The organism is Vibrio sp. R10-SG-ISO4 (genome assembly GCF_059834135.1).
The window spans coordinates 173015-355124 of the sequence record NZ_JCBDHJ010000002.1 but is presented as its reverse complement, the minus strand read 5'-3'; the positions used below and the strand labels follow the sequence as shown (position 1 = coordinate 355124).

The 182110-nt window shown below is 49.1% G+C and carries 169 protein-coding genes and 5 tRNA genes (1 of these 174 only partly in view); 73 read left to right on the top strand and 101 right to left on the bottom strand.

The features are described 5' to 3' along the window. The 4 genes from AC6R03_RS02585 to pomA form a co-directional block, all read right to left on the bottom strand. Positions 1 to 326, bottom strand: a 326-nt coding sequence (locus AC6R03_RS02585; RefSeq protein WP_500653632.1) for a LysR family transcriptional regulator, incomplete at its 3' end; no start/stop codon positions are given. 411 nt (positions 327 to 737) lie between these two features. Continuing rightward, positions 738 to 2186: a tRNA uracil 4-sulfurtransferase ThiI gene (thiI, locus tag AC6R03_RS02580; RefSeq protein WP_500630649.1), complete on the bottom strand. Its 1449-nt coding sequence runs from the start codon at positions 2184 to 2186 to the stop codon at positions 738 to 740. Between the two features lie 221 nt (positions 2187 to 2407). Continuing rightward, a complete protein-coding gene (locus AC6R03_RS02575; protein WP_500630650.1) occupies positions 2408 to 3355 on the bottom strand; it encodes a flagellar motor protein MotB in 948 nt (315 codons plus the stop codon). A gap of 9 nt (positions 3356 to 3364) precedes the next feature. Then, complete coding sequence (gene pomA, locus AC6R03_RS02570; RefSeq protein ID WP_334555215.1) at positions 3365 to 4129, bottom strand: flagellar motor protein PomA; 765 nt, start codon at positions 4127 to 4129, stop codon at positions 3365 to 3367. Between the two features lie 216 nt (positions 4130 to 4345). Here pomA and xseB point away from each other — a divergent pair, with 216 nt between their 5' ends. From xseB to dxs, 3 genes are read left to right on the top strand one after another with little or no spacing between them, the layout of a single operon-like run. Next, positions 4346 to 4588 (top strand): exodeoxyribonuclease VII small subunit, encoded by a 243-nt coding sequence (gene xseB, locus AC6R03_RS02565; RefSeq protein ID WP_500625971.1) that lies wholly within the window; start codon positions 4346 to 4348, stop codon positions 4586 to 4588. Positions 4589 to 4608: 20 nt separating this feature from the next. After that, positions 4609 to 5493: a (2E,6E)-farnesyl diphosphate synthase gene (gene ispA / locus AC6R03_RS02560; RefSeq protein WP_500630651.1), complete on the top strand. Its 885-nt coding sequence runs from the start codon at positions 4609 to 4611 to the stop codon at positions 5491 to 5493. Positions 5494 to 5513: 20 nt separating this feature from the next. After that, positions 5514 to 7397 carry a 1-deoxy-D-xylulose-5-phosphate synthase gene (gene dxs, locus AC6R03_RS02555; RefSeq protein WP_500630652.1) on the top strand — a complete coding sequence of 628 codons (1884 nt, stop codon included), beginning with the start codon at positions 5514 to 5516 and terminating at the stop codon, positions 7395 to 7397. 93 nt (positions 7398 to 7490) lie between these two features. Here the strand turns inward: dxs and truC are convergent, their stop codons facing one another. Then, positions 7491 to 8225 (bottom strand): tRNA pseudouridine(65) synthase TruC, encoded by a 735-nt coding sequence (gene truC, locus AC6R03_RS02550; protein ID WP_500630653.1) that lies wholly within the window; start codon positions 8223 to 8225, stop codon positions 7491 to 7493. Beyond that, entirely contained in the window at positions 8222 to 8536 is a 315-nt protein-coding gene (locus AC6R03_RS02545) for a YqcC family protein (protein ID WP_487902606.1), read from the bottom strand. The genes truC and AC6R03_RS02545 overlap by 4 nt, the downstream gene beginning before the upstream one ends. Positions 8537 to 8612: 76 nt before the next feature. On the opposite strand from AC6R03_RS02545, the gene AC6R03_RS02540 reads away from it, so the two are divergent. The 3 genes from AC6R03_RS02540 to AC6R03_RS02530 all read left to right on the top strand — a co-directional run bounded on the left by AC6R03_RS02540 (position 8613) and on the right by AC6R03_RS02530 (position 10981). Further along, positions 8613 to 9656 carry a DUF3549 family protein gene (locus tag AC6R03_RS02540; protein WP_500630654.1) on the top strand — a complete coding sequence of 348 codons (1044 nt, stop codon included), beginning with the start codon at positions 8613 to 8615 and terminating at the stop codon, positions 9654 to 9656. A 12-nt stretch (positions 9657 to 9668) separates the two neighbouring features. Further along, the gene (locus AC6R03_RS02535) at positions 9669 to 9968 is read left to right on the top strand and encodes a DUF3301 domain-containing protein (RefSeq protein WP_334555208.1); all 300 of its coding nucleotides are present in this window, start codon (positions 9669 to 9671) and stop codon (positions 9966 to 9968) included. A gap of 731 nt (positions 9969 to 10699) precedes the next feature. After that, on the top strand, positions 10700 to 10981 hold the full coding sequence (locus AC6R03_RS02530; RefSeq protein WP_500630655.1) for a hypothetical protein: 282 nt from the start codon (positions 10700 to 10702) through the stop codon (positions 10979 to 10981). Positions 10982 to 11063: 82 nt separating this feature from the next. Here the strand turns inward: AC6R03_RS02530 and sucD are convergent, their stop codons facing one another. The 8 genes from sucD to sdhC all read right to left on the bottom strand — a co-directional run bounded on the left by sucD (position 11064) and on the right by sdhC (position 20690). Continuing rightward, on the bottom strand, positions 11064 to 11936 hold the full coding sequence (gene sucD, locus AC6R03_RS02525) for a succinate--CoA ligase subunit alpha (RefSeq protein ID WP_500630656.1): 873 nt from the start codon (positions 11934 to 11936) through the stop codon (positions 11064 to 11066). Continuing rightward, the gene (sucC, locus tag AC6R03_RS02520; protein WP_334555205.1) at positions 11936 to 13102 is read right to left on the bottom strand and encodes an ADP-forming succinate--CoA ligase subunit beta; all 1167 of its coding nucleotides are present in this window, start codon (positions 13100 to 13102) and stop codon (positions 11936 to 11938) included. Before sucC ends, sucD begins: the two co-directional genes overlap by 1 nt. Before the next feature lie 206 nt (positions 13103 to 13308). After that, positions 13309 to 14517 carry a 2-oxoglutarate dehydrogenase complex dihydrolipoyllysine-residue succinyltransferase gene (gene odhB, locus AC6R03_RS02515; RefSeq protein WP_334555204.1) on the bottom strand — a complete coding sequence of 403 codons (1209 nt, stop codon included), beginning with the start codon at positions 14515 to 14517 and terminating at the stop codon, positions 13309 to 13311. A gap of 28 nt (positions 14518 to 14545) precedes the next feature. Then, the gene (sucA, locus tag AC6R03_RS02510; protein ID WP_500630657.1) at positions 14546 to 17371 is read right to left on the bottom strand and encodes a 2-oxoglutarate dehydrogenase E1 component; all 2826 of its coding nucleotides are present in this window, start codon (positions 17369 to 17371) and stop codon (positions 14546 to 14548) included. Positions 17372 to 17467: 96 nt separating this feature from the next. Further along, positions 17468 to 18178: a succinate dehydrogenase iron-sulfur subunit gene (locus tag AC6R03_RS02505; protein WP_334555202.1), complete on the bottom strand. Its 711-nt coding sequence runs from the start codon at positions 18176 to 18178 to the stop codon at positions 17468 to 17470. Between the two features lie 14 nt (positions 18179 to 18192). After that, the gene (gene sdhA / locus AC6R03_RS02500) at positions 18193 to 19959 is read right to left on the bottom strand and encodes a succinate dehydrogenase flavoprotein subunit (protein WP_500630658.1); all 1767 of its coding nucleotides are present in this window, start codon (positions 19957 to 19959) and stop codon (positions 18193 to 18195) included. After that, positions 19960 to 20304 (bottom strand): succinate dehydrogenase, hydrophobic membrane anchor protein, encoded by a 345-nt coding sequence (gene sdhD, locus AC6R03_RS02495; protein WP_334555200.1) that lies wholly within the window; start codon positions 20302 to 20304, stop codon positions 19960 to 19962. Then, entirely contained in the window at positions 20298 to 20690 is a 393-nt protein-coding gene (sdhC, locus tag AC6R03_RS02490; protein WP_334555199.1) for a succinate dehydrogenase cytochrome b556 subunit, read from the bottom strand. The genes sdhD and sdhC overlap by 7 nt, the downstream gene beginning before the upstream one ends. Before the next feature lie 394 nt (positions 20691 to 21084). Here sdhC and AC6R03_RS02485 point away from each other — a divergent pair, with 394 nt between their 5' ends. Next, the gene (locus AC6R03_RS02485) at positions 21085 to 22374 is read left to right on the top strand and encodes a citrate synthase (RefSeq protein WP_500630659.1); all 1290 of its coding nucleotides are present in this window, start codon (positions 21085 to 21087) and stop codon (positions 22372 to 22374) included. A 71-nt stretch (positions 22375 to 22445) separates the two neighbouring features. On the opposite strand, the gene AC6R03_RS02480 is transcribed toward AC6R03_RS02485, so the two are convergent. Further along, on the bottom strand, positions 22446 to 23204 hold the full coding sequence (locus AC6R03_RS02480; protein WP_487903179.1) for a Nif3-like dinuclear metal center hexameric protein: 759 nt from the start codon (positions 23202 to 23204) through the stop codon (positions 22446 to 22448). Between the two features lie 85 nt (positions 23205 to 23289). Between AC6R03_RS02480 and AC6R03_RS02475 the strand changes: the two genes are divergently transcribed. Then, positions 23290 to 24039 (top strand): DUF1853 family protein, encoded by a 750-nt coding sequence (locus tag AC6R03_RS02475; RefSeq protein WP_500630660.1) that lies wholly within the window; start codon positions 23290 to 23292, stop codon positions 24037 to 24039. Between the two features lie 168 nt (positions 24040 to 24207). Here AC6R03_RS02475 and pgm read toward each other — a convergent pair whose 3' ends face one another. Both pgm and seqA read right to left on the bottom strand, forming a co-directional pair. Beyond that, complete coding sequence (gene pgm / locus AC6R03_RS02470; RefSeq protein ID WP_500626423.1) at positions 24208 to 25854, bottom strand: phosphoglucomutase (alpha-D-glucose-1,6-bisphosphate-dependent); 1647 nt, start codon at positions 25852 to 25854, stop codon at positions 24208 to 24210. 110 nt (positions 25855 to 25964) lie between these two features. Then, positions 25965 to 26504: a replication initiation negative regulator SeqA gene (seqA, locus tag AC6R03_RS02465; protein ID WP_334555194.1), complete on the bottom strand. Its 540-nt coding sequence runs from the start codon at positions 26502 to 26504 to the stop codon at positions 25965 to 25967. A gap of 105 nt (positions 26505 to 26609) precedes the next feature. On the opposite strand from seqA, the gene AC6R03_RS02460 reads away from it, so the two are divergent. The 3 genes from AC6R03_RS02460 to fldA all read left to right on the top strand — a co-directional run bounded on the left by AC6R03_RS02460 (position 26610) and on the right by fldA (position 28284). Beyond that, the gene (locus AC6R03_RS02460; protein WP_500630661.1) at positions 26610 to 27374 is read left to right on the top strand and encodes an alpha/beta fold hydrolase; all 765 of its coding nucleotides are present in this window, start codon (positions 26610 to 26612) and stop codon (positions 27372 to 27374) included. A 92-nt stretch (positions 27375 to 27466) separates the two neighbouring features. Further along, positions 27467 to 27688 (top strand): DUF2788 domain-containing protein, encoded by a 222-nt coding sequence (locus tag AC6R03_RS02455; protein WP_053440537.1) that lies wholly within the window; start codon positions 27467 to 27469, stop codon positions 27686 to 27688. 62 nt (positions 27689 to 27750) lie between these two features. After that, positions 27751 to 28284, top strand: a complete 534-nt coding sequence (gene fldA, locus AC6R03_RS02450; protein WP_500626425.1) for a flavodoxin FldA — start codon at positions 27751 to 27753, stop codon at positions 28282 to 28284. Positions 28285 to 28342: 58 nt separating this feature from the next. Here fldA and AC6R03_RS02445 read toward each other — a convergent pair whose 3' ends face one another. Continuing rightward, positions 28343 to 28846 carry a DUF4442 domain-containing protein gene (locus AC6R03_RS02445; RefSeq protein WP_334555191.1) on the bottom strand — a complete coding sequence of 168 codons (504 nt, stop codon included), beginning with the start codon at positions 28844 to 28846 and terminating at the stop codon, positions 28343 to 28345. 203 nt (positions 28847 to 29049) lie between these two features. On the opposite strand from AC6R03_RS02445, the gene fcrX reads away from it, so the two are divergent. Continuing rightward, a complete protein-coding gene (fcrX, locus tag AC6R03_RS02440) occupies positions 29050 to 29499 on the top strand; it encodes a ferric iron uptake transcriptional regulator FcrX (RefSeq protein WP_334555190.1) in 450 nt (149 codons plus the stop codon). A gap of 120 nt (positions 29500 to 29619) precedes the next feature. Here the strand turns inward: fcrX and glnS are convergent, their stop codons facing one another. Then, positions 29620 to 31290, bottom strand: coding sequence for a glutamine--tRNA ligase (gene glnS, locus AC6R03_RS02435; RefSeq protein WP_500630662.1), 1671 nt, complete (start codon positions 31288 to 31290; stop codon positions 29620 to 29622). 269 nt (positions 31291 to 31559) lie between these two features. Next, positions 31560 to 33047 (bottom strand): N-acetylglucosamine-specific PTS transporter subunit IIBC, encoded by a 1488-nt coding sequence (gene nagE, locus AC6R03_RS02430; protein WP_487903173.1) that lies wholly within the window; start codon positions 33045 to 33047, stop codon positions 31560 to 31562. A 516-nt stretch (positions 33048 to 33563) separates the two neighbouring features. On the opposite strand from nagE, the gene nagA reads away from it, so the two are divergent. The 4 genes from nagA (at position 33564) to asnB (ending at position 39472) form a co-directional block, all read left to right on the top strand. After that, positions 33564 to 34700 (top strand): N-acetylglucosamine-6-phosphate deacetylase, encoded by a 1137-nt coding sequence (nagA, locus tag AC6R03_RS02425; RefSeq protein ID WP_500630663.1) that lies wholly within the window; start codon positions 33564 to 33566, stop codon positions 34698 to 34700. A 2-nt stretch (positions 34701 to 34702) separates the two neighbouring features. After that, complete coding sequence (gene nagC / locus AC6R03_RS02420) at positions 34703 to 35917, top strand: DNA-binding transcriptional regulator NagC (protein WP_334555186.1); 1215 nt, start codon at positions 34703 to 34705, stop codon at positions 35915 to 35917. Positions 35918 to 35993: 76 nt separating this feature from the next. Next, positions 35994 to 37583 carry a cation:proton antiporter domain-containing protein gene (locus AC6R03_RS02415; protein ID WP_500630664.1) on the top strand — a complete coding sequence of 530 codons (1590 nt, stop codon included), beginning with the start codon at positions 35994 to 35996 and terminating at the stop codon, positions 37581 to 37583. A gap of 224 nt (positions 37584 to 37807) precedes the next feature. After that, a complete protein-coding gene (gene asnB, locus AC6R03_RS02410; protein ID WP_500630665.1) occupies positions 37808 to 39472 on the top strand; it encodes an asparagine synthase B in 1665 nt (554 codons plus the stop codon). A gap of 104 nt (positions 39473 to 39576) precedes the next feature. Here asnB and rfaH read toward each other — a convergent pair whose 3' ends face one another. Beyond that, positions 39577 to 40068 carry a transcription/translation regulatory transformer protein RfaH gene (rfaH, locus tag AC6R03_RS02405; protein ID WP_500630698.1) on the bottom strand — a complete coding sequence of 164 codons (492 nt, stop codon included), beginning with the start codon at positions 40066 to 40068 and terminating at the stop codon, positions 39577 to 39579. Positions 40069 to 40284: 216 nt separating this feature from the next. Between rfaH and AC6R03_RS02400 the strand changes: the two genes are divergently transcribed. After that, positions 40285 to 41151: a TraB/GumN family protein gene (locus AC6R03_RS02400; protein ID WP_500630666.1), complete on the top strand. Its 867-nt coding sequence runs from the start codon at positions 40285 to 40287 to the stop codon at positions 41149 to 41151. A 73-nt stretch (positions 41152 to 41224) separates the two neighbouring features. Here the strand turns inward: AC6R03_RS02400 and AC6R03_RS02395 are convergent. Then, positions 41225 to 41301: transfer RNA gene (locus AC6R03_RS02395), tRNA-Pro, on the bottom strand. A 240-nt stretch (positions 41302 to 41541) separates the two neighbouring features. Between AC6R03_RS02395 and AC6R03_RS02390 the strand changes: the two genes are divergently transcribed. From AC6R03_RS02390 to rluF, 3 genes are all read left to right on the top strand, one after another. Further along, positions 41542 to 41682 (top strand): DUF3149 domain-containing protein, encoded by a 141-nt coding sequence (locus tag AC6R03_RS02390; protein ID WP_334555181.1) that lies wholly within the window; start codon positions 41542 to 41544, stop codon positions 41680 to 41682. Positions 41683 to 41827: 145 nt separating this feature from the next. After that, positions 41828 to 42409: a DNA endonuclease SmrA gene (smrA, locus tag AC6R03_RS02385; RefSeq protein ID WP_487903168.1), complete on the top strand. Its 582-nt coding sequence runs from the start codon at positions 41828 to 41830 to the stop codon at positions 42407 to 42409. A gap of 123 nt (positions 42410 to 42532) precedes the next feature. After that, a complete protein-coding gene (gene rluF, locus AC6R03_RS02380) occupies positions 42533 to 43540 on the top strand; it encodes a 23S rRNA pseudouridine(2604) synthase RluF (protein WP_500630667.1) in 1008 nt (335 codons plus the stop codon). Positions 43541 to 43662: 122 nt separating this feature from the next. Here rluF and upp read toward each other — a convergent pair whose 3' ends face one another. Continuing rightward, entirely contained in the window at positions 43663 to 44289 is a 627-nt protein-coding gene (gene upp, locus AC6R03_RS02375; protein ID WP_500626327.1) for a uracil phosphoribosyltransferase, read from the bottom strand. 177 nt (positions 44290 to 44466) lie between these two features. Between upp and purM the strand changes: the two genes are divergently transcribed. The 4 genes from purM (at position 44467) to AC6R03_RS02355 (ending at position 46741) form a co-directional block, all read left to right on the top strand. Beyond that, on the top strand, positions 44467 to 45507 hold the full coding sequence (purM, locus tag AC6R03_RS02370) for a phosphoribosylformylglycinamidine cyclo-ligase (RefSeq protein WP_334555177.1): 1041 nt from the start codon (positions 44467 to 44469) through the stop codon (positions 45505 to 45507). A 2-nt stretch (positions 45508 to 45509) separates the two neighbouring features. Next, positions 45510 to 46151: a phosphoribosylglycinamide formyltransferase gene (gene purN / locus AC6R03_RS02365; protein WP_334555176.1), complete on the top strand. Its 642-nt coding sequence runs from the start codon at positions 45510 to 45512 to the stop codon at positions 46149 to 46151. A 192-nt stretch (positions 46152 to 46343) separates the two neighbouring features. Then, entirely contained in the window at positions 46344 to 46550 is a 207-nt protein-coding gene (locus AC6R03_RS02360) for a YaeP family protein (protein ID WP_334555175.1), read from the top strand. After that, on the top strand, positions 46550 to 46741 hold the full coding sequence (locus tag AC6R03_RS02355) for a DUF4250 domain-containing protein (protein WP_487903183.1): 192 nt from the start codon (positions 46550 to 46552) through the stop codon (positions 46739 to 46741). The genes AC6R03_RS02360 and AC6R03_RS02355 overlap by 1 nt, the downstream gene beginning before the upstream one ends. A 96-nt stretch (positions 46742 to 46837) precedes the next feature. Here the strand turns inward: AC6R03_RS02355 and AC6R03_RS02350 are convergent, their stop codons facing one another. Beyond that, entirely contained in the window at positions 46838 to 47053 is a 216-nt protein-coding gene (locus AC6R03_RS02350) for a DUF3622 domain-containing protein (RefSeq protein WP_334555173.1), read from the bottom strand. Positions 47054 to 47226: 173 nt separating this feature from the next. Continuing rightward, complete coding sequence (purL, locus tag AC6R03_RS02345) at positions 47227 to 51120, bottom strand: phosphoribosylformylglycinamidine synthase (protein ID WP_500630668.1); 3894 nt, start codon at positions 51118 to 51120, stop codon at positions 47227 to 47229. A gap of 371 nt (positions 51121 to 51491) precedes the next feature. On the opposite strand from purL, the gene mltF reads away from it, so the two are divergent. Continuing rightward, positions 51492 to 53033: a membrane-bound lytic murein transglycosylase MltF gene (gene mltF, locus AC6R03_RS02340; protein ID WP_500630669.1), complete on the top strand. Its 1542-nt coding sequence runs from the start codon at positions 51492 to 51494 to the stop codon at positions 53031 to 53033. 374 nt (positions 53034 to 53407) lie between these two features. On the opposite strand, the gene tadA is transcribed toward mltF, so the two are convergent. The 6 genes from tadA to AC6R03_RS02310 form a co-directional block, all read right to left on the bottom strand. Then, positions 53408 to 53935, bottom strand: coding sequence for a tRNA adenosine(34) deaminase TadA (gene tadA, locus AC6R03_RS02335; RefSeq protein ID WP_500630671.1), 528 nt, complete (start codon positions 53933 to 53935; stop codon positions 53408 to 53410). Between the two features lie 194 nt (positions 53936 to 54129). Next, positions 54130 to 55689 carry an AbgT family transporter gene (locus tag AC6R03_RS02330; protein ID WP_500630672.1) on the bottom strand — a complete coding sequence of 520 codons (1560 nt, stop codon included), beginning with the start codon at positions 55687 to 55689 and terminating at the stop codon, positions 54130 to 54132. A 266-nt stretch (positions 55690 to 55955) separates the two neighbouring features. Beyond that, positions 55956 to 56381 carry a type IV pilus modification PilV family protein gene (locus AC6R03_RS02325; protein WP_500626596.1) on the bottom strand — a complete coding sequence of 142 codons (426 nt, stop codon included), beginning with the start codon at positions 56379 to 56381 and terminating at the stop codon, positions 55956 to 55958. After that, a complete protein-coding gene (locus AC6R03_RS02320) occupies positions 56371 to 57609 on the bottom strand; it encodes a hypothetical protein (protein WP_500630673.1) in 1239 nt (412 codons plus the stop codon). The genes AC6R03_RS02325 and AC6R03_RS02320 overlap by 11 nt, the downstream gene beginning before the upstream one ends. Next, positions 57606 to 58262: a PilW family protein gene (locus tag AC6R03_RS02315; protein WP_500630674.1), complete on the bottom strand. Its 657-nt coding sequence runs from the start codon at positions 58260 to 58262 to the stop codon at positions 57606 to 57608. Before AC6R03_RS02315 ends, AC6R03_RS02320 begins: the two co-directional genes overlap by 4 nt. Beyond that, positions 58243 to 58746, bottom strand: coding sequence for a GspH/FimT family pseudopilin (locus tag AC6R03_RS02310; RefSeq protein WP_500630699.1), 504 nt, complete (start codon positions 58744 to 58746; stop codon positions 58243 to 58245). Before AC6R03_RS02310 ends, AC6R03_RS02315 begins: the two co-directional genes overlap by 20 nt. 102 nt (positions 58747 to 58848) lie before the next feature. Here AC6R03_RS02310 and AC6R03_RS02305 point away from each other — a divergent pair, with 102 nt between their 5' ends. After that, positions 58849 to 59280, top strand: coding sequence for a type IV pilin protein (locus tag AC6R03_RS02305; RefSeq protein ID WP_500630675.1), 432 nt, complete (start codon positions 58849 to 58851; stop codon positions 59278 to 59280). Between the two features lie 132 nt (positions 59281 to 59412). Then, a complete protein-coding gene (locus AC6R03_RS02300; protein ID WP_500630676.1) occupies positions 59413 to 60267 on the top strand; it encodes a co-chaperone YbbN in 855 nt (284 codons plus the stop codon). Between the two features lie 89 nt (positions 60268 to 60356). Here AC6R03_RS02300 and AC6R03_RS02295 read toward each other — a convergent pair whose 3' ends face one another. The 4 genes from AC6R03_RS02295 to zipA form a co-directional block, all read right to left on the bottom strand. Continuing rightward, positions 60357 to 61115, bottom strand: a complete 759-nt coding sequence (locus AC6R03_RS02295) for a DUF2057 family protein (RefSeq protein WP_500630677.1) — start codon at positions 61113 to 61115, stop codon at positions 60357 to 60359. 83 nt (positions 61116 to 61198) lie between these two features. Then, the gene (locus tag AC6R03_RS02290) at positions 61199 to 62272 is read right to left on the bottom strand and encodes a porin (protein WP_500630678.1); all 1074 of its coding nucleotides are present in this window, start codon (positions 62270 to 62272) and stop codon (positions 61199 to 61201) included. Between the two features lie 508 nt (positions 62273 to 62780). Next, positions 62781 to 64793 (bottom strand): NAD-dependent DNA ligase LigA, encoded by a 2013-nt coding sequence (ligA, locus tag AC6R03_RS02285; RefSeq protein ID WP_500630679.1) that lies wholly within the window; start codon positions 64791 to 64793, stop codon positions 62781 to 62783. A gap of 148 nt (positions 64794 to 64941) precedes the next feature. Continuing rightward, positions 64942 to 65904: a cell division protein ZipA gene (zipA, locus tag AC6R03_RS02280; RefSeq protein ID WP_500630680.1), complete on the bottom strand. Its 963-nt coding sequence runs from the start codon at positions 65902 to 65904 to the stop codon at positions 64942 to 64944. A gap of 185 nt (positions 65905 to 66089) precedes the next feature. Here zipA and cysZ point away from each other — a divergent pair, with 185 nt between their 5' ends. From cysZ to crr, 5 genes are all read left to right on the top strand, one after another. Next, on the top strand, positions 66090 to 66833 hold the full coding sequence (cysZ, locus tag AC6R03_RS02275) for a sulfate transporter CysZ (RefSeq protein WP_500630681.1): 744 nt from the start codon (positions 66090 to 66092) through the stop codon (positions 66831 to 66833). Between the two features lie 142 nt (positions 66834 to 66975). After that, positions 66976 to 67944, top strand: a complete 969-nt coding sequence (gene cysK / locus AC6R03_RS02270) for a cysteine synthase A (RefSeq protein ID WP_500628830.1) — start codon at positions 66976 to 66978, stop codon at positions 67942 to 67944. Between the two features lie 297 nt (positions 67945 to 68241). Continuing rightward, positions 68242 to 68499, top strand: coding sequence for an HPr family phosphocarrier protein (locus tag AC6R03_RS02265; RefSeq protein WP_334555157.1), 258 nt, complete (start codon positions 68242 to 68244; stop codon positions 68497 to 68499). Positions 68500 to 68694: 195 nt separating this feature from the next. Further along, positions 68695 to 70419: a phosphoenolpyruvate-protein phosphotransferase PtsI gene (gene ptsI, locus AC6R03_RS02260; RefSeq protein WP_500630682.1), complete on the top strand. Its 1725-nt coding sequence runs from the start codon at positions 68695 to 68697 to the stop codon at positions 70417 to 70419. A 174-nt stretch (positions 70420 to 70593) separates the two neighbouring features. After that, complete coding sequence (gene crr, locus AC6R03_RS02255; protein ID WP_334555155.1) at positions 70594 to 71103, top strand: PTS glucose transporter subunit IIA; 510 nt, start codon at positions 70594 to 70596, stop codon at positions 71101 to 71103. A gap of 56 nt (positions 71104 to 71159) precedes the next feature. Here crr and AC6R03_RS02250 read toward each other — a convergent pair whose 3' ends face one another. Continuing rightward, complete coding sequence (locus AC6R03_RS02250; RefSeq protein ID WP_500630683.1) at positions 71160 to 72323, bottom strand: 2-octaprenyl-3-methyl-6-methoxy-1,4-benzoquinol hydroxylase; 1164 nt, start codon at positions 72321 to 72323, stop codon at positions 71160 to 71162. Between the two features lie 276 nt (positions 72324 to 72599). On the opposite strand from AC6R03_RS02250, the gene miaB reads away from it, so the two are divergent. The 5 genes from miaB to lnt all read left to right on the top strand — a co-directional run bounded on the left by miaB (position 72600) and on the right by lnt (position 78259). Next, positions 72600 to 74024: a tRNA (N6-isopentenyl adenosine(37)-C2)-methylthiotransferase MiaB gene (miaB, locus tag AC6R03_RS02245; protein ID WP_500630684.1), complete on the top strand. Its 1425-nt coding sequence runs from the start codon at positions 72600 to 72602 to the stop codon at positions 74022 to 74024. Between the two features lie 106 nt (positions 74025 to 74130). Then, positions 74131 to 75243 (top strand): PhoH family protein, encoded by a 1113-nt coding sequence (locus tag AC6R03_RS02240; protein WP_500630685.1) that lies wholly within the window; start codon positions 74131 to 74133, stop codon positions 75241 to 75243. Beyond that, positions 75240 to 75701 (top strand): rRNA maturation RNase YbeY, encoded by a 462-nt coding sequence (ybeY, locus tag AC6R03_RS02235; RefSeq protein ID WP_500630686.1) that lies wholly within the window; start codon positions 75240 to 75242, stop codon positions 75699 to 75701. The genes AC6R03_RS02240 and ybeY overlap by 4 nt, the downstream gene beginning before the upstream one ends. A 108-nt stretch (positions 75702 to 75809) precedes the next feature. Beyond that, complete coding sequence (gene corC / locus AC6R03_RS02230) at positions 75810 to 76709, top strand: CNNM family magnesium/cobalt transport protein CorC (RefSeq protein ID WP_334555150.1); 900 nt, start codon at positions 75810 to 75812, stop codon at positions 76707 to 76709. Positions 76710 to 76726: 17 nt separating this feature from the next. After that, a complete protein-coding gene (lnt, locus tag AC6R03_RS02225; RefSeq protein ID WP_500630687.1) occupies positions 76727 to 78259 on the top strand; it encodes an apolipoprotein N-acyltransferase in 1533 nt (510 codons plus the stop codon). Positions 78260 to 78272: 13 nt separating this feature from the next. Here the strand turns inward: lnt and AC6R03_RS02220 are convergent, their stop codons facing one another. Then, positions 78273 to 78743 carry a zinc ribbon-containing protein gene (locus tag AC6R03_RS02220; RefSeq protein WP_487903195.1) on the bottom strand — a complete coding sequence of 157 codons (471 nt, stop codon included), beginning with the start codon at positions 78741 to 78743 and terminating at the stop codon, positions 78273 to 78275. 129 nt (positions 78744 to 78872) lie between these two features. Between AC6R03_RS02220 and leuS the strand changes: the two genes are divergently transcribed. The 13 genes from leuS (at position 78873) to AC6R03_RS02155 (ending at position 91985) form a co-directional block, all read left to right on the top strand. Beyond that, the gene (gene leuS / locus AC6R03_RS02215; RefSeq protein WP_500630688.1) at positions 78873 to 81446 is read left to right on the top strand and encodes a leucine--tRNA ligase; all 2574 of its coding nucleotides are present in this window, start codon (positions 78873 to 78875) and stop codon (positions 81444 to 81446) included. A 157-nt stretch (positions 81447 to 81603) separates the two neighbouring features. Further along, on the top strand, positions 81604 to 82224 hold the full coding sequence (locus tag AC6R03_RS02210; protein WP_334555146.1) for an LPS-assembly lipoprotein LptE: 621 nt from the start codon (positions 81604 to 81606) through the stop codon (positions 82222 to 82224). A 20-nt stretch (positions 82225 to 82244) separates the two neighbouring features. Beyond that, the gene (holA, locus tag AC6R03_RS02205) at positions 82245 to 83258 is read left to right on the top strand and encodes a DNA polymerase III subunit delta (protein WP_500630689.1); all 1014 of its coding nucleotides are present in this window, start codon (positions 82245 to 82247) and stop codon (positions 83256 to 83258) included. A gap of 96 nt (positions 83259 to 83354) precedes the next feature. Then, entirely contained in the window at positions 83355 to 83672 is a 318-nt protein-coding gene (rsfS, locus tag AC6R03_RS02200) for a ribosome silencing factor (RefSeq protein ID WP_334555144.1), read from the top strand. Positions 83673 to 83675: 3 nt separating this feature from the next. Next, on the top strand, positions 83676 to 84146 hold the full coding sequence (gene rlmH / locus AC6R03_RS02195; RefSeq protein ID WP_500630690.1) for a 23S rRNA (pseudouridine(1915)-N(3))-methyltransferase RlmH: 471 nt from the start codon (positions 83676 to 83678) through the stop codon (positions 84144 to 84146). Positions 84147 to 84153: 7 nt separating this feature from the next. After that, positions 84154 to 86040, top strand: a complete 1887-nt coding sequence (gene mrdA, locus AC6R03_RS02190) for a penicillin-binding protein 2 (RefSeq protein ID WP_500630691.1) — start codon at positions 84154 to 84156, stop codon at positions 86038 to 86040. Continuing rightward, a complete protein-coding gene (gene rodA, locus AC6R03_RS02185) occupies positions 86040 to 87161 on the top strand; it encodes a rod shape-determining protein RodA (RefSeq protein WP_500630692.1) in 1122 nt (373 codons plus the stop codon). Before mrdA ends, rodA begins: the two co-directional genes overlap by 1 nt. 2 nt (positions 87162 to 87163) lie before the next feature. Then, positions 87164 to 87940 (top strand): septal ring lytic transglycosylase RlpA family protein, encoded by a 777-nt coding sequence (locus tag AC6R03_RS02180; protein ID WP_500630693.1) that lies wholly within the window; start codon positions 87164 to 87166, stop codon positions 87938 to 87940. A 90-nt stretch (positions 87941 to 88030) separates the two neighbouring features. Further along, positions 88031 to 89209, top strand: coding sequence for a serine hydrolase (locus AC6R03_RS02175; RefSeq protein ID WP_500630694.1), 1179 nt, complete (start codon positions 88031 to 88033; stop codon positions 89207 to 89209). Between the two features lie 191 nt (positions 89210 to 89400). Beyond that, a complete protein-coding gene (gene ybeD, locus AC6R03_RS02170; RefSeq protein WP_334555138.1) occupies positions 89401 to 89679 on the top strand; it encodes a DUF493 family protein YbeD in 279 nt (92 codons plus the stop codon). A gap of 178 nt (positions 89680 to 89857) precedes the next feature. After that, on the top strand, positions 89858 to 90508 hold the full coding sequence (gene lipB / locus AC6R03_RS02165) for a lipoyl(octanoyl) transferase LipB (protein ID WP_334555137.1): 651 nt from the start codon (positions 89858 to 89860) through the stop codon (positions 90506 to 90508). 25 nt (positions 90509 to 90533) lie between these two features. Continuing rightward, on the top strand, positions 90534 to 91499 hold the full coding sequence (gene lipA / locus AC6R03_RS02160) for a lipoyl synthase (RefSeq protein WP_334555136.1): 966 nt from the start codon (positions 90534 to 90536) through the stop codon (positions 91497 to 91499). Between the two features lie 174 nt (positions 91500 to 91673). After that, complete coding sequence (locus AC6R03_RS02155; protein ID WP_487903210.1) at positions 91674 to 91985, top strand: hypothetical protein; 312 nt, start codon at positions 91674 to 91676, stop codon at positions 91983 to 91985. A gap of 103 nt (positions 91986 to 92088) precedes the next feature. Here the strand turns inward: AC6R03_RS02155 and glyA are convergent, their stop codons facing one another. After that, a complete protein-coding gene (gene glyA / locus AC6R03_RS02150) occupies positions 92089 to 93339 on the bottom strand; it encodes a serine hydroxymethyltransferase (protein ID WP_487903188.1) in 1251 nt (416 codons plus the stop codon). A 438-nt stretch (positions 93340 to 93777) separates the two neighbouring features. Here glyA and AC6R03_RS02145 point away from each other — a divergent pair, with 438 nt between their 5' ends. Beyond that, on the top strand, positions 93778 to 94377 hold the full coding sequence (locus AC6R03_RS02145) for a DUF6198 family protein (RefSeq protein WP_487903187.1): 600 nt from the start codon (positions 93778 to 93780) through the stop codon (positions 94375 to 94377). Positions 94378 to 94422: 45 nt separating this feature from the next. Here AC6R03_RS02145 and vexH read toward each other — a convergent pair whose 3' ends face one another. Together vexH and AC6R03_RS02135 are read right to left on the bottom strand one after the other, a co-directional pair. Next, complete coding sequence (gene vexH / locus AC6R03_RS02140) at positions 94423 to 97533, bottom strand: vibriobactin export RND transporter permease subunit VexH (protein ID WP_500630695.1); 3111 nt, start codon at positions 97531 to 97533, stop codon at positions 94423 to 94425. After that, positions 97533 to 98603: an efflux RND transporter periplasmic adaptor subunit gene (locus tag AC6R03_RS02135; protein ID WP_500630696.1), complete on the bottom strand. Its 1071-nt coding sequence runs from the start codon at positions 98601 to 98603 to the stop codon at positions 97533 to 97535. The genes vexH and AC6R03_RS02135 overlap by 1 nt, the downstream gene beginning before the upstream one ends. Positions 98604 to 98870: 267 nt before the next feature. On the opposite strand from AC6R03_RS02135, the gene AC6R03_RS02130 reads away from it, so the two are divergent. From AC6R03_RS02130 to AC6R03_RS02115, 4 genes are all read left to right on the top strand, one after another. Further along, a tRNA-Tyr gene (locus AC6R03_RS02130) sits at positions 98871 to 98955 on the top strand. Between the two features lie 67 nt (positions 98956 to 99022). Then, positions 99023 to 99107, top strand: a tRNA-Tyr gene (locus AC6R03_RS02125). Positions 99108 to 99174: 67 nt separating this feature from the next. Next, positions 99175 to 99259: transfer RNA gene (locus AC6R03_RS02120), tRNA-Tyr, on the top strand. A gap of 66 nt (positions 99260 to 99325) precedes the next feature. After that, a tRNA-Tyr gene (locus AC6R03_RS02115) sits at positions 99326 to 99410 on the top strand. A 197-nt stretch (positions 99411 to 99607) separates the two neighbouring features. Here the strand turns inward: AC6R03_RS02115 and treC are convergent. The 5 genes from treC to gmhB form a co-directional block, all read right to left on the bottom strand. After that, positions 99608 to 101302 carry an alpha,alpha-phosphotrehalase gene (gene treC / locus AC6R03_RS02110; protein WP_500653631.1) on the bottom strand — a complete coding sequence of 565 codons (1695 nt, stop codon included), beginning with the start codon at positions 101300 to 101302 and terminating at the stop codon, positions 99608 to 99610. A gap of 72 nt (positions 101303 to 101374) precedes the next feature. Continuing rightward, a complete protein-coding gene (gene treB / locus AC6R03_RS02105; protein ID WP_500631712.1) occupies positions 101375 to 102799 on the bottom strand; it encodes a PTS trehalose transporter subunit IIBC in 1425 nt (474 codons plus the stop codon). Between the two features lie 209 nt (positions 102800 to 103008). Next, complete coding sequence (gene treR / locus AC6R03_RS02100; protein WP_500631713.1) at positions 103009 to 103956, bottom strand: trehalose operon repressor TreR; 948 nt, start codon at positions 103954 to 103956, stop codon at positions 103009 to 103011. 66 nt (positions 103957 to 104022) lie between these two features. Next, complete coding sequence (locus AC6R03_RS02095; protein ID WP_334554523.1) at positions 104023 to 104355, bottom strand: MliC family protein; 333 nt, start codon at positions 104353 to 104355, stop codon at positions 104023 to 104025. A gap of 73 nt (positions 104356 to 104428) precedes the next feature. Next, on the bottom strand, positions 104429 to 104980 hold the full coding sequence (gene gmhB, locus AC6R03_RS02090) for a D-glycero-beta-D-manno-heptose 1,7-bisphosphate 7-phosphatase (protein ID WP_500626569.1): 552 nt from the start codon (positions 104978 to 104980) through the stop codon (positions 104429 to 104431). A 300-nt stretch (positions 104981 to 105280) separates the two neighbouring features. On the opposite strand from gmhB, the gene metN reads away from it, so the two are divergent. From metN to AC6R03_RS02075, 3 genes are read left to right on the top strand one after another with little or no spacing between them, the layout of a single operon-like run. Then, positions 105281 to 106315 (top strand): methionine ABC transporter ATP-binding protein MetN, encoded by a 1035-nt coding sequence (gene metN / locus AC6R03_RS02085; RefSeq protein WP_334554519.1) that lies wholly within the window; start codon positions 105281 to 105283, stop codon positions 106313 to 106315. After that, on the top strand, positions 106305 to 106982 hold the full coding sequence (locus AC6R03_RS02080) for a methionine ABC transporter permease (RefSeq protein WP_334554517.1): 678 nt from the start codon (positions 106305 to 106307) through the stop codon (positions 106980 to 106982). The genes metN and AC6R03_RS02080 overlap by 11 nt, the downstream gene beginning before the upstream one ends. A 28-nt stretch (positions 106983 to 107010) precedes the next feature. Then, the gene (locus AC6R03_RS02075; protein WP_487901256.1) at positions 107011 to 107820 is read left to right on the top strand and encodes a MetQ/NlpA family lipoprotein; all 810 of its coding nucleotides are present in this window, start codon (positions 107011 to 107013) and stop codon (positions 107818 to 107820) included. Positions 107821 to 107939: 119 nt separating this feature from the next. On the opposite strand, the gene AC6R03_RS02070 is transcribed toward AC6R03_RS02075, so the two are convergent. The 3 genes from AC6R03_RS02070 to ykgO all read right to left on the bottom strand — a co-directional run bounded on the left by AC6R03_RS02070 (position 107940) and on the right by ykgO (position 110570). Then, entirely contained in the window at positions 107940 to 108467 is a 528-nt protein-coding gene (locus AC6R03_RS02070) for a cytochrome b (protein ID WP_500631714.1), read from the bottom strand. Between the two features lie 163 nt (positions 108468 to 108630). Continuing rightward, positions 108631 to 110217 carry an AbgT family transporter gene (locus tag AC6R03_RS02065; protein WP_500631715.1) on the bottom strand — a complete coding sequence of 529 codons (1587 nt, stop codon included), beginning with the start codon at positions 110215 to 110217 and terminating at the stop codon, positions 108631 to 108633. Between the two features lie 227 nt (positions 110218 to 110444). Further along, positions 110445 to 110570: a type B 50S ribosomal protein L36 gene (ykgO, locus tag AC6R03_RS02060; protein ID WP_005380299.1), complete on the bottom strand. Its 126-nt coding sequence runs from the start codon at positions 110568 to 110570 to the stop codon at positions 110445 to 110447. A gap of 119 nt (positions 110571 to 110689) precedes the next feature. Here ykgO and tsaA point away from each other — a divergent pair, with 119 nt between their 5' ends. Beyond that, positions 110690 to 111385 (top strand): tRNA (N6-threonylcarbamoyladenosine(37)-N6)-methyltransferase TrmO, encoded by a 696-nt coding sequence (gene tsaA, locus AC6R03_RS02055; RefSeq protein WP_500631716.1) that lies wholly within the window; start codon positions 110690 to 110692, stop codon positions 111383 to 111385. Positions 111386 to 111494: 109 nt separating this feature from the next. Next, complete coding sequence (locus tag AC6R03_RS02050; protein ID WP_500631717.1) at positions 111495 to 113210, top strand: proline--tRNA ligase; 1716 nt, start codon at positions 111495 to 111497, stop codon at positions 113208 to 113210. Between the two features lie 82 nt (positions 113211 to 113292). On the opposite strand, the gene AC6R03_RS02045 is transcribed toward AC6R03_RS02050, so the two are convergent. Further along, entirely contained in the window at positions 113293 to 114138 is an 846-nt protein-coding gene (locus tag AC6R03_RS02045; protein ID WP_500626565.1) for a class II glutamine amidotransferase, read from the bottom strand. A 35-nt stretch (positions 114139 to 114173) separates the two neighbouring features. Beyond that, a complete protein-coding gene (gene lpcA / locus AC6R03_RS02040) occupies positions 114174 to 114749 on the bottom strand; it encodes a D-sedoheptulose 7-phosphate isomerase (protein WP_334554503.1) in 576 nt (191 codons plus the stop codon). 321 nt (positions 114750 to 115070) lie between these two features. On the opposite strand from lpcA, the gene fadE reads away from it, so the two are divergent. Continuing rightward, positions 115071 to 117524, top strand: coding sequence for an acyl-CoA dehydrogenase FadE (gene fadE, locus AC6R03_RS02035; RefSeq protein ID WP_500631718.1), 2454 nt, complete (start codon positions 115071 to 115073; stop codon positions 117522 to 117524). A gap of 223 nt (positions 117525 to 117747) precedes the next feature. Here the strand turns inward: fadE and AC6R03_RS02030 are convergent, their stop codons facing one another. Next, positions 117748 to 118998, bottom strand: a complete 1251-nt coding sequence (locus tag AC6R03_RS02030; protein WP_500631719.1) for a TIGR03503 family protein — start codon at positions 118996 to 118998, stop codon at positions 117748 to 117750. 8 nt (positions 118999 to 119006) lie between these two features. Further along, a complete protein-coding gene (gene dnaQ, locus AC6R03_RS02025; protein WP_487901264.1) occupies positions 119007 to 119750 on the bottom strand; it encodes a DNA polymerase III subunit epsilon in 744 nt (247 codons plus the stop codon). Positions 119751 to 119805: 55 nt separating this feature from the next. Here dnaQ and rnhA point away from each other — a divergent pair, with 55 nt between their 5' ends. Further along, positions 119806 to 120270, top strand: a complete 465-nt coding sequence (gene rnhA, locus AC6R03_RS02020) for a ribonuclease HI (protein WP_487901265.1) — start codon at positions 119806 to 119808, stop codon at positions 120268 to 120270. Positions 120271 to 120296: 26 nt separating this feature from the next. Here the strand turns inward: rnhA and AC6R03_RS02015 are convergent, their stop codons facing one another. After that, positions 120297 to 121034, bottom strand: coding sequence for a class I SAM-dependent methyltransferase (locus AC6R03_RS02015; protein WP_500631720.1), 738 nt, complete (start codon positions 121032 to 121034; stop codon positions 120297 to 120299). Between the two features lie 55 nt (positions 121035 to 121089). On the opposite strand from AC6R03_RS02015, the gene gloB reads away from it, so the two are divergent. From gloB to AC6R03_RS02000, 3 genes are all read left to right on the top strand, one after another. Further along, positions 121090 to 121848 (top strand): hydroxyacylglutathione hydrolase, encoded by a 759-nt coding sequence (gloB, locus tag AC6R03_RS02010; protein ID WP_500631721.1) that lies wholly within the window; start codon positions 121090 to 121092, stop codon positions 121846 to 121848. A gap of 70 nt (positions 121849 to 121918) precedes the next feature. Beyond that, positions 121919 to 123493: a LysM peptidoglycan-binding domain-containing protein gene (locus tag AC6R03_RS02005; RefSeq protein WP_500631722.1), complete on the top strand. Its 1575-nt coding sequence runs from the start codon at positions 121919 to 121921 to the stop codon at positions 123491 to 123493. Then, a complete protein-coding gene (locus tag AC6R03_RS02000; protein ID WP_487901269.1) occupies positions 123490 to 124176 on the top strand; it encodes a YIP1 family protein in 687 nt (228 codons plus the stop codon). Before AC6R03_RS02005 ends, AC6R03_RS02000 begins: the two co-directional genes overlap by 4 nt. Here the strand turns inward: AC6R03_RS02000 and AC6R03_RS01995 are convergent. From AC6R03_RS01995 to rpsB, 21 genes are all read right to left on the bottom strand, one after another. Then, positions 124166 to 125020, bottom strand: coding sequence for an endonuclease/exonuclease/phosphatase family protein (locus tag AC6R03_RS01995; RefSeq protein ID WP_500631723.1), 855 nt, complete (start codon positions 125018 to 125020; stop codon positions 124166 to 124168). The two genes, AC6R03_RS02000 and AC6R03_RS01995, sit on opposite strands and share 11 nt — an antisense overlap. Positions 125021 to 125175: 155 nt before the next feature. After that, positions 125176 to 125514, bottom strand: coding sequence for a nitrogen regulatory protein P-II (gene glnB, locus AC6R03_RS01990; RefSeq protein WP_500631724.1), 339 nt, complete (start codon positions 125512 to 125514; stop codon positions 125176 to 125178). Between the two features lie 172 nt (positions 125515 to 125686). After that, complete coding sequence (locus AC6R03_RS01985; RefSeq protein WP_334554484.1) at positions 125687 to 126001, bottom strand: c-type cytochrome; 315 nt, start codon at positions 125999 to 126001, stop codon at positions 125687 to 125689. Positions 126002 to 126104: 103 nt separating this feature from the next. Next, the gene (gene tilS, locus AC6R03_RS01980) at positions 126105 to 127433 is read right to left on the bottom strand and encodes a tRNA lysidine(34) synthetase TilS (protein WP_500631725.1); all 1329 of its coding nucleotides are present in this window, start codon (positions 127431 to 127433) and stop codon (positions 126105 to 126107) included. A gap of 139 nt (positions 127434 to 127572) precedes the next feature. After that, the gene (accA, locus tag AC6R03_RS01975) at positions 127573 to 128532 is read right to left on the bottom strand and encodes an acetyl-CoA carboxylase carboxyl transferase subunit alpha (RefSeq protein WP_334554481.1); all 960 of its coding nucleotides are present in this window, start codon (positions 128530 to 128532) and stop codon (positions 127573 to 127575) included. A 34-nt stretch (positions 128533 to 128566) separates the two neighbouring features. Next, the gene (gene dnaE / locus AC6R03_RS01970; protein ID WP_500631726.1) at positions 128567 to 132046 is read right to left on the bottom strand and encodes a DNA polymerase III subunit alpha; all 3480 of its coding nucleotides are present in this window, start codon (positions 132044 to 132046) and stop codon (positions 128567 to 128569) included. An 85-nt stretch (positions 132047 to 132131) separates the two neighbouring features. Further along, positions 132132 to 132749: a ribonuclease HII gene (gene rnhB, locus AC6R03_RS01965; RefSeq protein ID WP_500631727.1), complete on the bottom strand. Its 618-nt coding sequence runs from the start codon at positions 132747 to 132749 to the stop codon at positions 132132 to 132134. Next, a complete protein-coding gene (gene lpxB / locus AC6R03_RS01960) occupies positions 132750 to 133892 on the bottom strand; it encodes a lipid-A-disaccharide synthase (RefSeq protein ID WP_487901399.1) in 1143 nt (380 codons plus the stop codon). A gap of 90 nt (positions 133893 to 133982) precedes the next feature. Continuing rightward, a complete protein-coding gene (lpxA, locus tag AC6R03_RS01955) occupies positions 133983 to 134771 on the bottom strand; it encodes an acyl-ACP--UDP-N-acetylglucosamine O-acyltransferase (protein WP_500631828.1) in 789 nt (262 codons plus the stop codon). 1 nt (position 134772) lies between these two features. Continuing rightward, complete coding sequence (gene fabZ / locus AC6R03_RS01950) at positions 134773 to 135225, bottom strand: 3-hydroxyacyl-ACP dehydratase FabZ (RefSeq protein WP_334554476.1); 453 nt, start codon at positions 135223 to 135225, stop codon at positions 134773 to 134775. 155 nt (positions 135226 to 135380) lie between these two features. Continuing rightward, positions 135381 to 136412 (bottom strand): UDP-3-O-(3-hydroxymyristoyl)glucosamine N-acyltransferase, encoded by a 1032-nt coding sequence (gene lpxD, locus AC6R03_RS01945; RefSeq protein ID WP_487901274.1) that lies wholly within the window; start codon positions 136410 to 136412, stop codon positions 135381 to 135383. 6 nt (positions 136413 to 136418) lie between these two features. Continuing rightward, positions 136419 to 136928, bottom strand: coding sequence for an OmpH/Skp family outer membrane protein (locus tag AC6R03_RS01940; protein ID WP_334554472.1), 510 nt, complete (start codon positions 136926 to 136928; stop codon positions 136419 to 136421). A gap of 14 nt (positions 136929 to 136942) precedes the next feature. Next, positions 136943 to 139366, bottom strand: a complete 2424-nt coding sequence (gene bamA, locus AC6R03_RS01935; RefSeq protein WP_500631728.1) for an outer membrane protein assembly factor BamA — start codon at positions 139364 to 139366, stop codon at positions 136943 to 136945. Between the two features lie 39 nt (positions 139367 to 139405). Continuing rightward, a complete protein-coding gene (gene rseP / locus AC6R03_RS01930; RefSeq protein WP_500631729.1) occupies positions 139406 to 140764 on the bottom strand; it encodes a sigma E protease regulator RseP in 1359 nt (452 codons plus the stop codon). Continuing rightward, positions 140761 to 141969 (bottom strand): 1-deoxy-D-xylulose-5-phosphate reductoisomerase, encoded by a 1209-nt coding sequence (gene ispC / locus AC6R03_RS01925; RefSeq protein ID WP_500631730.1) that lies wholly within the window; start codon positions 141967 to 141969, stop codon positions 140761 to 140763. Before ispC ends, rseP begins: the two co-directional genes overlap by 4 nt. A 48-nt stretch (positions 141970 to 142017) precedes the next feature. After that, complete coding sequence (locus tag AC6R03_RS01920) at positions 142018 to 142860, bottom strand: phosphatidate cytidylyltransferase (RefSeq protein ID WP_500631731.1); 843 nt, start codon at positions 142858 to 142860, stop codon at positions 142018 to 142020. 11 nt (positions 142861 to 142871) lie between these two features. After that, the gene (gene uppS, locus AC6R03_RS01915) at positions 142872 to 143627 is read right to left on the bottom strand and encodes a polyprenyl diphosphate synthase (RefSeq protein ID WP_334554463.1); all 756 of its coding nucleotides are present in this window, start codon (positions 143625 to 143627) and stop codon (positions 142872 to 142874) included. A gap of 96 nt (positions 143628 to 143723) precedes the next feature. Then, a complete protein-coding gene (frr, locus tag AC6R03_RS01910; protein ID WP_334554544.1) occupies positions 143724 to 144281 on the bottom strand; it encodes a ribosome recycling factor in 558 nt (185 codons plus the stop codon). Between the two features lie 108 nt (positions 144282 to 144389). Continuing rightward, complete coding sequence (gene pyrH, locus AC6R03_RS01905) at positions 144390 to 145121, bottom strand: UMP kinase (RefSeq protein WP_334554461.1); 732 nt, start codon at positions 145119 to 145121, stop codon at positions 144390 to 144392. 252 nt (positions 145122 to 145373) lie between these two features. Beyond that, on the bottom strand, positions 145374 to 146216 hold the full coding sequence (tsf, locus tag AC6R03_RS01900) for a translation elongation factor Ts (RefSeq protein WP_334554459.1): 843 nt from the start codon (positions 146214 to 146216) through the stop codon (positions 145374 to 145376). A 133-nt stretch (positions 146217 to 146349) separates the two neighbouring features. After that, on the bottom strand, positions 146350 to 147078 hold the full coding sequence (gene rpsB / locus AC6R03_RS01895; RefSeq protein WP_334554457.1) for a 30S ribosomal protein S2: 729 nt from the start codon (positions 147076 to 147078) through the stop codon (positions 146350 to 146352). A gap of 376 nt (positions 147079 to 147454) precedes the next feature. Between rpsB and map the strand changes: the two genes are divergently transcribed. The 3 genes from map (at position 147455) to AC6R03_RS01880 (ending at position 151574) form a co-directional block, all read left to right on the top strand. Beyond that, positions 147455 to 148333 (top strand): type I methionyl aminopeptidase, encoded by an 879-nt coding sequence (gene map / locus AC6R03_RS01890; RefSeq protein WP_500631732.1) that lies wholly within the window; start codon positions 147455 to 147457, stop codon positions 148331 to 148333. A 98-nt stretch (positions 148334 to 148431) separates the two neighbouring features. Continuing rightward, positions 148432 to 151053 (top strand): bifunctional uridylyltransferase/uridylyl-removing protein GlnD, encoded by a 2622-nt coding sequence (glnD, locus tag AC6R03_RS01885; RefSeq protein WP_500631733.1) that lies wholly within the window; start codon positions 148432 to 148434, stop codon positions 151051 to 151053. Positions 151054 to 151190: 137 nt separating this feature from the next. Beyond that, positions 151191 to 151574 (top strand): DUF3461 family protein, encoded by a 384-nt coding sequence (locus tag AC6R03_RS01880; RefSeq protein WP_334554450.1) that lies wholly within the window; start codon positions 151191 to 151193, stop codon positions 151572 to 151574. A 92-nt stretch (positions 151575 to 151666) separates the two neighbouring features. Here AC6R03_RS01880 and pgpA read toward each other — a convergent pair whose 3' ends face one another. The 15 genes from pgpA to vcdP form a co-directional block, all read right to left on the bottom strand. Next, on the bottom strand, positions 151667 to 152170 hold the full coding sequence (gene pgpA / locus AC6R03_RS01875; RefSeq protein ID WP_500631734.1) for a phosphatidylglycerophosphatase A: 504 nt from the start codon (positions 152168 to 152170) through the stop codon (positions 151667 to 151669). Beyond that, positions 152167 to 153144, bottom strand: coding sequence for a thiamine-phosphate kinase (gene thiL / locus AC6R03_RS01870; RefSeq protein ID WP_500631735.1), 978 nt, complete (start codon positions 153142 to 153144; stop codon positions 152167 to 152169). The genes pgpA and thiL overlap by 4 nt, the downstream gene beginning before the upstream one ends. 61 nt (positions 153145 to 153205) lie before the next feature. Further along, positions 153206 to 153673, bottom strand: a complete 468-nt coding sequence (gene nusB, locus AC6R03_RS01865) for a transcription antitermination factor NusB (RefSeq protein WP_334554444.1) — start codon at positions 153671 to 153673, stop codon at positions 153206 to 153208. Beyond that, complete coding sequence (gene ribH / locus AC6R03_RS01860; protein WP_053408902.1) at positions 153673 to 154143, bottom strand: 6,7-dimethyl-8-ribityllumazine synthase; 471 nt, start codon at positions 154141 to 154143, stop codon at positions 153673 to 153675. Before ribH ends, nusB begins: the two co-directional genes overlap by 1 nt. A 130-nt stretch (positions 154144 to 154273) precedes the next feature. Beyond that, entirely contained in the window at positions 154274 to 155380 is a 1107-nt protein-coding gene (ribBA, locus tag AC6R03_RS01855; protein ID WP_500631736.1) for a bifunctional 3,4-dihydroxy-2-butanone-4-phosphate synthase/GTP cyclohydrolase II, read from the bottom strand. Positions 155381 to 155428: 48 nt separating this feature from the next. Beyond that, a complete protein-coding gene (locus tag AC6R03_RS01850; RefSeq protein ID WP_500631737.1) occupies positions 155429 to 156082 on the bottom strand; it encodes a riboflavin synthase in 654 nt (217 codons plus the stop codon). Position 156083: 1 nt separating this feature from the next. Then, positions 156084 to 157184 carry a bifunctional diaminohydroxyphosphoribosylaminopyrimidine deaminase/5-amino-6-(5-phosphoribosylamino)uracil reductase RibD gene (gene ribD, locus AC6R03_RS01845; protein WP_500631738.1) on the bottom strand — a complete coding sequence of 367 codons (1101 nt, stop codon included), beginning with the start codon at positions 157182 to 157184 and terminating at the stop codon, positions 156084 to 156086. Positions 157185 to 157210: 26 nt separating this feature from the next. Continuing rightward, entirely contained in the window at positions 157211 to 157660 is a 450-nt protein-coding gene (gene nrdR, locus AC6R03_RS01840; protein ID WP_334554434.1) for a transcriptional regulator NrdR, read from the bottom strand. Between the two features lie 103 nt (positions 157661 to 157763). Then, positions 157764 to 159014: a glutamate-5-semialdehyde dehydrogenase gene (locus AC6R03_RS01835; protein ID WP_500631739.1), complete on the bottom strand. Its 1251-nt coding sequence runs from the start codon at positions 159012 to 159014 to the stop codon at positions 157764 to 157766. A 19-nt stretch (positions 159015 to 159033) separates the two neighbouring features. Further along, positions 159034 to 160167, bottom strand: a complete 1134-nt coding sequence (gene proB / locus AC6R03_RS01830; RefSeq protein WP_500631740.1) for a glutamate 5-kinase — start codon at positions 160165 to 160167, stop codon at positions 159034 to 159036. 137 nt (positions 160168 to 160304) lie between these two features. After that, a complete protein-coding gene (gene crl, locus AC6R03_RS01825) occupies positions 160305 to 160694 on the bottom strand; it encodes a sigma factor-binding protein Crl (protein WP_500626541.1) in 390 nt (129 codons plus the stop codon). Between the two features lie 105 nt (positions 160695 to 160799). After that, positions 160800 to 162047, bottom strand: coding sequence for an esterase FrsA (gene frsA, locus AC6R03_RS01820; protein WP_487901287.1), 1248 nt, complete (start codon positions 162045 to 162047; stop codon positions 160800 to 160802). 121 nt (positions 162048 to 162168) lie between these two features. Then, entirely contained in the window at positions 162169 to 162633 is a 465-nt protein-coding gene (gpt, locus tag AC6R03_RS01815; RefSeq protein WP_334554424.1) for a xanthine phosphoribosyltransferase, read from the bottom strand. A 214-nt stretch (positions 162634 to 162847) separates the two neighbouring features. After that, positions 162848 to 164140, bottom strand: a complete 1293-nt coding sequence (locus AC6R03_RS01810; RefSeq protein WP_500631741.1) for an NCS2 family permease — start codon at positions 164138 to 164140, stop codon at positions 162848 to 162850. A 455-nt stretch (positions 164141 to 164595) separates the two neighbouring features. After that, positions 164596 to 164682: a small protein VcdP gene (gene vcdP, locus AC6R03_RS01805; RefSeq protein WP_500626601.1), complete on the bottom strand. Its 87-nt coding sequence runs from the start codon at positions 164680 to 164682 to the stop codon at positions 164596 to 164598. A gap of 448 nt (positions 164683 to 165130) precedes the next feature. Between vcdP and AC6R03_RS01800 the strand changes: the two genes are divergently transcribed. Next, complete coding sequence (locus AC6R03_RS01800; protein ID WP_500631743.1) at positions 165131 to 166603, top strand: aminoacyl-histidine dipeptidase; 1473 nt, start codon at positions 165131 to 165133, stop codon at positions 166601 to 166603. 324 nt (positions 166604 to 166927) lie between these two features. Then, positions 166928 to 167833: a 30S ribosomal protein S6--L-glutamate ligase gene (gene rimK / locus AC6R03_RS01795; RefSeq protein ID WP_487901292.1), complete on the top strand. Its 906-nt coding sequence runs from the start codon at positions 166928 to 166930 to the stop codon at positions 167831 to 167833. Positions 167834 to 167875: 42 nt separating this feature from the next. Here the strand turns inward: rimK and AC6R03_RS01790 are convergent, their stop codons facing one another. The 3 genes from AC6R03_RS01790 to dinB all read right to left on the bottom strand — a co-directional run bounded on the left by AC6R03_RS01790 (position 167876) and on the right by dinB (position 171276). Then, entirely contained in the window at positions 167876 to 169237 is a 1362-nt protein-coding gene (locus tag AC6R03_RS01790) for a sodium-dependent transporter (RefSeq protein ID WP_500631744.1), read from the bottom strand. Positions 169238 to 169406: 169 nt separating this feature from the next. After that, positions 169407 to 170150 (bottom strand): DUF2884 family protein, encoded by a 744-nt coding sequence (locus tag AC6R03_RS01785; RefSeq protein ID WP_500631829.1) that lies wholly within the window; start codon positions 170148 to 170150, stop codon positions 169407 to 169409. Between the two features lie 73 nt (positions 170151 to 170223). Next, the gene (gene dinB, locus AC6R03_RS01780; RefSeq protein WP_500631745.1) at positions 170224 to 171276 is read right to left on the bottom strand and encodes a DNA polymerase IV; all 1053 of its coding nucleotides are present in this window, start codon (positions 171274 to 171276) and stop codon (positions 170224 to 170226) included. Between the two features lie 154 nt (positions 171277 to 171430). On the opposite strand from dinB, the gene AC6R03_RS01775 reads away from it, so the two are divergent. Next, positions 171431 to 172645, top strand: a complete 1215-nt coding sequence (locus AC6R03_RS01775; RefSeq protein ID WP_487901295.1) for a GGDEF domain-containing response regulator — start codon at positions 171431 to 171433, stop codon at positions 172643 to 172645. Positions 172646 to 172690: 45 nt separating this feature from the next. Here the strand turns inward: AC6R03_RS01775 and nqrM are convergent, their stop codons facing one another. The 9 genes from nqrM to bolA all read right to left on the bottom strand — a co-directional run bounded on the left by nqrM (position 172691) and on the right by bolA (position 180640). Continuing rightward, the gene (nqrM, locus tag AC6R03_RS01770) at positions 172691 to 172924 is read right to left on the bottom strand and encodes a (Na+)-NQR maturation NqrM (RefSeq protein ID WP_334554408.1); all 234 of its coding nucleotides are present in this window, start codon (positions 172922 to 172924) and stop codon (positions 172691 to 172693) included. Positions 172925 to 172945: 21 nt separating this feature from the next. Next, on the bottom strand, positions 172946 to 173950 hold the full coding sequence (locus AC6R03_RS01765) for an FAD:protein FMN transferase (RefSeq protein WP_500631746.1): 1005 nt from the start codon (positions 173948 to 173950) through the stop codon (positions 172946 to 172948). 110 nt (positions 173951 to 174060) lie between these two features. Beyond that, on the bottom strand, positions 174061 to 175284 hold the full coding sequence (gene nqrF, locus AC6R03_RS01760) for an NADH:ubiquinone reductase (Na(+)-transporting) subunit F (protein WP_334554404.1): 1224 nt from the start codon (positions 175282 to 175284) through the stop codon (positions 174061 to 174063). A 33-nt stretch (positions 175285 to 175317) separates the two neighbouring features. Beyond that, the gene (gene nqrE / locus AC6R03_RS01755; protein WP_014232790.1) at positions 175318 to 175914 is read right to left on the bottom strand and encodes an NADH:ubiquinone reductase (Na(+)-transporting) subunit E; all 597 of its coding nucleotides are present in this window, start codon (positions 175912 to 175914) and stop codon (positions 175318 to 175320) included. A 7-nt stretch (positions 175915 to 175921) separates the two neighbouring features. Beyond that, positions 175922 to 176554 (bottom strand): NADH:ubiquinone reductase (Na(+)-transporting) subunit D, encoded by a 633-nt coding sequence (locus tag AC6R03_RS01750; RefSeq protein WP_487901298.1) that lies wholly within the window; start codon positions 176552 to 176554, stop codon positions 175922 to 175924. Further along, entirely contained in the window at positions 176554 to 177324 is a 771-nt protein-coding gene (locus AC6R03_RS01745) for a Na(+)-translocating NADH-quinone reductase subunit C (protein WP_334554398.1), read from the bottom strand. Before AC6R03_RS01745 ends, AC6R03_RS01750 begins: the two co-directional genes overlap by 1 nt. Further along, positions 177314 to 178558 (bottom strand): NADH:ubiquinone reductase (Na(+)-transporting) subunit B, encoded by a 1245-nt coding sequence (locus AC6R03_RS01740; protein WP_500626534.1) that lies wholly within the window; start codon positions 178556 to 178558, stop codon positions 177314 to 177316. The genes AC6R03_RS01745 and AC6R03_RS01740 overlap by 11 nt, the downstream gene beginning before the upstream one ends. 5 nt (positions 178559 to 178563) lie before the next feature. Beyond that, positions 178564 to 179904: a Na(+)-translocating NADH-quinone reductase subunit A gene (locus AC6R03_RS01735; protein WP_500631747.1), complete on the bottom strand. Its 1341-nt coding sequence runs from the start codon at positions 179902 to 179904 to the stop codon at positions 178564 to 178566. 424 nt (positions 179905 to 180328) lie between these two features. Beyond that, positions 180329 to 180640 (bottom strand): transcriptional regulator BolA, encoded by a 312-nt coding sequence (gene bolA / locus AC6R03_RS01730; protein WP_500631748.1) that lies wholly within the window; start codon positions 180638 to 180640, stop codon positions 180329 to 180331. Between the two features lie 149 nt (positions 180641 to 180789). Between bolA and AC6R03_RS01725 the strand changes: the two genes are divergently transcribed. After that, positions 180790 to 181920 carry a methyltransferase gene (locus AC6R03_RS01725; RefSeq protein WP_500631749.1) on the top strand — a complete coding sequence of 377 codons (1131 nt, stop codon included), beginning with the start codon at positions 180790 to 180792 and terminating at the stop codon, positions 181918 to 181920. A 59-nt stretch (positions 181921 to 181979) separates the two neighbouring features. Next, a protein-coding gene (locus AC6R03_RS01720; RefSeq protein WP_334554388.1) for a YajG family lipoprotein crosses the window boundary here: on the top strand, positions 181980 to 182110 show its start. Its footprint extends 439 nt past the window's final position; the window shows 131 of its 570 coding nt (coding positions 1-131); it begins with the start codon at positions 181980 to 181982; its stop codon lies off the right edge, out of view.

Below are 182110 nucleotides of genomic sequence, written 5' to 3'. Positions count from 1 at the left end.
AGCCATTGGATCGCAAAGCTCGGCGGTAAGCTGATGGTTAGGGCACCTTTCTCACTTCTTTCCAGAACTTTATCTGTCGCTTCGGCCAGTGAAGAGAAGATATCTTTGATATCAAGGAAATAACTTTGACCTTCCTCGGTGAGCAGTAACGAGCGATTTCGGCGACGAAACAGTTTCAAGCCGAGAAACTCTTCCAGCGCTTTAATCTGGTGGCTCACTGCCGCTTGAGTCACAAACAACTCTTCGGCAGCACGGGTAAAGCTCAAATGACGTGCGGCGGCCTCGAACACTTTTAATGAGTTCAAAGGGGGCAATCTTCTGGACATTAGGGTCGCCTCTATATGGATTAGTTTTTTTAATCTGAAACATTATAAATTGTCCATTGCCTGACGACTAGAGAAATTCTATATTTCTCACCGCACCAAGAGCCTGAACGGCTTGATATTTCGGTATCAATTGGCTTCTTGTTGCGATGTTGTGTTTGCAAACTCGAATTTCGAGTTCGGTAGTATTCTACCCGCTTTGATAACTATCAAAGCGCATACTTCCTGTATTTATTTTGACCTGTCTGTCAAATTTTTTAGCACCGCCTTATGGCGGTGTTTTTTTATGCCCTGTATTCGTGTTCTTCAGACAATAACGGCTTAACGCTTCCTTATCTGCTCATTTACCCAGTCAAACAAAAACGCGCAGCGTGAGACAACTCAGGCTGCGCGTTTATAGGGTTTAAAAAACCACTATGGGCGATAGACTTTGACGTTACTAAAGCCTTGCTCTTGCAAGTAGAGCGCTTGTAAGCGACTCATCACCCCACGCTCACAGTAAAGCAGATACGTGTGCGACTGATCGAGATCGCCAAATTGCGTGGCTAGCTTGTAGAACGGGATGTGCTTAACCTCAACACCCTCTATTTCTAATGGCTTATCGTCTTCCTCTTCTGGACTACGAATATCCAAAACCACTGCGTGATCTTCCACCGCTTGAACTTGCTCAACTTCAGGCGCCGCTAGCTCTGTCTCTTTCGCAATATCTCGGATATCCATTTGACGCGCTTCGCGCACCACTTGCTCAAGAATATCAAAGTTGAAGTTGGCCTCTTCCGCTTCTAGCTTGCCTTTCACCGCTTTGACGGTTGGCTTTTTAGAGATCACCCCACAATATTCTGGCATGGTCTTAGCGAAATCTTCGGTGCCGATGTTACGCGCTAGGTTGATGATGTCTTCTTTGTCCCAGTTGATCAGCGGACGAAGAATCAAGGTATCGGTCACGCCGTCAATATGACGCAGGTTGGTTAAGGTTTGGCTTGATACTTGGCCGAGCGCCTCACCTGTGACCAAGGCCTGAATACCAAACTTCTCAGCAATCATACCGGCTGCGCGCATAAACATACGCTTTAGCACCACGCCCATTTGACCATCGTCGACCTTTTCCAAGATCTCTGCGACCACAGGTTCAAAATCGACCGAAATAAAGCGCACTTTGGCCGACGATCCGTATTTATTCCACAAGTAGTAAGAGACTTGTTTAACGCCGATTTCATGCGCCGGACCGCCCAAGTTAAAGAAGCAGTAATGCACTTTTGAGCCACGCTTGATGTGCAGGTAGCTAGAAACACCGGAATCAAAACCACCTGAAATCAGGCTCAGCACATCTTCTTGCGTCCCTAATGGGAAGCCGCCCAAGCCTTTGTGGCGTGCGATCACTTGGTTAAGTTTGTCGCCTGCGACTTCAACCTTGACTGTTACATCTGGGTTTTGCAGCTTAACGCTGGCACTTTCCACCGCTTGGTTAAGGCCACCACCGACATAGCGTTCCAGTTCGATAGAGGTGAAATCATGCTTACCACGACGCTTTGCGCGCACCACGAACGTCTTACCTTCAATGTTGGGGCGATTAAGTTCTAGCACTTGCTCGTAGATGTCGTGCAAGTCTTTAAACTCTGACTGCTTAACCTCTAAGACATGATGAATGCCCGGCGTGTGCGTCAACACTTCGATGGTTTCGTTGTAGTACTTATCAGACTCGGAGGTCACTTCGATGTGATCACGACGGTTAAATACCGCTACAGACTCCGTTCGGCTTTTGATAATGTTGCGAATATTACACTCTAGAATCTTGGTGAAGCGCTTGCGCACCGATTCACTTTTTACGAAGATTTCTGGATGGGGCTTAACGATAAATTTCATAGTTCACTTCACAAGTTCTGTTTCGCACATAAATAGAGGTTAGCCTTAACGCGTTGCGCTGGCTAAGGGCGCAAGATTATACACGAATGAGTGCGCATAAAAAAGACGAGCCATCGCTCGCCTTTTGACCATTCTCGATGACGCTAAGTTTCCGCCTCTCGAATCGCGCTTTTATCCTAACTGTTTTTGCCCTGACTACTTTTGCTTACTTTTGCTTTAGCTTAGTTGTCCAGTACAGGCACTTCATCGCTGAGCAGGGCTTCCCCTTGCAAGATGCTGATTTCAACTCGGCGATTGCGTGAGCGCTGCGCTTCGGTGTCATTAGGTCCGAGCGGCTGAGTATCCGCCATACCACGCACTTCTAAACGGCTATGGTCAAACCCTCTCACACGTTCCATTTCCTGTGCTACTGATACCGCACGCTGAGCGGACAGATCCCAGTTCGAGCGGTAGAGCTCCGAATCCAACCTTTGGTTGTCCGTATGGCCAGAGACGCGCACCACACCAGGAATGTCTTTAACAAGATCCGCTATCTGGCGCACTAAAGGACGAAACTTAGGCTGCAAGAAGGCAGAACCTTCAGGGAAGGCACCTTTTTCACGAATTCGGATATCGATTTGTTGGCCAAGATTTTCTACCTCAATCGCCCCTTGCTCAATTTCACGTTCTAGCGCTTTCTTGATACTTTCCATCAAGGTTTCAAGCTCTTGCGACTTCTCTGCCGATTGCTGTTGTTCGTTGTCTGATTCAGAGTTCTGGTTGTCTTCCGTTGACGTGTCGGGTGATTTACCGCCAGTCAGCTTGCCTTTGTCACGTTGGGTTCCCCCGGCGCGATCGGACTCGCCTTCATGAAACTCCAGCGTTTGCTGAGTGATGTCGATGGTTTGCTGCATGATGACGTCAATCGGCGTTGGTTCAGGTCGACCTGGTCTGAACTCTTGAGCAATGATACTGGTCCCCTTCGGGATGTCTTTCACTTCCAAGCGGTTCTGTACACCAAACGCAAACTTCATTGATCCCGCGATCTGTTTGAACTTCAGTACGTCCATTTCAGAGAATGACAACAGCAGTACGAAGAAACACATGAGCAGCGACATCAAGTCGGCAAACGTCCCCATCCACAAGGGCAAACCAGGTGGCGGACATTTGCAATCGTTCTCATCGTCCATCTTTATTCCTTACTCGTTATCGACGTCAAGGGCACGCTTACCTTCATTGAGGTAATTTTTCAGATAGCTGTCGATAACACGAGGGTTTTGACCGTCTTGAATAGCCAGTACGCCATCCATGATCAAGCGACGGTTTAACTTCTCTTGTTCTCGGCGTAGGGAGAGTTTGTCGGCAATTGGGAAGAACACCATGTTAGACAAGATCGCACCGTACAGCGTTGTCAACAACGCCACCGCCATAGCAGGACCGATCGCTTTAGGATCGTCCATGTTCGACAGCATCGCCACCAGACCGACCAAGGTACCAATCATGCCCATCGCCGGCGCTACGTCACCAAAGGCGCGAAATACGCTGGTACCAAATTCATGTCGTTCGTCCGTCAAGGAGATGTCTTTTTGTAACGCGGCGCGCACGACATCGGCGTCATGACCGTCAACCAATAAGTCGATGCCCTTTTGCATGAAACTGTTGGTGATTTCCATCTCTTCGAGTGCAAGGAAGCCACCTTTACGAGCAGCGTCAGCCATTTCGACCACTTTAGCGATGAGATCTTCTGGCTCGTCCACCTTGAACATGAAGGCTTTGCCAGCAATCTTCGCCGCGCCAAAGAATTGCCCCATGGTAAACTTCATCAGTACAACAAAGGTCGAACCGCCGACCACGATCAATATCGATGTAACATCGATAAACATCATGATGCTTCCGCCAAGTATCATGGCCATGATGACGAAGGCAAATCCGCCAAGCAATCCCAAAAGCGTTGCTAAATCCACAAAGCACTCCTCATGCTAACTCCAAGCTTCTACCAAATTATATCGGCAACATGTTCAGATCTTTAGTTTTTTATAAGTTGCGCGTCACAACATCCATCTTTGCTTGACCGGAGCCACCGCGCAAGCTCGATTTTTCTGACAAATTTACTCGGTTAAATTTGACCATCATTGGCGGCTAAGGTAACTTTCGTCCATCTTTACAAATGTAGAAAAGTTATGGCGAGCAAGAAACCCGAAAATATGACATTCGAGGCAACAATTGAAGAACTGGATACAATTGTTGCAAATTTAGAGAATGGCGATTTGTCGCTCGACGACGCATTAAAGAAATTCGAACGCGGAATCACTCTTGCTCGTGCTGGTCAAGCTAAATTGAGCGATGCAGAACAACGTGTCAGCCTGCTACTTCGTAATGACGATGACGCGCCGCTCGTTGATTTTGATGCCCAGCCTGAATAACGGTTTTAGAAGATTCTCCTATGATTGAGGCCTTAACCTCTCTTCAACAGCGCAACAACGCTCAGCTGCAAGCTTGGCTCGATAGCTACCCACACCAGCATCTTCCGCTACTGGAGGCCATGCGCTATGGCTTACTGCTCGGTGGAAAACGCGCGCGACCTTTTTTAGTGTACATCACCGGCCAGATGCTCGGATGTGAGTTGGAATCATTGGACACGCCCGCAGCGGCGGTGGAATGTATCCACGCTTATTCCTTGATTCATGACGACCTACCCGCGATGGATGACGATGAGCTTCGCCGTGGCCAACCGACTTGCCACATTAAGTTCGACGAAGCGACCGCGGTGCTCACGGGTGATGCATTGCAAACGCTCGCCTTTACCATTTTAGCGCAAGGCCCATTACACCCTGAGGCCGAAAGTCTACGTATAAAGATGGTACAGGAGTTGGCGAATGCCTCGGGCGCCAATGGTATGTGTTTAGGTCAAGCGTTGGATTTAGCAGCGGAAAATCGCGCCGTGTCTCTTGAGGAGCTCGAAACCATCCATCGGAACAAGACGGGGGCACTGATGAAGTCTGCAATTCGTCTTGGCGCCCTCGCCGCCGGTGAACGAGGAGTCGAGGTACTGCCACATCTTGATCGTTACGCCGATGCCATTGGGCTGGCGTTTCAAGTCCAAGATGACATTTTGGACATCATCAGTGATACGCAAACGCTCGGCAAACCGCAAGGCTCAGACCAAGCGCTCAACAAAAGTACCTATCCCGCTTTGCTAGGATTAGAGGGAGCCATAAACAAAGCTCACACTCTGTTTAATGAGGCGCTTCAAGCATTGGAAGCGATCCCCTACAATACAGAATTACTGGAAGAGTTCGCCCGATATGTCATCGAGCGCAAGAACTAACACTATAAGCGCGCATAACTATGACTCTTGATATTTCAAAGTATCCGACACTTGCACTGGCTGACACGCCGCAGGAGCTACGCTCGCTGCCGAAAGATGTGCTGCCAGCGTTGTGTGACGAGCTACGCACCTACTTACTCAACTCGGTGAGCCAATCGAGTGGTCACCTTGCCTCCGGCCTTGGTACGGTAGAACTCACGGTCGCTTTACACTATGTCTACAATACGCCATTTGACAAGTTGATTTGGGACGTGGGTCATCAAGCTTACCCGCACAAGATTCTGACGGGTCGCCGTGAGCAAATGCCAACTATTCGTCAAAAAGACGGACTGCACCCCTTTCCTTGGCGTGAAGAGAGTGAGTATGACACCCTCTCTGTCGGACACTCATCCACATCGATCAGTGCTGCGCTCGGCATGGCGATCAGCGCTGGGCGTGAAGGGAAAGATCGTAAAGTCGTTAGTGTAATTGGTGATGGTGCCATCACCGCAGGTATGGCGTTTGAAGCGATGAACCACGCCGGTGACGTTCACCCTGACATGCTGGTGATCCTCAACGACAATGAAATGTCCATTTCAGAAAACGTTGGTGCACTTAACAACCATCTTGCGCAAGTGTTGTCTGGCAGCTTGTACACCTCGATTCGTGAGGGGGGCAAAAAAGTCCTCTCTGGCGTGCCGCCGATTAAAGAGCTGGTTCGTCGTACCGAAGAGCATCTAAAAGGCATGGTGGTACCAGGGACTCTGTTTGAGGAGCTGGGCTTTAACTACATTGGTCCTGTTGACGGCCATGACGTTAATGAACTAGTGAAAACGCTAAAAAACATGCGCGAACTCAGTGGGCCACAGTTTTTGCATATCATGACCAAAAAAGGCAAAGGTTATGAGCCCGCAGAAAAAGATCCCATCGGTTATCACGGTGTACCTAAATTTGATCCAAGCCACAGCTCGCTGCCAAAAAGCAGCGGCGGTAAGCCGACATTCTCAAAAATCTTCGGTGACTTCCTGTGTGACATGGCGGCCATCGACCCGAAATTGATGGCCATCACGCCAGCCATGCGCGAAGGCTCTGGCATGGTGCGCTTCTCTAAAGAGTTCCCCAAACAGTATTTCGACGTTGCGATCGCAGAGCAGCATGCTGTGACCTTAGCAACGGGCATGGCGATTGCAGGCAATCACCCTATTGTCGCGATCTACTCGACCTTCTTGCAGCGCGGTTACGATCAACTGATTCATGACGTCGCGATCATGGACTTGCCCGTCATGTTTGCCATCGATCGCGCCGGTCTGGTGGGCGCTGACGGTCAGACCCACCAAGGGGCATTTGACTTAAGCTTTATGCGTTGCATTCCGAATATGGTCATCATGGCGCCGAGTGATGAGAATGAATGCCGACAAATGCTTTACACCGGCCATCAGCATCAAGGTCCTAGTGCCGTTCGTTATCCGAGAGGCAGCGGCATGGGCGTTGAGATTGAAACCGAGTTCACGGCACTGGAGATCGGTAAAGGGCGAGTGGTTCGTCAATCTCGCCACTCTCAAGAGGGCCCGAGTGTCGCTATCTTGAGTTTTGGTACCTTCCTTGCGAACGCACTCGAGGCGGCTGAGGGCCTAGATGCCACAGTTGCTGACATGCGCTTTGTTAAACCGCTTGATGAAGCTCTGATTCTTGAACTGGCAGCGCAACACGATGTGCTGGTTACCATTGAAGAAAACGCGATTGCGGGCGGCGCAGGTGCAGGCGTGATTGAGTTCATGATGAAGAATAAGCTACTCAAACCTGTGCTTAACCTGGGTTTACCGGATGAGTTTATTGCTCAAGGTACACAAGAAGAGTTGCATCAAGAGCTTGGCCTAGATGCAAAGGGCATAGAGCGCGCGATTCGCGATTATCTTGCTTGCTAAGCGCGTACTTTACCATTTAACGCACTTGCCCTAACAATTCAAGTCATAAAAAGAGCGCAGACCCAGTCTGCGCTCTTTGCGTTTGTGTTCTCATCAATCCGTTAAGCGTTCGAGCGGCCAAGACATCGACGCCATGATCCTCAGCCAACACTCATCGACTGGCGCAACGATGGTGATGGGCTCTTGGGTATAAGGATGAACAAAACTCAACCGCGAGGCATGCAGCATCAACCTGTGTGCATCAAAGACGTCACGAAACAATCGATTATGCTTACCATCACCATGTGTAGTATCACCGACGATAGGGTGCCTCAGGTGGGCCATATGGCGTCTAAGCTGGTGCTTGCGACCGGTAAGAGGCTTTAACTCCATTAACGCGTAGCGAGACGTAGGGAACAGTCCTGTGGAATAAGACACCTCCGCTGTTGCCAGTGGACGATAATCGGTAATGGCCTCTTGCGCTTCCTTTTCTTGGCTCGCGAACTTGTCGGCGATTTTATCCAACTCTAACTTAAGCGCGTAGTCGAGGCGAGCCGCCTCATGAATCCAACCGCGCACAACGGCATGGTACGTTTTCTCCATTTGATGTTCAGCGAACATCGACATCGCCTCTGCTGCCACTTCACTGGACAACGCAAACATCAGCACGCCCGATGTTGGTCTATCTAAGCGATGAAGAGGAAATACATGCTGACCAATTTGATCGCGAAGCGTCTGCATCACAAATTGCGTTTCGTGCTTATCCAACCAGCTGCGGTGTACCAACATACCCGCAGGCTTATTGACCGCGACAAAATACGCATCTTGGTAAAGAATCTCTAGCGTCATTGACACACCTCATCCACCTGTCTTATCAGTTCAAGCAACGGCTGATAGTCGCTGTTTGACTGCCAACACTGCTCAAAATAGGGCGCGATAGCAAAACCGCTCGGAAGAGGCTCACCGTTCTCGATCATTGCGGTCATTTTGTCGACAAAGATCCATTGAAGCCAAGCTTCAGGAGCAAGCTTATCCATCGCAAAGGGCTGTGCGCTCACAAGTTGTGACTCATCAGGTCGAGTATGTTGCCAAAGTTGTAATGCTTGCAGTTGCGCTTGAATAGACGCAAACAAGGTGAGCAATTGTTGTTGCTGTGTCATAAACCTAAACGTGAAACCTTGAAATTAATGATAAGAGTACCATTTATAGAGGAAAGAAAGTTAGGACAATTCATCGATGGATACCATTCACTCACTCACTGACCTGCTGAAAAACAGCCATTGCGACTACCGTGTCTACGATTTAGGCCGTCGCATCAGCGTCATTGATGCTCAGACATTTTCTGATGTGGAACAAGGACAGAAACCCTACCCTTACCCACTTCAACGTAAAGCACACCTCGCGATCGCCTATTGGAATGAACACAAGCAACCTTGGATTTGGTTTTTAAAATTCGAGTTGGATGAGCGCGGCTTGTTTCAACAATCGGACATTGGCCAATTTATTAAATACGTCATCGAGGCGATGGGCTCACGCTTAAATCAAGAGATGAGTGAGGAGCAGCAACAGAAGCTATCCAACAACCCCTATACGTTCAAACCCAGCGATGACAAAATGGCGGTTTTCCATAGTCAAATTCGTGCCGAGCTCGACCTTCCTTGTAGTCAGTACTATGAACACGCGCAACACTATTTCTCAGGTGGATTAGGTTTTGAACAGTGGCAGACTGTCGGGCTTCAAGGCATCAGTGATATGTGCGCACGTCTAGGACGTGACCAAAATGGCGTGCATATATGTAAGTCCCTCACATCGCTGCCTAGCCAGCCCCTGTATGCTCTGCTTGGGGTGCTCGAACATACGTCACCACTACCAAGCAAATTAGCCGAGCGACTCAGTGAAATGGCGCACAAGGAGATGGAGGCCAAAACGCCGGATCTGTTTTTGCTCTCCGCACTGACTCGCGCGTTATCGGGCAGTCACCATCAACTGAGTCACCGCTTGGTTAAAACCCTCTTAGCCTCTCCGCTGCTCAGTCATCAAGAAGTGCTCATCGCTATTGCTGGCCGCTGCTGGCACTGGCTGTCAGATCAAGACATCGCTGAGCAGTTCTTGCTGCGACTGGCGCAAACTGGTAATCAAACACTCTTTAATCAGCTGTTTGCCGATCTGGTGATGCTCCCTGAGCTGCGTATGGTCCTGCTGCCGTTGCTCCACACCAGCCCCTCCCCAGAGTTGGCTCAAGCGCTGCTGAACCTTCAGAAAGCGACCAAAGCCGAGTAGAAAAGAGGGCGTATGATTGACAACTTGCTGGCCATCCTGGCACTGAGCTTTGGCTGTTTTATTTTTTGGCAACATCGTCGTCAGGCCGAGATCGCCAAAGCAATCGCCATACGTAAGTGCGACCAATTAGGCTTACAGCTCTTAAGTGTGGCGCTAGATGGACACAAACTAAAAACGCCACAAGGTCAGTGGCGTTGGCATACGATTTACCTGTTTGAATTTTCGTCGCTTGGTGACGACTGTTATCAAGGAAAGATCACCATGCAAGGGTTTCACCTGCGTGATATCTGGTTAGAGCCACATCGCCTGTAGACGCACAAAGGATTAAACACGCAGGGCCGCTAGACTAACGTCCGTAGGCAAAAGCATCGATAGGAAAAAGCGTGGAATAAGAAAAGCCCCGATACTTACGTATCGGGGCTATAGTCTTACTCGCAGCAGTCCGGCTACAAAAGGTGCTCCATGCATCTTCCTTAATAGTGACTGTGATCCGTCAGTCTCTTCCTACTTCGCCATCCTAGCGGTGTCCTGTTTGTCCTTTGTGCTAACCTTCCCCGTTAGCGCTCATCACTTGTTCCTTGAGCGGTGTCCTTGGCATCTTCCTGATGCTGTCCTGCCTCATCCTAGAGGGGTCCATTTCGTTCCTTGATCGCTAATGTCCTATCAGCGAAACCGTGTCCGTACGGCTATCCTAGCATCCTGCGCGATTGTCCATCCTGGCCAATCTCTCTTCATCCTGAAGAGTGCAATACGTGCTGTTTCCTGTTCCGTGTCAGCATCCTTCCGACAGGGATTAATTTACGTGATTGACGATTTTGGACAAGTCTGATGGTCATTTCTTTTATGTTTACAACTCATAAACAACACAAATAATCGAATACTATCAAACAGTTATATTTCACTATTGATATAAGAGCTAGCAAAATGACGAATTTTTCTCACACTCTTTGTGCGAGATCTCGCACACGCAATTACCAAATTTTCTATTCGTTTTCTTCATCGTCGACGAGTATCATGTGATCGATTACACACAAGGAGTCACTATGCTTACTCAGGATGTTAGCCAAGAGCTCAAACAAGTATTAGAACAACTCAGCCAAGAAGGCAAAGAGCCGACGGTTGCCTTGGTCAAAGCCCGGCTTTCTACTCCCATTCCCATGCCAGCGCTGATCACAACGATTAAAAGCTGGAAATCGTCACAGCGCGTACCAAAAGTTGAAGTCGCGGCAAAGCCGCCGCTTGAAGAAGATCGCGTTGCTCAACTTGAGCAGCAAGTACGCGAGCTCACCGCCCGATTAGCAGCAATTGAAGCGAAGCTAGGCTAATAATCCAACGAGCCCGACAAATAAAAAGGCTTGGCATTTCACTGCCAAGCCTTTGTTTGTATACGTTAGCGCAATGCTAAGATTACCAGCCCGTCACTTCGCGGAGACCTTTACCGATCTCAGCCAGTGATTTCACCGTCTTAACACCTGCCGCTTCAAGTGCAGCAAATTTATCTTCCGCTGTTCCTTTACCACCTGAAATGATCGCACCCGCGTGGCCCATACGTTTGCCAGGAGGCGCAGTGACACCCGCGATGTAAGAAACAACTGGCTTAGTGACGTTTTCTTTGATGTACGCCGCCGCTTCTTCTTCCGCAGTACCGCCGATCTCACCGATCATGACAATCGCTTCCGTTTCAGGGTCTTCTTGGAACAATTTCAGGATATCAATGAAGTTTGAACCTGGAATTGGGTCGCCGCCGATACCCACACATGTTGACTGACCAAAGCCTTCGTCTGTCGTCTGCTTAACCGCTTCGTAAGTAAGCGTGCCAGAACGAGACACAATACCGACTTTACCCTTCTTATGAATGTGACCCGGCATGATACCGATCTTGCATTCGTCAGGAGTAATAACGCCTGGACAGTTTGGACCAATCATGCGAACGCCAGTTTCTTCCAACTTCACTTTCACTTCGATCATGTCCGTGGTTGGGATGCCTTCGGTAATGGTAACGATAAGCTCAATACCCGCGTCGATCGCTTCTAAGATCGCGTCTTTACAGAAAGGTGCTGGTACATAAATCACAGTGGCTGTTGCGCCTGTCGCCTCAACGGCTTCACGTACGGTATTGAATACCGGTAGGCCGAGGTGAGTTTGGCCACCTTTGCCCGGAGAAACGCCACCGACCATTTGCGTGCCGTAAGCAATCGCTTGTTCAGAGTGGAAAGTGCCTTGACCGCCGGTGAAACCCTGACAAATTACTTTGGTGTCTTTGTTAATTAGTACAGACATTATTTGCCCTCCGCAGCAGCAACAACTTTCTGAGCTGCGTCGGTAAGCGACTCAGCTGCAATGATATCAACATCAGAATTCGCAAGCACTTCACGACCGAGATCGGCGTTTGTACCTTCTAAACGAACCACAACCGGTACGTTTACACCTACTTCTTTAACCGCACCGATGATGCCTTCTGCGATCATGTCACAGCGCACGATACCACCAAAAATGTTGACGAGTACGGCTTTAACATTGTCATCAGATAAGATGATCTTAAAGGCTTCAGCAACACGCTCTTTCGTCGCGCCGCCACCCACATCTAGGAAGTTTGCAGGCTTGCCACCATGTAGGTTAACGATATCCATCGTACCCATCGCTAGGCCAGCACCATTGACCATACAGCCAACGTTACCATCAAGTGCAACGTAGTTTAGCTCCCACTGAGCAGCGTGTGCTTCACGCTCATCTTCTTGTGAAGGATCGTGCATTTCACGCAGTTTAGGCTGACGGTAAAGTGCGTTGGAGTCGATGTTAATCTTACCGTCCAAGCAAAGCAGGCTGCCTTCACCGGTAATCACCAACGGGTTGATCTCAAGCAGAGCAAGATCATATTGAGAGAACATAGTGCCAAGACCCATAAAGATCTTCACAAATTGTTTAATTTGGTCACCTTCAAGGCCAAGTTTGAAGGCAAGTTCACGGCCTTGATAAGCTTGAGGGCCAACCAATGGGTCAATCGCCGCTTTGTGGATCAGTTCTGGCGTTTCTTCTGCCACTTTCTCGATTTCCACACCGCCTTCGGTTGAGGCCATGAATACGATTTTACGACTTGCTCGGTCGACAACTGCGCCAAGGTAGAGTTCATTGGCGATGTTAGACGCTTCTTCAACCAAGATCTTAGTAACCGGCTGGCCATTCGCATCAGTTTGGTAAGTCACTAGGTTCTTACCTAGCCACTTTTGCGCAAACTCTTTTACGCCGTCTTTGGTTTCGTGCAGTTCTACACCGCCCGCTTTACCACGTCCACCCGCGTGAACCTGACATTTGACTACTTTCTTGGTTGTCGAAATTCGACCGGCTGCTTCGTACGCTTCTTGAGGCGTGCTGCACGCGTAACCTTTAGGTACAGGCAAACCGAATTCTGCAAACAGCTGTTTGGCTTGATATTCATGCAAATTCATTTTGATATTCCGTTTATGTTCCCTTAAGGGATTATTATTTCCATAACGTCGCAGCGAACTGCATTACGTCTGTAGGGTCTTCTCAAATCAACCGCATATCTCGTTACCGACACTGCGATTCAAATGAAGGCCAGACAGTTGAGCGAGTCTAGCCTTTGAAACTTTAGACGTCTAGCTATCTAAGACAGCTAGACGTTTCAGCGATATTAAACGTCCAATAACAGACGTGCTGGATCTTCCAGTAGCTCTTTGATGGTCACTAGGAAGCCAACGGATTCACGGCCGTCAATCAGACGGTGGTCGTATGAAAGCGCGAGATACATCATCGGCAAGATCTCGACTTTGCCATCCACCGCCATTGGACGATCTTGAATTTTATGCATACCCAAGATTGCTGACTGAGGTGGGTTGATGATTGGCGTTGACATCAATGACCCAAATACACCACCGTTAGTGATAGTGAAGTTACCGCCCATCAATTCGTCGACCGTCAACTTGCCATCACGACCTTTAATCGCAAGCTCTTTGATGCCTTTCTCGATATCTGCAAAGCCTAGGGTGTCACAGTCTTTCAATACTGGCGTCACTAAGCCACGTGGCGTCGATACCGCCATGCTGATGTCGAAGTAGTTGTGGTAAACGATATCGTCACCATCGATTGACGCATTCACTTCTGGGAAACGCTTCAACGCTTCCGTCACCGCTTTGACGTAGAAAGACATAAAGCCAAGGCGAGTGCCGTGGCGCTCTTCGAACTGATCTTTGTACTGTTTACGCAGGTCCATGATAGGTTTCATGTTCACTTCGTTAAACGTTGTCAGCATCGCGGTGTTGTTCTTCGCTTCCAGTAGACGGTTAGCCACTGTCTTACGAAGACGCGTCATAGGCACACGTTTTTGGCTACGTGCCGCTGCTGGCGCTTCAACGGCTGCAGGCGCTGCCGCTTGAGGTGCTGCTTTCGCGTTCGCAAGGTGCGCTTCAACATCTTCACGCGTGATGCGACCACCTACGCCCGTGCCTTTGACTTGGCTCGCTTCAAGGCCATGCTCACCGAGCAGGCGACGCACTGCTGGGCTAAGTGCATCGTTGCTTTCTTCGCTCAATGACGCCTTGTGACGCTTGTCTGGTGACGCTTCTGACGCTTCTGTTGTGTCAGTCGTTGGCTCACCGGCGACCGCACCTGGCTTAAGTTTGGCAAGAAGCTGCTTCGAGAGCACGGTTGCGCCTTCGACTTCAATAATGGCTTCAAGTACACCCGCTTCTGGCGCTGGGACTTCTAGAACCACTTTGTCCGTTTCAATATCCACCAACACCTCGTCACGCTCTACAACGTCACCAGGTTGTTTGTGCCACGTCGCGACCGTAGCGTCAGCAACAGATTCAGGTAAATCTGGAACCAGAATTTCAATTGTCATATCGGTTTCTTCCTTTAACTTCTAGTTCTTAATCCGAAGTTTTTGTATTCACGTTTAGCGCGTCTTCAACTAGCGCCTTTTGCTGTTTCAAGTGTACTGACATATAGCCGACCGCAGGAGATGCTGACGCAGGACGGCCCGCGTATTTAAGATCTGCGCCTTTCGGAATAGCAGCACGGAAGTTGTGTTGACTGCAGTACCAAGCCCCTTGGTTTTGTGGCTCTTCCTGACACCAGACAAAATCTTCCACGTTGGTGTATTGTTCGATAGCGGCTTTCACCTCTTCCAGCGGGAATGGGTAAAGCTGTTCGATGCGAACAATCGCGACGTCGTCTTGTTCATTGCTACGACGCTGCTCAAGTAGGTCAAAGTAGACCTTACCGGAACAGAACACGACACGTTTCACTTTGGCTGGCTCTAAGTTGTCGATTTCGCCAATTGCCGCTTGGAATGTGCCATCGGCCAATTCATCCATAGTAGACGTACACAAAGGATGACGCAGCAGCGACTTCGGAGACATCACAATCAGAGGACGACGCATCGGGCGAACCACTTGACGGCGAATCATGTGGTACACCTGAGCTGGCGTAGACGGCACAACCACTTGCATGTTTTGCTCTGCACATAGCTGTAGATAACGTTCTAGGCGCGCAGAAGAGTGCTCTGGTCCTTGACCTTCATAGCCGTGCGGCAACAACATCGTCAAACCACACAAACGGGCCCACTTCTGTTCACCTGACGAGATAAACTGGTCAATCACGACCTGCGCGCCGTTGGCAAAGTCACCAAACTGCGCTTCCCATAGCGTCAAGCCGCCCGGCTCAGCGGTCGCATAGCCATATTCAAAGGCAAGCACGGCTTCTTCAGACAGCACCGAGTCAAATACCTGGAACGGGCCTTGTTTGTCGTGGATGTTAGACAGTGGCACATACGTGCTGGCGTCCGCTTGGTTGTGCAGTACTGCATGACGGTGGAAGAAGGTGCCGCGACCTGAATCCTGACCGGAGATACGAATACGCTTACCATCGTCAACCAAGGTGGCATAGGCTAAGGTTTCAGCCATACCCCAGTCGACCGCTTTCTCACCGCTTAACATAGCTTGACGATCGTTGTAGAGCTTATTCACTCGGCTCTGGAGCTTGTGGCTCTCTGGGTACTGACAAATACGTTTGCCTAGTTCAAGCAGACGCGCTTTATCAAAGGTATTGCTCCACGGCATATCCCACTCGTGGCCAAGGTATGGAGACCAATCCACTGAGTGCAGAGCCATCGGGCGCCACTCTTTGACCACCACTTCACCACGATCAAGTGCATCACGGTATTCGTTGACCAGTTGCGTGGCCACGTCGATACCGAAATCACCGCGCTCCATCAACACATCGGCGTAGAGCTTACGTGGTGTGGGGTGCTTCTTAATTTTTTGATACATCAGCGGCTGAGTCGCGTTCGGCTCGTCCGCTTCGTTGTGACCGTGACGACGGTAACAAACCAGGTCAATCACCACATCGCGTTTGAATTCGTTACGGTAGTCAAGGGCGATACGCGTCACAAACGCCACCGCTTCTGGGTCGTCTGCGTTAACATGGAAGATCGGTGCTTGGACCATCTTAGCGATGTCCGTACAGTACATGGTTGAGCGCGTATCTCTTGGGTTAGACGTCGTAAAGCCGACTTGGTTGTTCACCACGATACGAACCGTACCACCCACTTGGAAGCCGCGTGCTTGAGACATGTTGAACGTCTCTGCCACAACACCTTGACCGGCAATCGCTGAGTCACCGTGAATGGTGATTGGCAAAACGGTACTGCCGTCTTTATCACCTAAACGGTCTTGACGTGCACGTACTGAGCCCATGACAACTGGGTTGACGATTTCAAGGTGAGACGGGTTAAAAGCAAGCGCGAGGTGGACATCACCACCTGGGGTAGCGAAGTCAGCAGAGAAACCTTGATGGTATTTCACATCACCCGTTCCCCATGTTTCGTCGTGTTTGCCCGCGAATTCATCAAACAAATCTTGTGGCTTTTTACCGAGCACGTTGACCAACATGTTCAAACGGCCACGGTGCGCCATACCAATCACGACTTCACGCATACCGCTTGATCCTGCGTGACGAATCAGCTCTTTGGTCATAGGGATTAGGGCATCCCCACCTTCGAGTGAGAAACGCTTCGCGCCAGGGAACTTCGCGCCAAGGTAACGCTCTAGGCCTTCCGCTGCGGTAAGCTCGTCAAGGAATGTTCGCTTCTCGTCTTGGCTGAACGTCGGCTGGCCGACGACCGACTCGAGACGTTGTTGAATCCAACGCTTTTGCTCGGTGTTGGTCATGTGCATGTATTCAGCACCCACTGAACCACAGTAGATTTTTTTCAGCGAGGAGTAGATGTCTTTCAACGGCATGGTCTCTTGACCAATAGCAAATGAACCTACGTTGAAGGATTCTTCTAGATCGTCTTCTGTGAGAGAGTGGAAAGCAGGATCAAGCTCAGCCACAGGTGGGCGCTGCCATAATCCTAGGGGGTCTAATTGAGCCGCTTCGTGTCCACGAAAGCGGTAAGCATTAATTAACTGAAGTACTTTTACTTGTTTAGCGTCGACATCTGGATCACTAACTTGGACATTGTAATGCTTTGTTTCTTGAGCGAGTCGTCGGAAGTAGTCACGGACACGCGAATGTGGCTGTTCAACCACTTCGTTGTCAGGCTTAGGCAAGCCATCGAACACGCGTTTCCACTCCTCACTTACCAGATCGGGATCACTTAGATACAGTTCGTAGAGGTCCTCTACATACGTTGCATTGGCGCCAGCCAAGTGTGAAGACTCGAGCCATGCCTTCATCACGCCGTTGTGCATATTTTCCCTTAACCAGTAGTTTTCACGTTTGCTTCGGTCTGCGCCGAGCTAATAAGAGCCGGTCACGACATTATGACCGGCAATTTTTATTGTCCATTAAACCGAGCGGTTCACGAGCATGGTCTTAATGTGACCAATCGCTTTCGTCGGATTTAACCCTTTCGGACAAACACTTACACAGTTCATGATGCCGTGGCAACGGAAAACGCTAAATGCGTCATCAAGATTTGATAAGCGTTCATCTGTCGCCGTATCGCGGCTGTCAATCAGCCAACGGTAAGCGGCAAGTAGGCCCGCAGGGCCTATAAATTTGTCAGGATTCCACCAGAAAGACGGACAGGATGTCGTACAACATGCGCACATAATACATTCGTACAATCCATCCAAATGGGCACGTTCATCAGGAGATTGTAGGTTCTCTCTTGATGGGGGAAGTGCGCCGTCGTCAATCAAGAATGGCTTAACTTTCGCATAGTTATCATAGAACTGCGTCATGTCAACGATTAGATCACGCACGACAGGCAATCCCGGCAGTGGACGGATGACAATCTTGTCACCTTGCAATGCCGACAGCGGTGTAATACAGGCTAATCCGTTTTTACCATTCATGTTCAGACCGTCAGATCCACAGACACCTTCACGGCATGAACGGCGAAATGCAATCGTAGGATCTTGCTCTTTCAGAAGAATCAGAGCATCCAACACCATCATGTCAGAGCCTTCGTCGACCTCTAGAGTGTAGTCCTTCATATAAGGTTTGCTGTCTACATCTGGGTTGTAGCGGTACAAAGAGAAGTTTAGTTTCATGATTCAATCCTCCCTTAGTATGTACGTACTTTCGGCGGGAATGCTTCACGATGAACAGGTGTCATGTTGACATCACGCTTGGTCATCGCTTCGGTTTCCGGGTTATAAATTGAGTGACATAGCCAGTTGTTATCATCACGCTCAGGGAAGTCAAAACGGGCATGCGCTCCACGACTTTCCGTACGGTAGTTCGCTGCAACGGCAGTGGAGAACGCCGTTTCCATGAGGTTGTCTAGCTCTAAACACTCGATACGCTGGGTGTTGAACTCAGAAGATTTGTCCGCAAGGTGTGCGTCTTTTAAACGCTCACGAATGACTTTAAGCTCTTCGAGACCCGTTGCCATCGCGTCGCCTTCACGGAAGACAGAGAAGCTGTTTTGCATACACGTTTGCAAATCTTTGCGGATCTGAACTGGGTCTTCACCACCTTTACTGTTCTCCCAACGCATAGTGCGCGCCAGAGAAGCTTCAATATCAGACTCTGTCGCTGGGCGTGCTTCTGCTTGAGCCGCCAAAGTCTCGCCAAGGTGTAGACCCGTCGCTCGACCAAAGACCACCAAATCAAGCAGCGAGTTACCCCCGAGACGGTTAGCACCGTGCACAGATACAGAGGCAATTTCACCACAAGCAAACAGACCTTGAACTTCAACATCGCTGCCATCTGCCAGCTGTTTGATCGCTTGACCGGACACTTGAGTTGGTACGCCACCCATCATGTAATGACAGGTCGGGATAACAGGGATAGGCTCTTTAACCGGATCGACGTGAGCAAAGGTTCTAGAAAGCTCACAAATGCCTGGTAGACGCGATTCAAGCACATCTTTACCCAAGTGATCCAACTTGAGTTTGATGTGTGGACCCCATGGACCGTCACAACCGCGACCTTCACGAATCTCAATCATCATTGAGCGCGCGACCACGTCACGACCTGCCAAGTCTTTCGCATTCGGCGCATAGCGCTCCATAAAGCGCTCACCATCTTTATTAAGAAGGTAACCACCTTCACCGCGACAACCTTCTGTAACCAGAACACCCGCGCCGGCAATACCAGTTGGGTGGAACTGCCACATTTCCATGTCTTGCATTGGCACACCAGCACGAAGCGCCATACCCACACCATCACCTGTGTTGATGTGTGCGTTAGTCGTTGAGGCATAAATACGCCCCGCACCACCTGTCGCAAGTACCGTAGCTTTAGATTTGAAGTAACAGATTTCACCCGTTTCCATGCAAATAGCGGTACAACCCATGATGGCGCCGTCTTGGTTTTTCACCAAATCAAGCGCGTACCACTCAGAGAAAATGGTGGTTTTGTGTTTGACGTTTTGCTGATACAGCGTGTGCAATAACGCGTGGCCCGTACGGTCAGCAGCAGCAGCAGTACGAGCGGCTTGTTCGCCACCAAACTCTTTCGACTGACCGCCGAAAGGACGTTGGTAAATGCTGCCATTGTCGAAACGAGAGAATGGCAGACCCATTTTCTCTAGTTCGATGACAGACTCTGGTCCGTTTTTACACATGTACTCAATTGCGTTTTGGTCGCCAATATAGTCCGACCCTTTAACGGTGTCGTACATGTGCCATTGCCAATCGTCTCTATGCGAGTTACCGAGCGCAACGGTAATACCGCCTTGCGCTGATACGGTATGAGAACGAGTTGGGAAGACTTTGGACAGCAAAGCACACGTCAGGCCTTGCTCTGAAATTTGCAGTGCAGCACGCATACCTGCACCACCAGCGCCGATTACTACGGCATCAAATTCACGAACTGGAATAGACACTTACGCACCCCACAATACAAATAGACCAGAGAAGAAATAACCCAATAGAATCGCGATCACACCCAACTGAAGCGCACCACGTAACTTGGCGCATTTGATGTAATCGGTCAGCACCTGCCACAAACCAATCCAACCGTGGATTAGGACAGACACGAGGGCGAGCATGGTGAATACTTTCGTAAACGTACCACCAAAGAACTGAGTCCAGGATATGTAAGAGATATCGGTGAAGGCACAAAAGCTCACCAGATAAATCGTATAGAGTGTCATGATGATGGCCGTAGCACGAATGAGTAAGAAATCGTGCACACCGTTACGACCAAAGGATGAGATGTGTTTTACCATACCATTACCCCCGCAAGTAGAGACAACACGGCTGTTGCTGCGAATGCAACCTTAGCGCTCATCGCGCCAGATTCCAGCTCTTCGAAATGACCCAAATCCATCAACAGGTGACGAATACCGCCTGCAATGTGATAGGCCAATGCCGTCAGAATGCCCCATAAGATGAACTTCACGAAGAAGCCATCGACGATGTCAGCGGCTTGCGCATAACCGACAGGGGATGATAAGGAAATGTTTAATAACCAAAGTAAAATCCCGACCGCGACAAACGTAATCACACCAGAGACCCGGTGTAAAATCGATGCGATTGCTGTGATCGGAAAGCGAATGGTCTGCAAATCTAAATTAACAGGTCTTGACTTTCTTTCTTTCACGGGCTTGCTCACTCAGCTCCATTGAGCATTTATTGTTATGGATGAAATTTGGTTGCAAACCCACAAAAGCTAACATTTATTTAACACCCAACAGGTTATATACCCCAACTGAATTGTAAAATAATTGTTAACAACAAGATTCGAAACGTCACCTCACATTTGTTTCAGACCTTGAATTTATTAGGTTTACACCAAAATTTACAGCGTCACTATACGGCTCGCAACATTCTAATACAATTGATGTAACAATTTTTGCTACACAGAACAGATTTTTAACCTTACAGCTTCAAAAAATCAAAACAAGTGCACACATCAGAGTAGAAGAATTGACTTTAATACGGAAGACACGTACAAAAATGTCACACAAACATCCTGGATGGATTAATAATAAACAAAGGAGATTGTTATGGCAGATAAGAAAGCGACCCTTCATGTCGAAGGTCAAGCGCCGATCGAGCTGCCAATTATGGAAGGTGCCCTAGGTACTCCTGTAATTGACGTTCGTAAACTTGGAGCAAATGGATTCTTTACTTTTGACCCTGGTTTTCTTGCCACTGCATCTTGTGAATCTCAAATCACCTACATCGACGGCGGCAAGGGTATTCTTTTGCACCGCGGTTACCCCATTGATCAGCTCGCTAACAACGCTGATTATCTAGAAGTATGTTACATACTTCTTTATGGTGAAGCCCCAACACGTGAACAATATGAGCAATTCAAAAAGACAGTAACCCGTCATACGATGGTTCATGAGCAAATCGCTAGCTTCTTCCACGGCTTTAGACGTGATGCTCACCCAATGGCCGTCATGTGTGGTGTGGTCGGCGCTCTTGCCGCCTTCTACCACGACTCACTGGACATCAACAACGACGAACATCGCGAAATCACAGCGTATCGTCTACTTTCGAAAATGCCAACATTGGCGGCCATGTGCTACAAATACTCGATTGGCCAGCCATTCATTTATCCACGGAATGATCTCAGCTACGCAGAGAACTTCCTACACATGATGTTCGCAAACCCTTGTGAAGAGTACGAAGTGAACCCTGTTGTCGCCCGTGCGATGGATAAGATCTTTACTCTGCACGCTGACCACGAACAAAATGCGTCAACCTCAACAGTGCGTCTTGCTGGTTCTTCTGGCGCGAACCCGTTTGCTTGTATCGCGGCAGGCATCGCCTCATTATGGGGCCCTGCGCATGGTGGTGCGAATGAAGCCTGTTTGAAGATGCTCGAAGAAATCGGCAGCGTTGACAACATCCCAGAGTACATTGAACGCGCGAAAGACAAAGACGACCCATTCCGTCTGATGGGCTTTGGTCACCGTGTTTACAAAAACTACGACCCGCGTGCAACCGTGATGCGTGAAACTTGTCACGACGTACTTAAAGAACTCAACATTCAAGACCCATTGCTCGATGTCGCGATGGAGCTAGAACGTATTGCGCTATCCGATGAGTACTTCGTTTCGAAGAAACTGTACCCGAACGTCGATTTCTACTCAGGCATCATTCTTAAAGCGATTGGGATTCCTGTCTCGATGTTTACTGTTATCTTTGCGCTTTCTCGTACTATTGGTTGGATCGCACACTGGAACGAAATGCACAGCGACCCACTCAACCGTATCGGCCGACCACGTCAGCTCTACACTGGTGAAGTGCAACGCGACTTTCAGCCTATTCATGAACGTGAATAGCCTGCCATAAGAAACACAAAGGGTTGAGATCGTCTCAACCCTTTTTTGTTTTTTTGAGTATTCGCGCCCAGTTATACTGGATTATCGATGTCGATAAATTCAACCTCTAAGCCGTGCTGCGCGGCTAACCACTCCCCTAGAGCTTTCACCCCATATCGCTCAGTCGCATGGTGACCCGCGCTAAAATAGTGAATACCCCGCTCTCGCGCTGTGTACGTCGTTCGCTCTGAAATCTCACCAGAAATAAACGCATCCAGACCTTGGTTGGCAGCCAGCTCAATGAAATCCTGACCACCTCCGGTACACCAGCCAATGGTTTCAATCACACTGTCGCCGCTTTCCGGCAGAATATGCAGTGGCGGGCGATTGAGTGCTGCATCAATCTTGTGTGCTAACTCAGCGCCTGTCATAGGACGCCTTAAACGACCAAACATGGCGACGGATTGAGGGTGCCCTTCCAGTCCACCTTCGACATCGATATCAAGTAACTTGGCAAGCTCAGCGTTGTTACCAAGCTCCGGATGAATATCAAGAGGTAAGTGGTAACCATACAAATTGATGTCATTTTTGATCAAGGTTCGAATGCGCTTTCCTTTCATCCCACGAATGGGCTCTGGCTCACCTTTCCAAAAATAACCATGATGGACGAGTAGCGCCTGCGCACCTCGCTCGACCGCTTGCTCAATCAGGGCTTGCGATGCGGTGACGCCCGTCACGACCTTAGTGATCTCAGCTGCGCCTTCCACTTGTAAGCCATTCGGCGCGTAATCTTTGATTTGCTCTGGCGATAACTTTTGATTGAGGATTGCTTCGAGTTGTAAGTGATTCATGACCACATTCCACATTATCGGTTGTTTGCTTAGCGGCCAGTGTATGTCAAGCTAGTCCGCAGTGACAACCAAGCCCTAAAGAAAGATGACACGATTCACCCGATTCTATCAATGGCTGACCGCAACGCCGCCCTTGTTTGAGCTCACCCCGCCGTTTTGCTCACTCGCGACCCTCGATCCTGCCCCTTTTGACTCGCAGCCCTATACTGGCAACGCACGTTTGGGGTTCGTCTATCAATATTTAGTTACTCAAGCCTTAAACAACAGCAAGCGCTATGACGTCGTGTTGGATGAATTGCAAATTCAAAGCCCAGAGGGAAGAACCTTGGGCGCGATTGATTTGATAGTTTATGACCACCAAGCCTCTCAGCATCAGCACTGGGAGCTGGCGATTAAGTTTTACTTACTCCACAACGGTCGATGGTATGGGCCCAATGCACACGATCAACTGGATAAAAAACTCGACAGAATGCTCAATCACCAACTATTGATGAGTCAAACGGCGGCGTTTGTTGAGCAATACCCACAATATCAACCACTGGAAAGTAAATTGTTACTCCAGGGCCGCCTCTACATCAATCCATTTCAGCCTGAGACCATTCCTAGCCACTGCCTAGGTTATGAGCTCAACCCGAATCAAATCAGTGGCTACTGGTGCTATGCAAGCCAATGGGAACAGATCAATAAGCCATTGTTCGCTTTGGATAAGCATCAATGGGCGGTGGGCAACGGCGAGGAGGGAGAGGTAGTGACGCTCGACTCAGAACGATTTGTCCATGCACAAACGCAAGACGGAGAGTTTTGGTTTATTGTTCCTGATACTTGGCCAAACTGACGTCAAACGCAGAGTGACTAAGACGCTCACAACCCGACAGCAAGTCGCTAAGTGAAAGACAACATTGGATATCATGTGGCATGATAATAAAGCAGCACAAACAAAAAAGGCTACCATAAAGTAGCCTAGTTTGGAGTCTCTCTGTGACTTAAACCGAGAGCGTCGCTATCATAGCCCTGCGTCAGCAAACACTTGATTCACGATCTGCTGCGCTTCCGCTTCAATCTGCTTAAGATGTTCAGCCCCTTTGAAACTCTCACAGTAAATCTTGTAGATGTCTTCCGTACCGGATGGACGAGCCGCGAACCAACCGTTATCGGTCGTGACTTTTAGACCGCCAATGGCCGCACCATTACCTGGCGCATGCGTCAAGCGAGCAGTGATAGGATCGCCCGCCAAGGTTTGCGCACTGACCATTTCCGCAGATAGCTTTTTCAACACGTCTTTCTGTGGCCCATTTGCGACCGCTTGAATTCGGTTGTATTGAGACTCGCCATGCTTTGCCGCCAACTCTTCGTAGTACTGCTGTGGATTCTTGCCGGTGACGGCAGTGATCTCAGCGGCAAGCAAACACAAGATGATGCCATCTTTATCTGTTGACCAAGGTGTCCCATCTTTACGTAAGAATGACGCGCCAGCACTCTCTTCGCCGCCAAAGCCAAACTTACCTTCATACAGGCCATCCACAAACCATTTGAAACCGACAGGTACTTCACACAGCTCACGTCCTAAATCCGCCACAACACGGTCAATCAAGGCGCTTGAGACCAAGGTCTTGCCCACGGCGACATCTTGTTCCCATCCTTCACGATGGCGGTAGAGGTAATCAATGCAGACAGCTAGGAAGTGGTTAGGATTCATAAGCCCTTTTGGCGTCACGATGCCGTGGCGATCGTAGTCAGGGTCGTTGCCAAACGCGAGATCATATTGATCTTTCAGCGCGAGCAGCCCCGCCATAGCGTACGGTGATGAGCAGTCCATACGAACCACACCGTCTTTGTCTAACGACATAAACTGGAACGAGGGATCAATCGCTTCGCTAACTAAAGTGAGGTTAAGGTTGTAAGTGGATGCGATTTGACGCCAGTAATCAATACCACTGCCACCGAGTGGATCAACGCCGAGGGTCAAATTCGCTTTTTGAATCGCTTCCATGTCAATCACATTGACTAGGTCGTCCACATACGGTTTCACCAAGTCGACTTCAGAAAACAGTTCAGAGGTTTTCGCTTCTGCCAACGGCATGCGCTTCACGCCTTGTAAACCCTCTGCGATCAACACGTTCGCGCGATCCTGAATGGCTTTGGTTAGGGCATCTTCTGCTGGGCCGCCATGCGTCGGGTTGTACTTAATTCCGCCATCTTGCGGTGGGTTGTGAGAAGGCGTGATCACAATACCGTCCGCTTTTTGCTCATGCTGGAGGTTGTAACTCAATATCGCATGAGAGACGCCAGGCGTCGGCGTGTAGCCGTTGTCTTGCTGCGCAATCACCTTGATGCCATTGGCAACAAGCACTTCAACCACCGTTGAGAACGCTGGCTCTGACAACGCGTGTGTGTCCTTACCGACAAACAATGGCCCGGTGGTGCCTTTCTCGGCACGCACTTCTGCGATGGCTTGGGCAATCGCCAAAATATGATGCTCGTTAAACGTAGATTTGTCTGCACTACCACGATGGCCTGACGTACCGAACTCCACTTTATGATCTGGGTTGCTCGCTTCAGGTTGAAGTAAAAAGTAGTTTGCCACTAAGGCAGGGATATTATGCAGATCTTGCTGCTGAGCCTTTTGTCCCGCTCTCGGGTGCATAGCCATGTCGACATCCTTTCTTAAATTGGGAAGAAAACAAAAAACCTCATAATACTTGAAGTTATTCGTGCATTATGAGGTTTAAATCCGATTTCTTTGACGGTGATTACAAGTTTCTAAATCGAGTTAATCACTTTCTCAATCAGATCGGCGGGGAAATTCATGCGAGCCATCAATTGCTCAACCATTTGGCGTTTACGGCTCGTGTTGTTGTTGGTGATCACCCAAAATGGCGTGCCAGGAATCGCCTTAGGCTTGGTCGTATTGCCACTTTCTAACAAGGTCGCTTCATTGTCAGCGAAATAGACACGTTTACGACCTTTCACTTGTGTTGCTTCTGAAAAACCAGTTGGGTCGATTCGATGAAGAGTAGAGAGTACTAGCATAAAGCGGTCAATCGCTTTCTTCAGCCCTGCAAACTCATCGGAAATCAGCAGTGAGCGCATCGCTTTGACGCTATCCACACGCTCTTCAAACACAGCGTCTTTACTGACAACCACGCCTTTCTTTGCTGTGGGCGTTGTTGCGAGCGACTCCGTTTGCTGGCGGTCAGCGTTTAGTAAACGACGGAGAATATCAGAAGCACTCTCCCCAATATGCTGGGTCTGACTTGCGATGTAACGGTATAGATCCTCATCAACCTCAATTGTTTTCATTCGCTTTTCACAATCTCTATGTTTAAACTCTTGGGGATTATAGCGAGATCTTCGCGCAGACTCTACGTTAAACCCACACGAATAAACAAAAAACGAAGTTTTAAAATGTCACCATTGCTCAACTACAAACTTGAAGGACAAGGACCCACCGTTGTTCTGCTTCATGGCTTATTTGGTAACTTGGACAATCTCGGTTTACTGGCGCGCGATCTGCGTGAAGACCACCAAGTGCTAAGTGTTGATCTTAGAAATCATGGCCAGTCTTTTCACAGCGACGAACACAATTACGATGTGTTGGCCAGTGATGTCCTGCGTTTGCTCGATCATTTGAGCATTGAAACCGCGATCGTCGTAGGGCACTCGATGGGCGGTAAAGTCGCCATGGCGCTGGCCGGATTGGCCCCAACTCGAGTACATAAGCTGATCGTGCTCGACATGGCGCCAGTGCGATATACACAAGCAAGACATGATAATGTCTTTAAAGGACTAGAAGCCGTACTCGCAGATCGGCCACAATCTCGTCAGCAAGCCCTATCCCTTCTAGCGCAGCACATTGACATCGGTGGCGTCAGGCAGTTTCTGAGCAAGTCGCTGTATAAAGAAGGCGATCATCTCGCGTGGCGCTTCAACGTAACGAGCCTAAAAAACAATTACTGGGATATTTTAGGCTGGCAATCCTTATCCCCAGTAGATGTCCCGACCCTCTTTCTCAAAGGAGGCGAATCGGATTACCTTACCGCCGAGCATCAACCAGCGGTTCAGGCGCAATTTCGCCACGCTAAAGCACACGTTATTGCCAATACAGGTCATTGGTTGCACGCAGAAAAGCCCGCTGAAGTATTGCGCGCGATTCGCAAGTTTATTGGCTAGCCATCGAATACGCGTTCAATCTCTCCTGACCGTTAACTTTACGAGTTAACAATGGTATAGTGCAGCGCAAGTAATTTGGCATAAGGGATTCCATGCTTTACGACTATATGAACATGCTTGAGTCGATAGGTCTCGACTTGCTTTTTGCGTCTATCTTTTTTCTCATCGGTATGGCGATAAAAGATGTACTCAAAGCGGGAAATGTCCCACCATTTGGTCGTCGAATTGTATGGTTAGTCCTATTCCTGGGCTGCGCTGGCTTTATTGCCAAAGGCATCATTCAGCTTAGCTGGGAAGGTGGTGGTCTGGGGTAACAGGCCAAACGCGGTTCGCCATTTGGCCCGCCACAACACGTAAAAGTAAAGGTAACGAATCTATGGCAAGTGTAGGTATCTTCTTTGGTAGCGACACAGGTAACACTGAAGCTGTTGCGAAGATGATTCAAAAGCAACTGGGTAAACAACTGGTTCACGTTCAAGATATTGCCAAAAGCAGTAAAGAAGACATTGATAGCTTCGATCTTCTGCTTTTGGGTATTCCTACTTGGTACTACGGTGAAGCACAATGTGACTGGGATGACTTTTTCCCAGAGCTAGAGCAAATCGATTTCTCGACCAAGTTAGTTGCGTTATTTGGTTGTGGCGATCAAGAAGATTACGCAGAGTACTTCTGCGACGCCATGGGCACAGTACGTGATATCGTTGAAGCAAAAGGCGGTACGATTCTCGGTTACACCTCAACCGATGGTTACGAGTTTGAAGCATCAAAAGCCCTAGTTGAGGGTGACGATAGCCAATTTGTCGGTTTGTGTATCGACGAAGATCGCCAACCAGAATTGACTGAAGACCGCGTTAACAACTGGTGTAAGCAAATCCATGAAGAGATGTGCTTAGCTGAGTTGGAAGACTAAGCTGACCTTTTAAAAAAACCTCCATCTTTGGAGGTTTTTTTGTACTTAATCCAGTCTGTTATGCCGATTGAGGCGCCTGTTCCTCATCCCTAAACTTCGGTTTTTTACGTACATACAACTTACGTTGTACTTCCGATACCACCATACCGTTGCTGTCTTTTACATGCGTAATGAACTCTGGAAAGCACTTGTCGCCCCCTGCGGTTTGAGTCAGGATATCATCAAGCATCTGCTGAGAAATCAAGAAATCGGCGTGCAAGTCACTTTGTCCCGGCTTGATGAAGTTGATGCTCGCTTCTTTGTCCCACACGTAATATTGCTTGCCCAAAATCCCCATCAGCATTAACGAATAGACGGGATCGGTCAGGGAAAAAATGCTGCCCCCATATTGGGTACGATTGGCATTCTTGTTCCACCAGCGTAACTTGAGCTTCATCTTCACCTCACGAAAGTCTTCACTGATCGACACAATACGAATCCCAGCCCCCCAAAACGGTGGCCAAATATTAAGGGCAAACTTCACAACACTGGGTTTATAGATCTTTTCAAGTAGCGTAGACATCCGTGAAATCCTAAACTGTTTACATTGCCAAAACGTTAACAAATTGTAACTCATTAGACCAGTACTATAAGTGACCGCTCGCTAGTTTATGATAAAACATGAGTAACCCTTTGAGATTCGGGTTTATTGTTATTAACGAGTACCCTATAATGATTGGAATATTGGATTCTGTTTAATGCCGCAGAACATCAACAGGAAAGTATATGTCAGATAACAACCAAGCGCTGAAGGATGCCGGTCTTAAAGTCACTCTTCCGCGACTCAAAATTTTAGAAGTATTACAGCAACCAGACTGCGCGCACATCAGTGCTGAAGATTTGTACAAGAAACTCATCGATCTGGGTGAAGAAATCGGTCTGGCTACTGTTTACCGCGTTTTAAACCAATTTGATGATGCTGGCATTGTGACCCGTCACCACTTTGAAGGTGGAAAATCAGTCTTCGAACTGAGCACTCAACACCATCACGACCACTTAGTGTGTCTAGACTGTGGTGAAGTGATTGAATTTTCAGACGAAATCATCGAAGAGCGTCAACGAGAGATCGCCTCTCTGTACAATGTCCAGCTGACCAACCACAGCTTGTACCTATACGGTAAGTGTGGCGATGGCAGTTGTAAAGACAACCCTGACGCGCACAAACCTAAAAAATAACAGTAGATCAGTGCAAAAGCTAACTAGGCACTGTCTCTTTTCTGCTGATTAAAAAAATGCCAGTCATCAAGACTGGCATTTTTTATCGCTCACTGGCGACTCTAATAGGATTCGTTGCGCTTACTGAGCTTCAATCTTAGCCCAAGTATCACGCAAGCCAACGGTACGGTTAAAGACCAACGCCTCTGGCTTAGAGTCTTTCGCGTCCGCGCAGAAATAGCCCATACGCTCGAACTGGTAACCTTTCTCCGCTTCAGCGTTGGCTAGGCTTGGCTCAACAAACCCATTCATCACCATCAGTGAATCAGGATTGATCGTCTCAGCAAAGTTGTCCGCTGCGGCTGGATTTGGCACAGTAAACAAGCGATCGTAAAGGCGAATTTCAGCCGGTAAGCCCTTATCTGCTGATACCCAGTGAATCACACCTTTCACTTTACGGCCATCCTCAGGATTTTTGCCGAGTGTTTGGTCGTCGTAGCTGCAGTAGATAGTGGTGATATTACCTTGCTCGTCTTTCTCGATACGCTCAGCCTTAATGACGTAAGCACCGCGAAGACGCACTTCTTTACCAAGAACTAAACGCTTGTACTTTTTGTTGGCTTCTTCACGGAAGTCTTCACGCTCAATCCAAACCTCACGAGTAAACGGCACTTGGCGCTCACCCATCTCAGGCTTGTTAGGGTGGTTGGCGACCGTTAATGTCTCTACGCGCTCTGCGTCAAAGTTTTCGATAACCACTTTAACAGGGTCCAGTACCGCCATCGCACGTGGTGCGTTTTCGTTCAGGTCATCACGAATACAAGACTCAAGCGAGCTCATTTCGATCATGTTGTCTTGTTTGGTCACACCAATGCGCTTACAAAACTCACGAATAGAGCCCGGCGTGAACCCTCGGCGACGCAAACCAGAGATGGTTGGCATACGAGGATCATCCCAGCCGCTCACCAACTTCTCAGTCACTAGTTGACTTAGCTTACGCTTAGACATGACTGTGTATTCAAGATTCAGACGACTGAACTCATACTGGTGTGGCTGACAGTCAATCGTGATGTTCTCTAGCACCCAGTCGTACAAACGTCGGTTATCTTGGAACTCCAACGTACACAAAGAGTGAGTGATCCCTTCAAGGGCATCAGAGATACAGTGTGTGAAGTCGTACATTGGGTAAATGCACCACTTGTCACCGGTCTGGTGGTGAGTTGCAAATCGAACGCGGTAAAGCACAGGATCACGCATCACCATAAACGACGAGGCCATATCGATTTTGGCGCGTAGACAAACCGTTCCCTCTTCAAAACCACCCGCACGCATTTTTTCAAATAGCGCGAGGTTCTCTTCAACACTGCGGTCACGATATGGGCTAGGTTTGCCCGGTTGAGTCAACGTACCACGGTACTCACGAATCTGCTCAGGACTTAGCTCTTCAACATACGCTAAGCCTTTGTTAATTAATTCAACCGCGTACTCGTAAAGCTTGTCAAAGTAGTTGGATGAGTAACAAATCTCACCATCCCACTCAAAGCCTAACCAGCTCACATCATTCTTAATCGACTCAACGTATTCGACGTCTTCTTTTTCTGGGTTCGTGTCATCAAAACGCAGATTACACTTGCCCTGATAGTCTTGAGCAATACCAAAGTTTAAGCAAATTGACTTAGCGTGACCGATATGAAGGTAGCCGTTTGGCTCCGGCGGAAAACGAGTATGCACGCTAGTGTGTTTACCATCCGCTAAATCTTTATCAATGATTTGGCGAATGAAATTCGATGGACGAGCTTCAGCTTCACTCATCTATAGCACCTCAATTGTTTTAGTATTGTTCAGAAAAATTTCTCTAAAGGGAAAAGTCCTTTAGGGCATATAGCGGGTAATGATCCACAATTCTAAGCGGATACACAACAAGAACAGGTCTTTTCTTGAGAAATAATGAGTGTTGATAAACGATGCCCGATAAAGCGCGCAGTTTTCAACCAACATAGCCCGGTCCAAACGAGATTTTGGGCCGCAAAAGAAAGAGCCTCCCAATGGGGAGGCTCCGTTTTAATTGTCTTTAGACTCGATTAAGAAGGCAGTTGCACTGGCGTCAGATCTTCATCGGCTGGAATGTTTTTCATTTCGCCGGCAATGATTTCCGCAAGTGGGCCAAGGATAACTTGAAGGTTGTTCGCGCCAAGTTTAACCACACCCATTGCTCCTAGGTTTTTCAACACTTTCTCATCAACAATGCTGGTATCTTTGATAGTCAGACGTAGACGAGTGATACAAGCGTCGATGTTAGTTAGGTTCTCATGGCCACCTAGTGCTTTTAGGTACTGTTTAGCCAACTCAGATGAGTTCTCAGAACCTGAAACTTCAGTAGCTTCGTCGTCTTCACGACCTGGTGTTTTTAGACCAAACTTCAGAATAACGGTACGGAACACTGCGTAGTAGAGACCGAAGAACACAAGACCTTGTACAATCAGCATGTACCACTTAACCGCCAGTGGGTTACGCGTTGATAGTACCATATCCACGAGACCAGCCGAGAAGCCGAAGCCTGCAATCCACTCCATTGATGCAGCGATATAAACAGAGATACCTGTTAGCAACGCGTGCAATACGTACAGTAGCGGAGCTAGGAACATGAATGAGAACTCTAGAGGCTCAGTCACACCTGTGAAGAAAGAAGCAAAGCCTGCTGCGATCATGATAGACGCGACTTTTTCTTTGTTCTTCGCTTTAGACGTGTGGTAAATCGCTAGCGCTGCACCAGGTAGACCAAACATCATGATTGGGAAGAAGCCCGCTTGGTACATACCCGTTACACCTGGGATTGCCGTACCTTCAGCGATGGATTTCGCACCACCTAGGAAGTTAGGAATATCGTTGATGCCCGCCACGTCGAACCAGAATACTGAGTTCAATGCGTGGTGTAGACCGACAGGGATAAGTAGACGGTTAAAGAATGCGTAGATACCAGCACCGACTTCGCCCAAACCTTGGATACCTTCACCAAAGCTCACTAGACCGCCGTATACTGATGGCCATACATACATCAATACGAACGATAGGAAGATACCTGCGAACGATGTCATGATAGGTACAAGACGCTTACCGGAGAAGAACGCGAGCGCTTTGTGCAGCTCAACATGTGAGAAGCGGTTGTAGATTTCTGCCGAAATGATACCCACTAGGATACCCACGAACTGGTTTTGAATACGACCGAATGCCGCAGGGACTTCGCTTGCATCAATACCTTGGATTTGAGCAACGGCACCTGGAGAAAGCAGTTTCGTCACTACGTACATCATGACGAGACCAGCCAGAGCAGCGGCACCGTCTTTGTCTTTAGATAAACCGTAAGCCACGCCCACAGCAAATAGCCATGACATGTTATCGATAATAGCGGCACCAGCCTGAATCAAGAAACCAGCAAGTGCGCTGTTTGCGCCCCAACCGTTTGGATCGATCCAGTATCCAACACCCATTAGTATTGCTGCAGCAGGTAGCGTGGCGACAGGCACCATTAACGCTTTACCTACTTTTTGGAAATAACCAAGAATATTCACCTTAAGTTCCCCCTATAGGATTTTTAATTGGTCGAGTAACTTTTTTTAGTTGCTCAATTTAGTCCTTGTCAGTTTATGATATTAATTTTGCTCCGCAAATTAAAAGCTCATCATTTGTGATCATAATCACCAGATACAGGGGTATTTCGAGGTTTTTGCTAGCCAGATCATAAAACTTATTTTACAATGCGAATAAATGAGATTTATCGGCTAGTATCAGTGCATAAGTCAGAGGCGGAAACATAGTAAAAACTCATGGATAACATGATGTTATTACGACATTTAAAGAGAAAGACAAACAGAAACTCGCCCTGACACTGTCTTAGGACAGAATTCAAAACTGAACCAAGTCAGCGTAAAATGACGCTTCGGCTGGTAAAGATATTTCGCGATCTAATTGAAGTTTTCAAATAAAGTTGTCGGATCAATTCATTGCTCTTCAGTTTGATCTATAAAAGAATGAGAAATGTGACCCTAACTCGTTGACGGGTCTATACCTATAAGGATTTGCTGACCATGTATGCGCTAACCAACTGCAAACTCTACACCGGCAGTGACGTTCTAACGAACCACGCTGTGATTGTGAACCAAGGGCTCATTGAGGCAGTTTGCCCCGAAGACACTCTGCCACAGACGATCAAAACCATCGACCTAAAAGGCGCAAACGTCAGTCCAGGTTTTATCGATCTGCAACTGAACGGGTGTGGCGGCGTAATGCTGAATGACGAAATCACAGCGCAGACTATGCAAATCATGCATCAAGCCAATTTAAAATCGGGCTGTACCAGTTACCTGCCGACTCTGATTACCTCTTCCGATGAAGACATGCGCTCCGCCGTCGCGGCGGCTCGCGAGTATCACGCTCAATATCAAAACCAATCTCTCGGTCTTCACCTTGAAGGGCCTTATCTCAACGTAGCGAAAAAAGGCATTCATAGTGTCGACTATATTCGCCCTTCCGATGACAGCATGATTGACTTTATGTGTGACAACGCCGATGTCATCGCTAAAGTCACACTCGCGCCAGAGCACAATGACGCCGCTCATATTGAACGCTTAAGTGCAGCCGGCATCGTGGTCTCGATTGGTCACACGAATGCCACCTATGCACAAGCTCGTCAAAGCTTCGATTCAGGGGTGACGTTTGCCACTCACCTCTTCAATGCCATGACCCCAATGGTTGGCCGAGAGCCAGGGGTGGTCGGTGCGATTTATGACACGCCAGATGTTTACGCGGGCATCATTGCAGACGGCTTCCACGTCGATTACGCCAACATCCGAATTGCGCACAAAATTAAGGGTGAAAAATTAGTATTAGTGACCGATGCCACAGCTCCTGCAGGCGCTGACATGGATTACTTTATTTTTGTAGGTAAGAAAGTATATTACCGGGATGGCAAGTGTGTCGATGAACATGGCACACTAGGCGGTTCAGCCTTAACCATGATTGAAGCAGTTCAAAACACGGTTGAGCACGTCGGTATCGCTCTGGACGAAGCCCTTCGCATGGCAACCCTTTACCCTGCGAAAGCAATCGGTGTAGACAATAAACTGGGTCGAATTAAAAAAGGCTTAGTGGCAAACCTCACCGTATTCGACCGCGACTTCAACGTCCAGGCGACGGTAGTAAACGGACAATACGAGCAGAATTGAGAATGAATGGCGGACAAATAGGTAACGTAGATCTAGTAAAGCAGCTCAACAGCGCAGCAGTGTATCGGCTGATTGACCAACAAGGGCCAATCTCTCGCATCCAGGTGGCCGATGTCAGTCAGCTCGCGCCCGCCAGTGTTACCAAAATCACCCGCCAACTCTTAGAACGTGGTTTGATTAAAGAAGTCGCTCAGCAAGCCTCAACCGGAGGACGCCGTGCGATTTCTCTTACCACAGAAGTGGAGCCCTTCCACTCTGTGGCTGTCCGTATCGGCCGAGACTATTTGCAATTTAGCCTCTATGATCTCGGCGCTAAAGAGCTCGCTAGCGATTATCAAGAGTTTTATTACACCACCCAAGACGAACTGGCAGAAGGTTTGGAGTCTCAACTTAAAGCCTTTATCCAAAGTCAGCAAAGCCACATCAATCAGTTGATCGCCATCGGTATATCCTTACCCGGTCTCGTCAATCCTGAAACCGGTGTGGTCGAGTACATGCCGAATATTTCAATCAACAACTTTACCCTAGCAGAGATGATTCGCGATCGTTTCCACGTCGAATGCTTTGTCGGTAACGATGTCAGAGGGATGGCGCTGGCTGAGCACTACTTTGGCGCCAGCCAAGATTGCCAAGACTCAATTTTAGTCAGCGTACACAGAGGAACGGGCGCGGGCATCATCGTCAATGGACAAGTGTTCCTTGGCTTCAACCGCAACGTTGGCGAAATTGGCCACATTCAAATCGATCCTCTCGGGGAGCAGTGCCAATGCGGGAACTTTGGCTGCCTCGAAACGGTGGCGGCAAACCCTGCCATTGTCGAGCGCGTCAACAAACTTATCAAACAAGGGTATGAGTCAACGTTAACCACACTCGACAGCATCACTATTGCGGATGTCTGTGAACACGCCAACTTAGGCGATGAGCTGGCAAAACAGAGCTTGGTTCGAGTCGGCAACCAGTTAGGTAAAGCGATCGCCATTACGATTAACTTGTTTAACCCGCAAAAAATCGTGATTGCCGGTCAAATCACCCAGTGTGAAGAGATCCTCTTCCCAGCCATTCGCCGCAATGTTGAAAATCAATCCCTCACGACCTTCCATAAAGATTTGCCTATCGTGGCGTCACAGATTGATAAGCAACCGACATTAGGCGCCTTTTCAATGATCAAGCGTGCTATGCTGAACGGTGTTTTGTTACAAAAATTGTTAGAAGATTAACGTCTTATCACTTGAAGTTAGATAGAATACCGGGCTACTAGACGTAGCCCGTTTTTATAGGATTATTTACACCGCTATGGAACTCGTACTGATATCCGCCGCGTTTCTCGCCGGCTTTCTCGCGCTCAAGTGTAACCTGCCTCCCTTGGTAGGCTTTCTGCTGGCTGGTTTTGGCCTGCACGCCTTGGGGTTTGAATCGAATGACACCTTGGTGCTGCTGGCCGATCTGGGTGTCACGCTGCTACTGTTTACCATCGGACTTAAGCTCGACATCAAAACCTTACTCTCCAAAGAAATTTGGGCCGGCGCAACACTGCACAATCTTTTGTCTACCGCGATTTTTTCTGTTGCGCTTTTTTGCTTTAAATTTCTTGGGATCAGTTCACTGGCGAGCATGGAAGTGGAGCAAATTGTCCTGCTGAGCTTTGCACTCTCCTTCTCAAGTACCGTATTTGCAGTGAAATCATTGCAAGAGAAAGGGGAAATGAACGCGACCTATGGCACCTTGGCCATCGGTATTTTGATCATGCAAGATATCTTTGCCGTGGTGTTTCTCACCGCTTCAACCGGCAAGCTGCCTGAATGGTATGCCGTAGCACTGTTTGCCTTACCGCTGCTTCGCCCCCTATTCTATAAGGTTCTAGATTGGGTTGGCCACGGCGAAATGCTGGTTCTGTTCGGCATCTTCTTTGCGCTAGTGGTGGGCGCGGGGCTGTTCGAACTGGTGGGCATGAAGCCTGATTTAGGGGCGCTGATCTTAGGAATGCTACTGGCAGGTCATGCCAAAGCGTCTGAGTTAGCAAAGTCCCTATTTAACCTCAAAGAGCTGTTTTTGGTCTGCTTTTTCCTCAACATTGGTCTGTCTGAGCAGCCAACACTAGCCGGATTTGCTCTAGCTATCCTCTTCTTGCTGTTGCTGCCGTTAAAAGGCGCGCTCTATTTCATTATCATCAACGCCTTTAAATTCCGCGTCCGCACTTCTCTACTCGCCTCGCTCTGTTTGTTTAACTTCAGTGAGTTCGGCCTTATCGTCGGCGGCCTTGCATTTAAAATGGGTTGGATGAGCGGCGATATCCTGGTGGCGCTTGCCCTTGCGGTCTCCATCTCTTTTGTGATTGCGGCACCTATCAACCGCTACGGCCATGCCCTCTATCAACGCTCAAGCCGCTGGCTCAAGGAGCACGCCGCAGAATCGCTGCATAGTCGAGACCAGCGCATTAATCCTGGCCATGCTCAAGTTCTGATTTTAGGCATGGGTCGAATTGGCACCGGTGCCTATGATGAGATTCGAGCTCGTTACGGCAAGATCAGTCTGGGTATCGAGGTGCGTGAAGATGCCGCTCGCCAGCACAAAGCGCAAGGGCGTAACGTGATCGCCGGAGACGCAACCGACCCCGATTTTTGGGAGCGTATTTTAGACACCGCCAACGTCAAACTCGTGCTACTGGCAATGCCGCATCACCAAGGAAATCAGATCGCGCTGCAACAGTTACAACAACGCCACTTTAAAGGGCAGATCGCGGCAATTGCCGAGTATTCAGATCAATTGGATGCTCTCGTTGAGCAAGGCGTCGATGCCGCCTTTAACATATACAACGAAGCAGGTAGCGGTTTTGCGCGCCATGTGTGTGAGCAGCTAAAACCGCAATTTAGCTCTATCCGCTAGCACGCTTGCTCATCAAGGTGACAGGCTACCTCTCGAGGTATCCTTTTTCATTTTGAACAAAAAACAGCCAAAACCTAGATCTCATTTACAATAACCACCATTTAATTAGATATTTTTTAACAGCAAAGCCTCTTTGATATTTTTTTTATCAATCTTGGTTGCATTTTTTAATCAGAATGGCAAATTGAAGTTAACAGATTAAACGAAATTCAAAGGGAAGTAGTATGTGTTCGATTTTTGGTATTTTAGATATAAAAAGTGATGCGTCCGCTTTGCGCCCTGTGGCGTTGGAAATGTCTAAAAAGCTGCGTCACCGTGGTCCAGACTGGTCCGGTATCTACTCATCAGATAACGCGATCCTTGCGCATGAGCGCTTGGCAATTGTCGGTCTGAACAGTGGGGCACAACCGCTCTACAGCCCAGATAAAAAACACATCCTTGCCGTCAATGGTGAAATCTACAACCACAAAGAAATTCGTGCTCGTTACGAAGGTAAATACGATTTTCAAACCGACTCTGACTGTGAAGTTATCCTCGCTCTTTACCAAGACATGGGGGCGGACCTACTGGAAGAGCTAAACGGTATTTTTGCCTTCGTTCTTTATGATGAAGAGAAAGATCAATACTTAGTTGGCCGAGATCACATCGGTATTATCCCGCTTTACCAAGGCTACGATGAGCACGGCAACTATTACGTTGCATCGGAAATGAAAGCTTTGGTGCCCGTTTGTCGCACCGTAAGTGAATTTCCACCGGGCAGTTACTACGGCAGCAGCGATACAGAGCCTCAACGCTACTACATCCGCGATTGGAATGAATTTGCCGCCGTTGAAAACAACACCACCAGCAAAGAAGAGCTCACTGAAGCGCTAGAAGCCGCGGTTAAACGTCAGCTCATGACCGACGTGCCTTATGGCGTACTTTTGTCCGGGGGTCTCGATTCGTCCATCACCTCCGCCGTGGCGAAACGTTTTGCCGCCATGCGTATTGAAGATGATGAGCAGTCTGAAGCTTGGTGGCCACAACTGCACTCGTTTGCGGTCGGCTTGGAAGGCGCACCTGACCTCAAGGCAGCTCGTGAAGTGGCAGAGCAAATTGGGACCGTTCACCATGAGATGACCTACACCATCCAAGAAGGGCTTGATGCGATTCGTGATGTGATTTACCACATTGAGACCTACGATGTGACGACTATACGTGCGTCAACCCCGATGTTCTTAATGGGACGTAAGATCAAAGCTATGGGAATTAAAATGGTGCTCTCGGGCGAAGGTGCCGATGAGATTTTCGGCGGATACCTCTACTTCCATAAAGCACCCAACGCAAAAGAGTTCCATGAAGAGACCGTGCGCAAGTTACTCGCTCTGAACATGTTTGACTGTGCTCGCGCAAACAAGTCCCTTGCGGCTTGGGGTGTGGAAGGTCGCGTGCCATTCTTGGACAAAGAGTTTATCGATGTCGCGATGCGTCTCAACCCGAAAGATAAAATGTGTGGTAACGGTAAGATGGAAAAACACATCTTGCGTGAGTGCTTCGAACACTACTTGCCAGAATCAATTGCATGGCGTCAGAAAGAGCAGTTCTCGGATGGCGTGGGTTACAGCTGGATCGATACGCTAAAAGCGGTAGCGGAAGAGAAAGTCACAGATCAGCAGATGGAAACCGCTGCGTTCCGTTTCCCGTACAACACGCCAACCACCAAAGAAGGCTACGTCTATCGCGAAATCTTTGAAGAGTTGTTCCCACTTCCTTCAGCAGCCGAGTGTGTACCTGGTGGTCCATCGGTGGCGTGTTCATCGGCAAAAGCGATTGAATGGGATGAGTCGTTCAAAAACTTCGCAGACCCATCAGGTCGCGCAGTGAAAAGTGTGCACAACGAAGCTTACTAAATCACGCTAGAGCACTAATGACATCCTAGTGACAAAAAGGCTCCCCAGTTTCACTGGGGAGCCTTTTTTACCAATCGAACTCACTAAACTGGACATCTTGCTGACTAAACATCGAAATCTTGGTTGCCCACACTCACTTCGACGTGTTGATTGAGAAGCTTGACCAATAAAATCGATCGCAACTCCCCATCTGATTCTTTAAAGATGGCCTCAACCCCAGCAAACGGGCCCGTTAACACCGACACAGGCTGCCCAGCTTTAGGGATCCCTTGGTTGTCTTGGGGCTGCATCGATTCCATCGACTTTAACCCTTCAATCAAATCTGGTGAAACCACTTGAGGCATTGCGCCCCTACGGACAAAGTCCACCACACCGCGCGTCGAGCGTATGGTGGTAAACGCCAGTCCCTGTTGAGGATCAAAGCAGATAAAGACATAACACGGGAAAAGGGGTTCTGGCTTGGTTTGTCGCTTACCTCGACGAATCGCAGTTCGTGTGATCACGGGGTAATAACACTCAACCTTCTGATTTTCTAAATGCTGTTGAGCGCGTTCTTGTTCGCCACGTTTGCAATAAAGTAAGTACCACTGCTTCATCTTAGTTCGCCAATCTATCGTTTTGCGCCATCCTACCATTCTCGTGACCATGGGGGAATTCGTGAGCGTTTGTCATCACCTTAGTACTGGATTTTGTCTGTATGCTTTCGCCTCAGGGAACATGGTGTTGCGCCCTCTGCTCTCGATGAACAAAATTATGCTATAACCTAGTCACAGTCCCAGCCAGTTGTTGGCCTTCCCACTAGGAAACTTCGAATGCATAAATGGCTACTCTCTTGTGTTACTTTGTTCTGCTGCACTCTGCAAGCGGAGCCGCTCTACTGGCACGCCAGTAAAGGGGCGTTAGATTTTCATATCATTGGTTCGGTTCACGTCGGTGACGACAGTATGTACCCACTCCCGTCCCCTATCAGCGCAGCTCTCGAACATAGTGACGGATTGATCGTCGAAACCGATATCCACAACGGTCAAGCCGTCAGCTACCCGCAACAGACGATCAGCAGCGCAGAGGTCTTATCCGCCAAGCAAAAACATGAGCTCTCTGGCATTGCCAATTTGCTGAGTCTCAATGAAGCGCAACTGCTTGCTTCGCCTCCTTGGGCTAGCGCGCTGACCATTCAGATGCGCCAAATTGAGTACCTCGGATTTCAAGCCAGTAAAGGCGTCGATGCCTACCTGCTGACCCAAGCGAACAATCTTAATGTTCCGGTGCTCTCTTTAGAAAGCATGCAATTTCAAATCGATATGCTGGCAAGCGATCCTGACGTAGGCCAAGAGATGCTGACTAGCATGATCGAGGACTTTGATCACTCTGAACACATGGCAAAATGTTTAATCAAAAGTTGGATCGCGGGTGACAAAGCGCAGCTCGAAGAGTTTGCTCAGTTAACCAAGATGTCACCCGACTTTGAGCAAGCATTTTTAATTGACCGAAACCTCGACTGGGCGACCAAACTCAGCAGCCCAAACTGGCTACCCAACTCCGAGGGCAGCTACGTGATTGTGGTGGGCGCATTGCACCTGGTCGGAAAGCACAACTTGATTGAACTGCTGCAAGCTCAAGGATTCGAGATTGAGCAACTCGCCCAAACCACCCCCGCTGGCTGTGAATTTAAATATTAATGGAGTAAGAGACGATAAACCACTCGTCTAGACGTAAAAAAGCCCCGCCATTGCTAGCGGGGCTTTTAGAAAGTGGTCGGTGAAGAGGGATTCGAACCCCCGACCCTCTGGTCCCAAACCAGATGCGCTACCAAGCTGCGCTATTCACCGAGAACGGAGCCGTATATTACGGATTCTGTTTGCCAACGCAAGCCATTTCCCGCACTTTTTTCCAAATTCACACCGTTTGACTAAAACGCGAGCAACGGGCCACAAAATGTGAGCAAACACACAGCAAACAGAACAAAAACGCAACCTTCGGATAACACTTGATCTAGATCAGTGTTGAATTAATGACCAGCCATTACCTTAAATTCCGTCAACACACACTTTGTATTTGGCGGAGGAACTATGGACTTTTGGCTTGATCTTCTCTTTGGTAATGCAGTAGGTCTATCTTCAATGATTGTCATCTTGGGTGCCTTTAGTCTCATGCTCTTTTACGGCGCTTTCTTCGTCTACAAGGTGATGAATGACAAATCTCCTCACTAGAATCGCTTAGCTCTATTCTCTGAATAGACATTCGCTATGCACCGAAGTAGACACACTGTTTACTTCGGTTTTTTATTTCTTGCTGATCACAACAGGCTTACGTCAGTATAATAGCTATATTGATTGAATACTCTGAGATACCGTCATGTCTAACGACGACGATTTTGCACTGTTTCAGCAAATGATGGGAGACGTTAAACCCATCAAGCAAGACACCACTCAACACGTCAAAATGCATCAAGTCACCCAAGCGCAGCTGGCTAAACGCGAAGCGGCTATGTGGCTCAGCGATGATGCTCCCGAGTACCTCTCCATTGACCATGCGCCGATGCTCAAACCCGAAGACATCATTGAGTACAAGCGCGATGGTGTACAAGATGGGGTCTTTCGTAAATTGCGCCTGGGTAAGTACCCACTTCAAGCAAGGTTAGATTTACACCGTAAGACGCTCAAACAAGCGCGTGACGAAGTGCTCACCTTTCTCAAACAGTGCATGCGCATGGATATTCGCACGGTGCTGATCATTCATGGTCGAGGCGAGAAATCCAATCCCCCCGCCATGATGAAAAGTTATCTTGCAAAGTGGCTATCACAAATCAATGACGTCCAATGTGTACACAGTGCACAGCGTTTTCACGGCGGCACGGGTGCGGTCTACGTCATGCTGAGAAAAAGTGCCGACAAGAAACAAGAGACTCGTGAGCGTCATCAAAAACGGCTCGGGTAAAACCGTTTCCGATCGTTATGGTTGGTCTAAGATAGACAGAGTGATACACTCCCCCGACCCCGATTTCGGATCCATCCACCACCACATCACGGGTTGCCGTTGTGAAACGTAAAGAGAATGCTCATGTCCCAAGATAGCGCGAAACGCCTTAACAAATTCATCAGTGAAACCGGCTTTTGTTCACGTCGAGAAGCAGACCGACTGATAGAGCAAGGTCGAGTCACCATTAATGGCCAAGTGCCGGAAATGGGCACCAAGGTGCTTCCCGGAGACGATGTTCAAGTCGATGGAAAACCTATCAGTGGTGCCACCGATAAACCGATTTATATCGCTTTAAATAAACCGACTGGTATCACCTGTACAACCGAGCGAGATGTACCGGGTAACATTGTTGACTTTATTGGCCACAAAAAGCGCATCTTCCCAATTGGTCGCTTAGATAAGCCGTCGGATGGGCTGATCTTTCTGACCAATGATGGCGATATCGTCAACAAAATTCTTCGTGCGGGTAACCATCACGAAAAAGAGTACGTCGTGCGTGTTGACAAGCCCATCACCGATGACTTTATTCATAAGATGAGTAGCGGCGTCCCGATTTTAGATACCGTCACGCTACCGTGCCGTGTCACCAAGGAAACCAAGTTTTCATTTCGAATCGTGCTGACACAAGGGTTGAACCGTCAAATACGCCGTATGTGTGAAGCGCTGGGATACGAAGTATTCAAGTTGCGCCGAGTTCGCATCATGAACATTACCTTGGATGGCATTCCTAACGGTCAATGGCGCTACTTGTCTGATCAAGAGGTTGAGACGATTCTCGCAATGTGTGAGGGCTCAAGCGGGACTGAAGAAGCCTCAAAGGTTGACAGCAAAGGGCGCAGAATTCGCCGCGCAACCGATCCAAAGCTCTTTGATAGTCGAGAAGAGAATCAAGAATCCAAAGCGCGACGCAATCAAAAGCCGCGAACGTTTAAAGGTCGCAATGCCGATGATCTTCGTCACGCGCCTAATTCGAAAAAGGGCCGAGCCCATCACCACAATCCGAACCAAAAGCCCGCCACCAAACACTCAGGCCCCACGACCAAACCGGCAAAACCACGCACCGGCGGCACGCTAAGTTTGAAGAAGTAACGCAGGCGAAGTATCCGTTCAGCGCTTTGCTGCAATGAAAAAGGAGCATCATTCAATGCTCCTTTTTAGTCTTTACAAGTCAATCAACACACTAGCGTATAAAGTGACTTAGATATCAACGATTACTTAGTGCCGAAAATCTTGTCACCGGCATCACCAAGACCAGGGACAATGTAACCTTTATCGTTCAGTCTGCTGTCAATAGCAGCGGTGTACAGTTCCACATCTGGGTGCGCTTTTTCTAGAGCTTCGATGCCTTCTGGCGCAGCAACCAACACCAACACTTTGAATGACTGACAACCTTGCTCTTTAAGAAGGTCAATCGTCGCAATCATAGAGCCGCCGGTAGCAAGCATAGGGTCAACAACCAACGCGATACGCTCATCAATGTTTGACGCCAGTTTGTTGAAGTAAGGCACAGGCTCCAACGTCTCTTCGTCACGGTAAATACCCACCACACTGATGCGAGCACTAGGAATGTGCTCTAGCACGCCGTCCATCATACCTAGGCCAGCACGAAGAATCGGCACAACGGTGACTTTCTTACCCTTGATTTGATCTACTTCTACCGGACCATTCCAACCGTCAATGGTTACTTTTTCTGTTTCAAAGTCTGCGGTCGCTTCATAGGTCAGCAAGCTGCCGACTTCTGTTGCAAGCTCGCGAAAACGCTTAGTGCTGATATCACCTTCTCGTAGAAGACCAATTTTGTGTTTCACAAGAGGGTGTTTAACTTCAACAACTTTCATTTCCATCTCCGGATCTATGGCAAATTTCAAATAAACTTGTCGATTATAAACGATTTCGTTCACAATTTCTTGTCGTAGCGCAAAAGAAAAAACTTGCGCAAACGTTTGCTATCTAGCTTTGACCACTGGTAGAATAGCGCCGTTTTCACATCCAACTTTCTAACCGAGGACTTCCCCGTGAGTGCTGATAACACTTCTCTTAGCTATAAAGATGCTGGCGTTGACATTGATGCAGGCAACGCACTTGTTGACCGTATTAAAGGTGCGGTAAAACGTACACGTCGCCCTGAAGTAATGGGTGGTATTGGTGGTTTTGGCGCGCTGTGCGAATTGCCAACCAAGTACAAGCATCCAGTTCTCGTCTCAGGGACAGACGGTGTGGGCACTAAGCTGCGCCTTGCTTTGGATATGAAAAAGCATGACACCATCGGTATTGACCTTGTGGCAATGTGTGTCAACGACCTGATTGTTCAAGGTGCAGAGCCGCTGTTCTTCTTGGATTACTACGCAACAGGTAAGTTGGATGTCGATACGGCAGCGGATGTTGTGTCAGGCATTGCAGACGGCTGTGTGCAAGCAGGTTGTGCACTGATCGGTGGTGAAACCGCAGAAATGCCAGGGATGTATGAAGGCGAAGACTATGACGTAGCAGGCTTTTGTGTTGGCGTCGTCGAGAAAGAAGACGTGATTGACGGCACGAAAGTCGCAGCTGGCGACGCGCTGATCGCGGTCGGTTCAAGCGGTCCACACTCAAACGGTTACTCACTCATTCGTAAGATTCTTGAAGTCTCTGGTGCTGACAAAAACGAACAGTTAGCTGACAAAACGATTGGTGAGCACCTACTCGAACCCACCAAAATTTACATCAAATCGGCACTCAAGATGATTGAGCAGCATGACATTCATGCCATCTCGCACATCACTGGTGGCGGTTTCTGGGAAAACATCCCTCGCGTACTGCCTGAAGGCACCAAAGCGGTGATCGATGGTAACAGCTGGGAATGGCCAATTATCTTCAAATGGCTACAAGAGAAAGGCAACGTCACAACCCACGAAATGTACCGCACATTTAACTGTGGTGTTGGTCTGATTGTCGCTCTACCTAAAGCACAAGCCGACGCAGCGGTTGAACTGTTGAAAGCCGAAGGCGAGAACGCTTGGGTGATTGGCGAGATTGCAACAGCGCAAGCAGGCGAAGAACAAGTAGAGATCAACTAAAGATGAAAAGCGTTGTTGTTTTAGTTTCAGGGAATGGTTCTAACTTGCAAGCGATTATTGATGCTTGTGAAACCAACATCGATAATGGCCGAGTAACCGCTGTTTTTTCAAACAAAGCAACCGCTTACGCTTTGGAACGTGCGAAAAAAGCCGGTGCTGGCGCGCACTTTCTTGATCCAAACTCATTCGATACTCGCGACGCCTTTGATCGCGAGTTGATGAAGCAGATGGATGAATACAAGCCTGACGTTGTGGTCTTGGCGGGTTATATGCGCATTTTAAGTGGCGAGTTCGTTCGTCACTTTATGGGGCGAATGATCAACATCCACCCATCGCTGTTACCCAAATACCCAGGGCTCAACACTTACCAACGTGCCATTCACGCCGGTGACGAAGAGCATGGTACCAGTGTCCATTTTGTCACTGAGCAACTTGACGGCGGGCCTGTCATTTTACAGGCTAAAGTACCGATCTTTGATGAAGACACCGTCGAAACCCTCACCGAGCGCGTGCAAACGCAAGAGCACAAAATCTACCCTCTGGTCGTAAAGTGGATGGTGGAAGAGCGCCTCGTGATGAAAGATGGCAAAGAAGCCTACCTCGATGGCAAGCTGCTCGGCATGCATGGTTACGCCGAAGAGTAATCAAACCGTTTCAATCCAATTGGCGAGCGTTAATGCTCGCTTTTTTTTACGCGGCGTTTCTCCTATCTCACCCTGTTGGTGAAAAAAACGACTAAGGCTTCACGAGTTTGCGCTAGCGCAACCGAGCGCTTTGAGTTTCCTCTCGTCCCTGTGTATATTTGAGAGCAGTTATCATTTGTTAAGGATACTAACATGCAAGTTTATCAATGCTGTGACATGATTCGTGAGCTTTACGCCCAGATAGGTAGTGGCGATCAAGCCTATGTCCCACAAGCCATCACCTGCGCGCTCAAAGCGCTTAATGACATTGCAGCGGATGACGCGCTGCCTAAGTCGGTACGAGAAAAAGCGGCCTTCGCAGCGGCCAATCTGCTGATTTCTGATTTTGAGGATGCATGATGAATTTGAGCAATTTTGCCAGCATGGATAGCGTGATGCTGATGAGCATCGTCAACATGAAATTGCGCGATGATTTTGCAGGGGATCTGGACAAGCTTGCGGCGTATTTCGATATTGACCGTGCTGCCCTTGAAGCAAAGCTTGCGAGCGCAGGGTTTGAATACTTACCTGAGGCGGGGCAGTTTCGTTAACGCGACCGCCTCTCTGCGAGCGCTAGGTTGTCTTGGCTAGCGCTCAAAACAAACGTGCCTACACTAAGGTAGGCACGATAAGGTCGACAACAGTGACTACTTGGCTTTTTTACGCGCGTTATGACCGGCTTGCGCTTTGGCGAATACCGCCAATTGCTCTTCACCCCAAGCTTGTGCAGCTTGTTCAGACTCAAACCCTGTTTCACTTTTTGAAACGTGAGTTTTACGTGATGTCACTTGGCGAGTGATTGTCGCACTCCACTGTGACTCTTGTTGAGTAACATGCAACGCATATTTTTTATTGGCATTCATAAATTGTTTCCTCAGACCAAGCGACCCTAATGATTGGGCCCTTCGCAAAAAAGTGCGCTATTAGAGCTTAAAAAAGCATCGCTGGCTAGTAGTTTTTTCGCTAAAAACACATTTCGCCAAAAATAAAAAAGCGCAGCGAATTCACGCTACGCTTTTGACTCGATTAATCAGGCTTAGCCGATGTTCTTACGAGCGTTTTGGAACATACGCATCCAAGCGCCGTTTTCACCCCAACCTTCTGGTGCCCATGAGTTGGCAACCGTGCGGAATACACGCTCAGGGTGTGGCATCATAATGGTCACACGACCGTCTTGTGTGGTAAGACCGGTAATCGCATTTGGTGAACCGTTCGGGTTGTTCGGGTATTGCTGTGTTGGGTTACCGTGGTTATCAACGTAACGCACTGCAACCGTGCCAGACGCTTCAATCGCCGCTAGGTGGTCTGCATCACGTACTTCCACGCGACCTTCGCCGTGAGAAACCGCGATAGGCATACTAGAGCCAGCCATACCATCGAAGAACACAGAATCCGATTTCTGTACTTCCACTAGGCTAAAGCGTGCTTCAAAACGCTCAGATTCGTTGCGAACAAAACGTGGCCACAAATCAGCGCCAGGGATCAGCTCTTTCAGGTTCGATAGCATCTGACAGCCGTTACACACACCAAGAGAGAAGGTATCGTCACGGTTGAAGAAGCTTTGGAACTGCTCACGTGCTTGTGGGTTGAATAGGATAGACTTCGCCCAACCTTCACCAGCACCTAGCACGTCACCGTAAGAGAAGCCGCCACACGCCACAAGACCTTGGTATTCATCCAACGCTGCCTGACCCGTTAGGATGTCGCTCATGTGGATGTCGGTCGCTTCAAAGCCAGCACGGTCAAATGCCGCTGCCATTTCAACGTGAGAGTTGACGCCCTGCTCACGCAAGATAGCCATTTTCGGCTTCGCACCTTTTGCGATGTAAGGCGCAGCAACATCTTCGTTGACATCAAAGCTTAGATTAACGTTCAGACCTGGATCAGAGTTGTCTTTCTTCGCTTCAAACTCTTGGTCAGCACAGGCAGGGTTATCACGTAGACTTTGCATCTTATGTGTGGTCTCAGCCCAGATAGTACGAAGTTCTGTACGAGAGCGCTCAAGGATAACCGTCTCACCCGCGGTGATAACAAAGCTGTCTGTTGCTTCTACTGAACCAATAACGTGAGAACATGCCTCTAGGCCGTTGGCTGCCAATACCGCTTTCACTGCGTCTAAGTCATCGTTCTTCACCTGAACAACCGCACCGAGCTCTTCGTTAAATAGCGCGGCAAGCGCATCGTCGCCTAGGTTTGCGATGTCCGCTTTCACGCCACAGTGACCCGCAAAGGTCATCTCTGCCAAGGTCACGAACAGACCGCCATCCCCTTTATCGTGGTAAGCCACCAGCTTGTCATCACGAACTAGCGTTTGCATGGCGTCAAAGAAGCCTTTTAGCTGATGTGCGTTATCCACGTCCGCAGGCTTATCACCCAGTTGTTTGTAAACCTGTGCGAGTGCTGTCGCGCCTAGACGGTTCTTACCGTTACCAAGGTCAACAAGAACCAGTGACGTCTCGCCTTTGTCAGTATGTAGCTGAGGCGTTACTGTCTTACGAACATCTTCAACACGACCAAATGCGGTGATCACCAATGAAAGTGGTGAGGTCACCTCTTTGCTTTCACCATTATCTTCCCATTTAGTCTTCATCGACATGGAATCTTTACCCACCGGGATAGTAAGACCTAGCGCTGGACATAGCTCTTCACCGACGGCTTTCACTGCTTCGTAAAGACCGGCATCTTCACCTGGGTGACCTGCTGGAGACATCCAGTTCGCTGACAGTTTAATGCGCTTGATATCACCGATATCTGTCGCTGCAATGTTTGTTAGAGACTCACCTACTGCTAGACGTGCTGATGCACCAAAGTCGAGAAGAGCCACTGGTGTGCGCTCACCCATAGACATCGCTTCACCGTGGTAAGAGTCGTAGCTTGCTGCGGTTACCGCGCAGTTTGCCACTGGAACCTGCCAAGGACCAACCATCTGGTCACGCGCAACAAGACCAGTTACCGAGCGGTCACCGATAGTGATCAGGAAGGTTTTCTCTGCCACTGTTGGTAGGCGTAGAACGCGATCAACCGCTTCGTTAATTTCGATGCCATCGCGTTCAATCGCTGGGCTATCGACTTTAAGTGTTTTCGCATCACGGTGCATCTTCGGCGTTTTACCCAACAAGATGTCCATTGGCATATCGATTGGCGTGTTGTCGAAGTGAGAATCTTCTAGTGTTAGATGACGCTCTTCAGTAGCCACACCGACCACCGCGTAAGGCGCACGTTCACGCTTACAGATGGCATCGAATACTTCCATATTCTCTGGCGCCACTGCCATTACGTAACGCTCTTGAGATTCGTTACACCAGATCTCAAGTGGGCTCATGCTCAGCTCGTCGTTTGGTACGTCGCGTAGCTGGAATAAACCACCACGTTCGCCATCATCACACAGCTCTGGTAGTGCATTTGAGATACCGCCTGCACCCACATCGTGGATAAACGCGATTGGGTTGCTCTCACCAAGCTGCCAACAACGGTCGATCACTTCCTGACAACGACGCTCCATCTCTGGGTTTTCACGCTGTACAGAAGCAAAGTCAAGATCTTCCGCAGACTGACCTGACGCCATTGAAGAGGCCGCACCACCGCCAAGACCAATGTTCATCGCAGGACCACCCAGTACGATGAGTTTTGCACCCACAGGGATCTCTTTCTTCTGAACGTGCTCGTCACGGATATTACCCATACCACCAGCAATCATGATTGGCTTGTGGTAACCACGGATCTCTTCACCCGCATGAGAGGTCACTTTCTCTTCGTAAGTACGGAAGTAACCCAGTAGGTTTGGACGACCAAATTCGTTGTTGAACGCCGCGCCACCAAGAGGGCCTTCTAGCATGATATCAAGGGCGTTAACGATACGACCTGGCTTACCAAAATCGGTTTCCCATGGCTGTTCAAAACCTGGAATACGTAGGTTAGAGGTAGTAAAACCAACCAGACCGGCTTTAGGCTTGCCGCCAATACCCGTTGCACCTTCGTCACGAATCTCACCACCAGAACCGGTAGACGCACCTGGCCAAGGCGAGATAGCGGTTGGGTGGTTGTGCGTCTCAACCTTCATTAGGATGTGCGCGTCTTCGTGGTGGTAGGTGTATTGACGAGTATCAGGTTCTGGGAAGAAACGACCTACTTTTGAACCCGTCATGACTGCTGCGTTATCTTTGTAAGCAGACAAAACATGATCAGGTGTCGTTTCAAATGTGTTCTTGATCATCTTAAACAGCGACTTCTCTTGATCAACACCGTCGATCGTCCAGTCTGCGTTAAAGATTTTATGACGACAGTGCTCTGAGTTTGCTTGAGCAAACATCATCAGTTCGATGTCGTTCGGGTTGCGACCCAGTTTAGTGAAGTTTTCTACTAGGTAGTCAATTTCATCTTCCGCCAGTGCCAAGCCCAAGGAAACGTTTGCCTCTTCAAGCGCAAGACGACCGCCCGCAAGAATATCAACGTGAGCAACAGGCTTAGGTTCAGCAACGCTAAACAGTGCAGAGGCAGCATCAAGCTGAGTAAATACGGATTCCATCATGCGGTCATGGATGAGTGCTTTCACCGCATCCACTTGTGCGTCGTTTAACGCCACCGATGATTCAATGTAGTATGCCGTACCACGCTCTAGACGCTTAACGCTTGAAAGGCCACAGTTATGGGCAATGTCGGTGGATTTAGAAGACCAAGGAGAGATGGTGCCCGGACGAGGAGTCACAAGCAACAAAAGACCTTCAGGTGCGTGCTCTTCGATCGTTGGGCCGTAGGTCAACAACTTTTCTAGCTTTGCTAGTTCAGCGTCAGACAGATCTGCGGTAAGGTCAGCAAAGTGCATAAACTCAGCGTAAATACCTGTCACAGGCAGGTCTTGTTCACGACAAAGTTCTACTAGTTTGTTAACACGAAACTCAGAAAGAGCTGGGGAGCCACGCAAAATTCTCATGTGCTTAGGTCTCTTATGCAATTAATTAAGATGATATTGGAATAAATTCAATACGTTATAAAAAACAGTTCAAACCTATGCCAATCGCACCTCTGCGTTTGCGAGCGCATTATATAGCAATTGGTTTTGTGATGTAACACCAAACGCAACCGTTTGCGTCATTTTTTTCATCGGCGTACCGCCAGCACAATCGCCGCAAAGCCTTTGTTTCCTGTTCCGTCCACAAGCTCACCCCGTACGGAAGAGCATGAGCCATCCTGGCCTGTGAACATGATGATTTTTTGAACTCTGCGGCTTCGCCGTCGATAGTTTCTTGCCTTGTGATGACACTTTGATATAAATGCCCTACTGGAAGTATGAGACTCTCTTTAATGAACAAGTATGACTTTAGCCCGCTGAAAGCCTTGTGCGCGCTGCTTTTTTCTGCGCTTTTTTTGACGGGATGCCAAATTGAATCTAAGCCGAAAAGCGAATTAGACCAAATTCGCGAACGTGGAGTGCTTCGCGTTGGCACCCTCAATAACCAGCTCTCCTATTATATTGGTCCTGATGGCCCGGCAGGCCTTGATTACGAAATCGCCCGTGAATTTGCCAACGAGCTTGGTGTGCAATTGGAAATGAAACCGGCCTATCGCATTTCGAGCCTCTACCCAGCGTTAGAAAAGGGTGAGATCGATATTATCGCGGCGGGCCTCAGTCAATCACCTGAGCGCATGAGCCGTTTTCGCCCTGCCCCCGCCTATTATTACGTCAGTCAACAACTGGTGTATCGCAAAGGGCAGTGGCGACCACGAAATCTAGAGCAGTTGATTGAGCGACAGGCCGAGTTCATTGAAGAGAACGATGGCAAGCCCGTTTTAAGTATTGTCAGTGACTCTCACTTCAATACGACGTTAGGAGAGATTCAAATCGACTACCCGAAGTTTACCTATAAGGTCGACGCCAATGTCGATGTCAATGACCTGCTCAAGCAGGTCTCTGATGGTGAACTGCTATTTACCGTCGCAGACTCGGTCGAGATCTCGCTATCACAGCGGATTTATCCCGATGTGGCACTGGCGTTTGAGCTGACCGAAGATCAGCCCATCTCCTGGTTCTTACGACGCAGCCAAGACGAAAGCCTCTACGCATTGCTGATCGAGTTCTTTGGTCATCTACAACAATCCGGGCATCTCGCCTCACTGGAAGAGAAATACATCGGCCATATCGACAGCTTTGATTACGTCGATACCCGCGCCTTTATCCGCGCGTTGGATTCCACGCTACCGACGTGGTCGCCACTGTTTAAGAAATACTCCGATGAGTTTGATTGGCGATTGGTCGCAGCACTAGCTTATCAAGAATCACACTGGAACCCTCGCGCCAAATCACCAACCGGGGTTCGTGGCATGATGATGCTGACGCTGCCGACAGCCAAAAGTGTGGGCGTGACCAACCGACTCGATCCAGAGCAATCGGTAAGAGGTGGCGTTGAGTATTTGCGGCGCATGGTGGCGCGCATTCCAGACACCATCGAAAGCCACGAGAAAATTTGGTTTGCGTTGGCGTCGTACAATGTCGGCTATGGTCATGTAATGGACGCCCGCCGCCTGACGAAAAAACAAGGCGGCAACCCCGATGCTTGGTCAGATGTCAAAGACAGACTGCCCCTGCTTCGCCTTAAGAAATACTACAGTACCACTCGCTATGGTTACGCGCGGGGTGATGAAGCACGCAACTATGTGGAGAATATTCGTCGCTACTATCAGAGCATTATTGGTCACGTTGAACAGAAGGAGTCCAGCATTGAGGACTTGACCGTTGACGATCTGGTGGTGATCGAACTGCCAGATGAAGAAGAGCCGGAAGGCGAGGCCGTCATCGAACAAGAAATCGAAAGCACCTCTTCCGCTGACAGCCATCTCGATCAATAATAAGCCGAGCACAGAGCTTAGCGTCGCGAACTCTCGCGCGCTAAGCCCATTTCTATCCTGTGCCTAATCACTCACGTAACATTCTTAAAACGGTAACATTGGACGGTTATAAGAATCGACACCTAGGACAAAGTTTCCTTAGGTGACACATGAGTGTCTGTCGTTAACATTAGCTAGGAGGTTGTTTTATGCGTCGACGTAAACTGCAGTCAAAACGCCTTAACAAGACTGTATCAGCGAATCGCCGAAAGCGAATGATCAGCAACAACAAGAAGAAAGTCATCGCACGTCACCGTGCATTTATGCAACTCATTTGTGCATAAACCCTACAGAGCAAACATCTTACTTAAGATGTTTGCTTAAAAACTCCCCACCTACTCCATCGACTCTGACGCATCGTCATGTTTTAACGCTCGCTTGGCCGCTTTTTTCTCTTTTCTACGTCGGCGAAAAAAGGCCTGAAGCTGCTCTCGGCACTCCGACTCCAACAATCCATGCTCGACGTCTGCGTAATGGTACGCTGCTTGATGTTCAAACAAGTTTAATACCGTACCTGCAGCCCCCGCTTTTAAGTCCGGTGCGCCAAACACAATCCGTTTAACGCGGCTGTGAAGCAGGGCTCCTGCACACATAGGGCAAGGCTCTAGCGTGACATATAACGTGGTGTCTAATAAGCGGTAGTTGCCAAGCTGTTGCCCTGCTTGGCGCAACACTTGAATCTCCGCATGTGCGGTTGCATCGTGTTGACCAATCGACTGATTCCATCCTGTCGCGATAACCTTCCCCTCCTTGACCAGCACCGCGCCAACGGGGACTTCACCTTGCTGTTCAGCCAGTTTGGCTTGTTCCATCGCAAGACGCATAAAGTGTTCATCTTGGGGGGTAAATGTGTCGGTAGACAAAGGAGAATCCTCGATGGTGATGAAGAGGCTTGATCCTAGTGGTTTGTGGGTGAAATGGGAAGTGGGTTGTGGGTTGTGGGTTGTGGGTTGTGGGTTGTGGGTTGTGGGTTGTGGAAAAGAATACGCCAGCGGGATCGCTGGCGTAAATATTTAATTTAGGAGACTTGGCTTATCGTGAGACCAAGTCGCCGCGCTTACATCACGTAAGTGTAAGGCGCTTGAATACCAAGAGGAATGCCAACAGCCCAGTACGCTAGCAAGAAGATAGACCAGCCAATCAGCATCGCAATCGAGAATGGCATCATCAACGATGCTAGAGTACCGATACCCGTCGACTTCACGTAGCGTTGACAGTACACCACCACCAATGGGAAGAAGACCATCAAGGGTGAAATGATGTTAGACACTGAGTCACCAACACGGTACGCCGCTTGAGACAGCTCAGGAGAGATGCCTACAGCCATCAACATTGGCACAAGAATTGGACCAATCAATGCCCATTTCGCCGACGCAGAGCCAATCAACAAGTTCACAGCGGCTGTCAGTAGAATCATACCAATAATGGTCGCTTCACCCGGTAGGTTCATCGCTTTCAGGCCTTCTGCACCGTACAACGCCAACATAGTACCGATGTTCGATTGTGCGAAAGCAGAAAGGAATTGAGCACAGAAGAACGACATCACAATGTACGCGCCCATGGTCGCCATGGTGTCGGACATCGCTTTAATAACGTCGTTACTGGTCTTAAACGTACCGGCAACCTTACCGTAAACGTAACCAGGGATGATAAACAGAATAAAGATCAGTGGCACGATAGACTTCATCAGCGGCGCTGAGAACGCAGTAATTTCACCCTCTGGTGAGCGCAGTGCAGAAGACTCCGGAATAATCGCTGCAATCAGCAGTGCAATACCCGCCATCATCGACCAACCGGCATAACGAAACGCTTTCGATTCCAGCTCTGTAAATGAACCGAGATCAGGGGCTTTCTCCGCATCGTCATCAATCGGTGTTTTTGCTAGGCGAGGCTCGATGATTTTCTCTGTCACGTACCAACCAATCGCAACAATGATCACTGATGAAAGCCCAGTGAAGAAGATGTTGGCCAGTGGGTTGACGACGTATTGAGGATCAAGCACCTGTGCGGCAGTTTGAGTGAAACCCGCTAACAGAGGGTCAATACCAGAAGGGATAAAGTTAGCAGAGAAACCACCTGACACACCCGCAAAAGCAGCAGCGATACCCGCAAGTGGGTGACGGCCAGCGGCATGGAAAATAATACCACCGAGAGGAATAACCAAAACATAACCCGCGTCTGCCGCCGTATGCGACACGATGGCAACCAGAATCAGCATTGGCGTCAGAAGTTTTGCTGGCGTGAAGTTCAGCATCTTCTTAAGACCTGTGGTGATGAAACCAGAAGAGTCAGCCACACCCACACCCAACATCGCCACAAGCACGATACCTAAAGGTGCGAATCCGGTGAAAGTCGTCACCATATTCGCGAGGAAACTGGCTAATGCCTCCCCCGTCAACAGGTTGTTGATCGCCAATGCCTCACCTGTACGAGGATTGATCAGATCAAATGACACATTAGACAACAGCGTTGATGCTGCCCAAGTGATCACCAATGCCCAAAAGAATAAGATCGCCGGATCAGGAATTTTGTTGCCTGCGCGCTCGATAAAGTTTAAAAAGCGATCCATCCCACTCGGCTTAGCAGGTGGCGCTGAATTGATTGCTTGGTTACTCATGGTAACTCCATAGTTTGATGTTGTTGCCCTAGACCTTGTTATATTTTTTGACGGTCTATTATCAGCCAAGCATTCTATAAAACCCGCTTACAAAAAGCACAAGATTCTAAGGTTTTTTCCATAATTGGAGACATGTTTTGCAAAAACGTCAAAGACGTGCAACACAAACACCACAAAAAACCCACCAAATACCTCACAACTCGTTCACCAATTAGAAATTTATTTGGATTACCTATCAATTAACACCACCTATCCATGAGGGCCATTTAGTCATTAGTAAACTCACTGTAGCTTGACATCATAGTGGTCACGGATAGGGTTTGAGCGGCATCCAACCTATCTCGCCATTCGGTTGTCACTGTGATGGTTTTCAATGCGTTGGATAAGGTTGCAGTCGGCTCACTGGTTTGCCAACGCACGGTAAATGGAGCGTATGTGGTCGCGTCACTGCCACTGGTTATGCTCGTAAAATCGGCGGGAGGTATGCTAGACAACGCCGCTGATGCGCCGCGACTGCGAAACCACTCCAACTGACTTTCTGCGATATTGAGTGCTTGAATACTCTTGACGGCAAAATCAGAGCGCTGCTCAACGTATGCTTGGAGCTTGATCAGTGACAACGAGGCGACACCAATCAAAATAAACGCAATCATTACTTCCACCAAACTAAAACCACGCTGGCTATTTTGCATACCAACCTCCATTGTTCCACATTAGGGTTTTCGGCCGTTGGTAGAGACTATTGGCTGACGAGTAGTCGAGGTCGTACGAGCCATTGAGCACCACTTCACCATTGGGTGAATCGAAATGCATCCCCCCTTTTGGGTGAAACGCGCCATTGTCGAAGTAGACGGTGTGGGTGGAGAGCAGGCTTTCTATGGCGCTAAAAAAGCTCACTTCAGACCAGTAGCTCGCCAAATTCTCATCGGTAAAGGCGGGACTGGTACGATCCACCATATGAAAAAACGAGCCGGAGTAACTGGCTGAACCCGTTGACGCAAATATGCCATTGGCGACGACCAGTGAACGCGGCCCTGTGACAGTGAGCGGCGCACTGAGGACGCAGTGGCCTTCTACCCACACTTTGTCATAACTGGCAAAAGCATCCGCCAGTTGTTGATGGCAAGTCTGACCGTCCGAGACTTCGGGATTCGTGATTACGTAGTAATCCGCTTTAATATTTGAGATGTTTGACGTCGTTTTGGTGACACCAAAATAGTTATAAAACGGGTCAAGATCGTCGTCTTTGAGATAATCCTGCGCAAAGAGGTCTGGGTCATCGGTGGTATTGCCTCCTTCAGTGATCGAGGTTTTGTGGCTACTGGCACAGTGACCGGAGAACCCAGGATAAGGGCCATTTGGCATAGGGTCTTCGGTGCTCAATGAAGCACCTGTGGGTGACTCAAACGTCACACGATGTTTATAGCGAATCGCAACGCACTCATATTCGCCTTCTCCATTCGGCTTTTTAGGCGCATCGGCTGCGATCGCCGCACTGCCACGGATACGCAGATCTGCGGTAGTTTGAATCGCGCCAAGCCCCGTCATGCTGCCCCAATAAAACGACTTTTTAAGTTCGTGAGTTGGCCCTTGTGACTCAATCACATAATCGGACGCGGTTAAAGCCCGCAGGTACAAGTCATCGAGCGCTAACGTCTCTTTGCAAATTGAATCGAGCAACCCATGCCCCGGCGCCGTCAAATCGGGCACGAGGTTTGGGCTTCCTTTTAAATAGGCATAGACGCACTCGATTCCACCTTCTGCTCGCCAATGAGCTTGTCTAGCTTTGACTTCATTGTGTGAGCGCTTGATCTGGTAAAATACATGTCGATAAGAAGCCAACACCATCACCAGTGCGATCACCAACAAAATCGATGTGACGAATAGAGTCACCACCCCACGCTGTTTGTACCTACTCATTGCCAATTCCTCTGCAAAGTCACCGAAGAAGTGTCGAACGTCACGCTCGTGTCACCCAACAACTGCGCGCGCAATATGACATTGACCTGTTGGCTGCGTGTCGAGCCTCCTCGAATCGTCTCTGTGTTGACGGTTAACGCGGTGAGGGAAATCTGTTTTGGATCAAAAACGTTGTAACAGTTTCCATGCAGTCCAGAGTCAGTTGCGTCACTGACAGAAAGTGGCGCTGGCGTGTGTTTCTCACAGATTTTGAGCGAGTGGCCGAGCGTCCCGGATGAACTTGGCTCACGCTTGTAGACCACGTTGCGAAACGCACTCGCGCCAGACGAGGCAACGCGGTACACATACCCCACCAACTCCGGTGAAGACTGGGTATGAATGACACCCGAAGCGCCTGACAACTGGTGATAGGTATCCGTGAGACCGTCATAGCCTGCGCGCTGCATGTCCTCTTTCATTTGTGCCATCGCAGTCGATAGGTTTTGGGCTAACAGCAACGCTTTGCCTCGCTCGGTTGCCACCGCTTGGCTGCGAATAAACACGCTGCCCACTAGCATGATGGCAATCAATCCAAGGGCCGATGCGATCAGCAACTCGACCAATGACGCACCGCGCTGAAAATTGCCCCTCGGTTTAGCATTGCGCATAGCCATAATGACCGCCTCCTACTGCGCATATCATCACTCGGCTTGCACCATAAGCACTTTTCAGTTTCAAGTTCTGATTGGTGGTATTGACAATATAAAACTCCAAATTGCCATCTTTCACTTTGCCACGCACACCATCGAATTTTATTTGATCAGAGGTATAGTTAGAAAGGATCACCACATCTCGAAAGCTTGCGCCATCAAGGTAAAGAATGGGCGCTCCTCCCGAGGTGTCGGAGTCTGTGAGTATCAGTCGCCACTGACCGGGCAAGCTTGGAGTGACAGAGGATTCAATGTGAGCCCACAGATCTTGGTTGCGCCACACCGCTTCCGACTTCGCTTGAACAAGAAAGTGCTCTAGCTCACCCGCGACGCGCTTCATTTGATTGCTTGCACTCATGGTTTGAAAACTCGGCGCGGCCACCGTAAGCACAATTCCGAGCACCACTATCGTGCAGAGCAGCTCAAGCAAGGTAAAGCCGCGAGTCATTTCCCATTTCATTATGTAAACCATCGCATATGCCATTTTTATCTTGCGCACATGCTATCAGCCCATAAAAATAGTTTATAAATCAAAGAGGAAGCATTAGAAATGATTCGAAAAAATCGCTGCAACAACCGAAAAAATCACTTACATGGCATGACATTGCTCGAACTACTCATCGCAGTTGCGATCGTGACGATATTGGCCATGATTGCCTATCCCGCGATGCAGAGCTATGGCTTAAAAGCGCATCGCACTACAGCATTAGCCGATTTGAGCCGCATCCAACTCGCGCTTGAGAAAGGTTACGATGGCAGCTACCTCACCTTGGCATCATCGATTATGTCAGGGTCGAGCTGTACGGTGTGCGAGTCCGACACAGCACGTTACTCACTCAGCATTGTCGCGAGCGCCGCCTCCTATACGATTACGGCAACGCCCAGTGGCGCACAAGCGAGCGATGCATGTGGCGGTGCAACTTACACCGCGCTGACACTCAATCAGTTGGGTCTGCGCTCACCCGCTAGCTGCTGGAAATAAGGGCAATGTTTGCAACTCAAAGGCATAAAGAGCACAGAATCGCGTTGCGTGCTTGAACTCTTTGGCTTTCGCCCATATGTTGCCTATAGACATCGCCACTACGAACATCATCTACCAGCAAGGAATGATCACATGCAATCACCCTATATCGTTGAATTAAATGAGCAGAACTTTCGACAAGTATTGGAAGGCTCAATGCAAACGCCGGTGTTAATTCACTTTTGGGCATCGATGAGCCATGAGAGTGCGCAAATCATTCCGCAACTTCAGTCGCTAACCCAGGAGTACAACGGCGCCTTTACCTTAGCGCTCCTCAATTGCGAACAAGAGCAAATGATCGCCTCGCAATTTGGCGTGCAAGCGCTCCCGACCATTGCCCTGTTTATGAATGGTCAAGCCGTCGACGGCTTAGGTGGCCCGCAGGGTATTGAAGCGATTCAAGCCATGCTGAGCAAGCATTTGCCAAGCCAAGAAGAGTTGGCGCTCAGTGAAGCGCTGACTCTGATTGAACAAAAGCAGTACACTCAAGCACTGCCGATTCTTCAAAGTCTTGGTGAAGAGTGGCAACAAAAAGGTGAGGTGAAACTCGCCATCGCAGACTGCTTACTCGAGACCCAAGCGTTTGATGAGGCAAAAGCCATGCTGAGCCATATTCCGCTTGAGTATCAGGATAACTACTACAAAGGCTTAGTCGCAAAATTAGAGTTGCATGAGCAATCCGCCAACAGCCCAGAGATTCAATCTCTCGAAGCCGACTTAGCGAATGACCCAGGCAACGCCAAATTGGCATCCGAATTGGCACTTTGCTACCACCAAGTTAAGCGCGATGAAGAAGCCCTTGCGCTACTTTGGACATTTCTTAAGAAAGACCTCAACACCGAAGGCGGTGATCTGAAAAAGATCTTTATGGATATCCTGTCGGCATTAGGCCAAGGAAACGCGATCGCCAGTCAGTACCGCCGCCAATTGTATTCGGTGTTGTATTGATTTTTGATTTTTGATTTTTGATTTTTGATTTTTATAAAAAGCATCGAAAAATCGCACCTATAAGGTGCGATTTTATTTTGAGTTGCGATTTAGAGGCCAACTAAATGAGACAGTATCTGTTTTCTTTCTTCACTGTTAGATTTGTTATACCAATACCCTAACATCTGAACAGGTTGACTCGCCGACTCAGGCATCACTATTGTATTGTCTTTTCTGCCTCTCAAGGCAATATCAGTAAACTGTTCGATTTCTTCTTGATTTGCTTGTTCTAGCCAATATTTGAACATATTAGGCTCGGTGTTTTCATTAGCGTGAGCATCAACTTTGATATTGGCAGCACTGCTGACTTCTGTAACGGCTAAGGTTGACGTCAATAAATCCGGGTAATACTCAGCATTAAACTTTGCTAGTTCTTTTTCATAGTCTCTTTTGATTCCACCAAGATTCGGTAACTCGGCGACCTCATGCGCTAATTGGTTGCCCTTCTTATCAGAGATAATAAAACTAGGACTTTTATCAAAGCGTTGCGCTTGTTCAACTCTCACAACTTTTGAGCCAGGTTCGATAAATAGGACAGCATTTTCTGAACTAAACGTTAGCACAAACGTTTTAGAGTTGAATTTCTCCTTTTCTCCCAGTTTCTCAACCAATTTCGACATTCTAAGAACGACTTGGTTCTTACCATCAGGAAGCGAGAACGACGACTTTGAAAAAAAAGAATAAGGAATTTCTTCGCCTGCAACCATGACAGGGTTGATATCCGAGTGAAAATCCACAGTGACCTCAGCCCTAGGAGCAAATGAAGCAACCATAGACCCAACAACCAACAACGCTTTCATTACTTTCATTTTTATCTCCTTAGTAAAAAGAGCATTCTAGACAGAATGCTCTTCAAACGATGGTTAAAGACTGTACTCAAAACAACTTGAGATTAGAAGTAGTATTCCATACCTAACAGGATTCGGTGCGCCCAGTCACCACCATCGAATTCATAGTTGCGTGAGTCGATGTACCAGTATGAACTAGGTAGCAAGTAACCAAATCTCGCAGTAATTGCTTGGTCAGCAGTATCTGTGGTGCCATCTGCATCATCTGTTGCCGCGTAGCCAGCTTTTAAAACGTACTTACTATCAATAACATATTGAGCTGTCGCTGAGTATGCATTCTGACCTACACTTCCCACTTCCATAGCTTTATATGCACCAGTTAGTGTCAAGTCACCCAAAAATAGCGAGCCACCAACAATTGCGTAATTGCGACTTTCAACGGTCTCTCTTTGATTTTCTCCACCGTTATCACGCCATGCCACCCACTCAGGGTTCAGGATAACGTTGTCATTACCGTCAACAGTAAACTTTTCCGGCTCACCAACACCTTGTTCGTAAGAACCTTGATGGTAGTAACCTGCGTGAACACTAAACTTCTCTGTTGAGTAAGAGGTACCGATGCTTGAAACCATTTGGTCGGTATCTTTGGTCATTCCACTTAACGTAGCTTGGAAGTTAAACCCACCAAAATTTGCGGAATCAAAGCGAAGAACGCTGTCCGCGCGATCTTGATAACCACCATCAATGTCATTGTTCCAGTCGAAGACGTTACCTAAACCAGGGTTTGAGTGTGGCCAGTCAACGTAGTTGTATGCTGCCACGAGCTGACGACCATACTTGAATTGACCAACACCTTCAAAATCAAGACCAAGATAAGTATCACGAGCACCTAAGCCTCCAGTGTTCGTACCGTTATTAGCATTCCCACCTTCGATCTGCCAGATAAAGTTTGGCGCAATGTCATCAAACTCAACAACACCACGGAAACCAATACGAGATTCGATTTCTGTACCAATGCTCGTCGTATCACCAGCATCGATTAAAGTAATGTTACCCGCAGCTTGACCGTAAAACTGAACGGCATCACCCGCAAGTTGAATCGCTGCATTTGCAGATCCTGACATCGCTACAGCAGCAACTGCAGCACCTACGAGTGAACGTTTAAACATTTTGTCCATGGAAAAACTCCTAAAAATGGATATAGCTGTCTTTTGTTTTCTCACCTTAAGTTGGCCGCCGAAGGGAGAAATCATTTCCTATGTTGAAAACCCTCTGCAAACCTTTCGCATCCGATTTTCTATTCCTGCATACACACTGTGTATCCATGAACTCAGGCTAACTTCGCGACTAAAAATATCCAAATGGAACTTAATTTTTTTCTAAAAAAATATGAGCAATAGCAAAGTTCCATTAATAGACAAGATCCACCTCTCATTTTTTGTTTTTTCAGTCGAAAAAAATAAAATTAAACAAAATCAACAAGTTAAATGAAAAACAACATCAATAGGCGTGAGATCACTCGCAAATTATCTTCATTGTAAGATTCGAACATAAGACTATGAACAAGATCACTGACTAATTATTGCGATTATTGAAGTCGGCGGAAGGTAGATAATACGAGACAAACAAAAAGCCCTTAGCGAAATCACTAAGGGCTTCAATAAAGAGGTGCTTGGCTGTGCGAGGTTATTTCATCAAATCAAGTAAGTCTTGTTCTGTTTTGATCTCGATACCTAAATCTTGTGCTTTGGCGAGCTTAGATCCTGCGTTTTCACCAGCAAACAGAATATCGGTATTTTTAGACACACTGCCGGTCACTTTCGCGCCTAACGTTTGCAGTGCCGCTTTTGCATCACTGCGTGTCAACTGAGAAAGTGACCCAGTTAGCACAACTGTTTTACCGGCCAGAGGCGCGGGCGCATCCTCGTCACGTTCAGCGATATCCGGCCAATGTATCCCTTGCGCTAACAAATCCTCGACCACTTGCTGATTTTTCTCCTCAGAGAAGAACGCCAAGATGTGACTCGCGACAATATGGCCAATATCTGGGACTTCTATCAGCTGTTCCAAGGTGGCTTCGCTGATCGCGGGTAGCGTTTTAAAATGCATCGCTAGGTTCGCAGCCGTCGCTTCCCCCACTTCTCTAATCCCCAGTGAATAGAGGAATCTTGGTAATGTGGTGGATTTCGATTTTTGCAGTGCGTCGACCACGTTTTGCGCTGATTTAGGCCCCATGCGATCCAGCACTGTCAGTACACCAGCAGAGAGCTTGAACAGATCAGCAGGCGTTGTCACCATCTCTTTGTCAACCAACTGCTCAATCACCTTGACGCCAAGTCCATCGACGTCCAAAGCCTTACGTGAGACAAAATGCTTCAAGGCTTCTTTGCGCTGCGCCTGGCATACCAATCCGCCACTGCAGCGCGTTACCGCTTCGCCTTCCACGCGCTCAACATGAGAGTGACACACAGGGCAAGCACTCGGAAACTCGATCACTTTTGCATCAAGAGGGCGGCTAGCTTCGACCACAGAGACGATTTGTGGAATCACATCCCCAGCGCGGCGAACCACCACCTGATCACCAATCATGACACCAAGACGCGCGATCTCGTCAGCATTGTGCAGAGTAGCGTTGCTCACCGTCACGCCACCAACAAACACAGGTTCAAGCTTTGCGACGGGTGTTATCGCGCCCGTCCGCCCGACTTGGAACTCAACGTCATTGAGCACAGTGATCTCTTCTTGTGCCGGGAACTTGTAGGCGATCGCCCAGCGCGGCGCACGTGCGACAAAACCGAGTTGCTGCTGAAGCGCCACATCATCGACCTTGATCACCACACCGTCGATTTCATACGGCAAGGTTTGGCGGCGAGTGAGAATGTCCTGATAGTAAGCTTTCACCTCTTCCACGCTCTCTACCAAACGCACCTCAGGGCACATGGGTAGGCCCCACTCCTTAAGTTGAATAAAGCGCTGGTAGTGACTTGAAGACAGGGTCGCACCTTGCACCACACCGACACTGTAGGCATAGAAACTAAGAGGGCGAGTCGCGGTGATTTTAGAGTCCAACTGGCGTAAACTGCCTGCCGCCGCGTTACGCGGGTTGACAAACACTTTCTCCCCTTTGGCTTTCGCCTGCTCATTGAACTGTTCAAAACCAGCGGTGGGCATGAACACCTCACCACGAACTTCAATACGCGCAGGCCAACCTTCACCACGCAGTTTAAGTGGAATCGCCTTGATGGTTCGAACGTTGTCGGTGATGTTTTCCCCCGTCGCACCGTCACCCCTCGTCGCCGCTTGGGTTAGCACGCCATTTTCATACAGCAAACTGACTGCTAAACCATCCAGTTTTGGTTCACAGCAAAACGCAGCCACGCTCTGGCCCGCCAGTCTATCTGTCATGCGTTTATAGAAACTATCTAACTCGCTGTCATCAAACGCATTGTCGAGCGACAACATTGGGATCTCGTGAGTCACAGGCTCAAACTGAGATAAGGCCATGCCCCCTACCCGAGCGCTCGGCGAATCGGGTGTTCGCAAATGAGGGTGCTGTTGCTCTAGCTCTATAAGCTCACGCATCATACGATCGTATTCTGCATCGGGGATTTCAGGGCTATCTTCTACGTAGTACTTAATGCCATGATGATGAAGCGCACTACGAAGGGCCTCAATTTTCTGTTCGATTTCTTGGGACATCAGTCTCTCTGCTCTATATCTTGGCCACTTGCAGGGCCTTTGCCTTTGATCTTAATCCAATATGAATCAGTGACTCTAAAGCAAATAAGGTAAAACGAAAAAGGCTCCGCATCAGGAGCCTTTATGGTAGCACGCTTTGTTTTGCTGACTAGGGTTGCTGTGCGAGCTTAAACGCCTTGATTTGAGCGCGATACGCATCAAGTCGGTTCGGCGTCATGAGATTACGCGCATCATCCAGCACGTTGGCACCTAAATCATCGGCAATTTGCTGCGCGGTTTTCAGCATCAACTTGAAGTTTTGTTCACCATCACCGTAGCAAGGTAATGTCATAAAGAATGAGATCCCTTTAGTGGTGAATGTTGCAGGATCATCATGCTTGAGTGTGCCAGGGTGCATCATGTTGGCAACGCTAAACAGCACTTTGCCGGTACCAGAGAGATCTGCATGACGATGGAAAATGTCCATTTCACCGTAAATCAGCCCATTTTGCTGCATGCTATCAAACAGCTTGGTGCCCACAAATGGCGTCTCTCCAGCGCAATGCACATTGATGACAATCACCTGCATCTCATCTTCGTCATCACTATCATCAATCTCGGTCGGAGCGGATTCTGTGGTGGAGACAGAGCTCACATCACGGGGCTCTTGAGGCTTTGCAGACATAGAGGGAATGTCTAGCTCTTCCGCTGGCGCTTGACGGGGAGTATCTTGCAGCGGAGTGGTTTGAGACTCCTCTACCAAATCGTCTTTCCACTCACTAAAGGTTGGCTCATCTCGAGTGGAATCGCTTGAAAACGTTGAGTCACTGATGGATGCGTCGAGAAGCGGGTCACTTAGCAGAGGATCATCCATTGTCTCACCGGAGTCTGAAGCAAATTTATTGCTGGTGTTGCGACTGGTCTTAGTCACACGCACAATCTCAAAATCATCTTCGGGAGCAAAAGAGCGCTCGGGTACGGATTCGTCTTGCTCTGGCGTCGACAGTTTTCCAATTGGCTTGTTGCCAAATTTTGTTTTGCCTTCTTTTTTGCTTGTCCATAATCCGTGGAACAGCAGCGCGGCAATGGCCAAAGCGCCCACAATGATCAGTACAAATCGCAATTCCTGCATCTTTCACTCTCAATCATTCAGCTGCTAAATCAGCCAAACTGGTTTCAAATAATCTGATTTGAGTTACTCTACCAAAACTCTCATAGGTTTTAGAACAACTTAATGTTAGAAGTTCCCATAATGATGTGATTTTGAACACGCTTTTCCTTGTTAACACACCATAAAACCCTGTTAGGCACATTTTCATGAACAACACTCAACAGTCAAAAACCGGATTTGGTTATTTTTTCCACGGTTTGCAACTCACTCTGCAACCCGGCATTCGTCAGTTTGTCCTTTTACCTCTCCTCGCCAACATTATTTTGGTCGGAAGCGCGCTCTTTTATCTCTTCTCTCATCTGGATAGTTGGATTGCAGAGTGGATTGGTCAGCTACCCGATTTCCTCTCTTGGTTGAGTTATCTTCTGTGGCCGTTACTAGTGCTCACGATTTTGGCGACCTTCTCCTACTTCTTTAGCACCTTAGCGAACTTTATCGCAGCGCCGTTCAATGGCCTGCTCGCGGAAAAGGTGGAAGAGCACCTAACGGGGCAAAAGATCAGTGACGATGGCATGCTCAGCGTTATCAAGGATGTGCCGCGTGTATTGGCACGAGAATGGCGCAAACTGCTCTACGTTCTGCCCAAAGCCATTGGATTGTTTATTTTGCTGCTCATTCCAGCCTTAGGCCAGACGCTCGGCCCCATTCTGTGGTTTGTGTTTACCGCTTGGATGCTGGCGATTCAGTACTGCGATTATCCGTTCGATAATCACAAGGTGCCGTTTAATGACATGCGACACAATTTGAAACAAAAACAAAGCAAAGCCTATACCTTTGGTGCGCTGGTCTCCGTGTTCACCACCATTCCTATTTTGAACCTGATCGTTATGCCTGTCGCGGTGTGCGGTGCGACATCGATGTGGGTGACCGAGTTCAAAGCAAGAAACTGAGTTTATCAAGTTCATATCATATAACTTTTTAATCCTTTTCTAGTTTTTTACCCTGACCTAATCTCTATCGGGTCAAACTTAAATAGAACATGATTGGTGGCGTGACAAACACGCTGCCAATATTTCGATGAAGGACTACATCATGAGCAAAATCTACGAAGATAATTCACTGACTATTGGTAATACCCCTCTTGTTCGCCTTAACAAAGTGAGCAACGGCAAAGTCTTGGCTAAAATCGAAGCGCGTAACCCAAGCTTCAGTGTTAAGTGTCGTATCGGCGCGAACATGATTTGGGAAGCTGAGAAAGCAGGCAAGCTAAAGCCGGGCGTTGAACTTGTTGAACCAACCAGTGGTAATACCGGTGTTGCTCTTGCCTTCGTCGCGGCGGCGCGTGGTTACAAATTAACCCTAACGATGCCTGAGTCGATGAGCCTAGAGCGTCGTAAACTGCTGAAAGCCCTAGGTGCGAACCTAGAGCTAACTGAAGCAGCGAAAGGCATGAAAGGTGCAATCAACAAAGCTGAAGAGATTGTGGCGAGCAACCCTGACAAGTACCTGCTTCTTCAGCAGTTCAACAACCCAGCTAACCCACAGATTCACGAAAAAACCACTGGTCCAGAAATCTGGGACGCGACAGACGGTGAAATCGATGTCTTCGTTGCAGGCGTAGGTACCGGCGGTACCATCACAGGTACAAGCCGCTACATCAAAGGCGAAAAAGGTAAAAACATTGTTTCCGTAGCGGTAGAGCCAGCGGAATCGCCTGTGATTGCACAAGCGCTCGCGGGTGAAGAAATCAAACCAGCACCACACAAAATCCAAGGTATTGGCGCTGGCTTTATTCCAGGCAACCTCGATTTAGCGTTGATTGACCGCGTGGAAGCCGTGACTTCTGAAGAAGCAATTGAGATGGCTCGTCGTCTTATGGAAGAGGAAGGTATCCTTGCGGGTATCTCGTCAGGCGCGGCAGTGGTTGCAGCAAACCGCCTTGCTCAACTTCCTGAATTTGAAGGCAAAACCATCGTTACTGTATTGCCAAGCTCGGGTGAGCGTTACCTAAGCTCAGCGCTATTTGCAGGCATCTTCACCGAGAAAGAGAACCAACAGTAATATGTGGTGAAATCAATTTTTCGTCTAAAAAAGCCCCGTTCAGGGGCTTTTTTGTTGATCCTGGCTCCACCTTTGGTAATATCGGGATGTTTTATTTCTAGCATCAAAATAAAACATTAAAACGATTTTATAGTTGCGGCGAAAAACAGCAAAGACTGACCACGCGGCACCTAGTATACAATTAGTATCAGTTCTGACACGAAAACAACGTCTGTCGCCTAGCGCAACCGTTTAATCCGAGTTAAGCTGTTTCTAATTAATAAACTATCTAAAAATAAATCAATTGGGGTATACAACATGTACGAGAAGCAAGTAGAAATCACAGCAGAAAACGGTCTTCACACTCGTCCAGCTGCACAGTTCGTGAAAGAAGCAAAAGCATTTGACGCGGACATCACTGTGACTTCTAACGGTAAAAGTGCAAGCGCTAAGAGCCTATTTAAGCTACAAACTCTAGGCCTAGTGAAAGGTACTGTAGTCACTATCTCTGCTGAAGGCCCACAGGCTCAGAAAGCAGTTGACCACCTAGTTGCTCTAATGGACCAACTACACTAATCGGTCTGCTATTGATTAAAGCCATTTTGCCAACGCAAAATGGCTTTATACCAATTTGATCCGGTCGATGAACAGGCCACCTCGTTTGCGCCGAACTATCCCATCATATTGGAAATAGCACCAAGATTAAGCTACACATAAACGTTAGCGCACCCATTTCTCCCGTTTAAAAGTTGACCAATTTAAGGTAAGGCTATGATTTCAGGCATCCTAGCATCTCCAGGTATTGCTATCGGTAAAGCACTACTCCTTCAAGAAGATGAAATTGTCCTAAACACTCACACTATTTCTGACGATCAAGTCGACGCTGAAGTAAAACGTTTCTTTGAAGCACGTGACAAATCAGCGGCTCAGCTTGAAACCATCAAGCAGAAAGCACTAGAAACCTTCGGTGAAGAAAAAGAAGCGATCTTTGAAGGTCACATCATGCTTCTTGAAGACGAAGAGCTAGAAGAAGAAATCCTAGCGCTGATCAAAAATGACAAGATGCATGCAGACAATGCCATTCACACTGTGATTGAAGAGCAAGCTGCAGCACTTGAATCTTTAGACGACGAATACCTCAAAGAGCGTGCGACAGATATCCGTGATATCGGTACACGTTTTGTGAAAAACGCGCTGGGCATCAATATTGTCTCTCTTAGCGATATTGACCAAGAAGTCATCCTAGTTGCGTACGATCTGACTCCATCAGAAACAGCACAGATCAACCTTAACTACGTACTGGGTTTTGCTTGTGATATCGGTGGTCGTACTTCTCACACTTCAATCATGGCACGTTCACTTGAATTGCCAGCGATCGTGGGCACCAACGACATTACCAAGAAAGTGAAGAACGGCGACATGCTGATTCTTGACGCAATGAACAACAAGATTGTCGTCAACCCATCTGACGCTGAGCTAGAAGAAGCGAAAGCCGTTAAAGCCGCATTCCTTGCTGAAAAAGAAGAGCTAGCAAAACTCAAAGATCTTCACGCTGAAACTCTAGATGGTCACCGCGTCGAAGTGTGCGGCAACATCGGTACAGTGAAAGACTGTGATGGCGTACTGCGCAATGGCGGTGAAGGCGTTGGTCTGTACCGAACTGAGTTCTTGTTCATGGACCGCGATGCGCTACCAACAGAAGAAGAGCAGTACCAAGCATACAAAGAAGTGGCAGAAGCGATGAACGGCGAAGCCGTTATCATCCGTACTATGGATATTGGTGGCGACAAAGACCTACCGTACATGGATCTCCCACAAGAGATGAACCCATTCTTGGGTTGGCGCGCTGTACGTATCAGCCTAGACCGTCGTGAAATCCTACGCGACCAGCTGCGTGGCATCCTACGTGCATCTGCACACGGTAAGCTGCGCATCATGTTCCCAATGATCATCTCTGTAGAAGAGATTCGTGAACTGAAAGCGGCGATTGAAGAATACAAAGCAGAGCTTCGTGCAGAAGGTCTGGCATTTGATGAAGAGATCGAAATCGGTGTCATGGTGGAAACACCAGCAGCGGCAGCGATTGCACCACACCTTGCAAAAGAAGTGGCCTTCTTCTCAATCGGTACCAACGATCTTACCCAGTACACACTCGCGGTAGACCGTGGTAACGAAATGATTTCTCACCTATACAACCCACTGTCACCAGCGGTTCTTACGGTCATCAAGCAAGTCATTGATGCATCGCACGCGGAAGGCAAATGGACAGGTATGTGTGGTGAGCTAGCGGGCGATGAGCGCGCAACGCTACTATTATTAGGTATGGGGCTGGATGAGTTCTCAATGAGCGGCATCTCTATTCCTAAAGTGAAGAAAGTGATTCGTAACTCAAACTACGCGGAAGTGAAAGCAATGGCGGAAGAGGCACTGTCTCTACCAACAGCGGCTGAAATTGAAGCGGTAGTTGATAAGTTCATCGCTGAAAAATCACTATAACCGGCTAATACCAATCTCCGATCTGGGGGGAGCCTTGTTGCCTAATCAGGCGTTTGTAATGAACGAATCTGTTTAGGTAAGAAGGAGATAGACGACTAAAAATAGTCGTCTATCTCGTGAGATTGGTATACTATAATTCGACAGAATTAAATTAAACGTTAGGAGCATGACACAATGGGTCTGTTTGACAAACTTAAGAAGCTAGTATCAGATGACAGCGCTGACGCTGGTGCAATCGAGATCATCGCGCCACTTTCTGGTGAAATCGTAAATATCGAAGACGTGCCTGATGTGGTTTTCGCTGAGAAAATCGTTGGCGACGGTATTGCAATCAAACCAGCAGGCGACAAAATGGTTGCTCCTGTAAACGGTACTATCGGTAAGATCTTCGAAACAAACCACGCGTTTTCTATCGAATCTGACGATGGTGTTGAGCTTTTTGTTCACTTCGGTATCGATACCGTTGAACTGAAAGGCGAAGGCTTCAAGCGTATCGCTGAAGAAGGTCAAACAGTGAAAGCTGGTGACACTATCATTGAGTTCGATCTAGCACTTCTAGAAGAAAAAGCAAAATCAACGCTAACACCTGTTGTTATTTCTAACATGGATGAAATCAAAGAGTTGAACAAACTGTCTGGTTCTGTCACTGTTGGTGAAACACCTGTTCTACGTGTGACTAAGTAATTAGCGTCACGAGAATGACAAAACGCAGCTTTACGCTGCGTTTTTTGTTTTCTGCGCTAGAGTGATGCGTCCATACCCAACGCATAACGCAATACTTGATGTTTGATGGGACCAGAGTGTTCTGCCACTTTCAGCGCCGCATTTCTTATCCACTTAAGCGGTACCTTGTCATTGCTAAACCCTTTATAAAACAGATCCATCCCGGTTTGCATCAGCAAATTATCAGGTCGACGACGACGTTCATATTGCGCTAAGTGCGACAAAAGAATCTCTTCATGATCGCGCGTCACGTTCAGCAAAGCCTCCACATCTTTAAAGCCGAGATTCACCCCCTGCCCTGCCAGTGGATTGATGGTGTGCGCGGCATCCCCAACCAGGACGCAGTGGGGCGTATAGTAGCGCTGTGCATGGCGGCGAGTTAACGGGAATGAGCCAGACTGGATCACCTCAATACCGCCAAGCTCAGCGGGAAAATGAGTCTTTATTTCGCTGGCAAGTTGAAGCGGCGTCATCGCCTTTAACTGACGAATACGCTTTGGTGTGTCGTACCAGACCAGAGAGGCTTGATGACCACATAGAGGTAAAAATGAGCGCGGTCCCGACGGCGTAAATTGCTGCCAAGTGATGTCTTGTTGAGGGAGATCGGTTTTGACATTAATCAGCATGCAATGCTGCCTGTAGTCCCAAGCGGTGATGCCAATACCTGCACTCTGTCTGACGCGAGAATGAGCACCATCGGCCCCGACAATCAGCCCGGCTTCGACAACCTCTCCGTCTGATAGCGTCACTTGATTCACTGAGCCATATTCGATGTGCTCGACCGTCACTGGGCAACGCAACGCCAGATTCGGCCATGCCGAGAACTGCGACCAGAGCCCCAGTTGAATGATGCGGTTCTCAACGATGTAGCCCAATTGTTCACAAGCGACATCGTCACTGTGAAAGCGGGTTCGACATTCGGGATGTTCCCACGTTTCTAGACGTTTGTAAGGACAGGCGCGCATCGACTGAATGGCTTGCCATGCCCCTAGCGATTCAAGCAGGGCAACCGAATGATTCGATATCGCGGAGACGCGGACATCCATCGCTTGTTGCGGTGCGTACGGTGTCGGTGCCTTCCCTTCAATCACCACGACATTTCGACCTTGCTCCGCGAACCCGAGCGCGACAGCTGCGCCTACCATTCCTCCGCCAATCACGGCCACATCATACTTGTTCATAGTTTGTACTTCATCGTATTGATTCAAAGGCTATTTTCGATTGTACGGTTTGAGTGCCAATTTGTAACTAAAAACCTTGATGGGGATACGGGCAAACCCTTGTAACCACAAGGCTAGAATTGCTTCTGGTCACTCGCCATTGAAAGCAGTACAATACGCCGCTTAACGCCGCACAGGCGGTGAAAAATCGGCCAATTGAGTCACTCAATACCTTGGCCAACTGGAACCAATGGGCGATTTGCTCCCTTAATTTAAACTAACGATCGAGCGAACAACATGAGTAAGAAACTGCTAATAAAAACCTGGGGCTGTCAGATGAACGAGTACGATTCATCAAAAATGGCCGATCTCCTGAATGCCGCAAACGGCTATGAACTCACAGAAGAACCAGACGAAGCAGACGTGTTGCTACTGAACACCTGTTCTATCCGTGAGAAGGCACAAGAAAAGGTCTTCCACCAGCTCGGCCGTTGGAAAACGTTGAAAGATAAAAAGCCAGATGTGGTGATTGGCGTTGGTGGCTGTGTTGCCACTCAAGAAGGCGACCACATCCGTGAGCGTGCTCCTTACGTTGACGTCATTTTTGGCCCGCAAACTCTGCATCGCTTGCCAGAGATGATCAAACAGTCGCAATCCGATGATGCGCCAGTGATGGACATCTCCTTCCCAGAAATAGAGAAATTTGACCGTCTGCCTGAGCCTCGCGCTGAAGGGGCAACGGCGTTCGTCTCTATCATGGAAGGTTGCTCGAAATACTGTACCTACTGCGTTGTGCCATACACCCGTGGTGAAGAAGTCAGCCGTCCTATGGATGACGTGCTGTTTGAAATCGCCCAGTTAGCGGAGCAAGGCGTACGTGAAGTCAACTTGCTTGGCCAAAACGTGAACGCCTATCGTGGCCCTACTCATGATGGTGAGATTTGCAGCTTCGCTGAATTGCTCCGTCTGGTCGCGTCGATCGATGGCATTGATCGCATCCGCTTTACAACCAGCCACCCGCTCGAGTTCACCGATGACATTATCGCGGTTTATGAAGACACGCCAGAGCTTGTTAGCTTCTTGCACCTACCTGTGCAAAGCGGCAGCGATCGTATCTTGACGATGATGAAGCGCCCGCACACTGCTATCGAGTACAAATCGATCATTCGCAAGCTACGTAAAGCGCGTCCTGACATTCAAATCAGTTCAGATTTCATTGTCGGCTTCCCAGGTGAAACAGACAAAGACTTCCAAGACACCATGAAGTTAATTAAAGATGTCGACTTCGACATGAGCTTTAGCTTTATCTTCTCACCACGTCCTGGTACACCAGCGGCGGACTACCCGTGTGATGTCTCCGAGCAAGAGAAGAAAGAGCGCCTCTACGAATTGCAGCAAGTGATCAACAGTCAAGCGATGCGCTATTCGCGTTTGATGCTTGGCACTGAGCAACGTGTGCTAGTTGAAGGGCCATCGAAAAAGAATCTAATGGAGCTTCGCGCTCGTACAGAGAACAACCGAGTGGTGAACTTCGAAGGCAACGCCGAACTGATCGGTCAGTTTGTTGATGTTAAGATCACTGACGTGTTTGCCAACTCGCTACGTGGTGAAATCATCCGCACAGAGAAAGAGATGGATCTGCGCAGCGTCATGTCACCGACACAGATGATGGCAAAAACCAAACGCGAAGATGAGCTAGGTGTAGCAACCTTTACGCCTTAGTCTTGAAAATGCCTAACTAAGTAGCCATCTTAGTAATAGGAACTGTCGCCATTGGAAGCCCGGTCTCAATCGGGCTTTCTTAAATGGCCAATTATGTGAGGCAACTTTGAGCAATAAAATCGTTACGCTAGAAATCGATCTAGAACCTTCAGATAACCGCCGACTCGCCAGTCTATGCGGTCCATTCGATGACAACATCAAACACCTTGAGCGACGTTTAGGGGTAGAGATCAGCTACCGAGGCAACTTTTTTACCATCGTAGGTAAGCCTCATACTGCCGCGGCAGCGCTTGAAATCGTCAAAACACTCTACGTCAACACGGCGCCAGTACGTGGCACCATTCCTGATATTGAGCCTGACGAAATCCATCTTGCGATCAAAGAAACGGGCGTCCTTGAGCAAAATCTTGAGTCGAATATTGAGCATGGCAAAGAAGTCTTCATCAAAACGAAGAAGGGCGTAATCAAACCACGTACGCCAAACCAAGCCCAGTATCTCGTCAACATGGTGACGCACGACATCAGCTTTGGTATTGGCCCTGCCGGTACGGGTAAAACCTACCTTGCGGTCGCCGCTGCAGTCGACGCATTAGAGCGCCAAGAAATTCGCCGTATTCTACTCACGCGTCCTGCGGTCGAAGCCGGTGAAAAGCTCGGTTTCCTGCCGGGTGATTTGAGCCAAAAAGTCGACCCTTATCTGCGCCCACTTTACGATGCGTTGTTTGAGATGCTCGGTTTTGAGAAGGTCGAGAAACTGATTGAACGTAATGTCATTGAAGTGGCGCCGCTTGCGTACATGCGCGGCCGAACCTTGAATGATGCGTTTATCATTCTCGACGAGAGCCAGAACACCACCGTCGAACAGATGAAAATGTTTTTGACTCGTATCGGCTTTAACTCACGTGCTGTGATCACCGGTGATGTCACGCAAATCGACTTACCACGCGGCGCGAAGTCTGGCCTGCGTCATGCGATTGAAGTGCTCAGTGACGTTGAGGAGATCAGCTTTAACTTCTTCCAGTCTGATGACGTTGTTCGCCACCCTGTCGTCGCTCGTATCGTCAACGCCTATGAAAAATGGGAAGCGCAAGATCAAAAAGAGCGCAAAGAGTATGAAAAGCGTCGCCGTGAAGAGCGCGAAGCGAAACTGCTCGACACTCAGGTCGCGTCTGCGCCACAGGCGCACATTACCCCTTCGACTGAGAGTAAAGAGTCATGAGTATCGAACTCGATCTGCAACTCGCGGTCGAACAAGAAAAGGGGCTACCGACATTCGAGCGGTTTAGCCAATGGCTAAACGCCGCGGTCACCCTTTTTCAACCGGATGCGGAAGTGACGATTCGCATCGTAGATAGTGAAGAGAGCCAACAGCTCAATCACGAATATCGCGGCAAAAACAAGCCAACCAATGTGTTGTCTTTTCCTTTCGAAGCACCACCGGGTATCGAGATGGATTTGCTGGGCGACCTGATTATCTGTCGCCAAGTGGTTGAACAAGAAGCCAATGAACAAGGTAAACCCTTGATGGCACATTGGGCGCATATGGTTGTACATGGTAGCTTGCATCTGCTAGGTTATGATCATATTGAGGATGACGAAGCCGAAGAAATGGAGTCACTGGAAATTGAAATTCTAGACAAAATGGGCATCGCCAATCCTTATGAAACGGAAGATTGAGTGTCGGCTTTCGGCACTCAGCATCGTCACTCGACGCTCAATAACCTCCATGAGCGCGAGTGCCATGTGAGCTACCACACTTTGGTAGCGTGACTAAAATGAGAAACAATGAACGACGACAATTCTCCCTCTGCCTTAGAAGGTAAGAAAGAAAAATCTGAAGGTCCGAGTAGAAAGTCCTTCTTCGGACGCCTGGGCCAAATCTTCCAGGGCGACCCAAAAGATCGCCAAGAGTTAGTGGAAGTATTCCGCGACTCGGAAGTAAACGACGTAATTGACCATGACACCCGCGACATGCTCGAAGGCGTCATGGAGATTTCCGAGATGCGAGTGCGTGATATCATGCTGCCTCGCTCTCAGATGGTCACTATTGACCGCAATGACGATTTGGATGCGCTAGTGATGCTGATTACCGATGCGCAGCACTCTCGCTACCCTGTCATTAGTGAAGACAAAGACCACGTTGAAGGCATCCTACTAGCGAAGGACTTATTAAAATACTTAGGCTCTGACAGCTCGCCATTTAACATTGAGGAAGTGATCCGCCCTGCGGTGGTTGTTCCTGAAAGTAAACGCGTTGACCGACTCCTTAAAGAGTTTCGTGAAGAGCGTTACCACATGGCGATTGTCGTCGACGAATTCGGTGGTGTGTCTGGATTGGTGACGATCGAAGACATCTTGGAAGAGATCGTCGGTGAAATCGAAGATGAATTCGACGATGAGGAAGAGATCGATATCCGCAAGTTAAGCAAACACACCTTTGCGGTGAAGGCGCTGACAACGATCGAAACCTTTAACACCACATTCGGCACTTCTTTCAGCGATGAGGAAGTCGATACTGTAGGAGGCTTAGTCATGACGGCGTTCGGTCACTTGCCTTCACGAGGGGAAGTGCTGGAAATCGACAACTACAGCTTTAAAGTCACCGCCGCGGACAACCGCCGCGTACTGCAACTTCAAGTGACGATCCCAGAAGAAGACGCTCAACCTGAGCCTACTCAAGAGTAGTATTAGAGATCACATCCATGATGAATCCCCTCATTCATCGCCTAAAACGGCCGTTCGCGGCCGTTTTTGTTGGCGCCGCAACCACGTTTGCTTTTGCACCTTATCAACTGTGGCCCTTAGCGATTATCAGCCCTGCACTGCTGCTGCTTCTCATCCACCAGCAGTCGAGTAAACGCAGTTTTGCGATTGGTTATGCTTGGGGACTTGGTCAATTTGCCACCGGCATCAGCTGGGTGCATGTCAGTATTGATACCTTCGGCGGCATGCCCAAAATCGCCAGTCTGTTTTTAATGGCGCTGTTGGTCGGCTATCTCGCACTCTATTCGGCACTCGCCTGTTACCTGATAAATAAGTGGTTTCCTGCACTCTCAAGGCGCCGCTATTTCCTTGCCTTTCCGGCTCTTTGGCTGATCATGGATTGGTTACGAGGCTGGGTAATGACTGGCTTTCCATGGTTGTGGCTCGGCTACAGTCAAATCGATAGCCCGCTTGCCCAGTTCGCCCCGCTAGGTGGCGTTGAGCTGATTACCCTTTTGTGTGTGTTAAGCGCGAGTGCCCTAGCCTTTGCGTGGCTTCGCCGCCAATGGTCAATCCTGTGGGTTCCCCTTGTCATTCTCGCAACAGGCTTCGGTCTGCGCAGTGCACAGTGGGTAACACCAAACCCTGACAGCAGTACTCGTTTTGCGTTGATTCAGGGCAACATTGACCAAGCAATCAAATGGGTTCCGAGTCAGCGTTGGCCGACCATGATGAAGTACACCGATTTGACCCGTGAAAACTGGAATGCCGATATCATCATCTGGCCAGAAGCGGCGATTCCTGCGTTTGAATTTGAAATCGCCTCTTTCCTTTCCAACTTAGACTCAGCGGCGAAGATGAACGACAGCGCCGTGATCACCGGCGTCGTCAATATGGGTGAGCAGCGTCAGTTCTTCAATAGCATCTTGACCTTAGGTAAGTCTGGGCGTGATGAGTACCGTTATGATCTCAGCGAGCGCTACCACAAGCATCATCTTCTACCCTTTGGTGAGTTCGTGCCTTTTGAGGAGATATTACGCCCGCTGGCTCCTTTCTTTAATCTGCCGATGTCTTCTTTCAGTAGCGGCGCGTTTATCCAACCCAACGTGTACGCCAACGGTCGCCATTTCGCGCCCGCGCTCTGTTATGAGATCATCTTTAACGACCAAGTAAGGCAAAACGTTAACGATGAGACCGACTTCATTTTGACTCTCTCCAATGACGCGTGGTTTGGTCACTCGATTGGCCCGCTGCAACACATGGAAATCGCACGAATGCGTGCGTTAGAACTGGGTAAGCCTGTGATTCGTTCGACCAATAATGGCGTCACGGCGGTAACAGACTATCAAGGAAAGATCACCGCGCAAATCCCGCAGTTTGAAACCGCAGTGCTCACTGCACAAGTGGTTTCCACCACAGGGCAAACGCCGTATCATCAATGGGGTACGTGGCCATTGTATTGCTGGGCGGCATTGAGCCTGTTGGGGGCGTTTCTGTCTTCAAAACGGTGCGAACGCCCCATCACTCAGTAAAACAACCACGCGGTTAAGGTTGTAGCGCTTGCCGCGTAAAGCCTTTGCAACCGCATTTAGTACAAGCAATGATAGTAGTGGGGTGGTTGTATTCGGTTTTGTGGCCACAATCGTCACAGACCAACACCCCAAGCCCTATCACCTCACCGGCCTGATAAAGTCCTTGGTGCTCCAAGTCTGTAAATAGCTCCACCCACTCCACTTTGGTTCGATCGGTTATCTCAAGCAAGCCTTGCCAAATCGAGTCTGCAATCATCAGATAGAAAGGGCTGCTTTTCGAGCGGTCATAGTTGTCGGCAAACTCCTTCAAGTCTGATTTGACATAGGCGGAAACCAGCGCCAATTCGTCTTTAGTTAAATCGTTCGCCGCCTCGACCACCTTACCTGATGTCTCTAACACATGGTTGACTTCTTCCGGGCTATGTTTGAGGGCTTCGAGAACATCCTCAAACATCTCCTCATAACCGGCTTTCTGTTTTGCCATGGTGACCTCCTTAGGAATAATCCAGAATTTCCGCTATTGTTGTGCACCTCTCCTTTAGGTATTCTATGACGATCTATTTATGTCTGTTCGAACTGAACTCACAATTTCCAAGATAACCGGATATCATCGATGCAAGAGCAATACAACCCGCAAGATATTGAACAGAAAGTTCAAAAGCACTGGGATGACAACAAGACCTTTGTTGTAAGTGAAGACCCAAATAAAGAAAAATTCTACTGTCTGTCTATGTTCCCTTACCCAAGTGGTCGTCTACACATGGGTCACGTGCGTAACTACACCATCGGTGATGTGGTCTCTCGTTTCCAACGTCTGCAAGGCAAAAACGTCATGCAGCCTATCGGTTGGGATGCATTTGGTCTTCCGGCTGAAAACGCGGCGGTGAAAAACAACACGGCACCAGCGCCTTGGACTTACGAAAACATCGAATACATGAAGAACCAGCTTAAGCTTCTTGGCTTCGGTTATGACTGGAACCGTGAGTTCGCGACATGTACGCCAGAGTACTACCGTTGGGAACAAGAGTTCTTCACTAAGCTTTATCAAAAAGGCCTCGTTTACAAGAAGACCTCTTCTGTTAACTGGTGTCCAAACGACCAAACCGTTCTTGCCAACGAGCAGGTTGAAGATGGCTGCTGCTGGCGTTGTGACACGCCTGTAGAGCAAAAAGAAATTCCACAGTGGTTCATCAAGATCACTGAATACGCTCAAGAGCTACTAGACGATCTCGACAATCTAGACGGCTGGCCTGAAATGGTGAAAACCATGCAGCGCAACTGGATCGGTCGCTCTGAAGGTGTTGAACTCAAATTTAAAGTCAAGGGTCAACAAGACCTAGAAGTCTACACAACACGCCCTGACACACTCATGGGTGTGACGTACGTGGGCATCGCGGCAGGCCACCCTCTTGCTGCTCTGGCGGCTCAAACCAACCCAGAGCTTGCTGCGTTTATCGATGAGTGTAAGAACAACAAAGTCGCGGAAGCGGAACTGGCGACCATGGAGAAGAAAGGTATGGCGACGGGCCTTACTGCTATTCATCCATTGAACGGTCGTGAAGTGCCAATCTTTGTGGCGAACTTCGTCCTGATGGATTACGGTACAGGTGCAGTTATGGCGGTACCGGCGCACGACCAACGTGACTACGAGTTTGCGACCAAATACGGTCTCGATATCGTACCGGTTATCAAACCCGTTGATCGCAGTGAGCTCGACATCTCTGAAGCGGCCTACACAGAAAAAGGCGTACTGTTCGATTCTGGTGAATTCGACGGTCTAGAATTCCAAGCGGCATTCGACGCAATCGCAGCGAAACTAGAAGCTGAAGGCAAAGGGACTAAAACTGTTAACTTCCGTCTGCGTGACTGGGGTGTATCTCGTCAGCGTTACTGGGGCGCACCAATCCCAATGGTCACCACGGAAGATGGTGAAGTTCACCCAGTACCAGCTGACCAACTGCCAGTCATTCTTCCAGAAGACGTGGTCATGGACGGCGTAACAAGCCCAATCAAAGCCGACAAAGAGTGGGCGAAGACCACATTCAATGGCGAACCTGCGCTGCGTGAGACAGACACCTTCGATACCTTTATGGAATCATCTTGGTACTACGCGCGTTACTGTTCACCACAAGCGGACGACATCCTTGATCCTGAAAAAGCCAACTACTGGCTACCAGTTGATCAATACGTTGGTGGTATCGAGCACGCGTGTATGCACCTTCTCTACTCTCGCTTCTTCCACAAACTCCTGCGTGATGCTGGTTACGTCACCTCTGACGAGCCGTTCAAGCAACTGCTATGTCAAGGCATGGTACTGGCAGACGCCTTCTACTTTGAGAACGAAAAAGGTGGTAAAGAGTGGGTAGCGCCTACCGATGTGGCTGTCGAACGTGACGGTAAAGGTCGCATTATTTCGGCCAAAGACAACGCGGGTCGTGATGTGACGCACTCAGGCATGATTAAGATGTCTAAATCGAAAAATAACGGCATTGACCCACAAGAGATGGTCGACAAGTACGGCGCTGACACTGTACGTCTATTTATGATGTTTGCCTCGCCAGCCGATATGACATTGGAATGGCAAGAGTCTGGTGTAGAAGGCGCGAACCGCTTCCTGAAACGCGTGTGGAAACTGGTCAATGAGCACACATCAAAAGGCGCAGCTGAAGCAGTGGATGCGTCTTCCTTGTCGGGTGACCAAAAAGCATTGCGTCGTGATGTCCACAAAACCATTGCTAAAGTGACCGATGATGTTGCACGTCGTCAAACTTTCAATACCGCTATTGCGGCGATCATGGAGCTGATGAACAAGCTATCAAAAGCGCCACAAGATTCAGCGCAAGATCGTGCGATTTTAGATGAAGCACTGAAAGCCGTGGTCGTGATGCTTTACCCTATCACTCCGCACATCTGTTTTGAAATGGGCAATGCGCTCAACATCACAGACATCGACAACGCGGCTTGGCCACAACATGACGAGAAAGCACTGGTTGAAGACGAGAAACTGATCGTCGTTCAGGTCAACGGTAAACTACGTGCCAAACTCACTGTGGCGGCCAATGCCAGCAAAGAAGAAGTGGAAGCACTCGGTTTAGGTGATGAGAACGTCACCAAGTTCACAGAAGGCTTGACGATTCGTAAAGTGATTTACGTCCCGGGCAAACTTCTCAACATCGTGGCGAACTAATCCCATTAGTTCGAGTCTTAAGCAGGGCCTAGTGCCCTGCTTAACTTCGATGAGCGTTTTATTTTTGACAGAGCGCTCACCGAAGTTATCCAACCACTGTGGTCTATAACACTTTCGTTCATACTATTAGTATTCTCAACCAAAGAGCCGTTCACTCATGCGTCTATTTTCAATCTCATCCGTTAAGCTAACCAGCGCACTGTTGGTTGCCTCGCTTCTTGCTGGTTGTGGTTTCCACTTACGTGGTGATTACTCGGTCCCAGAGGAGCTCGATAAGATGTCATTGACCAGTTACGACAAATACAGCACCTTTACCCGCATGATGAAAGCGCAGCTACGCATGAGTGAAATCGAGATCGTGCCACCGGCGGAAAACATCGCCAATTTGCACCTGATCAGTGAAGGCGTTGGCGAGCGCACCCTCTCGCTTTACCAAAACACGCGCGCGGCGGAAAAAGAGCTCACCTTCCGTGCCTCCTATCGCGTTACCGTGCCCGATCTTGGCACCAAAACCTTCTCTACGAGCGTCACCCGTAGCTACCTAGATAACCCACTATCAGCGCTAGCGAAATCGGTTGAGCGCGACATGATCGAAGATGAGATGCGCAAGCTCGCAGCCACCCAAATCATTCGCCAAATGGCGCGCCTTAAAGCCGATATCGAAGCCAACGAAATCGAGCTAGAGAACGAAGAACAAGTGCAACTCAAAGCGCAAGAAGAGCAATATCGCGTCAAGACTTTTTACAGCGATGATGCGCCCGCTCCGGTCACTGAGTAATCCCGAGTTCGTTATCGCGCATGAGAATTTTTGCAGATAGGTTAGCTCAGCACCTAAACCACCAACTTGAACCGCTGTTTTTGATATTCGGCAGCGAGCCGCTACTGATTCAAGAGTCTCGCCAAGCCATACACGCCAAAGCTCGTGAAGCGGGTTTTGAAGAGCGTCACCGCTATACGGTCGACAGCCGTTTTGACTGGGCGCCCGTCTATGATGCGTGCCAAGCGATGAGCCTATTCAGCGCCCGGCAAGTGATCGAGCTGGAACTTCCAGAGTCTGGTGTCAATGCCGCTATGGCCAAAGAACTGCTGGCCATTGCTGAGCTTCTTCACAGCGATCTGTTGTTGATCATCATCGGCACCAAACTGACCAAAGCCCAAGAGAACGCCAAGTGGTTTAAGACGCTCAACCAACAGGGGTGCTGGGTCAGCTGCGTCACGCCTGATTTGGCCAGATTGCCCCAATTTGTCCAAACTCGCTGCCGCGCCCTAGGCTTACAGCCGGATGCCGAAGCGACCAAGATGCTTGCTCAGTGGCACGAGGGAAACCTCTTCGCTCTGACGCAAAGCCTAGAGAAACTTGCTCTGCTCTACCCCGATGGCAAGCTGACCTTAGTACGACTTGAAGAGTCGTTGAGCCGTCACAATCACTTCACTGCATTTCATTGGATTGATGCCCTGCTGGCAGGCAAAGCCAATCGCGCCGATCGTATTTTGCGCCAGCTTGAAGCGGAAGACGTCGAGGCTGTGATTCTTGTCCGCACGGTTCAAAAAGAGCTTGAGCAACTACTGGCGATGAAATCTCTGATGCAAACCCTGCCATTGGCGCAAGTGCTGGAACGCTACAAAGTTTGGTCCTCCAAACGTCCGCTCTATTCTAGCGCTTTGCAAAGGTTGGATACTGCGCGCCTTATGCGCCTCCTGCAACTGCTGGCCCAGATTGAACTGACTGCCAAAACGCAATATGAGCAGAGCCCTTGGCCACAAATACATCAACTGAGTCTGGAAATTTGCTTGCCACAAGTGCACATTTGAAATGCGTGGTATACTTCGGCCCCAACAGAATAGGCCGTGCAGAGCCCTGTCATCGCCGCTAGCCATACGCTCATCCAAACAAGAGAGGAACAACACTTGCAACTAGAACAGCTTAACGAGTTTCTTGTCGACAAAGCCGACGACATGAAAGCGCAAAACATCACTGTGCTCGACGTACAAGGAAAATCAAGCATTACCGATTTTATGATTGTCTGCACAGGCACGTCGAAGCGTCATGTCTCGTCCATCGCTGATCACGTTGCAAAAGAGTCCAAACTGGCCGGCCTAGTGCCACTCGGTATTGATGGTCAAGACCTGGGTGAATGGGTGGTGCTGGATATGGGTTCAACCATTGTTCACGTCATGCAAGAAGAGCAGCGCGAGCTTTACCAACTGGAAAAACTCTGGAGCTGATCGATGAAACTTCAACTCATTGCAGTCGGCACCAAAATGCCCAAATGGGTAGAAGAGGGATTTCAAGAGTACCGCCGCCGTTTCCCTCACGATATGCCTTTAGAGTTGGTGGAAATTCCAGCAGGAAAACGAGGTAAAAACGCCGACATTGCAAGGATTTTGCAAAAAGAGGGCGAAGCCATGCTCGCCGCCGTGCCAAAAGGCAGCCGAATTGTTACTCTCGATATTCCTGGTAAAAAATGGGACACCCCCCAACTTGCAGAACAACTGGAGAGTTGGAAGCTCGATGGTCGTGACGTATCGATTTTGATGGGTGGCCCAGAAGGCTTAGCCCCTGCGTGCAAAGCCGCCGCGGATCAAAGCTGGTCACTGTCCGCGTTAACTTTACCTCACCCTCTGGTACGCATTGTGATGGCAGAAAGCCTGTACCGAGCGTGGAGCATTACCGCCAACCACCCATATCATCGAGAATAACCAATAGATGTTGCGAAAGCGTAGCCAAATTAGGGATTATCAGGAAGAAGCGCGGCTATTCAAAGGCCGTGCTATTGTCGCTTTCTTAGGCATTGTCGTCATGATGGGGCTACTGGTTGGTAACCTCTACAACATCCAGATCAATCAATACCAAGATTACAAAACTCGATCTAACGACAACCGCATCAAAGTGGTGCCGATCGCCCCCAATCGTGGTTTGATCTATGACAGAAACGGCAAGCTGCTGGCAGAAAACCGCCCAGTATTTAGCCTCGAGATCACCCCAGAGCAAATCGACGATATGGAAGATACCCTGAGTCGATTACAAAGCATCGTCACCATCACAGACGATCAGATTGAACGCTTTGAGCGCGAGCGTCGTCAAACTCGCCGCTTCAAATCGGTGCCGATTCTTACTCAGCTCACTCAAGAACAAGTGGCTAAGTTTTCCGTGCATCAGCACAAGTTTCCTGGTGTCGCCGTGAACGCGGCGCTCAAGCGTCACTACCCTTATGGAGAAGTGCTCACTCACGTGATTGGCTACGTCTCTCGAATCAACGATCGCGATATGCAGCGTTTGATACGTGAAGAGAAAGACGCCAATTACCAAGCCACCCGTGACATCGGTAAACTCGGCATCGAACGCTACTATGAGGACGTACTGCATGGTATTGCGGGCTACCAAGAGGTGGAAGTCAACAGTCGTGGGCGCGTAATTCGTACTTTGAAATACGTGCCACCTGAGCCCGGCAAAGACATCGTGCTCAACCTTGATATCGACTTGCAGCTCTACATCCATGAGTTACTCGCCGACCGACGCGGCAGTGCCGTGGTGCTTGATCCACACGATAATGGCGTGCTCGCCATGGTCTCGAGCCCAAGTTACGATCCTAATGCCTTTGTGCATGGTATTTCAGGTAAAGACTACAACGCGCTATTGACCGATAAGGATCGTCCGTTGGTCAACCGCGCGACGCTAGGCATCTACCCGCCAGCGTCAACCATCAAACCATTTTTGGCTGTCGCGGCGCTGCAAGAGGGTGTCGTCACCCCCTACACCACCCGCAACGATCCAGGCTACTGGAAAATCCCTAATTCTAAGACACGACCCTTTCGTGACTGGTTGCGTTGGGGCCATGGCCGCGTGAATATTGTGCAGTCACTTGAAGAGTCCGTCGATACCTTCTTCTACCAAATCGCTTACGACATGGGCATTGATCGAATCTCTCAATGGATGATGATGTTCGGCTTTGGCGACTACACCGGTATCGATATTCACGAAGAGAGCAAAGCGAACATGCCAACCCGAGAGTGGAAAATGGCACGGCATCGCGTGCCTTGGTATCAAGGAGATACGATTCCTGTTGGTATCGGTCAGGGCTACTGGACTGCAACGCCCATGCAAATTGCCAAGGCAACGTCTGTGCTAGTTAACCGCGGAAAAGTCATCGCCCCGCACCTATTGCGCGCCACCATTGACAACGGTGAAGAGTTTGCCAAACGTCAACTGGCCGACATCGACACCTACCCACCCATCACTGGCGTGAAGGACAAATTTTGGGAGATGTCGATTGAAGGAATGCGTTTAGCGAACCACGGTAAGAAAGGCACCGCGCGACGTGCCTTTACCAACACAGAATACGTCAGTGGGGGTAAATCCGGTACCGCGCAGGTGTTTGGGCTTGCAGAAGATCAAGAGTACAACGCAGAAGAGCTGGCCGAGCACCTACGAGATCACGCCTTGTTCACTGGCTTTGCGCCACTGGAGGATCCTGAAGTGATTGTCACCATAGTGCTAGAGAATGCCGGCGGCGGCTCATCACAAGGGGGACCAGTGGTCCGTAGCGTGTTTGATCATGTTCTCGTTGAGAAAAAACAGGAGGCGGCACAGTAATGGATTTCAATCCAGCCACCGGTCAAAACCGGGCGCTCTTTGAGCGCTTTCACCTCGATCTGCCTTTGCTACTTGGTCTACTCGTCTTAATGGGTTTTGGCTTAGTGGTAATGTACAGTGCCAGCGGTCAAAACCTGGCGATGATGGACCGCCAAGCGATGCGCATGGCGCTGTCACTGGGTGTGATGTTGCTGCTCGCTCAAGTGCCGCCCAGAACCTATGAAGCCTTAGCGCCTGTCATGTTTATCGGCGGCGTTATCTTGTTGTTTGGCGTACTGTTTTTTGGTGAGGCCTCTAAAGGCGCGCAGCGCTGGCTCAACTTGGGCTTTGTGCGTTTTCAGCCCTCAGAGTTACTGAAATTGGCGGTGCCGCTGATGGTGGCCCGCTATATCGGTAAACGCGCCCTGCCACCGAGTTTTCAAACCTTGGTTGCATCACTGGTGATGGTGTTCGTCCCAACTATTTTGATCGCTAAACAGCCCGACCTTGGCACCTCGATTCTCATCGCAGCATCGGGAATTTTCGTCATTTTCCTTGCCGGGATCAGTTGGCGCATTATTTTCGCCGCGCTGTGCGCCGTTGGTGGTTTTTTACCGATCTTGTGGTTTTTCCTCATGCGCGAGTATCAGAAAGTTCGCGTGCGCACCCTATTCAATCCAGAATCCGATCCACTTGGCGCGGGCTATCACATCATCCAAAGTAAAATAGCCATCGGCTCAGGCGGAATTAACGGTAAAGGGTGGTTACAAGGTACTCAATCTCAGCTAGAGTTCTTACCCGAGCGCCACACTGACTTTATTTTTGCGGTGATCGCCGAAGAGTGGGGATTGATCGGCATCTTAGTACTGCTCAGTCTCTATCTGTTTATTATTGGTCGAGGTCTGTTTTTAGCGAGTAAAGCCCAAACCGCCTTTGGTCGTATGATGGCAGGCAGTATCGTTTTAAGCTTCTTCGTCTATGTATTTGTCAATATTGGTATGGTGAGTGGCATTTTGCCCGTGGTTGGCGTGCCGTTACCGTTAATCAGCTATGGTGGCACCTCGATGGTGACGCTCATGGCGGGTTTTGGCATATTGATGTCGATCCATACCCATAGAAAAGCATTTTCAAAGGCAACCTAATCATGGCCATTACGCACCCTATTTTCGTCATGTTGGCATCGCTCCTGGTGCTTGCAGGCTGTTCATCCTCCAAACGCTACAGCATCGAGGATGACGTCGCGCCATCGAAACCAATTTCTGTCGACCATATTGAGGATGCACACCCGCAATATGAGCCCTACAGCTTAGGCGGCAATAAAAGTTATACCCTGCGCGGCCAAAGTTATTCGATCATCAAAGAGCCCGAAGGCTTTAAGCAAAAGGGACAAGCCTCTTGGTACGGCAAAAAGTTTCATGGTCATCTCACCTCCAATGGTGAGGTGTACGATATGTACTCAATGACGGCGGCCCATAAAACCTTGCCTCTGCCGAGCTACGTCAAAGTGACCAATTTAGACAATGGCAAAACCACCATCGTCCGCGTCAATGACCGTGGGCCGTTCCATCAGGGACGAATTATCGACCTCAGTTACGCGGCGGCGGTCAAACTAGACGTGGTGAAAACGGGTGTGGCCAATGTGGAGATCGAAGTGATCACCTCAGAAAAGCCGGACTCAGAGCTGAAGAAAAAAAGTCAGCCCAGTTATGTTGTCCAGGTCGCCTCTTCACAACATGAAGATCGCGTGCGAACTTTAGCGCAAGATCTGAGTCAAAAACTGTCGGTGAAAAGCCACGTCAGCTCGGGCGATAAAATTCACCGTGTCTTTTTAGGTCCTTTTAAAGACTACTTGCTCACAGAGCAAACATTAGAACAAGTGAAAGAGCTGGGTTACTCCAGCGCCTTTATTCGCAACCAGTAGTCCTCAACCCAGTGTGTGGTCGTCCTTGCACTGGTTTGAGTGATTGTTTCTGTTAACATATGGACAGTGAAAAATAATTCTGACTTTGATATGAAAAAAACAACGCTAACTCAATCTGTTTTTGTCTCTTCCGTTGCACTTTGTGCAACCCTCGCGAATTCAGCGATTGCCTCGCCGATTGTTGTTCCTGACGCGCCGCAAATTGCCGCTAAGGGCTACGTGTTGATGGATTACCATTCAGGCAAAATCCTTGCTGAGAAAGAGATGAATACCAAGCTTTCACCGGCAAGCCTGACCAAGATGATGACCAGCTATGTGATTGGTCAAGAACTTGAACGTGGCAACATCAACCTCAATGATGACGTCACCATCAGCGAAAACGCCTGGGCGAAGAACTTCCCTGAGTCATCAAAGATGTTCATCGAAGTCGGCACCACAGTTAAAGTGGAAGATCTGAACCGTGGCATCATTATTCAATCGGGCAACGACGCCTGTGTCGCAATGGCCGAGCACATTGCAGGTTCTGAGGATGCATTTGTAGACTTAATGAACGCTTGGGCAAACTCACTGGGCATGGACAACACGCATTTCGCCAACGTTCACGGCCTCGATAACCCAAATCTCTACTCCACACCGTATGACATGGCGCTATTGGGCCAAGCCCTAATCCGTGATGTTCCGGAAGAGTACCGCATCTACTCAGAGAAGAGCTACACCTACAACGGCATTACTCAGTACAACCGAAACGGCTTGCTGTGGGATAAAAGTATGAGCGTGGACGGCATTAAAACCGGCCATACCAGCAACGCAGGCTACAGCCTCGTGAGCTCTGCGACCGAAGGAAAAATGCGACTTGTCGCTGTCGTGATGGGCACACAAAGTGCCAATGCGCGCAAATCGGAGAGCAAAAAGCTATTGAGCTACGGTTTCCGCTTCTTTGAAACCGTCGCGCCGCACCAGGCTGGGGAAACCTTTGTCGAAGAGAAGATTTGGATGGGCGACAAAGACACCGTGAAGCTCGGTCTCGATCAAGACACCTTTGTGACTCTACCTCGTGGTCAAGCGAAAGAGCTGAAAGCCAGCTTTGTCCTTGAAAAAGAGCTTGAAGCCCCCATTAACAAGGGTGACGTCGTTGGTAAGCTATACTATCAACTTGAAGGCGAAGATGTGGCTGAATACCCACTGCTGGCACTGGAAAGTGTCGAGCAAGGCAGTTTGTTCAGCCGCCTGTGGGACTACATAGTGATGCTGTTTAAAAGCTTCCTATAAAGGCTAACCCTGCTGTCATGCTTAAAGCCGCCAAGGGCGGCTTTTCTATTTTTATCACTGCAGTCTAATGTGCGCGCGGTCGGTACGCCAACCGCCTAACGTGGCCGTTAATTAGGCTCGGTTGAGGTTTGATGATTTTCGCAGTACTATGCACCGCTGCAAAAATCGACAGTCCAGTTTGGAGTAACAATATGCTGACTATTAATTCGGATGCAAAGCTAAAGGATTTACTCGAGTTCCCTTGCTCATTTACCTACAAAGTCATGGGCCACGCTAAACCTGAGCTACCAGAGAAAGTACTGGAAGTCATCCAGCGTCATGCTCCTGGTGACTACAGCCCAAGTGTGAAACCGAGCGCCAAAGGCAACTACCACTCGGTTTCCGTCAACATCACCGCCACCTCAATTGAACAGGTCGAAACCCTGTACAAAGAACTGGGTGAGATCGACATTGTTCGTATGGTTCTGTAATTATTTTTGATTTATTAAAATTTTTTTGAAAGCAGCGTAAGCTGCTTTCTTTTTAGATATCAAATAGATAATTATTCTAACCAAACTGATAGGTTAAAAATGTGTGGCTAGGTTGTAGTGCCTTTAGCAGAAGCAGTTTATAATCTTTCAACTTTATTAATGGATAACGGGCACAGCTATGCACAACCAGTTGGTGGTCAGACGACTAGGAAGACAAGATTACGAGCCGATTTGGCGCGCAATGCATGACTTCACTGACAGCCGAAATGACGACACCCAAGATGAAGTGTGGCTGGTTGAACACAATCCTGTGTTTACTCAAGGACAAGCGGGAAAAGCAGAGCACTTGCTCAGTACCGGTGATATTCCTGTGGTGCAAAGCGATCGTGGCGGACAAGTGACCTACCATGGCCCTGGTCAGTTAGTGGCGTATTTTCTGATTAACCTACGGCGCAAAAAACTCGGCGTGCGTGATTTGGTCACACATATCGAAAACCTCGTTATCCAAACGCTCAAAGCGTACAACATTGAATCCAACGCGCGCCCTGATGCACCTGGCGTGTATGTCGACGGACGTAAAATCTGTTCGTTGGGACTGCGAATCCGCAAAGGCTGCTCGTTTCATGGCCTAGCGCTCAATGTCGATATGGATTTGTCGCCTTTCCTGCGCATTAACCCCTGTGGCTATGCCGGAATGGAAATGGTGCAGGTTCGTCAGCTAAACACAGCGGCCTCTCTCCCTGACGTTGAAGAGTCGCTGATAAAAGAGCTCGTTACTTTACTTGGTTATGATCAAGTTGAATTTAGCACCACACGAGTAACGCCATAAAAAGTAAAGAGAAGTAAAGAGAAGCATGAGTAAACCGATTCAAATGGAAAAAGGCGTTAAGTATCGCGACGCTGACAAAATGGCCCTGATCCCTGTCAAGAACATGCCGACTGAGCAGAAGGAAGTCCTGCGTAAGCCTGAGTGGATGAAGATCAAGCTGCCTTCAGACAGTCAACGAATTCAAGACATCAAGTCAGCGATGCGCAAAAACAACCTGCACTCCGTTTGTGAAGAAGCCTCGTGTCCAAACCTGGCCGAGTGTTTTAACCACGGCACCGCCACCTTTATGATTCTTGGCGCGATTTGTACTCGCCGCTGTCCATTCTGCGATGTGGCCCATGGCCGCCCTCTTGCGCCAGAAGCCGAAGAACCGAAAAAATTGGCGAAAACCATCGCCGACATGAAACTCAAATACGTGGTGATCACCTCGGTGGATCGCGATGATCTGCGTGATGGTGGTGCTCAACACTTTGCCGATTGTAACCGCGAGATTCGCGCACTCAATCCGCACATTCGCATTGAAACCTTAGTGCCGGATTTCCGTGGCCGCATGGATGTCGCGCTGGATCTACTCAAAGACAATCCACCCGATGTTTTCAACCATAACCTTGAAACCGCGCCACGTTTGTACCGTAAAGCGCGCCCGGGTGCGAATTACAAGTGGTCACTTGAGCTGCTACGCAAGTTTAAAGAGCAGCATCCAGATGTCCCGACTAAGTCAGGTTTGATGATGGGACTGGGTGAAACCAAAGAAGAGATCGTCGAAGTACTTAAAGATTTACGTGCGCACGGCGTGACCATGCTCACGCTAGGTCAGTACCTTGCACCAAGCCGCCACCACTTACCAGTGGAACGTTACGTCCCACCATCAGAGTTTGATGAGTTGAAAGAGATCGCTCTAGAGCTTGGCTTTACTCACGCAGCGTGTGGTCCTTTTGTTCGCTCTTCCTACCATGCCGACCTTCAAGCGCAAGGCATTGAAGTCAGCTAACAAAGCGTAAAAACCATCGAATTTATCTAGGCTGGCCGATAGGTCAGCCTTTTTATTAGTCCAACTTATTGCCTCAAATAATCACCCCAAAGCTTGAATGCCTTAGAGAGATTCTCTAAGCTAATGAAAAGATTATGAATCAAAGGGAATACGATGAAACTGACTGCACTTAGCATGGCCGCGATTGCCGTTGTCACAATCACCTCTGGCTGCGCCTCCAATACCAAACAAGACAACTTTCGTGAAGCCTCCTTTGAGCTGTGCAATACCGAAGTCGATCTCTATTCAGTCAGCGATGACGGCCGTGTACGTATTATTTGTTCCGACGGGTCTAAATTTGCGTTAGACAGCGAGAACACGCTGGAAACCATGCGCGACATCAACATTGATTACTGCGACGGTGAAGGGCTAGGCAAGTTCAGCGAAAGCAGCAAGTATTACTCCTTCAAGTGTAAATCTGGCACCCTGCTCAGCATCTCTAAATAACCCTTAAACGCAAAAACGCCCTTTATGTATTCACATAAAGGGCGTTTTCTTTGTTTCGCTGAGCCGTCGCTCTGCAAAACAGGCTCGATATCGAACGGTGAGATTACGCGTAAACAGGTAGACGCTTACAGATCTCTAGCACCTTCGCTTTCGTCGCTTCAATCACTTCTTCGTTACCGATGTTATCCAGCACGTCACACATCCAGTTCGCGAGCGCTTTCGCATCTTCTTCACTGAAACCGCGGCGAGTGATCGCTGGTGTACCCACACGAATACCCGAGGTCACAAACGGGCTGCGAGGGTCATTCGGAACTGAGTTTTTGTTGACGGTGATGTTGGCTGCGCCTAGTGCCGCATCCGCATCTTTACCTGTGATGTCTTTGTCAATCAAGTCGACCAAGAACAGGTGGTTCTCTGTACCGTTAGACACGATTTTGTAACCGCGCTCTTGGAACTGAGCCACCATCGCTTTGGCATTTTTCACCACGCGACCTTGGTACGCTTTAAATTCAGGCTCCATCGCTTCTTTAAACGCCACCGCTTTACCCGCGATAACGTGCATTAGAGGACCACCTTGACCACCAGGGAAGACCGCTGAATTCAGCTTCTTGTACATCTCCTCGCCAGCGTTAGAAAGGATAAGGCCACCGCGTGGACCCGCTAGGGTTTTGTGTGTCGTGGTCGTCACAACGTGCGCGTGAGGCACTGGCGTTGGGTATTCGCCCGCGGCAATCAGACCCGCTACGTGCGCCATGTCGACAAATAGGTACGCGTCCACTTTGTCTGCGATGTCACGCATGCGTTTCCAATCAACGATTTGAGAGTACGCAGAGAAACCGCCAATGATCATCTTAGGCTTGTGCTCAAGTGCTAGCGCTTCCATTTCGTCGTAGTTGATTTGGCCCGCTTCATCAATGCCGTAAGGAATGACGTTGTAGTGCTTACCAGAGAAGTTAACAGGAGAACCGTGCGTTAGGTGACCACCGTGTGCCAAGCTCATGCCCAAGACCGTATCGCCTGGGTTAAGTAGCGCCATGTAAACAGCACTGTTGGCTTGTGAACCTGAGTGAGGCTGTACGTTCGCGTACTCACAACCAAATAGCTGACAAGCACGATCAATCGCTAGCGCTTCTGCTTTATCGACGTACTCACAACCACCGTAGTAACGCTTGCCTGGGTAGCCTTCTGCATATTTGTTGGTGAGCTGAGAGCCCTGAGCTTCCATTACACGCGGGCTGGTGTAGTTTTCTGAAGCAATCAGTTCAATGTGCTCTTCCTGGCGAAGAGTTTCTTCTTGGATAGCTGCGAACAGTTCCGCATCGTAATCTGCGATGTTCATATCACGCTTTAGCATCTGTATCTCCTGACTCAGATTAAGACTTAAATTGGCAAAAAAACCGACTTACGACCCTGAGAATAACGTTTTTACGCTGACGCAAACGTTTGCATCGGGTTAATGACGCGCATTCTACATAATTTGATCTGGGTCATAAAGAGAAAAATACACTTTTTCTCATGCAGTTTTTTCATAATGTTTTACGAAGATTCTCATACGCGACATAACGTCAATCAATCACTTTGTCTGAATCCTGCTCTGCTTGCACAATACACAGAGATCTCAGCCACCGATGCTCAACCCAGTTAACGTCGATCAATGAGTGTCAATTTTCTCCTTTACACCCCGTAAAACAGTGATTACATAGGTTTACCTTAAATTTCCTTCTCAAGCTACCGAAAACCTAATTTTTTCACTAGTATGCGCGCCATTATTTCCGATGAAAGTTTCAAATTGATGGAAAAACACTCACGTAAAGAAGATTGGATCGCGATTCTCACCGGGACATTTCTTGTCGCTCAAGGGGTATTCTTTCTCCAATCCGCTCAGCTACTCACTGGCGGTACAACAGGTCTCGCTCTGTTGGTCAGCCAATTCAGCACTTGGTCATTCGGTACACTCTACTTTGCCATGAACCTGCCATTTTACGCGCTCGCTTGGCAGCGGTTTGGCGCTCGGTTTGCGGTCAATAGTGCCATTTCAGGTGCTCTGGTCTCCATTTTCGCTGACCACCTCTATTTAGTGATAAAACTGGAGACCATTAATGAGATTTACTGTGCGCTGGCGGGTGGCTTGCTGATGGGGCTCGGGATGCTGATCCTATTTCGTCACCGCTCAAGCCTTGGCGGTTTCAACGTGCTCTGTTTATGGATTCAAGATCGTTTCGCCATCTCAGTGGGTAAAACTCAGTTGGCGATTGATGTGCTGATTTTAGTCGCTTCGTTCTTCTTTGTGACGCCTTACATTATTGGCTTGTCGATTCTGGGCGCTTTTTTACTCAACCTCGTGCTCGCCATGAACCACAAACCGACGCGCTACACCGTTCAATACCGTTAAAAAATACCGCTAAAAAAACAGCCCGCGAACGTGCGGGCTGAATCATTAATGCGCTTTACGCACCGTGACGTCTTGGCTGAGCTCTTTGTTGAGCTCCGCTTCAACATGGCCCGGTGATCGCGTGTTGGCCGAGATCAATCGGTACATGGCCGGAATGACAAACAAGGTCACTAAGGTGGCAAACGCCATACCAAAGAAGATCACCGTACCGACCGCAACGCGACTTTCATAGCCAGCGCCTGTCGAGAGTATCAATGGGATAGCGCCCGCTAGCGTGGTGAACGCCGTCATCATAATCGGGCGAAGTCGACGCGCCGACGCATCAACAATCGCTTGCTCAAATTCAAACCCGCGGTCTCGAAGCTGGTTCGCGAACTCGACGATCAAAATGCCGTTTTTGGTCACCATACCTATCAACATGATCATGCCAATCTGGCTGTAGATGTTCATCCCCTCGCCCATAATCACCAGACCAAGGAAGCCACCAAACACGCCCATCGGTACGGTAAACATCACAACCAACGGGTTGATGAAGCTTTCAAACTGCGCCGCCAACACCAGATACGCCACCAGCAAAGCCAAACCGAACACCATCAATATGCTCGACTGATTCTCTTTGTAGTCTTTTGACTCACCCGAGTAGCTGACCGAAATATCCCCAGGCAGCAGATCTACCGCTTGCTGATCAAGAAAGTCCAGCGCCTCACCTAAGGTGTAGCCGTCCGAGAGGTTGGCAGTGATGGTGATTGCTTTTTGCTTGTTGTAGTGAGACAGGCGTGTGGATGACGCCACCTCTTCAATCTTAGTCAAGGCATCGAGCGTCACTAGCTCACCGCCCGAGGTACGCATGTAGATTTGGCTCAAATCCGCGGCATTGTTGAAGCTGTTTTCATCACCGCGTAAATAGACGTCGTACTCTTCGCCGCGTTCCACAAAGGTGGTTTCGCTTTTGCCGCCCAGCATAATCTCAAGAGTGTCTGAGATATCCTGAACGCTGATCCCAAGCTCTGCTGCGCGTTGACGGTCAACCGAGACGACCAACTCTGGTGTACGCTCAGAGTAGTTAATGTCTGCCCCTTCCATATACGGGGACGCTTCAGCGATCGCTTCCAGTTTTTCCGCCCACGTTTTTAGCTCAGAGTAATCCGAGCCACCTAGAACAAATTGCACCGGCTCGCTCGAGCCGCCTCTAAAACCTGGCATAAACGGGAATACGCGCACATCGGCGATTCCTGATAGGGCTTTACGCACCTCACCCAGCGCCTCTTGTGCGGTGATGTCACGGTCATTCCAATCTTCCAGAATCATGATAACAAAACCGGTTTGGTCACCGGCATTGCCGCCAAACGCAGGCGATTGAATACTGAACGACTTCAAGAAGCCTTGTCCAAGAAGAGGCAGCAAACGCTTTTCGATGATGTCCATGTTCGCCGCCATGCGGTTGTAACTGGTCGCATCCGCGCCACGCGCAAAAGCAAAAATGACCCCGCGGTCTTCTGAGGGGGTGAGCTGTGCGGGCACTTGTTGCATCAAGCCCCAACTGCCGCCAATACAAGCCATGATCACCAGAGGTGCGGCCCATTTCCACTTCAATGCGCCACGCAGCAGAGCACGGTACGCCGATTCGAGGCGGGCAAACATGCGATCAACAAACAGATTGAAACGATTCGGTTTGACGTTGGCTTTCAAGAGATGGCTGCCAAGCACCGGAGTCAGCGTTAATGCCACCAGTGACGAGAAGATCACTGACATCGCCAGCAACACGGAGAACTCGGTAAACAGAAGCCCTACCATGCCATCCATAAAGGAGATCGGCAAAAACACCATCACCAATACCAAGGTGGTGGCAATGACCGCAAAGCCGACCTCACGCGTGCCTTTATACGCCGCAAGCAGTGGCTTCTCACCTTGCTCGATATGGTGGAAGATGTTTTCCACCACTACTATGGCATCATCCACCACCAGGCCAATTGACAAAATCAGCGCCATCAGCGTGATCAAGTTGATGGAAAAACCAAAATAGTACGCAGCGATAAACGAAGAAATCAGTGAAACGGGCACAGTGACGGCCGGGATCAAGGTCGCTCTCGCTTGGCCAATAAAGATGTACAACACTAAAATCACCAAACCACCCGTGATAAATAGCGTGTTGTAAACCTCGGAGATAGAACGTTCAATAAAGACCGTTGAATCGTAGTCAATCGCCAAACGGGTGCCTGCTGGTAGAAACTGCTGAATATTGTCGACCTCTTTGTGGACCAAAGTCGCCACATCTAAGGGGTTCGCATCCGACTGCGGCACAATGCCCATGCTGACGTTAACCACACCGTCGCTTTTAAAAGTCGAGTTTTCATTCTCGGCACCAATAAAGACATCGGCGACATCTTTTAGATAGATGGGCGTATTGTCGCTGGCGCGTTTGACCACCAGGTATTCAAAATCTTCGGCCTGATTGTAGCTGCGCGCGGTACGCACTGACATGACGATCTGATCGTTACGTACCTCGCCGCCGGGGCTTTCAATGTTTTCACTGCGCAGCGCCGAGGTAATGTCCGACGTCGTTACGCCGCGTCCGGCCATAAGCTCTGGCTTGAGCTTAACGTACATCACTTTGTACAAGCCGCCGGAAATATCGACCGAGCTCACCCCTGTGATCAAGCTGAAACGGTCGAGCAATACCCGCTCAACGTAGTCCGTCAACTGGGTGCGATCCATCTCAGACGAGCTTAGGTTTATGTAAAGTGACGCCTCACCGGAACCATTGTTCTTAAAAACCACAGGATCGTCGGCTTCGTCCGGCAAAGAGCGCTGGGCGCGCGCCACCGCATCACGCACATCACTCACCCCGGTGTTGAGGTCATACCCCAACTCAAACGTAATAGTAATGCGCGACATCCCGTTGCGCGTGGTCGAGGAGATCTCATCAATACCGCTAATACCCGAGAGCTGATCTTCCAACACTGAGGTAATCTGGCTTTCAATGATGGTGGCGGACGCGCCACTGTAGCGAGTGCTGATCGACACCACAGGGTTTTCGATGTCAGGCATTTCACGCACCGCCAGTTTGCTAAACGACACAATGCCAAACACACACAGCAGCAAGCTCAGTACGATGGCGGCAACCGGTCTTTTAACCGATACATCGGATAACAGCATCAGTTCGCCCCTTCTTGTGCTGCACGCTCAACCTGGCTTTTGAGCGGCTTACCATCCGGCCCAAGCTCACTCACGGTCACGCCATCACGCATGTTAACAATGCCCTGCACCACGATCTTCTCACCGATGTCGAGTCCTTGTTCAATCACCACTTGGTTGCCAATGCGCGCGCCGAGTAAAACTTCGGTTCGGGTGGCCTTACCCTGCTCATCGATGACGTAGACAAAACGCTTCGTACCGGAATATTCAAGCGCTTGTACTGGAATAATGGGCGCTTCAATCGGCGGAAAGTCCATCTCTGCGGAAACCAGCATGCCGGGTTTGAGCAGGTTGTCTGGGTTATCAAAGTGAATACGTACACGCAGGTTCAAGGTTTCCGCATTGATGCGCGAATCGATACCGATCACCTCGCCTTCAAACACGCGACCTTGCCATGCCGCGTTGGTCGCTTTGACCTTCATACCACGTGAAATCTGCGATAAATAGCGCTCTGGCACTTGAAGGTCTAACTGCATCACGGTGAGGTCGTCGAGCGTCAGCAGCTCTGAGCCAACGCTGACCAATTTGCCGCGACTGAAATCAATAAAGCCAACCGTACCGGAAAAAGGAGCACTAATATGGAGGTCATTCAGATTGGCATTGGCAGCGTCGAGGCGCGCTTTGGCAATATCGACGCTCGCTTTTTGCGCGTCGATTTCGGTTTGCGTAATGGCGTTACGTGACACCAAACGCTCAAATTCTTTGAGTTTACGCTGCTCATCTTTGAGGTAAGCCTGCGCTTCCACCACCGCTGCGCGTGCTTTATCGTCATCAAGCTTAACAAGCAGTTGCCCTTGCTGAACTTCTTGATTCGCCAGCACCGCAATGGTGTCCACTTTGCCAGCCACTTCTGAGGCGATAGTGACCGATTGATCCGCTTTCAGTTTGCCGACCAGAGAAAGAGATTGCGATACTTGATGAATATCCACAGGCTCAGTGATCACACTGATACTCGGACCACGCGCGAACGCGACGGATGTGTTGGCCAACATCGATAATGACAACAGACTTACAAAAATTTTCTTTTTCATGATGATAGTTCAGTCCAATTAAACCCAACTTATTCTAGCGCTTTATACGTAGATACAACGTCAAGTAATGTAAAGAGTGAGAAATAAACAGTAAGAGAAGCGCGACTTTTGTGTCCTTTATGGTGAATAAATTCCGTCTTTGCCCAAAAAGGCACCATTCAGTTCAAAATGCTAAGAAAAGGCTTTACAGCTTGGGCGAGTTTGCTATGATTCGCTCCGCACTTGATTGATGGGTTGGGAAATCATCCGTTAAGTATAAAAATTCCTGGAGGGGTTCCCGAGTGGCCAAAGGGAGCAGACTGTAAATCTGCCGGCACTGCCTTCGATGGTTCGAATCCGTCCCCCTCCACCATATTTGCTCTAACGAGCACGCTTGATTGATGAGTTGGGAAATCATCGGTTAAGGATAAAAAACCCCTGGAGGGGTTCCCGAGTGGCCAAAGGGAGCAGACTGTAAATCTGCCGGCACTGCCTTCGATGGTTCGAATCCGTCCCCCTCCACCATATTCGCTCTAACGAGCACACTTGATTGATGAGTTGGGAAATCATCGGTTAAGGATAAAAACACCCTGGAGGGGTTCCCGAGTGGCCAAAGGGAGCAGACTGTAAATCTGCCGGCACTGCCTTCGATGGTTCGAATCCGTCCCCCTCCACCATATTCGCTCTAACGAGCACGCTTGATTGATGAGTTGGGAAATCATCAGTTAAGGATAAAAATACCTGGAGGGGTTCCCGAGTGGCCAAAGGGAGCAGACTGTAAATCTGCCGGCACTGCCTTCGATGGTTCGAATCCGTCCCCCTCCACCATATTGACGAAAGCCAGCTCATTGAGCTGGCTTTTTTGCATCTATACTTCTGCGCTCCTATACTTCTTCGTTCCTATACTGTCGCGTTCCTTTCCAAACACCGCTTCTTTTTTTCACTTCGCATTTAGCCGATAGAAAAATGCCCTGACAAGCAGGGCAAAAAGCGGGGGTAACGCTCGGTTTGGGTTATCTCTCGCTCTACACTTCGCTGAGAATAATCCGCGTTTCGTATGGCCTTAATACCTGATGACGAGTGACGGGCTGTGAGCAATCGGCTGAATGATCGGCATAATTGCCAAGAAGATAACGCGCCTTGTCGAGCTCGAATGCATCGGGTAACTCGCACTGCGTTTCTTCACCATAGTAGTTGTTCAGACAAATCAGCGTTTGATTGCCATTACGGCGTTGATAACCAAACACGGAAGTGTGGGTAGGATAGAGGTCAAGGTAATCCCCGTCGGTGATCACCGCGATCGCTTTACGCAGTTGAATCAAGCGTTGATAGAAGTAGAACACAGAGTTTTTGTCGGCGACAGCTTGCTCGGCGTTAATTTCTTGGTAGTTGCTGGCGATATCGAGCCAAGGTTGGCCCTTGGAAAATCCTGCATTACGCTCACCATTCCATTGCATTGGCGTGCGAGAGTTGTCACGCGATTTTTGCGCCAAGATGGCTAACATGGCTTGCTCGCTCAGTCCTTGTTGGTTGACCATGATGTCGTACATGTTGATGCTCTCCACATCTCGGTACTGAGAGATCGAGTCATAGTTGGGATTGGTCATGCCAATCTCTTCCCCTTGGTATATGTAAGGGGTGCCCTGCATCATATGGATGGAGGCCGCCAACATCTTTGCCGACTCGACTCGATAGCGGCGATCGTCGCCTAAGCGGCTCACGATACGCGGCTGATCATGATTACACCAAAAGAGCGCGCCCCACCCTTGGCCATTCAGCCCGGTTTGCCAGTGGTTGAATATTTGCTTTAGAGCGAGAAAATCAAACGGTGCATGACTCCACTTCTCACCATTGGGGTAGTCCACTTTGAGATGATGGAAATTAAACACCATCGACAACTCACGGCCATCGAGTGACGAGTACTGCTGACAATGTTCCAGTGTGGTGGACGACATCTCCCCCACTGTCACACTGCCATATTGCTTAAAGACGGCGTCGCTGATCTCTTGTAGATAAATGTGCACTTTTGGGCCATCGGTGTAAAAACGGCGGCCATCGCCACACTCATCATTGGGGAAGTCTTGCTGCTTGGAAATCAAATTAATCACATCCAAACGGAAACCATCGACCCCTTTTTTGGCCCAAAAACTGATGATCTCTTTCACTTCAGCGCGCACTTGCGGATTTTCCCAGTTGAGATCCGCCTGCTCTTTAGCAAAGAGGTGCAGGTAATACTGCCCTGTTGGCTCATCTAACTCCCATGCGCTGCCGCCAAATTTGGATTGCCAGTTATTAGGCGCTTGTCCGTCAACCGGATCTTTCCAGATATAGTAGTCTCGGTACGGGCTGTGTTTATCGCCAAAGGCAGATTGAAACCACGCATGCTCTGTTGACGTGTGGTTCACAACAATATCCATGATGATTCGAATCCCACGCTGATGGGCCTTGGCGAGCAACGCATCAAAGTCCGCCATGGTGCCAAATTCGGGATTGATCGCGTAGTAGTCAGAAATATCGTAACCATTATCGACCATAGGTGATTGGTAAACCGGTGTTAACCAGATGGCGTCAACCCCAAGGTGTTTGAGGTAATCCAGCTTAGCGATGATCCCTTGGAGATCACCGGTGCCTTTCGCCCCGCTATCACAAAAACTTTTTGGATAGATTTGATAAATGGTGGCAGTTTTCCACCAATTGGCCTCTTGAGTTGTTCGTGTCATATCACGCCTAAAATTTCAGTAACAAAGAAGGGGCGCTGAGAATAAGGAGCGGCCAAGGCCGCTCCGTCAGCGTTATGCGTTCGCAGGCTCAAGTTCGCCTTTAGACTGCGCACGTTTATAGAAGAAGAGTGTCAGCATGGCAGGCAGAGCAATGGCCACCAACATCGCCATCGCGTAAACGCTCCAATACTGGGGCTGGATAGAGAGAATACCCGGCAAGCCGCCGACCCCAATACCGTTCGCCATGACGCCAGCACTGCCACAAATCGCCGCCGCGACCGCACTGCCAATCATCGCGCTTAGCATAGGGAACTTGTACTTTAAGTTGATGCCGTACATAGCAGGCTCAGTCACCCCTAGGTAGGCAGAAATGGCAGCAGGTACAGAGATGTCACGCTCTCCGTGTTTTTTGCTGATCAGGATGATGCCCACTACCGCTGATGCTTGAGCGATATTCGATAGTGCAATCAGCGGCCAAATCGGTGTGCCACCTAATTCTTGCATCAGTTGCAGGTCAACCGCATTGGTGGTGTGGTGGATACCGGTGATCACCAAAGGCGCGTACAAGAAGCCGAATATCATCGAGCCAATCACCGCAAAGTCGCCGGTCATGGCAGCCTTAGCAGCAAACGCGACACCGTTACCCAACACGCGGCCAAATGGACCAATCAGGGAGTGCGCCAACACGACAGAGAGAATAATGGAGACAAACGGCACCACAACAAGGTAGAGGTAAGAGGGTACAATGCGCTTTAAGTTGGTCTCAATCAACGCCAAGGCGACACCAGCCAACATCGCGGGGATCACCTGCGCTTGATACCCGACCTTTTCAATCACAAACAGGCCAAAATCCCACGCTTCGGGCACTTGCTTACCGATCAAATACGCGTTCATGAGCTGAGGTGAGACTAAGGTTACCCCTAGCGTGATGCCCAGAATCGGCGTACCACCCAGTTTTTTCACCGTTGACCAACACACACCCACCGGTAGGAAGAAGAAAATCGCTTCGCCAATCAACCACAGGAAGCTATGCACCGTGGCCCAAAACTGGCTAATTTGCGTCAATGTTTGGCCATCAAACATCCGGATGTCGCCAATCACATTGCGGAAACCTAAAATCAGACCGCCGGTGATGATCGCAGGCAGCAGCGGAACAAAGATTTCCGCAAGATGGGAAATGCCACGCTCAAGCAGGTTCATGTTCTGTCTTGCCGCGAGTTTGGCTTCCTCTTTCGACGCAGCAGATTGACCGGATAGCTCAATCAACACTTTGTAGACTTCATCGACTTCCGTGCCAATCACCACCTGAAACTGCCCGGCATTGGTGAAGCAACCTTTTACCATTGGCAACGCTTCAAGGGCTTTTTCATCGGCTTTACCGGTGTCGTTTAACACAAAGCGTAGCCGCGTCAAACAGTGACTTACACTGGCGATGTTGTCACGTCCACCAACTCGCTCAATCAGACGTTCGACGTCATGCTTGGCTATCTTACTCATTTCCATTTCCACCCTAATTGGATTCTATTGATATTAGTCTGCGATTGCAGACATTCAAACTGACTCTGTTTGATTGTTATTATATTAATGGGAACATTCCCATTAATTCGACATTATAATCCCAAAAAGCGCATGACATTAAAATGGGAACAGTCCCATAAATTGAAAATGATCACACTAAATAAGAAATTGCCAACGGATTCAGATAGTTAAATTTGGATGGGTTGTTGAGTAATGTGAACCTGATCAGAACTACCATTGATCTTATTGATCAATACGTTAGCCGCTTTTTCACCCGCTTGAGCGTAACCAGGGTCGATACTAAAGACATTCGGAAATAGGAAAGAGAGCAGCTCGCTGCCGCCTACGCCTGTCACGTTGACAGAGTCACGACCGAGCTCTTGCAAACGCTTGATGACGCCAAGTGCTAAGGTGTCACTGGCACACACAATCGCGTCGGTGCGCTCTGACAACACCTTATCCACCAACGCGTAAGCACTGTCATGACTGAGCTGACCGGTTTGATAGCAAGGAGCGATCTGGTTGTGCTTACACCAGCTCAAGTAGGCGTCCAAACGCAGTTTACCTGTGGTTTTATCACTGGGATCGACGCCGATAAACGCGATATTTCGGCACGCACGTTGATGGAGGTGATTGAGCGCGTGCGTGATGACGCCTTGGTTGTCGTAGTTGATCGAAGAGACAACGTCCGTCTCCATCGCGATCACCACACAGCGCGCCTGCCACTGCGCTAGACGCGCGACGTCCAAATCACTAAAACCAAAGACGATAACGCCATCCACATTGCGTCTTTTCAACACCTCTAAGTGTTCATTGGTCATCTGGCGATCAAACTGGCTCTCCATGATCACCACGTCGTAGCCTTGTTGATACAAAACGGCAAGCATACTGCTCACTGCCCTGTTTTCTGAAGGGGAGTCAAGACGAGAGATGATCACCCCAACGACTTTTTGTCGCCCACCACGCATCGATTGCGCCGATTTGGACGGCACATAACCCGACTCCTGAATCACTCGCTCCACTTTGGCGCGGGTTTCCGGTTTGACTTTCGGGTCATTGGTCAGCACGCGTGAGACGGTCGACTTTCCGACGCCAGACAGCTTGGCAATATCAACAATGGTGAGTTTTTTGCTCATGTTCCTACGTCATTAAAAGCCATGCCAAGGCGAAGGCCTTGGCTATTGAGGTGCGGTAACTTGGATTTAATCAGTGACACATTGGGTAAAGCGCTGATCTTGATAGTTCAAACGCGCTTCGTTGCCTTTGATGGCCAAATTGACAGCCGGCGTCACTTCTTGACCATCGTCCATTAGCGCGTAGCGGCTGCCCGAACCTGAGGGTAGCTGGGTTAGACGCAGCGATTTGCCCTCTACTTTAACCAGTGCTGCCTCTTCACCAGAAAGGTAAGCGGCTGAAAACTGCTTGCCCTCATCACACTGATAGGTGTGGAACTTTACTGGCGCGCTCGCCTGCTCGCTTTGCGCGCAGCCCAACATCAATCCCGCGACTGCCCACAAGGCTAAATGCTTGTTCATACTCGACTCCTTGAGTGTTTGTGCCTATGACTGCTTGTTGTCCGTCAATGGTTTTATTGGTTAACGGTATTTGCTAGTTAACGGTATTTGTTAGATAGTGCGGCACATCGGCAAGACTATCAAGCACCACGCTTGCTAGCGCTTCACCTTGTTCGGTCACCGGTTTGCCTGAGCGGACCAAAATCTTCTGCCCTACCCCAGCAGCCTCTGCCGCCATCAAATCTTGCGCCTTATCTCCGACCATGACCGATTTGGCCATATCGATATCGAGAAAGCGCTGCGCTGACTGGAACATACCCGGCTTTGGCTTACGACATTCGCAATCCCGATCGTCGCCATAATCAGGGTGATGCGGACAGTAATAGAAGCCATCAAACTCGACACCGTGATCGACAAAGTTCCAATCCATCCATTGCGTCAGAGACAAGAAGCGATCTTCGCTAAACTTGCCACGGGCTATACCCGACTGATTGGTCACCAGCACCAATAGGTAGCCCATCTGCTTGAGTTGCTTCGTTGCCTCAAATACGCCATCGATAAACTCGAAATCATGCTCATCATGCACGTAACCGTGGTCAACGTTGATGACGCCATCTCTATCTAGAAAGACTGCTGGTTTTGCCAAAATATGTGTCTCTGTCTGCTGTGTTTGGCTCGAATTATACCTTAAAACGAGCGAATTGCAGCAAGGCGAGCGCTATCGCTTTAGCGCCGGTGAATAAGGCCATTTGCCCGCGTTATTTCTTTCTTATCTATCTCATGACGAAACAATCTCCGCGCAAGAGAGTGAAAAAAGGCGTTTGGACGTCTAGCCGTAAAAATATCTATTGACACTAAACCTGCAAACCCATAGCATCGTCTACCAAATGAGAGGTAGTTCAAAATAATCGACTTCTCACCAAGTTATTTGCAAGCGGGTTAACTGATGATTGAAATTAATCAAGTCAACAAGGTGTTTTATCAGGGCAGCAAGGAAATCCATGCGCTGAAAGACATTAACCTTACGGTTCCTCAAGGAACGATTTTCGGTGTTATTGGCTCTTCTGGAGCAGGGAAAAGTACACTGATTCGCTGCGTGAACATGTTGGAAGCGCCCACCTCAGGTTCAATCAAGGTTGATGGTGTTGATTTGACGACACTGTCTAAATCACAGCTGAGCCAAGCACGCCGCAATATCGGTATGATTTTCCAGCACTTTAATCTGCTTTCATCCCGCACTGTGTTTGATAATGTCGCACTGCCACTTGAACTGGCGGGCAAAGACAAAAACGCCATCACCACTAAGGTAACCGAACTGCTCAAACTGGTCGGCCTTGCTGATAAGCATGAGAGCTACCCGTCAAACCTCAGTGGTGGTCAGAAACAACGCGTTGCGATCGCTCGTGCGCTCGCATCAGATCCTAAAGTGCTGCTGTGTGATGAAGCGACCAGCGCGCTCGATCCCGCGACCACTCAATCGATTCTTGAGCTGTTAAAAGAGATCAACCGCAAGCTGAACATTACTATGCTTTTGATCACTCACGAGATGGACGTGGTCAAAAGCATTTGTCACCAAGTGGCGATCATCGGTGGTGGTGAATTGGTGGAGAAAGGCACGGTTGGTGATATTTTTGCTCACCCGAAAACCGAGCTTGCGCACCAATTTATTCGCTCTACGCTCGACTTGTCGATCCCAGAAGATTACGAGGCTCGCTTGCAAAGCAGCCGCGTTGAAGGCAGCTACCCTCTGGTACGCCTTGAATTCACTGGCGCAACCGTCGATGCACCGCTGATGAGCCAAATTGCGCGTAAATTCAATATCGATGTCAGCATTCTGAGTTCAGACTTAGATTACGCCGGTGGCGTAAAATTCGGCATGATGGTCGCCGAGCTATTTGGTAATGAGCAAGACGACAACGCAGCAATCGAATTTCTGCGTGAACACAATGTAAAGGTAGAGGTGCTTGGCTATGTCCTTTAACACGATTTCACAGTGGCTCGAGCTTAACAGTAAGCTATTGATTGGCGCGACGTGGGAAACCCTCTACATGGTCGCCGTCGCGGGTATCGTGGGCTTTGCTGTCGGTATCCCTCTCGGCGTTATCTTACACACGACCAAAAAAGGTGGCCTACTAGAAAACACCAAACTCAATGGTGTGTTGGGCGCAATCGTCAATATTGGTCGCTCCGTGCCGTTTTTGGTGTTGATGGTTGCCATCATCCCTGTGACGAAACTGTTGGTGGGCACTTTTATCGGTACCACCGCCGCCATCGTGCCGCTCACGATTGGTGCGATTCCATTCGTTGCTCGCCTGATTGAAGGCGCACTACTGGAAGTGCCAAGCGGTTTGGTCGAGGCTGCGCAATCTATGGGTGCGACGCCAATGCAAATCATCAGTAAAGTATTGCTTCCTGAAGCGATGCCGACCATCGTCAACTCCGTCACCATCACTTTGGTGACATTGGTGAGCTACTCAGCAATGGCGGGTACAGTGGGCGGCGGCGGTCTAGGTGATGTCGCGATACGTTACGGATTCCACCGCTACGATGTAGTCATCATGGCTGTGACTGTGGTGATGCTCATCGTACTGGTTCAAATTATTCAATCTATCGGCGATGCGATTGTACGCCGAGTGGATCACAGATAAACATTAAGAATTTCACAAGGAGAAGGTCATGAAATTTAATCTTAAAGGTCTTTTGGCGATTGCCGCTGCGGCATCTGCATTGGTTCTGTCTGGTTGTGGCGAAAAAGAAGCGGACAACAGCAAAATCAAAGTCGGCGTGATGGCGGGTGCAGAAGCACAAGTTGCTGAAGTAGCAGCAAAAGTGGCGAAAGAGCAGTTCGGTCTGGATGTAGAATTGGTGACATTCACGGATTACGTTACTCCTAACGCAGCCTTGGATGACGGTTCAATCGACATCAACGCGTTCCAGCACAAACCATACCTAGATCAGCAAATTGCTGACCGTAGTTACAAGCTGGCTATCGCAGGTAACACTTTCGTTTACCCAATCGCGGGTTACTCTAAGCAAGTGACCTCTGTGGAAGAGATCGAAGAGGGTGCACGTATCGCCGTTCCTAACGATCCAACGAACCTAGGTCGCTCATTGATTCTACTAGAGCAGCAAGGTCTGATCACACTGCGTGAAGGCGTTGGTCTACTGGCAACGGTACGCGACATCGTTGAAAATCCAAAAAACATCTCAATTCTTGAGCTAGACGCTGCCCAGCTGCCACGCTCTCTTGATGATGTTGCGCTGTCTGTCATCAACACCACTTACGCAAGCTCTATCAACCTGACGCCAGAGAAAGACGGTGTGTTTGTTGAAGATAAAGAGTCACCATACGTGAACCTTATCGTTGCGCGTGAAAACAACGTCTCAGCAGAGAATGTACAAAACTTCGTAAAAGCTTACCAAACTGACGAAGTGTACAACGCTGCCTCAGACATCTTCCAAGGTGGTGTCGTTAAAGGTTGGTAATCTGACCTAAACGCTCAATAACACAGTAAATACCAAAAAGGGTCGACGTTCATGTCGACCCTTTTTCTATATTGGTATTCTCTGATCGAAATGCCTTCCCATCAGCCTGTCATTGTGAATTATTTACGCCCCAACATACGACTCAAAGTGCCATCTTTATCGACCCATTGATGCTTAAGCGCCGCGGCAATGTGGAGCACCAAGGCCGCAATAATGATCTTAGGGGCAAACCCATGTACGCCCCCCCCGAGCGATTGCAGCCACTCTATTTTTTCCCCTGCAGCAAGGATCTCGACGCCAAACACCTCCAGTGCTCGCCCGCCGCCGACGCTCATGGCGATGCCTGAGATAGGCATCAGTAGTGTCGCCAGCATCAAAATGCCATGAATCGACTTGGCTAGAATCTCTTGAACTCGGGTCAACACCGCCGAGCTTTCAATCGGCCCTTCTTTGAGTCGCCACGCCACGCGCAACACAGCGATCAGCAAAATAATCACGCCAAGGGATTTGTGAATCCCCATTAACTCGCCTTTGGCTGGGCTTCGCTCCATTTGCTCAAGATACAAGCCAAGGCCTAACACGCCAATAAAACCAAGGCCCGTTAACCAGTGAAAAAAGAGGGTGGGTTTAGAATGTGGATTGCTCATGATGACGGTCTCTTATTAAAAGTATGCTGTCTATTATCTGGTCACCCTAGCCATCAATCCAGAGACTTCTAAGTAAAAAAACGTAAAGAGCAAAAAACGTAAAGAGCAGGCGAAAAAAAGCCGAAGCAAATGCTTCGGCTATGGGAAAGTGTGAATCTATCGACTACGGCGTGTAGTAGGTCGCCGCGCCCGGACCAACAGGTAGACCAAGGATGAACACCCATACGTAGAAGAGTATACTCCAACCAACGATAAAGCAGATTGAGTACGGCAGCATCGTCGCGATGAGAGTACCGATACCGAGATTCTTCATGTAGCGAGTTGCCACAGCGAGGATCAGACCAAAGTAACTCATCATAGGTGTGATGATGTTGGTCGTTGAGTCACCAATACGGTAAGCCGCTTGAATCGTTTCTGGTGCGTAGCCAACCAGCATCAACATAGGCACGAAAATCGGTGCGGTGACCGCCCACTGCGCTGACGCTGAACCGATCATCAAGTTGATGAAGCCGCACATCAAGATAAAGGCGAAGAACAGCATTGGGCCAGTAAGACCAATATTTTGCAAGAAACCGGCACCGGCTACGGCAAACACTTGACCAAAGTTCGTCCATTTGAAAAATGCAACAAACTGCGCAGCAAAGAAGACTAAGACAATGTACATGCCCATTGATGACATGGATTTAGACATCGCATCAATCACGTCACGGTCATTGTTCATCGTGCCCACTACGCGGCCGTAAACAAAGCCAGGAATCGCGAAGAAGACAAAGATAAACGCCACGATGCTCTTAAGGAACGGAGAACCCGCGACAGTACCTGTGCTTGAGCGCAATACGCCATCTTCTGGAACGATCGTCCAAGCCAGTAGCGCCGAGACCACTAGGATCGCAATACCTGCCAACTTCAAGCCTTTCTTTTCGATAGCCGTCAGGCTACCCATTTTGTCTTGAGACAGATCTTCCGCCGCTTCTTCGTCATTGTATTTACCCAGTTTTGGCTCAACGATTTTCTCAGTCACGAAGGCACCGGTAATGGCGATAAAGAAGGTGGAGACGAACATGAAGTACCAGTTCACCTCAGGACCGACGGTGTAAGTTGGGTCGATCATCTGAGCGGCGGTCTCGGTAATACCAGACAGCAGTGGATCCACCGTACCAATAAGCAAGTTCGCCGAGTAGCCACCGGATACACCGGCAAACGCCGCCGCCAAGCCCGCCAAGGGATGACGACCTAAAGAGTGGAATAGCATCGCTGCCAGTGGGATCAGAACCACATAGCCTAGCTCAGATGCGGTGTTAGAAATGATACCAGCAAAAACCACGGTCACAGTAACCATGCGCTTAGACGCGCCCATCACCATACCGCGCATCGCGGCAGAAAGTAGACCCGAGTGTTCAGCGATCGCAACACCTAACATGGCGACCAATACCGTCCCGAGCGGCGCAAAGCCAACGAAGTTCTTCACTAGGTTGGTCACGATCAGTTGAAGGCCTTCAGCGTTCAGTAAGCTGACCACATGAATCATTCCATCTGCGGCACGACCGCTTGCCCCTTCCGGACGAGGATCAATGACTGACACTTCGAAGTACCCGGCAACGCCAGATAGCACGAGAATCGCGAGACAGAAAATAGCAAATAGTGTGATTGGGTGGGGTAATAGGTTCCCCAAATACTCTACCGAGTCAAGAAAGCGGGTAAAAATAGGCTTTTTCGGCGAGCTTTGTTTCATTGAAGCAGATGAACTCATCTGTTCCCTCCTTGTCGTTTTTCCTACGCTTTTGTGACAGGGCTGTCACAAAAGCTTGGGCAGAGTACTCGACAAGAAGGTCAATTAGAAATCCTAAATGTTACAAAACGTATCAAACAGTAGAACAATCAACCAAAAAAATTAGCTTACAATGAAAAATATCACTAATTAAACGATAAATAACAACACAAAAAACCACAAATAAAATAAACACCATCAATCATTTGTTACTTTTGCACCGCCTTAAAGCGAGGATTGGTTTTGCAGATCACGTATAAGCGCCCTCTTCGCTTAACGATTTGGCAATCAGGATGACGGCTTTTTGCACTCTTTAATGATTTCACGACTTTCATCTCTTAATTCTCCATTAATTGTTATGTTATAACATGTCAATTAATAATCATTATCAATAAGAAAAGCAAGCAAAATTTGTGATACTTTGCCGTATCAATCCGTACTGAAGACCTTAGCCATGTATTCCATAGAACCGATTGGCATTATCGAAAGCCCTTACAAAGAGAAATTCGCCGTTCCTCGTCAACCTCGCTTGGTCCCTGCTGCGCGATCACGCGTCAAACTGCAAGGGGCGGCCAATAGCCCTGAAGCCGTGCGTGGATTAGAGCAGTTTTCTCACGTGTGGTTGCTGTTTTTGTTTGATCAGAATCTGCAAGCGGGATGGAAGCCCACTGTGCGTCCGCCTCGCTTGGGCGGCAATGAGCGCATTGGTGTGTTTGCCTCGCGCTCGACATTCAGACCTAACGGTATCGGCATGTCGGCGGTCGAAGTCAAAGGGGTGAGCAGGCAAGGCGATCAGATCTATCTGGATCTGGGCAACGTTGACTTGGTCGACGGCACCCCGATTATCGACATCAAGCCCTATATCCCCTACTCAGATTCAGTGGCTGAGGCCAAAGGAGGCTACGCGGAAGCAGAGCCTGAAACCTCTCAAGTCCACTTCTCCTCGACTGCGCTAGCCTCGCTCAACAAGCACCACGATGCGGAGTATGTCAAAACCGTTATCGAACAAGTACTGGCGCAAGACCCTCGTCCGGCCTACAAAAAGAATAAGCCCGACGACAAGGAATATGCGGTAAATTTGTTCGATCTGAACGTCAAGTTCACCGTTCACGATAACTTAATAACAGTTACTGCGATTGAAAGCTTTTGACAACACTCTTTGGCTGATATTATAAGCGGCTAACCATTTTCCCTTTGTGGGATCTTCATACTTCAGCCCGTTGGCTTGAGTATCTAACTTTACTAAACGGATAAATTGAATGCGTACCAGTAACTATCTTCTTTCTACTCTTAAGGAGACTCCAAACGACGCAGAGGTCGTGAGCCACCAGCTCATGCTCCGCGCAGGTATGATCCGTAAGCTGGCTTCAGGTCTATACACCTGGCTGCCTACTGGTCTGCGTGTGCTGCGTAAAGTCGAAAACATCGTTCGTCAAGAAATCGACAATGCAGGCGCCGTCGAAACCTTGATGCCCGTTGTTCAGCCGTTTGAACTATGGGAAGAGACAGGCCGCAGCGAGAAGATGGGTCCTGAACTCCTTCGCTTTACTGACCGCCATACGCGTCCGTTTGTTCTAAGCCCAACCGCGGAAGAAGTGATCACTAGCCTAGTGCGCAACGAAGTGAGCTCTTACAAACAACTACCGCTCAACCTGTACCAAATCCAAACCAAATTCCGCGATGAGCGTCGCCCACGTTTTGGCGTAATGCGTGCACGAGAATTCTGCATGATGGACGCATACAGCTTTGACATCGACAAAGAAGGTCTAGAGAAATCTTACCAAGCAATGCACGATGCGTACTGTAAAGCCTTCGATCGCATGGGTCTTGAGTACCGCCCAGTACTGGCTGACTCTGGCGCTATTGGTGGTAGTGGTTCTCAAGAGTTCCACGTACTTGCGGAAAGTGGTGAAGACCTCATCGCCTTCTCGACTGAGTCTGATTACGCAGCGAACATCGAAAAAGCCGAAGCGGCCGCACCTGCTGGTGAGCGCGCTGAGCCAACTCAAGAGATGACGCTGGTGGATACGCCAAACGCGAAAACCATCGCAGAGCTTGTAGAGCAACACGGTCTACCTATCGAGAAGACAGTGAAAACGCTTTTCGTAAAAGCCTCTGATGAAGTAGACGCAGACATCATCGCGCTAATCATCCGTGGCGACCACGAACTAAACGAAGTGAAAGCAGAAAACCTTCCTCAAGTTGCAGCTCCTCTAGAGATGGCAAGCGAAGAAGAGATTCGCGCCCTGATCGGCGCAGGTCCTGGCTCACTCGGCCCTGTGGGTCTTGAGTTGCCATTCATCGTTGACCGCACTGTTGCTGTAATGAGCGACTTCGGTGCGGGTGCGAACGTTGATGGCAAGCACTACTTCGGTATCAACTGGGGTCGTGACGTTGAGCTTGGCCAAGTTGAAGATCTGCGTAATGTTGTCGAAGGCGATCCAAGCCCATGTGGAAAAGGTACCCTAATGCTTAAGCGTGGTATCGAAGTGGGTCACATCTTCCAGCTTGGCAATGTTTACTCACAAGCGATGAACTGTGGCGTGCTGGGCCCTGACGGTAAGAACGTCATCCTGGAGATGGGTTGTTACGGTATCGGTGTGTCACGCGTTGTGGCTTCAGCGATTGAACAAAACCACGACAAATACGGCATCATCTGGCCAGACGCTCTAGCGCCTTTCCAAGTAGCGATCGTACCAATGAACATGCACAAGTCTGAAGAAGTGAAAGAAGCAGCTGAGAAGCTGTACGCTGAACTGACGGCTATGGGTATCGAAGTCCTATTCGATGACCGTAAAGAGCGCCCAGGCGTTATGTTCTCTGATATGGAACTGATCGGTATTCCTCACACTATCGTGATTGGTGACCGTTCAATGAAAGAAGGCAACTTCGAGTACAAGAACCGCCGCTCGGGAGAGAAGACGCCAGTCGCTATCGCTGACGTGATTGAGCACCTCAAGGCACAACTTAGCTAATACCGCTTAAGCGATACAAACAAAAAAGGTTGACGTGAAAGCGTCAACCTTTTCTATTTTGGATGTTTGCTCAATGGCGACGCTACTCCAAAGGCTCTGTCGGCGCTTGACTGGCGACCTTCTTCTCGGCATAAGCCACATCTACCAGCGCATCCGCATTGCCATCAATCAGCTCTCCAAAGTGAAAAATACCAAACTCACCCGGCTTCATCCGATGCCAGGTTTCATTGTCCGTCAGCGGTTGAGTAGCAATCACTGAGACAATATCGTTGGGCGTCGTCTCTTCTTGAAAGTTGATGGTCACATCTTCATCAATCAATGTCGCTTGCCCAAAAGGCGCGCGGCGCGTGATCCAATACAGATGATTGGTGCAATACGTCATCACATACTCTCCGTCAGAGAGCAACATATTGAAGACCCCTTTCTCTTTGAGCATGTCACAACACATGGCCACAAAGCGAAATACCCCCACCATGTCGTGCGGTGGTTGTGGGTAACGATCTTCCATCTGCTTGAGCAGCCAACAAAACGCCATCTCACTGTCGGTTTGCCCCACTGGCCGATGCCGACCTGTGTCCATCTGTTGGTAGTCCGTCAACTGGCCATTGTGGGCAAAAGTCCAGTAACGCCCCCAGAGCTCGCGGGTAAACGGATGGGTATTTTCCAGATTCACACCACCACGGTTGGCTTGGCGAATATGGCTGATGACCGCACGGCTCTTAATCGGATAGTTTTGCACTAACTCGGCAATTTTCGACTGACAGCTAGGGTTAGGGTCTTTGAAATTACGAAAACCTTTCCCCTCATAGAAGGTGATCCCCCAGCCATCACTGTGCGGGCCAGTTTTGCCCCCACGCTGCATTAAGCCAGTGAAACTGAAACAAATATCGGTCGGAACGTTGGCACTCATACCGAGCAATTCACACATGCTTCAAACCACTCCCTGTCAACGTGATGGCGTAATTACGCCATCTCCTTTTCAATCAATTGGATCACAATGTGGATGATTTTGATGTGGATCTCTTGAATGCGATCCGCGTAGCCGAAATGAGGAACACGAATCTCGATATCCGCTACCCCCGCCATTTTGCCGCCGTCTTTACCCGTCAGAGCGATGGTTTTCATGCCTTTCGCTTTTGCCGCTTCTATCGCCTTAAGAATGTTCCCTGAGTTGCCCGAGGTAGAGAGGCCAAACAGAACATCCCCAGCCGAACCGACCGCTTCAACATAACGAGAGAAAACAAAGTCATAACCAAAATCGTTGCTAACACAAGAGAGGTGGCTTGGATCTGAAATGGCAATCCCAGGGTAACCCGGACGATTTTCACGATAGCGTCCAGTGAGCTCTTCGGCGAAATGCATCGCATCGCAGTGTGAGCCGCCGTTACCGCACGAGAGCACTTTGCCCCCTTGCTTGAATGAATCGGCAATGAGTTTCGCTGCGGCTTCAATTTGAGCAATGTTGTGCTCATCACTTAAAAAGGCATTCAAGACGTTCGCCGCTTCAGTTAATTCACTTTTGATCAGATCGTGGTACATAGGGAATTCTCTAATTGTTATCTTCGATGGGGTGATTTAGCCACAAAGCTAAATACCATTGTTTACGAGTTTACTCGAACCATCCAGAGTGTCGATAGCTGCGCGTCAACTAATGCCAATTCCTCCCCCTACTTCGCCCACAAATTCAGCACGGACCGACAATTTTAGAATTTTCACTCTACTTAGATCACTTTTTAAGCACGATTGGGTTTTACATTTCATTAATGAGTTGTTTACACTCTAACTGGTTAGACCTCTTATAAGATAAACGACGTATAACCCTTAACCCTACATTTTGGGGCGTCGAAGAAGGAAATACACATGGACATCTTGCTCTCAATATTAGGCTTTACGGTGGTACTGGCGACCTGCTTATACCACCGCAGCTCCTTAATCCTTTCACTGTTTGCGTTAACACTGACGATGGTCGTGCTCTCCATCTGGGGCAGCGCAGGATCGTTGAGTTGGATACTGTACATCGCCGCCACTGCGGTTTTGGCCGTTCCATCGATTCGTCAGTCTCTGATCAGTAAAAAAGCCCTTTCTCTCTTTAAGAAAGTGCTGCCCGCCATGTCTCAAACCGAAAAAGAGGCGTTGGATGCCGGTACGGTTTGGTGGGAAGCAGAGCTTTTTAAAGGCAAACCAGACTGGAACAAGCTGCACGACATTAAAGCGCCGACGTTAAGTGCCGAGGAGCAAGCTTTCCTCGATGGCCCCGTCAATGAAGTGTGTGCGATGGTGAACGACTATCAGGTCACCCACGAGTTGGCCGATCTACCACCGCAAGTTTGGCAGTACCTAAAAGACAACAAGTTCTTCGCAATGATCATCAAGAAGCAGTACGGTGGGCTTGAGTTCTCTGCCTACGCTCAGTCGCTGGTATTGCAAAAGCTCACTGGCGTCTCTGGCGTGCTCTCTTCTACCGTTGGCGTGCCTAACTCATTGGGCCCGGGCGAACTGCTGCAACACTACGGCACCGACGAACAGAAAAACTACTATTTGCCACGCTTAGCCGAAGGTAAAGAGATCCCTTGTTTTGCACTGACCAGCCCAGAAGCAGGCTCAGACGCGGGATCCATTCCAGACTTCGGTATTGTCTGTAAAGGCGAATGGGAGGGCAAAGAAGTCCTCGGCATGCGCCTAACTTGGAACAAGCGCTACATCACGCTCGCCCCAGTCGCCACCGTTCTCGGCCTCGCCTTTAAATTGCGCGATCCAGACGGCTTACTCGGCGAGACGGAAGAACTCGGCATCACCTGCGCGCTGATTCCCACACACCTAAAAGGGGTGGAAATAGGCAATCGCCACTTCCCGCTCAACGTGCCTTTCCAAAACGGCCCGACACGAGCCAATGATCTGTTTGTACCTTTAGATTTCATCATTGGTGGCCCATCAATGGCCGGTCAAGGTTGGCGCATGCTGGTCGAATGTTTGTCTGTGGGTCGCGGGATCACCTTACCGTCGAACTCAACCGGTGGCATTAAGACGGCGGCTTTGGCAACTGGTGCGTACGCGCGTATTCGCCGTCAATTTAAACAACCGATTGGCCAGATGGAAGGCGTCGAAGAGCCATTAGCACGTCTAGGTGGTAACGCGTATGTGATGGACGCGGCGAGCAACCTGACTGTCGCGGGGATTGATTTGGGTGAAAAGCCCTCGGTCATCTCAGCGATCGTGAAGTATCACTGCACCCACCGCGGTCAGCAAAGCATCATCGATGCGATGGACATTGTCGGTGGTAAGGGCATTTGTCTTGGACCGAAGAACTTCCTCGCGCGCGGCTACCAAGGCTCCCCGATTGCCATCACGGTAGAAGGGGCCAACATCCTCACCCGCTCCATGATCATCTTTGGCCAAGGGGCGATTCGTTGCCATCCGTTTGTGCTGGAAGAGATGAATGCGGCTTACTCTGACGCCTCCGATGCGCTTGATAAGTTTGATAGCGCGCTTGCCGGTCACGTCAGCTTTACCCTGAGCAACCTTGTGCGCAGTGTCTGGCTGGGTGTTACCGATGGCCGTTTCTCCAGTGCACCGGTTCAAGACAGCACGAAACGTTACTACCAGCAGCTTAACCGCTACAGTGCTAACATTGCCTTCTTGGCCGATATTTCGATGGCGGTACTGGGTGGTTCGTTGAAGCGTAAAGAGCGCTTGTCGGCTCGCTTGGGCGACATTTTGAGTCAATTGTACTTAAGTTCAGCCACGTTGAAACGCTTTGACAACGATGGCCGCATTAGTGATGACTTGCCATTGGTTCACTGGGGATTGCAAGACAGCTTGAAACAAACCGAGCTAGCGATTGATGAGTTTCTCGCCAACTTCCCAAATCCTTGGTTGGGTAAAATCCTGCGCGCTCTGATCCTGCCTTTTGGCCGCGTTCGCCGAGCGCCGAATGACAAACTCGACAGCAAAGTCGCGCAAATTCTGCAAACGCCAAGCGCCACTCGTGCTCGCTTAGGTCGTCATCAATACTTCGAAGCGAGTGAGTTCAATCCTGCGGGTAAAATTGAGCAAGCCTTGACGGTAATTTTAGAGGCAGAGCCGGTGTTTAAGAAAGTATGTAAAGCGCTCAATGAGCGTAAGCCTTTCTTGCGCCTCGATCTCATCGCCGATATTGGCCTAGAGAAAGGCATCATCGACACAAAAGAGGCTGAACTGCTACGCAGTGCCGAAGAGCACCGCCTCTATGTAATCAACGTCGATGATTTCGAGCCCAAAGAACTGGCGACCAAACCAGTTCGAAAGAATAAGCCCAAAATCGTCGAAGTCGCCTAATGCGCGCATACTAAGCGTATAAAAACGACAAAGGGCAGCCTCGCTGCCCTTTGCTTTATCTCGCTATCCTTACTGGTAACTATCCTTACTGGTAAATAGAAACCTTCGCTAAGCCGACGAGTTATCGTCACTAAGGTTGATGTTGGATTGATAGAGAGCATCACTCTTAAACACTCTCCATCGATGCTTGCCTGCATAGCGCTGCCGCAACAGCTCTTACGGATTACTTCTTCGGCATCTCAAGTTGCATTTCCGGCATCGCTTCTTTCTTGGCTTTGAGCTTACGCATCACAAACCAGACCACTAGCCCCAACAAAATCGCAATTAGGTTGCCGACACCGATGATGATCATACTCTTGGTTCGCTGAGCTTTTCTAAACTCAGCCAACTGCATCTCTTCCATGATTTTCTGTTGCTTAAGGCGTTCCTCTTCTTGCAGACGACGGGTCTCAGCAATATCGATGTCTTCGACCACACTGTAGGTGTGTTGATTCTTGGCAAAGATCAGAGGACGTTGCGAGCCCAACTCGGTGGCGAAGGTCTTTGAGGACCATTGGTAATTGCCCAGCGTACCGTCATACGGCACTTCAAGCTCAAAGGTGCTGCTTTCTGGCTCCGAAGCCCCTTGCACGCTAACCACATTGCCCTTCGGATCAGTATGGTCGACAAACCCAGCAAGACTGCCTGGCATGATCATCCCCATCTCACCGGAGAACACCACGCGATGAGGCTCACCAGCGGCTCGTGATTGAATGAAGGTCGTTTCCAATGGGGTGGGATAAACCAATACCTCTTGCTCTTGAGCACGCAGGAACACACCATTGCCGGAGGTAATGCGCACGCGATACTTACCCGGCGCGCTGGTAATAGGTAGCGACACCGTAAACACGCCATCGCCCGCCACTTCGTCGAGCCCTTGACCATCATCAGCAAACACACCGATCTCTTCTGGCACCGGACGCGCTTCTTTGACTAACTGATCTTCATTCTCAACATACTTGGTGAAGGTCACTTTTAGTTGAACGCGGTCCAGAAAATCACGCAAAACTAATGGCTTTTTGTCCGCCGTTAAGCGAGCAGTGAACTTCAGCTCTTCCCCTTGATAGAGCCGGTTGGGCAGCACGTCAGTAGCCAGTTCAAGATGAGAAATCAGAGTAATTTTGTTCTTAGGCGTGACTTTGCCGATCGCCTGCCAAGGACCGGGCATTGGGTTATCAATCGAAATGATGTCCATCGCCGACTCTTGATACCAACGCACATTATCTGGGCTGCGCCAGGCGTAATATTTCTTACCATCAGGGCGGACTAACACCACAGGTTGGGAGTTTTGCGCGCGGTAGATAACAAAGGTGATTTGCTTGATGGTGGGGTCGACTCGAAAACGGTTATCGAGCAGAGACATTGAGGACTCTTGCGCTGCAAATCCTAGACAACTGAATACCATGCCCACTAGGGCAATCCAACTCCTCAACATCCCTTCTCCTACTGACGCCAGAGGCTGCTTGCGCTCTTCTCGACGATATCTAATCTTTTATTGTGTGCTTCTAGTTCATCGGCCGTTGCTTTAATTACCTTTAGCGCTTTTCGACCACTGGCGACGCGTTTTATTGACTCACCTCCCACATCGCCGTCACTGGCGCTACCGGGATTAAATTGCAAAGAGGTCTGCCCACCGGTCATCAACAGGTAAACGTCGGCGAGAATCTCCGCATCGAGCAAAGCGCCGTGCAAGGTACGGTGTGAGTTATCTATGCCGTATCGCTCACACAAGATGTCCAAGTTGTTGCGCTTACCAGGGAAGATCTTCTTCGCCATCGCCAGCGTATCGGTGACTTTGCAGTAGTCTTCTGTTTTACCAATACTCGGGTCTAATAAGGCAAACTCATTGTCCATAAAGCCGGTATCGAAGGGCGCGTTGTGCGCCACCAACTCGGCCCCTTTGATGAACTCAAGGAACTCTTGGTGGATAGCGTGATACTCGGGCTTATCAACCAAAAACTCATCCGTAATACCGTGTACTTCTATCGCGTCTGGCTGAATCTCGCGATCGGGCTTAATGTAGACGTGAAAGTGTCGCCCGGTCAGCTTACGATTAATGATCTCAACGGCACCGATTTCAATAATGCGGTGACCAATATGCGGCGCGCCGCCTTCTCGGTTCATACCTGTGGTTTCGGTATCGAGTACAACGATGCGGCCGTATTGCGAATTGCTGCTGGTATTCATAACAATATCTATGTCAGACTATGTCTCTAAGTGATTAAACCAATAGTACCAAAACATGACGAAACAGGTGGAAATTTTCACAGACGGTTCTTGCCTTGGCAACCCTGGACCCGGTGGTTATGGCGTTGTCCTGCGTTACAAACAGACGGAAAAAACCTTAGCCAAAGGCTATACCCTCACCACCAATAATCGCATGGAAATGATGGCTACCATCGTCGCTCTCAAGGCGCTCAAAGAGCCTTGTCATGTCATCCTCACCACCGATAGCCAGTACGTTCGCCAAGGCATCACGCAATGGATTCACAACTGGAAGAAGCGTGGCTGGAAAACCGCCGACAAAAAACCGGTCAAAAATGCCGATTTATGGCAAGCGTTAGATGCCGAAACCGCACGTCACAACGTCGAGTGGCACTGGGTGAAAGGCCATGCCGGGCACAGAGAAAACGAGATGTGCGATGAGCTAGCCAGAGCCGCCGCAGAAAACCCAACCGAAGAAGATACAGGCTATCAGCCGAGCTAACGGTTCTTTGTTCTTCAATACCGCAGCTATTGCTTAGGGTTGAGGGAAATTTTGTAATTGACGCCCAGTGGCGTCAATTTTCGTTTAAGCTTCCAGTGAGGTTTGATCGGCTTGAGCGGGTAAGTCCGCTTTCTTGCTACGATAAAATAGAGGCTGCCCATCGGCCGCGCCCACTCCCCCAGGCTATTTTCCATCCAAGTCCAAAACGTTCGATAGCTTTGCATCGGAAACAGAGCGTAGCGATCGCACTCAATCACTTCATAATTGAGTACGCCCAGCCAATCTTTAATGCGATTGGGGGTAAACATCCGGCCACTCCAAGGCAAGTTGTGTTTGCGCCACGGCATCAGGCTTGCCAAGCCGGTCAAACTCAGTGGGTTAAAACCGGTCAAAATCAGATAGCCATCATCCATCATCACTCGGTCAACCTCACGTAATAAGCGGTGGGGATCGTTACAATAATCGAGTTGGTGTGCCATAACGATGGCATCAAAGCTCTTTTCTAGAAACGGCAGTTGATAACCGTCAGCGATGACGTTATGCAAGGGATTTTTTATGTCGAGCTGGACTTGATGTTGAATGTTGCAACTAAAACTGGTTAACTCACAACTCAAGCCACCTAGCTTGAGCAGGTGATAACCAAACAGCTTCGGACACCATTCATCGACGCGAGTTTGGATAGACTCACTCACCCACTGGCCGTTTTTTAATTGCGTCCACGAATGGGGTTGTTCTAGCTTCTTCTTACTGCGGGCTGGCTTCATACTTAACCTGCTTCACTCAAGAGTCGATGACGACAGTGTCACTGGAGAGACTTCCATGTTAGAGATCAAAAGCATACCTGCATTTAACGACAATTACATCTGGCTTATCGAAAATCGAGATAAGCGTTGTGCGGTTGTTGACCCCGGTGATGCGGCTCCAGTCCTGGCGTATCTCAAACAGCACGAATTGAGCTTGGAAGCGATTTTAATTACCCACCATCACAATGATCACATTGGCGGCGTCGCCGAGCTAGTGCGCCAATTCCCAACCATCAATGTGGTGGGGCCTGCAAGCGAGCCGATTCCAACCTTATCCCACTCTGTCTCTACTGGCGATCAAATTGAGCTGTTTGGTGAAGTGTTCCGTGTCATCGGCCTTGAAGGACATACATTAGGTCATATCGGCTACGTCGGTGATGGCAAACTGTTCTGCGGCGATGTGCTGTTTTCTGCCGGCTGTGGGCGCGTGTTTGAAGGCACGATGGAACAGATGCATACCTCATTGTGCAAACTGGCGGCTCTGCCTGATGAGACCGAGGTCTATTGCGCTCATGAATATACCGCGAGCAATGTCGCGTTTGCATTGGCGGTCGAGCCCGATAACGTCCAACTTCAGCAATATCGTGATGAAGTGAATCGGCTGCGTGCGCAAAATCAACCCACCCTCCCTACCACGCTTGGGAGAGAAAAACGCATCAACCCTTTCCTGCGTACCGGTGAACCCAGTGTCATGCGCTCGGTAGCCAATCGGACCCAAGAGACAGACGCACTCGCGATATTTAGCGCATTACGTGAGTGGAAGAACGAATTTTAGCACTTTGGTGCTTGTCACTGCCTAAGTGACGAAAGTATTATCAGCAGCCAAAGATTAAAAGGGCTGGATAATGCGATTGAAACATAGCTGGGCTTTGGCTCTCCTGCTGACAGGGTGTCAACTGACTCAGTCTGACCATACCGGTGAAGGCGAAAGCCCTGACACCAATACTCCTAACACGGCTTTGCAGCACACATCAGTAGCTGCGAAGCCCGCGACCAAGACAAAAGCCACCAAACCCGCGCCCGTTGTGACCCCAGAGTCTCAAGAAGATGTGTGGCAGCGAATTGCGATGCAACTCGAGATGCCAATCCCGGAGCACAAAAGCGTGGATTACTACCGCACTTGGTATCTCAAACACCCTAACCATCTCAAAACCGTCTCCGAGCGCGCGCAGCCATTTCTCTACCTAATTACGGAGAAAATCGAGCAGCGTGGCCTTCCGCTAGAATTGGCCCTGCTTCCTGTCGTAGAGAGCTCATTTGATGCCTTTGCCTACTCGCACGGTAGCGCCGCTGGCTTGTGGCAGTTTGTACCTGCGACCGGTAAATCATTTGGCTTGAAACAGAACTACTGGTATGACGGACGTCGAGATGTCGATGCCGCGACCGATGCCGCGCTTGACTACCTCACTCAGTTAAACCGCCGCTTCGATGGCGATTGGCAACATGCCATCGCAGCCTACAATAGCGGTGGCGGTCGTGTCTCTAGTGCAATTCGTAAAAACAAAAAACTGGGTAAGCCGACCGATTTTTTCTCGCTTGACCTCCCTAAAGAGACCAGTGGTTATGTCCCTAAACTGCTCGCCCTAGCGGATGTGGTGGCCAACCAAGAAAAATACGGTATCGATATTCCTGCCATCGCCAACCAGCCTGTGGTTGAACTGGTTGATCCTAAAGAGCAGTTAGATCTGGCGATTGCAGCCAACTACGCTGGCCTAACGGTAAAAGAGCTGCAAAGCTTAAACCCAGCTTACAATCAGTGGGCCACCGCACCCGATGGCCCCCATCAGTTATTGCTGCCCGTCAATTCGGTCGCACCGTTTCGCCAAGCCGTTGAAGCCAACCGTGGTCAAGGTCTAAAAGTGGTGCGTTACAAGGTGAAATCGGGCGATAGCCTGAGTGTGATTGCCAACAAACACAACACAACCACTAAGGTGATTCGCACCGCCAATAACCTCAAAGGCAACACGATTCGCGCGGGTCAGTACCTGATGATTCCGACCTCGACCCGTGACGACAAAGCGTACACCTTGAGCGCATCCAACCGATTGGCACAAACCCAGTCTCAAGCGCGTGGCACCTATAAACTGACGCATACTGTGAAGTCAGGGGAGAGCCTCTGGAGCATTGCCTCTACCAACAACGTATCGCACCAATCCTTGGCAAAGTGGAATGGCATGAGCCCAAGAGACACGTTGCGCGTTGGCCAATCACTGGTGATTTGGAAAGAGAACAAAGAAGGCGCGATCATTCGCACTGTCTTTTATGATGTCCGCTCCGGAGATACCCTCAGTGGTATCGCGAGCAAGTTCAAAGTGAAAAGCCGCGACATCGTCAAATGGAATGACCTGAGCAATCAGAAATACCTCAAGCCCGGTCAAAAACTCAAGTTGTATGTCGATGTCACTAAGGTGAGCGTATGAACCCGTCAAGTAACCCTTTGATCATGCTGGTGGATATTTTCCGTTCGCCCAGCGCTTGCTTTCTCGCCTTGTACCAGCGCGGCATGTGGGGATGGCAACCCTACTTGTTTCTAATTCTGTCGCCATTTTTGTTCTGGGGCGCCTACTTTGACATGGTCAATGTCGCCTGGCTACAAGAGACACTGGAAGCGCAATTGGCTATCACCAATCCTGAGCAGCTCGCTCTACTGGATGCTAATACCTTAATGGCCAGTGAGATCATCAGTGATGTCGCCGGACGCACACTGACGATTGTGATGTTGGCGTTTTGGTTTAATTTGGCCACTAAGCCGAGTCAGCATCAACATGGTTTTTGGCGTTGGTTTGCGGCGAGCGCGGTGATCACCTTCCCAGCGATCATTGGCGATTTGGCGAGCTACATCAGTGTGCTGTTAAAACACGGTCAAGTGATGGTCTACGCTGCCGATCTCAATAGTTTGAATGGCTTACTCAAATTGCCGCTGACTCACTCATGGTCGCAATTTGCCAGCTCGTTTCCTTTGCTGCTGCCTTGGTACATCGCACTGGGATATGCAGCGGTCGGCACTTGGACGGAGTTTGAGCGTGGCCAAGCGTTAGCCATCGCCGCTCTCCCTTGGGTCGCTTACTACCTGATTTGGGCTCTCTATATTGTTATTTTTTAAGCTCAAAACTGGCTAACATTGGATTATGATCGGAGGCGTCACTGTGTGGTGCCTCTGCTGTCTTCAGCGTCAATCCACGATAGAAGATATGATCCAGCTGCAGGCCCGTCAGAAACTGAGTGCGGTTATCAGGCGTAAAAGTGACCGCGTTGAGCGCTAAGCCCGACAACGCTTGACGCATCACCGTCATGCGCTCTTCACTCCAACTGTTAAAATCCCCCGCCACCAGCATTGGCCCCTGATGCTTTCTGAGCTCCGTCACCAAGGTGTCAATTTGGCGCAGGTACTCTTGGGTGCCATAAGTGAAATTAACCGCATGAATGTTGACCACGGCAAGCTCACGGCCATCACTCAACGGATAACGAGCATAGAGCGCCGATTTGGGTAAACGCAGCCAAGGTTCCAATTCAGTGTAAGCGCAAGCCAGACGCGGGGCACCGAGTGTCAAATTGAGCACTCCGGCACTGGTATCAAACACTTTAAACGCATCCACTTGGGTGCCAAACCAACGCGCTTGTTCAATGTATTGCTTGAACGCCTCCCCCATGCTCGCCTCTTGCAGCAGCACCAACTGCTTGTTGTCACTGAGCTCGCGCAGCGCTGATTGCCAAGAGGGACGATTTTGCTTGTAGATATTCCACACCAAGATATTCAGTTGCCCCTCTTTATCCAGCGCAGGCGCCTGTGGATTCTGGTAGCAATGCAGGGAGACCTGACTCTCTTGATTGGACAGCGAGTAGACCTGACGGTCGGCAGGCAAGATAAAAATGGTATGAAAGAGCGTGAGCCCCATTAGCGTAAGCGCACTTATGGTGACTAGCGTTATGGTAAGGCGTTGTTTCATTTCGCGACCCTATTTGGAAAAGGGAGAGTTGGAAAGCGGGTAGTGAGAAAAGGCATAGCTAGAAAAAAACATAGAGTAAAACGTGTGGTAAGGAAAGCGGTCTTAGATAAAACAAAAGAGCCATTAGGCTCTTTTGTTCTCATTCGGATTCGGCGTTAAATCGCTTCTTCGTCTTCTTCACCCGTACGGATGCGTACCACGCGCTCCACATCTGTAATAAAGATTTTACCGTCGCCAATTTTACCGGTTTGTGCGGTTTGGATGATGGTGTCGACACACTGCTCAGCCACCTCTTCGTTGACCACAATCTCAAGCTTCACTTTCGGCAGAAAGTCCACCATGTACTCCGCGCCTCGGTAGAGCTCGGTATGACCTTTCTGACGACCAAAGCCTTTCACTTCAGAGACCGTCATACCTGTGATACCGACTTCTGCCAACGCTTCACGTACGTCATCCAATTTAAATGGCTTGATGATGGCTTCGATTTTTTTCATGTTCATCCCTTAAACTTGCGCAACATATTTTCCCGATTATCACACGAACATCATGCAATAAAAAGCCCGAGCCAACACTCACCAAAAGTTTATCACTCAACCAAGGTCATGACTCGGGTCCTTTAACCAATCCCACCGTCGCAAAGCAATGACGAGACTGTGAAGAATGGCATTATTTTAAGCTTGCGTAATACGCGGCTAAGTTTTCGATATCCGCATCACTGAGCATCGACGCTTGCGCCTGCATTACTGCTGCCAAGCCGCCATTGCGCTCTTTGTTTTTGTACGCCTTGATAGAGGAGATCAAGTACTGCTCATTTTGGCCCTTTAAGTTTGGATAGCCAGGGATCACGGCAATACCATCAGCGCCATGACACGCCGCGCACACGGCGGCCTTCGCTTGCCCTGCCGCCGCATCGCCCGCCGCTAATGCGTGTCCACTCACTAATCCTAGGCTCATCATCACTGTGATTGCGATTGTCTTCATTGCTCTTCCTTATCCATTGTCTTTTTTGTTTGATGACGATGGGTATCGCCACTCCCCAATAAGGCTAGGGGTATTATTTTTACGATTGTGGCACAACTCTGGTTTACTTGTTCCAGGTAAGTTCACAATCTTGACCAATAAAGGCTTTATCAACAAAGAGATGCGCCACTGCTGCAACTTGGTCACCACACATTAAAATCGGCGTTCGGCGTCTCAACCAGCTGGGTACGCCGTACTCCTGAAACAGTTTTTTCATCGGCCGGCGATGACCTCGTTCAGAAGGGTGAGCGGTAAAACCTTGCGGGTCAAAAGTAATACGCAGGGGCTGTGCACTAAGCGCTGCTAAAGACAAATGCCCTTGAGAAGAAGTGCGCAGCGCGAGGTGCCCCAAGTTGGCGGGAAGTTCGATACTCTGACCGATAGTAATCTCATGCTGCCAATGTTCGAGACTGGCGTGATCGCCAACCAAGTAGAGTCGCTGCTGATAACGACGAACCTCTCGCTGACCATCCACAACAAACCTAGGGTTCGCATCACAGCGCGCCAGTGCCACTTGTTGCCATATCAATGCGAGTTGATTGACGCTTGGCATGGCGAGTTGGTGCTCGGCAAACCACATACGCATCAATCTTGCACGCATCACCTCACTGCACGTGCTTAAGGCTTCAATCGATAAGCTCGCATCAGCAAGCAGAACTGCGGCGAACTTATCCTCAAGCAGTTCATCAAGTAGTAACTCTTGCTCGGCGCACAGCTGCGCACTGCGCGCAATCGCAGTGGGTAAGTGGGGCCAGCGCTCGGTCAGCACGGGGGAGACATGATGGCGAATAAAGTTGCGATCAAAGCGGGCATCTTGGTTGCTTTCATCCTCTATCCAATCGAGCTGATGTTCTTGCGCGAAAGCGACGATCGCTTCTCGGCTCACATCGAGTAAAGGGCGCAGCAAAGTCCCTTCGCGCAAATTTTTTTGCTTACCCATCGCAGAGAGCCCTTTCGGCCCGCTGCCACGTTTTAACGCGAGTAGAAACGTCTCGACTTGGTCATCGCTATGATGCCCGGTTAACAGCACATCGCCTTGGCTGAGATAGTGTTCGAGGGCTTGATAACGCGCCTGGCGCGCCTTCGCTTCAAGGCTTTCACTGCCGCAATCGAGCGTCACTTTCTCTACATGGCACTCCATCTGCGCCGCTGCTGCCCATTGCTCACACCGCTTAGCCCAATGGTCCGCATTTGGACTTAAGCCATGATGAACGTGAACCGCGCAGACATCGAGTTCTGGGCGCTGCGTGGCGCGATATTGATGAAGTAGATGCAGCAAAACACGCGAATCAACGCCACCACTGAGCGCCAACACCACACGTGGCTGGCTCTGTTTGGATGCGTCGAGATAACTCGACAAGGCTTGGCTAAAGTGTGAATAGAGATCAGTCATAAGGCATCAAGGTTAGACTCATTGGCCAAAGTGTATCACTGCCACTTGGAGGGAGCTATGATGCTCAAGCGCAAAAGGCGAGCGCCACTACGCAAAAAGGCCGAAACAGAGTCCGGCCTTGAAAGATAGAGACGATAAATCAGCAGTAACCGTAGCTCATCAAACGCTGGTAACGACGCTCAAGAAGCGTATCGTTGTCGAGCGAGGCTAGATCATCAAGCTGCTTGAGTAGCGTCGCTTTCATATTTTGCGCCATCTGAACATGGTCACGATGTGCTCCGCCTAGTGGCTCTTCAATGATTTCATCAATCAGCTCAAGCTCTTTAAGACGAGGAGCAATCAGACCCATCGCCTCTGCCGCTTGCGGCGCTTTGTCTGAATCACGCCATAAGATAGACGCACAACCTTCCGGTGAAATCACCGAGTAGGTCGAGTATTGCAGCATGTTGACGTAATCACCAACACCGATCGCCAATGCACCGCCAGAGCCGCCTTCACCGACGACGTTACAAATCACAGGCACTTTCAAGCCCGACATGACTTTCAAGTTGGTCGCAATCGCTTCTGACTGACCGCGCTCTTCCGCGCCAACACCTGGGTAGGCACCAGCAGTATCAATGAAGGTAATGATCGGCATGTTAAAACGCTCAGCCATTTCCATCAGACGCTTAGCCTTACGGTAACCTTCTGGCTTAGGCATACCGAAGTTGCGTTTCACTTTGTCACGAGTCTCACGTCCTTTTTGATGACCAATGATCATCACAGGTCGGCCATCAAGGCGTGCCATACCACCGACAATCGCTTTGTCATCCGCGTACGCTCGGTCACCGGCTAGCTCTTCAAACTCGGTAAACATATGCTGGATATAGTCCAGCGTGTAAGGACGTTGTGGGTGGCGGGCCAGTTGAGCGGTTTCCCACGCACCAAGATCACTGAAGGTCTTCTTTTTCAGTTCTAAACTCTTTTTCTCTAGCTGTTCGATCTCTTTCGCGAGATCGACGCCAGAATCACCACCATGACGAGACACATCACGTAGCGCTTCGATTTTTGCTTCTAGCTCTGCGATTGGTTTTTCAAACTCTAAAAAATTCAGGCTCATCTATCGATCCTTGTGGGTTTGGCGTTCACCAAACTTAGTTAAATTCGAGTTCCACTTGGCTAGCACCAAGCAGTTGTTTTAAATTGTCTAACAGTTCGTCGCTTGGCGTTACTCGCCACTGGGTCCCTAGCGTTAAACGCGCTCGTGCATCGCTACGCTGGTAGTATACATGGACAGGGACTGTCCCTGCCCGATAAGGCTCTAGTATTTGACTAAAGCGCTCAAAAAACTGCCCATCAATTTGATTGTGATCGATGGAGAGCGACAAACCACGCGCGTATTTTTCTCGCGCTGATCCAAGATCCATGACTTCACGGGCCGACATTTTAAGTCCCCCATTGAAATCATCAAAGCTGACCTGTCCAGAAACCACGAGAATTCGATCTTTTTCAAGCAATTCGGCGTAGCGATCCAGCGCATCGGAGAACAACATCACTTCCATGCGGCCACTGCGATCGTCCAAGGTCATAATGCCAATACGTGAACCTCGCTTGGTGGTCATCACCCGTGCTGCGACCACCAACCCCGCCACCGTGACACTTTGATCGCGCCGAGTCGGCGTCGCATCGGCTAAGCGGCAACTGGTGTATTTATCTAACTCTTTAAGGTACGCGTTGATCGGATGCCCCGTCAAATAGAGACCTAAGGTATCACGCTCCCCTTCTAGCCACACTTTCTCTGGCCAAGGTGGCACCTTGGTGTATTTGTGCTCAACTTCCTCAGGCGCTTCGGTCAATACGCCAAACAGATCCGTTTGACCAAAGGCTTCGGCTTGGTGATGCTGACTGGCCGCTTTGACTGCATCATTGAGTGACGCCATCATCGCCGCTCGATGTGGCCCCAATCTATCAAGCGCACCGGCGTAAATCAGTTTTTCAATCACTCGTTTATTGACCTTTTTCAGATCGATTCGTGCACAGAAATCAAACAGGTCTTTAAAGTGGCCGCCCTCTTGCCTCGCTTGCATGATGGCATCAATCGGCCCCTCACCGACACCTTTGATCGCACCAATACCGTATACAATGGCGCCATCGTCATCGACATTGAAACGATACAAACCAGAGTTGATGTCCGGTGGTAGCACCTTGAGCTTCATGCGCAAGCATTCGTCCACCAGACCAACCACTTTCTCGGTGTTATCCATATCGGCGGTCATCACCGCGGCCATGAACTCCGCAGGATAGTGTGTTTTTAACCACAGCGTTTGGTACGACACCAAGGCATAGGCAGCGGAGTGCGATTTGTTAAAACCATAACCGGCGAATTTTTCCACCAAGTCAAAAATCTTCATCGCCAACTCGCCGTCGACGCCGTTTTTAATCGCCCCCTCTTCGAAGATGGCGCGCTGTTTGGCCATCTCCTCAGGTTTTTTCTTACCCATAGCTCGGCGCAACATATCCGCGCCACCGAGCGTATAGCCCGCGAGGATCTGGGCAATCTGCATCACCTGCTCTTGGTAGAGAATGATGCCGTAGGTCGGGTCGAGGGTCTCTTTGAGCGATTCGTGTTGCCAGGTTTCATCTGGGTAGGAAATCGCTTCGCGGCCGTGCTTACGGTCGATGAAGTTATCCACCATCCCCGATTGCAGCGGGCCCGGTCGAAATAGGGCCACCAGTGCGATGATGTCTTCAAAACAGTCTGGCTGAAGTCGCTTGATCAGCTCTTTCATTCCGCGCGATTCGAGCTGGAATACCGCTGTGGTCTCGGAGTTTTGCAGTAAGCGGAATGATGGCGCGTCATCGAGTGGGATCGATTCGATTCTCACCGGCGCTTTGCCCTCGCGCTCAAGGCGAGGGTTAATCAGCCCCAAAGCCCAATCGATAATGGTCAGGGTACGCAGACCCAAGAAGTCGAACTTCACCAGACCGGCGGTTTCCACATCGTTCTTATCAAACTGAGTGACAGGGAAGTGTCCTTCCGCATCGGCATAAATCGGAGCAAAGTCGGTGATGGTCGTGGGTGAGATAACCACGCCCCCCGCATGCTTACCGGCGTTTCGTGTACACCCTTCAAGGATGCGACACATGTCGATCAGCTCTTTGACATCTTCGTCGGCTTCATACAGCTCAGGTAATGCAGGTTCGGCCTTGAACGCTTTTTCGAGCGTCATACCCGGATCGGGTGGCACCAATTTAGAGATGCGGTCAACAAATCCAAACGGATGGCCCAGCACTCGGCCGACATCTCGGATAACCGCTTTGGCCGCCATGGTACCGAAGGTAATGATCTGCGATACCGCATCACGACCATACATTTCCGCCACGTGATCGATCACCTGATCACGCTTGTCCATACAAAAGTCGACGTCAAAATCGGGCATCGAAACACGTTCTGGGTTCAAGAATCGCTCGAACAGCAAATCGTACTCAAGCGGATCCAGATCGGTGATCTTTAGCGCGTACGCCACTAAGGAGCCGGCACCCGAACCTCGGCCAGGGCCTACAGGAATATCATTGTCTTTGGACCACTGGATAAACTCCATTACGATCAAGAAGTACCCCGGGAAGCCCATGTTGTTGATCACTTCCAGCTCGACTTGCAAGCGCTCATCGTATTCTGGTCGTCTTTCGGCACGCACTTGCGGGTCAGGGAACAGAAACTCCAGTCGCTCTTCGAGACCTTCTTGTGACTTTTTCACTAGGAACTCGGTTTCCAACATGCCATCGGTTGGGAAGGCCGGCAGGAAGTACTCATCCAGTCTCACCGTCACGTTACAACGCTTAGCAATTTCTACACTGTTCTCGAGGGCCTCAGGGATGTCGGCGAAAAGCTCGCACATCTCTTCTTCGGTGCGCAAATATTGCTGAGAGCTGTAATTTTTTGGGCGGCGCGGGTCTTCTAAGGTGTAGCCATCATGAATCGCGACGCGAATTTCATGAGCATCAAACAGCGAGGGCTCGAGAAACACCACCTCATTGGTCGCCACCACCGGCAGTTGCTGCTGCTCGGCAAATTCGAGCGCGAAGTGTAGGTAACTCTCTTCGTCGTTACGCCCGGTTCGAGTGAGTTCGAGGTAGAAACGGTCGGCAAAATGTTGCTGATAAAACGCGGCACACTGCTCGGCAATCCCTTGGTTGCCTTTGAGTAGCGCACGACCGATTTCACCGCTTCGACCACCGGACAACACAATCAAGCCTTCAGAAAGCTCAGCCAACCACGCCTTGTCAATCACAGGCTGGTGTTGAACATGGCCTCTCAAGTAGGCTTTAGAAATCAATAAGGTGAGATTGTTGTAACCGGTGTTGTCTGCCGCAAGCACGGTTAGCTTCGTCAGCTCATCGCCAAACTCCGGCGATTGCATGACAAAATCCGCTCCTATGATGGGTTTTACACCACAGTTGTGCGCAGTGCTGTAAAACTTCACCAAGCCACACAGGTTGGTAAAATCGGTGAGCGCAACGGCAGGCATACCTAGTTCAGCCACTTTCTTCACCAAGGGCGGCACTTTCGACAGCCCGTCAATCATGGAGAAATCACTGTGAACTCGAAGGTGGATAAACTTAGGGTCGTTCATAGGTTGTGAATCACTTAGGTACAAATAGGTAACATCAGTTGGGGGCTATTCTACGTTATCGCCCCCACTCGCTCAATTCGCAAGGCTACTCGATGCCGAGCGCGCGTTTCACCGGCTTAAAGCTTTTGCGATGCTCATCAATCACGCCGTGCGCTTCAATCGCCGCAAAATGGGCTTTGGTCGGGTAACCTTTGTGTTGCGCAAAACCAAATTGCGGATGTCGCTTATCAAGCGCTTCCATCTCTTGATCGCGCACCACTTTTGCGATGATTGACGCTGCACTGATTTGCGCGACACGCAAATCACCTTTGACGACCGCCATTGCATCCATAGGCAGATCAGGGACTCGGTTGCCATCAATCAGAGCAAGATCGGGCGTTAGCGATAAACCCGCAATCGCGCGCTGCATCGCAACCATTGTCGCTTGAAGGATATTCCACTCATCAATTTCAGCAGGGGAGCATCGACCGATAGACCAAGCCAACGCTTTCTCTTTGATCTCCGGTAGCAAGGCTAAACGCTTTTTCTCAGAGAGTTTTTTTGAATCATTGAGCCCTTCGATCGGATTGTTCGGGTCGAGGATCACCGCTGCGGTCACGACATCGCCGACTAAAGGGCCACGCCCCACTTCATCGACACCGGCAATCCATTGATAGCCTGTTGGATACTCAAACGGGGCTAAGGGGGTAGCTTGTTTTGCCATTTATGCTTTACCTATTAATGATAATACGGCGTTGGCCGCTTGTTCATCGGCGCCTTTACGAATCCAATGATGCATCTCGGTGAATTTCTCGACCATCGTCTCCCCTTCACCAGCCAAGAGCCTTTCTATCTCCGCACTGAGATTTTCTGGTGTGCACGCTTCGAGTAAGTACTCTTTAACGATCTCTTTGTCCGCCAAAATATTAGGTAAAGAGACAAACGGCGTTTTGACTAAGCGACGCGCGATAAACGCAGTAATGGCGTTCACTTTATACCCCACCACCATAGGACGCTTAATGAGCATGCACTCTAACGCCACGGTGCCAGAGGCCAGCAGGACCACATCAGACGCCGTAATGACGTTACGCGCGGTATCATCCACCAAGGTGAACTCAAGTTCTGGTGCATAAGTTTGCCAAGCATGCTCAAATTGCTCACGACGCTTAGGGTTAACCAAGGCCACCACAAAGCCTAAATCGGGATGGGTTTGATGCAGGCGTTGGCAGGTTTCAAGGAAAGGTTGGGAGAGCATGTTAAGCTCACTGCCGCGACTGCCTGGCAGCACCGCTAACCAGCGTTTATTCGGGTCCAAACCGAGCAACTCACGCGCGGGCGCTTTGTCGGAGACCATAGGAATTGCATCGGCAAGGGTGTGGCCAATAAACTCACACGGCACTTGGTGGCGATCATAGAAGGCTTTTTCAAACGGCAAGAATGCAAGCACCAGATTCGTCGCTGCTTCAATCTTGACGATACGTTTTTGTCGCCACGCCCAAACCGACGGGCTGACATAATGGACGGTTTTAATGCCCGCTTGCTTTAAACTGAGCTCAAGCCGTAAGTTGAAATCAGGCGCATCGATACCGACAAACACATCGGGCGGATTGTGAGTAAAGTAATCGACCAAAGATGCTTTGACTTTGAGCAGTCTCGGCAGTCGACCCAGCACTTCGACCAGCCCCATCACGGCCAGTTCTTCCATATCGAACAGAGATTCGCAGCCCTGAGCGATCATCTTAGGGCCACCAATACCGACAAATTCCGCATTGGGGTAGCGCGCTTTTATCGCTTTGATAAAGCCCTCGCCTAAGGTATCACCAGAGAGTTCCCCCGCGACGATACCAATTCTCAGTGGCTTTTCCATTGTCATGATGTATCGGTCCAATTAAATGCAAAATAAAAAAGGCCGTCTGATTTCCTAGACAGCCTTTTAGACATCGAGCGCAGGCCGCGATTAACGAATAATGCCGCGTTCTGTATTTTCCAGCATGTGCGAGAAGCGTCCGACAGAGGCAAACTCTTTCGCCATTTCCGCCAAGATAGGTTTCACTTCTTCCATGGTTTTGCCTGAGCGGTAGATTTCTTTGTACGCTTTTTGTAGGGCGCGAATCTCAGCTCTTTCAAACCCATTGCGCTTAAGGCCAACCAAGTTCAAACCAAATGGGGTGGCGTGGTTACCTTGCGCTAAGACATAGGCAGGCACGTCTTGGACGACAGCAGAACAGCCACCGATATACGCGTAAGCACCCACCGTACAGAAAGGGTGAATCGCTGACAGTGCCATCACACCCGCGTAATCTTCCAAGGTTACGTGACCACCTAAAATGGCGTTGTTTCCGATGTGTGTATGGTCACCAACAATCACGTCGTGTGCGATGTGTGCGTTAACACACAATAGGTTGTCGTTACCAATGACCGTCGTCGCTTTGTCTTGCACCGTACCACGGTGGATCTGCACCGCTTCACGTATGACGTTGCGATCGCCAATCACCACTGTTGTCTCTTCGCCGCCGTATTTCTTATCTTGGTTCTCTTCACCAATGACCGCGTGCGGGAAGATGCGGTTCTCTTTACCTATCGTCGTATGACCTTTGATCACGACATGGGACATGATTTCTGTGCCCTCACCAATCTCCACTTGGCCGGAGATGTAAGTGAAAGGCCCAACGGTCACATTCGCAGCGATGGATACGTCACCTTCGATGACCGCAGAAGGGTGAATTTGAGCCGTCTCATGAATCATATTAGAACTCTCGACGAGCACATTTAAGCTCTGCTGAACAAACCACTTCGCCATCAACCGTTGCTACACCATTGAATGCAGCAATGCCGCGGCGCTCTTTCAAAAATTCTACTTTGATAACCAGTTGATCACCTGGAGTGACCGGTTTACGGAACTTGGCTCCGTCGACACTGGCAAAGTAGTACAACTCGTTCTCAGAAGGCGCACCAAACGATTTAAACGCCAGAAGACCTGTCGCTTGTGCCATCGCTTCCAAAATCAGTACACCAGGGAACACTGGGAGTTGCGGAAAATGACCCGTAAACTGAGGTTCATTGACTGAAACATTTTTGATCGCCGTGAGGTACTGCGCTTCTTGAAAATCCGTCACACGGTCAATGAGCAAGAATGGGTAGCGATGAGGCAACAATTCCTGAATTTCAGTAATGTTCATCGTTTTATTTTCAGTAGTCAAAGTCATATTCCTATGTTGAATGCTAAATTCTTTTAAGTTGTGGCGCATTATAGACGAAAAAGGCTCGCAAATCGCGAGCCTTCGCTGACAAAAACGCATGAGCCGTCAGATAGACTGAGCAGCGCTCAACGCGCGAGTGCCTGTGGCACACCCTGTTAGTCAGGCTGTTGGTTTTCCAACTGCTTTTCGACCGCTTTCAAACGCTTGTTCATCTCATCAATGCGATGAACACGAGCGGCGGTTTTACGCCATTCACGATTGGTCTGAAGAGGAATACCTGACGAGTACATGCCTTTCTCTTCAATACCTCGCATCACCATGCCCATACCGGTAATGGTAACGCCATCGGCAATCTCAATATGACCATTGATCACGCTGCCGCCACCAATGATACAGTACTTGCCAATGGTGGTACTGCCAGCAACAATCGTACCACCCGCCATCGCGGTACCATATCCGATGTGTACGTTGTGCGCGATTTGCAATTGGTTATCAAGAATGACGTTATCTTCAATCACCGTATCGTCAAGCGCGCCACGGTCAATCGTGGTACATGAACCGATTTCAACTCGGTTACCAATACGAACGCTACCAAGCTGAGGAATTTTAACCCACTCACCTTTCTCATTGGCATAGCCAAAGCCGTCTGAGCCAATCACAGTGTTGGCTTGCACTAGACAGTCTTCACCAAGAGAGACTTGATGATAAATGCTCACATTCGGCCATAGCTTGGTGCCTGCACCAATTGAGGCGTTTTTGCCAATAAAGCAGCCCGCGCCAATCGAGACATTATCACCCAGTGTTGCGCCTGACTCGACCACCGCATTCGCGCCAATCGAGACATTGCTGCCCAGTGTCGCATCCGCGGCGATAACGGCACTTGGCGCGATTTCAGCCGCCGGCATAGGCGTAGTGTCTAGCGCTTGCGCCACTTTGGCGAATGCCACGTAAGGGTCGTTGACAACAAGCACGTTGCCGTGGCATTGCTCTCGCTGGGCCTCTTTGACCATCACCACAGTGGCTTGGCACTGTTCTAAGTGCTTGGCGTACTTTGGGTTAGAAAGAAAAGTGACGTGGCCCGTTTGGGCCTTGTCCATCGGGGCAACCATAGTGACGGTCGCCGTTGCGTCGCCATACAATTGACCCGAGGTAATCGTTGCCAGTTCGGCAAGAGTCAGAGTTTTCATAAACGATTATTTAAGTGCTTTGATCACATCTTCAGAAATATCGAATTCAGGCTTACCGTATTGCAATGCAGTAATATCGATCACGAGATCGTAGCCTTCTTTTTCAGCGATTTTGTTCACCGCGTCTTGAATTACTTTAAACAGTTTCTGCTTCTCTTGTGCTTCACGACGAGCAGACGCTTGCTCAAGAGATTGACCTTTAATGCGGAATTCATTTTCGAGCTGCGCAATTTCGATACGCGCTTTTTCGACATCTTCTTGGCTCATCAGCTCAGCGTCACGCTTAAGTTTTTCCACTTTGGTACGCGCTTTCGCTTCAATCGCTTTTAGCTCGTCCGCTTTGTCTTTAAAGTCTTCCTGCATTTTCTGCAGAGCAACTTCACGTTGGGGCAGAGCCTGAAACACCATGGCGGTATTGATGTAACCAATTTTTTGCGCCGCTTCTGCTGCATGAGCAAAAAGAGAAGACGTCATAATAACAAGGCCAAGGCCCGCCGCTTTGATAGTTTTGTTCACTGTAAAATTCCCCTTTAGAAGGTTCTGCCGATTGTGAAAGTGAAGAATTCTTCGTCATCACCTTCGTATTTCTTAATAGGTTTCGCGACCGAGAAGACCAATGGTCCCATCGGAGACATCCATTGCAACGCCGCACCGTATGATGCACGATAGTTGGTTGGATCTGAGTAATCCTCATAGTATTGAGTGCCCGCATAACTCGCATCGTAGTTAAACTCGGTATCCCACACACTTGCCGCGTCGACGAACACACTGGTTCGGATTTGGCTGCGCACTTCATCAGACGCAAATGGCGTCGGTACAATCAGCTCCATACTGGCCAGCGCGATAGCATTACCACCAACCGAGTCGTCCGTTGCCACCACACAGCCGTCGTTTCCACTGCTTGGAGGACAGACGCTCGAGTTGCTGGAGTTGTAAACCGCCCTTGGACCTGCTGAGTTAGAACCAAAGCCACGTAATGTGGTGAAGCCACCCGCGTAGTAGTTCTCATAGAATGGGAACAGGTTATCGTTGCCATCCGTTTGACCGTAACCGTTACCGTAACCCAAGCGACCACGCATCAACAAGGTAAACTCGTGCTTTTTAGTCAATGGCACATACTGTCTCACGTCGTACTGCAGCTTAAAGTACTGTGCGTCTGAGCTAGGCACGGTGGCCTTGGCGAACGCACGTTGGTAGTTACCTGCTGTTGGGAAGTAGCCCTTGTTGAGGTTGTTGCGCGTCCAAGAGACATTCACGTCAAAATCTTGAGTGATGATGTTATCGCTTTCACCTTGACCAATACTGGCAGCAAACTGCTGCGCCTGATCGTAGGTGGGCACGTTACCGATGTTGTTATGGGTGTAGCCTAACCCGAATTCGAAACGGTTGAGTTCATCAAACGGGAAACCCCAAGTCACACTAGTACCATAACTTTCGTTGGTGTAGTCGATGATCCCCGCTTCTGAGGCTTCAAATTCGTTGTAGAAAATCTTACCGCCCATACTGACACCATCGAGGTTCCAGTACGGATCACGATACTCAAGGCTGACGTTCTTCTGGTAGTCGTTCATCATTGCACTGATACCGACGCGATCTCCAGAGCCCGCAAAGTTATCTTGTTGCAAACCGACCTGGAAACTGACCCCCGACTCAGTGCCGTAGCCAACACCAAAGTTAATGCTGCCTGAGTTGGCTTCTTTGACGTTGTAGACAAGATCTACCTGATCATCACTGCCCGGAACTCGTACCGTCTGGACATCAACGGTTTCGAAGAAGCCCAAACGGCTCAAACGGTTTTTACCCGTTTCTATCGCGCGCGAGTTAAGCCAACTGCCTTCCATCTGACGCATTTCACGGCGCAGCACTTCGTCTTTGGTCGCATTGTTACCGACAAAGCGAATATCACGAACGTAGATACGATTGCCCGCCTCGACATTGACAATCAGAGAGACCTGCTGATTTTCATCATCAAATTCAGGAATGGTGGTCACTTGTGGATAGGCATAACCGGCTTCACCCAGTACGCGCTTGATGTTCTCTTCAAGAGAGGTCACGGCAGAGCCATTATAGATTTCGCCGTTTTCGAACGTGACCAAATTTTGCAGCTCTTGCTCTTTACCGATCAGTTCACCACGGAATTGGACATCTTTGACGGTGTACGGCAAGCCTTCTGATAACCCCAGCGTGATGTACACCCCTTTTTTATCGGGTGAAATCGCGACTTGCGTCGAATCCACTTGGAATTTTAAGTAACCACGATCCAGGTAGTACGATCTTAAGGCTTCAATGTCGCCCGCTAAGACTTGCTTTTGATATTTATCATCGGCGAGGAAGTTCCACCATGCGACATCCACATTGAGATTGAAACGGCTCAACAGCTCTTCATCTTCGAAGACTTCATTGCCGATAAAATTGATTTGTTGGATTTTCGCAGAGACACCTTCAGAGAAGACGAATTTGACATCACTCCGGTTACGCGGCAGCGGCGTCACGACCGCTTTGACTGACGCATTGTATTTACCCACGCTGTAGTAGAAATCTTCCAACCCTTTCTCAATATTGGACAGGGTAGTACGATCCAGCGCTTCACCGACGCGCATTCCGGAGGCGTCAAGGTTTTGCTGCAACTGCTCTTCTTTGATCGCCTTGTTCCCTGAGAAAGAGATGCTGGCAATCGTTGGGCGCTCTTTGACTTGCACCAACAACACATCGCCATCGCGAAGCACTTTGATGTTCTCAAAGTTACCTGAATCGTAGAGTGCACGAATGATCTCAGAAACGTCTTGCCCATCGACAGTGTCACCGACACGGACAGGCATTTTCAAAAGCGCCGCACCGAGAGCCACACGCTGTAACCCTTCGATCTGTATGTCTTCAACCACGAAGCTCTCGGCACCGTTTGCGCTCACACTCGTCGCGAGAAGCGTCGCAAACAGAATATTTTTCATCGCCATATTTGTTTTAGTTATTCCTTTCTACACCCTTCGCCCCGTTTAAAGACGAGCAAAATCATTGAAAATCGCCACTGCCATGAGAGAGAATATAATCGCACCGCCGATACGGTAACCCATTTCCTGGACTTTTTCAGGCACAGGGCGTCTGATTATGGCTTCAATAGCAAAAAACAATAAATGTCCACCGTCGAGCATCGGCAGTGGAACGAGGTTTATAATGCCTAAATTCACGCTGATAAGCGCAAGGAAGCCGAGAAAATAGACCAAGCCATAATCGGCGGTCGTTCCTGCTCCTTTCGCGATCGAAATAGGTCCACTTAGGTTGTTCAATCCAACATCACCGACAATCAGTTTTTTCAGCATACTGATGGTCAAGGTGATCACTTGCCCGGATTTTTCAATCGCTTTACCGACTGACTCAAATACACCAAATTGCAGGTCGAAGCGATAGCTTTGCGGCCATTCTGCGACTTCTGGAGCAATTCCCGCAAACCCAATCACTCGCTGGTCTGAAAGCGCTCGGCTGTCTGGTGTTAAAGACACGTCCACAGACTGGCCATCACGCTCCACCTTGAGTGCAAGCGCGCGATTAGGGCTTGCTTGAATGGTCTCGACGACCTGCTGCCAACTCTCGACAGCCCGTCCATCGATACTCACTAACGTATCACCGACAAGCAGGCCAGCACGTTCACCGGCACTTCCCTCGCCGACATTGGTCAAACGAGCGGAAATCTCTGGCGTAAAGGGAATAAATCCAAGCGCTGACATAGCAGACTGCGTCTCAGGGTCAAAGTTCCATTCATCTAAATAGAGCACTTTGGTTTCTTCGACCCCCACACCGTCCGCCGGTGCGACGGTCAGGGTCAATTGACTGTCGCCAATATGGCGGATAAGCCCCATATTGACCGACTCCCAATCTGCGGTTTTGACGCCGGAAACCGCTTTAAGTTCCATGCCAGGTTCAAGACCGGCTTGCGCCGCAATCGAGTATGGCGTGACTTGTCCCACGACCGGTCTCACCGCAGGGACACCAATGATGAACACCAACCAATACGCGAAAATGGCAAACAGGAAGTTAAATGCTGGGCCTGCCGCGACAATAGCGCTTCGCTTCCACAACGGTTTACGGTCAAAGGCGAACGCTTGCTGATCCTCAGGCACATCATCCACTCGGCCATCAAGCATTTTCACGTAACCACCGAGAGGGATCAAAGAAATAGAGTACTCGGTGCCATCTTTACCGACTTTACTCCATATGGATTTACCAAAACCGATAGAGAATTTTTCGACTTTTACGCCACAGCGGCGCGCCACCCAAAAATGGCCAAACTCATGCACGGCGACCAAAATGCCTAATGCAATGATAAATGAGATAAAGTTCCACAAAATACCGGTCATAGCGTCCGTCCGTTCATGGTTTCTATGGCGAATGCACGTGCCATACTATCGAGCTCTAGAATGCTCTCCAAACTATCACATTGCCCCTGACCACGGCTAGCACAGATCCGATTAGTGACCTGCTCATTGATGCGAGCGATGTCAGTGAACGCCAGTTTACGATCAAGAAAAGCCTGCACTGCAACTTCGTTGGCCGCATTGAGCGCAGTGGTCGCATGCTGGCCTTCAAAACAGGCATCAATGGCCAATTTCAAGCAGGGGTAACGTTGGTAATCCGGCTGTAAAAAGGTCAGTTCGCCCACTTGAGTAAAATCTAACGGTGCCACACCAGCAGCAATACGCTCAGGGTACGAGAGTGTCAGCGCAATCGGCGTTGCCATATCCGGCTCGCCCATCTGAGCCAAGACGGAGCCGTCACGATATTGCACCATTGAGTGGATCACAGATTGAGGGTGGATCAGAACTTTGAGTTGCTCGCGGCGAGCATTGAACAGCCATTTTGCTTCAATAAACTCAAGCCCTTTATTCATCATGGTGGCCGAATCCACCGAGATTTTTGGCCCCATGGACCAGTTGGGATGAGCAATCGCTTGTTCTGGGGTCACCTGCTCTAGACTCGCAATGTCGCTGTAGCGAAACGGCCCGCCAGAACCGGTCAAAAGAATATGGCTAATACCCTGCTTTTCAAGATCGCAGCGCCCTAGCTCCGTTTGCGCCTCGACGGGCAAACATTGGAAGATGGCATTGTGCTCGCTATCGACAGGCATTAACTCCGCGCCATACTTGGCAACCGCGTCGATAAAAAGTTGCCCAGACATCACCAACGCTTCTTTATTGGCAAGCAGCACTCGCTTACCGGCTTTCACCGCCGCCATGGTCGGTAACAAACCGGCCGCGCCGACAATGGCCGCCATCACGGTATCGACATCATCCAGCGCCGCCATTTGGCACATTGCATCCACACCAGATAAGACATCAATGGTGAGCGACTCTCCGGTTAACGCTAACTTGAGCGCGCGCGCAGCATCATCGCTCGCCATGACCGCATACTGGGGTTTCCACTTAAGGCACAACTGGCGCATTTTCTCGACGTTGTGTCCCGCGACCAAAGCAACGACCGAATAATGTTCACGATTCTGTTCGAGCACCTTAAACGTACTGTCACCAATCGAACCTGTCGCGCCGAGTATTGTCAACTTACGCATAGTAGTTACAACCAAGAAGGTAAAGGCAAGCGCTGGCTTGCCTTAGAATTAGAAAATGAAGTAGAGCAGCGCAAACACGGGAAAGGCAGCCGTCAAACTGTCAATGCGATCCAATACACCGCCATGACCAGGAATGATGTTACTGCTGTCTTTAATGCCAGAGACGCGCTTAAACATGCTCTCTACCAGATCGCCCAATACTGAGATAATCACCGTCGCTAAGGTAATCCCGACCATCACAAATGCGTTGGTAAACGGAATCTCAAACCAATGTGAAAAGCCCCAAGCAACTAAACTGGCGGTCACCATTCCGCCCACTAATCCTTCAATGGTTTTATTGGGGCTCACTTTAGGTGCCATTTTATGTTTACCGATGCTTTTACCGACAAAGTAGGCACCGCTGTCCGCCGCCCAAACAATCAAACAGACAAATAGAACCAAACGCGCGCCGTGGAAAGGATCGCTATAGAGGTCCTGCGCACGCAGCATCACCACGCTCCAGAAAAAGGGCAATAGCGTTAAGATTCCGAAAAGGTGTCTGAGCAGCGTCGACCCCTGCCACAGTGTGGCGGATTTGGGATAGGTAATCGCCAGCACGCTGGCAAAAAGCCACCAACCACAACCTAAGCCTAGTAAAGTAAGGTGGGATAAGGAAATCTCATTTAAGCTGTACGCATCAAATGGGACAAAGAACGCACTGGCCGCAAACAGTATCGCTGCAGGGACAAGTGCTAAGTAGCGGGATTTGGCCTCGACAAATTGAGTCCACTCCCAAAAACCTATCATAGTGACCACGGCCAGCGCCGCCATAAACGTAGGTAAAGACAGTTGAAAGATGCCTAAAATGACTAACGGAGCAAGGATAAGTGCCGTTATTATTCTTTGCTTCAAACTTAAATCCTTTATTCGCTTTTCATCAATGCCTTGATTTGTTCACCTGTACACCCGAACCGTCGTTCGCGATTAACAAACCAAGTCACTGCTTCGACAAGACTATTCTCGTCAAATTCTGGCCAGTAGATCGGCGTAAAGTAGAGCTCAGCATACGCCATCTGCCATAGCATGAAGTTGCTAATTCTACACTCTCCACTGGTTCGAATCATCAAATCGACCTCAGGAATGTCGTTCATCGACAAATGATCGGTCATTAATGATTCAGTAATCTCTTCTGGTGCAAGTTCACCGCGAGCCACTTTGCTGGCAATCGCTTTGGTCGCTTCCACAATGTCCCATTTGCCGCCGTAATTCGCCGCAATATTGATCACCATTCCGCTATTGTTCGCCGTTAAGGCTTCTGCAGCGGCAATTTTCTCTTGCAAGCGTTCATTAAAACGAGACTTGTCACCAATGATTCGCAGCTTGAGGTTGTTCTTATGCAGTTTCTTTACTTCTGATGACAGCACAGAAATAAACAACTCCATCAACACGCCGACTTCTTCTTCTGGTCTGCGCCAATTCTCGCTACTGAAAGCAAACAAGGTGATGGCCTTGATGCCGAGTTTAGCGGAAGTCGAAATCGCCTTACGTACCGCTGCCACTCCATTTTTATGGCCAAAGACACGCGGTTTACCTTGTGCTTTCGCCCAACGGCCATTGCCGTCCATGATGATTGCGATGTGTTTAGGGAGTACGTCAGGTGAGAGTTGAATGTTTTGCATAAGAGGGATTGGGTTTCCAGCAGGGTCGAAGAGATGCAATAAAAAAACGCTGTGCTGTTCGCCCAGCGTTTTTACTCATGGGCAGTTTAATGACTATTAAACTTCCATCAACTCTTTTTCTTTTGCTGCTAGCACTTCGTCAACTTTCTTAACCGCTGCGTCAGTCAGTTTCTGAATTTCATCTTGTGCTTTGCGATCTTCGTCTTCAGAGATCTCTTTGTCTTTCAATAGCGCTTTAAGGTCGCCATTGGCATCACGACGAATGTTACGAATCGCCACGCGAGCACCTTCTGCTTCACCGCGAACGATCTTAACGAGGTCTTTACGACGCTCTTCTGTCAGTGGTGGCAGAGGAACACGGATGATAGTGCCCGCAGACATTGGGTTTAGCCCCAAATCAGACATCATGATCGCTTTTTCTACTTTCTGAGTCAGCTCTTTGTCGAATACCGTGATCGCCAGTGTACGCGCATCTTCCGCAACAACGTTCGCGACTTGGTTTAACGGTGTTGGTGCGCCGTAGTACTCAACTGAAATACCAGAAAGAAGGCTTGGGTGAGCACGACCAGTACGTACTTTAGATAGGTTGTTTTTTAGCGCTTCAACGCTTTTTTCCATGCGCTCTTGAGCGTCTTTTTTGATTTCGTTAATCACAATATCACCTTGATGTGTCATTCTTATCGAAGTCTCCCCACTAATGGGATGACGACCTTCGAAAGGCAATACCGTAGCCAACACAATGCTCGCTACGGTTGAATTCAATTAGTTTGCAGAGCTAATCAGTGTGCCTTCAGCTTCACCCATAACCACGCGGCGCAGTGCACCAGGTTTGTTCATGTTGAACACACGAATTGGCATTTTGTGGTCACGAGCCAGAGTAAATGCGGCTAAATCCATTACTTTCAGTTCTTTATCAAGAACTTCAGCGTAAGATAGCTTATCATACAGCTCCGCGTCTGGGTTGGCTACTGGGTCTGCAGTAAATACCCCGTCCACTTTTGTCGCTTTGAGAACCACGTCAGCTTCAATCTCAATACCGCGCAGACACGCCGCTGAATCTGTTGTGAAGAATGGGTTACCTGTACCGGCAGAGAAGATCACAACGCGACCTTGGCGCAGCTGGCTGATAGCATCGGCCCAGTTGTAATCATCACACACACCTTTTAGAGGGATAGCGGACATCACACGCGCGTTCACATACGCACGATGCAGCGCATCACGCATCGCAAGACCGTTCATCACTGTTGCTAGCATGCCCATGTGGTCACCGACAACTCGGTTCATACCTGCCTCAGCAAGACCAGCACCACGGAACAAGTTACCACCGCCGATAACAACACCCACTTGAACGCCCAGTTCAACGAGCTCTTTTACCTCTTGAGCCATACGATCAAGGATCGTAGGGTCGATACCAAAACCTTCTTCGCCTTGTAGAGCTTCACCGCTCAGTTTTAACAGAATACGTTGATATGCTGGTTTAGGGTTTGTCGTCATGGAGTCTACCTTCCAATAAAGAGAGTGGTTGATTAACAGTCATGGATAGGGGAGAAAATCAAGTTCATAGACCCTAGTTCCTAGAGAAGAAATCCACTCTAGACTCTAGGAACTAGGCACTAGGCACTAAGCACCTAGGAACTCGCACCGAGTCACTATCACCCCTATTCATCACGGCTAATCGTTTGCACGCTAGTCATAAAAAGACCGCAGCCTTGGCTACGGTCTAAATAGTAAGCGCTACACTCAGGATTAACCTTTTTGAGCTGCTGCTACTTCTTCAGCAAAGCTCATTTCTGCGCCTTTCTCGATACCTTCGCCAACTTCTAGGCGAACGAACGTAGCAACAGAAGCGCCTTTCTCTTTCAGCATTTCGCCTACAGATTTCTTAGGCTCCATGATGAACGCTTGACCTGTTAGAGAGATTTCGCCAGTGAATTTCTTCATGCGGCCGATAACCATCTTCTCAGCGATCTCTTGTGGCTTGCCTTCGTTCATAGCGATTTCAACTTGAACTTCTTTCTCTTTAGCCACTACGTCAGCTGGTACGTCTTCTGGGTTAACGTACTCTGGCTTAGACGCAGCAACGTGCATTGCAACGTGCTTAAGAGTTTCAGCATCGCCTTCACCCGCTACCACAACACCGATTTTCTCACCGTGACGGTAAGAAGCGATTGCAGCACCTTCAACGTACTGAACGCGACGGATGTTGATGTTTTCACCGATCTTAGCAACTAGAGCAACACGCTCTTCTTCGAATTTAGCAACAAGCTCTTCAGCAGATGCTTTAGACGCTAGCGCGTCTGCTGCTACTTTCTCTGCGAATGCAGTGAAGTTGCCATCTTTAGCAACGAAGTCAGTTTGGCAGTTAACTTCAAGAAGAACAGCAACACCGCCTTCTTCTTTGATGATGATTGCGCCTTCAGCTGCTACGTTACCTGCTTTCTTAGCAGCTTTCGCAGCGCCTGATTTACGCATGTTCTCGATTGCTAGTTCGATGTCAGCGTTTGCTTCAACAAGCGCTTTCTTACATTCCATCATACCTGCGCCAGTACGTTCGCGCAGTTCTTTAACTAGAGCAGCAGTAACAGCCATTCTCTATTCCTCAGTTGATTCTGGATTGGGTAAAAAACAGGGGCCTACACACGTTCGGCCCCTATTGATAACTATAACTCAGTTTATGCGACAACAAGATTGCACATAAACCAAGTGTGACACGGAGCCGCTATTATTCAGCTTCTACGAAACCGTCTTTTTCAGCAGCTGCAGCTACGTCTTTGTTACGACCTTCTGTAACCGCTTGAGCAGCAGCGTTTAGGTATAGCTGTACTGCACGGATTGCGTCATCGTTACCTGGGATAACGAAGTCAACGCCGTCTGGGTTAGAGTTAGTATCAACAACAGCGTAAACTGGGATACCTAGGTTGTTTGCTTCTTTAACTGCGATGTGCTCGTGATCAGCGTCGATAACGAATAGAGCGTCAGGTAGGCCGCCCATATCTTTGATACCACCAAGAGATTTCTCTAGCTTCTCCATTTCGCGAGTACGCATTAGAGCTTCTTTCTTAGTTAGCTTGTCAAAAGTACCGTCTTGAGACTGAGCTTCTAGGTCTTTTAGACGCTTGATAGACTGACGAACAGTTTTGTAGTTAGTTAGCATACCGCCCAACCAGCGGTTGTTAACGAAGTACTGGTTGCTAGCAATAGCCGCTTCTTTAACAGCTTCAGATGCAGCGCGCTTAGTACCTACGAAAAGAACTTTACCTTTTTTCTCGCCAACTTTCGCTAGCTCAGCAAGCGCTTCGTTGAACATTGGTACCGTTTTTTCTAGGTTGATGATGTGAACGCGGTTACGAGCACCAAAGATGAATGGCTTCATTTTTGGGTTCCAGTAACGAGTTTGGTGACCGAAGTGAACACCAGCTTTCAGCATATCGCGCATTGATACAGTTGCCATTTTAAAATCCTCTATGGGGTTAGGCCTCCACATTCCCCATAACTCCGACTAGGCTTCTGCCCAGCACCCCGGAATATGTGTCGGAATGTGTGTGATTTAAAGATAAATGTGTTTGGATGTTGCCCGCTTCGCCACCTCAACGCATCAAGGTGAAGAGAACAGACCGCAATTCCGGCGCGCTTTATATCATATTTTTGCGTTGTTTGGCTAGAAAAAAAAACCACTTTCACCGCGTCCAACCCCCGCGAAATCACCGACCGTTACAGCAACCCTAGTCATTTTAAGGATTTATCGAGATTACACTTTCGCCCCTCTTCCTGTTAGAATGCGGCCATTCGCACCAGAGCGTGCTGACAGTGTTAGATAGAGAAAGCCGATGTCAATTAAGATCAAAACCGCACAAGAAATTGAACGCATGCGCATAGCTGGCGCATTGGCCGCTGAAATCCTAGAGATGATCGAGCCACACGTCCAAGTCGGCGTGACGACCGATGAGCTCAACCAGATTTGTCACGACTACGCCACCAGCAAAGGTGCGTACTCTGCGCCACTCGATTATCATGGGTTCCCGAAATCTATCTGTACTTCGATCAACCACATTGTTTGCCACGGCATTCCTGCCAACCAAGATGAAATTGGTAGCAACGGTCAGATGAAACCGGCGGTGTTAAAAGATGGCGACATCATCAACATCGACATCACAGTGATTGTTCCTGATGATGAAAACGCCGATCTTTCCGTGCGCCCAGCAGGCTACCATGGCGATACTTCGAAGATGTTCTTAGTGGGTGAGGTCTCCCCTGCCGACAAGCGCTTGTGTATGGTGACACAAGAAGCCCTGTACGTCGGGATGCGTAAAGTCAAACCGGGTGCTACGGTTGGCGATATTGGCAGTGCCATCGAGAAATACATCAAAGAGAACAACAAGAAAAACCCACGTAATAAGTTCTCTATTGTCAAAGACTTCTGTGGTCATGGTATCGGCAACGAATTCCATGAAGAGCCACAAATTGTTCACTATAAGAACAATGACCGCCGTGTGTTGAAAGAAGGCATGTGCTTTACCATCGAGCCTATGATTAACGCCGGTAAATTTGGTGTCAGCGTCGATGCCGAAGATGACTGGACGGTCTACACTGGCGATGGCAAAAAATCCGCTCAGTATGAGCACACCATAGTCGTAACGAACAACGGCTGTGAAGTGCTGACACTAAGAAGCGATGACACCATCCCACGCCTGATGAACAACGATTAACGATTGAATGGAATATCCCCGCTTACGGGGATATTTTTTTATCTGACTAACTTTGCTAGATTCCTAATTAGGATTTTTTTGCTGCATGGATTCGCTGTATGCCCTTTCAAACCCCTTTAGCGCTCGACGAGTCGCAACTCTCCGTCGCCGAGCTTAAACAGCAACTGGAACAGTTTGCTGAACATCAAAAGAATGAATTTCTCAACCATCACCCAGTGACTGACCTTGTCCTAGGTCGCTCTGACTACATTGATTTACTATTAAATCGACTGTGGCAACATTTCGACTTCGCCAACTTACCCAACATCAGCTTAGTTGCGGTAGGCGGTTATGGCCGCGGTGAGCTACACCCGCTCTCGGATATTGATATCCTGATTGTCTCTCGCCATACCTTACCGGAAGCGCTGGCCGCCAAAGTCAGCGAGTTTATTACCCTGCTATGGGATTTGCGCCTGGAGATCGGTCACGCCGTGCGTACGGTTGAGCAATGCGCGCAAATCGGCCGTGAAGACCTAACCGTTGCGACCAATTTGCAAGAAGCACGCCTGTTGTGTGGCTGTGAAGAGACCTTCCACAAGCTAAAGATGGAAATCCATTCAGAGAGCTTCTGGCCAAGCGAAATCTTCTATCAAGCGAAAGTACAAGAGCAACGTGAACGCCATGCGCGCTATCACGACACCACTTACAATCTGGAGCCCGATATTAAGTCAACTCCAGGCGGACTGCGGGATATTCACACCTTAAGTTGGGTCGCAAGGCGCCATTTCGGGGCCACTTCTTTGTTAGAGATGAGTAAATATGGTTTTCTCACTGACGCGGAATATCGTGAGTTGGTCGAATGCCAAGATTTCCTTTGGCGCGTGCGTTTTGCCCTGCATCTACAGTTAAAGCGCTACGACAACCGCCTCACCTTTGCCCACCAAGCCCAAGTTGCCGAGCTGCTCGGTTTTCAAGGTGAGGGTAATCGAGGTGTAGAGAAAATGATGAAAGAGTTCTACCGCACGCTGCGCCGTGTGGCTGAACTCAACAAAATGCTGCTTAAGTTGTTCGACCAAGCGATTCTGGACAATGGGATTGAGGCCGATCCTATCATTCTCAGTGAGGATTTTCAGCGCAGAGGACACCTAATAGAAGCGCGTAAACCTGCATTGTTCCAAGCGCGTCCTGAAACCATTCTGGATATGTTTTTACATATCGCCAACGACTCCACCATTGATGGCGTCGCCCCCTCCACCATGCGCCAACTTCGCACCGCTCGGCGCCGTTTGAATAAGTTTCTTCACACTATCCCAGCGGCGCGTGAAAAGTTCATGGATCTGTGCCGACACCCGAACGCCCTTACTCGCGCCTTTACACTTATGCACAAACTCGGAGTGTTAGCCGCCTATTTACCGCAATGGAGTCAAATTGTCGGTCAGATGCAGTTCGACCTATTCCACGTCTACACCGTCGATGAGCACAGTATGCGCTTGCTGAAACACATTCACACCTTTAGCTTTGCGCAAAATCACGACAAGCATCCGATCTGCTGTGAAATCTACCCACGAATTCAAAAGAAAGAGCTCTTGATCCTTGCGGCGATTTTCCATGATATCGGTAAAGGGCGTGGCGGCGATCACTCGGTGATTGGCGAAGGAGAAGCCTATGATTTCTGTATTGAGCATGGTTTGTCGAAACCTGAGGCCAAACTGGTTTCTTGGTTGGTTCGTCATCACCTCTTGATGTCTGTCACTGCCCAGCGTCGAGATATTTACGATCCTGAGGTGATCACAGAATTCGCCAAGCAAGTGCGGGATGAAGAATATCTGGAGTACCTCGTCTGCCTAACCGTCGCTGATATCTGCGCCACCAACCCTGAACTTTGGAACAGTTGGAAACGCACACTGCTCGCTGAGCTTTTTTACTCGACGCAACGTGCCTTACGCCGCGGTTTAGAGAACCCTGTCGATGTACGTGAGCGCATCCGTCACAACCAGCAGTTAGCTTCTGCGCTGCTGCGCAAAGAGGGGTTCAGTGCCAGAGAGATCGAAGTACTGTGGCAACGCTTTAAAGCCGACTACTTCTTAAGACACACCCACAAACAAATTGCGTGGCACTGCGCGCATCTGCTGCGCCATGACGATCCGGCTAAACCATTGATCTTAATCTCTAAGAAAGCAACCCGAGGCGGAACGGAAGTGTTTGTCTACAGCAAAGACCAACATGCTCTGTTTGCGACTGTGGTGGCCGAGTTAGATAGGCGCAATCTCAACGTTCACGATGCGCAGGTTATGACCAGTAAAGATGGCTATGTGTTAGATACCTTTATGGTGTTGGATCAACACGGTGAGGTCATTGATGAGACGCGCCACAAGGCACTGATTAAGCACTTGGTCCACGTACTCGAAGATGGCCGCCCAACCAAGATCAAAACCCGTCGAGTGCCGCGTAACCTGCAGCACTTCAAGGTGAAAACACAAGTCGACTTTCTGCCGACTAAGAGTAAAAAGCGCACCTTGATGGAGTTTGTGGCCCTCGATACCCCAGGACTGCTTGCCACGGTAGGAGCGACGTTTGCCGAATTGAATCTCAACCTGCACGCCGCCAAAATCACCACCATTGGTGAGCGGGCTGAGGACTTGTTCATTATCACCAGTGATCACACCGGCAAGCTCAGCGAAGAAGAAGAACAACGACTGCGTGAGACCTTGATCAAGAACGTGGCTGAGTTGGCGCCGTAAGCGATCTCGTCCACAAGTTGCAAAGCTGATTAAAAAACAACTATCTACCACGATCATAGGCTGCTACATTAACCTATGAACACTTTGTTTCCCTTCCCGGATGGGAAGGGGTTACTACAACACAAAAGAGGTAGCTTATGTTTCCAAACCTCACTGGTTTAGGTATTCACGAGCCTAAGCAAATTGAGCGCTATTCACTTCGTCAAGAAGCGCACAAGGATGTGTTAAAGATCTATTTTCGTAAGCAAAAAGGCGAATTGTTTGCGAAAAGCGTAAAATTCAAATATCCCCGCCAAGTCAAAAACGTACTCGTCGACAGTGGCAGTCACCAATACAAAGAAGTGACTGAGATTAATCGCAATTTAACGCTGGTTATCGATGAATTAAACCAAATCACGCGACCAGAAAAAGCGGCTGAAACGGACGTGAAACAGAAAATCTTGTCCGATCTTCGTCACTTAGAAAAAGTGGTCGCCAGCAAGATTGCCGAGATTGAAGCCGACTTAGAGAAGCTGAAATAAGCGTACTCTCAACCTAGAAAGACAAAGGACAGCGCAGTCGCTGTCCTTTTTTATTGCGTTCCATATTTTGCTGTCTCTATGACTAAGCCCTGCTATAGCCAGCCTGCATATCGACCAATGAGATAGAGTGATACCGAAGCCATGAGGCCAGCGACGATATCATCAATCATGATACCCAACCCGCCGTGAATACGCTTATCGAGCCAGCCAATCGGCCAAGGCTTGACCATATCGAAAAATCGAAACAAGACAAATCCGGTCAACAGCCACTTCCAATCCGTCGTCGACAGGCTAAATAGAGGCACCACTAGCATGGTTATCCAGAAGCCAGCAAACTCATCCCAGACGATCGAGCCGTGATCATGCACGCCCATGTCATCAGACGTCACTTGGCAAATTTTGACGCCAATCCAGCAAGAGAACAGCACCGCCACAATATAGAGTGGTAACGGTAGTTGGACTAAAAGAAGATAAAAAGGCACCGCAGCTAAGGTGCCCATGGTGCCGGGGACGATAGGAGAAAGTCCGCTGCCAAAGCCTGTCGCAAGCAGATGCCACGGGTTTTTCAGCGAAATAAGTGCTAAGGGATTTGTCATACTGATTCACTAAAATGATCATAGCCTTGTCGTGGCCATGTCATTGATTGTCCTTTTGAGTGAAGTTCCCAGTGACCCTGTGGGCGAATTTGGCCGATGCAGGTCACCTTACAATTACAGTGTGCTAGCGCACTCTCAATGGAGCCACGATTGGCCTCGCTGACGGTAAAACAGAGTTCGTACTCTTCGCCGCTCGACAACGCCATTTGCTGAGCACGTTCAGTGCTGGCCAAAAATGTCACCAGTTCATTAGAAACAGGAAGCGTGCTCACGTCAAGGCTTGCTCCAACCTCTGAGCATTCAAGAATATGCCCAAGATCAGCAATTAACCCATCAGAGATATCGACCGCGGCACTGGCGAGCCCCAACAAGGCTTGTCCGACCAAGACACGCGGCGTTGAATAGTAATGTCGATGTACTAACTCGCTTGCCAAAGGCTTTTGGGCCAAGCTTGGATCAAGGATCACATCCAACCCCGCTTGGCTATCACCAAGCTCTCCGGTGACGTAGATCCAATCCCCTACTTGAGCCCCATCTCGGCGTAGCGCTTTATTTGGGTCTACGTATCCCTGTACTGTTAAGGTCATACTGAGCGGCCCTTTGGTGGTGTCTCCGCCAATCAGTTGAATATCGAAATAGTCCGCCAATTGGTAGAATGCGTCACAAAATCCGCTCAACCAAGACTCATCAGCCTCAGGTAGGGTGAGCGCCAACGACACCCAAGCAGGTGTTGCTCCCATCGCCGCTAAATCACTGATGTTGGACGCCAACGCTTTGTGCGCAACAGCGTGAGGATCGGCATCGAGGAGGAAATGGGTCCCCGCGACTAAGGTATCAGTGCTGATCGCAATCGCCAGATCACTGCCTGGTGGTTGGACTAGCGCACAGTCATCGCCTGCCGCCAACAGCACGTCTTTGCGCTGCCCTTGTCGACCAACAAAATATCGATTAATTAGGTTAAATTCACTCGCCATACAGAATTTCTCACATAAAAAAGGTCAGCGCTTGCTGACCTTTTATCTCAAAACTACTGAGTTACTTTTTACGTACGTGTGGTGCGGCTTTATCCAGCACACCATTGACGAATTTGTGGCTGTCTTCTGCAGCAAACACTTTTGCCAACTCAATCGCTTCGTTGATGACCACTTTGTAAGGAACATCTTCGCGGCGAGTCATTTCATACATCGCAAGACGAAGCAACGCAAGCTCCATCATGTCCAAATCTTGCATTGGACGCGCGGTGTATGGGCGAATTTTGCTGTCTAGCTCTGTGTGACTTAGCACAACACCTGATAACAGGTCACGGAAGTAGGCAACGTCTGTATCTGGAGCAGAAAGCGCTGGCTCTTGAGCGTGGTGCTCTTCTTCATCGTACTTACCGCCCGATAAGAACTGCTCTTCAATTGTGGCAACATTTTCTTTGGTAATTTGCCAAGAGTAGATTGCTTGTAAAGCAAATCGACGTGCATTACGACGTGCGGCTGGTTTCACACTGGCCCCCATTAGGAATCAATTTCGGATAGAACGTTAATCATCTCAAGTGCGCTTAGTGCAGCCTCTGCACCTTTATTACCAGCCTTGGTTCCTGCGCGCTCAATTGCTTGGTCAATTGTATCAACGGTCAATACGCCAAACGCCACTGGTAAACTGTATTCCAATGAGACTTGAGCAAGACCTTTGTTACATTCACTACAAACATAGTCAAAGTGTGGTGTACCACCACGAATCACCGTACCAAGCGATACGATCGCGTCAAATTTACCGGTTTTTGCAACACGCTGAGCAACCAATGGCAGTTCAACTGCACCAGGGCAACGCACAACGGTGATGTTCTCTTCGCTAACTTGTCCATGACGCTTTAAAGTATCGATTGCACCAGACAATAGACTTTCGTTAATAAAACTGTTGAAACGAGAAATAACGATAGCAATTTTTGCATTTGGCGCTGGGAAGCCACCCTCGATCACTTTCATAAGCTTTCCTTTAACTATATTCATCAAGTGAGAATCGCCGGATTCTAGCATAAATTTGTGAGCAATATCTAATGGAAATTCGCACCGACTGGGGAGGTGGCAGACGATGCCACCTTCCACTCAATCCTGCTTATTCGCAGACGTACTCAACGACATTCAAACCAAAACCACCCAATGCATGGTATTTTTTGTTGGTCGATGACAGCAGACGCATATCATGCACGCCGAGATCTGCAAGAATTTGCGACCCAACGCCCACGCGACGTGATGTGCCTTGACGCTTGGCCAGCGTCGGCGCTTCCCCTTTGTCTTGCGCTTCAAACATCTTCACGCGGTGGATGAGTAAATCGGTCGACTCTTCGTTGCCCAAAATGACCAATACGCCGCCCTCTTCACCGATGCGCTTCATCGCAGCATCCAGGCTCCAGCTGCGGTCTGCGTTCCGGTTACTGTGCAGCAAGTCGGTAAAGGTATCTTGTAAGTGGACACGCACCAATGGGGTATGCGTCATCTCACCTTTGCACAACGCGTAATGGACTTGGTTATCAATAACATCACGGTATGTGACCAATTTGAACTCACCAAACTCCGTCGGCAATTGGCACTCTGCTACGCGCTCAATGGTGGTTTCCGTGTTGTTGCGATACTCAATCAAATCGGCAATGGTGCCCAGTTTGATGTCGTGCTTTTGCGCAAACACTTCCAAATCAGGGCGACGCGCCATCGTGCCGTCATCATTAAGGATTTCAACAATTACGCCTGCGGGCTCAAGACCTGCAAGGCGAGCCAAATCACAGCCTGCTTCGGTATGACCTGCGCGCGTTAACACGCCACCTTCTTGCGCGGCCAGCGGGAAAATGTGCCCGGGCTGAACGAGATCCGCCGCTTTGGCGTCTTTTGCCACTGCGGCTTGCACTGTACGGGCGCGGTCGGCGGCAGAGATACCCGTTGTCACTCCTTCAGCAGCCTCAATCGACACCGTGAAGTTGGTGGTATACTGCGCGTTATTGTCTTGCACCATAGGTGGCAATCCGAGCTTTTCACAGTGTGACTTGGTCATGGTCAAACAGATCAAACCGCGACCGTGGGTTGCCATAAAATTGATCGCTTCCGGCGTGACGTGCTCCGCCGCCATGATCAAATCCCCCTCATTTTCACGATCTTCATCATCCATGAGGATGACCATTTTACCCAAGCGAATGTCGTCGATGATTTCTTGAGGCGTACTAATTGGCATGATTCTGTTCCTTATTATTGGCGCGGCTTTTGCGGACGTTCGACGTCACTACGCAAATCCGTTTTGTTGTAAGAATTCGAGTGTTAGGGTGGATTCTGGCTGTGCAGAGGTGGAGGCCGTTAATAGACGCTCCATGTAACGGGCCAAGACGTCGACTTCGAGATTGACTTTACGCCCGACGTGGAAGTCGGCGATGGTGGTCTCTTCTCCCGTATGCGGCACGATAGTGAGCTTGAAAGCGTTTTTACGTAGCGCATTCACCGTTAAGCTAATCCCATCAACCGTGATGGATCCTTTCTCTGCCACATATTTCGCGATGGATTCCGGCATCGAAACCCAGAACTCAATCGCGCGACCGACACTGTTGCGCTCAACGATCTCACCAACACCATCCACATGGCCGGAGACAATATGACCGCCAAATCGAGTGGTCGGCAGCATGGCTTTTTCAAGGTTAACTTTGTCGCCCGCTTGATAATGGGCAAAGCCGGTTTTTTGCAGTGTCTCGAGGGATAAATCGGCGCTGTAACTGGTCGCGGTGTAATCCACCACCGTCAAGCAGACACCATTGGTCGCAATACTGTCGCCCAGTTTGACATCGCTCATGTCCAATTTACCGACCTCGACGGTCACACTGATGTCTTCCCCTTTGGGGGTGATGGCAGTTAGGGTCCCTACTGCCTCTACAATACCTGTAAACATATTAGGATTCTTTGTTAGCTAGTTTGGCGACAACACGAATGTCTTTGCCGACCATACGAATATCTTGAATATCGAGCTCGATGCATTCACTCATGGCACCAAGTCCTAAAGCACCGAGCAGGCCTCGTCCATCACTGCCCATCAGTTTGGGCGCGAGGTAGAGAATCAGCTCATCCACCAATCCCGCTTTGAGCACACTTTGCGCAAGCGTTGGGCCCGCTTCAATCCATAACTGATTGATGTTGTGATCTTGGGCTAAGCTGGCGAACGTAGCAAAGAGCTCCACACGTCCATCATCCCCGAGCGGTGCGTTGAGAGCGCCATTTGGCCCCACCACCAGCACCTCGCCCGATGTATTAAAGAGTTTAAGCTCTGGATGAAGCTGCCCTTGCCGGTCCAAAATGACACGCACTGGCTGACGGAGATCGGTGGGTGAGTATTGAAGTTTCAGCGACGCAGGCAAGTCATCAAAACGGACATTAAGTGAAGCATCATCGGCGATCACCGTTTGGCTAGTGGAGAGAATCGCACTGCTTTGCGCTCGGTAGCGCTGCACATCCTGACGGGCTTCTGGACTGGTGATCCATTGGCTCTCACCATTGCTAAGCGCCGTTTGTCCATCAAGGCTCGCCGCCAGTTTCAGTTGTACATAAGGCATTTTGCTGTGCATGTGCTTTAGGAAGAATGGGTTTAACGCCACAGCATCTTGTTCCAGCAGCCCGACTTGGACCTCAATACCCGCGGCGCGCAGCATTTCGATACCACGACCTGCCACTTGCGGATTAGGATCTTGCATCGCGCAGACAACCTTCGCGACTTGGGCATTGATCAAACCTTCCGCACAGGGCGGCGTGCGACCATAGTGAGAGCACGGCTCCAAGGTGACATAAGCGGTCGCCCCTTGCGCCTTGTCGCCTGCCATACGCAGCGCATGTACCTCAGCATGAGGCTCACCGGCTCGAAAGTGGAAACCTTCACCGACAATGTCGCCATCTCGGGTAATGACACAGCCAACATTAGGATTCGGCGCTGTGGTGTATTTCCCACGCTGTGCGAGTTCAATGGCGCGCGCCATCATTTGATAATCTTGTGCACTAAACATGCTCGCCTTTCACCACGCTTAACCGTTTAATCTTCGAGCTTGGCGATCTCTTCACCAAACTCACGAATATCTTCAAAGCTGCGGTACACAGACGCGAAACGAATGTAAGCCACTTTGTCGAGCTCTTTCAACTGCTCCATGACCAGATTGCCGATCATCTCGCTCGGCACTTCTCGTTCCCCTGTCGCACGCAACTTAGACTTGATCATGCTGATGGCCAACTCGACGGCATCGGCACTCACCGGACGCTTCTCAAGCGCTCGTTGCAAACCACCAATCATTTTATCTTCATTGAATGGCTCACGATTTCCGTTGGACTTGATGACTTTCGGCATCACCAATTCCGCGGTTTCAAAGGTAGTGAATCGTTCACTGCACGCTAAACACTGCCTGCGGCGGCGCACCTGGTGGCCGTCAGCTACAAGACGAGAGTCGATCACTTTAGTATCGTTCTCAGAACAAAAAGGACAATGCATATCACCTCCATATTAGTGGCAAACAGTGTAACGGAAATCCAAGAAGTTAGAAAAGCAAAAGGGGCAAACTTGCCCCTTTTTCAAATGGTGTCTGGTGAAAGTGTTAACTGCGCGGCAAGTAGTTCGCTTTACCGACCCATTTGTAGCTGGTGAGCTCTTCTAGACCCATAGGACCGCGTGCGTGCAATTTCTGGGTCGACACGGCAACTTCAGCCCCAAGGCCAAACTGCGCACCATCAGTAAATCGCGTCGCTGCGTTGACATACACCGCCGCCGAACCCACTGAGTTAATGAAACGCTCTGAATTTTCCAAGCTGTTGGTCATGATCGCATCGGAGTGGCTCGCGTTGTGAACACGCATATGGTCAATCGCCTCATTGACATCCGCCACCACTTTCACGCCTAAGGTGTAACTCAACCATTCGGTGTCAAAGTCGCCCTCTTTCGCGTCGCGAAGATCGCGTGCGCCCGCCATCAAGGCTTTCGCTTTAGGTTCTGCGACAAACGCGACACTCTCGTTCATGCGCTCAACAATCATAGGCAGAAAACGTTCCGCGACCGCTTGATGCACCAATAAGGTGTCTAGCGAGTTACATGCTGATGGACGCTGTACTTTGGAGTTTTCCACCACATCGAGCGATTTTGCTAGATCGGCACTTTCATCAACAAAAATGTGGCTAATGCCAAATCCGCCGATGATGACAGGAATCGTGCTGTTCTCTTTACACATTTTGTGTAAACCTGCGCCGCCTCTTGGGATGATCATATCGACGTACTCATCCAGCTTGAGTAGCTGAGAGACCCATTCGCGATCTGGATTTTCAATGTACTGAACCGACGCCGCTGGCAACCCGGCTTTAGCCAGTGCAGATTGGATGACCTTCACCAACTCCATATTGGAGTAAAACGTCTCTTTACCCCCACGTAAAACACTCGCATTGCCGGTTTTTAAACACAGCGCGGCAATATCGATAGTGACATTAGGGCGCGCTTCATAAATCACACCGACTACACCGAGCGGCACTCGACGGCGAGATAGAGACATGCCGTTCTCTAGCACCTTGCTGTCTATCTCACTGCCAACAGGATCATTGAGGGTGATCACATTGCGCACATCATTGGCAATACCGCTCAAGCGCTCAGGATTGAGCAGCAGACGATCAAGCAGGGCATCGGTCAACCCCGATTCGCGGCCCAGTTCGATATCCTTAGCATTGGCAGCAAGAATAAGGTCTGCATTAGCTTCCAATTCATCAGCGATGATCGCTAGGGCTTGGTTCTTCTGTTTCGTTGATGCGGTGGCAAGTTGAAAAGCAGCGTCTTTTGCTGCCTTGCCCATTGAAATAAGTTTCACTCTCGGCTCCTTCGTCTGATTATTCTTGGATAACGACCATATCGTCGCGGTGCAGCACTTCACTACCGTAGTCGTAACCGAGGACAGCGATAATATCTTTACTGTGCTTGCCGATAATTTTGGCCATGTCCTGGCTAGAGTAGCTCGCGATACCTCGCGCGACTAGCTGCCCGTCGGGTGCCGTCACTTGAACCACCTCACCACGAGCAAACTCGCCAGTCACCGCTGTGACGCCTTTGGCCAACAAGCTGCTGCCGTTTTTGATCACCGCACGTACCGCCCCATCATCAATCGTGATGGTGCCTGATGCCGCAGGGCCTGCAAGAATCCAACGTTTACGGTTTTCCAGCGCTTCATCACATGGCAAAAAGCGCGTGCCTTGCGGCGCTTCACTTAACGAATCAAAGATCACATCTGGCGCGCTACCTGCCGCGATGATGACTTCAATCCCGGCGCGGCGTGCGATATCAGCCGCTTGTAGCTTGGTCGCCATGCCGCCCGTCCCTAAGGTTGTGCCACTGCCGCCGGCGATTTTACGTAGCGTATCGTCGATGGTTTTCACTTCTTTGATCAACTCTGCTGAGGGATCTTTGCGTGGATCGGCGGTAAACAGACCTTTTTGGTCCGTCAACAGCAGCAGTTTGTCTGCGCCGCAAAGAATGCCGACCAAGGCCGATAAATTATCGTTGTCGCCCACTTTGATTTCACTGGTGGCGACGGCATCGTTCTCATTCACAATAGGAATGATGTCGTTATCAACTAACGCATTGATGGTGTCGCGCGCGTTGAGAAAACGCTCTCTGTCTTCAAGATCGGCGCGTGTGAGCAGCATTTGACCAATCTTAATGCCATAAATGCCAAACAAGGCTTCCCAGGTTTGAATCAACTGACTTTGACCAACCGCCGCCAGCAACTGCTTGCTGGCCATCGCATTGGGGAGTGCGGGGTAACCTAAGTGCTCTCGACCTGCGGCAATCGCGCCCGATGAGACCATGACCACTGAGTGGCCTTGCTTTTTAAGTTCTGCACATTGACGCGCAAGCTCAACCATATGAGCCCGATCAAGCGCCAAAGTCCCACCAGTGAGTACACTGGTCCCAAGTTTCACTACCACGGTTTTTGGTGATGCGGCAGCGGTGCGTTGCTGATTCATGACACTTCTACTTTGAATGAGAAATAAGGATGGTTAAAAAACTGACCTGTTGTTTTAGCAATCAAATCCGCTTTTCACAAGTAGAAAAGGCGCGATAACGCGCCTTTTTACTAGGATTCAATGTCAATCAATGAAATTTAGACAAATTCGACCGATTGCTGATGCATTTTTACTTCGAGTTCAAACTCCGTTGACAAGGTTTCAATCAATTTTTGATGAAACGCTTCTTGAGTTTTGGTGACATCTTCCACGGCCTTTTTCGGCAAGGGTTCGTCTCGCCATTCACCACTGACATCATAAAGACCAGTACGGTAACGCGCTTCGTAATAGCCGTCGACTAAGCTAAGCTCAAGCCACCAGCCCCAAAACTCGCGCTTTTCAGGGGATTTCTTGTCGTTGACACACACAGACAGACAATCAAATAGATACGCCCCTTCTGAGCTCTGTACTTCTCGCAGATAGGGACCAATGGCACGCAGTGTGGTTAACAAGCGAAAATGCGTTGGGGTCTTTTTCTCTCCAGTCATAGTGAATCTCCATATTCATTATTATCTGTTGGCTGGAACACGGTGTGACGGACACTTTAGATGCGGTACGTCATTACTTTAGTGTCGTCTAAAAAACCCACAATGTCATCTAATTAGCTCATCTTCTAGCCACTTGATCGCTAAATCGAGGGATTGCTCATATCCTTGTGTAATTGTCTTAGCACTGATTTGCTTCGCTTTGCCGTATTGGCTGTACAAGGCGACCAATCGGTTGTCACTAAAGGGAGAAACAGGATCTCGCTCTAGGTTCATCGCCAAAATAGGCACCTTCGTTTTACGCCCACCTAAGATACCTTGCACCTTCAACGACCATGCCATCAGTTGAATCGCTAAGCTGTTGATATCGACAATATTCTTCCCAATGCGCGATGCCAACACGTCCAGATACATCTTGGGCATCTGCTTGATTTTATCCGGAGACGATAAGATGTCATGAATCGGCGCCCCTAGCGTTACGCACGCCTTGATCTTCTCTTGCTCCATAAATGACAAACGCACCATGGCATTGCCACCAAAACGAAACCCGATCAAACCCACTCGGTGATGATCAACCCAAGGAATATCAACCAGTTGATTTAGCACGGCCTGATGTAGGCAAGAGCTATCATGCGTCAGATTCCAATGGGTATTGTGACCCATAGACGGCAAATCGATAGTGAGCATCGCGATGCCTTTTTTGGCTAGATGATCGCGAAATAGACGCCACATATCCGTTTGTAGACTATCGAGACCTGCGCTCACCATCACCACAGGTTGTGGCTCATCAGTACGAGTTAAGTGAAGGTGGGCGACGATTTTTTTATTTTGATGCGGGATCTCTAGCCGTTTGACAGTGTACTTAGTCTGTTTCGCTGCTTCCTCATAAGCATTGCCCGCCAACACTTGCGCCTGAGCGGCGAGCGTATCGTTTTTGAGGTGCGGATAACCAGCGATACTGTAACAAAGGGAGGCGTTAAAGAGCTCATCAGCCGCTTCTTCACCTTTGAGTTGTTGCGCGCGCTTTTGATGCAGCATACCCAACTTTGTCCACTCGAAGTTCCAGTTCCCGCTGTGATAGCCCATCACAGTATCTAGCCACTCATCATGGGTACGCGAGTGCTTTGAGGAGGCCATCGCCGCTAATACGCCTTCGATTTCGATAGGTTGTAGCCCTTGCCATGTCCATTGCAGGCGGCGTAAGTTGCGATACCATTTGTAGCCGTCTTCGACGCGTTTTTCATCCAGCAGCGCCTGACTTGATGGCATGTAGGCAATCAACTCCGACGTCTCTTTGGCTTTTTTATCTTTGGCAAACAGCGTCTCAGACAGGTTTTTGCTTACTTCTTCCGACATCACATTACTCGTGTATTCGTTCGATTCTTTCATAGTAATAAAAAAAATGACCCAAGAAAGGGTCATTTATCAAGATTCTTTATTGAAATCGCCAATGCATTCACCCAAGAGTGAAAAACCATTACTTTTGCTTGCGATTGATCGGTTCGATGTATTGAATCGACATATCCCATGGTTGCTCAATCCAAGTCTCTTGAGCGATATCAACCACGTAGTCATCTAAAAGTTCAGCGCCCGATGGTTTCGCGCACACGGCGATCAATTTCGCTTTCGGGTATAAGTCACGTAGTTTGCGTGCTGTGTCACCACTGTCGACCAGATCTTCAACGATAAGGTAACCTTCACCGTCACCTTCAGGTGCTTTCAATACGCTCATATCACGTTGGTGATCGTGATCGTAGCTTGAAATACAGATGGTATCCACGTAACGAATGCCGAGTTCACGCGCTAAAATAGCGCCCGGTACTAAACCGCCACGGCTTACAGCCCAAATCCCTTTCCATTGCTCGGCAGGCATCTGCTTTTCTGCAAGTTCACGACAGTACGCGTGCATCTGATCCCAAGTGATGATGAATTTTTTACTCATTGTAATAACCTAATAGTTTTGTCCAATCGGCATCCCCTGAAAAACAAGCTAAGTTGAAACAACCTACAGCTTGATGCACCAGGCCAAATAGGGGAAAAGCTACGCAAACGATTATTTTACCGGAAGCGGCGGCCAATACCAATGGCGAATTATATTCTCTATAAAACAACGCCACAGCGAGAGCGCTGTGGCGTTGTTGATTCAATGCTTGTGATTAACCAGCGAAAACGTACTTCAGCAAGAAGACTGCCGATAGTACCCAAACGCTCACAGACACGTCGCGTCCTTTACCACTCAGTAACTTAATTGCAGCGTAAGAGATAAAGCCCAGTGCAATACCTTCTGCGATTGAGTAAGTCAGTGGCATCAGCAGACAAGTCACCACAACCGGTGCCGCTTCTGTTAGATCACGCCAATCGATGCTGACCAAGCCAGACATCATTAGAATCGCTACGTAGAACAGTGCGCCAGCGGTCGCGTATGGAGGAATCATGCCAGCCAAAGGCGAGAAGAACAGTGCCAACAAGAACAGCACGCCAACAACCACCGCCGTTAAACCAGTACGACCGCCTGCCGCAACCCCTGCCGTAGACTCTACGTAAGACGTGGTGCTTGAGGTACCGAGTACCGCGCCCATTGACGTTGCGGTTGAGTCCGCCAATAGTGCTTTGTTCAAACGTGGTAGTTTACCGTCTTCTTTGATGAAGTTCGCCTTAGTTGCAACACCCACCAGCGTACCCGCCGTATCAAAGAGATCAACAAACAAGAAAGCAAAGACCACTGAGATCATGCCCACTTCAAACACGTCTGCAATGTTCATTTCCATAAAGGTCGGCGCAATGCTTGGTGGTGTCGACATCACTCCGCCCCACTGCACATCACCTACCAATAGACCAAGCGCGGTGATAATAAGGATCGCGATCATCACAGCGCCACGAACACCGCGGTACACCAAACCGATGGTCAAGAAAAAGCCCAAGGCAGCCAAGGCTGGTGCTAGGTTTGTGATGTGGCCCAAGCCGACCAAGGTCGCTGGATTATCAACGACGATGCCTGAATTTTGAAGGCCGATAAACGCAAGGAATAGACCAATACCCGCAGAGATACCCGTGCGCAGCGACAATGGGATGGAGTTGATGATCCACTCACGGATTTTGAATACCGAAAGCGCCATGAAGATCAAACCAGAGATAAACACCGCACCGAGCGCGACTTGCCATGAGTGGCCCATACCCAAAACAACGCCATAAGTGAAAAACGCGTTGAGGCCCATACCTGGCGCCAATGCAATCGGGTAGTTAGCGACAAAGCCCATGATAAAACAGCCAATCGCAGCGGCTAAACAGGTCGCAACAAAGACAGCGCCCTTGTCCATCCCTGCATCGGCCAGCATAGCTGGGTTGACAAAAATGATGTAAGCCATTGTCAGGAATGTGGTCACACCGGCAATGATCTCAGTTTTGACATTCGTGCCATTTTCACTGAGTTTGAACAGTTTTTCGAACATGATCGAATCCTAAAAGGGTAAAAAGTAAACGGTTGCGTAATCGATTGGCGGAATTATAAAGTCATCAAATAGTAAATTCCAGATAGAATTATGACTCTAATCAATATTTCGGGTTGTAAATGGGCAACCTATCGCTATAAAAGAGCCACAAACAAAACAAAAACAAATAAAATTCATAAAGATAGAAAGAAAAGACATCATCATTCAGACGGTGAACTTTTGTACCATGTTGTAAACTTTCAAATCCAGAACGGCAGTTTGTAACCTGAGTAACACGTGCTTATGTGCATAATATGCAGAGAATGGCATTAATAAGGAGAAATCGGTGAGTTGGCGGATAAAAAAACGCCACTCAAAATGAGTGGCGGTTGAATCATGTCAGCGAAAACGGCGCTGCAAATATATTCCAATATTAGGGGGTGAACATAACGTTCGAGATAAACAAGCTTTCAGTGTTAGTAACCAAAGCTAGTGGGGTAAGTAAAGCTTCCTGTATAAACAGATTTGTTTAGCCAGAACGCTGCACTTGGTAAACCTTTCATAACATCACCTTCTAAATCAATTAAACACATTACAATGATTGATTTCTCAGTTCCTTGGAGGCGATAACTCGGACTCATCCTTTGAGCGTTTTTACTTCGCTGCCGAAGTGGTTACAAATATACCTTATAGAAATTAAATTACAACACCCCGAGTGATAAAAGTCACAAAAAAGTGCAATTACTGATTCAAATCAAAACACAGCTGTAATTTAATTACATAAAAATCACTAGAATCTAAGTTAATCTGTCAGATTGATAATCATATCATTGAATATCGCGTCGATAGAGGGGTAGGCACTTTTCGCTGCAGTTTGCATCAACTCACTTGGGTATCGATCTTGAGAGTGCTATTCTGACCAACATCAAATCGGCAAGTTTGGATGTTTGTGCTACTCATCATTTGGTGCATAAGACAATATTTGCCATCTCTCATTATAAGGAGTTATCCGTGTCTGAGTTCCATTCTGAAATTAGCAGCTTGTCACCAGCGCCTTTGTGGCAGTTTTTCGACAAGATTTGCTCCATTCCTCACCCATCGAAACACGAAGAAGCCCTAGCGCAAATGATCATTGATTGGGCGACCGATCAAGGCCTAGAAGTCAAACGCGATCCAACCGGCAACGTCTTCATCAAAAAACCGGCGACCAAAGGGATGGAGAATAAAAAAGGTGTGGTTCTGCAGGCTCACATTGATATGGTGCCGCAGAAAAACGAAGACACGGATCATGATTTTACCCAAGACCCGATCCAACCTTATATTGATGGTGAGTGGGTCACCGCCAAAGGTACAACCTTGGGTGCGGACAACGGCATTGGTATGGCGTCTTGTCTCGCGGTATTGGCGTCCAATGACATTAAACACGGGCCACTAGAAGTGCTGCTGACGATTGATGAAGAAGCAGGCATGACTGGCGCATTTGGTCTTGAAGCGGGTTGGTTAGAAGGCGACATTCTGCTTAATACCGATTCTGAGCAAGAGGGTGAAGTGTACATGGGTTGTGCCGGTGGTATCGACGGTGAAATGACGTTCGAGATCCAACGCGAAGCTCTGCCCGCGGGCTATGTGACCCGACAGCTTATTCTTAAAGGCTTAAAAGGCGGACACTCAGGCTGTGATATCCACACTGGACGCGGGAATGCCAACAAACTCCTCGCTCGATTCCTAGCAGGTCACGCAAGCGAACTGGATTTGCGCCTGATTGAATTCCGTGGTGGTAGCCTGCGCAATGCAATTCCACGCGAAGCGTTTGTTACGGTCGCCGTCCCTGCTGAAAACGAAGCTAAGCTTGCCGAGCTTTATCAGTTCTACACACAACTGCTTACCAACGAGCTCGGCAAAGTGGAAACAAGCCTAGTCACGTTTAATGAAGCGAGTGACAGCCAGGAAGATGTGTTGTCTATTGCCGATCAACAACGTTTTATCGCCGCTTTGAACGCCTGTCCGAATGGCGTGATTCGTATGAGTGACGACATTGAAGGAGTGGTCGAGACCTCATTAAACGTTGGTGTCATTACCACAGAAAAATCAGCTATTCGCGTTCTCTGCTTAGTTCGTTCTTTGATTGATTCAGGTCGCCAACAAGTTGAAGGCATGCTCACCTCCGTGGCTGAGCTTGCTGGTGCTAAGATCGCTTTCTCTGGCGCCTACCCTGGCTGGAAACCGGATGCGGATTCAGAGATCATGGCCATCTTCCGCGACATGTATGAAGGCATTTACGGTCACAAGCCGAACATCATGGTGATTCACGCCGGTCTAGAGTGTGGTCTATTTAAAGAACCTTACCCCAATATGGATATGGTCTCTTTTGGTCCTACCATTAAGTTCCCTCACTCACCAGATGAGAAGGTTAAGATTGATACCGTGGCGCTCTTTTGGGAGCAAATGGTCGCCCTTCTGGAAGCGATTCCTGAGAAGGCATAGTCTTTCATCTAAACATAGTATTACTGTATTAGCCGAGCTCTTACTCGGCTTTTTTGTGGCTCAAAATCACCGCACGGCTTGGGCCACTATCGAGCGATAATATTTGTAGTGACGACAATTAATTTTTGTTAGCCAAGCCATTTACCCCACTGCTAAGGTTCGCGTCCTTACAGCGCTGAGGCGTCAATATTGCCACTTTTTCGCGCTGACTCTTTATCTTAAAAGTCACAGGTGCTCGCTCTGGCATCTGAGTTTCTATTGTTTTGTTTGCACTCATTCGGAGACCATCGCCGGATGAGTATTGCCCTATTAGGAAATCACAGCATGAAAATCGGTGTTCTGTCTCGTAACGCTAAACTTTACTCGACCAAGCGTTTAATCGAGGCAGCAAAAGAACGCGGCCACGAAGTGAAGGTTATTGACGCTCTACGTTGTTACATGAATATCAACTCAGACAAACCTGAAATTCATTTCAAAGGCGAAGAGCTGTCAGGGTTTGATGCCATCATTCCTCGTATTGGCGCCTCGGTGACGTTCTATGGCACCGCTGTGTTGCGTCAATTTGAGATGATGGGTGTTTATCCGGTCAACGAGTCCGTGGCGATCACCCGCTCTAGAGATAAGCTTCGTTCCATGCAGTTACTTTCTCGCAAAGGCATCGGTATGCCGATCACCGGTTTTGCCAGCAAACCGGATGATGTGAAAGATTTGTTGGAGATGGTCGGCGGTGCGCCTGTTGTGATCAAGCTTCTAGAAGGAACACAAGGTATTGGCGTAGTGCTTGCCGAAACACGAAAAGCAGCCGAAAGTGTGATTGAAGCATTTATGGGCTTGAAGGCCAACATCATGGTCCAAGAGTACATTAAAGAAGCCGGCGGCGCCGATATTCGCTGTTTTGTGATTGGCGACAAGGTGATCGCCGCGATGAAGCGTCAAGGGGCGGAAGGCGAATTTCGCTCTAATCTGCATCGAGGCGGCAGCGCATCACTCGTCAAAATCACGCCGCAAGAGCGCCGCACTGCGGTTGCTGCGGCCAAAATCATGGGTCTTAACGTCGCTGGCGTGGATTTGTTGCGCTCAGAACGTGGGCCACTGGTGATGGAAGTGAACTCATCTCCTGGTCTTGAAGGTATTGAAGCCGCAACAGGTAAAGACATTGCAGGGATGATCATCGACTTTATTGAAAAAAATGCGGCGATAAAAGGGACAAAAACACGAGGTCGTGGCTAGTTGAAGGGTTGAAGAGTGCCTGTCAGGCACTCTTCAAGCTTTTTAAAACGACGCCCAGATCACCGTCGCGACAAGCAGCGGGCAGACAAATTTGACATACACTGGCCATACTTTGCCAAACCACCCCAGGCTAAACTCTGGATACCCTTGCTCTAGCTCGCGAACTTTCCCTTTACGACTCCAAACCCAGCCACCAAACAGACAGAACATTAACGCCGCCATCGGCTGCAGATACTGCGTGGCGATCATCGCGACTAAGCCAAATAAGGCAGAGAAGTGATACACCACAACTACACTGACTAACGCTATCGCGCCGCCTAACCACCAACTGGTCGCCGTTCTTCCCGTACCGAAACGTTCGCCGACTAAGGCAACGGGGCACTCAAGCATCGAGATTGAGGAGGTCAGCGCGGCAATAGTCAGCAACAAGAAAAACACCACAGCAAAGAGTTGCCCAAGAAGCCCTAAGCTTTCAAACATCAACGGCAGTACCCTAAACACCAAGGTATCCGAGCTGAGTAATGAGCCATCTTCAGCGTAGATCTGAACACCTTTTTGCATCGCCACAAACATGGCAGGCAATACCACCAATCCCGCAATAAAAGCGACAGCGGTGTCAACCAAGGTGACGTTCATGGCCATCTTTGGCAGGTTCTCTTTTTTACTCAGGTAAGAGCCATAGATCAGCATGGAACATCCCCCTATGGTTAGCGAGAAGAAACCTTGCCCCATCGCTGCTAAAATCAGCTTACGATCCATGATCTTAGCGAAATCTGGCACCAAATAGTGTTTGAGACCTTCCATTGCGCCCGCTTGGGTCATGATGTAGATAAACAGCAAAGCGAAGAGCAAAAACAACGCAGGCATGAGCCGAGTCGACCATTTCTCGATGCCCTGTTTAACACCACCTTGAACAATCAAAATGGTCAGAACATAGAAGATCACAGTGCCCAATAGGTTACGCTCGATGCTAAAGCCTTTGAACCATGCACTCAGGGCGTCGAGCCCTGCCAGATCACACACCGCCGCGAACAAGAAGCAAATCAACCACCCGCCAACGATGCTGTAAAAAGCGAGCACAGCACACGGTACACTCAGACCAACCCAACCGACCATGGAGCCGATGTTTTTTGCCATAGGGTGAGAATGAAGTGAGCGCATACTATCAATGGGGTTTGCTTGACCATGACGACCAATTGCCATTTCAACCACTAGCATCGGAAAGGCGACGACAAAGATCATGATCAGATAGACCAATAGAAATGCCCCGCCACCGTTGCTTGCCGCTTGGGTTGGAAAACCCCAAATATTCCCTAACCCCACAGCCGCACCAGCCGCTGCGAGAATGAATCCTAAACGTGAACCAAAGTGCTCACGAGCTTGTACGTTGTCTGTTTGTGCCATACCACTTTGCACCATTAAACTAGTTGACTGGTACAATATAGATAAACACTGGCCATTTCAATTGCTGGACTACATTTCTCTAGCTTAGTGACATAGAAAACAAAGAAGATGCTAGTAAAGGTAATTTTACAAGCATCTTCATTATTATTAGAAAAGATAAAAAGTAGGGTTAGATGGTAAAGACCGGATAGTTTTTTAACTCTGGGATCTGTTGATGCAGCTGCTGCTCTTGCTCGACCATCTCTTCTAATGAATCACACAATGCATCGCCTTTTTTCTGCAACTGAGTTCCATGCTCATCCAACCGAGCCGCAATACGCTCTTTCAGTTCCGCCATGGTTTCCGCCATTTCGGTGAGGTTAATCCCGCCTTCGGCGGTCATCTTCGCCTGAAGCGCAGCAAAACTGCTGGTAATAAACTCTTGGTTAAATAGTGCTTTGGCTTTTTCAAAATCTTCTGCCCAAGTTTGCGCCATTTCACGAAAGCTTTGCGCCGGCAAAATAAGATCACCGTCGTTGTAATATCTCGATTCCATATCCTTATAGAAAGCGCGCAGTGATGCTTTGACCCCCTCAAAGGCGTCGGGTGTATCAAAGCTATCGGCAATATCATCAATAATATCGTCCGCTAACGCTAAGCCATCTTGGGCTAACTGCTTTGCTTTAGGTACGTAGCTATTGAGGTTTTGTTTATATTCTTCAATGGCTTTTTTCTGCTCGGCACTAAGCGGTACGCGCTCGCCGTGAATGGTCAATTCGTTATTCCCATCCACCACCGCACTGTCACCGCTGGTTTGATGGATTTCTAGCTGACGCTCATTGAGGTGAACCTCATTTTGCAGCCCAATATGGCATTGAGCCGCGAGCGTAGGTGCCGAAGCACTGAGTGCCAATGCCAATACGATTTTTCTCATCATGATTTACCTATGTCCTTTTTGCTGACGCTAGCAGGGTTTTGTCAGTGTTGTGCTGCCCCTGTGTCAACATTTAGAAGAAACTCAGCTGCTTGGTTTGCTCTTCAGGCTTCAACATCACGCTTAATCCAAGCAAGCGAATCTCACGGCCTTGCTGTCTGGTTAATATATCACTAAGCAATTGCTTAAAATACGCCAACTCCAATTGATTGTGCCCGTGCTCAATAGTGGTGAGTTGGAAATCGGCGAACTTCATTTTAATGCCCTGTTTGATGATTCCTTTATCCGGTGACGCTCTTTCTAAGCGCCGTTCCAGCTCTGGGAAGAGCCGCTCTTCAATCACTTGCCAGCATTGATCATAGCTGTGAATATTGTGACTGAACGTGCGCTCCACACCCACAGACTTTCGCTCTCGCTCTGTCACGACTTCACGTGTATCAATCCCCTGGCTCTTGTTCCACAAGGACGCCCCGAGGCGCCCAAAACGGCGCAACAGTTCACGATAATCGCTGTTCTTTATGTCCTCGCAAACATAAAAGCCCGCTTGATGCAGCTTCTCTAAACTTACCTTGCCGACTCCGGGGATTTTCTCTAGCGGCAAACTGTCCACGACGCGTTGTACATCCTGCGGTGGGATCACACACTGGCCATTCGGCTTATTGATGTCTGAGGCTACCTTGGCGAGAAACTTCACAGGCGCAATCCCGGCTGAGGCGGTCAAATTGAGCTCCTGATGGATATCCTGTCGAATCGCTTGCGCAATTAGGGTAGCGCTGCCATGGCAATGCGGGGAGTGCGTCACATCAAGGTAAGCTTCATCCAAAGAGAGAGGTTCGATGAGCGGCGTATAGCGCGCGAAAATCTCTCGGATCTGCGCTGAGACCTCTTTGTAAACTTGCATCCGACCGGGTACAACCAATAGATGCGGGCAAAGCTTCAGTGCCTGTGCGGTTGGCATTGCACTGCGAACGCCGAACTGGCGCGCTTCGTAGTTGCACGTGCTGATCACTCCACGTTGCTTTTCGCTGCCTCCGACGGCCAGAGGACGCCCACGATAAGCAGGGTGATCACGCATCTCGACCGCAGCGAAGAAGCAGTCCATATCGATGTGAATGATCTTCCTCATCGCCTTTTGAACCTAAAAACTGTATATCCAAACAGTATAATTTATCTTCCCATAACCACAAAGCCGAATTTTGGTTTGAGAATTGTTAAAAGATTCGCAAGTTAATGAGATACAGTTATTATTAACAGGTTAAATATAGATTAGGAGCACCACGTTGAATAATAAAGTGTTGGTCGTAGAGGATAGCCGCGCCTATCGCAACTATCTTACTCAACAACTTTCCTCACTCGGCTGTCACGTGATTGGTGTCGAATCGTATGCCCAAGCCAAAGAGACTTTAGAGAAACATCCGTCGTTTCGCTTCGCGGTGTTAGATTACTGTTTGCCTGATGCGCAAGATGGCGAAGTGATTGATCTGGTTCTTTCTCATGAACAGAAAGTCATCGTCCTTACCGCCACTTTTAATGAGCAAGCACGGGAACGATTTATTGCCAAAGGGGTGATGGATTACATCCTCAAAGACAGCATGGCCTCAGTGTCTTATTTGCTGCCACTCGCCAAACGCTTGCTCAACAACGAAAATCATCATGGCTTGGTGGTTGATGATTCCCCCACCGTTCGTCGCCATGTTGCGCAGCTATTGGAACATCAATACATCAAAACGACTCAAGCAGAAAATGGCCAGCAAGCGCTCGAACTGATTGCGCAGAACCCAGACATTACCTTTATCATCACCGATCATGACATGCCGGAAAAAGACGGCGTGATGATGACAAGGGAACTGCGCCAGACTTACACCAAGAATCAGCTCGCGGTACTGGGTTTATCCGGTACGGGAAGCAAAACCTTAACCGCGCAATTTCTTAAAGCTGGGGCGAATGACTTTCTGACTAAGCCCTTCAATCAAGAAGAGTTTTATTGCCGTGTTCACCAGTTGCTTGATATGAAAGAGGCTACGGATGAGCTGTATAAACTCGCCAACCAAGATGCACTAACAGGCTTATGGAATCGCCGTTTTTTGTTTGATCAAGTGTGTGATGGCTGCGAAAAACGCAACATTGCAATGCTCGATATTGATCACTTTAAGCAAGTAAATGACAACTACGGCCACGATGGCGGTGATGCGGCATTGGTTATGGTCGCCAACATCCTAAAGATCTATTTTCCGGAAGATATTGTCGCCCGATTTGGCGGAGAAGAGTTCTGTATTCAATCTTGCCAACCGTATGACGACTTTGTAAAGCGGCTGGATAGTATGCGCCGCCGAGTCGAAAAGACGCCGATTCATTACGCTGACGACACCATCAATGTCACTATCAGCATCGGCGTGTCTTGTATTGAGGCGAGCCTTGATGGCCAAATAAAAGTGGCTGACGATCGGCTCTACACCGCAAAAGCGAATGGTCGCAATCAAGTCGTCAGCCAATGACCATTGGCTCATAACCATTAGGGAATAACCGTTAGCGAATAACGGTTAGGCAATACGGTCCTTTTCCCAAGCGGCCAGCTTTTCTGCTCGCGCCGCTTCTCTTGCTTCGCGTTTTTTACGCGCATCGCAAGGCTCAGGGCAATTACACACTTTCTCAATGCCCACAGCGCCTAAACCGCCGCAACTGCCCTTCACCACTTTCTTTTGCACTATGTAGCCAATAGACATGGCTGCAATCACTGCAATGAAAACACCGAAGGTGATAATAAATGTACTCATAGTGACATGCTCTCTTGCCGTTTATTGATGTAAGTATGGCTTATAGGTGGACGAAGCGAACTCTTTAAACCCATCGTCTGTTTTTACAATCATGAGTGCCGGGATCTGGTGCACTTCTGCCACCTTCATTCCCTCTTCTTCACCTAAGACCATAAGACCCGTCGCCAGCCCATCTGCGGTCATTGACGAAGGATGTAAAACCGTCACCGACACCACTTTATGATCTATAGGTTTACCCGTTTCAGGATTGATGATGTGGGAATAGCGAACCCCATCACGCTCAAAATAGTTGCGGTAATCACCTGATGTGGCAATCGCCATATCGCCGGGTTCAATAATATCTTGAATCGCACGCTCATCGACCGAAGGTTTTTCAATCGCGATACGCCAGCCGACACCCTCACGATTTACGCCTTTGAGGCGAATCTCACCGCCCACTTCAACCATGTAATTGTCGACACCGATGGATTGGATGTAATCCGCCAGCACGTCCACTCCCCAACCTTTGGCGATGGTTGATAAGTCGACGTAAAGATTGGCAATCTCTTTGCGCAGGGTATTGCCCTCAACATGCAGATGCTCAATCCCCACTCTGGCCTGGCGCTTCGCCAGCTCTTCATCGGTGGGTACCACTTCACGGCGCGCTTCAGGTCCGAATCCCCATAAGTTGACCAAAGGCCCAACCGTCACATCCAATGCACCTAGAGTAAGACCGTTGAGGCGAATGGCTTCTTTCACAACCAACGCCGTTTGTGGCGACACGGGAAAAGGTTCCGTGCTTTCACTTTGGTTAAAACGGCTGAGCTCTGAGTCCTTACGATAGGTCGACATTTGGTCGTTGACCTCCTCAAGCAGGCGATCAACCTCTTGCTGAATGACTTCAGGTTCAGGCAGCCCTTCGGTATTGAGGTACTTGATGTTGTAAGTCGTCCCCATCGTTGGGCCGCTTAAATGTATTTGCTCAACGGGCTGTTCACACCCTGCCAGTATCAGTAGGGAAGCAAACGCAACAAGCCACTTTTTCACAAAAAACTCCTGGGTTTCGGGTTGGTTTATCCAGTCATGTATAAACGGGTCGTGTGGAATGCAAAATGGCTGACTCAAAGAGCCAGCCATCGTTTTAGAGGCGCGAACTATTAACCGCCAAAGTCATCGAGTAGGATGTTTTCATCCTCTACACCCAAGTCTTTTAGCATGCCAATAACGGCCGCATTCATCATCGGTGGACCACACATGTAGTACTCACAATCTTCTGGAGCTTCATGATCCTTCAGATAGTTTTCGTACAAGACATTGTGGATAAAGCCTGTGTAGCCATCCCAGTTGTCTTCTGGCATTGGATCGGACAATGCACAGTGCCAAACAAAGTTGTCATTCTCTTCTTGCAGCATATCGAAATCTTCCACATAGAACATTTCGCGCTTAGAACGTGCGCCGTACCAGAAAGACATCTTACGCTTAGAGTTCAAACGCTTAAGCTGATCGAAGATGTGAGAACGCATTGGCGCCATACCCGCACCACCACCGACGAAGACCATTTCCGCATCGGTATCTTTCGCGAAGAACTCACCGAATGGACCAGAGATCGTACACTTGTCGCCTTCTTTCAAAGACCAGATGTAAGAAGACATGATACCTGGTGGTACCTCAGGATTATTAGGCGGCGGCGTAGCAATACGTACGTTCAGCATAATAATCCCGTGCTCTTCTGGGTAGTTAGCCATTGAGTATGCACGGATTGTCTCTTCGTTTACCTTAGACTCGTAGCGGAATAGGTTAAACTTATCCCAATCCTCACGGTACTCTTCTGGTACATCGAAGTCAGCGTATTTCACATGGTGAGCTGGCGCTTCAATCTGAATGTAGCCACCTGCACGGAAAGGTACAGACTCGCCATCTGGGATTTGTAGCTTAAGCTCTTTAATGAATGTCGCTTTGTTATCGTTAGAGATAACGGTACATTCCCACTTTTTAACGCCGAAGATCTCTTCTGGTAACTCGATATCCATGTCGGTTTTCATCGCGACCTGACAGGCAAGACGCTCACCTTCACGAGCTTCACCTTTAGTAATATGGTCTAGCTCGGTTGGCAGGATATCACCACCACCGGATTTGATTTTAACGCGACACTGGCCACAAGAGCCACCGCCACCACAGGCAGAAGATACGAACACACCCGCGCCCGCTAGAGCGCCAAGTAGCTTACCACCTGGTTGTGTAACGATCGCCAGATTCGGGTCATCGTTCACAGAAATTGTAATGTCACCTGTTGGTACCAGCTTAGATTTAGCGAAAAGAATCACTAGTACTAGCGCCAGTACAATCAGAGTAAACATCACTACACCAAGAATAATGTCCATTGACTATTCCTTAATTGTTGCGGTTTACCCGACTTACAGTTGAACACCAGAGAAAGACATAAAGCCTAACGCCATCAGACCCACAGTAATGAAGGTGATGCCAAGACCACGTAGGCCTGGAGGAACGTCAGAATACTTCATCTTCTCACGGATACCTGCAAGAGCGACGATCGCGAGCATCCAGCCCACACCAGAACCAAAACCGTACACGACAGATTCGGCAAAGTTGTAGTCACGTTGTACCATGAAAGATACACCACCGAAGATCGCACAGTTTACGGTGATCAACGGTAGGAAGATGCCCAATGCGTTGTACAAAGGTGGGAAGAAACGGTCCAAGACCATTTCTAGGATCTGTACTAACGCTGCAATCACACCAATGAAGGTAATGAAGTTAAGGAAGCTCAAGTCAACGCCTTCGACTAGCGCGTTCTCTCGCAATACTAGGTTGTAGACTAGGTTGTTCACAGGAACCGCAATGGTCAATACCACCACAACCGCCACACCTAGACCGAATGACGTCTTCACTTTCTTGGATACCGCCAAGAAGGTACACATACCCAAGAAGAAAGAGAGCGCCATGTTCTCGATGAAAATCGATTTAACTAACAGACTAATGTAATGTTCCATGACGACCTTACTCCTTCGCTTCGACTTGTTCTGGTTTCAGGATACGAATACCCCAAATTAGGAAGCCGATCAGGAAGAACGCCGAAGGTGCTAGGAGCATCAGGCCGTTTGGCTGGTACCAACCGCCGTTGCTCACCAATGGCAAAACTTCTAGACCAAACAACTTACCGCTACCAAACAGTTCACGGAAGAAGCCAACAGTGATCAGAACGAAACCGTAACCCAAACCGTTACCGATACCGTCAATCAAAGACGGCACAGGCTCAGATTTCATTGCAAATGCTTCTGCACGGCCCATAACGATACAGTTGGTGATGATCAGACCTACGAAAACCGACAACTGTTTTGAGATGTCGTAGAGGTAGGCTTTCAACACCTGGTCAACCACGATAACCAAAGAGGCGATGATCGCCATTTGGACGATAATACGCACACTGTTAGGGATGTGGTTACGAATCAGAGATACACAGAAGTTCGACAATGCCGTAACAAAGGTTACCGCCAGTGTCATAACAAAAGCTGTCTCAAGTTTGGTCGTTACTGCAAGCGCAGAACAGACACCGAGAACCTGTAGCGCGATCGGGTTGTTGTCCAATACCGGCGCTAAGATGCTCTTTTTCACGTTTTGTGCACTAGACATTAGTTCAGACCTCCGTCACGAACTTTTGCTAGGAACGGACCGAAGCCCATATCACCTAACCAGAAGTCAAAAGTGTGTTGAACACCGTTACTTGTTAGCGTTGCACCTGAAAGGCCGTCAACACCGTGCTCAGAACCCGCTGGTGCACCACCTTTCACGACTTTAATCGCTGGCTTGTGGTTGTCGTCAAACAGTTTCTTGCCGACCCACTGTGCACGCCAAGATGGGTTTTCTACTTCACCACCAAGTCCTGGGGTTTCACCCTGCTCGTAGTAAGTAATCCCTGCCACTGTGTTGCCATCCGTTTCAACCGCGACGAACGCGTACATCATCGACCATAGACCGTTGCCGTGAACCGGAAGGATAACCTTAGAGACAGAGTCGCCATCTTTCACGAGGTAAACCACGCCTGTGTTCGCGCGACGCAAGATTTTCGCTTTGTCGTCTGCCGCGTCAAGCTTGATGGACTCCGCTGGATCTTTCGCCGCTTTACGCTGATCGAATGTCGCTGCGTTACCTTCAACGAAATCACCGGTAGTGAAGTCTACAAGACGAGGTTCAATATACTGAGCGAAGAGCTCAGGGACTTTTTGGCCCTGAGAATCGATGCCAGACACTTCGATAATCTTGCTCTGCTTGTCGAGAACCGCGTTCGCTTTCTGCTTATCACGCAGACCGACCGCTGCTGTTGAAACGATGATTGAACAAACCAGGCTCAACCCGATAACAACACCCAGCGTCTTTTTAATGCTGTCGTTATTACTTGCCATAGCGTGCTAGTCTCCGCTTGATGTTCTTTTCAACTACTACATGGTCGAACAGAGGTGCAAATAGGTTCGCGAATAGTATCGCCAGCATCATACCTTCTGGGTACGCTGGGTTGACGACACGAATCAGAACACACATCACGCCGATGAGCGCGCCGTACCACCATTTACCTTTGTTGGTAAAGGAAGCCGACACTGGGTCTGTTGCCATAAAGAACATACCGAATGCAAAACCACCTAGAACCAGGTGCCAATGCCATGGCATGTTAAACATAGGGTTGGTATCAGAGCCAATCACGTTAAATAGCGTTGCGGTTGCGATCATACCGATCATCACGCCGGCAATGATGCGCCAAGACGCAATACGCATGTAAACGATCATCGCTGCACCGATCATCAGTGCCAGTGTCGAAACTTCACCAATTGAACCTGGGATGTTACCAATAAAGGCATCCATCCAAGTGATCGGCGCGCCAGTCACGGTGTTCATCAAGGCACCATTACCACCTTGAGCCCATTGGCTCAATGCAGTCGCGCCAGAGAAACCGTCAGCCGCTGTCCATACGACGTCACCCGAGATTTGAGCTGGGTAAGCGAAGAATAGAAACGCACGACCCGCCAATGCTGGGTTGAGGAAGTTACGACCTGTGCCACCAAAAATCTCTTTTGCGACAACAACACCAAAGGTGATACCCAAAGCGGCTTGCCACAATGGAAGCGTAGGTGGAACGATGAGAGCAAACAGAATGGAGGTCACGAAAAAACCTTCGTTGACTTCATGCTTGCGCACCATACAGAACAGCACTTCCCAGAAACCACCAACGATAAAGACCGTTGCGTAGATAGGAAGGAAGTAGGTTGCGCCAAGTAGCATTTTACTACCCACGCCAGCTTCTACTCCGATGGTACCGCCAAGCATTTCTGTTAACCAGTAATGCCAATTACCCGCAACCACAGCCGCAAGTTGATCCCCTGCGTACATATGGTTAAGAGCAGCGATGGCTTGGCCGCCAGCGTTGTACATACCCCAGAACATTGCTGGGAATACCGCAAACCAAACCATGATCATGATACGTTTTAAGTCAACGTTATCACGGACATGTGAGCTTTTCTTTGTCACTAGACCTGGTGTGTAAAACAGCGTTGCCGCCGCTTCATACAAGGCAAACCACTTCTCGTGTTTGCCGCCCGGCTCGAAGTGATGCTCGATGTCTTCAAGAAACTTTTTAAGCGCCATGAAAATTACCCTTCCTTCTCGATCTTGTCTAAGCATTCACGAAGTAGCGCACCGTACTCGTATTTGCCAGGACACACAAAGGTACACAAAGCGAGATCTTCTTCATCCAACTCCAGCGCACCCAGTGCTTGAGCACTGTCGGTATCACCGGCACACAGGTCACGAAGAAGCAGCGTTGGTTCCATATCAAGCGGCATAATGCGCTCGTAGTTACCAATCGGTACCATTGAACGGTCACTACCGTTGGTCGATGTTGTCATATTGAACAACTGACCATTGAATAGATGACCTAGGAAAGAACGAGTGATAGAGAACTTGTTTTTGCCCGGCATCGCCCAGCCAAACAGTTCTTTCTCACGACCTTCGCGCAGGACAGAGACCTGCATGTGGTAACGACCTAAATACGCGTGCGGACCTGTGGCATGAACGCCAGAGAGGACAGAGCCTGAAATCACACGAACTTCACCAGGCATGAGTTCGTTGTCCGTCAAGTCGTCTAGAGACGCACCGATCGTGGTACGAATAAGACGAGGGTTATTAACCACAGGACCCGCTAGTGAAATCACGCGTTCTGTGTAGAGTTCACCCGTCAAGAAAAGCTGACCAAACGCGATCACGTCTTGGTAGTTGATGCTCCACGCCACATTTTCCGCATTCACTGGGAACAGGTAATGCATGTGAGTACCGGCGAGACCGGCTGGGTGTGGGCCATCAAACACATGTTCTTCAACGTTCGGTTGAGACGAGCGAGGAAGACTAGTGCCAGATTTACAAACGTAAACCTTGCCATCAGTGAGGGTTGAGAGAATATCAAGACCAGCAACAAAAGCTTCTTGCTGTTCATTAATAATTAACTCAGGTTGAGCTGCCAATGGATTGGTGTCCATGGCGGTAACAAAAATCGCTTTTGTCGAAGACTCGATTGCTGGAACCTTGCTGAACGGTCGAGTACGTAAAGCTGTCCAAAGACCAGATTCAACCAGTTGAGACTTCACCGCTTGTGGGTCAAGACTGGCTAGTTGAGCTGCTTCGTACTTATCGAATGTCACCTGTTGCTCACCGGATACTTCAATCACAACGGATTGGAGTACACGTTTTGCACCACGGTTCACCTCGATGACTTTACCGCTTGCTGGAGAAGTAAACTTCACACCAGGATTCTTCTTATCTTCAAAAAGAACTTGAGCTTTCTTTACTTCATCGCCTACGCGGACATGCATGGTAGGACGCATGCCGACGTACTCTTCGCCAAGCAAGGCGACTTTCTTGATGGTTTTACCATCATTAATCACCTGGGTAGGAGCACCTGCGATAGGTAGATCCAAACCCTTTTTTATTGTAATCATACGCACTTGCACTACTTTTATCGGGAAAAAGATTCTTTGATTGCGTAACTTTTAGACACGACACTTGTGTCCGGTTTTGGTGATGTTTTAAACACCAAAATCGCAACATCCTCTTAAAAATCACATCGCAGAAATGCAACGAGATTTATCAGGTGCGATAGTCTATCATCTTTTGCAAAGACGACGCCATGACCAATACAGGTATTAAAGAAGATATTTCGAACGTTTTGAGTTTAAAAGGCTAAGGAATCGTCATAACTTTGAGCCATCGCACAAAGACCCAAATATCCACAAAGACTTTCTGTCACAATCCGTCATAAGGCGAAATATTTCATTTTAATGCCTGCCGTCCATTCATATGTTTCTTTACTGTTAACAAATCGATTTAATACCCCTACCCTTTAGAGGTATTTACACTGTCACTTTATGCTTTACTACCACCCATGCACATCGGGCTATCTGGCGCACTCTGGTTCTGCGATTGCCACTCTTGCGCCGTGTATGTGTGGATGGATAATGCGTGAATATGATTGGCCAATTCATCGGACAAGGCCTGATTCACAAGACGGTGCCTCGCAATTAACCGAGCGCCATCAAAGTGTTCACTCACGACAATAACCTTAAAGTGGCTCTCTGAACCTGCGGGAACATTGTGCATGTAGCTTTCATTCACTACTTGCAGGTGGCTTGGCTGGAAAGCCTCGTGAAGTTTCGATTCTATTGTTTGCTGGAGCATGAATTCACCGTTACGCTAATCTGTTTAAGCGAGTTGGATTATGGGCGTGACCATAATAATGTGCTACTCAGTAAAGAAAAGGTTTTAGTTTTCACTGCCAGTAACATTTGCGACAATTTAGCCATTCCTATGATGAGACCATTGACTGCATGAAAACTGAGCTGACTCTTTTTGAGCGAACACTGTTCCTTTACCGTTACCCTAAGCGTAGCAACGACACCTTACAAGCCTGGGACGCCGGAGATGAGTACCTGATCAATCATGTCGAGCAACTTTCTCTCACAAAAGGGAGCCACATCGTTGTTTTAAACGATCATTTTGGTGCGCTCAGCACGTGGCTCTCTCGTGACTACCGAGTCACCATGATGAGTGACTCGTGGATTGCTCACCAAGCGACACACGCCAACCTTGAGGTAAATCAGTGCCCTAAGGTCACGCTCTGCTCAACGCTCGACCCTATCCCTAAAGATGCAGATCTAGTGTTGATGCAAATCCCGCGTACCAATCGCCACTTAGTGTGGCAGCTCGCTCAGTTAAGAGAGACACTGTCGCCAACCATCCCTGTCGTTGCGGTCAACAAAGCAAAAGAGATCCACAGCTCAACACTGAAACTGTTTGAGAAACACTTGGGCGACACGACGACCTCTTTGGCGTGGAAAAAACACCGTCTGGTATTTAGTTTCGCTAATTGTGATACGCCTATCCCCGCAGTGGCGATCACTGAATGGCCCGTTCCTCAACACGGGATGACGCTAAAAAATCACCCTAACGTCTACTCAGGCGAGGGACTAGATCAGGGAGCGAGCTTTTTTCTTGACCACTTGCCAGACAACCTCGGCCACGCTCGAGCACTTGATCTTGGCTGTGGCAATGGCGTGCTGTCCGTTAAGTTATCACAGCTTAATCCAGCACTGTCGATCACTTGCGTCGATGAAAGTTTCAGCGCCGTGGCGTCGGCGCGAGAAAACTTACGTCCCTATGACACAGGTGAGCGTCAAATAGAGTGTATTGCCAACAACTGCTTGGATGGATTTGATGCTGATCGCTACGATGTGGTGCTTTGCAACCCACCGTTCCACCAGCAACAAACCATTACTGACCACATCGCTTGGCAAATGTTCTGTGATGCAAAGCATGTTCTTCGTGTTGGTGGGCAATTATTAGTTATCGGCAACCGCCACCTCGGCTACGATGGAAAACTGAAAAGAGTGTTTGGTAAACATCAAGTCAAAGTGATCGCATCAAATAAGAAATTTGTTATTTTACAAGCGACTAAATAGTCCTCTATTATCTTTGAACTGAGAGTTAACTTCATACGTGAAGCATTAAGGAAAAGACAATGAAAAAACTGGTATTAGCGGCGTCAATGGCCATCTTGACCGCCTGTGCGTCCCCTCAGCAAGAGCAACTGAACTTTATGCCACAAGCGGTACTCAGTCGCGGTGATTTAGTCCAGGACGCCACCTTTAC

Coding starts and splice junctions, on each gene's coding strand:
- thiI (WP_500630649.1), bottom strand. CDS start 2,186: ATGAAATTTATCGTTAAGCCCCATCCAGAAATCTTCGTAAAAAGTGAA.
- AC6R03_RS02575 (WP_500630650.1), bottom strand. CDS start 3,355: ATGGACGATGAGAACGATTGCAAATGTCCGCCACCTGGTTTGCCCTTG.
- xseB (WP_500625971.1), top strand. CDS start 4,346: ATGGCGAGCAAGAAACCCGAAAATATGACATTCGAGGCAACAATTGAA.
- ispA (WP_500630651.1), top strand. CDS start 4,609: ATGATTGAGGCCTTAACCTCTCTTCAACAGCGCAACAACGCTCAGCTG.
- dxs (WP_500630652.1), top strand. CDS start 5,514: ATGACTCTTGATATTTCAAAGTATCCGACACTTGCACTGGCTGACACG.
- truC (WP_500630653.1), bottom strand. CDS start 8,225: ATGACGCTAGAGATTCTTTACCAAGATGCGTATTTTGTCGCGGTCAAT.
- AC6R03_RS02545 (WP_487902606.1), bottom strand. CDS start 8,536: ATGACACAGCAACAACAATTGCTCACCTTGTTTGCGTCTATTCAAGCG.
- AC6R03_RS02540 (WP_500630654.1), top strand. CDS start 8,613: ATGGATACCATTCACTCACTCACTGACCTGCTGAAAAACAGCCATTGC.
- AC6R03_RS02535 (WP_334555208.1), top strand. CDS start 9,669: ATGATTGACAACTTGCTGGCCATCCTGGCACTGAGCTTTGGCTGTTTT.
- AC6R03_RS02530 (WP_500630655.1), top strand. CDS start 10,700: ATGCTTACTCAGGATGTTAGCCAAGAGCTCAAACAAGTATTAGAACAA.
- sucD (WP_500630656.1), bottom strand. CDS start 11,936: ATGTCTGTACTAATTAACAAAGACACCAAAGTAATTTGTCAGGGTTTC.
- sucC (WP_334555205.1), bottom strand. CDS start 13,102: ATGAATTTGCATGAATATCAAGCCAAACAGCTGTTTGCAGAATTCGGT.
- odhB (WP_334555204.1), bottom strand. CDS start 14,517: ATGACAATTGAAATTCTGGTTCCAGATTTACCTGAATCTGTTGCTGAC.
- sucA (WP_500630657.1), bottom strand. CDS start 17,371: ATGCACAACGGCGTGATGAAGGCATGGCTCGAGTCTTCACACTTGGCT.
- AC6R03_RS02505 (WP_334555202.1), bottom strand. CDS start 18,178: ATGAAACTAAACTTCTCTTTGTACCGCTACAACCCAGATGTAGACAGC.
- sdhD (WP_334555200.1), bottom strand. CDS start 20,304: ATGGTAAAACACATCTCATCCTTTGGTCGTAACGGTGTGCACGATTTC.
- AC6R03_RS02485 (WP_500630659.1), top strand. CDS start 21,085: ATGGCAGATAAGAAAGCGACCCTTCATGTCGAAGGTCAAGCGCCGATC.
- AC6R03_RS02480 (WP_487903179.1), bottom strand. CDS start 23,204: ATGAATCACTTACAACTCGAAGCAATCCTCAATCAAAAGTTATCGCCA.
- AC6R03_RS02475 (WP_500630660.1), top strand. CDS start 23,290: ATGACACGATTCACCCGATTCTATCAATGGCTGACCGCAACGCCGCCC.
- pgm (WP_500626423.1), bottom strand. CDS start 25,854: ATGGCTATGCACCCGAGAGCGGGACAAAAGGCTCAGCAGCAAGATCTG.
- seqA (WP_334555194.1), bottom strand. CDS start 26,504: ATGAAAACAATTGAGGTTGATGAGGATCTATACCGTTACATCGCAAGT.
- AC6R03_RS02460 (WP_500630661.1), top strand. CDS start 26,610: ATGTCACCATTGCTCAACTACAAACTTGAAGGACAAGGACCCACCGTT.
- AC6R03_RS02455 (WP_053440537.1), top strand. CDS start 27,467: ATGCTTTACGACTATATGAACATGCTTGAGTCGATAGGTCTCGACTTG.
- fldA (WP_500626425.1), top strand. CDS start 27,751: ATGGCAAGTGTAGGTATCTTCTTTGGTAGCGACACAGGTAACACTGAA.
- AC6R03_RS02445 (WP_334555191.1), bottom strand. CDS start 28,846: ATGTCTACGCTACTTGAAAAGATCTATAAACCCAGTGTTGTGAAGTTT.
- fcrX (WP_334555190.1), top strand. CDS start 29,050: ATGTCAGATAACAACCAAGCGCTGAAGGATGCCGGTCTTAAAGTCACT.
- glnS (WP_500630662.1), bottom strand. CDS start 31,290: ATGAGTGAAGCTGAAGCTCGTCCATCGAATTTCATTCGCCAAATCATT.
- nagA (WP_500630663.1), top strand. CDS start 33,564: ATGTATGCGCTAACCAACTGCAAACTCTACACCGGCAGTGACGTTCTA.
- nagC (WP_334555186.1), top strand. CDS start 34,703: ATGAATGGCGGACAAATAGGTAACGTAGATCTAGTAAAGCAGCTCAAC.
- AC6R03_RS02415 (WP_500630664.1), top strand. CDS start 35,994: ATGGAACTCGTACTGATATCCGCCGCGTTTCTCGCCGGCTTTCTCGCG.
- asnB (WP_500630665.1), top strand. CDS start 37,808: ATGTGTTCGATTTTTGGTATTTTAGATATAAAAAGTGATGCGTCCGCT.
- rfaH (WP_500630698.1), bottom strand. CDS start 40,068: ATGAAGCAGTGGTACTTACTTTATTGCAAACGTGGCGAACAAGAACGC.
- AC6R03_RS02400 (WP_500630666.1), top strand. CDS start 40,285: ATGCATAAATGGCTACTCTCTTGTGTTACTTTGTTCTGCTGCACTCTG.
- AC6R03_RS02390 (WP_334555181.1), top strand. CDS start 41,542: ATGGACTTTTGGCTTGATCTTCTCTTTGGTAATGCAGTAGGTCTATCT.
- smrA (WP_487903168.1), top strand. CDS start 41,828: ATGTCTAACGACGACGATTTTGCACTGTTTCAGCAAATGATGGGAGAC.
- rluF (WP_500630667.1), top strand. CDS start 42,533: ATGTCCCAAGATAGCGCGAAACGCCTTAACAAATTCATCAGTGAAACC.
- upp (WP_500626327.1), bottom strand. CDS start 44,289: ATGAAAGTTGTTGAAGTTAAACACCCTCTTGTGAAACACAAAATTGGT.
- purN (WP_334555176.1), top strand. CDS start 45,510: ATGAAAAGCGTTGTTGTTTTAGTTTCAGGGAATGGTTCTAACTTGCAA.
- AC6R03_RS02360 (WP_334555175.1), top strand. CDS start 46,344: ATGCAAGTTTATCAATGCTGTGACATGATTCGTGAGCTTTACGCCCAG.
- AC6R03_RS02355 (WP_487903183.1), top strand. CDS start 46,550: ATGAATTTGAGCAATTTTGCCAGCATGGATAGCGTGATGCTGATGAGC.
- AC6R03_RS02350 (WP_334555173.1), bottom strand. CDS start 47,053: ATGAATGCCAATAAAAAATATGCGTTGCATGTTACTCAACAAGAGTCA.
- purL (WP_500630668.1), bottom strand. CDS start 51,120: ATGAGAATTTTGCGTGGCTCCCCAGCTCTTTCTGAGTTTCGTGTTAAC.
- mltF (WP_500630669.1), top strand. CDS start 51,492: ATGAACAAGTATGACTTTAGCCCGCTGAAAGCCTTGTGCGCGCTGCTT.
- AC6R03_RS02330 (WP_500630672.1), bottom strand. CDS start 55,689: ATGAGTAACCAAGCAATCAATTCAGCGCCACCTGCTAAGCCGAGTGGG.
- AC6R03_RS02325 (WP_500626596.1), bottom strand. CDS start 56,381: ATGCAAAATAGCCAGCGTGGTTTTAGTTTGGTGGAAGTAATGATTGCG.
- AC6R03_RS02320 (WP_500630673.1), bottom strand. CDS start 57,609: ATGAGTAGGTACAAACAGCGTGGGGTGGTGACTCTATTCGTCACATCG.
- AC6R03_RS02315 (WP_500630674.1), bottom strand. CDS start 58,262: ATGGCTATGCGCAATGCTAAACCGAGGGGCAATTTTCAGCGCGGTGCG.
- AC6R03_RS02310 (WP_500630699.1), bottom strand. CDS start 58,746: ATGACTCGCGGCTTTACCTTGCTTGAGCTGCTCTGCACGATAGTGGTG.
- AC6R03_RS02305 (WP_500630675.1), top strand. CDS start 58,849: ATGATTCGAAAAAATCGCTGCAACAACCGAAAAAATCACTTACATGGC.
- AC6R03_RS02300 (WP_500630676.1), top strand. CDS start 59,413: ATGCAATCACCCTATATCGTTGAATTAAATGAGCAGAACTTTCGACAA.
- AC6R03_RS02295 (WP_500630677.1), bottom strand. CDS start 61,115: ATGAAAGTAATGAAAGCGTTGTTGGTTGTTGGGTCTATGGTTGCTTCA.
- AC6R03_RS02290 (WP_500630678.1), bottom strand. CDS start 62,272: ATGGACAAAATGTTTAAACGTTCACTCGTAGGTGCTGCAGTTGCTGCT.
- ligA (WP_500630679.1), bottom strand. CDS start 64,793: ATGTCCCAAGAAATCGAACAGAAAATTGAGGCCCTTCGTAGTGCGCTT.
- zipA (WP_500630680.1), bottom strand. CDS start 65,904: ATGCAGGAATTGCGATTTGTACTGATCATTGTGGGCGCTTTGGCCATT.
- cysZ (WP_500630681.1), top strand. CDS start 66,090: ATGAACAACACTCAACAGTCAAAAACCGGATTTGGTTATTTTTTCCAC.
- cysK (WP_500628830.1), top strand. CDS start 66,976: ATGAGCAAAATCTACGAAGATAATTCACTGACTATTGGTAATACCCCT.
- AC6R03_RS02265 (WP_334555157.1), top strand. CDS start 68,242: ATGTACGAGAAGCAAGTAGAAATCACAGCAGAAAACGGTCTTCACACT.
- ptsI (WP_500630682.1), top strand. CDS start 68,695: ATGATTTCAGGCATCCTAGCATCTCCAGGTATTGCTATCGGTAAAGCA.
- crr (WP_334555155.1), top strand. CDS start 70,594: ATGGGTCTGTTTGACAAACTTAAGAAGCTAGTATCAGATGACAGCGCT.
- AC6R03_RS02250 (WP_500630683.1), bottom strand. CDS start 72,323: ATGAACAAGTATGATGTGGCCGTGATTGGCGGAGGAATGGTAGGCGCA.
- miaB (WP_500630684.1), top strand. CDS start 72,600: ATGAGTAAGAAACTGCTAATAAAAACCTGGGGCTGTCAGATGAACGAG.
- ybeY (WP_500630686.1), top strand. CDS start 75,240: ATGAGTATCGAACTCGATCTGCAACTCGCGGTCGAACAAGAAAAGGGG.
- corC (WP_334555150.1), top strand. CDS start 75,810: ATGAACGACGACAATTCTCCCTCTGCCTTAGAAGGTAAGAAAGAAAAA.
- lnt (WP_500630687.1), top strand. CDS start 76,727: ATGATGAATCCCCTCATTCATCGCCTAAAACGGCCGTTCGCGGCCGTT.
- AC6R03_RS02220 (WP_487903195.1), bottom strand. CDS start 78,743: ATGGCAAAACAGAAAGCCGGTTATGAGGAGATGTTTGAGGATGTTCTC.
- leuS (WP_500630688.1), top strand. CDS start 78,873: ATGCAAGAGCAATACAACCCGCAAGATATTGAACAGAAAGTTCAAAAG.
- AC6R03_RS02210 (WP_334555146.1), top strand. CDS start 81,604: ATGCGTCTATTTTCAATCTCATCCGTTAAGCTAACCAGCGCACTGTTG.
- holA (WP_500630689.1), top strand. CDS start 82,245: ATGAGAATTTTTGCAGATAGGTTAGCTCAGCACCTAAACCACCAACTT.
- rlmH (WP_500630690.1), top strand. CDS start 83,676: ATGAAACTTCAACTCATTGCAGTCGGCACCAAAATGCCCAAATGGGTA.
- mrdA (WP_500630691.1), top strand. CDS start 84,154: ATGTTGCGAAAGCGTAGCCAAATTAGGGATTATCAGGAAGAAGCGCGG.
- rodA (WP_500630692.1), top strand. CDS start 86,040: ATGGATTTCAATCCAGCCACCGGTCAAAACCGGGCGCTCTTTGAGCGC.
- AC6R03_RS02180 (WP_500630693.1), top strand. CDS start 87,164: ATGGCCATTACGCACCCTATTTTCGTCATGTTGGCATCGCTCCTGGTG.
- AC6R03_RS02175 (WP_500630694.1), top strand. CDS start 88,031: ATGAAAAAAACAACGCTAACTCAATCTGTTTTTGTCTCTTCCGTTGCA.
- ybeD (WP_334555138.1), top strand. CDS start 89,401: ATGCTGACTATTAATTCGGATGCAAAGCTAAAGGATTTACTCGAGTTC.
- lipB (WP_334555137.1), top strand. CDS start 89,858: ATGCACAACCAGTTGGTGGTCAGACGACTAGGAAGACAAGATTACGAG.
- lipA (WP_334555136.1), top strand. CDS start 90,534: ATGAGTAAACCGATTCAAATGGAAAAAGGCGTTAAGTATCGCGACGCT.
- AC6R03_RS02155 (WP_487903210.1), top strand. CDS start 91,674: ATGGCCGCGATTGCCGTTGTCACAATCACCTCTGGCTGCGCCTCCAAT.
- glyA (WP_487903188.1), bottom strand. CDS start 93,339: ATGCTAAAGCGTGATATGAACATCGCAGATTACGATGCGGAACTGTTC.
- AC6R03_RS02145 (WP_487903187.1), top strand. CDS start 93,778: ATGGAAAAACACTCACGTAAAGAAGATTGGATCGCGATTCTCACCGGG.
- vexH (WP_500630695.1), bottom strand. CDS start 97,533: ATGCTGTTATCCGATGTATCGGTTAAAAGACCGGTTGCCGCCATCGTA.
- AC6R03_RS02135 (WP_500630696.1), bottom strand. CDS start 98,603: ATGAAAAAGAAAATTTTTGTAAGTCTGTTGTCATTATCGATGTTGGCC.
- treC (WP_500653631.1), bottom strand. CDS start 101,302: ATGACACGAACAACTCAAGAGGCCAATTGGTGGAAAACTGCCACCATT.
- treB (WP_500631712.1), bottom strand. CDS start 102,799: ATGAGTAAGATAGCCAAGCATGACGTCGAACGTCTGATTGAGCGAGTT.
- treR (WP_500631713.1), bottom strand. CDS start 103,956: ATGAGCAAAAAACTCACCATTGTTGATATTGCCAAGCTGTCTGGCGTC.
- AC6R03_RS02095 (WP_334554523.1), bottom strand. CDS start 104,355: ATGAACAAGCATTTAGCCTTGTGGGCAGTCGCGGGATTGATGTTGGGC.
- metN (WP_334554519.1), top strand. CDS start 105,281: ATGATTGAAATTAATCAAGTCAACAAGGTGTTTTATCAGGGCAGCAAG.
- AC6R03_RS02080 (WP_334554517.1), top strand. CDS start 106,305: ATGTCCTTTAACACGATTTCACAGTGGCTCGAGCTTAACAGTAAGCTA.
- AC6R03_RS02075 (WP_487901256.1), top strand. CDS start 107,011: ATGAAATTTAATCTTAAAGGTCTTTTGGCGATTGCCGCTGCGGCATCT.
- AC6R03_RS02070 (WP_500631714.1), bottom strand. CDS start 108,467: ATGAGCAATCCACATTCTAAACCCACCCTCTTTTTTCACTGGTTAACG.
- AC6R03_RS02065 (WP_500631715.1), bottom strand. CDS start 110,217: ATGAGTTCATCTGCTTCAATGAAACAAAGCTCGCCGAAAAAGCCTATT.
- ykgO (WP_005380299.1), bottom strand. CDS start 110,570: ATGAAAGTCGTGAAATCATTAAAGAGTGCAAAAAGCCGTCATCCTGAT.
- tsaA (WP_500631716.1), top strand. CDS start 110,690: ATGTATTCCATAGAACCGATTGGCATTATCGAAAGCCCTTACAAAGAG.
- AC6R03_RS02050 (WP_500631717.1), top strand. CDS start 111,495: ATGCGTACCAGTAACTATCTTCTTTCTACTCTTAAGGAGACTCCAAAC.
- AC6R03_RS02045 (WP_500626565.1), bottom strand. CDS start 114,138: ATGTGTGAATTGCTCGGTATGAGTGCCAACGTTCCGACCGATATTTGT.
- lpcA (WP_334554503.1), bottom strand. CDS start 114,749: ATGTACCACGATCTGATCAAAAGTGAATTAACTGAAGCGGCGAACGTC.
- fadE (WP_500631718.1), top strand. CDS start 115,071: ATGGACATCTTGCTCTCAATATTAGGCTTTACGGTGGTACTGGCGACC.
- AC6R03_RS02030 (WP_500631719.1), bottom strand. CDS start 118,998: ATGTTGAGGAGTTGGATTGCCCTAGTGGGCATGGTATTCAGTTGTCTA.
- dnaQ (WP_487901264.1), bottom strand. CDS start 119,750: ATGAATACCAGCAGCAATTCGCAATACGGCCGCATCGTTGTACTCGAT.
- rnhA (WP_487901265.1), top strand. CDS start 119,806: ATGACGAAACAGGTGGAAATTTTCACAGACGGTTCTTGCCTTGGCAAC.
- AC6R03_RS02015 (WP_500631720.1), bottom strand. CDS start 121,034: ATGAAGCCAGCCCGCAGTAAGAAGAAGCTAGAACAACCCCATTCGTGG.
- gloB (WP_500631721.1), top strand. CDS start 121,090: ATGTTAGAGATCAAAAGCATACCTGCATTTAACGACAATTACATCTGG.
- AC6R03_RS02005 (WP_500631722.1), top strand. CDS start 121,919: ATGCGATTGAAACATAGCTGGGCTTTGGCTCTCCTGCTGACAGGGTGT.
- AC6R03_RS02000 (WP_487901269.1), top strand. CDS start 123,490: ATGAACCCGTCAAGTAACCCTTTGATCATGCTGGTGGATATTTTCCGT.
- AC6R03_RS01995 (WP_500631723.1), bottom strand. CDS start 125,020: ATGAAACAACGCCTTACCATAACGCTAGTCACCATAAGTGCGCTTACG.
- glnB (WP_500631724.1), bottom strand. CDS start 125,514: ATGAAAAAAATCGAAGCCATCATCAAGCCATTTAAATTGGATGACGTA.
- AC6R03_RS01985 (WP_334554484.1), bottom strand. CDS start 126,001: ATGAAGACAATCGCAATCACAGTGATGATGAGCCTAGGATTAGTGAGT.
- tilS (WP_500631725.1), bottom strand. CDS start 127,433: ATGACTGATCTCTATTCACACTTTAGCCAAGCCTTGTCGAGTTATCTC.
- accA (WP_334554481.1), bottom strand. CDS start 128,532: ATGAGCCTGAATTTTTTAGAGTTTGAAAAACCAATCGCAGAGCTAGAA.
- dnaE (WP_500631726.1), bottom strand. CDS start 132,046: ATGAACGACCCTAAGTTTATCCACCTTCGAGTTCACAGTGATTTCTCC.
- rnhB (WP_500631727.1), bottom strand. CDS start 132,749: ATGGCAAAACAAGCTACCCCCTTAGCCCCGTTTGAGTATCCAACAGGC.
- lpxB (WP_487901399.1), bottom strand. CDS start 133,892: ATGGAAAAGCCACTGAGAATTGGTATCGTCGCGGGGGAACTCTCTGGT.
- lpxA (WP_500631828.1), bottom strand. CDS start 134,771: ATGATTCATGAGACGGCTCAAATTCACCCTTCTGCGGTCATCGAAGGT.
- lpxD (WP_487901274.1), bottom strand. CDS start 136,412: ATGAAAACTCTGACTCTTGCCGAACTGGCAACGATTACCTCGGGTCAA.
- bamA (WP_500631728.1), bottom strand. CDS start 139,366: ATGGCGATGAAAAATATTCTGTTTGCGACGCTTCTCGCGACGAGTGTG.
- rseP (WP_500631729.1), bottom strand. CDS start 140,764: ATGACCGGTATTTTGTGGAACTTTATCTCATTTATCATTGCATTAGGC.
- ispC (WP_500631730.1), bottom strand. CDS start 141,969: ATGCGTAAGTTGACAATACTCGGCGCGACAGGTTCGATTGGTGACAGT.
- uppS (WP_334554463.1), bottom strand. CDS start 143,627: ATGCAAAACATTCAACTCTCACCTGACGTACTCCCTAAACACATCGCA.
- pyrH (WP_334554461.1), bottom strand. CDS start 145,121: ATGACGACAAACCCTAAACCAGCATATCAACGTATTCTGTTAAAACTG.
- tsf (WP_334554459.1), bottom strand. CDS start 146,216: ATGGCTGTTACTGCTGCTCTAGTTAAAGAACTGCGCGAACGTACTGGC.
- rpsB (WP_334554457.1), bottom strand. CDS start 147,078: ATGGCAACTGTATCAATGCGCGATATGCTGAAAGCTGGTGTTCACTTC.
- map (WP_500631732.1), top strand. CDS start 147,455: ATGTCAATTAAGATCAAAACCGCACAAGAAATTGAACGCATGCGCATA.
- glnD (WP_500631733.1), top strand. CDS start 148,432: ATGCCCTTTCAAACCCCTTTAGCGCTCGACGAGTCGCAACTCTCCGTC.
- AC6R03_RS01880 (WP_334554450.1), top strand. CDS start 151,191: ATGTTTCCAAACCTCACTGGTTTAGGTATTCACGAGCCTAAGCAAATT.
- pgpA (WP_500631734.1), bottom strand. CDS start 152,170: ATGACAAATCCCTTAGCACTTATTTCGCTGAAAAACCCGTGGCATCTG.
- thiL (WP_500631735.1), bottom strand. CDS start 153,144: ATGGCGAGTGAATTTAACCTAATTAATCGATATTTTGTTGGTCGACAA.
- nusB (WP_334554444.1), bottom strand. CDS start 153,673: ATGGGGGCCAGTGTGAAACCAGCCGCACGTCGTAATGCACGTCGATTT.
- ribH (WP_053408902.1), bottom strand. CDS start 154,143: ATGAAAGTGATCGAGGGTGGCTTCCCAGCGCCAAATGCAAAAATTGCT.
- ribBA (WP_500631736.1), bottom strand. CDS start 155,380: ATGCCAATTAGTACGCCTCAAGAAATCATCGACGACATTCGCTTGGGT.
- AC6R03_RS01850 (WP_500631737.1), bottom strand. CDS start 156,082: ATGTTTACAGGTATTGTAGAGGCAGTAGGGACCCTAACTGCCATCACC.
- ribD (WP_500631738.1), bottom strand. CDS start 157,184: ATGTTTAGTGCACAAGATTATCAAATGATGGCGCGCGCCATTGAACTC.
- nrdR (WP_334554434.1), bottom strand. CDS start 157,660: ATGCATTGTCCTTTTTGTTCTGAGAACGATACTAAAGTGATCGACTCT.
- proB (WP_500631740.1), bottom strand. CDS start 160,167: ATGAATCAGCAACGCACCGCTGCCGCATCACCAAAAACCGTGGTAGTG.
- crl (WP_500626541.1), bottom strand. CDS start 160,694: ATGACTGGAGAGAAAAAGACCCCAACGCATTTTCGCTTGTTAACCACA.
- frsA (WP_487901287.1), bottom strand. CDS start 162,047: ATGTCGGAAGAAGTAAGCAAAAACCTGTCTGAGACGCTGTTTGCCAAA.
- gpt (WP_334554424.1), bottom strand. CDS start 162,633: ATGAGTAAAAAATTCATCATCACTTGGGATCAGATGCACGCGTACTGT.
- AC6R03_RS01810 (WP_500631741.1), bottom strand. CDS start 164,140: ATGTTCGAAAAACTGTTCAAACTCAGTGAAAATGGCACGAATGTCAAA.
- vcdP (WP_500626601.1), bottom strand. CDS start 164,682: ATGAAAGGTTTACCAAGTGCAGCGTTCTGGCTAAACAAATCTGTTTAT.
- rimK (WP_487901292.1), top strand. CDS start 166,928: ATGAAAATCGGTGTTCTGTCTCGTAACGCTAAACTTTACTCGACCAAG.
- AC6R03_RS01790 (WP_500631744.1), bottom strand. CDS start 169,237: ATGGCACAAACAGACAACGTACAAGCTCGTGAGCACTTTGGTTCACGT.
- AC6R03_RS01785 (WP_500631829.1), bottom strand. CDS start 170,150: ATGAGAAAAATCGTATTGGCATTGGCACTCAGTGCTTCGGCACCTACG.
- dinB (WP_500631745.1), bottom strand. CDS start 171,276: ATGAGGAAGATCATTCACATCGATATGGACTGCTTCTTCGCTGCGGTC.
- nqrM (WP_334554408.1), bottom strand. CDS start 172,924: ATGAGTACATTTATTATCACCTTCGGTGTTTTCATTGCAGTGATTGCA.
- nqrF (WP_334554404.1), bottom strand. CDS start 175,284: ATGGACATTATTCTTGGTGTAGTGATGTTTACTCTGATTGTACTGGCG.
- nqrE (WP_014232790.1), bottom strand. CDS start 175,914: ATGGAACATTACATTAGTCTGTTAGTTAAATCGATTTTCATCGAGAAC.
- AC6R03_RS01750 (WP_487901298.1), bottom strand. CDS start 176,554: ATGTCTAGTGCACAAAACGTGAAAAAGAGCATCTTAGCGCCGGTATTG.
- AC6R03_RS01745 (WP_334554398.1), bottom strand. CDS start 177,324: ATGGCAAGTAATAACGACAGCATTAAAAAGACGCTGGGTGTTGTTATC.
- AC6R03_RS01740 (WP_500626534.1), bottom strand. CDS start 178,558: ATGGCGCTTAAAAAGTTTCTTGAAGACATCGAGCATCACTTCGAGCCG.
- AC6R03_RS01735 (WP_500631747.1), bottom strand. CDS start 179,904: ATGATTACAATAAAAAAGGGTTTGGATCTACCTATCGCAGGTGCTCCT.
- bolA (WP_500631748.1), bottom strand. CDS start 180,640: ATGCTCCAGCAAACAATAGAATCGAAACTTCACGAGGCTTTCCAGCCA.
- AC6R03_RS01725 (WP_500631749.1), top strand. CDS start 180,790: ATGAAAACTGAGCTGACTCTTTTTGAGCGAACACTGTTCCTTTACCGT.